Source organism: Rhodoferax sp. OV413 (genome assembly GCF_900104385.1).
In the GTDB taxonomy this organism is placed as follows: Bacteria; Pseudomonadota; Gammaproteobacteria; order Burkholderiales; family Burkholderiaceae_C; genus Rhodoferax_B.
On sequence record NZ_FNJA01000001.1, the window covers coordinates 904,105 to 1,130,056 of the forward strand.

General features: G+C 63.8%; 214 protein-coding genes, 2 tRNA genes and 1 riboswitch (2 of these 217 running past the window's edge). Of the genes, 120 read left to right on the forward strand and 96 right to left on the reverse strand.

Translation table 11 applies throughout. The features are described from left to right. Both BLT66_RS04135 and BLT66_RS04140 read left to right on the forward strand, forming a co-directional pair. Window positions 1-99, forward strand: the 3' end of a protein-coding gene (locus BLT66_RS04135; RefSeq protein ID WP_092755982.1) for a Dyp-type peroxidase. It extends 1,359 nt beyond the left edge of the window; only the last 99 of its 1,458 coding nucleotides appear in the window; its start codon lies beyond the left edge, outside the window; it ends in the stop codon at window positions 97-99. Continuing rightward, window positions 96-1,319 (forward strand): catalase family protein, encoded by a 1,224-nt coding sequence (locus BLT66_RS04140; RefSeq protein ID WP_218922551.1) that lies wholly within the window; start codon window positions 96-98, stop codon window positions 1,317-1,319. The genes BLT66_RS04135 and BLT66_RS04140 overlap by 4 nt, the downstream gene beginning before the upstream one ends. Window positions 1,320-1,405: 86 nt before the next feature. Here the strand turns inward: BLT66_RS04140 and BLT66_RS04145 are convergent, their stop codons facing one another. After that, a complete protein-coding gene (locus BLT66_RS04145) occupies window positions 1,406-1,753 on the reverse strand; it encodes a hypothetical protein (protein WP_092755984.1) in 348 nt (115 codons plus the stop codon). Window positions 1,754-1,962: 209 nt separating this feature from the next. On the opposite strand from BLT66_RS04145, the gene BLT66_RS04150 reads away from it, so the two are divergent. After that, entirely contained in the window at window positions 1,963-2,289 is a 327-nt protein-coding gene (locus tag BLT66_RS04150) for a hypothetical protein (RefSeq protein ID WP_092755986.1), read from the forward strand. Window positions 2,290-2,440: 151 nt separating this feature from the next. Next, window positions 2,441-3,220 carry a ParB N-terminal domain-containing protein gene (locus BLT66_RS04155; RefSeq protein WP_092757006.1) on the forward strand — a complete coding sequence of 260 codons (780 nt, stop codon included), beginning with the start codon at window positions 2,441-2,443 and terminating at the stop codon, window positions 3,218-3,220. A 70-nt stretch (window positions 3,221-3,290) separates the two neighbouring features. On the opposite strand, the gene BLT66_RS04160 is transcribed toward BLT66_RS04155, so the two are convergent. Next, window positions 3,291-4,226, reverse strand: a complete 936-nt coding sequence (locus tag BLT66_RS04160; protein WP_369821581.1) for a LysR substrate-binding domain-containing protein — start codon at window positions 4,224-4,226, stop codon at window positions 3,291-3,293. Between the two features lie 85 nt (window positions 4,227-4,311). On the opposite strand from BLT66_RS04160, the gene BLT66_RS04165 reads away from it, so the two are divergent. The 3 genes from BLT66_RS04165 to BLT66_RS04175 all read left to right on the forward strand — a co-directional run bounded on the left by BLT66_RS04165 (window position 4,312) and on the right by BLT66_RS04175 (window position 7,461). Further along, window positions 4,312-4,554, forward strand: coding sequence for a hypothetical protein (locus BLT66_RS04165; RefSeq protein WP_143029138.1), 243 nt, complete (start codon window positions 4,312-4,314; stop codon window positions 4,552-4,554). 140 nt (window positions 4,555-4,694) lie between these two features. Further along, entirely contained in the window at window positions 4,695-5,972 is a 1,278-nt protein-coding gene (locus tag BLT66_RS04170) for a putative DNA modification/repair radical SAM protein (protein WP_092755990.1), read from the forward strand. Beyond that, window positions 5,965-7,461 (forward strand): UdgX family uracil-DNA binding protein, encoded by a 1,497-nt coding sequence (locus tag BLT66_RS04175; RefSeq protein ID WP_092755992.1) that lies wholly within the window; start codon window positions 5,965-5,967, stop codon window positions 7,459-7,461. Before BLT66_RS04170 ends, BLT66_RS04175 begins: the two co-directional genes overlap by 8 nt. Before the next feature lie 62 nt (window positions 7,462-7,523). Here the strand turns inward: BLT66_RS04175 and BLT66_RS04180 are convergent, their stop codons facing one another. Further along, entirely contained in the window at window positions 7,524-8,450 is a 927-nt protein-coding gene (locus tag BLT66_RS04180; protein ID WP_092755994.1) for an NAD(P)-dependent oxidoreductase, read from the reverse strand. A 180-nt stretch (window positions 8,451-8,630) separates the two neighbouring features. Between BLT66_RS04180 and BLT66_RS04185 the strand changes: the two genes are divergently transcribed. Then, the gene (locus BLT66_RS04185) at window positions 8,631-10,970 is read left to right on the forward strand and encodes a putative bifunctional diguanylate cyclase/phosphodiesterase (protein WP_143029139.1); all 2,340 of its coding nucleotides are present in this window, start codon (window positions 8,631-8,633) and stop codon (window positions 10,968-10,970) included. A gap of 13 nt (window positions 10,971-10,983) precedes the next feature. Here the strand turns inward: BLT66_RS04185 and BLT66_RS04190 are convergent, their stop codons facing one another. Then, entirely contained in the window at window positions 10,984-11,967 is a 984-nt protein-coding gene (locus BLT66_RS04190; protein WP_092755998.1) for an aldo/keto reductase, read from the reverse strand. A gap of 277 nt (window positions 11,968-12,244) precedes the next feature. On the opposite strand from BLT66_RS04190, the gene BLT66_RS04195 reads away from it, so the two are divergent. The 4 genes from BLT66_RS04195 to BLT66_RS04210 all read left to right on the forward strand — a co-directional run bounded on the left by BLT66_RS04195 (window position 12,245) and on the right by BLT66_RS04210 (window position 17,308). Continuing rightward, entirely contained in the window at window positions 12,245-12,955 is a 711-nt protein-coding gene (locus tag BLT66_RS04195; protein ID WP_092756000.1) for a gluconate 2-dehydrogenase subunit 3 family protein, read from the forward strand. A gap of 3 nt (window positions 12,956-12,958) precedes the next feature. After that, a complete protein-coding gene (locus BLT66_RS04200; protein ID WP_092756002.1) occupies window positions 12,959-14,740 on the forward strand; it encodes a GMC family oxidoreductase in 1,782 nt (593 codons plus the stop codon). Next, on the forward strand, window positions 14,737-16,125 hold the full coding sequence (locus BLT66_RS04205; protein WP_255406763.1) for a cytochrome c: 1,389 nt from the start codon (window positions 14,737-14,739) through the stop codon (window positions 16,123-16,125). Before BLT66_RS04200 ends, BLT66_RS04205 begins: the two co-directional genes overlap by 4 nt. Before the next feature lie 244 nt (window positions 16,126-16,369). Beyond that, window positions 16,370-17,308: a gamma-glutamylcyclotransferase gene (locus BLT66_RS04210; protein ID WP_092756004.1), complete on the forward strand. Its 939-nt coding sequence runs from the start codon at window positions 16,370-16,372 to the stop codon at window positions 17,306-17,308. A gap of 81 nt (window positions 17,309-17,389) precedes the next feature. On the opposite strand, the gene BLT66_RS04215 is transcribed toward BLT66_RS04210, so the two are convergent. Continuing rightward, complete coding sequence (locus BLT66_RS04215; RefSeq protein WP_092757009.1) at window positions 17,390-18,343, reverse strand: LysR substrate-binding domain-containing protein; 954 nt, start codon at window positions 18,341-18,343, stop codon at window positions 17,390-17,392. Between the two features lie 81 nt (window positions 18,344-18,424). Between BLT66_RS04215 and BLT66_RS04220 the strand changes: the two genes are divergently transcribed. The 6 genes from BLT66_RS04220 (at window position 18,425) to BLT66_RS04245 (ending at window position 25,666) form a co-directional block, all read left to right on the forward strand. After that, window positions 18,425-19,714, forward strand: a complete 1,290-nt coding sequence (locus tag BLT66_RS04220; protein WP_092756006.1) for an MFS transporter — start codon at window positions 18,425-18,427, stop codon at window positions 19,712-19,714. A 208-nt stretch (window positions 19,715-19,922) separates the two neighbouring features. Further along, entirely contained in the window at window positions 19,923-21,515 is a 1,593-nt protein-coding gene (locus BLT66_RS04225; RefSeq protein WP_092756008.1) for an ABC transporter substrate-binding protein, read from the forward strand. A 71-nt stretch (window positions 21,516-21,586) separates the two neighbouring features. Then, entirely contained in the window at window positions 21,587-22,615 is a 1,029-nt protein-coding gene (locus BLT66_RS04230) for an ABC transporter permease subunit (RefSeq protein ID WP_092756010.1), read from the forward strand. Window positions 22,616-22,621: 6 nt separating this feature from the next. Further along, a complete protein-coding gene (locus tag BLT66_RS04235) occupies window positions 22,622-23,542 on the forward strand; it encodes an ABC transporter permease subunit (RefSeq protein ID WP_092756012.1) in 921 nt (306 codons plus the stop codon). A 160-nt stretch (window positions 23,543-23,702) separates the two neighbouring features. Next, the gene (locus tag BLT66_RS04240) at window positions 23,703-24,677 is read left to right on the forward strand and encodes an ABC transporter ATP-binding protein (RefSeq protein WP_092756014.1); all 975 of its coding nucleotides are present in this window, start codon (window positions 23,703-23,705) and stop codon (window positions 24,675-24,677) included. Further along, a complete protein-coding gene (locus tag BLT66_RS04245; RefSeq protein WP_092756017.1) occupies window positions 24,674-25,666 on the forward strand; it encodes a peptide ABC transporter ATP-binding protein in 993 nt (330 codons plus the stop codon). The genes BLT66_RS04240 and BLT66_RS04245 overlap by 4 nt, the downstream gene beginning before the upstream one ends. 36 nt (window positions 25,667-25,702) lie before the next feature. Here BLT66_RS04245 and BLT66_RS04250 read toward each other — a convergent pair whose 3' ends face one another. Beyond that, the gene (locus tag BLT66_RS04250; RefSeq protein ID WP_092756019.1) at window positions 25,703-26,356 is read right to left on the reverse strand and encodes an FMN-binding negative transcriptional regulator; all 654 of its coding nucleotides are present in this window, start codon (window positions 26,354-26,356) and stop codon (window positions 25,703-25,705) included. A 67-nt stretch (window positions 26,357-26,423) separates the two neighbouring features. Between BLT66_RS04250 and BLT66_RS04255 the strand changes: the two genes are divergently transcribed. Next, the gene (locus BLT66_RS04255; RefSeq protein WP_092756021.1) at window positions 26,424-27,851 is read left to right on the forward strand and encodes a MocR-like pyridoxine biosynthesis transcription factor PdxR; all 1,428 of its coding nucleotides are present in this window, start codon (window positions 26,424-26,426) and stop codon (window positions 27,849-27,851) included. Here the strand turns inward: BLT66_RS04255 and BLT66_RS04260 are convergent. Beyond that, entirely contained in the window at window positions 27,848-28,603 is a 756-nt protein-coding gene (locus BLT66_RS04260) for a sulfite exporter TauE/SafE family protein (RefSeq protein WP_092756024.1), read from the reverse strand. The two genes, BLT66_RS04255 and BLT66_RS04260, sit on opposite strands and share 4 nt — an antisense overlap. Before the next feature lie 153 nt (window positions 28,604-28,756). Between BLT66_RS04260 and BLT66_RS04265 the strand changes: the two genes are divergently transcribed. From BLT66_RS04265 to BLT66_RS04280, 4 genes are all read left to right on the forward strand, one after another. Next, entirely contained in the window at window positions 28,757-29,368 is a 612-nt protein-coding gene (locus BLT66_RS04265) for an SRPBCC family protein (RefSeq protein WP_218922553.1), read from the forward strand. Between the two features lie 114 nt (window positions 29,369-29,482). Continuing rightward, window positions 29,483-29,926 (forward strand): OsmC family protein, encoded by a 444-nt coding sequence (locus BLT66_RS04270; protein ID WP_092756026.1) that lies wholly within the window; start codon window positions 29,483-29,485, stop codon window positions 29,924-29,926. Window positions 29,927-29,950: 24 nt separating this feature from the next. Beyond that, a complete protein-coding gene (locus BLT66_RS04275) occupies window positions 29,951-30,499 on the forward strand; it encodes a DsbA family protein (RefSeq protein ID WP_092756029.1) in 549 nt (182 codons plus the stop codon). A gap of 43 nt (window positions 30,500-30,542) precedes the next feature. Continuing rightward, a complete protein-coding gene (locus BLT66_RS04280) occupies window positions 30,543-30,866 on the forward strand; it encodes a plasmid stabilization protein (protein ID WP_092756031.1) in 324 nt (107 codons plus the stop codon). A gap of 52 nt (window positions 30,867-30,918) precedes the next feature. Here the strand turns inward: BLT66_RS04280 and BLT66_RS04285 are convergent, their stop codons facing one another. After that, window positions 30,919-31,851 carry a LysR family transcriptional regulator gene (locus BLT66_RS04285; RefSeq protein WP_218922554.1) on the reverse strand — a complete coding sequence of 311 codons (933 nt, stop codon included), beginning with the start codon at window positions 31,849-31,851 and terminating at the stop codon, window positions 30,919-30,921. A 156-nt stretch (window positions 31,852-32,007) separates the two neighbouring features. Between BLT66_RS04285 and BLT66_RS04290 the strand changes: the two genes are divergently transcribed. The 3 genes from BLT66_RS04290 to BLT66_RS04300 are packed head-to-tail and all read left to right on the forward strand — an operon-like array spanning window position 32,008 to window position 34,849. Further along, complete coding sequence (locus BLT66_RS04290) at window positions 32,008-32,673, forward strand: RraA family protein (RefSeq protein ID WP_092756033.1); 666 nt, start codon at window positions 32,008-32,010, stop codon at window positions 32,671-32,673. Between the two features lie 23 nt (window positions 32,674-32,696). Beyond that, entirely contained in the window at window positions 32,697-33,905 is a 1,209-nt protein-coding gene (locus BLT66_RS04295) for a pyridoxal phosphate-dependent aminotransferase (RefSeq protein ID WP_092756035.1), read from the forward strand. A gap of 50 nt (window positions 33,906-33,955) precedes the next feature. Continuing rightward, complete coding sequence (locus BLT66_RS04300) at window positions 33,956-34,849, forward strand: amino acid ABC transporter substrate-binding protein (RefSeq protein WP_092756037.1); 894 nt, start codon at window positions 33,956-33,958, stop codon at window positions 34,847-34,849. 95 nt (window positions 34,850-34,944) lie between these two features. Here the strand turns inward: BLT66_RS04300 and BLT66_RS04305 are convergent, their stop codons facing one another. From BLT66_RS04305 to BLT66_RS04315, 3 genes are all read right to left on the reverse strand, one after another. Continuing rightward, window positions 34,945-35,385: an SRPBCC family protein gene (locus tag BLT66_RS04305; protein WP_092756039.1), complete on the reverse strand. Its 441-nt coding sequence runs from the start codon at window positions 35,383-35,385 to the stop codon at window positions 34,945-34,947. Beyond that, window positions 35,382-35,942 (reverse strand): hypothetical protein, encoded by a 561-nt coding sequence (locus BLT66_RS04310; protein ID WP_092756041.1) that lies wholly within the window; start codon window positions 35,940-35,942, stop codon window positions 35,382-35,384. The genes BLT66_RS04305 and BLT66_RS04310 overlap by 4 nt, the downstream gene beginning before the upstream one ends. 120 nt (window positions 35,943-36,062) lie before the next feature. After that, window positions 36,063-37,607, reverse strand: a complete 1,545-nt coding sequence (locus BLT66_RS04315; RefSeq protein WP_092756043.1) for a sensor histidine kinase — start codon at window positions 37,605-37,607, stop codon at window positions 36,063-36,065. 200 nt (window positions 37,608-37,807) lie between these two features. Between BLT66_RS04315 and BLT66_RS04320 the strand changes: the two genes are divergently transcribed. Both BLT66_RS04320 and BLT66_RS04325 read left to right on the forward strand, forming a co-directional pair. Beyond that, window positions 37,808-38,563 (forward strand): substrate-binding periplasmic protein, encoded by a 756-nt coding sequence (locus BLT66_RS04320; RefSeq protein WP_092756045.1) that lies wholly within the window; start codon window positions 37,808-37,810, stop codon window positions 38,561-38,563. Between the two features lie 31 nt (window positions 38,564-38,594). Continuing rightward, window positions 38,595-39,386, forward strand: a complete 792-nt coding sequence (locus BLT66_RS04325) for a substrate-binding periplasmic protein (RefSeq protein ID WP_092756047.1) — start codon at window positions 38,595-38,597, stop codon at window positions 39,384-39,386. An 18-nt stretch (window positions 39,387-39,404) separates the two neighbouring features. Here the strand turns inward: BLT66_RS04325 and BLT66_RS04330 are convergent, their stop codons facing one another. From BLT66_RS04330 to BLT66_RS04345, 4 genes are all read right to left on the reverse strand, one after another. Beyond that, a complete protein-coding gene (locus tag BLT66_RS04330; protein ID WP_092757012.1) occupies window positions 39,405-39,617 on the reverse strand; it encodes an ATP-binding protein in 213 nt (70 codons plus the stop codon). 131 nt (window positions 39,618-39,748) lie between these two features. Continuing rightward, a complete protein-coding gene (gene yghU, locus BLT66_RS04335; protein WP_092756049.1) occupies window positions 39,749-40,591 on the reverse strand; it encodes a glutathione-dependent disulfide-bond oxidoreductase in 843 nt (280 codons plus the stop codon). 220 nt (window positions 40,592-40,811) lie between these two features. After that, window positions 40,812-41,609 (reverse strand): CsgG/HfaB family protein, encoded by a 798-nt coding sequence (locus BLT66_RS04340; protein ID WP_092756051.1) that lies wholly within the window; start codon window positions 41,607-41,609, stop codon window positions 40,812-40,814. Window positions 41,610-41,740: 131 nt separating this feature from the next. Next, a complete protein-coding gene (locus tag BLT66_RS04345; protein WP_092756053.1) occupies window positions 41,741-42,652 on the reverse strand; it encodes a LysR family transcriptional regulator in 912 nt (303 codons plus the stop codon). Between the two features lie 283 nt (window positions 42,653-42,935). Between BLT66_RS04345 and BLT66_RS04350 the strand changes: the two genes are divergently transcribed. The 10 genes from BLT66_RS04350 to BLT66_RS04395 all read left to right on the forward strand — a co-directional run bounded on the left by BLT66_RS04350 (window position 42,936) and on the right by BLT66_RS04395 (window position 59,273). Further along, window positions 42,936-45,038, forward strand: a complete 2,103-nt coding sequence (locus BLT66_RS04350; RefSeq protein ID WP_092757013.1) for a bifunctional rhamnulose-1-phosphate aldolase/short-chain dehydrogenase — start codon at window positions 42,936-42,938, stop codon at window positions 45,036-45,038. A gap of 31 nt (window positions 45,039-45,069) precedes the next feature. After that, complete coding sequence (gene rhaI, locus BLT66_RS04355; RefSeq protein ID WP_092756055.1) at window positions 45,070-46,362, forward strand: L-rhamnose catabolism isomerase; 1,293 nt, start codon at window positions 45,070-45,072, stop codon at window positions 46,360-46,362. 123 nt (window positions 46,363-46,485) lie between these two features. Next, window positions 46,486-47,478 carry a rhamnose ABC transporter substrate-binding protein gene (rhaS, locus tag BLT66_RS04360; protein ID WP_092756057.1) on the forward strand — a complete coding sequence of 331 codons (993 nt, stop codon included), beginning with the start codon at window positions 46,486-46,488 and terminating at the stop codon, window positions 47,476-47,478. 100 nt (window positions 47,479-47,578) lie between these two features. After that, complete coding sequence (locus tag BLT66_RS04365; RefSeq protein ID WP_092756059.1) at window positions 47,579-49,144, forward strand: sugar ABC transporter ATP-binding protein; 1,566 nt, start codon at window positions 47,579-47,581, stop codon at window positions 49,142-49,144. Beyond that, entirely contained in the window at window positions 49,141-50,139 is a 999-nt protein-coding gene (locus BLT66_RS04370; RefSeq protein WP_092756061.1) for an ABC transporter permease, read from the forward strand. Before BLT66_RS04365 ends, BLT66_RS04370 begins: the two co-directional genes overlap by 4 nt. Then, complete coding sequence (locus BLT66_RS04375) at window positions 50,136-51,098, forward strand: ABC transporter permease (RefSeq protein WP_092756063.1); 963 nt, start codon at window positions 50,136-50,138, stop codon at window positions 51,096-51,098. The genes BLT66_RS04370 and BLT66_RS04375 overlap by 4 nt, the downstream gene beginning before the upstream one ends. Then, complete coding sequence (gene rhaM, locus BLT66_RS04380) at window positions 51,095-51,415, forward strand: L-rhamnose mutarotase (RefSeq protein WP_092756065.1); 321 nt, start codon at window positions 51,095-51,097, stop codon at window positions 51,413-51,415. Before BLT66_RS04375 ends, rhaM begins: the two co-directional genes overlap by 4 nt. A gap of 5 nt (window positions 51,416-51,420) precedes the next feature. Beyond that, window positions 51,421-52,833, forward strand: a complete 1,413-nt coding sequence (locus BLT66_RS04385; RefSeq protein WP_092756067.1) for an FGGY family carbohydrate kinase — start codon at window positions 51,421-51,423, stop codon at window positions 52,831-52,833. A 127-nt stretch (window positions 52,834-52,960) separates the two neighbouring features. Continuing rightward, entirely contained in the window at window positions 52,961-58,432 is a 5,472-nt protein-coding gene (locus BLT66_RS04390) for a diguanylate cyclase (protein WP_092756069.1), read from the forward strand. A gap of 130 nt (window positions 58,433-58,562) precedes the next feature. Then, window positions 58,563-58,717: riboswitch (FMN riboswitch) on the forward strand. Between the two features lie 85 nt (window positions 58,718-58,802). Then, the gene (locus BLT66_RS04395; RefSeq protein ID WP_092756071.1) at window positions 58,803-59,273 is read left to right on the forward strand and encodes a 6,7-dimethyl-8-ribityllumazine synthase; all 471 of its coding nucleotides are present in this window, start codon (window positions 58,803-58,805) and stop codon (window positions 59,271-59,273) included. 6 nt (window positions 59,274-59,279) lie between these two features. Here BLT66_RS04395 and flhC read toward each other — a convergent pair whose 3' ends face one another. The 6 genes from flhC to BLT66_RS04425 form a co-directional block, all read right to left on the reverse strand. Further along, the gene (gene flhC / locus BLT66_RS04400; protein ID WP_092756073.1) at window positions 59,280-59,852 is read right to left on the reverse strand and encodes a flagellar transcriptional regulator FlhC; all 573 of its coding nucleotides are present in this window, start codon (window positions 59,850-59,852) and stop codon (window positions 59,280-59,282) included. A 10-nt stretch (window positions 59,853-59,862) separates the two neighbouring features. Further along, window positions 59,863-60,189 carry a flagellar transcriptional regulator FlhD gene (flhD, locus tag BLT66_RS04405; protein WP_092756075.1) on the reverse strand — a complete coding sequence of 109 codons (327 nt, stop codon included), beginning with the start codon at window positions 60,187-60,189 and terminating at the stop codon, window positions 59,863-59,865. A 187-nt stretch (window positions 60,190-60,376) separates the two neighbouring features. After that, on the reverse strand, window positions 60,377-61,411 hold the full coding sequence (locus BLT66_RS04410) for an NAD(P)H-dependent glycerol-3-phosphate dehydrogenase (RefSeq protein ID WP_092756077.1): 1,035 nt from the start codon (window positions 61,409-61,411) through the stop codon (window positions 60,377-60,379). 25 nt (window positions 61,412-61,436) lie between these two features. Continuing rightward, on the reverse strand, window positions 61,437-61,904 hold the full coding sequence (secB, locus tag BLT66_RS04415; RefSeq protein ID WP_092756079.1) for a protein-export chaperone SecB: 468 nt from the start codon (window positions 61,902-61,904) through the stop codon (window positions 61,437-61,439). 93 nt (window positions 61,905-61,997) lie between these two features. Next, the gene (grxC, locus tag BLT66_RS04420; protein WP_092756081.1) at window positions 61,998-62,258 is read right to left on the reverse strand and encodes a glutaredoxin 3; all 261 of its coding nucleotides are present in this window, start codon (window positions 62,256-62,258) and stop codon (window positions 61,998-62,000) included. A 55-nt stretch (window positions 62,259-62,313) separates the two neighbouring features. After that, window positions 62,314-62,724, reverse strand: a complete 411-nt coding sequence (locus BLT66_RS04425; protein ID WP_092756083.1) for a rhodanese-like domain-containing protein — start codon at window positions 62,722-62,724, stop codon at window positions 62,314-62,316. A gap of 124 nt (window positions 62,725-62,848) precedes the next feature. On the opposite strand from BLT66_RS04425, the gene gpmA reads away from it, so the two are divergent. From gpmA to BLT66_RS04455, 6 genes are all read left to right on the forward strand, one after another. Continuing rightward, the gene (gene gpmA / locus BLT66_RS04430; RefSeq protein WP_092756085.1) at window positions 62,849-63,595 is read left to right on the forward strand and encodes a 2,3-diphosphoglycerate-dependent phosphoglycerate mutase; all 747 of its coding nucleotides are present in this window, start codon (window positions 62,849-62,851) and stop codon (window positions 63,593-63,595) included. 147 nt (window positions 63,596-63,742) lie between these two features. Next, the gene (locus tag BLT66_RS04435; protein ID WP_092756087.1) at window positions 63,743-65,179 is read left to right on the forward strand and encodes a S41 family peptidase; all 1,437 of its coding nucleotides are present in this window, start codon (window positions 63,743-63,745) and stop codon (window positions 65,177-65,179) included. Between the two features lie 82 nt (window positions 65,180-65,261). Continuing rightward, complete coding sequence (locus tag BLT66_RS04440; protein ID WP_092756089.1) at window positions 65,262-66,020, forward strand: HesA/MoeB/ThiF family protein; 759 nt, start codon at window positions 65,262-65,264, stop codon at window positions 66,018-66,020. Window positions 66,021-66,108: 88 nt separating this feature from the next. Further along, window positions 66,109-67,797: a SulP family inorganic anion transporter gene (locus BLT66_RS04445; RefSeq protein ID WP_092756091.1), complete on the forward strand. Its 1,689-nt coding sequence runs from the start codon at window positions 66,109-66,111 to the stop codon at window positions 67,795-67,797. Window positions 67,798-67,922: 125 nt separating this feature from the next. Beyond that, on the forward strand, window positions 67,923-68,690 hold the full coding sequence (locus BLT66_RS04450) for a GGDEF domain-containing protein (RefSeq protein WP_092756093.1): 768 nt from the start codon (window positions 67,923-67,925) through the stop codon (window positions 68,688-68,690). A 6-nt stretch (window positions 68,691-68,696) separates the two neighbouring features. Next, window positions 68,697-69,530 (forward strand): MinD/ParA family protein, encoded by an 834-nt coding sequence (locus BLT66_RS04455; RefSeq protein ID WP_092756095.1) that lies wholly within the window; start codon window positions 68,697-68,699, stop codon window positions 69,528-69,530. A gap of 9 nt (window positions 69,531-69,539) precedes the next feature. Here BLT66_RS04455 and BLT66_RS04460 read toward each other — a convergent pair whose 3' ends face one another. From BLT66_RS04460 to BLT66_RS04490, 7 genes are all read right to left on the reverse strand, one after another. Beyond that, window positions 69,540-71,501 carry a sensor domain-containing diguanylate cyclase gene (locus BLT66_RS04460; RefSeq protein WP_092756097.1) on the reverse strand — a complete coding sequence of 654 codons (1,962 nt, stop codon included), beginning with the start codon at window positions 71,499-71,501 and terminating at the stop codon, window positions 69,540-69,542. Window positions 71,502-71,510: 9 nt separating this feature from the next. Continuing rightward, window positions 71,511-72,305, reverse strand: coding sequence for a substrate-binding periplasmic protein (locus tag BLT66_RS04465; RefSeq protein WP_092756099.1), 795 nt, complete (start codon window positions 72,303-72,305; stop codon window positions 71,511-71,513). A 99-nt stretch (window positions 72,306-72,404) separates the two neighbouring features. Continuing rightward, window positions 72,405-73,277 carry a DUF429 domain-containing protein gene (locus tag BLT66_RS04470; RefSeq protein ID WP_092756101.1) on the reverse strand — a complete coding sequence of 291 codons (873 nt, stop codon included), beginning with the start codon at window positions 73,275-73,277 and terminating at the stop codon, window positions 72,405-72,407. 3 nt (window positions 73,278-73,280) lie between these two features. Then, window positions 73,281-73,463, reverse strand: a complete 183-nt coding sequence (locus BLT66_RS04475; protein WP_369821572.1) for a hypothetical protein — start codon at window positions 73,461-73,463, stop codon at window positions 73,281-73,283. A gap of 64 nt (window positions 73,464-73,527) precedes the next feature. After that, a complete protein-coding gene (locus BLT66_RS04480) occupies window positions 73,528-73,950 on the reverse strand; it encodes a BLUF domain-containing protein (RefSeq protein ID WP_092756104.1) in 423 nt (140 codons plus the stop codon). Window positions 73,951-73,954: 4 nt separating this feature from the next. Then, window positions 73,955-74,689: a GTP cyclohydrolase I gene (folE, locus tag BLT66_RS04485; protein ID WP_092756106.1), complete on the reverse strand. Its 735-nt coding sequence runs from the start codon at window positions 74,687-74,689 to the stop codon at window positions 73,955-73,957. A gap of 174 nt (window positions 74,690-74,863) precedes the next feature. Further along, window positions 74,864-75,940 (reverse strand): porin, encoded by a 1,077-nt coding sequence (locus BLT66_RS04490; protein WP_092756108.1) that lies wholly within the window; start codon window positions 75,938-75,940, stop codon window positions 74,864-74,866. Window positions 75,941-76,239: 299 nt separating this feature from the next. Between BLT66_RS04490 and BLT66_RS04495 the strand changes: the two genes are divergently transcribed. Then, complete coding sequence (locus BLT66_RS04495) at window positions 76,240-76,626, forward strand: nuclear transport factor 2 family protein (RefSeq protein ID WP_176954957.1); 387 nt, start codon at window positions 76,240-76,242, stop codon at window positions 76,624-76,626. A gap of 9 nt (window positions 76,627-76,635) precedes the next feature. Here the strand turns inward: BLT66_RS04495 and BLT66_RS04500 are convergent, their stop codons facing one another. Together BLT66_RS04500 and xdhC are read right to left on the reverse strand one after the other, a co-directional pair. Next, window positions 76,636-77,862 (reverse strand): urate hydroxylase PuuD, encoded by a 1,227-nt coding sequence (locus BLT66_RS04500; RefSeq protein WP_092756111.1) that lies wholly within the window; start codon window positions 77,860-77,862, stop codon window positions 76,636-76,638. A 138-nt stretch (window positions 77,863-78,000) separates the two neighbouring features. Further along, window positions 78,001-78,819: a xanthine dehydrogenase accessory protein XdhC gene (xdhC, locus tag BLT66_RS04505; RefSeq protein ID WP_176954958.1), complete on the reverse strand. Its 819-nt coding sequence runs from the start codon at window positions 78,817-78,819 to the stop codon at window positions 78,001-78,003. 21 nt (window positions 78,820-78,840) lie between these two features. Between xdhC and BLT66_RS04510 the strand changes: the two genes are divergently transcribed. Next, window positions 78,841-79,386, forward strand: coding sequence for a hypothetical protein (locus BLT66_RS04510; protein WP_176954959.1), 546 nt, complete (start codon window positions 78,841-78,843; stop codon window positions 79,384-79,386). Window positions 79,387-79,404: 18 nt separating this feature from the next. Here the strand turns inward: BLT66_RS04510 and BLT66_RS04515 are convergent, their stop codons facing one another. Then, window positions 79,405-80,397 (reverse strand): tripartite tricarboxylate transporter substrate binding protein, encoded by a 993-nt coding sequence (locus BLT66_RS04515; RefSeq protein WP_255406765.1) that lies wholly within the window; start codon window positions 80,395-80,397, stop codon window positions 79,405-79,407. Between the two features lie 65 nt (window positions 80,398-80,462). Then, complete coding sequence (uraH, locus tag BLT66_RS04520; RefSeq protein ID WP_092756117.1) at window positions 80,463-80,813, reverse strand: hydroxyisourate hydrolase; 351 nt, start codon at window positions 80,811-80,813, stop codon at window positions 80,463-80,465. Between the two features lie 79 nt (window positions 80,814-80,892). Here uraH and BLT66_RS04525 point away from each other — a divergent pair, with 79 nt between their 5' ends. From BLT66_RS04525 to BLT66_RS04580, 12 genes are all read left to right on the forward strand, one after another. Continuing rightward, window positions 80,893-81,564, forward strand: coding sequence for a GntR family transcriptional regulator (locus tag BLT66_RS04525; RefSeq protein WP_092756119.1), 672 nt, complete (start codon window positions 80,893-80,895; stop codon window positions 81,562-81,564). A gap of 19 nt (window positions 81,565-81,583) precedes the next feature. Next, window positions 81,584-82,531 carry an allantoinase PuuE gene (puuE, locus tag BLT66_RS04530; RefSeq protein WP_092756121.1) on the forward strand — a complete coding sequence of 316 codons (948 nt, stop codon included), beginning with the start codon at window positions 81,584-81,586 and terminating at the stop codon, window positions 82,529-82,531. Window positions 82,532-82,536: 5 nt separating this feature from the next. Continuing rightward, a complete protein-coding gene (gene uraD, locus BLT66_RS04535) occupies window positions 82,537-84,300 on the forward strand; it encodes a 2-oxo-4-hydroxy-4-carboxy-5-ureidoimidazoline decarboxylase (protein WP_092757015.1) in 1,764 nt (587 codons plus the stop codon). Continuing rightward, a complete protein-coding gene (locus tag BLT66_RS04540; RefSeq protein ID WP_176954960.1) occupies window positions 84,297-85,556 on the forward strand; it encodes a M20 family metallopeptidase in 1,260 nt (419 codons plus the stop codon). Before uraD ends, BLT66_RS04540 begins: the two co-directional genes overlap by 4 nt. A gap of 98 nt (window positions 85,557-85,654) precedes the next feature. Then, complete coding sequence (locus BLT66_RS04545) at window positions 85,655-87,967, forward strand: NADP-dependent malic enzyme (RefSeq protein ID WP_092756123.1); 2,313 nt, start codon at window positions 85,655-85,657, stop codon at window positions 87,965-87,967. Between the two features lie 113 nt (window positions 87,968-88,080). Further along, window positions 88,081-89,112, forward strand: a complete 1,032-nt coding sequence (locus BLT66_RS04550) for an ABC transporter substrate-binding protein (protein ID WP_092756125.1) — start codon at window positions 88,081-88,083, stop codon at window positions 89,110-89,112. A 67-nt stretch (window positions 89,113-89,179) separates the two neighbouring features. Then, a complete protein-coding gene (locus tag BLT66_RS04555) occupies window positions 89,180-89,986 on the forward strand; it encodes an ABC transporter ATP-binding protein (protein ID WP_176954961.1) in 807 nt (268 codons plus the stop codon). Next, complete coding sequence (locus tag BLT66_RS04560; RefSeq protein WP_092756129.1) at window positions 89,983-90,750, forward strand: ABC transporter permease; 768 nt, start codon at window positions 89,983-89,985, stop codon at window positions 90,748-90,750. The genes BLT66_RS04555 and BLT66_RS04560 overlap by 4 nt, the downstream gene beginning before the upstream one ends. A gap of 163 nt (window positions 90,751-90,913) precedes the next feature. After that, on the forward strand, window positions 90,914-91,225 hold the full coding sequence (locus BLT66_RS04565) for a high-potential iron-sulfur protein (protein ID WP_176954962.1): 312 nt from the start codon (window positions 90,914-90,916) through the stop codon (window positions 91,223-91,225). Next, the gene (locus tag BLT66_RS04570; RefSeq protein ID WP_092757017.1) at window positions 91,225-91,386 is read left to right on the forward strand and encodes a DUF2256 domain-containing protein; all 162 of its coding nucleotides are present in this window, start codon (window positions 91,225-91,227) and stop codon (window positions 91,384-91,386) included. Before BLT66_RS04565 ends, BLT66_RS04570 begins: the two co-directional genes overlap by 1 nt. Continuing rightward, window positions 91,379-92,935: a cryptochrome/photolyase family protein gene (locus BLT66_RS04575; RefSeq protein ID WP_092756133.1), complete on the forward strand. Its 1,557-nt coding sequence runs from the start codon at window positions 91,379-91,381 to the stop codon at window positions 92,933-92,935. The genes BLT66_RS04570 and BLT66_RS04575 overlap by 8 nt, the downstream gene beginning before the upstream one ends. 17 nt (window positions 92,936-92,952) lie before the next feature. Next, window positions 92,953-93,702: an SDR family NAD(P)-dependent oxidoreductase gene (locus tag BLT66_RS04580; protein ID WP_255406766.1), complete on the forward strand. Its 750-nt coding sequence runs from the start codon at window positions 92,953-92,955 to the stop codon at window positions 93,700-93,702. 613 nt (window positions 93,703-94,315) lie between these two features. On the opposite strand, the gene BLT66_RS04585 is transcribed toward BLT66_RS04580, so the two are convergent. From BLT66_RS04585 to BLT66_RS04605, 5 genes are read right to left on the reverse strand one after another with little or no spacing between them, the layout of a single operon-like run. Next, window positions 94,316-94,714 carry a hypothetical protein gene (locus tag BLT66_RS04585; protein ID WP_092756135.1) on the reverse strand — a complete coding sequence of 133 codons (399 nt, stop codon included), beginning with the start codon at window positions 94,712-94,714 and terminating at the stop codon, window positions 94,316-94,318. 53 nt (window positions 94,715-94,767) lie between these two features. Continuing rightward, window positions 94,768-95,412, reverse strand: a complete 645-nt coding sequence (leuD, locus tag BLT66_RS04590; protein ID WP_092756137.1) for a 3-isopropylmalate dehydratase small subunit — start codon at window positions 95,410-95,412, stop codon at window positions 94,768-94,770. Next, window positions 95,405-96,832 (reverse strand): 3-isopropylmalate dehydratase large subunit, encoded by a 1,428-nt coding sequence (leuC, locus tag BLT66_RS04595; RefSeq protein WP_092756139.1) that lies wholly within the window; start codon window positions 96,830-96,832, stop codon window positions 95,405-95,407. The genes leuD and leuC overlap by 8 nt, the downstream gene beginning before the upstream one ends. Further along, complete coding sequence (locus tag BLT66_RS04600) at window positions 96,829-97,734, reverse strand: alpha/beta fold hydrolase (RefSeq protein WP_092756141.1); 906 nt, start codon at window positions 97,732-97,734, stop codon at window positions 96,829-96,831. Before BLT66_RS04600 ends, leuC begins: the two co-directional genes overlap by 4 nt. 2 nt (window positions 97,735-97,736) lie before the next feature. Next, complete coding sequence (locus BLT66_RS04605; protein WP_092756143.1) at window positions 97,737-98,711, reverse strand: Bug family tripartite tricarboxylate transporter substrate binding protein; 975 nt, start codon at window positions 98,709-98,711, stop codon at window positions 97,737-97,739. A gap of 104 nt (window positions 98,712-98,815) precedes the next feature. Between BLT66_RS04605 and BLT66_RS04610 the strand changes: the two genes are divergently transcribed. Then, window positions 98,816-99,739, forward strand: a complete 924-nt coding sequence (locus BLT66_RS04610; RefSeq protein ID WP_092756145.1) for a LysR family transcriptional regulator — start codon at window positions 98,816-98,818, stop codon at window positions 99,737-99,739. An 84-nt stretch (window positions 99,740-99,823) separates the two neighbouring features. Here the strand turns inward: BLT66_RS04610 and BLT66_RS04615 are convergent. The 6 genes from BLT66_RS04615 to orn form a co-directional block, all read right to left on the reverse strand. Continuing rightward, a tRNA-Ser gene (locus BLT66_RS04615) sits at window positions 99,824-99,916 on the reverse strand. Window positions 99,917-99,950: 34 nt separating this feature from the next. Continuing rightward, window positions 99,951-101,219 (reverse strand): aspartate kinase, encoded by a 1,269-nt coding sequence (locus tag BLT66_RS04620; RefSeq protein ID WP_092756147.1) that lies wholly within the window; start codon window positions 101,217-101,219, stop codon window positions 99,951-99,953. Window positions 101,220-101,275: 56 nt separating this feature from the next. Next, complete coding sequence (tilS, locus tag BLT66_RS04625; protein WP_092756149.1) at window positions 101,276-102,268, reverse strand: tRNA lysidine(34) synthetase TilS; 993 nt, start codon at window positions 102,266-102,268, stop codon at window positions 101,276-101,278. A gap of 6 nt (window positions 102,269-102,274) precedes the next feature. Further along, complete coding sequence (locus BLT66_RS04630) at window positions 102,275-103,741, reverse strand: sensor domain-containing diguanylate cyclase (protein ID WP_255406767.1); 1,467 nt, start codon at window positions 103,739-103,741, stop codon at window positions 102,275-102,277. A 124-nt stretch (window positions 103,742-103,865) separates the two neighbouring features. Continuing rightward, a complete protein-coding gene (locus tag BLT66_RS04635) occupies window positions 103,866-105,803 on the reverse strand; it encodes a DEAD/DEAH box helicase (protein WP_092756151.1) in 1,938 nt (645 codons plus the stop codon). Between the two features lie 238 nt (window positions 105,804-106,041). Continuing rightward, the gene (gene orn, locus BLT66_RS04640) at window positions 106,042-106,638 is read right to left on the reverse strand and encodes an oligoribonuclease (RefSeq protein ID WP_369821582.1); all 597 of its coding nucleotides are present in this window, start codon (window positions 106,636-106,638) and stop codon (window positions 106,042-106,044) included. Window positions 106,639-106,665: 27 nt separating this feature from the next. On the opposite strand from orn, the gene BLT66_RS04645 reads away from it, so the two are divergent. Genes BLT66_RS04645 through rsgA form a run of 3 tightly spaced genes read left to right on the forward strand, consistent with a single transcriptional unit; the run spans window position 106,666 to window position 109,238 of the window. After that, window positions 106,666-107,955, forward strand: a complete 1,290-nt coding sequence (locus BLT66_RS04645; protein WP_092756153.1) for a M48 family metallopeptidase — start codon at window positions 106,666-106,668, stop codon at window positions 107,953-107,955. Continuing rightward, window positions 107,952-108,287, forward strand: a complete 336-nt coding sequence (locus BLT66_RS04650) for a 4a-hydroxytetrahydrobiopterin dehydratase (protein ID WP_092756155.1) — start codon at window positions 107,952-107,954, stop codon at window positions 108,285-108,287. Before BLT66_RS04645 ends, BLT66_RS04650 begins: the two co-directional genes overlap by 4 nt. A gap of 21 nt (window positions 108,288-108,308) precedes the next feature. Then, entirely contained in the window at window positions 108,309-109,238 is a 930-nt protein-coding gene (gene rsgA, locus BLT66_RS04655; protein ID WP_369821573.1) for a ribosome small subunit-dependent GTPase A, read from the forward strand. Here the strand turns inward: rsgA and hisC are convergent. From hisC to rpsP, 7 genes are all read right to left on the reverse strand, one after another. Beyond that, window positions 109,235-110,311, reverse strand: coding sequence for a histidinol-phosphate transaminase (gene hisC / locus BLT66_RS04660; protein WP_369821574.1), 1,077 nt, complete (start codon window positions 110,309-110,311; stop codon window positions 109,235-109,237). The two genes, rsgA and hisC, sit on opposite strands and share 4 nt — an antisense overlap. Window positions 110,312-110,378: 67 nt before the next feature. Further along, complete coding sequence (locus BLT66_RS04665) at window positions 110,379-111,362, reverse strand: CobD/CbiB family protein (protein WP_092756159.1); 984 nt, start codon at window positions 111,360-111,362, stop codon at window positions 110,379-110,381. 45 nt (window positions 111,363-111,407) lie between these two features. Continuing rightward, window positions 111,408-112,103 carry a CoA pyrophosphatase gene (locus BLT66_RS04670; protein ID WP_092757022.1) on the reverse strand — a complete coding sequence of 232 codons (696 nt, stop codon included), beginning with the start codon at window positions 112,101-112,103 and terminating at the stop codon, window positions 111,408-111,410. 94 nt (window positions 112,104-112,197) lie between these two features. Further along, entirely contained in the window at window positions 112,198-112,587 is a 390-nt protein-coding gene (gene rplS, locus BLT66_RS04675; protein WP_092756161.1) for a 50S ribosomal protein L19, read from the reverse strand. Window positions 112,588-112,707: 120 nt separating this feature from the next. Beyond that, a complete protein-coding gene (gene trmD / locus BLT66_RS04680; protein WP_092757023.1) occupies window positions 112,708-113,466 on the reverse strand; it encodes a tRNA (guanosine(37)-N1)-methyltransferase TrmD in 759 nt (252 codons plus the stop codon). 17 nt (window positions 113,467-113,483) lie between these two features. After that, on the reverse strand, window positions 113,484-114,062 hold the full coding sequence (rimM, locus tag BLT66_RS04685) for a ribosome maturation factor RimM (RefSeq protein WP_092756163.1): 579 nt from the start codon (window positions 114,060-114,062) through the stop codon (window positions 113,484-113,486). Between the two features lie 40 nt (window positions 114,063-114,102). Then, window positions 114,103-114,363: a 30S ribosomal protein S16 gene (gene rpsP / locus BLT66_RS04690; RefSeq protein WP_092756165.1), complete on the reverse strand. Its 261-nt coding sequence runs from the start codon at window positions 114,361-114,363 to the stop codon at window positions 114,103-114,105. Window positions 114,364-114,524: 161 nt separating this feature from the next. Here rpsP and BLT66_RS04695 point away from each other — a divergent pair, with 161 nt between their 5' ends. Both BLT66_RS04695 and BLT66_RS04700 read left to right on the forward strand, forming a co-directional pair. Next, window positions 114,525-115,046 carry a GNAT family N-acetyltransferase gene (locus BLT66_RS04695; protein WP_092756167.1) on the forward strand — a complete coding sequence of 174 codons (522 nt, stop codon included), beginning with the start codon at window positions 114,525-114,527 and terminating at the stop codon, window positions 115,044-115,046. A 9-nt stretch (window positions 115,047-115,055) separates the two neighbouring features. Then, window positions 115,056-115,502, forward strand: a complete 447-nt coding sequence (locus BLT66_RS04700; protein WP_092756169.1) for an NINE protein — start codon at window positions 115,056-115,058, stop codon at window positions 115,500-115,502. On the opposite strand, the gene BLT66_RS04705 is transcribed toward BLT66_RS04700, so the two are convergent. From BLT66_RS04705 to BLT66_RS04715, 3 genes are all read right to left on the reverse strand, one after another. Continuing rightward, window positions 115,503-116,513 (reverse strand): inorganic phosphate transporter, encoded by a 1,011-nt coding sequence (locus BLT66_RS04705; protein ID WP_092756171.1) that lies wholly within the window; start codon window positions 116,511-116,513, stop codon window positions 115,503-115,505. It lies immediately after the preceding gene. Window positions 116,514-116,526: 13 nt separating this feature from the next. Continuing rightward, window positions 116,527-117,174 (reverse strand): DUF47 domain-containing protein, encoded by a 648-nt coding sequence (locus BLT66_RS04710; protein ID WP_092756173.1) that lies wholly within the window; start codon window positions 117,172-117,174, stop codon window positions 116,527-116,529. Between the two features lie 264 nt (window positions 117,175-117,438). Further along, the gene (locus BLT66_RS04715; protein WP_143029140.1) at window positions 117,439-117,843 is read right to left on the reverse strand and encodes a hypothetical protein; all 405 of its coding nucleotides are present in this window, start codon (window positions 117,841-117,843) and stop codon (window positions 117,439-117,441) included. 316 nt (window positions 117,844-118,159) lie between these two features. Here BLT66_RS04715 and BLT66_RS04720 point away from each other — a divergent pair, with 316 nt between their 5' ends. Continuing rightward, window positions 118,160-119,461 (forward strand): undecaprenyl-phosphate glucose phosphotransferase, encoded by a 1,302-nt coding sequence (locus BLT66_RS04720; protein ID WP_218922555.1) that lies wholly within the window; start codon window positions 118,160-118,162, stop codon window positions 119,459-119,461. Between the two features lie 65 nt (window positions 119,462-119,526). Here BLT66_RS04720 and folK read toward each other — a convergent pair whose 3' ends face one another. From folK to BLT66_RS04745, 5 genes are all read right to left on the reverse strand, one after another. Continuing rightward, window positions 119,527-120,003, reverse strand: coding sequence for a 2-amino-4-hydroxy-6-hydroxymethyldihydropteridine diphosphokinase (folK, locus tag BLT66_RS04725; protein WP_092756179.1), 477 nt, complete (start codon window positions 120,001-120,003; stop codon window positions 119,527-119,529). Further along, a complete protein-coding gene (pcnB, locus tag BLT66_RS04730; RefSeq protein WP_092756181.1) occupies window positions 119,996-121,531 on the reverse strand; it encodes a polynucleotide adenylyltransferase PcnB in 1,536 nt (511 codons plus the stop codon). Before pcnB ends, folK begins: the two co-directional genes overlap by 8 nt. Before the next feature lie 70 nt (window positions 121,532-121,601). After that, entirely contained in the window at window positions 121,602-122,270 is a 669-nt protein-coding gene (locus BLT66_RS04735) for a histidinol-phosphatase (protein ID WP_092757024.1), read from the reverse strand. 11 nt (window positions 122,271-122,281) lie between these two features. Then, window positions 122,282-122,953 (reverse strand): DnaA regulatory inactivator Hda, encoded by a 672-nt coding sequence (gene hda / locus BLT66_RS04740; RefSeq protein WP_092756183.1) that lies wholly within the window; start codon window positions 122,951-122,953, stop codon window positions 122,282-122,284. A 2-nt stretch (window positions 122,954-122,955) separates the two neighbouring features. Continuing rightward, window positions 122,956-124,026, reverse strand: a complete 1,071-nt coding sequence (locus BLT66_RS04745; protein WP_092756185.1) for an AI-2E family transporter — start codon at window positions 124,024-124,026, stop codon at window positions 122,956-122,958. Between the two features lie 176 nt (window positions 124,027-124,202). On the opposite strand from BLT66_RS04745, the gene purM reads away from it, so the two are divergent. Both purM and BLT66_RS04755 read left to right on the forward strand, forming a co-directional pair. Further along, window positions 124,203-125,243 (forward strand): phosphoribosylformylglycinamidine cyclo-ligase, encoded by a 1,041-nt coding sequence (purM, locus tag BLT66_RS04750; RefSeq protein ID WP_092756187.1) that lies wholly within the window; start codon window positions 124,203-124,205, stop codon window positions 125,241-125,243. 89 nt (window positions 125,244-125,332) lie between these two features. Continuing rightward, entirely contained in the window at window positions 125,333-126,598 is a 1,266-nt protein-coding gene (locus tag BLT66_RS04755; RefSeq protein ID WP_092756189.1) for a PilT/PilU family type 4a pilus ATPase, read from the forward strand. On the opposite strand, the gene BLT66_RS04760 is transcribed toward BLT66_RS04755, so the two are convergent. Then, on the reverse strand, window positions 126,595-127,905 hold the full coding sequence (locus tag BLT66_RS04760; protein ID WP_092756191.1) for a hemolysin family protein: 1,311 nt from the start codon (window positions 127,903-127,905) through the stop codon (window positions 126,595-126,597). The two genes, BLT66_RS04755 and BLT66_RS04760, sit on opposite strands and share 4 nt — an antisense overlap. A 23-nt stretch (window positions 127,906-127,928) precedes the next feature. Here BLT66_RS04760 and BLT66_RS04765 point away from each other — a divergent pair, with 23 nt between their 5' ends. Next, a complete protein-coding gene (locus BLT66_RS04765) occupies window positions 127,929-128,774 on the forward strand; it encodes a symmetrical bis(5'-nucleosyl)-tetraphosphatase (protein ID WP_092756193.1) in 846 nt (281 codons plus the stop codon). On the opposite strand, the gene BLT66_RS04770 is transcribed toward BLT66_RS04765, so the two are convergent. From BLT66_RS04770 to BLT66_RS04805, 8 genes are all read right to left on the reverse strand, one after another. Then, entirely contained in the window at window positions 128,771-130,219 is a 1,449-nt protein-coding gene (locus BLT66_RS04770) for a DEAD/DEAH box helicase (protein ID WP_092756195.1), read from the reverse strand. The two genes, BLT66_RS04765 and BLT66_RS04770, sit on opposite strands and share 4 nt — an antisense overlap. Window positions 130,220-130,377: 158 nt before the next feature. Then, window positions 130,378-132,801 carry an endopeptidase La gene (lon, locus tag BLT66_RS04775; protein ID WP_092756197.1) on the reverse strand — a complete coding sequence of 808 codons (2,424 nt, stop codon included), beginning with the start codon at window positions 132,799-132,801 and terminating at the stop codon, window positions 130,378-130,380. A 97-nt stretch (window positions 132,802-132,898) separates the two neighbouring features. Beyond that, window positions 132,899-134,164 carry an ATP-dependent Clp protease ATP-binding subunit ClpX gene (gene clpX, locus BLT66_RS04780; RefSeq protein ID WP_092756199.1) on the reverse strand — a complete coding sequence of 422 codons (1,266 nt, stop codon included), beginning with the start codon at window positions 134,162-134,164 and terminating at the stop codon, window positions 132,899-132,901. Between the two features lie 105 nt (window positions 134,165-134,269). Beyond that, window positions 134,270-134,890, reverse strand: coding sequence for an ATP-dependent Clp endopeptidase proteolytic subunit ClpP (gene clpP / locus BLT66_RS04785; protein WP_092756201.1), 621 nt, complete (start codon window positions 134,888-134,890; stop codon window positions 134,270-134,272). 91 nt (window positions 134,891-134,981) lie between these two features. After that, complete coding sequence (gene tig, locus BLT66_RS04790) at window positions 134,982-136,292, reverse strand: trigger factor (RefSeq protein WP_092756203.1); 1,311 nt, start codon at window positions 136,290-136,292, stop codon at window positions 134,982-134,984. Window positions 136,293-136,315: 23 nt separating this feature from the next. After that, window positions 136,316-136,402: transfer RNA gene (locus tag BLT66_RS04795), tRNA-Leu, on the reverse strand. 144 nt (window positions 136,403-136,546) lie between these two features. After that, a complete protein-coding gene (locus BLT66_RS04800; protein ID WP_092756205.1) occupies window positions 136,547-139,741 on the reverse strand; it encodes an efflux RND transporter permease subunit in 3,195 nt (1,064 codons plus the stop codon). A 7-nt stretch (window positions 139,742-139,748) separates the two neighbouring features. Further along, on the reverse strand, window positions 139,749-140,957 hold the full coding sequence (locus BLT66_RS04805; protein WP_092756207.1) for an efflux RND transporter periplasmic adaptor subunit: 1,209 nt from the start codon (window positions 140,955-140,957) through the stop codon (window positions 139,749-139,751). 96 nt (window positions 140,958-141,053) lie between these two features. On the opposite strand from BLT66_RS04805, the gene hpnC reads away from it, so the two are divergent. From hpnC to hpnE, 3 genes are read left to right on the forward strand one after another with little or no spacing between them, the layout of a single operon-like run. After that, the gene (gene hpnC, locus BLT66_RS04810; protein ID WP_092756209.1) at window positions 141,054-141,953 is read left to right on the forward strand and encodes a squalene synthase HpnC; all 900 of its coding nucleotides are present in this window, start codon (window positions 141,054-141,056) and stop codon (window positions 141,951-141,953) included. 14 nt (window positions 141,954-141,967) lie between these two features. Then, the gene (gene hpnD, locus BLT66_RS04815) at window positions 141,968-142,807 is read left to right on the forward strand and encodes a presqualene diphosphate synthase HpnD (RefSeq protein ID WP_092756211.1); all 840 of its coding nucleotides are present in this window, start codon (window positions 141,968-141,970) and stop codon (window positions 142,805-142,807) included. Further along, on the forward strand, window positions 142,804-144,075 hold the full coding sequence (gene hpnE / locus BLT66_RS04820; protein WP_092756213.1) for a hydroxysqualene dehydroxylase HpnE: 1,272 nt from the start codon (window positions 142,804-142,806) through the stop codon (window positions 144,073-144,075). The genes hpnD and hpnE overlap by 4 nt, the downstream gene beginning before the upstream one ends. Before the next feature lie 70 nt (window positions 144,076-144,145). Here hpnE and BLT66_RS04825 read toward each other — a convergent pair whose 3' ends face one another. After that, on the reverse strand, window positions 144,146-145,081 hold the full coding sequence (locus BLT66_RS04825; RefSeq protein ID WP_092756215.1) for a ferritin-like domain-containing protein: 936 nt from the start codon (window positions 145,079-145,081) through the stop codon (window positions 144,146-144,148). A gap of 215 nt (window positions 145,082-145,296) precedes the next feature. Next, window positions 145,297-145,998 carry an HAD family hydrolase gene (locus BLT66_RS04830; protein WP_092756217.1) on the reverse strand — a complete coding sequence of 234 codons (702 nt, stop codon included), beginning with the start codon at window positions 145,996-145,998 and terminating at the stop codon, window positions 145,297-145,299. Window positions 145,999-146,018: 20 nt separating this feature from the next. Between BLT66_RS04830 and hemH the strand changes: the two genes are divergently transcribed. The 12 genes from hemH (at window position 146,019) to BLT66_RS04890 (ending at window position 157,683) form a co-directional block, all read left to right on the forward strand. Further along, window positions 146,019-147,125, forward strand: a complete 1,107-nt coding sequence (gene hemH, locus BLT66_RS04835) for a ferrochelatase (RefSeq protein ID WP_092756219.1) — start codon at window positions 146,019-146,021, stop codon at window positions 147,123-147,125. 48 nt (window positions 147,126-147,173) lie between these two features. Beyond that, on the forward strand, window positions 147,174-148,394 hold the full coding sequence (locus BLT66_RS04840; RefSeq protein WP_092756221.1) for a BaiN/RdsA family NAD(P)/FAD-dependent oxidoreductase: 1,221 nt from the start codon (window positions 147,174-147,176) through the stop codon (window positions 148,392-148,394). A gap of 49 nt (window positions 148,395-148,443) precedes the next feature. Continuing rightward, on the forward strand, window positions 148,444-149,244 hold the full coding sequence (locus tag BLT66_RS04845; protein ID WP_092756223.1) for a phosphate/phosphite/phosphonate ABC transporter substrate-binding protein: 801 nt from the start codon (window positions 148,444-148,446) through the stop codon (window positions 149,242-149,244). Between the two features lie 220 nt (window positions 149,245-149,464). Beyond that, on the forward strand, window positions 149,465-150,397 hold the full coding sequence (locus BLT66_RS04850; protein WP_092756225.1) for a fatty acid desaturase: 933 nt from the start codon (window positions 149,465-149,467) through the stop codon (window positions 150,395-150,397). Between the two features lie 32 nt (window positions 150,398-150,429). Beyond that, on the forward strand, window positions 150,430-151,353 hold the full coding sequence (locus BLT66_RS04855) for a glycine betaine ABC transporter substrate-binding protein OsmF (RefSeq protein ID WP_092756227.1): 924 nt from the start codon (window positions 150,430-150,432) through the stop codon (window positions 151,351-151,353). A 4-nt stretch (window positions 151,354-151,357) separates the two neighbouring features. Further along, window positions 151,358-152,566: an ABC transporter permease gene (locus tag BLT66_RS04860; protein ID WP_092756229.1), complete on the forward strand. Its 1,209-nt coding sequence runs from the start codon at window positions 151,358-151,360 to the stop codon at window positions 152,564-152,566. Continuing rightward, window positions 152,563-153,495 (forward strand): ABC transporter ATP-binding protein, encoded by a 933-nt coding sequence (locus tag BLT66_RS04865; protein WP_092756231.1) that lies wholly within the window; start codon window positions 152,563-152,565, stop codon window positions 153,493-153,495. Before BLT66_RS04860 ends, BLT66_RS04865 begins: the two co-directional genes overlap by 4 nt. A gap of 65 nt (window positions 153,496-153,560) precedes the next feature. Next, window positions 153,561-154,238 (forward strand): ABC transporter permease, encoded by a 678-nt coding sequence (locus BLT66_RS04870; protein WP_255406769.1) that lies wholly within the window; start codon window positions 153,561-153,563, stop codon window positions 154,236-154,238. Window positions 154,239-154,243: 5 nt separating this feature from the next. After that, the gene (locus BLT66_RS04875; protein WP_218922556.1) at window positions 154,244-155,038 is read left to right on the forward strand and encodes a phosphate/phosphite/phosphonate ABC transporter substrate-binding protein; all 795 of its coding nucleotides are present in this window, start codon (window positions 154,244-154,246) and stop codon (window positions 155,036-155,038) included. Between the two features lie 150 nt (window positions 155,039-155,188). Beyond that, window positions 155,189-155,401 (forward strand): 30S ribosomal protein S21, encoded by a 213-nt coding sequence (rpsU, locus tag BLT66_RS04880; protein WP_092756237.1) that lies wholly within the window; start codon window positions 155,189-155,191, stop codon window positions 155,399-155,401. 93 nt (window positions 155,402-155,494) lie between these two features. Then, a complete protein-coding gene (locus BLT66_RS04885; RefSeq protein ID WP_092756239.1) occupies window positions 155,495-155,956 on the forward strand; it encodes a GatB/YqeY domain-containing protein in 462 nt (153 codons plus the stop codon). A gap of 71 nt (window positions 155,957-156,027) precedes the next feature. After that, window positions 156,028-157,683, forward strand: a complete 1,656-nt coding sequence (locus tag BLT66_RS04890) for a DUF6600 domain-containing protein (RefSeq protein WP_143029141.1) — start codon at window positions 156,028-156,030, stop codon at window positions 157,681-157,683. Between the two features lie 18 nt (window positions 157,684-157,701). On the opposite strand, the gene BLT66_RS04895 is transcribed toward BLT66_RS04890, so the two are convergent. Further along, a complete protein-coding gene (locus BLT66_RS04895; RefSeq protein WP_092756243.1) occupies window positions 157,702-158,754 on the reverse strand; it encodes an HTH-type transcriptional regulator GntR in 1,053 nt (350 codons plus the stop codon). Between the two features lie 210 nt (window positions 158,755-158,964). On the opposite strand from BLT66_RS04895, the gene BLT66_RS04900 reads away from it, so the two are divergent. The 4 genes from BLT66_RS04900 to BLT66_RS04915 are packed head-to-tail and all read left to right on the forward strand — an operon-like array spanning window position 158,965 to window position 162,330. After that, window positions 158,965-159,474: a gluconokinase gene (locus BLT66_RS04900; RefSeq protein WP_255406770.1), complete on the forward strand. Its 510-nt coding sequence runs from the start codon at window positions 158,965-158,967 to the stop codon at window positions 159,472-159,474. Next, window positions 159,461-159,970 carry a TRAP transporter small permease subunit gene (locus BLT66_RS04905; protein WP_092756247.1) on the forward strand — a complete coding sequence of 170 codons (510 nt, stop codon included), beginning with the start codon at window positions 159,461-159,463 and terminating at the stop codon, window positions 159,968-159,970. The genes BLT66_RS04900 and BLT66_RS04905 overlap by 14 nt, the downstream gene beginning before the upstream one ends. Window positions 159,971-159,973: 3 nt before the next feature. Further along, the gene (locus tag BLT66_RS04910; RefSeq protein ID WP_092756249.1) at window positions 159,974-161,266 is read left to right on the forward strand and encodes a TRAP transporter large permease; all 1,293 of its coding nucleotides are present in this window, start codon (window positions 159,974-159,976) and stop codon (window positions 161,264-161,266) included. 44 nt (window positions 161,267-161,310) lie between these two features. Further along, complete coding sequence (locus tag BLT66_RS04915) at window positions 161,311-162,330, forward strand: TRAP transporter substrate-binding protein (RefSeq protein WP_092756251.1); 1,020 nt, start codon at window positions 161,311-161,313, stop codon at window positions 162,328-162,330. Between the two features lie 95 nt (window positions 162,331-162,425). Here BLT66_RS04915 and pmbA read toward each other — a convergent pair whose 3' ends face one another. Then, window positions 162,426-163,805: a metalloprotease PmbA gene (pmbA, locus tag BLT66_RS04920; protein ID WP_092756252.1), complete on the reverse strand. Its 1,380-nt coding sequence runs from the start codon at window positions 163,803-163,805 to the stop codon at window positions 162,426-162,428. An 87-nt stretch (window positions 163,806-163,892) separates the two neighbouring features. Here pmbA and yjgA point away from each other — a divergent pair, with 87 nt between their 5' ends. From yjgA to BLT66_RS04935, 3 genes are all read left to right on the forward strand, one after another. Next, window positions 163,893-164,528, forward strand: coding sequence for a ribosome biogenesis factor YjgA (gene yjgA, locus BLT66_RS04925; protein WP_092756254.1), 636 nt, complete (start codon window positions 163,893-163,895; stop codon window positions 164,526-164,528). Then, the gene (gene mog / locus BLT66_RS04930; RefSeq protein WP_092756256.1) at window positions 164,525-165,112 is read left to right on the forward strand and encodes a molybdopterin adenylyltransferase; all 588 of its coding nucleotides are present in this window, start codon (window positions 164,525-164,527) and stop codon (window positions 165,110-165,112) included. The genes yjgA and mog overlap by 4 nt, the downstream gene beginning before the upstream one ends. A gap of 78 nt (window positions 165,113-165,190) precedes the next feature. Further along, window positions 165,191-166,024: a PhzF family phenazine biosynthesis protein gene (locus BLT66_RS04935; protein WP_092756258.1), complete on the forward strand. Its 834-nt coding sequence runs from the start codon at window positions 165,191-165,193 to the stop codon at window positions 166,022-166,024. Here the strand turns inward: BLT66_RS04935 and BLT66_RS04940 are convergent. Next, on the reverse strand, window positions 166,021-166,944 hold the full coding sequence (locus BLT66_RS04940; protein ID WP_255406771.1) for an amidohydrolase family protein: 924 nt from the start codon (window positions 166,942-166,944) through the stop codon (window positions 166,021-166,023). The two genes, BLT66_RS04935 and BLT66_RS04940, sit on opposite strands and share 4 nt — an antisense overlap. A gap of 92 nt (window positions 166,945-167,036) precedes the next feature. Between BLT66_RS04940 and creB the strand changes: the two genes are divergently transcribed. The 4 genes from creB to BLT66_RS04960 all read left to right on the forward strand — a co-directional run bounded on the left by creB (window position 167,037) and on the right by BLT66_RS04960 (window position 171,059). Continuing rightward, a complete protein-coding gene (creB, locus tag BLT66_RS04945) occupies window positions 167,037-167,732 on the forward strand; it encodes a two-component system response regulator CreB (RefSeq protein ID WP_092756260.1) in 696 nt (231 codons plus the stop codon). 3 nt (window positions 167,733-167,735) lie between these two features. Further along, window positions 167,736-169,139, forward strand: a complete 1,404-nt coding sequence (creC, locus tag BLT66_RS04950) for a two-component system sensor histidine kinase CreC (RefSeq protein WP_092756262.1) — start codon at window positions 167,736-167,738, stop codon at window positions 169,137-169,139. A 100-nt stretch (window positions 169,140-169,239) separates the two neighbouring features. Continuing rightward, a complete protein-coding gene (gene creD, locus BLT66_RS04955; protein ID WP_092756264.1) occupies window positions 169,240-170,661 on the forward strand; it encodes a cell envelope integrity protein CreD in 1,422 nt (473 codons plus the stop codon). Further along, a complete protein-coding gene (locus BLT66_RS04960; protein WP_092756266.1) occupies window positions 170,658-171,059 on the forward strand; it encodes a DUF2809 domain-containing protein in 402 nt (133 codons plus the stop codon). The genes creD and BLT66_RS04960 overlap by 4 nt, the downstream gene beginning before the upstream one ends. Window positions 171,060-171,075: 16 nt before the next feature. Here BLT66_RS04960 and BLT66_RS04965 read toward each other — a convergent pair whose 3' ends face one another. The 3 genes from BLT66_RS04965 to BLT66_RS04975 all read right to left on the reverse strand — a co-directional run bounded on the left by BLT66_RS04965 (window position 171,076) and on the right by BLT66_RS04975 (window position 173,365). Beyond that, on the reverse strand, window positions 171,076-171,681 hold the full coding sequence (locus BLT66_RS04965; RefSeq protein WP_143029142.1) for a hypothetical protein: 606 nt from the start codon (window positions 171,679-171,681) through the stop codon (window positions 171,076-171,078). 109 nt (window positions 171,682-171,790) lie between these two features. After that, the gene (cysE, locus tag BLT66_RS04970) at window positions 171,791-172,564 is read right to left on the reverse strand and encodes a serine O-acetyltransferase (RefSeq protein ID WP_092756270.1); all 774 of its coding nucleotides are present in this window, start codon (window positions 172,562-172,564) and stop codon (window positions 171,791-171,793) included. A 9-nt stretch (window positions 172,565-172,573) separates the two neighbouring features. Beyond that, a complete protein-coding gene (locus tag BLT66_RS04975) occupies window positions 172,574-173,365 on the reverse strand; it encodes an RNA methyltransferase (protein ID WP_092756272.1) in 792 nt (263 codons plus the stop codon). 96 nt (window positions 173,366-173,461) lie between these two features. Between BLT66_RS04975 and BLT66_RS04980 the strand changes: the two genes are divergently transcribed. Further along, on the forward strand, window positions 173,462-174,376 hold the full coding sequence (locus BLT66_RS04980; RefSeq protein WP_092756274.1) for an inositol monophosphatase family protein: 915 nt from the start codon (window positions 173,462-173,464) through the stop codon (window positions 174,374-174,376). A gap of 29 nt (window positions 174,377-174,405) precedes the next feature. On the opposite strand, the gene BLT66_RS04985 is transcribed toward BLT66_RS04980, so the two are convergent. From BLT66_RS04985 to iolG, 3 genes are all read right to left on the reverse strand, one after another. Beyond that, window positions 174,406-176,358 (reverse strand): methyl-accepting chemotaxis protein, encoded by a 1,953-nt coding sequence (locus BLT66_RS04985; protein ID WP_092756276.1) that lies wholly within the window; start codon window positions 176,356-176,358, stop codon window positions 174,406-174,408. A 143-nt stretch (window positions 176,359-176,501) separates the two neighbouring features. Then, window positions 176,502-177,536, reverse strand: coding sequence for a Gfo/Idh/MocA family oxidoreductase (locus BLT66_RS04990; protein ID WP_092756278.1), 1,035 nt, complete (start codon window positions 177,534-177,536; stop codon window positions 176,502-176,504). Window positions 177,537-177,539: 3 nt separating this feature from the next. Next, window positions 177,540-178,535, reverse strand: a complete 996-nt coding sequence (gene iolG, locus BLT66_RS04995) for an inositol 2-dehydrogenase (protein ID WP_092756280.1) — start codon at window positions 178,533-178,535, stop codon at window positions 177,540-177,542. 273 nt (window positions 178,536-178,808) lie between these two features. Here iolG and BLT66_RS05000 point away from each other — a divergent pair, with 273 nt between their 5' ends. From BLT66_RS05000 to BLT66_RS27070, 5 genes are all read left to right on the forward strand, one after another. Beyond that, window positions 178,809-179,660, forward strand: a complete 852-nt coding sequence (locus tag BLT66_RS05000) for a TIM barrel protein (protein WP_092756282.1) — start codon at window positions 178,809-178,811, stop codon at window positions 179,658-179,660. Window positions 179,661-179,674: 14 nt separating this feature from the next. After that, window positions 179,675-180,763, forward strand: coding sequence for a LacI family DNA-binding transcriptional regulator (locus BLT66_RS05005; RefSeq protein WP_092756284.1), 1,089 nt, complete (start codon window positions 179,675-179,677; stop codon window positions 180,761-180,763). A gap of 57 nt (window positions 180,764-180,820) precedes the next feature. After that, window positions 180,821-181,414, forward strand: coding sequence for an SIS domain-containing protein (locus tag BLT66_RS05010; protein WP_092756286.1), 594 nt, complete (start codon window positions 180,821-180,823; stop codon window positions 181,412-181,414). Between the two features lie 120 nt (window positions 181,415-181,534). Next, window positions 181,535-181,852 (forward strand): N-6 DNA methylase, encoded by a 318-nt coding sequence (locus BLT66_RS27065; RefSeq protein WP_369821575.1) that lies wholly within the window; start codon window positions 181,535-181,537, stop codon window positions 181,850-181,852. Next, window positions 181,755-182,141 carry a hypothetical protein gene (locus BLT66_RS27070; RefSeq protein WP_255406822.1) on the forward strand — a complete coding sequence of 129 codons (387 nt, stop codon included), beginning with the start codon at window positions 181,755-181,757 and terminating at the stop codon, window positions 182,139-182,141. Before BLT66_RS27065 ends, BLT66_RS27070 begins: the two co-directional genes overlap by 98 nt. A gap of 201 nt (window positions 182,142-182,342) precedes the next feature. Here the strand turns inward: BLT66_RS27070 and BLT66_RS05020 are convergent, their stop codons facing one another. Then, complete coding sequence (locus BLT66_RS05020) at window positions 182,343-183,266, reverse strand: AraC family transcriptional regulator (RefSeq protein WP_092756288.1); 924 nt, start codon at window positions 183,264-183,266, stop codon at window positions 182,343-182,345. Between the two features lie 224 nt (window positions 183,267-183,490). Here BLT66_RS05020 and BLT66_RS05025 point away from each other — a divergent pair, with 224 nt between their 5' ends. After that, window positions 183,491-183,880 (forward strand): nuclear transport factor 2 family protein, encoded by a 390-nt coding sequence (locus BLT66_RS05025; protein ID WP_092756290.1) that lies wholly within the window; start codon window positions 183,491-183,493, stop codon window positions 183,878-183,880. A 114-nt stretch (window positions 183,881-183,994) separates the two neighbouring features. On the opposite strand, the gene BLT66_RS05030 is transcribed toward BLT66_RS05025, so the two are convergent. Next, window positions 183,995-184,879, reverse strand: a complete 885-nt coding sequence (locus tag BLT66_RS05030) for a MurR/RpiR family transcriptional regulator (protein ID WP_092756292.1) — start codon at window positions 184,877-184,879, stop codon at window positions 183,995-183,997. Between the two features lie 141 nt (window positions 184,880-185,020). On the opposite strand from BLT66_RS05030, the gene BLT66_RS05035 reads away from it, so the two are divergent. From BLT66_RS05035 to BLT66_RS05045, 3 genes are all read left to right on the forward strand, one after another. Further along, window positions 185,021-186,286, forward strand: a complete 1,266-nt coding sequence (locus BLT66_RS05035; RefSeq protein ID WP_255406772.1) for an NAD(P)/FAD-dependent oxidoreductase — start codon at window positions 185,021-185,023, stop codon at window positions 186,284-186,286. After that, a complete protein-coding gene (locus BLT66_RS05040) occupies window positions 186,276-187,280 on the forward strand; it encodes a xylose isomerase (protein ID WP_092756294.1) in 1,005 nt (334 codons plus the stop codon). Before BLT66_RS05035 ends, BLT66_RS05040 begins: the two co-directional genes overlap by 11 nt. A 158-nt stretch (window positions 187,281-187,438) precedes the next feature. Next, window positions 187,439-188,419 carry a Bug family tripartite tricarboxylate transporter substrate binding protein gene (locus BLT66_RS05045; protein WP_255406773.1) on the forward strand — a complete coding sequence of 327 codons (981 nt, stop codon included), beginning with the start codon at window positions 187,439-187,441 and terminating at the stop codon, window positions 188,417-188,419. Window positions 188,420-188,573: 154 nt separating this feature from the next. Here the strand turns inward: BLT66_RS05045 and BLT66_RS05050 are convergent, their stop codons facing one another. The 6 genes from BLT66_RS05050 to BLT66_RS05075 all read right to left on the reverse strand — a co-directional run bounded on the left by BLT66_RS05050 (window position 188,574) and on the right by BLT66_RS05075 (window position 199,114). Further along, complete coding sequence (locus tag BLT66_RS05050) at window positions 188,574-190,196, reverse strand: ATP-binding response regulator (RefSeq protein ID WP_092756298.1); 1,623 nt, start codon at window positions 190,194-190,196, stop codon at window positions 188,574-188,576. Then, window positions 190,193-191,713, reverse strand: coding sequence for a GAF domain-containing protein (locus BLT66_RS05055; protein ID WP_176954964.1), 1,521 nt, complete (start codon window positions 191,711-191,713; stop codon window positions 190,193-190,195). The genes BLT66_RS05050 and BLT66_RS05055 overlap by 4 nt, the downstream gene beginning before the upstream one ends. A 38-nt stretch (window positions 191,714-191,751) precedes the next feature. Further along, complete coding sequence (locus tag BLT66_RS05060) at window positions 191,752-196,194, reverse strand: response regulator (RefSeq protein WP_092756302.1); 4,443 nt, start codon at window positions 196,192-196,194, stop codon at window positions 191,752-191,754. 83 nt (window positions 196,195-196,277) lie between these two features. After that, on the reverse strand, window positions 196,278-197,447 hold the full coding sequence (locus BLT66_RS05065; protein ID WP_092756304.1) for a response regulator: 1,170 nt from the start codon (window positions 197,445-197,447) through the stop codon (window positions 196,278-196,280). A gap of 310 nt (window positions 197,448-197,757) precedes the next feature. Continuing rightward, entirely contained in the window at window positions 197,758-198,066 is a 309-nt protein-coding gene (locus tag BLT66_RS05070) for a MocE family 2Fe-2S type ferredoxin (protein ID WP_092756306.1), read from the reverse strand. Window positions 198,067-198,082: 16 nt separating this feature from the next. Beyond that, a complete protein-coding gene (locus BLT66_RS05075) occupies window positions 198,083-199,114 on the reverse strand; it encodes a fatty acid desaturase (protein WP_176954965.1) in 1,032 nt (343 codons plus the stop codon). Between the two features lie 117 nt (window positions 199,115-199,231). Here BLT66_RS05075 and BLT66_RS05080 point away from each other — a divergent pair, with 117 nt between their 5' ends. Beyond that, window positions 199,232-200,284: a LacI family DNA-binding transcriptional regulator gene (locus tag BLT66_RS05080; RefSeq protein ID WP_218922557.1), complete on the forward strand. Its 1,053-nt coding sequence runs from the start codon at window positions 199,232-199,234 to the stop codon at window positions 200,282-200,284. A 55-nt stretch (window positions 200,285-200,339) separates the two neighbouring features. On the opposite strand, the gene BLT66_RS05085 is transcribed toward BLT66_RS05080, so the two are convergent. Together BLT66_RS05085 and BLT66_RS05090 are read right to left on the reverse strand one after the other, a co-directional pair. Then, entirely contained in the window at window positions 200,340-200,651 is a 312-nt protein-coding gene (locus BLT66_RS05085) for a MocE family 2Fe-2S type ferredoxin (RefSeq protein WP_092756310.1), read from the reverse strand. Between the two features lie 22 nt (window positions 200,652-200,673). Continuing rightward, window positions 200,674-201,762, reverse strand: a complete 1,089-nt coding sequence (locus BLT66_RS05090; RefSeq protein ID WP_092756312.1) for a fatty acid desaturase family protein — start codon at window positions 201,760-201,762, stop codon at window positions 200,674-200,676. Window positions 201,763-201,922: 160 nt separating this feature from the next. Between BLT66_RS05090 and BLT66_RS05095 the strand changes: the two genes are divergently transcribed. From BLT66_RS05095 to BLT66_RS05105, 3 genes are all read left to right on the forward strand, one after another. Next, window positions 201,923-202,963, forward strand: coding sequence for a LacI family DNA-binding transcriptional regulator (locus tag BLT66_RS05095; RefSeq protein ID WP_092757028.1), 1,041 nt, complete (start codon window positions 201,923-201,925; stop codon window positions 202,961-202,963). Between the two features lie 205 nt (window positions 202,964-203,168). Next, window positions 203,169-205,139, forward strand: a complete 1,971-nt coding sequence (locus tag BLT66_RS05100) for a glycoside hydrolase family 3 protein (protein ID WP_092756314.1) — start codon at window positions 203,169-203,171, stop codon at window positions 205,137-205,139. Window positions 205,140-205,266: 127 nt separating this feature from the next. Continuing rightward, a complete protein-coding gene (locus BLT66_RS05105; RefSeq protein WP_176954966.1) occupies window positions 205,267-206,304 on the forward strand; it encodes a helix-turn-helix transcriptional regulator in 1,038 nt (345 codons plus the stop codon). Window positions 206,305-206,381: 77 nt separating this feature from the next. Here the strand turns inward: BLT66_RS05105 and BLT66_RS05110 are convergent, their stop codons facing one another. From BLT66_RS05110 to BLT66_RS05120, 3 genes are all read right to left on the reverse strand, one after another. Next, window positions 206,382-206,849, reverse strand: coding sequence for a heme-degrading domain-containing protein (locus tag BLT66_RS05110; protein ID WP_092757029.1), 468 nt, complete (start codon window positions 206,847-206,849; stop codon window positions 206,382-206,384). A 186-nt stretch (window positions 206,850-207,035) separates the two neighbouring features. Next, a complete protein-coding gene (locus tag BLT66_RS05115) occupies window positions 207,036-208,166 on the reverse strand; it encodes an alpha/beta hydrolase (protein ID WP_255406774.1) in 1,131 nt (376 codons plus the stop codon). Window positions 208,167-208,219: 53 nt separating this feature from the next. Next, on the reverse strand, window positions 208,220-208,681 hold the full coding sequence (locus BLT66_RS05120; protein ID WP_092757031.1) for a cyclophilin-like fold protein: 462 nt from the start codon (window positions 208,679-208,681) through the stop codon (window positions 208,220-208,222). Window positions 208,682-208,779: 98 nt separating this feature from the next. Here BLT66_RS05120 and BLT66_RS05125 point away from each other — a divergent pair, with 98 nt between their 5' ends. After that, complete coding sequence (locus tag BLT66_RS05125; RefSeq protein WP_092756317.1) at window positions 208,780-209,694, forward strand: LysR family transcriptional regulator; 915 nt, start codon at window positions 208,780-208,782, stop codon at window positions 209,692-209,694. A gap of 21 nt (window positions 209,695-209,715) precedes the next feature. Further along, window positions 209,716-210,906 (forward strand): MFS transporter, encoded by a 1,191-nt coding sequence (locus BLT66_RS05130; RefSeq protein ID WP_092756319.1) that lies wholly within the window; start codon window positions 209,716-209,718, stop codon window positions 210,904-210,906. A gap of 123 nt (window positions 210,907-211,029) precedes the next feature. Here the strand turns inward: BLT66_RS05130 and BLT66_RS05135 are convergent, their stop codons facing one another. The 3 genes from BLT66_RS05135 to BLT66_RS05145 all read right to left on the reverse strand — a co-directional run bounded on the left by BLT66_RS05135 (window position 211,030) and on the right by BLT66_RS05145 (window position 214,622). Further along, window positions 211,030-212,049 carry an ABC transporter permease gene (locus tag BLT66_RS05135; protein WP_092756321.1) on the reverse strand — a complete coding sequence of 340 codons (1,020 nt, stop codon included), beginning with the start codon at window positions 212,047-212,049 and terminating at the stop codon, window positions 211,030-211,032. An 18-nt stretch (window positions 212,050-212,067) separates the two neighbouring features. Beyond that, window positions 212,068-213,603 carry a sugar ABC transporter ATP-binding protein gene (locus BLT66_RS05140; RefSeq protein ID WP_092756323.1) on the reverse strand — a complete coding sequence of 512 codons (1,536 nt, stop codon included), beginning with the start codon at window positions 213,601-213,603 and terminating at the stop codon, window positions 212,068-212,070. An 89-nt stretch (window positions 213,604-213,692) separates the two neighbouring features. Next, window positions 213,693-214,622, reverse strand: coding sequence for a sugar ABC transporter substrate-binding protein (locus BLT66_RS05145; protein WP_092756325.1), 930 nt, complete (start codon window positions 214,620-214,622; stop codon window positions 213,693-213,695). Between the two features lie 261 nt (window positions 214,623-214,883). Between BLT66_RS05145 and iolC the strand changes: the two genes are divergently transcribed. The 10 genes from iolC to BLT66_RS05190 all read left to right on the forward strand — a co-directional run bounded on the left by iolC (window position 214,884) and on the right by BLT66_RS05190 (window position 223,906). Next, window positions 214,884-216,824: a bifunctional 5-dehydro-2-deoxygluconokinase/5-dehydro-2-deoxyphosphogluconate aldolase gene (gene iolC / locus BLT66_RS05150; protein ID WP_092756327.1), complete on the forward strand. Its 1,941-nt coding sequence runs from the start codon at window positions 214,884-214,886 to the stop codon at window positions 216,822-216,824. Window positions 216,825-216,832: 8 nt separating this feature from the next. Further along, window positions 216,833-218,689, forward strand: a complete 1,857-nt coding sequence (iolD, locus tag BLT66_RS05155) for a 3D-(3,5/4)-trihydroxycyclohexane-1,2-dione acylhydrolase (decyclizing) (RefSeq protein WP_092756330.1) — start codon at window positions 216,833-216,835, stop codon at window positions 218,687-218,689. Window positions 218,690-218,711: 22 nt separating this feature from the next. After that, on the forward strand, window positions 218,712-219,617 hold the full coding sequence (gene iolE, locus BLT66_RS05160; RefSeq protein ID WP_092756332.1) for a myo-inosose-2 dehydratase: 906 nt from the start codon (window positions 218,712-218,714) through the stop codon (window positions 219,615-219,617). A 1-nt stretch (window position 219,618) separates the two neighbouring features. Beyond that, the gene (iolB, locus tag BLT66_RS05165) at window positions 219,619-220,428 is read left to right on the forward strand and encodes a 5-deoxy-glucuronate isomerase (protein WP_092756334.1); all 810 of its coding nucleotides are present in this window, start codon (window positions 219,619-219,621) and stop codon (window positions 220,426-220,428) included. 1,002 nt (window positions 220,429-221,430) lie between these two features. Next, entirely contained in the window at window positions 221,431-221,805 is a 375-nt protein-coding gene (locus tag BLT66_RS05170) for a hypothetical protein (protein WP_143029143.1), read from the forward strand. 146 nt (window positions 221,806-221,951) lie between these two features. Continuing rightward, complete coding sequence (locus BLT66_RS05175; RefSeq protein WP_092756338.1) at window positions 221,952-222,512, forward strand: hypothetical protein; 561 nt, start codon at window positions 221,952-221,954, stop codon at window positions 222,510-222,512. Between the two features lie 54 nt (window positions 222,513-222,566). Next, on the forward strand, window positions 222,567-222,785 hold the full coding sequence (locus BLT66_RS27380) for an RpiB/LacA/LacB family sugar-phosphate isomerase (RefSeq protein WP_304442129.1): 219 nt from the start codon (window positions 222,567-222,569) through the stop codon (window positions 222,783-222,785). Window positions 222,786-222,787: 2 nt separating this feature from the next. Next, a complete protein-coding gene (locus tag BLT66_RS27385; RefSeq protein WP_304442130.1) occupies window positions 222,788-223,009 on the forward strand; it encodes an RpiB/LacA/LacB family sugar-phosphate isomerase in 222 nt (73 codons plus the stop codon). 114 nt (window positions 223,010-223,123) lie between these two features. Then, the gene (locus tag BLT66_RS05185; protein WP_143029144.1) at window positions 223,124-223,462 is read left to right on the forward strand and encodes a hypothetical protein; all 339 of its coding nucleotides are present in this window, start codon (window positions 223,124-223,126) and stop codon (window positions 223,460-223,462) included. 177 nt (window positions 223,463-223,639) lie between these two features. Next, window positions 223,640-223,906 (forward strand): hypothetical protein, encoded by a 267-nt coding sequence (locus tag BLT66_RS05190; RefSeq protein WP_092756342.1) that lies wholly within the window; start codon window positions 223,640-223,642, stop codon window positions 223,904-223,906. A gap of 78 nt (window positions 223,907-223,984) precedes the next feature. Here BLT66_RS05190 and BLT66_RS05195 read toward each other — a convergent pair whose 3' ends face one another. Beyond that, on the reverse strand, window positions 223,985-225,118 hold the full coding sequence (locus BLT66_RS05195) for a branched-chain amino acid ABC transporter substrate-binding protein (protein WP_092756344.1): 1,134 nt from the start codon (window positions 225,116-225,118) through the stop codon (window positions 223,985-223,987). 138 nt (window positions 225,119-225,256) lie between these two features. Further along, window positions 225,257-225,952 carry the 3' portion of an NAD(P)/FAD-dependent oxidoreductase gene (locus BLT66_RS05200; RefSeq protein WP_092756346.1) on the reverse strand. 609 nt of this gene lie beyond the right edge of the window, so only the last 696 of its 1,305 coding nucleotides appear in the window; its start codon lies beyond the right edge, outside the window; the stop codon is at window positions 225,257-225,259.

Consider the following 225,952-nt stretch of genomic DNA (forward strand, 5'->3'; position numbering starts at 1 on the left):
GGGTTGCCGCAGTTCGTCACCCTGCGCGGCGGGGCCTACTTTTTCCTGCCCGGCATCCGCGCGCTGCGCTACCTGGCAAGCCAAGGAGCTGCGCCATGAACTCGAACACCAGCCGGCCCGTACCCCGCGCCAACACCGGGTCGGCGCTGCGCGACTGGGTATCCGACACCTCGCTGGCGCTGATACAGCTGCAGCGCCGCTTCGACCCGTTCCTGCGCCCGGCCTTCGAGGCCTTGCTGCTCGAGCCATTGACCCGGCTGACCACCGCGCTGATCAACGCCCAGCGGCCGAACGAAGGCCTGCGGATTGCCGAAGAGCGGCTGCTGCCCGGCGAGGAAGAATGCGTGGATTCGATCATCCGCAGCTTCAACCTGCAGATGCGCGCGCTGTGGAAGCCCGGCGGCTTCGAGCGGGGTGGCAACACCAAGACCCAGGGCATCGTGCGCGCCGAGTTCATCGTCCACGACAACCTGCCCCCAGCGCTGCGCCGCGGCATCTATGCACAGCCACGCAGCTACCCGGCCTGGGTACGCTTTTCCGGCCCCGGCCCGTATGTCACGCCGGACATTGACGACGTGGGCTTCATGAGCATCAGCGTCAAGCTGATGGACGTGCCCGGCCCCAAGCTGATGGACGAAGAAAAATTTACGCAAGACATGTTCGGCGTATCGCCGCCCACCTTTGTCACGCCGGACGTGATCGCCAACGCCCAGCTGCAGCTGGAGAGCCTGAAGAACGCGCAGATCTTCTACTTCTTCAACCTGCACCGCCCGCATGTGCTGGACGCCATCATGCAAGGCCTGTGGACCAAGACCCAGAGCAGCCCGCTGGAGGCGCCCTACTTCAGCTGCGTACCCTACTTGCTGGGCGAGGGCCAGGCCATGCAGTATTCGTTCTGGCCCAAGAGCAAAAAGCGCACGCCGATTCCGCGCCTGCCGCTGCGCCCGCCCGACGACTACCTGCGCCAAGCCATGGTCCAGTCTTTGGCGGACGGCGATGTAGAGCTGGACGTGCGCCTGCAGCTGCAGACCGACGCGCACCTGATGCCCATAGAGAACGCCAGCGTGCTCTGGCCCGAACGCCTGTCGCCCCGCATCTCGGCCGCCACCCTGCGCATTCCGCGCCAGCAGTTCGACTCGCCCGCGCAGATGGAATTCGCCAAGCGCCTGTCCTACAACCCCTGGCACAGCATTACCGAGCACCGGCCGCTGGGCAACCAGAGCCGGGCCCGCAAACGCATGTACTACGAGCTGTCGCAGCTGCGGCACCAGATGAACGCCGTGCCGCACTTCGAGCCCACGGGGGACGAGTTGTTCTGACCCGTTTTTATGTGAAAAACAAGCCGCTGGTGCAATCAGCACCTGCGGCAGCCGCTACTCTTTAGATAGCAAACGGCAGCGCAGGCCTAGGCATCTTCCACGCCCAGGGCCGCCAGTCCCAAAGGCAACAGCAGGATGAAGCTGGCGCAGGCTGCGGCCATGCTGCCGAACAATATGCCGGACGCAATCACCAGGCCGCTGACCGCCAGGCTGCCGGCGACCCGCTCCAGCGGAGTCGGCCGCAACAGCCCCAGCGACACATAAAAGCAGCCCAGCACCAGGCCCGCACCCAGCATCCAGCCCAGAGACCACAGCAAGCCGATCAGCAGCGACATCAGCAGCGCCGTGGCAATTGCGATGGCGGGCGGCGTATATGCCTGCTCCATCAACAAGGTTGTGCGCGACAGCAAGATGGAGCGGGCAAATAAGGGCATGGAATTTTCTCCAGAACGGAGCCTGGATGATCGGTTGGGTGCCAGCGCCGGGCCGTCAGCCGCCTGGGCCTCTTGCTGTAGGACGCCATCCTGCCTGGCGTCAAGCCCGGCATTTGTGGTCCGGGCCAGCCGCCCTGCACGGCCTTGTCCTACAGCCAGACCACGGGCGATCGCATTGAATGAAGCTGTACCCTCGGAAAGTCGCCCCCATGACCTTGTATTTTTTGAAAGAGCTGTATCGCAAAACAGGCGACACCTATGTCACCGACCCGGTAGAAATTACCTGGGTACAGCAGTTGAAGCAGCGTGGCTTGGTCGACGCCGAGATCGGCCCACCGGTGCTCACCCAGTACCCGACCAAGCCCGCGCGCTATGCCATCGTGCGCGGCCTGACCGACGCCGGGCAATCAGCGCTGGGCATACCGGCGTTCCAGCGCCTCTCGTTCTGGCGCCAGATATTCGGCCTGAAACCCACGCCGCTGCCAGGAAATCAACCTAACGGCACGGCGGTAACGGGAAAAAACGCCAACCGCTAGCCGCCTGCACACGGAGCAGCTGTTCATGCTGGGCATGGCTGGCTGTGCAACGCTGGATGCCCGGCCGGAGCCGCCGCTAGCCAGCCTGTCGGCCGAAGTGGTCGGGGCTTTTACAATCGCGCCCCGCTTACTGCCCACTCCGCTCCCCAAAATGAATATCACGGTCAACGAAGAATTGCTTGCCTACATCGATCCACTGACCCCGGACGAACACGCTGCGCTGGAGCGCAGCATCCTGGCCGAGGGCTGCCGCGACGCCCTGGTGTTGTGGGGCGATGTGCTGGTAGACGGCCACAACCGCTACGGCATCTGCCAAAAGCACAGCCTGCCCTTCAACACCGTGCAGAACGCCAGCTTCAAGTCGATGGACGACGTGCACCTCTGGATGATCGACCAGCACCTGGGCCGCCGCAGCGTGTCCGACTTCCAGCGCGGCGTGCTGGCCCTGCGCAAGAAAGACATCCTGGCCGGCCGCGACCAGCCGGCCAAAGTCGAAGCCCCCGCCGACACCAGCGGCCCCGCGCCCTGGGAGGAATCCGCTGCCCCCCCCCCGGCCCCCGCCGCCGAACCGGCGCTGACCCGCGAAGCCCTGGCCAAAGCCGCGCGCATCAGCAGCGCCACCATCAGCCAGATCGAGAAGATCCAGAAGACCGCCACGCCCGAGCTGGTGGCCGCGGTGAAGTCCGGCACCATCTCCATCAGCACCGCCGCCACCGTGGCCACGCTGCCCGCCGAGGAACAGCTGGCCGCGGCCGCCGGCGGCAAGAAAGAGCTGCAGCAAGCCGCCCGCCAGGTGCGCAACGCCAAGGCCGTGGAGCGCACCGAACCCGAGTCGCCCGAAGGCATCATCGCCCGGCTGAAGCAGACCGTGGCCGAGCTGACCGCCGAGAACGCGGCACTGCGCGCCCAGCTGGCCGAGCAGATGGCTTGATGCGAATTTAAGTAAAAACAGGCTCTGGAGCAGGCAGCACCTGCGGCATCAGCTATCAACTAGATAGCAACTAGTCCGAACGCCCGGTTTGTCGAAACTGCTGCAGTTGGGCCGATGCCTGCTGCAGCTCCGCCTGCAGCCAGGCCCTGAATGTCTGCAGCGGCGGCCAGTCGCGGTGCTCTGGGGGGTGGACCAGCCAATAGGCGTCATACGCCTCGGTGCCCAGCGCCAGCGGCGATAGCTGCACCAGGCGGCCGGCGCGCAGGGCGTCGGCGGCCACCAGCTCGCGGCCCAGGGCGATGCCCAGGCCCTGCTCCGTGGCCTGCAGCATCAGGCCCATGTCGTTGAACACCGCAATCGGCTGGATGCGCACCCGGTGCCCGGCCAGCGCAAACCAGGCCTCCCAGCATTCGCTGGTTCCCAGCAACGACTCCTGCAACCAACTGACCGGGTCGTTGCCCGCCAGGCGCTGGGCAATCGCCGGGCAGGCCAGCACCACCTGCTGCGAGTCGATCAGGCACTCGCCCTCCAGCCCACGCCACGGGCCCTTGCCCTGGCGCACCGCCGCGTGGAAACCCTCGCGGCCCAGGTCCACCGCCGTTTGCGAGGTGTGCAACTCTACCGATATGCCGGGCTGCAGCGCCCGCCATGCGGCCATGCGTGGCATCAGCCAGTGCTGGGCAAACGACGGCGACACGGTGATCCGCAGGTGCTGCTGCGCACCCCGCACCGCCAGCGCGCCGGCCCGCGCGCCTTCGTCGATCTGCGCCAGCGCCGGCTCCACCGCCCGCAGCAGCGCCGCGCCGGCCGCGTTCAGCACCACCCGCCGGCCGGGCCGGTCAAACACGGCATAGCCGAGCTGCTGTTCCAGCAGGCGGATCTGCTGGCTGATGGCGCTGTGCGTCAGGTGCAGCTGCTCGCCGGCCGCGCGCAGGTTGCCCAGCGCGGCTACGGCCACAAAGGTGGGCAAGGTTTGCAAGGGGATACGGGCCATGCTGGTAAGTATAAGCAACCAACCTTGGCAGAAATGAGCGCTTTTATCGGCTGTGGTGGACACCTATGCTTACCAAAACCGCTACCGAGTACCCACTATGGACTACGCCAACGCTTCCGCTCCCACCCAAAACCGCCCGTTCCCCAGCCTGCGCCAGGCTCTGCTGCAAGCCTGGCGCAGCGCGACCGCCTGGCGGCGCCCCGCCGAGCCGGCGCCGCTGGGCGAACTCGGCGCCCATCTGCTGCGCGACATCGATGTGCCCGGGCGCATCCCCGGCAAGCTGCGCGAGCAGGTTGAACTGGCCCGCTACGACCGCCGCCAGCAGCACGATAAATATTGATAAAACAAGCTCTGGCGCAGGCAGAACCTGCGCGAGATGCTACCAAGACAATAGCGCGCTGTGCTCCGGGGTCTATCTGGTCATTTCTTGTGCCATGGCTTGCATTACTGTATATTTAAACAGTAATTTTAAAGCACCCCATGGACCTCAATCGCAAGCTCGCCATCCTCGCCGACGCCGCCAAGTACGACGCGTCCTGCGCGTCCAGCGGCACGCTGAAACGCGACTCGGTCGGCGGGCGCGGCATAGGCTCGACCGAGGGCGCGGGCATCTGCCACAGCTACGCGCCCGACGGCCGCTGCATCTCGCTGCTGAAGATTTTGCTGACCAACTACTGCGTCTACGACTGCCTGTACTGCATCAACCGCGTCAGCAGCAATGTGGACCGGGCGCGCTTTCGCATCGACGAGGTGGTGCAGCTGACGCTGGACTTCTACCGCCGCAACTGCATCGAAGGCCTGTTCCTCAGCTCCGGCATCATCCGCAGCCCCGATTACACGATGGAGCGCGTGGTCGAAGTGGCCCGCGTGCTGCGCGAGGAGCACGACTTCCGCGGCTACATCCACCTGAAAACCATCCCCGAAGCCAGCGAAGAGCTGCTGGCCCGCGCCGGCCGCTATGCCGACCGTCTCAGCATCAATGTCGAGCTGCCGACCAGCGAAAGCCTGCTGGTGCTGGCGCCCGAGAAAGACGGCCAGGCGATCCGCCGCTCCATGGCGCGGCTGCGCATCCACATCGACGACGCCAAGGCCGGCGCCACACCGCCGCCCGCCACCTCGCAGCCGCGCGTGGCGCCCAAGCGCGCCCGGGCGCCGCGCTTCGCCCCGGCCGGGCAGAGCACGCAGATGATCGTCGGTGCCGACGCATCCGACGACCGCAGCATCCTGACCACCAGCGCCACGCTGTACGGCGCCTACCAGCTCAAACGCGTCTACTACTCGGCCTTCAGCCCGATTCCCGATGCCGCCCGCGGCCTGCCACTGGCCGCGCCGCCGCTGGTGCGCGAGCACCGCCTGTACCAGGCCGACTGGCTGATGCGCTTCTACGGCTTTGCCCACGACGAGATCGTCGGCGCCAGCGACGGCATGCTGGCACTCGACATCGACCCCAAGCTGGCCTGGGCGCTGGCGCACCGCGAACGCTTCCCGGTGGATCTGAACCGTGCACCGCGCGAAATGCTGCTGCGCGTGCCCGGCCTGGGCGTGACCTCGGTGAAGCGCCTGCTCGCCGCCCGCCGCACCCGCACGCTGCGGGTGGACGACCTGTCGCGGCTGAAGGTGCCGCTGAAGAATGTGCTGCCCTTTATTACCGTGCCCGGTGCCGCGCGCAATGGGCTGGACGACGCCGATCTGGCGGCCCGGCTGCGGCCGCAACCGCAGCAGCGCTCGTTGTTCGACACGCCGCTGCTCCATGGCTGACAGCAGCGCGCGCACAGTGCAGCTGGTCGGCGAAGACGATGTGCCGGGTTTTCGGGCAGCGGCGCGGCGCTTGCTGGCGCAGGGCGTGGAGCCCGGCCGCATCAGCTGGCATGTGGCCGGCGCAGCCGAGGGGGATTTGTTTGCGCACAGCCCGGCGGAAGAACCGCCGCCCGATGCAGCAAACAGCGCGGTGCTGAAGCTGCCAGCCTTCTTCGTCTCGCTGTGCAACCGCACGGCGCTGCATGCCGACCCGTCCCGCTTCGGCCTGCTGTACCGGCTGGCATGGCGCCTGCTGCGCGAGCCGGGCCTGCGCCACGACCCGCTGGACCCCGACAGGATGCAGGCCGAGCAGATGGCCCGCGTGGTGCGGCGCGACATGCACAAGATGACGGCGTTTGTGCGCTTCCGGCCGCTGGCCGCACCCACCGACGACGGCTGGGGTGTGACCCACGTGGCCTGGTTCGAGCCCGGGCACCACATCGTCGAGGCCACCGCGCCGTTCTTTGCACGGCGCTTTGCGCAGATGCCCTGGGCGATCTTGACGCCCGAGCGCAGCGCGCGCTGGAACGGCCAGCAGCTGGCCTTCGGCCCCGGCGCGCAGAAGTCCGATGCGCCGCCGGCCGATGCGAATGAACGCCTGTGGCTCACCTACTATGAAAACATCTTCAACCCGGCGCGGCTCAAGCTGGCGATGATGCACAAGGAGATGCCGCGCCGCTACTGGAAGAACCTGCCCGAGGCGGTATTGATCCAGCCGCTGACGGCACTCTCGGCCCAGCGCAGCGGCCAGATGGTCGAGCAAGGCGCCAGCGAGCCAGCCCACCGCCGCCCTGCTGCGTCGATAGCGCTGCGGCTGGACCAGCGGCCGGAAGTGGTGGAAGCCCCGGGCACCCTGGCCGCGCTGCGCCAGGCCACCGAACGCTGCCGCGCCTGCCCCATCGGCCAGTTTGCCACCCAGGCGGTGCACGGCGAAGGCCCGGTGGACGCGCAGCTGATGCTGGTCGGCGAGCAGCCGGGCGACCAAGAAGACCTGCGCGGCCGACCCTTCATCGGCCCGGCCGGCCAACTGCTGGACCGCGCGCTGGCCCAGCTGGGCCTGCCGCGGGCGGCGCTGTACCTGACGAATGCGGTCAAGCATTTCAAGTTCGAGCCGCGCGGCAAGCGGCGCATCCACAAAACCGCGGCGCAGCAAGAGGCCGCCGCCTGCCTGGACTGGCTGGACCACGAGATCGCCTTGGTGCGGCCGGCCGCGGCCGTGGCCCTCGGCAGCACCGCCGCGCGCGCCCTGCTGGGCCGGCCGGTGGCCGTGGCCAGCGAACGCGGCCAGTGGCTGATGCGCGACGACGGCCTGCGCGTGCTGGTCACCCTGCACCCGGCCGCGCTGCTGCGCATGGACAGCCGCGACTTCGACGCCGCGTTTTCTGCCTGGCTGGACGACCTGGGCAAGGCAGCAAATTTCAACATCAGCCCTGCAGCGCAGGATTTATAAAAAACAGGCCTCCAGCGCAGGCAGCACCTGCACTAGAAGCTATTGATTCAATAGCAAATCATCTAAGGCTTGTCGGCAACCACTTGCGGCGCCAGATCCACGCCGCTGAGCTTGCCGATGATCTCGGGCAGCATGGGCACATACGACTGCCCACCACCGCCGCCCACGGCCAGCGCAAACGAGTTCTTTACCGCATTGCCCATCGGGTTCGCCACGCCAGTAGCGTCGGCCATCGATTCCAGGTAGCGCAAATCCTTGAAGGCGTTTTGCAGCGTGAACTTGTGCGCTTCCTTGTTGCCATCGAGCACATAGCCCATGAAGGTCTGGTAGAAGCCGCAGTCCATACGGCCGCCGCGGATCACCGAGTCCACGCGCTGCGGCGTGATGCCGACCGACTGCGCCACGGCCATCGCCTCCGAATACAGCGCCGCGTAGCCCAGCGAGATGAAGTTGTTCACCAGCTTCATCCGGTGCCCGTCGCCCGGGCCGCCGATGTGCACCACCTTGCCGGCCCAGGTCGCCAGAATCAGCTGGATGCGGTCAAAGGTGGCCTGGTCGGCCCCCACCATGGTGTCCAGCGTGCCGGCCCAGGCTTCCTTCGGCGTGCGGCTCAGCGGCGCGTCCACCAGCGTGATGCCCAGCGGCGCCAGCTCGGCGGCCAAGGCCATGGTGGATGTCGGGTCGGCGGTCGAGCAGTCGACCAGCACCGAGCCCGGACGCAGGCTCTGCCCCAGGCCGTTCGGGCCGCGGATGAGGTCTTCCACGTCTTTGGAGCCGGTCACGCACAAAAACACCACCGTGGCCTGGGCCGCCAGTGCCTGCAGCGAATCGGCCTGCTGGGCGCCGCGCTGCAGCAAGTCGTCCACCGCGGCCGAGGGCTTGCGCGCATAGATCGTCAAGGGGTAACCCTTGTCCACGATGTTCTTGGCCATGCCGTGGCCCATCAAGCCCAGGCCGATAAAGCCGATTTGTTCACGCGTCTGTTCCATGTCTGCCTTTGTTGTGGGTGTTGGAGCTGATTTGTACCCGATACAGGGCCTTGGCAGCGGCGCACGCTGCCACAATGTTCACAGGCGTAAAAATTTACAAACCATTGACGCGCGACCGCAGGCGCAGCCCAACCGATGGTAAGCACGACTGAACCCACTACCCCTGGCTTGCTCGCCCGCATGCGCCGGTCCCTGGCTCCGTACGAAGCGGATGAGCCCTTGGCGGCCAGTTTCCGGGCCAAGCAGCTGCAGGCCATGCTGCGGCTCACGCCGCTGTCCATGCTGGTCAATTTGTTCAACGCCGGCTTCCTGGTGTACCGCCTGGCCGCCCAGTCCGTGTGGCTCTGGGGTTGGCTGCTGGTGCTGCTGTTCATGGCCTACCAGGGCTTGGCCGCCTGGTACCGGGCCCAGCACCGCAACACGCGGCAAACCGCGTCGCGCAAAGCCATGCGGCGGGCCTTCCGGCATGCGCTGAGCCTGGGCGCGCTATGGGGGGCGCTGCCGGCGCTGTTGCTGTCCAGCGTGGAGGTGCAAGACCAGCAGATGCTGATCATCATCAGCTGCGGCATGATTTGCGCGGGCGGCTTTGCGCTGGTGACGGTGCCGGCGGCGGCCATTGCCTATGTGCTGGTCATGACGGCCGGCTCCATGGTCGGGCTGCTGCGCACCAGCCTGCCGGGTGCCGAGATTTTGTTTTGCCTGTTGGTGGCCTACAGCTTGATTGTGGTGGCGTCGGTGCAGGTGATGGCCAAGTCCTATGGCTCGCGGCTGGTGGCCGAGGCCGATGCCGCGCACAAGCAGCAGATCGTTGGCCTGCTGCTGCGCGACTTTGAAGAAAACTCCAGCGACTTCCTGTGGGAGCTGGCCCCCAGCGGCCAGTTGGGCCACGCCTCCGGCCGGCTCAACCGGGCCCTGCAGTTCGACCCGCAGCAGTATGCGGCCTTCAGCCTGGTGGCGCTGATTGCGCGCACCCACCTGCAGCAGCCGTCGCGGGTGCCGGCCGACGCCGGCCACTACCTCGGCCAGCTGCAAGCCGCCTTGTCCACGCCCCTGCCGTTCCGCGACCTGCTGGTGCCGGTGGTGATTGGCGACGCGCTGCGCTGGTGGGCACTGACGGCCAAACCGGTGTGGCCCGGCAGTCCGGGCGCGCAGGGCACACCGGTAGCGCCGGGCTGGCGCGGTGTGGGCGCCGACGTCACCGACCGCAAGCATGCCGAAGACGCAATGCACCGCCTGGCCCACTTCGACGCACTGACCGGCCTGGCCAACCGCCGCCACTTCCAGCACCGCCTGCAGCAGCTGTGCGGCCACGACGGCAGCACGCCGGGCAGCGCTGCGCTGCTGTGCATCGACATGGACAACTTCAAGCGGGTCAACGACGCCTACGGCCATGCCAACGGCGACCTGCTGCTGAAAGCCGTGGCCCAGCGCATGACCAGCACCATCCGCGGCCGCGACCTGGTGGCCCGGCTCGGCGGCGACGAGTTCGCCATCCTGCTCGACGGCGTGACCGAGGTGGACGAAGCCCGCTGCTTTGCCACCCGGCTGATGCAGGCCATCGAGCAGCCCTGCGACCTGTCGGGCATCAGCTTCACGCCGCATACCAGCATGGGCATCGCCTTCTTGCCGCGTGACGGCCAGCAGCCCGACGAGATCCTGCACCATGCCGACCTGGCGCTGTACGAAGCCAAGGCGCGGGGCCGCCGGCAGGCGCAGTTTTTCTCCATGGCGATGGACGAAAAAGCCCAGCGCCGCATCGCGCTGGAAGACGGCTTGCGCCAGGCCCTAGCCCAGCACGCCATGCACCTGGTCTATCAGCCGCAGATCTCGCTGCGCACGCACCAGATCACCGGGGTCGAGGCCTTGCTGCGCTGGTCCAGCCCGCGCTTCGGCAATGTGTCGCCGGCCGAATTCATCCCGGTGGCCGAAGAAGCCGGCTTGATCCGCGACATCGGCCTATGGGTGCTGGAAACCGCCTGCACCGCCGCCCACCAGCTACCGGCCGGGCTGCTGGTGGCCGTCAATCTGTCGGCCTGCCAGTTCGACGACGAGCTGCTGGTCGACAAGATCCTGGAGGTGGTGGCACGCAGCGGCCTGCCGGCCGAGCGGCTGGAGCTGGAGATTACCGAATCGGTGTTCCTGAAGGACACCGAAGACGTGCTGACCGCCCTGCACCGCCTGCGCGCAGCCGGCATCCGCATTGCGCTGGACGACTTTGGCGTCGGCTATTCGTCGCTGGCCTATCTGCGCAGCTTTCCATTCGACAAGCTGAAGATCGACCGCTCGTTCGTGATGGCCATCCTGCAAAGCGCCGAGTCGCAAGCCATCGTGCGCTCGGTGATCGACCTGGCCAGCGCGCTGCACATGGAAACCACGGCCGAAGGCATTGAGACCGCCGAGCAGGCCGCCCTGCTGACCCAGCTGGCCTGCACCACCGGCCAGGGCTTCCACTTTGCGCGCCCGCTGCCGTTGGAGGCCGCCACGGCCTTTGCCGCAACCCACCTGGCGCCCGGCGCCTAAACCTGCAAAGCGTTTACCAGCGCTGGTGCACCAGCGGCTTGGCGTAGCGGGCGTAGACGTCGGCCAGCGCCTGCATCGTCGCGTCGCCCAGCGGCGGCAAGTCGGCCGCGGCCACGTTGTCGGCCACCTGCGATGCACGCTTGCCGCCGGGAATCGAGCAGGTGACGGCCGGGTGCATCTGGATCCAGCGCAGCGCCATCTGCGCCATGCTCTGGCCTGCCGGCACCAGCGGCCGCATGGCGTCTACCGCCTGCAGGCCTACGCTGTAGTCCAGGCCGGAGAAGGTTTCGCCCTTGTCAAAAGCCGCGCCTTCGCGGTTGAACTGGCGGTGGTCGTCCGGGGCAAAGCTGCTGTCGGCCGTCATCTTGCCGCTGAGCAGGCCGCTGGACAGCGGCAGCCGCGCCAGCACGCCCACGCCGCGCTTCTGCGTCTGCTCGAACAGCAGCTCGGCCGGGCGTTGGCGGAACAGGTTGTAGATGATCTGCACCGACTGCACGCCAGGGTATTCGATGGCCTTCAGCGCCTCTTCGACCTTCTCCACGCTCACGCCGTAGTGGCGCAGCTTGCCGGCTTTTTGCAGATCGTCGAGCACGCCAAACACCTCGGGCATGTAGAACACCTCGGTCGGCGGACAGTGCAGCTGCAGCAAGTCGAGTGCATCGGTATGCAGGTTCACCAGGCTGCGTTCGACGAAGGCGGTGATGTTTTCGCGGTTGTAGCCGCCAGCCACGTGCGGGCTCAGGCGGCGCCCGGCCTTGGTGGCGATGTAGAAGGGCTCGCTGCGTTCGCGCCGCAGCTGGGCCAGCAGGCGCTCGCTGCGGCCGTCGCCGTACACGTCGGCGCTGTCAAAGAAGTTCACGCCCAGGTCTAGCGCGCGGTGCAGCGCACCCATGGACTCAGCGTCATCGGTCTCGCCCCAGGTGCCACCAATGGCCCAGGCGCCGAAGCTGACGGTCGAGATATTCCAGCCAGTGCGGCCAAGCGGGCGGTATTGCAAAGCAGGTCTCCTATGGTTTTTGGAGCGGCAAGTATCGCACCGCTGGCGATTTAGTGCATCGCACCAACAATCTAAATAAAACATGGCCACAGCGCACATTCCACCTGCGCAAGCAGCTATTTATTCAATAGCAAGTAAAGCCACAAAGCTGTGTGCGTTAGCGCACAGACCGGCGCGCGGCGGCAAATCTACATTGGATTTACAGCCCCCCGCATCGGCGGTGCAAGCACGATGAACCGGCAGGCCCAGCCCCCGCTGCACGGCACAAGGAAACGGTATGAAGACCATTGGAATCTCACCCTCGCGGCGCAGTTTTTTGCGCAGCGCCGGCAAGACGGCACCGGCCGTCATCGCCATTGGTGCCACCCTCGGCGGCGCGGTCGGGCTGGCGGTGTCGCAGACCTCCGGCGGCAGTGCCGACAGCTACACGCCCAGCTATTTCGACGCGCAGGAATGGACGCTGCTGTCGGCCCTGGTGCAGCGGCTGATTCCACCCGGCAGCGACGGCCCCAGCGCAGTAGAAGCCGGCGTGCCCGAGTTCATCGACAGGCAGATGGGCCAGCCCTACGGCCACGGTGCACTGTGGTTCATGCAGGCGCCGTTTGTGCCTACGGCTGCCGAAGAGTTTGGCTACCAGCTGGTGCAAAGCCCACGCGCGCTGTACCGCCAGGCATTGGCGGCGCTGGCACAAGCCGTGCAGCAACAGCACGGCAAGCCCTTCACCGAGTTGGCCCCGGCGGATCAGGACGCGGTGCTCACCGCGCTGGAAGCCGGCAAGCTGGCCATAGGCACGGTGCCGCCCAAGGCCTTCTTCTCGCAGCTGCTGACCAACACCCGCGAAGGCTACTTCTGCGATCCCAAGCATGGCGGCAACAAGGACATGGCGGCCTGGAAGATGATCGGCTTTCCAGGGGCCCGTGGCGACTACATCGACTGGGTCGACCAGTACGCCACCAAGTACCCGCTGCCACCGGTGTCCAGTTCGTAAGCCATGAGCGATACCGTCAAGAAACCCGCGGTCGATGTCGTCATCGTCGGCTTTGGCTGGACCGGCGCCATCATGGCCAAAGAACTCACCGAGGCCGGCCTGAAAGTCGTGGCCCTGGAGCGCGGCCCGTACCGCGACACCTACCCCGACGGCATCTACCCCACCACGCTGGACGAGCTGACTTTTGTGCAGCGCGGCAAGCTGTTCCAGAACATGGCGAAGAGCTCGTTCACCTTTCGCCACGGCGTGGCCGATGTGGCCGTGCCGTACCGGCAGATCGGCGCCTTCAAACCCGGCGAAGGCGTGGGCGGCGCCGGCCTGCACTGGTCGGGCCAGCACTGGCGCGTCACGCCCGAAGAGCTGCAACTGAAGACCCATTACACCCAGCGCTACGGCAAGAACTTCATCCCTGACGGCATGACGATCCAGGACTTCGGCGTCAGCTACGCCGAGCTGGAGCCGCACTTCGACTTTGTCGAGAAAGTCTTTGGCACATCCGGCCGCGCCTACAAGGTCAAGGGCCAGGTGGTCGGCGATGGCAATGTGTTCGAGGCCGACCGCTCGGACCACTTCCCGCTGCCGCCGCAAAAAGTGCCGTACACCGCCAGCCTGTTCATGAAGGCGGCCAAAGAGGTGGGCCTGCACCCCTTCATCGGCGCCTCGTCGAACGCCTCCGGCCCGTACACGAATCCCTACGGCTGCCAGATGGGGCCGTGCAATTTCTGCGGCTTCTGCTCGGGCTTTGCCTGCTACAACTATTCCAAGGCCTCGCCGAATGTGAACATCATGCCGGCGCTGCGGCAGGTGGCGAACTTTGAGCTGCGCGCCGACGCGAATGTGCTGCGCATCAACCTGGATGCCGGCGGCAAGCGCGCCACCGGCGTCACCTATGTGGACAGCGCCGGCAAGAGCTTCGAGCAGCCGGCCGACCTGGTGATCGCCAGCACCTTTGCCTACAACAACGCCCGGCTGTTTTTGCTGTCCGGCATCGGCAAGCCTTACGACCCGGTGAGCGGCGAAGGCGTGGTGGGCCGCAACATCGCCTACCAAATGATGTCCACGGTGCAGATGTTCTTCCCGCCCGGCACCAACACCAACCCCTTCATCGGCGCCGGCGGCACCGGCGTGGCGGTGGACGACTACAACGCCGACAACTTCGACCACGGCCCGCTGGGCTTTGTCGGCGGCGCGCCCGCCTGGTGCAACCCGGCCGGGGTGAAGCCCATCGGCGGCATACCGGTACCCACCGGCACGCCGAACTGGGGTGCCGACTGGAAGAAAGCGGTGAAAGACAACTACCTGAACACCGTGTCCTTCGACGTGCACGGCGCCAACATGGTCTACCGCGACTGCTATGTCGATCTGGACCCGACCTACACCGACCACTACGGCCAGGCGCTGATGCGCTTCACCTTCGACTGGAAGGACAACGACATCAAGATGAGCCGCTACGTTACCGGCGAGATGTTGAAGGTGGCCAAGGCCATGAACCCGCAGTCCATCAAGGTTAGCCAGAAGAACTTTGGCGACCACCTGGACCTGCGCGCCTACCAGACCACCCACTGGGCCGGCGGCGTCGCCATGGGCGAAGACCGCAGCACCAGCGTGCTGAACCGCTATCTGCAAAGCTGGGACGTGCCGAATGTGTTTGCCGTCGGCTCCGGCGTGTTCCCGGTCGGCATAGGCTACAACCCGACCGGCCTGGCCACCGCGCTGACCTACTGGGCCGCGAAAGCGATCCGCGAGCAGTACCTGAAAGACCCCCGCCCGCTGGTGGACGCATGATGGCCCGCCCCACCCTGCTTATTGCCGCCGCGCTGGCCTTGGCATGCATTGCCGGCGGTGCGCTGGCCGACGGTCCCGCCGCGGCCCCGGTCGATGCCCAACTGGTCGCCAAGGGCGCCTACCTGGCCCGCGCCGGCGACTGCGTGGCCTGCCATACGGCGCCCCAGGGCAAGCCCTTCGCCGGCGGCCTGCCCATGGCCACGCCGGTTGGCGCCGTCTACTCCACCAATATCACGCCGGACAAGGGGGCCGGCATCGGCGACTGGAGTTTTGAGGACTTCGCCAAGCTGATGCGCACCGGCGTCACGAAGGCCGGCTACACCGTGTACCCGGCCATGCCCTACCCCTCGTTCTCGCGCCTGGGCGAAGACGACCTGCAGGCGCTGTATGCGTACTTCATGCAAGGCGTGCCGCCCGACCCCACGCCGAACAAAAAGGCCGACATCCCCTGGCCGCTATCGATGCGCTTCCCGTTGGCGCTGTGGCGCATGGTGTTTGGGCCTGCACCGCTGCCCATGGCCGTGCCGGCCGACGCCCAGCCCACGCTGCTGCGCGGCGCCTACCTGGTGCAAGGCCTGGGCCATTGCGGCGCCTGCCACACGCCGCGTGGCGTGGCGTTCCAGGAGAAAGCCCTGACCGCCACCAACAACAGCGTGTACCTGGCCGGCGGCGGCAGCATCGACGGCTGGACCGTGCCCTCACTGCGCAACACCCACGGCGGCGGCCTCGCGCAGTGGAGCAAGGAAGACATCGTGGAATTCCTGCAGACTGGGCGCAACCAGCGCAGCGCGTCCTTTGGCGGCATGAGCGATGTGGTCGCGCATTCCACCCAGTACCTGACCGCGACCGACCTGGGCAGCATCGCCCTGTTCCTGAAGTCGCTGCCCGACGGCGCCAAGGTGCCGCCACCCTACATGCCCGACCCCAAGGTCGGCCAGGCGCTGCGCGCCGGCGTGGTCAACAGCCGCGGCGCCCAGGTGTATCTGGACCGCTGCGCCGGCTGCCACCGCTCCGACGGCCAGGGCAATGGCAAGGCCTTCCCGGCCCTGGCCGGCAACGCCGTGCTGCAAACCAGCGACCCCACATCGGGCATCAAGATCGTGCTGTCCGGCAGCGCTGTGCCCAGCACGATGAAGGCACCGTCATCACTGACCATGGCGCCTTACGCCAGCCTGCTGAGTGATGCCGACATTGCGGAAGTCGTCAGCTTCATCCAGACCAGTTGGGGCAACCAGGGCGGAACCGCCACCGCCAGCCAGGTGGCGAAATTGCGCAAGAGTTCGCCAGCGGTGCAGCCTATGACGGCGGCAGCGTTTGCGGCGGGGCGGGTGGTGGCTAGTCCGTTGGCGCCGATGCCGGGGGCGAGTGCGGCGGGGAAGCCTTAGGGGTTTGAGGAAACTGAGCTCTAGCCTATGTTGTTCTTGCGGCAGTAGCTATATATTGAATAGCAGAACACTGTTTGACAAGGCAGCGGGACGGGTATTTTCTCCGTCGGGTGTCGAACCTCTTAGAGTTAGAGCAGCGGACTCTTAATCCGCAACTTTATGACTAACGTCCAACTCCAATAGAGCATAAAAACTCATTGAAAAATTCTCATCGATACACTTCATCGCATTCCAAGGAGAAGTGATGAATCAGTTGGATGGAGGTGCCGAAGAGTGCGTAGTCCATACCCACCCTATTGATCCCGAACAACTTGCACGCTATAGCGTGGAACGTGATCCCTTTTCCGAGCAGGACATAGCAAACTACGTCCATGGCCAGGCACGTGACGAGATCGTAAAGCACGTGGAGCAGATCAAGCAGGAAATTGTGTTGGGCGATGTGTACGAAATATGGGATGTCACGACGGACAAAGACAGATGGTGGGTTATTACTAATCCCACTAACCTCTACTCACAACGCCACTTTCCTAGCCTCGACTACACGCTCTCATTCCATATTGGTTTGATGATGCGCATGCGCAGCCGACCAGTTCAGATAGATGGAAACGATCCAACTCCATTCGACGAAGTATTTCGGCGTCATCAGCAGGCCCAAGCGCGCCATGAAGGCGCGGTGGAAGCCGAAGACTACCAGGCAGTTGGAATGCTTTTACGCGAAGGATTGATCTCGCTAATCGGTGCTCTTCGCCGCAGAACAGAAATTCCCGGAGATTTAGAACGACCACAGGATGCCAATTTCCTAGGTTGGACCGAAGTATTAATGAACCAACTGTGCGGTGGCGGTAGCAACAAAGAGCTTCGCCAACATCTCAAAAACACCGCTAAAGAGACTTGGCAGCTTGCAAACTGGCTCACTCATACACGTAGTGCAGATCGAACCGCTTCGTCCATCGCTATTCAATCTTGCGATACTGTCACAGGCCACTTCATCAGCCTACTCGAACGTCAGCGTACCGGGGGCGCTCAAGAATGCCCTGCGTGCAAATCACGCAACATACGGTCTCACTTCGACATCGATATTGAACCGGATGGAGACTACTTTCTCAGTTGTGGCGTCTGCGATTGGACCAACCATCCTGGTCTGATTGAGCAAGTCGAAGCGCCTCCTGGCACCGCAATCTAGAACGTCATGGGAGGTATTAATCGCCGGACCAAGTCCAATTTCTTCGGCAGCGCAACCGATTCGCACACCCAAACCTAACCCTTAGCCAGCAAACGCAAATCTCCCCCGCACATTCTGCTGCACCGACTCCGTCAGCAACTCCGCTAGCCGCTGCACCGACGGCTCGGGCTCGCTGCTGGCTCGGCGCAGGGCCAAGGTAATCTGTGGCAGTGCCGGCAGCACGGTGCCGGCGCGCTCAATGGTGCGCACATGGGCCGGCAGGCCGAACGGCGTGCGCACGCACAGGCCCAGGCCGGCCGAGGTGGCGGCCCATAGCGCGGCCAGGCTGGAGCTGGTGAACACATAACGCCACGGCATGCCGGCGCGCTCCAGCGTGGTGGTGACGATCTCGCGCAGCGGGCATGGGGCATCGACGACGACCAGCGGTATAGGTTCTTGCAAGCCGCCCTGCGCGCCCCGCCCCACCTTCTGTAGCTGCTGCCACCAGGGCGCGTCCAGGGCATCTAGATCGGCCGGGCCTATCCACTGCAGCGGCAGGCGCAGCACGCTGGCGGTATGTTGGTCGGTGGCGCCCAGGCCCACGTCCCAGAACATCGCCAGGTCCAACTGGCCCAGCGCCAAGCGCTCACGCAACACCGCGCTGGTCGCTACACAGGCCTCGATGCGCACCTTGGGGTGGGCGCGGGCGAAGCGGCCCAGCGCCTCGGGCAGCACGGCTTCGCCCAGGTCTTCCTGCAGGCCCAGGCGCACCCGGCCCTGCAGGTCGGTGCCGCGCACCGCGGCCACGGCTTCATCGTTCAACGCCAGCAGGCGGTGCGCGTAGGCCAGCAGGGTTTCGCCAGCATCGGTCAGCTCCAGCCCGCGGCCGGACTTGCGCAGCAAGGGTGTGCCGGACTGCGATTCCAGCTTCTTCAGCTGGGCGCTGACGGCCGAGGTGGAGCGGCCCAGCCGGTCGGCCGCGCGGGCGTAGCTGCCGAGCGCAATGCCGGTGGAGAAGCTGCGCAGCATGTCAATGTCGTAGGTGATCTGGCCCATGGCAATCATCCCGATTTTCAAAATTATCAGTCTACTATTTTCTGATTTTCAAAACAGTCTGCGCGACCCACAATCCGCCGCATGACACACCAAGCGACTCTCTCCAACCCCCTGGTTACCTGCCCGCCGCCGCGCCACCGCTGGAAGGTGCTGGCCGCCGGCGTGGCCGCGAATGCGGCGTTTTCCGTGGCTTTCAGCGGCATCCCGATGACCGCGGTGCTGATGCGCGACGGCTACCGGCTCGACAACGCCACGCTGGGCCTGGTGCTCGGCCTGATGGGCCTGGGTATTGCCATCAGCGAGCTGCCCTGGGGCCTGCTGACCGACCGCTGGGGCGACCGCCCGGTGCTGCTGACCGGCCTGGTCAGCACCGCCCTGGCGCTTGCAGCGATGGCGCTGTGGGCGGCGCCCTCGCATGGGCAGATTCCGCCGCTGGGTCTACTGGCCGGCGGCCTGGTGCTGGTCGGCCTGCTGGGCGGCAGCGTGAACGGTGCCAGCGGCCGGGCGGTGATGCTGTGGTTTGCCGACGGCGAGCGCGGCCTGGCGATGAGCATCCGCCAGACCGCCGTGCCGCTGGGCGGCGGCATCGGCGCGCTGTTGTTGCCGGCCGTGGCACTGCAGCACGGCTTTGCCGCGATCTACAGCCTGCTGGCCGTGCTGTGCCTGCTGGCCGCGCTGCTGACCTGGGCCTGGGTGCACGAGCCGGCGCTGACCACGCACAGCAAACCCACCACCGCTGCGGGCAGCGGCCCACTAAATGACCCGTTACGCGACCCGCGCATCTGGCGCACCGTGGCCGGCATCGGCATTCTGTGTGCACCGCAGTTTGCCGTGCTGTCCTTCGGCACGGTGTTCCTGCACGACTACGGCCATGCAGGCCTGGCCACCATCACGGTGGCGATGGCGCTGGTGCAGGTCGGCGCAATGGTGATGCGCGTCTGGAGCGGCCGCTGGACCGACCAGCGGCGGAATCGCCCGGCCTATCTGCGGGCCTGCAGCGGGCTCAGCGCAGCGCTGTTTGCCGGGCTGGCAATCTTCAGCGCGCTGGCCGACGGCGGGCAACTGCTGGCCTCGCCGCTGCTGCGTGGCGGCTTGCTGGTACTGCTGGCGCTGTGCGGCATTTGCGTATCGGCCTGGCATGGCGTGGCCTATGTGCAGCTGGCCAGCTGCGCCGGTGCGCAGCGCTCCGGCACGGCGCTGGCGATGGCGAATACCTGCGTGTTCAGCGTCTGTTTTGTGACGCCGCTGGCCTTGCCGCATCTGCTGGCGCTGCAGGGTTGGCCGCTGGTCTGGCTGCTGGCCAGCGGCTGTGCGCTGCTGGCGCGGCCTTTACTCAGTGGGCGCAGAGTGCAGCCGATTAAAAATGCATGAAATCAGCCTCTAGCGCATATAAAAACTGCGCTAGCAGCTCTTTATTCAATAGCACTGACGCCTAGGCGACACCCCATCCCGCCATGGCATGGAACCTGCTGATAATCACGTCGGCAGACGCTGGGGTATGTACCGATCCCCGTGCCGCACCAAACGAGCACCATCGAGGTGCACGTCTGCTATCGCGTTTTGACATATTTGGAGCAACATGAAAAATCTGAGCAAACTGGTTATGGCCTTGGGCCTGACCGTCGCCGCCATGGCAACCCACGCCGCAGGCACCCTGGTCTATTGTTCCGAAGCCAGCCCCGAAGGCTTTGACACCGCCCAATACACCGGCGGCCAAACCTTTGACGCCGCCGGCATGGCCATCTTCAACCGCCTGGTCGAGTTTGAACGCGGCACCACCAAGGTTGTGCCCGCACTGGCCGAGTCGTATGACACCGCTCCCGACGGCCTGACCTACACCTTCCATCTGCGCAAGGGCGTCAAGTTCCATACCACCGAGAACTTCACCCCCAGCCGCACCTTCAATGCCGATGACGTGGTGTTCACGTTCATGCGCATGTTCGACAAGAGCAATGCCTTCGCCAAGGCCTACACCGTGCAGTACCCGTATGCGGGCGACACCGGCCTGGACAGCAACGTCGCCTCGGTGCGCAAGACCGACGACTACACCGTGGTCTTCTTGCTGAAGAAGCCCGACCCCGATCTGCTGCCCAAGATCGCCATGCCAGTGTTCTCGATCCTGTCGGCCGAACACGCCAACAAGCTGTTGACCGCCGGCACGCCCGCGCTGATCAACCAGCAGCCCGTGGGCACTGGCCCCTACATTCTGAAGCGCTACCAAAAAGATTCGCAGATCCGCTACGCCGGCAACAAGGAATACTGGAACCCCAAGGACGTGAAGGTCGACAACCTGATCTTCGCCATCACCACCGACGGTGCAGTGCGCGCGCAAAAGATCAAGGCTGGCGAATGCCAGGCCATGTCCTACCCCAAGCCACAGGATCTGGACAGCCTGAAGGCCGACCCCAAGCTCAAGGTCATCAGTGCCCCCGGCTTCAACATCGGCTACCTGGCCTACAACACCGAAAAGCCGATCACCGGCAAGCTCGAAGTGCGCCAGGCGCTGGACATGGCGATCAACCGCAAGGCCATCATCGACGCGGTCTACCAAGGCCAGGGCCAGGAAGCCAGCAACCCGTTCCCATCGTCGCTGTGGTCGTATAACCCGGCGCTGAAGAACCCGCCCCTGGACATCGAAAAAGCCAAGGCGCTGCTGAAGAAAGCCGGCTACCCCGATGGCTTCGAGATCACGCTGTGGAGCATGCCGGTGGTGCGCCCCTACAACCCCAACGCCAAGCTGATGGCCGAAATGATCCAGAGCGACTGGGCCAAGATTGGCGTCAAGGCCAAGATCGTCAGCTACGAATGGGGTGAATACCTGAAGCGCATGAAAGCCGGCGAACAAGACGCGGGCCTGATCGGCTGGAGCGGCGACTACGCCAGCCCGGACAACTTCCTCGGCGTGCTGCTGACCTGCGAAGCCGTGGGCGGATCCAACTATGCACGCTACTGCAGCAAGGAATTCGACGGCATGGTGCTCAAGGCCCGCAACAGCCTGGACCAGAAAGAGCGCACCGCGCTGTACATGAAGGCGCAAGAAGTCTTCAAGCGCGACATGCCCTGGTCGACCATCGCCCACTCCACGGTGAGCCTGCCCACCGCCAAGGGTGTCGAGGGTCTGAAGATCAGCCCATTTGCGGTGTTTGACTTCGCGGGCGTCAGCGTCAAGTAAACCCACTTCGTCAGAAGTAAAAGCAAGGTAACGGCTCGTTTCGTTACCTTGCTTTTTTGTTTTAAGCCACTATGTTCTTCTACATCCTCAAACGCTTGGCGGTGGTGATTCCGACCTTTTTCGGTATCACCCTGCTGACCTTTTCGCTGATCCGCATGATCCCGGGCGACCCGATCGAAGTCATGCGCGGTGAGCGCTCCATCGACCCGGTCGCGCATGCCATCGCCCTCAAGCAGCTGGGCCTGGACCAGCCGCTGCCGGTGCAGTATGTGCAGTACCTGGGCAAGCTGATCCACGGCGACCTGGGCGCATCGCTCAAGACCCAGGCTCCTGTCTGGACCGAATTCAAAATCCTGTTCCCCGCCACACTGGAACTGGCGCTGATGGCCCTGCTGTTCGCGCTGGTGTTCGGCATGGTGGCCGGCGTCACCGCGGCGGTGAAGCGCGGCTCGTTCCTCGACCACGGCGTGATGACTGTGGCGCTGACCGGCTATTCGATGCCGATCTTCTGGTGGGGCCTGGTGCTGATCATGATCTTCTCCAGCGGCCTGGGCTGGACACCGGTGTCCGGCCGCATCGACCTGATGTTCGACATTCCGCCCGACACCGGCTTTATGCTGATCGACGCCTGGCGCGCCGAACGGGCCGACCCAGGCCTGAACGCCGGCGCGCTTTGGGACGCGATCAAGCACCTGATCCTGCCGACCATCGTGCTCGGCACCATCCCGCTGGCGGTGATTGCCCGCATGACGCGCTCCAGCATGCTGGAAGTGCTGAAGGAAGACTATGTGCGCACCGCCCGCGCCAAAGGCCTGTCGCCCACCCGCGTGGTGTTTATCCACACGCTGCGCAATGCGCTGATCCCGGTGCTGACCGTGATCGGCCTGCAGATCGGCACGCTGATGGGCGGTGCGGTGCTGACCGAGACCATCTTCTCCTGGCCGGGCATCGGCAAATGGCTGATCGACGCCATCAGCCGGCGCGACTACCCGGTGGTGCAAAGCGGCATTCTGCTGGTCGCCCTGCTGGTGATCACCACCAATTTTGTCGTTGACATCCTGTACGGCGTGGCCAACCCACGCATCCGACACCAGAAGTAAAAAAACATGTCTACCCTACCCCTACCCGCCACCGACGAGCTGGAACTCGCACCCGGCACCCCTCCGTCCAGCTGGTCAGAATTCTGGCGCGGCTTTACCAAGAACAAGGGCGCGGTCGTTGGCCTGGTCTTCATGGTCCTGGTCTGCGTGGCCGCGCTGTTCGCCCCCTGGGTCGCGCCCTATGACCCGATCGAGCAGTTCCGAGACCACTTCCTCACCCCGCCCGCCTGGGTGGCCGGCGGCTCCAGCCAGTTCCTGCTGGGCACCGACGAAGTCGGGCGCGACATCCTGTCGCGGCTGATCCACGGCGCGCGGCTGTCGCTGTTCGTCGGCTTTGTGTCGGTGGTGCTGGCGATGATTCCCGGCGTGGTGTTAGGCCTGTCGGCCGCCTTCTTCGGCAAGGCTTTGGACTCGGCCATCATGCGCTTCATGGACATCATGATGGCCCTGCCCGCGCTGCTGCTGGCCGTGGCCATCATGGCCATCCTTGGCCCCGGGCTGGGCAATGCCATGGTGGCCATCGCCGTGGTGTCGCTGCCCGCCTACGTGCGGCTGACCCGCGCTTCCGCCATGACCGAGCTGAACCGCGACTACGTGACCGCCGCCCGCCTGTCGGGCGCGGGCACGCTGCGCCTGATGTTCGTCACCGTGCTGCCCAACTGCATGGCGCCGCTGATCGTGCACGCCACCATGGGCTTCTCGGCCGCGATCCTGGAAATCTCGGCCCTGGGCTTCCTGGGTCTGGGCGTGCAGCCTCCCCTGCCTGAGTGGGGCACCATGCTGGCCTCGGCGCGCGACTACATCGAGCGTGCCTGGTGGGTCGTCACCCTACCCGGCCTGACGATTCTGTTCTCGGTGCTGGCCATCAATCTGATGGGCGACGGGCTGCGCGATGCGCTAGACCCCAAGCTCAAAAGTGCTGCGTAGCTGTGGAACACCCCCAGGCTACACGCTGCGCGTTTTCGCCCCCCCTTGCAGGGGGCGATGCCAGTGGCCCGGCTGAGCCGGTTCCACGGCATCTCTGGAAAAAAGCAGTAACGCTTATTTCGGCTGTGGGTTCTGCATAGTTTTTAAGAAAAGAAACACGATGAGTTTGTTAAACATTAAAAATCTGTCCGTCGAGTTCGGCCCGCAAGGCCGGGCTTTCCGGGCTGTGGACGGGCTGGACCTGTCCGTCTCGCAGGGCGAGATCGTCGGCATCGTTGGCGAATCTGGCTCCGGCAAATCGGTGACCATGATGGCCTTGATGGGCCTGCTCGACGGCCAGGGCCGCGTAACGGCAGACACGCTGAACTTCGACGGCCAGGACCTGCTGAAGATCACCCCGGCCCAGCGCCGCAAGCTGCTGGGCAAGGACATGGCGATGATCTTCCAGGACCCCATGACCTCGCTGAACCCCAGCTTCACCGTAGGCTACCAGATCATCGAGGTGCTGAAGCAGCACCTGGGCCTGCGCGGCGCCGCGGCCACGGCCCGCGCGGTCGAGTTGATGGAGATGGTCGAAATCCCAGCCGCCAAAAGCCGGCTCGACGTGTACCCGCACCAGCTGTCGGGCGGCATGAGCCAGCGCGTGATGATCGCCATCGCCATCGCCTGCAACCCACGCCTGCTGATCGCCGACGAGCCCACCACCGCGCTGGACGTGACCATCCAGGCGCAGATCATGGACCTGCTGGTCAGCCTGCAAAAAGCCCACAACATGGCGCTGGTGATGATTACCCACGACCTGGCGGTGGTCGCCGAAGTGGCCCACCGCGTGGCCGTGATGTACGCCGGCCAGGTGGTGGAAACCGGCCAGGTCGAACGCCTGTTCGACCACCCGGCGCACCCGTATACCGACGCGCTGCTGCAGGCCGTGCCCGAGCGCAGCCATGGCGCACGCCGCCTGAGCACCCTCAAAGGCATGGTCCCCGGCCAGTACGACCGGCCCAAAGGCTGCCTGCTGTCGCCGCGCTGCCCGCGCGTGCAAGACCGCTGCAAGGCCGAGCGCCCGGCGCTGACCAGCTTTGGCGGCGAGTCCGTGCGCTGCTTCTTCCCGATCTCCCATGGGGTGCTGGCATGAGCGCGGTGGTACTGGAGGCGAAGAACCTCACCCGCTACTACGCGGTATCGCAGGGCACATTCAAGCCCAAGGTCCAGGTCAAGGCGCTGAACGGTATTTCGTTCCAGCTGCAGGCCGGCAAGACCCTGGCGGTGGTCGGCGAATCCGGCTGCGGCAAGAGCACGCTGGCCCGCGCGCTGACGCTGATCGAAACCCCGACCTCGGGCTCGCTGGTGCTGGACGGCCAGGCGGTGGACAGCGCCAGCAGCGCCCAGCGCAAAGCCATGCGCAGCAAGGTGCAGATGGTGTTCCAGAACCCCTATGCATCCCTGAACCCGCGCCAAAAGATCATCGACCAACTGGCCGAACCGCTGCTGCTGAACACCCAGCTAACAGCCGCCGAGCGCACCGCCAAGGTCCATGACACCATGCGCCGCGTCGGCCTGCGGCCGGAGTTTGCGCTGCGCTATCCGCACATGTTCTCTGGCGGCCAGCGCCAACGCATTGCCATTGCGCGGGCGATGATTCTGCAGCCCAAGATCCTGGTGGCCGACGAGCCGACCTCGGCGCTCGACGTGTCCATCCAGGCCCAGGTGCTGAACCTGTTCATGGACTTGCAGGAAGAGTTCCAGACCGCCTATGTGTTCGTGTCGCACAACCTGGCGGTGGTGGAGCATGTGGCCAACGACCTGATGGTGATGTACCTGGGCCGCGCGGTCGAGGTGGGCGCCAAGGGCCTGATCTTCGAACGCCCCCTGCATCCGTACACGCAGGCCCTGCTGTCGGCCACGCCGTCGATAGACCGCGGCCAACGCCGGGTGAAGATCAAGATCACCGGCGAGCTGCCCAGCCCGCTGAACCCGCCCAGCGGCTGCGCCTTCCACAAGCGCTGCCCGCATGCCACGGCGCGCTGCTCCACAGAGGAGCCGCTGCTGCGCCCGCTGCTGGGACGCGAGGTGGCCTGCCACCATGCGGAGAGCATCAACGCCGGCCAGGCCGTTACAGCATAAATTGGCCGCTAGCGCATATTCTGCGTGCGCTAGCAGCTATTTATTTGGTAGCAAACTGGCCTGCTCCACCGCCTGGGCCATGGCTTCGGCCTCGGCGCCGCCCTGCCTGCGCAAGCCGTAGACCACGCCCTCCTGGTCGGGCCGGGTGCGGTTCTGGCTCAGCTTCAATTTGCCGCGCAGCGAGGTCAGCGTGATCTCGATGCCGACGATGGCGCGCAGCATCGCATTGATGTAGTCATCGGGCGCATCGCTGACGGCCCACGGCACCGGGCGCTCGGCTTCGTGGCGCTCGGTCAGGCGGGTGACGAAGGCACGCAGCCAGTCCGCATCGTCGATAGCGCGCAACTGGCCACGCGCCTGCACCATGCTGTAGTTCCAGGTCGGCACGACTTTGCCGGTGGCCGCCTTGCTGGGGTACATCGATGGCGAGATATAGGCCTGCGGCCCCTGGAACACCACCAAGGCATCCACATCGGTGCGGGATTCGCGCCACAGCGGGTTGGCGCGCGCCACATGGCCGCGCAGTATGCCCGGGCCGCCCGCCGGGTCCGGGTCGAGTAAAAACGGCAGGCTGTTGGCCGCCAAGCCGCCCGCCTGGTCCTGGGTGACCAGCAGGCCCAGCGGGTGGGCGCTGAGCAGCGGCTGCAGCACCTCGGGGCGGGTTTCTTCAAAGTGGGCGGGCAGGTACATGGGATCAGTGCTCCGTAGAATGGCCCTCCATACTAAGATTATTTAAATCAATCCAAGGGGCCATTTCTTGGCAAACCAAAGAGCCGTTCCGGGCCAGTTGCGCCAGCAGGTTTATCTGCGCCTGCGCGAGTCCATCGAGACCGGGGTGTTGGCGCCCGACAGCCGCCTGCCGGCCTCGCGCGAGCATGCGCGGGTGCTGGGCGTATCGCGCAACACGGTGCTGTGGGCAGTCGAACGCCTGCAGTCCGAGGGCTACCTGGTGGGCCGCGTCGGCGATGGCACCTACGTGGCGCAGCGCAATTCTCCCCTGCGCAGCGGCGCCCGCGCACCGCAGCTGGCCGCCCACCAGCTGCTGTCGCAGCGCGGCCGCCTGATAGCCGAGGCCGGCTCGCGCTGGATACCCGCCAGCAGCGACGCCCTGCCGTTTCGCATCGGCCGGCCGGCGCTGGAGGAGTTTCCGTTCGCGCTCTGGCAAAGGCTGGAGCGGCAAACGCCGACCGCCACGCGCGTCGCCAACGCCGGCTATACCGATGCCGCAGGCCACCCGCCGCTGCGTGCCGCCATCGCCCAGTGGCTGCTGGTGTCGCGCGGCATCCGTTGCGACCCGGGGCAGGTGCTGATCACCGCCGGCTCGCAGCAGGCGCTGGACCTGGTGGCGCGGCTGCTGCTGGATGTGGGCGACGAGGTGCTGGTCGAAGACCCGGGCTACCACGGCATCCGCGCCAACCTGGTGGCGCAGGGGGCGCTGGTGCGCTCGGTGCCGGTGGACGACCAAGGCCTGTGCATCGCCCAGGGTGCGGCCCTGTACCCACGGGCCAAGCTGGCGGTGGTCACGCCCACCCACCAGTTCCCGCTGGGCGTCAGCATGGGCCTGGCGCGCCGCGCGGCGCTGATTGCCTGGGCCCAGGCCAACCGCACCTGGATTGTGGAAGACGATTACGACGGCGAATTCCAGTACGGCCCGCAGCGGATTCCGGCCCTGTGCAGCATGGCGCACGACGCGCGGGTGCTGCATGTGGGCACCTTCTCCAAAACGCTGGGCGCGGGGCTGCGGCTGGGCTTTATCGTGCTGCCCGATGCGCTGGTCGACGCGTTTACCCAAGGGCGAGCGCTGAGCGACCGGCAATCTCCGGCCGCAGTGCAGGAGGTGCTGGCCCGCTTCATTGCCGACGGCTACTTGCTGCGCCACCTTCGCCGCATGCGCGAGCTGTACCGCGAGCGCCAGGCCACCATGATCGACAGCTTGGCGCGCGCCAGCCACGGCGCGATCCGCCTGGCTCCGAGCCTGCAAGGCATGCATCTAGCGTTGGAGGTGGACGCGCAGATCCACGACACCGAACTCAGCCAGCGCGCACACGCGGCCGGCGTGCAGCTGGCGCCGATTTCGCGCTACTGCATGGAGGCGAACCGCCGCGGCTGGCTGTTTGGCTACGCGGGCTATAGCGCGGCCGCGCTCGACCGCGCCGCACGGGCGCTGGGGCCGTTAGTGAATTAAAGGATGCGCGCCAGCAGCTTGGGCACCGAGGCCACCAGCATCGCCAGGCCGGAGGCCGTCAGCAGCCCCAGCACGATCTTGCGGAACGCCGCCTCGCTGATGCCGATGTAGAGCCGCGCGCCCATAAGCGTGGGCACCAGCATGGCCACGGCCACCACGCCGAACATCGGCAGCATGCTGCGCGTGACGATGCCGCTGGCCAGGTAGGTGCCCATGGTCACCAGCAGCATCGACAAATTGAAGTTCTGCACGATGGCGCGCTGCGCGTCTTTCTCCAGCCCGCGCAGCGTGCACCACAGCGTGGGCAGCGCGCCGGTGAAGCCGCCCAGCCCGCCCATCACGCCACCAGCCATGCCGACCACGCCATCGGCGATGCGGCCGCCGGCGGTGATCTTGGGCAGATGCTTGGCAAATAGCATGGCTGGGCACCAGACCACCAGCAGGCTGCCCAGCACCAGCCGGAACCAGTCCATGTCCATCCGCGGCAGCAAGGCCACGCCCAGCGGAATGCCGACCAGGCCGCCCATCACGAAGGGCAGCAAGGCTTTCACATCAAAGCCGCGGCGCACCGTCACCGCGGCAATGATCTGCCCGGTCAGCGAGCCAAATACCGCCAGCGTGGCCGCCAGCCGCGGCTCCAGGGTCCAGGCCCAGAACGACATCGCCACCAGGCCGTAGGCAAAACCCGACAGGCCCTGCACAAACCCCGCCACCACCGCGCCCAGCGCCACCACCATCACCAGCGAATCCATTGCGTCTCCCGATAGTCCACACTGCGAAAGCCCTATTGTGAACAATCGGCGGGGTGGCCCGCAGACGCTCTATTTTTGATAGCTAGAAGCGCATGTAGAAACTGCGCCAGAGCCGTATTCTTTGCATATTCCCCAGCCCGGCAGAGTGCGCCGATGCGTGGCACACTGGAGCGCTTTGTGGGGGACATCACCATGGTTTACAGGCTCTACTTCTGGCGCATGGCCTTCTGGGCGCTGGCGACCTGGATGCTGCCACTGCCCGCCGCCATGGCCGCCGACGCGCCGCTGGTGGCCGAGAGAGATGTGCATGTGGAGCGGTCCGGCGGCACCTTCACCGTGGACCTGACCATGCATGCGCCGGTAGAGCCCGCGCAGGCCTGGGCGGTGCTGACCGACTTCGAGCACATGGCCGACTTCGTGCCCAACCTGAGCAGCAGCCAGGTGCTGGAGCGCAGCGACACCGTGCTCAAGGTGGCGCAAAAGGGGACCGCACGCTACGGCGTGTTCTCCACCCCGTTCGAGTCGGTGCGCGAGATCCACCTGAACCCGCCGCACGAGATCCGCGCCCATGGCCTGGGCGGCAATGTGCAGCGCATGGACAGCCTGATGCAGCTGGAGCCCGAAGGCACGGGCACCCGGCTCACCTACCACGCCGAGGTGCTGCCGGGCTTCTGGTTTCCGCCGCTGATCGGCCCGGCCCTGGTGCGGCACGAGACCGCCGAGCAGTTCTCGGCCATGCTGCACGAGATGCTGCGGCGCCATTAGGGCACAGCCGTTTTCGGTCGCGCTGAGAATAATTCTTATGTGCGATCACGCACAGACGTAGCCGGCCCGCGCGGCGAGCATGTCGCTTTGCACACCAACCGCAGAGGACACACCATGATCGAGAAAACCGCCCACGTACATTGGGAAGGCGCTGGCAAGAACGGCAAGGGCCAGATCAGCACCGAAACCGGCGCGCTGAAAGCCGTGCCCTACGGCTTTGCGACCCGCTTCGAAGACGACCGCCGCGGCAGCAACCCCGAGGAAATCCTGGGCGCCGCGCATGCCGCCTGCTTCAGCATGGCGTTTTCCTTCGCCTGCGACAAGGCCGGCTTTGCCACCAGCACGGTCGACACCCAGGCCAAGGTCCGCCTGGCCAAGCAGGGCGAAGGCTTTGTGATCGACCGCATCGCCCTGGTCTTGCAGGCCACCGTGCCTGGCCTGGACGAAGCCAAATTCCAGGCACTGGCCCTGGCCGCCAAGCGTGATTGCCCGCTGTCCAAAGCCTTGGCCAGCGTGCCCGAAATCACCCTGCAAGCCAGCCTGGTGCCGGGTAGTTGAGCCGCGCGGCAGAGGTGCAACCCCATGCAAAACCTTGACACGACCGACACCACAGATGCCGCCCTGGCCACCGCCGACCACATGCTGGGCGACGTCCACGCAAATCTGATCTTGGTGGAATATGGCGACTACGCCTGCCCCAGCTGCCAGCAGGCCGCGCCCCTGGTGCGCCACCTGGCCGAGACCGAAGGCCCGCGCCTGTGCATCGTCTACCGGCACTTCCCGATGATGGAAGTGCACCCGCAGGCCGAGCTGGCCGCCGAAGCGGCCGAAGCCGCTGCTGCCCAGGGCAAGTTCTGGCCCATGCACCACCTGCTGTTTGCCCAGCCGCAAGGCCTGGAGGCCGCCGCCCTGGCCGGCTACGCAGAAACCATCGGCCTGGACATGCACCGCTTCCAGGGGGCGATGGCCGGCCGCATCTACACCCAGCGGGTGCAGGAGCACCTGCGCGCCGGTGAACGCATCGGTGTGCGGGCCACGCCAAGCTTCTTCCTCAACGATGCGGTGATCGATGTGTCGTTTGGCTTCGGCACACTGAGCGCGACCGTGCATGCCGCGTTGAAAGGCCGCTGAACCGCCGATTGCTCTGCATCGCCCCCACCCGAAAGGAGTTGACATGCCCAAAGCCTGGAGCGCCAAGCGCGAACGCCAGTACGCGCACATCAAAGACAGCCTGCTGGAACGCGGCAAGCCCGAACCGCTGGCCGAAGAAATCGCCGCCCGCGTGGTCAACAAGGAACGCGCGCAGCACGGCGAATCCAAGGAGGCCAGCCCGTCCTCGCTCAACGACATGCCAGCCAGCCGGCGCGGCGGCCTGCGATCCCACAAGGGCGCGGGCGGCCGCACCCTGCTGCAGCTGCGCAACGAAGCGCGCCAGCGCGGCCTGAAGGGCCGGTCGAAGATGAACAAAGCCCAGCTGGAACAGGCTTTGCTACATTAAACATAGCTTCTGGCGCAGGCACTACCTGCGCTAGCGGCCTGTTTCTAATAAATCACCCCTTGGCAAAGGTCTGGTCCAGCCCCTGGAACATGGCCGAAAAGTCGCAGCAGTCCTGCGCCAGCATCACGATGGACGCCACCAGCGCGCTGCGGTGCTCGCCCTTGTGCATGGCCACATAGGACATGGGCGGCAGGGCCGGCGCCACGTCTATCACGGTCAGCATGCCGGCGGCCACCAGCGGCGCCAGGCAGCGGTGCGGCAGGTAGCTGACGCCCAGGCCGGAGATCACCAGGCCCAGCATGGCCAGCAGATTGCTGACCACGATCACCTCGCCGGGGTCCGCGCCCTGCTGCTTCATCCACGCGTCATACACCCGGCCCGTGCCCGACTGCGTGCCCTGCACCAGCATGCGGTACTGGGCGATCTCGTGCAGCCGCATGCGCTGGCCCGGCTGGCTGCCGGGCAGCAGGCCGGGCTTGCACATCCAGGCGTGCTCGACCTGGCCGACCTTGGTGCTGGCGATGCGGGTGTCGGCAAACGCATCGGGCACGAACACCAGGTCCAGCTCGTCGGCCAGCACCTTGTCGCGCAGCTGTGGGCTGCTGTCCACCGTGGGCTCGATGGTCACCTTGGGGTAGTGCTGCTGGATCAGCGCGATCAGCCGCGGCAGCCAGGTCATGGCGGTCAGCTCGGTGATGCCTATGCGCAGGCGCCGCTCCATCACCTCGGGCCGGCTGAACTGCTCGATGGCCGCGTCGCGCTGCGCCAGCAGCTTCTTGGCCAGCACGAACATCTCTTCGCCCTTTTCGGTCAGGCGCGCGCTGCGCTGGGCACGGTCGAACAACTCGGTTTCGAACAGCGCCTCCAGGTCGTGCACCCGCTTGGATACCGCCGACTGCGTGGTGTGCAGCTTGTTCGCCGCCTGCGAGAAGCCGCCCAGCTGGGCGATCCAGTACAGGGCTTCCAGTTGCTTGAAGGTGATCATCTGCGCGCTCCTGCCATGGGCTTTTATCCATCGGTTCATTCATCGTTTTATACGATGTTAACGGATGAAATTTAATCGCTTTTAGAAATTCATTCCGACTTCCACAATCCACGGCAATGCAGCACCTGGCGCTGTTTTTGACACAGGAAATCCACCGTGGCCCACCCCGTTTTCGAGATCAATCCCGCCCCGCCCGTGGCCAGCAGCGCGCTGCTGCAAGCCTTCCAGCAAGTGGTCACGCCGCACATCAGCGACAACCTGCAACGCCTGTCCGGCATCACCGGCTTGCGCCGCTTCCACCGCGGCCGCAAGCTGGTCGGCACGGCCTTCACCGTCAAGGCCCGTCCCGGCGACAACCTGCTGGTCTACAAGGCACTGCAAGACCTGCAGCCCGGCCACGTGCTGGTGGTCGATGGCGCAGGCGACCCGACCAATGCGCTGGTCGGCGAACTCATCATGCTCTACGCACAGCAGCGCGGCTGCGCGGGTTTTGTGCTGGACGCGGCGATCCGCGACACCGCGGCTTTCTACGAGGCCGACTTCCCCTGCTACGCCCGCAGCGTCAGCCACCGCGGCCCGTACAAGCTGGGCCCGGGCGCGATCAACTGCGCGGTCACCGTGGGCGGCCAGGTGGTGCAGCCCGGCGACCTGGTGGTCGGCGACGAGGACGGCGTGGTGAGCTTTCCAGAGGCCGACGCGCAGCGCCTGCTGGCCGCGATCCGCAGCACTGAAAGCAACGAGAACGCCATCAAGGCCGAAATCGCCAACGGCCGCATTGAGCAACAGTGGCTGCGCAAGGTGCTGTCGGCCCACGGCCTCTGAATCTTCCACACCAAGAACTCTCCATGAACACCCTGCTTTCCTCCCGCCTGGGCCAGGTCAAGCCCTCGCCCAGCATTGCCGCCAAGGCCCGCGTGGATGCGCTGCGCGCCGCCGGCCAAACCATCGTCGACTTCACTCTGGGCGAGCCCGACTTCGCCACGCCTGCGCACATCGTGCAGGCCGGCATCCAGGCCCTGGCCGACGGCCATACCCGTTACACCGGCTCGGCCGGCACGCCAGCCCTGCGCGCCGCCATCGCGGCCAAGTTCCAGCGCGAGAACAACCTGGCGTTCCAGCCCGAGCAGATCATCGTCGGCGTGGGCGCCAAGAGCCTGATCTTCAACGCCTTCAGCGCCACGCTGAACCCCGGCGACGAGGTGATCATCCCCGCACCGTTCTGGGTCTCCTACCCGGACATGGTGCTGCTGAACGGCGGCACGCCGGTGGTCGCCCACAGTACCGAGGCCAGCGGCTTCAAGCTCACCCCCGAGGTGCTGCAGGCCGCCATCACGCCGCGCACCCGCTGGCTGGTGCTGAACACGCCCAACAACCCCAGCGGCGCGGTCTATGCACGCGCCGAATTGGAGGCGATCTGCGCGGTGCTGCGTGACCACCCGCAGGTCTGGCTGATGACCGACGAGATCTACGAGCACTTTGTCTACGGTGATGCGCAGCACCTGTCGCCGCTGAACGTGGCGCCCGATTTGGCCGAGCGCACGCTGACCATCAACGGCCTGTCCAAAGCCTATGCGATGACCGGCTGGCGCATCGGCTATGCCGCCGGGCCGGCGCCGCTGGTCAAGGCGCTCAGCCTGCTGGCCTCCCAAACCACCACCTGCGCCAGCGCCATGGGCCAAGCCGCGGCCGTGGTCGCGCTGAACGGCCCGAAGGCCTGCGTGGCCGAGGCCCGCGCACTGTTCGAGGCGCGCCGCGACCGCATGGTGGAGCTGCTGAACACCCTACCGGGCATCCGCTGCGCCACACCCGAAGGCGCGTTCTACGTGTTCCCCAGCGTGGCCGGTTTGCTGGGCCAGCGCACGTCCGACGGCACGCGCTTGGCCACCGACCTGGACGTGATGCTGTTCCTGCTGAACCAGGCCGGCGTGGCCAGCGTGGACGGCAGCTCCTACGGCATGCCCGGCTATCTGCGCCTGTCGTTTGCCACCTCCATCGAGCAGATCGAAGCCGGCTGCCAGGCCATCCGCCAAGCCGTGCAGAGCCTGCGGCCATGAGCACACCCTTTCCCCACCCCGCAAAATCACCCCACCCCAGAAAGTCCGCCATGCCTATTCGACTCTCCCGCATCCTCGGCCTCGGCGCCGTGTTCCTGTGCTCTGCCGCACTGGCGCAGAGCGACACCCTCAGCAAAATCAAGCAAACCGGGGTCATCAAGATCGGCAGCCGCGACAGCCAGGTGCCGTTCTCCTACCAGCCCACAGGCAGCGGCGAACCCACCGGCTACACCAACGACATCTGCCTGAAGATCGTCGACGCCGTCAAAGCCAAGCTGGGCCTGGCCAGCCTGGAGGTGCGCTACACCACGCTGACCTCGACCAACCGCATCCCCTTGCTGACCAATGGCACGGTGGACCTGGACTGCGCCACCACCACCAATACCGTGCAGCGCCAGCAGCAGGTGGGCTTTGCGCCCAGCCACTTCGTGACCAATATCACCGCCGCGGTGAAGACCAAGTCGGGCATCAACACCATTGCCGACCTCAGCGGCAAGACCGTCGCCACGGTATCGGGTAGCACCGCCATCCAGCTGCTGCGCAGCTACCGCAAGAGCGAAAACGTGGATGTGCAAGAGCTATCGGGCAAGGACACGGCGGACGCGTTTTTGCTGCTGGCCTCGGACCGCACCCAGGCTTACATCCTGGACGACGTGCAGCTGGCCGGGCTGATCGCCACTTCGCCCAAACCCAGCGACTACAAGATCCTGTCCAAGGAGTCGCTGCGCCAGGAGCCCTACGGCATCATGTACCGCAAGGACGACCCGGATTTCAAGGAGCTGGTCGACAAAACTGTGACCGAGCTGATGAAGTCTGGCGCCATCGAGCAGATCTACGCCAAGTGGTTTACCAAGCCGATTCCGCCGAACAACATCAACCTGAACTTCCCGCTGTCGGACGCGGTGCGCGAGCTGTACAAGAACCCGAACAACAAGGGCGTATAACGGGTTAATGCTACAGAGTTCATAGTTTCTGGCGCAGGAGGCACCTGCGCTAGAGGCACTTTTCTTATAAATTCCAGCAGCCGGAGCCCACGGGGTCAGGCGAAGAGCTTGGCCAGGCCGTCCAGCACGCTGGTCCAGTTCTTTTCATATTCGACCCGGTGCTGGATGTCGGCCGCGGTGGCGCCGCCGATCAGGTTGGACTGCGTGAGGGTGACCTGCGTATGCCGGCCCTGCGGACTCAGCTGGAAGCTGAGCACGTGGTAGTTTTCCGGCGCGTCCGCCTTGCCGGACATGGCGCTCCAGTGCGAGAAGCTCAGCCGCCGCCGGGGCTCGACCGCGATGATGCTGCCCTTGTCCGCGTACTTCTTGCCCTTGAATTCACCCTTCATCAGGATCGGATGGCCGACCTCCCAGTCGGACTCCACATCGGCGCCAAAGAAGAATTTTTTGAGAGTCACCGGCGTGGTCAGTGCGGCCCAGACTTTATGGTCCGAGGCGGGGATGGTCTTCTCGACCTGGGCCGTGGTTTCATTCATGCTGTGCTCCTTGCCGTGCTTGCCGTGGCAAGCACGTCCTTGCAGTCGCCGACGGATGCCTCGATCAGCTGCCGCGCGGTCGCGGTTTGCGCGTCCGTATGGGTCGTGGCCACCAACACCACTTGCCCGGTGGCGATGGCATCGGTCACCAAGGCCGACAACCAGCCCTCTTCGCCCGCGGGTGCGGCTTTCTCCTTGGCGGTAGCGCCCACGGTGGCTCCCACCAAGGCGCCTACGCTCGCCCCCCAGCCCATCATCACCAAGGGGGCAAGCAAGGGGCTGGCGACAAACAAGCTCACGTTCGCGGCCACCAGCGCCACCTCGGCCAGCGCCCCGATGCCGGTGCCCACCACCGTGCCAATCGTGCCGTCTACAAACACCGCCTTCAGCACGGCATTGCTGTCGCCCTTGGGCACGGGCGCCGAGGCGGGCGCATCGGTGGCGAACAGCTGCAGTTGGTCCGGGGGCAGGCCATGCGCCGCCAATGCGTTACGCACCTCCAGGGCCGCTTCGCGGGTGGCAAAAAAGCCAGAAACATAGTGCTTGCGGTGGTCCATGTGCGGATCCTCTGGTTGGCCGGGTTGCATAGAGAGCCGGTCCAGCTTGCGCCGCAAGCTGGGACAGGTCTGTGCGATGGCATACAGAGGTCGCCTGGTGCGGCGAACAGCTTCTAAGCCTTACGCCTCGTCGCGCTGCGCAGCCACCCGGGGCATCCTCAGCCGGAAGACGGTGCCCTGCCCGAGGCTGGACTCCACATCAACGGTGCCGCCTAGCAGTCCAGACAACAGGCTGAACACAATGCTCAGCCCCAGGCCCGACCCGCCGGAGCCCATGCGGGTGGTGTAGAACGGGTCAAAAATCCGCGACAGGTTTTCGGGCGCAATACCGGCGCCGTCGTCCGACACGGTCAATACCACGTGCTCGCCGTCCAGCAGCGCGCTGATGCGTACCGTGCCGGCATGCTGCTCGGAGAACGCATGGACCACCGCGTTCTCGAACAGGTTGCTCACGATCTGCCCGATGGCGCCTGGATAGCTTTTCATCTCAATGCCGTCCGGCACATCCATGTGCAGCTTGGCCATCGCGTATTTGCGGACCACCGACACCGAGGCCAGGGTTTCCCGGACCACCTGCTTCAAATCGAAACGCCTGCGGCGCAGACTGGTCTGGTCCACCGCGAACTGCTTGAAGTCCTGGATCAGATTCGCCGCCCGGTTCAGGCTGCTGGCGGTAATCTCGGCACCCTGCTCCACCTGGTCCAGGTACCCGTTGAGCTGGGTTTTGGTCAAGCCCTGGCCCATGCTGGCGCGAAACTCGTGGGTTTGGCCCAGCACCGTGCTGATGACCAGCAAGCCGTTGCCGATAGGGGTGTTCAGCTCATGGGCCACGCCGGCCACCAGCGAGCCCAATGCCACCAGCTTCTCGGACTGGATCAAGCGGTCCTGGGCCTGCCGCAGATTCTGCAAAGCCTGCTCCAGATGGGTATTGGCCAGGCGTAGTTCGGTGGTGCGCGCCGTGACCCGCTCTTCCAGCACATCCACCGATTGCGCAAGGGCAATCCGCATGCAGTCCAGCTGTTGCCCCAACACACCGAACTCGTCGTGGCGCAGCGCTGGTACCGCGGTTTTAAGGTCGCCGGTAGAAATCGACGCCGCACTGGAACGCAGCAGGTTCAGCGGCTTGTGGACCCGCTGATTCAACCACATGCTCATCAGCAACAAGGACACCACAAACTGACAGCCCACCACGGCCGCCAGCAACCACGACGAACGGAGCGCATCGCTCTGGGCCGAGTCAGTGGCGTAGGCGAGACTGACCTCGCCCAGCGGTGTGCCCTCTTTGACAATCTGCCGGCTGACCCGGATGGTGCTGCTGAGCACATCCTCTGGCCGGTGGAACTCCAGCACCATTTCGCCGGTCGCGTCGCGCACCTCGACCCAGGCCACAGAGGGATCGGCGACCACGGCCTGCATCAAAGGCCGTGCGGTATCCAGGGCCACATTCCACAGCGGCAATACCAGGCCCGCTTGCAACAGGTCGGCAAACTGCTCGGCCTTGGCCCGCGCATCCACCTCGATGGTCTTCTGCCAATTGAGGGTCAACAAGATCAGAATCGCCAAAGCACCCGGAATCACCAGGGCCAGCATCAGGACGGAAAACAGATCGTGCCGAAGACTGCTGGTAGGTGTGGCATTGACCACGGGCGATACTGCCGGCCGCATGTCAGCAAAAGCCTTTGGCGCTGGTAGCAGTGGTTTGGATATTCGTCTGTGGAGGGTTCACGCGCATCGGCAAATTGTCAGGCAGCGCACCCCTGGGGTCAATCTAGACTACTGGTTAATCCCGCCTTGCAAAAACACCCGCCCACGCGTTCAATGAAAAGCTTCTTCTTCCCGATGCGCAGTTCTACCTGGATGGCGGCATGAGCACCTACTGGAACCATCTTCTCTCCGTTGCGCTTCTGGCTACCAGTCTCGGGGCTGAGTGCGCTCCCTGGGTTTTGCGCACCGCCGCCCAGGAGGGCTCGGCGCCCAAGTTCAGCCAGTCCAACGGGGTGGTGGCAGGGCACTGCCCCGACATCCTGCATGCGATAGAGCTGGCCGACAAAGACCTGCGCTTTGCCATCGCCCCCATGTCCATGCCCATCCGGCGGATCGAAAAAGACATTCGCGCAGGCCATCTGGACATCATTTGTGCGCTGCTCGACTCGCCCATCCGCAACGAGATTGCCCAGCGGGTGTCCACACCCATTTACATGGTGCGTGAACGCCTGGTTGGCTTGCGCGGCGATGACCAAAACATCACCGGCTTTGAAGATCTGGCCCGCACCGGCGGCTTGGTGGCCACCCAGGCCGGCGCCAGCTACACCGAAAAACTGCGAGGCTACCAGGTCAAGGTGGACGAGACCAGCAGTTCCGTCGCCTTGCAAAATATCGTCAGGAAGCGGGTGCGCTACTTCTATACCAACGAACTCACTGCCGTCTACTACATCAAGGCCGAAGGCCTGGAAGACAAGCTGTATCTGCTGCCGGCCACCATGGGGCAAACGCCCAGCTACCTGTGGGTCGGCAAACAGGTGGCCCCCGAGGTATTGCCCCGGCTGGAAGTCGCACTGGCGAAGCTCAAAAAAGACGGCACGCTGGACCGCATCTACCGCAGTTACGGGGGCACCCCTTGACGCCCCGAGCGACACGGCGGAGGCCCTTGCAATGAACAGCCTGTTGCCACGGCTGTACGGGCTGGGCCTGTGTGCGTTGCTGTGCGCCGCCCCTGCGCAAGCCGATTGCAGCAAGCTCGTCGTCACGGCCGATCCCGCCTACCCGCCCATGCATTGGTACGACGGCACCCAGCTGCAAGGCGCCAGCATCGAGATCGCCAAGCGGGTGCTGGGCGAATTGAAGATACCGTATGAAGTGCGCTATGTCGGCCCCTTCGCCCGCGTCGTCAAACTCGCCGAACGTGGCGAGGTGGACATGATAGCCACCCTGAAGAAAACACCCGAGCGCGAGCAGTTTTTGCTGTACCCGCAATTGCCAGCCCTGTCCAATCCGGTAGCGGTATTCCAGGCCCGTGAGCGCCCTTTTCCCTTCCAGGGACGGGCCGATCTGGTGGGCAAAAAAGGCGGCATCACCCGCGGCAATATGTTTGGCGACGATTTCGACCAGTTCCTGAAAACCGAGCTCAAGATCGAATCGGCAGACAACCCGGAAAGCAATTTCAACAAGCTGGCGCTGGGGCGCATCGACTACTTCATCACCGGCTACTACACGGGCATGGCCTACCTGCTGAAGCGCGGCGACGAGCAGCGCTTTGCGCCCATGTCCCCGTATCTGGTGGACGCGCCCAACTACCTGGTGCTCACCCAGAAAGGCCGTTGTGCTGACAAGCTGGAAGCCATCGACGCCAAGCTCGCCCAGCTGAAGAAGGCCGGTGTCATTGACGAGCTGATCAAGCTCAGCTTTGCGAACTGGAAGGCCCATCCGCAGGTGGTTGAGAAATAAGGGCGCGGCAGCTAACGCTTAACTGCGCATGGTGATGGCATCGAAAGGGCAGCGCACCGCGCACTTCTTGCAACCGGTGCAGGCATCCAGGTCGCTGACCACCGAGAACTTCTTCCAGCCCTGGGCTTCCAGGGACAGCAGATGCAAATGGCAGGTCGGCACGCACCAACCGCAGCCGGTGCAGCGCGTGGTATCGATGTCCGGTTTGGGCACAGGGCGCGGGGTCGTCATGGAACCGCGATCATAGGGGAGCAGGTGCGCCGGCGGCACCAGGCAAGTCGTTAAGCTACTTATTTGATAGCTGCTAGCGCTGGTACTGCCTGCGCTAGCGACCGATTTTCTTTAAATTCCGGCAACTGCCCTCACTCCAAATCGCTGGCGGCATGGCGCTCGTGCAGTTGGTCGGCCGGCTCGCCCCAGGCGCGGTTGACCTTGCGGCCACGCTGCACTGCGGGGCGTGCCGCGATCTGCTGGGCCCAGCGCAGCACGTGGGTGTATTCGTGCACGCTCAGAAACTCGGCCGCGCCGTACAGCTGGCCCAACACCAGGCCTCCATACCAGGGCCACACGGCGATGTCGGCGATGGTGTAGTCCTCACCGGCCAGATAGGTGTGGTCGGCCAGACGGTGGTCCAGCACGTCCAGCTGCCGCTTGACCTCCATCGCATAGCGGTTGATCGGGTACTCGAGCTTGGCCGGCGCGTAGGCGTAGAAATGGCCAAAGCCGCCACCCAGAAACGGCGCGCTGCCCATCTGCCAGAACAGCCACGACAGGCACTCTGCCCGCGCCGCGCCGCTGGCGGGCAGAAACGCGCCGAACTTCTCCGCCAGGTACTGCAGGATGGCGCCCGACTCGAACACCCGCACCGGCTCGGCGCCACTGCGGTCCATCAGCGCAGGAATCTTGGAGTTGGGGTTGACCTCCACAAAGCCGCTGCCGAACTGGTCGCCGGTGTTGATGCGGATCAGCCAGGCGTCGTATTCGGCACCGGCGTGGCCCAGGGCCAGCAGTTCTTCCAGCATCACCGTGACCTTGATGCCATTCGGCGTGGCTAGCGAATACAGCTGCAGCGGATGCTTGCCGACCGGCAGCACCTTGTCATGCGTGGGGCCGGAGATCGGCCGGTTGATGCTGGCAAACTCGCCACCGTTTTCCTTGTCCCAGGTCCAGACTTTGGGTGGCGTGTAGGAATTGGTGTCGGTCATGCGGTGGTTTCCTTGGAGTGGGGTGTGGGTCACAAACTGAATGGATGGCAGAGTAGCTGCAGTGCGATGACCCGTGGGCTTTAGGGTTTTGGTGGAAAGTGTTATGCGCGACCGCTTACGCCAAAGCACTTCAAGCCAGGGTCCTTCGCGTAGCGCAAACGGTGCGGCCTGCCCCGTCCTGACGGACAGGATGGCCATCAATACAGCTAGCTGCGGCGGATTATTTCTTTGTCGCCACGCGGTCGGGCATGGACTTGGCAACCAACTCCCGCACGTGGGGGATCATTTTGTTGACCGAATCCAGGAACGCTGCCGAAATCACTTTGCCTTCGTTGGTGTTGGTCCAACCGGCCACACCGCCACCACCCGCAGCGCCGATCATGAGGCCCGCAGTCCCCAAGTCAGTGGCACGCGCCGAACCCTCGGCGCTCACCAATTGCTCTGTGGTTTGCGTGTCGGTCAAGGTCAGCACTACCTGGGCCTCCTTAAACTTCACCTTCTCCGCCAGGCCCGCGAACTGCCCTATGTAGGGAATGCGCGCCAGGATGCCTTCCAGCCCGCCGCCGGCGTTCTGCTCTGAAAACACCAGGGTGGGCGTCAGCACGTATTGGGCTTCCAGCACATGGCCACGCGGGTTCACGGTGCTGTCTTTGCGGGTCAGCCCCGACTCCTGCAAGTCCAACTCTTGCCGGGTGCCTTTGAGGCCCAAATTGCGGTCCACCACGCGAAAGCAGCCGCTTTGCTGCAGCATCAGCCGCACCAAAGGCACGGGGGAGTTGGGCAGCCCACCCGCACTGCTGGTGTAGGTATAGCCGTTGGGGTTTTCGATCACGCCCAGTGTGGCCAGCGGCGCATCGCACTTTTCAATCTTGCGTGTTTCAGCCGTGGACTGCTTTTGCCCGGCTGCACCTGTCGCCAAGCCCCCGGCATTGCCGGTTTCAATACCCGAAGGCTTGCAAGCGGCAAGCAAAACCATGGCCACCGTGGCGGCGATAAGCGCGGGAGCAGAGCGGTTCATAAGCAGGGACGGAGTAAAGATCGGCACGCATGGTACATGCAGCCTATGGCACTAAAAGCGCTACAGCCCCCTGCGCAGAACAATCGTTTGTTACAAATTGCGTCTATTGCGGGTCAGGGATACAGAGCCACCTAAATTCTGCAAGCCGCAAACCCCGCCCCATCCGCCAGCACGAAGTCCCGAAACGCGGCCCCCAGATCCGACGGCACGGCATCCCTGCGGTGCAGCAAACACCAGTCCAACATCTTCGGCATGTCCTGCAAATCCAGCACCGCCAGCATGCCGGCGGCCAGCTCGACCTGGAACACGTGGGCCGACAGAAAGCTGATGCCCATGCCGACCATCACGGCCTGCTTGATGGTCTCGTTGCCGGACAGCTCCATCGACACATTCACCTGCAGCGACTGGGATTGCAGCAGGTGCTCCAGAAACTGCCGGGTGGCCGAGCCGGGCTCGCGGAAGATGAAGTCTTCGGTGCGCAGATCGGCCCAGGTCAGCTTGCGTTTGGCCGCCAGCGGGTGGTTCGGCGGAGCGACGATGCAGTGCGGATTGCGGGCGAAGGTTTCGGCCTCCACATCGGCCTCGCTGGGCGGGTAGCCGCCGATGGCTACGTCCAGCTGGTGGTCCTGCAGCATGGCCAGAATCTTCTCGCGCCGCTCCACCGTCAGCTTGAAACGGATGCCCGGGTGCCGCGCCTTGAAAGCCATGAGCAGCGCCGGCGCAAAGTAATGCGCCGTGGGCACCACGCCCAGGTGCAGCAAGCCACCTTCGCCGCTGCGGCTGGCGGCCATGGCCTCGTCTGCGATGCGTACCTGGTCGAGGATGCGGCGGGTATGGCGCAGCAGGGCTTCGCCGGGCGGGCTCAGCACCAGGCGCTTGCCGGTCTTGACGAACAGGGGCTGGCCCACATCCTCCTGCAGCTGGCTGATCTGCATGGACACGGCGGGCTGGGTCAAATGCAGTTGTTCGGCGGCGCGCGAGTAGCTGAGGCTGGTGGCCACGGCCTCAAAAATCCGCAGCTGGCGCAGGGTGGCGTTTTTCATAGCAGGCAGTACAGGGTTTGACCCGGAAAACAGGCCATTAAAGGATGGCAAAACAAGCTCGCCAGCAGAGGCCATCCGGGGAGTTTCCCTAAGCTGCAGCGCAGCATTTGGAACCCTATAGCGCCCCCTAGCAAACCCATGCCCTGGCAGGCCAAAAGTATAAGCAAAACTTTGCCAAAACATAAAAACCTATGTGTTGTCTATATGCATGGCGCTACCTAGACTTCAGCCCATCGCAACCCCTTTGCCCTCTTCTGCCCTCCTGCCCACCAACTGCCTGCCCATGTCCAACACCACCATCGCCCCCTTCCCCACCTGGAACGACGCCCACGCCGCCACGCTGGATGCGTCCGGCCTGCTGCTGTACCGCTCCAACCTGCTGGGTTCCGACCTGCGCATCACCAACTACGGCGGCGGCAACACGTCGGCCAAGCTGGTGCAAAAAGACCCGCTGAGCGGCCAGGACACCACCGTGCTGTGGGTCAAGGGCTCGGGCGGCGACGTGGGTTCGATGAAGCTCGACGGCTTCAGCACCCTGTACATGGACAAGCTGAACGCTCTGCAAAAACTCTATCGCGGCCCGGAATTTGAAGACGAGATGGTCGGCTACCTGCCGCACTGCACCTTCAACCTGAACCCGCGCGCCGCCAGCATCGACACACCCCTGCACGCCTACCTGCCGTTCGCCCATGTAGACCACATGCACCCCGACGCGGTGATTGCCATCGCCGCCATGGCCAACAGCGAAGCGCTGACGGCCAAGATTTTTGAAGGCACGGTGGGCTGGCTGCCCTGGCGCAAGCCCGGCTTCGAGCTCGGCCTGATGCTGCAACGCTACCAAGCGGCCCACCCTACCCAGCGCGGCCTGGTGCTGGCCGGCCACGGCCTGTTCACCTGGGGCGACACGGCCAAGAGCTGCTATGAAAATACCGTGGGCGTGATCGCCCATGCGCAAAACTGGCTGGGTCGCGAACGCGTTGCCCGCAAAGCGGTGAGCTTTGGCGGCGTGGCACAAGAGTCTCTACCCATCGCTGAGCAAGACGCCACCCTCGCCCGTGTGCTGCCCGTGCTGCGCGGCCTGACATCCAAGAGCGGCCACAAGCTGCTGCATGTGGACCGCCAGCCCACAGTGATGGAATTCGTCAACAGCCGCGACCTGGCGCCGCTGGCGGCGATGGGCACGTCCTGCCCGGACCACTTCCTGCGCACCAAGATCCGCCCGCTGATCCTGGAAGCATCTGTCTACCAACTCGAAGGCGCAGCCCTGGCCGCCGCGCTGGAAGAAAAGCTGGTCGCCTACCGCGCGGACTACGCCGCCTACTACGAGCGCTGCAAGCGCGCCGACAGCCCAGCCCTGCGCGACGCGAATCCGGTGATCATCCTGCTACCCGGCATCGGCATGGTGTCGATTGCCAAGGACAAGGCCACGGCGCGCATCGCCGGCGAGTTCTATGTGAACGCCATCAACGTGATGCGCGACGCCAACGCCATCGACACCTATGTGGGCCTGCCCGAGCAGGAAGCCTTTGACATTGAATACTGGCTGCTCGAAGAAGCCAAGCTGCAACGCATGCCCAAGGCCAAGCCCTTGGTCGGCAAGGTGGCCGTGGTGACCGGCGGCGCCGGCGGGATTGGCCGGGCGATTGTGGAACGCTTTTTGAATGAAGGCGGCTGCGTGGCGCTGCTGGACATCGATGTGGAAGCGCTGGAATCCACCCGCGCCGAGCTGGCCAAACGCTTCGGCAAGGACGTGGTGCGCAGCATGGTGTGCGACGTAACTTCTGAGGACTCGGTGATCAACGCCTATGTGCAGGCCACGCTGGAATTCGGCGGCGTCGACATCCTGGTGTCCAACGCCGGCATCGCCTCGGCCGCACCGATCGAAGACACCAGCCTGGCGCTGTGGATGCGGAATCAGAACATTCTGGCCACCGGCTACTTCCTGGTGGGCCGCGAAGCCTTCCGCCTGATGAAGGCCCAGGCGATTGGCGGCGCCATGGTCTATATCGCCAGCAAGAACGGCATGGTGGCCAGCGCCCAGGCCAGCGCCTACTGCGCGGCCAAGGCGGCCGAGATCCAGCTGTCGCGCAGCTTTGCCTTGGAAGGCGCACCGCTGGGCATCCGTTCCAACGTCGTGAATCCCGACGCGGTGATCCGCGGCAGCAAGATCTGGACGGGTGCCTGGAGCCAGGAACGCGCCGCCGCCAACAAAATCAGCGAAGAAGAACTGGAAGCCTTCTACCGCGACCGCTCGATGCTGAAGCGCAGCGTCTTCCCAGAAGACATTGCCGAAGCCACCTACTTCCTGGCCAGCGATCTGGCCGCCAAATCGACCGGCAACATCATCAACGTGGATGCGGGTAATCTCGCAGCCTTCCCGCGTTAATTCGACGGTTCAACAAATACAAGAGACAAACATGACCACGACAAAAATTGCTCCTGAATTAATAGCTGACCACGCACATAGCGCCAGCGCCAGAGTCGATTCTGACTACAAACATCTGGGCGAGCAGCTGGCCCGCCGCGGTGTCAACATCGACACGCTGAAGGCCGAGGTAGCGAAGTTTGCCGTGGCCGTACCCAGCTGGGGCGTGGGCACCGGCGGCACCCGCTTCGCCCGCTTCCCCGGCAAGGGCGAGCCCCGCAATGTGTTCGACAAGCTGCAGGACTGCGGCGTGATCCAGCAACTGGTGCGCTGCACACCCACGGTGTCGCCGCACTTCCCCTGGGACAAGGTCAGCGACTACAAAGAGCTGCGCCAGCATGCCGAGTCCTTCGGCCTGGGTTTTGACGCGGTGAACTCCAACACCTTCTCCGACCAGAAAGACCAGCCGCTGTCGTACAAATTCGGCAGCCTGACCCATGCCGACGCCGGCGTGCGCGCCCAGGCCGTGGCGCACAACCTGGAATGCATAGAGATCGGCAAACAGATCGGCAGCAAGGCGCTGACGGTATGGATCGGCGACGGCTCCAACTTCCCCGGCCAAAGCCATTTCCGCCGCCAGTTCGACCGCTACCTGGACAGCAACCGCCAGATCTACGCGGCCCTGCCGGCCGACTGGAACATGTTCCTAGAACACAAGATGTTCGAACCGGCCTTCTACGCCACCGTGATCCAGGATTGGGGCTCCAGCCTGCTAGCTGCCCAAGCGCTGGGCGACAAAGCCCGTTGCCTGGTCGATCTGGGCCACCACGCACCGAACACCAATATCGAGATGATCGTGGCCCGCCTGGTGCATGCGCAAAAGCTGGCCGGCTTCCACTTCAACGACAGCAAGTACGGCGACGACGATCTGGACAGCGGCAGCATCAACCCGTTCCAGCTGTTCCTGGTGTTCAACGAACTGGTCGATGCCGCACAAAGCAAGGCGCCCAACTTCAACCCCGCTTACATGCTGGACCAGTCGCACAACGTGACCGATCCGATCGAGAGCCTGATGACCAGCGCCGTCACCGTGCAGCGCTGCTACGCCCAGGCCTTGCTGGTCGACCGCGTAGCCCTCACCGGCTACCAGGACAGCAACGACGTGCTGATGGCGGCGCAGACCTTGAAGACTGCGTTCCACACCGACGTGACGCCACTGCTGCAAAAGATCCGCATCGAAGCAGGCGGCGCGGTTGACCCGGTAGCCACCTACCGTGCCAGTGGCTACCGCGCTGGCGTAGCCGCCGTGCGGCCCGCCGCAGGACCTAGCAGCGGCATTGTTTAAGCGCATTTGCTGAAGGCAACGGCGCACCCATCGACACTGGCGGCAGCGTACTCACATGCCGCCAGTAGCGAGACCGACCCTCGGGTCACATTTCCATACCAACAACGACATCCAGGAGACAACATGAAGAAACAACTCGCAACCCTGATCACCGTGGCGCTGGGCGCAGCTTTGGCCAGCCCGGCTTTTGCCGCAGACAAGATCGCCTTGGTGGTGAAGAGTCTGGGCAACGGCTTCTTTGACGCCGCCAACCAGGGTGCGCAGGAAGCGGCCAAAGAGCTGAAGAATGTGGAAATCATCTACACCGGCCCGGCCAAGGCGACGGCCGAAGGCCAGATCGAAATCGTCAACTCGCTGATCGCGCAGAAGGTCTCGGCCATCGTCATCTCGGCCAACGACCCCGACGCCCTGGCCCCGGTGCTGAAGCGCGCCATGGACCGCGGCATCAAAGTCATTTCGTTTGACTCCGGCGTACGCAAGGACGGCCGCCTGATGCACCTGAACCCCTCCAGCAACCCGCTGATCGGCGAGAAGCTGGTGAAGATGACGGCTGACGCGATTGGTGCCACCGGCGAAGTGGCCGTGCTGTCGGCTACCGCTCAGGCCACCAACCAGAACATCTGGATCGACGAAGCCAAGAAAGTGCTGGCCCAGCCCGCCTACAAGGGCCTGAAGCTGGTCAGCGTGGTCTATGGTGACGACCAGACCGACAAGAGCTACCGCGAAGCCCAAGGCCTGTTCAAGAGCTACCCCAATCTGAAGGCCATCATCGCCCCCACCACCGTGGGTGTGGCAGCCGCCGCCAAGGCCGTGCAGGACGAAAAGAAGGTCGGCACCATCTTCGTGACGGGCCTGGGCCTGCCGTCGGAAATGGCTGGCCATGTGAAGAGCGGCGCGGTCAAGTCCTTCGCCATCTGGAACCCGATTGACCTGGGCTACTCGTCCATCTACGCGGCCAGCCAGTTCATCTCGGGTAAGGTCACCGGCAAGGCGGGCGACAAGGTGTCTCTGGGCCGTGTCGGCACGGTGACCCTGGATGCGAACGGCGAAGCCGCGATGTCCGAGCCCTTCACCTACGACGCCACCAACGTAGAGAAGTTTGCAAAGTTCTTCTAAAGCGGCAGGCCCGCTGGCATCTGTAGGTGCCAGCCAAAGAGTTTGTGGGGCATCTCTGTCAGGGTAGGTGCCCCTTTTTTATGCGAAGCTGGATTTTTAAATGACCGATGTCTTACTGAGCCTGCAAGGTATCCACAAACGCTATGGCGCTACCTACGCGTTGCGCGGGGTGGACCTGGAACTGCGGGCCGGAGAAGTGCTGGCCCTGGTCGGCGAGAACGGTGCGGGCAAGTCCACGCTGGTCAAGCTGCTCACCGGTGTGGTGCCAGTGGACGAAGGCACGATCACGCTGAACGGCGAGGCCCACACCTTTGCCAACGCCCAGGCCTCGCAGGCCGCGGGCATCTTGGCGGTGCACCAGGAAACGGTGATGTTCGACGAACTCAGCGTGGCCGAGAACATTTACGTCGGGCGGCACCTGATGCGCGGCCCGTTCATCCACTGGGCGGAGATGAACACCCAGGCCCAGTTGGTGCTGGGGCAAATCGGCGCCCGCTTCAACGCCACCACGCTGGTCAAAGACCTGAGCCTGGCCGAGCGGCACCTGGTGGAGATTGCCCGGGCCTTGTCGCAAAAAGCCTCAGTGGTGATCCTGGACGAGCCCACCGCGGCCTTGTCGCAGGCCGAGATCCGCGACTTCTACGGCATCGTGCGCAAGCTGCGGGCGCAGGGCGTGGGCGTGATCTTCATCACCCACAAGTTCGACGAGATTTTTGCCGTGGCCGACCGCTATGTGGTGCTGCGCGACGGCACCACCGTGGGCAGCGGCGCGATTGCCGACGCCAGCGAACAGGAACTGATCAAGCTGATGGCCGGCCGCGCCATCGACCAGATCTACCCGCAGATCAACTCGCAACCCGGCGAGGTGGTGATGACGGTGCAAGCCCTGTCCCACCCCACCGAGTTCCACAACATCGGCTTTGAACTGCGCCGCGGCGAAATCCTCGGCTTTTACGGCCTGGTGGGCTCGGGCCGCAGCGAGGCCATGCTGGCCATCATGGGCCTGAACCCCGCCGCCCACGGCAACTTTGTGGTGAACGGCCAGAAGCTCAACGCCCGCCGCCCCGGCGACGCAATTGCGGCTGGCATCGCCTATGTGCCGGAAGAGCGCCAGCGCCAAGGCGGCATTCTGGACTTCTCGGTAGAACACAACATCAGCCTGGCCGGCCTGAGCCGCTTTTCGCGCGGCATCTGGCTGTCCAAGCTACGCGAGTCGACACTGTGCCAGCGCATGATCGAACGCCTGCGCATTAAAACCCATTCGCCCGACACCCTGCTGTCCGGCCTGTCGGGCGGCAACCAGCAAAAGGTGGTGATCGCCAAATGGCTGGGGCTGGACCCGCGCATCGTGATCCTGGACGAGCCCACCAAGGGCATCGACGTAGGCGCCAAGCAGGCGGTCTACCAGCTGATTGCCGAGATGGTCGAGCAAGGCCTGGCAGTGATTCTGGTGTCGAGCGAATTGCCCGAAGTCATGCACCTCGCGCACCGCACCATCGTGATGCGCCGCGGCGTGCAGGTGGCCGAATTTGAACGCGGCAGCGTGCCGGCCGAGCAGATCGTGTCCGCCGCCTCGGGTCTGGGCACTGCGCCCGCCGCCCCACCCCATAACCCCATACCGGCCCCCAACGTACGGGCCGTGGTCCTGGAGAAACTAGCAGCATGAAACACTGGACTTCTATCCGACGCGAATGGCTGCTCTTGGCCATCATCGTCGCCATCGCCCTGGCCGTGGGCGCGCGCGCCCCGGTGTTCCTGACCTGGCGCAACGGCATGGACATTGCCAACGACTCGGCCATTCTGGCCATCTTGGTGATGGGGCAGATGCTGGTGCTGCTGACCCGCGGCATCGATCTGTCGGTGGCCTCGAATCTGGCGCTGACCGGCATGGTCTGCGCGCTAATCGGCAAGGCCTGGCCGGGTGCTTCGGTGCCAGTGCTGCTACTGGTGGCGCTGGCCGTAGGCGCACTGCTAGGTGCCGTCAACGGCTGGCTGGTGACCCGCTTTGATCTGCCACCGATTGTGGTGACGCTGGGCACCATGTCGGCCTACCGCGGCGCGATCTTTGTCGCCAGCAAGGGCGCCTGGGTGTCGGACCAGGACATCCACCCCGTCATCAAGGGCTTGCCGCGCGAGGTTTGGCTGGGACTGCCGGCGTTGGTATGGTTTGCCATCGCGGTGCTGGTGGCTGCAGCCGTCTTTTTGAAGCTGCGCCGCGAAGGCCGCGAGATCTACGCCCTGGGCGGCAACCCGCACGCCGCAGCCTACGTCGGCATCTCGGCACGCAAACGGTTGATGATGGTCTACACCTTGTCCGGCATGCTGGCCGGACTGGCCGGGCTGCTGTGGGTCGGGCGCTATTCGATTGCCTATACCGAACTCGCCGCGGGCTATGAGCTGACCGTGGTGGCGGCCTGCGTGATTGGCGGCGTCAGCATCGGTGGCGGCGTGGGCACGGTACTCGGCGCGGCGCTGGGCGTACTGTTCATCGGCGTAGTCAACGGCGCGCTGCCCGTGATCCAGGTGTCGCCGTTCTGGCAGCAGGCGATTGCCGGCGCAGTGATTTTGATCTCCGTCACGGTGAATGCGCGTTCCGAGCGCCGCGCCGGCCGCCAGATTCTGGAGAGCACAACAAGCACATTGAAAGGGGCCGCGGCATGAAAGCCTGGAACACATGGGAGCGCGTGCTGCTAGGCCTGCTGGTCTTGCTGCTGGTGGTATTCGGCTACACACAACCGGGCTTCATCTCCGCCGACGCCCTGGCCGACAGCACTTTCAACTTCAGCGAAAAAGGCATCTTGGCGCTGGCACTGGCCTTGCTCATCATCACCGGCGAGATCGATTTGTCGATTGCCGCCATCCTGGCCCTGAGTTCGCTGGCCATGGGCTATGCGATGAAGGCCGGTGCCGGCCCACTGGTCATGACCCTGGCGGCGTTTGCCACCGGCGGTATCGCCGGCGCGGTGAACGGCGTGCTGGTCACCCGCTATAAGCTGCCGTCCATCGTAGTGACCATCGGCACCTTGTCGCTGTACCGCGGCCTGGCCATGGTGGCGCTGGGCGACCAGGCAATATCTGGCTACCCCGAGGTGTTCTCAACACTGGGCAACAGCTATCTGGGCGAGGTGGTCGGCGTGCGCTGGCTGATCATCCCTATCGAATTCGCCATTCTGCTGCTCGGCGCGGTGCTGGTCGGCGTAATGCTGCACCGCACGGTGCTGGGCCGCAAGCTGTACGCGATTGGCGCGAACCCTGTGGCCGCGCGCTTCTCGGGCATCGAGGCCGACCGCTACCGCATGGCGCTGTTTGTGTTCGCCGGCCTGATGGCCGCGCTGGCCGCCATCATGCTGACCGGGCGCATCGGCAGCACGCGGCCGAACATCGCCATGGGCTGGGAGCTGGACGCCATCACCATGGTGATACTGGGCGGGGTAGCCATCCAGGGCGGGCGCGGCAGCATTGTGGGCACCATGCTGGCGGTACTGCTGCTGGGCCTGTTCACCTTTGCCATGGGCATGGCGAACGTCACCGGCATCGTGATGTCCATGGTGATCGGCGCGCTGCTGATCGTGTCCATGGTGCTGCCCAAATTGTTCAAGCGCCGGAGGGTGCTGGCATGAGCAGCGAAAAATTCGCCTTCCGCATGTTCCTGCATCCCGGCTGCGTAGCGGAGTACAAAAAACGCCATGACGAAATCTGGGGCGAGCTGGTGGACCTGCTGAAAGCAGCCGGCATCAGCGACTACAGCATCTATCTCGATGAAGAACACCACGTGCTGTTCGCCGTGTTGCGCCGCACACCCGGCCACACGATGGCCGACCTGCCCCAGCACCCGGTGATGCAGCGCTGGTGGGCCTATATGGGCGATTTGATGCGTACCCACCCCGATGGCAGCCCGGTGGCCGAGCCCCTGCCCTGCCTGTTCCACCTGGATTGAACGCGATGCTGGATCTGACCCTGGTCATCGACATCGGCAAAAGCCACGCCAAGCTGCTGCTGGTAGACGACAGCGGCGAAGTGCTGGAGCAGCACGGCCGCAAAAATGCGCCCGTCACCGCACCGCTGGGCTACAGCGCGCTCGATATTGGCGGCCTGACCGACTGGATCTGCAGCACCCTCGCAGCCTCCCGCCTGACCCGGCGCTGCGCCCGTGCCATCACCAGCACCCACGGCGCGGCCTTCGTCGCGCTGGATGGCCAAGGCCTGGCCTGGCCGCCGCTGGACTATGAATTCGACGGCTACGCCAGCCAGACCAGCGCGCTGCACCAGGCCTACCAGGCACAGCGCGATGGCTTCGACGCCACCTTGTCGCCCGACCTGCCCATGGGACTGAACGCCGCACGCCAGCTGTACTGGCTGCAGCACACGCACCCGGAGGCCTGGGCACGCAGCCGCACCCTGCTGCCCTATCCGCAGTACTGGGCCTGGTGGCTCAGCGGCGTGGCGGCCAGCGAGGTTTCATCCCTAGGCTGCCATACCCAGCTGTGGCTGCCCGACGCGCACGGCTATTCGCAGCTGGCCCAAACCCAGGGCTGGGCCGCGCTGTTCGCGCCGCTGGCACCCGCCTGGCAGGTGCTGGGCCCGGTACGACTCGAGCTGGCCGAAGCCCTGGGCTTGCCGAAGACCTGCGAAATCCATGTCGGCGTGCACGACAGCAATGCCTGTCTGGCGCGCTACCTGGCCAGCGACCAAGACCTGACCGTCGTGTCCTCTGGCACCTGGACCGTGCTGATGGCGCCCGACGCGCCTACCGCCACACTGGACGCCGAACGCGACATGCTGTGCAACGTCAACGTGCGCGGCCAGGCCACGCCCACCGCGCGCTTCATGGGCGGCCGCGAATTCGCGGCGCTGCTGGACGGCGCACCGGCCGACCTGGGCACGCCAGCAGATGTGACCGAACTGCTGCACAGCCAAACCCTGGCCCTGCCCAGCTTTGCGCCCCAAGGCGGCCCGTTCATGCAGCACACAGGCCAGGTACTGCGCGCCGGCCAGCCTGTGGACTTGCAAGCGCTGGCCCCGGCAGCACGCTCGGCACTGGCCGCGCTCTACTGCGCCCAAGTCACCGCCTGGCTGGTGGGCCAACTACGGCCCGGCAACCCCGCGTCCACCGTGGTCATAGAAGGCCCGCTGGCCCGCAACCCGCTGTACCTGGGCCTGTTGCAGGCGCTGCTGCCCGGCCACCACTGCTGCGCCAGCCTGGACGCGATGGAAGGCACGGCGCGCGGCGCCTGGATACTGAGCCGCTGGACCCAGCCCTCGGCCGCCCAGCAGCTGCAAGCCGTACAGGGCCTGGATCTGCCCGATCTGCTGCCGTACCACGCCGACTGGTGCGCACACCTTCACACATTTTGAAACACATTTTGCTATTGAATAAATAGCTACTTGCGCCGGTGGAATATGCGCTAGCAGCGTATTTTCCTTAGAACCTGACCATCCCGTTTAACCGGCTTGTCAACGCAAACCTCTATCATGTCGGCCAATGACTGCGCCGCGCCTGCACATCCATTCCCTGCTCGATGCCACCACGGTGGGCGCCCAAGAGGACATGGGGCCGCCGCCCGCCTTTGCCGTGCCCGGCGGCAGTTTTGGCGCCTACACGGTGCTGGAGCTGGTGTACCAAGGCCGGCGCTCGGTGGTGGTGCGCTGCCTGCACGCGGGCGTTCCCACGGTGGTCAAGTTTCTGCGCCGGGCCCGGCTCGGGCCGGGCGACGTGGCGCGGTTTCGGCGTGAATACGAGCTGTCGCGCCGGGTCCAGCATGCCAACATCGTCAGCGCCGAAACCCTGGACAGCCACGGCGGCGTGCTGTTCCTGGCCATGCCCGACGACGGCGCCGCATCGGTACGTGCCCTGCTGCGCAACGGGCCACTGCCACTGGCCGACGCACTGCGCACCACCATTGCGGTGGTCGACGCGCTGCAGGCCATCCACGCCCAGGGCATCCTGCACAAGGACATCGCGCCGGGCAACATCATTGCCCATCTGGCTAAGGGCACGGTCAAGCTGATCGACTTCGGGATCGCCGCCGACATGTCGGTCGAGCGGCCACAGGCCACCAACCTGCGCGAGCTGGAAGGCACGCTGGCCTATATGGCGCCCGAGCAAACCGGCCGCATGAACCACGACCTGGACTACCGGGCCGACTTCTACGCGCTGGGCGCCACCCTGTTCGAGATGCTGACCGGCCGCCCGCCATTCGGCAACCCCAGCGACCCGGTGGAGGCCGTGCACGCCCACCTGGCCATCGCCCCGCCGCCGCTGCTGCCGCTGCGCCCCGACGCGCCACCGGTGCTGGCCGCCCTACTGGCGCGCCTGCTGGCCAAGGAGCCCGAGGCCCGCTACCAGAACCACCATGTGCTGCGGCGCGACCTACAGCAAATCCTGCAACAGCTGCAGCAGCCCGAGGCGCTGGCCGGCCTGGTGCTGGCCCAGGGCGATTTGTCCGAACGCTTCCAGGTGTCTGGCCGACTCTACGGCCGGGCCGAGGACATCCGCCACATGGTCGAGGTATTCGAGTCGGCCGCCCGCGGCACGGCACGCACTATCACCATCGCCGGGGTCTCCGGCATCGGCAAAACCGCGCTGGTCCACGAGGTGCAGCGCAGCCTGCTGGGCCACCGCGGCCAGATGGTCAGCGGCAAGTTCAACCAGTTCGGCCAGCACACGCCTTGTGCCGCGTTTTTGCAGGCCCTGGAGCAGCGCGCCCGCCAGGTGCTGGCCCTGCCGCCGGCCGAGCAGGCTGTGTGGCGCGAAGCGCTGCTGCAGCGGCTCGGCCCGAATGCGGCGATTGCCCAAGCCGCCCTGCCCGAGCTGGGCGTGCTGCTCGGTGACACGCTGCCGCCGGTGGTGGCGCTCGGCCCCACCGAGTCCGAAAACCGATTCTTGCGCAGCATGCAGCTGTGCTTTGCGGCGCTGGCCAGTGCCAGTACACCGCTGGTGGTCTTCATCGACGACCTGCAGTGGGCCGACCGCGTGTCGCGCCGCCTGCTGCGCGAGCTGGCGCTGGACGACGGCCTGCAGCACCTGCTGCTGATCGGTGCTTACCGCGCAGGCGAGGTGCCCCCCGAACACCCGCTGGCCCAGGACCTTGCCGCGCTGGCCGATACCGGCGGCCGCTGCCTGGCGCTCAGTGTGGGCGCGCTGCAGCCCGATGCCGTGGCCCAGCTGCTGGCCGACAGCTTGCAGCAGCCGCTGGCCGAGGTACAGGCCCTGGCCCAGCTGTGCGTTGAAAAAACCGGCGGCAACCCCTTCTTCCTAGGCCGCTTCCTGGAGGATTTGCACCGCCGCAACCTGATCTGGCTGGACCGTAGCCAGCCGCGCTGGTGCTGGTCCGAAGAGCGCATCCGCAGCGAGCGGATTGCCGACAACGTGGTGGCGCTGATGCTGGAGCAGCTGCGCCGCCTGCCGCCCGATACTGGCACCGTGCTTACCACCGCCGCCTGCCTGGGTAGCCGGTTCGCGCTGGCCGCCCTGGGCGTGGCCTGCCAGCGCCCCGATGCCGCCGTGCTGCAGGCACTGGGGCCGGCACTCGAAGCCGGCCTGCTGGTACCGCAAGACGCGCGCTACAAATGGATCTCCATGCTGGACGCGGTGGAAAGCCAGGGCCTGCGGGTTGAGTTCGCGTTCGTGCACGACCGGGTGCAGGAAGCCGCCTACCTGTTGGCCACGCCCGCGCAGCGCCCGGCCCTGCACCTGCGCATCGGCCGGCTGCTGCGCGACGGCAGCGCGCGCGGCACCCCGGATTTCGCCGTGGTCAACCACCTGAACCAGGGCCAGGCCCTGATGCTGGACGCCGAAGAGCGCGTACAGTTGGCCGGCTTCAACGCCCGCGCCAGTCGGCTGGCCAGCGACGCGGCCTCCTTCGACCTGGCCGCCGGCTATGCCACCCAGGCCATCGCCTTGTACGGTGATGCCCACTGGAGGCGCCAACCCGAAGCCGCGCTGGACCTGCATGTGCACGCCGCGCGCATGGCCGCGCTGAAGGGCGATAGCGCGGCCATGGACGGCTTCATCGAAGCCGCCCTGCCGCATGTGGCCGAGCCCGCGGCCCGCGCCCGGCTGCTGGACGTGCGCATCGAATCCTTCTACGCATCTGGCCGGCTCGACGAAACCCTGGAGCTGGGGCTGGCCGTGCTGCGCCTGCTGGGCACGGCGCCGCCGGCCGCCGCCACGCCGGCCGAGGCCATGCAGCTGGTGGCAGCCACCCGCGACGAGATCGAAGCCCTGGGTTTTGCCGCCCTGGCCGCCCGGCCCGCCATGACCGACCCGCTGTGCCTGCAGCAACTCAATGTGATCGCCAAGATGACGGCCGCCGCCTACATCGCCCGGCCCGCGCTGCTGCCACTGCTGACCGTGCTGCAGGTACGGCTGATGGTGGCCCGCGGCCATGCGCCGGCAGCACTGTCGGCCTATTCGGTGATGGGTTTGATGGTGGCCGAATTCCTGCGCGACTACCGCTTTGGCTACCAGCTCGGCCGCATGTCCATGGAGCTGCTGGAGCGGCACAGCTGGCGCCATGTGCATGCCCATGCGGGGTTTTCGTTCAACGCTTTTTTGCGGCACTGGATCGAAGGCATCTCCAGCGGCCTGCCGGCGCTGATGCAGGTACACCACGACGGCCTGGAAACCGGCAGCCTGCGCCATGCAGGCCTGGGCCTGTATGTGCACGACTACCACGCCTTTCTGGCCGGCACACCGCTGGCCGAGCTGGAGGCATCGCTGGAACACCATGCCGCCACGCTGCGCCGCATCCGCCAGCCGGTAGCCCACGACTACCTGGCTGCGTTGCGCGAGACTGTCCGCGCGCTGCGCCAGCCGCGCTTTGCCGACCCACCGCTGGAGCATGCGCAGTTCTCGGCCCAGCAGCTGGCCCAGACCTATACCGCCCGCGCCGACCAGACCGGCGCCATGTTCCTGCACGCCTGGCGCTGCATGCTGCACACGCTGGCTGGTCAGCCCGAAGCCGCGGTGGCGGCGGGCGACGCCGCACAACAACTGTTCACCGCCGGCCGCGGCATGGTGATGGTGCCGTTCTGTGTTTTCTTTACTGCCATGGCCGCGCTGGCCTGCAGCCACCAGGACGGCACGGCCCGCGAGCGCTGCACCGCCGCACTGGAGCGCCTGACGCTCTGGGCCCAGACCTGCGCCGACGTGCGGCCGCTGCGCCATCTGCTGCGCGCCCGCATGCTGCTGGCCGGCCTGCTGCAGCAAGACAACGGCCCCGCCGATGGGCTGGCCGAGCTGGATACCGCCCAGGCTGCGGCGCAGCACACCGGCAACCTGCTGCTGCTCGGCCTGGTGCACTGGCAGCGTAGCCAGGCCCTGGCGCACAGCGCGCCCGGCTCGGCCGCAGTGGCCGCGGAACGGGCCGAGGCCCGCACCATCTTCCTGCGCTGGGGCGGCCGCGCCCTGGTGGACAGCATGGACAGAATAGACCGGGAGGCCGAACAACCGGCCAACCCGTCCGCCCCCTTGCCCCCTCTGGCCGGCGACACCCTGCTGGCGGTGCCCGACAGCTCGCTGGACCTGGCCAGCCTGATGAAGAACGTGCAGGCCGTCACCGGCGAGATCGCGCTGGACATGCTGCTGGCCCGCCTGCTACACGTGTTGCGCGAAAGCGCCGGTGCCAGCCGCGCGGCCATCGTGCTGCGCGACCACGGCCTGTGGGTGCTGCAGGCCGACAGTGGCGGCGCCAACGGCCCGCGGGTGCTGGAATGCCTGCCGCTGGAAGAAGCCGGCAGCCGGCTGCCGCTGGAAATCCTGCGCACCGTGCTCAGTACCGCGGCCCCGGTGCTGGTGCACGACGCCGCACTCGACCCGGCCTGGCGGCGCCTGCCCTACTTCGGCGAACGCGCGGGCCGCTCGGTGCTGTGCATGCCGCTGGTGCGCCAGGGCCGGGTGGTGGGGGCGCTGTACCTGGAGAACCTGGCGGTCAGCGGCGCTTTTTCACCCGAGCGCATCCTGTTCCTGGAGTTGCTGTCGGGCAATGTGGTGAACGCCATCGACAACGCCCGCCTGGTGGCCGAGCTGCGCAGCCTGGCCGACACGCTGGAGCAGCGCGTGGCCGAACGCACCCGCGAGCTGCGCGAGAGCGAGGGCCGCACCCTGGCGATCCTGCAGAACGCGCCGCTGCCGATGACCGTGACCCGCATCGCCGACAATGTTTTCGTCTACGCCAACGAGCGCGCCGCCGAACTGGCCGGCATGCCGGCCGCCGCCCTGCTGGGACGCGACCCGCGCAGCATGTACCGCACGCCCGAAGACCGCGACCGGATGATGGAACAGTACCGCCGCGAAGGCGTGCTGCGCGACTACGAAATGTGCCTGGTGGTCGGCAATGGGCGAACTGTCTGGGCGCTGATCTCCATGGTGCCCATCATTTACGACGGCCAGCCCTGCGCGCTGGCCACCGTCGTCGACATCACCGAGCGCAAATCCATAGAAACCGCGCTGCGCCAGGTGGCCAGCACCGACAGCCTGACCGGCATGGCCAGCCGCAGCCACTTCATGGAGCGTGCCGAGACCGAGCTGGCCCGGGCCCGGCGCCACGGCCGGCCGCTGGCCATGGTGATGCTCGACGTGGACCACTTCAAGCAGATCAACGACCGCTTTGGCCACGCCATGGGCGACGAGGTGCTGCGCATGCTGACCCGCACCTGCCGGCTGCTGGTGCGCCAGCAGGACGTGATGGGCCGGCTGGGCGGCGAGGAATTCAGCGTGCTGATGCCCGAAACCGACAGCGCAGAGGCGTTGGCGCTGGCCGAACGCCTGCGCACCGCGCTGGAAACCATGCCCATGGCCAGCGTGCGCGGCGAGGCGGTGTCGGTGACGGCCAGCTTCGGCATCAGCAGCCTGCGGCCCGACGATTCGCTGGACAGCCTGCTGGCCCGGGCGGACGCCGGGCTGTATCTGTCCAAGCACGCTGGCCGCAACCGCGTCAGCTGCGCGGACTAGTTGCTCCTGTTTTGATAGTGTCTCGCGCAGGTACTGGCTGCGCGCAAGCCTTGTTTTTCATATAAGCAGCTGCGAAAAAGGGATATCCGTCTGCATTTACACTAGCCGGGTGCGCACCAAAAGGTGTGCCAAGCGTTCTCAGGGCGGGGTGTAATTCCCCACCGGCGGTAATAACAGCAATGTTTAGCCCGCGAGCGCCTGCAGATGGTCAACCATCCGCAGGGTCAGCAGATTCCGGTGCGATTCCGGAGCCGACGGTGATAGTCCGGATGCAAGAGAACGCGTCCCTTACAGCCCTTCGCCGTGCGCGGCGGTGGCTGCGCGGGTGCGCGTGCGTCCTGGGTTGGAAACTTTTTTGTTTTGACACCCTATGACTACGACTATCCAACTCTCCGCCCCCGTCCGTATCGCCTTTGTGCAAGCCAGCTGGCATGCCGACATCGTCAACCAGGCCCGCGACGGCTTTTTGAGCGAAGTGGCGCGCCACGGCATTCCGCGCGACGCGATCCAGATCTTTGAATTGCCCGGGGCTTTTGAGATTCCGCTGCATGCCAAGAAGCTGGCCCAGTCCGGCCAGTTCGACGCCATCGTGGCTTGCGCCCTGGTGGTGGACGGCGGTATCTACCGCCACGAGTTCGTCGCCAACGCGGTGATCCAGGGGCTGATGACGGTGCAGCTGGATACCGGCGTGCCGGTGTTCTCTGCGGTGCTGACGCCGCACCACTTCCACAGCAGCGACGAGCACCAGCAGTTCTTCAGCCAGCACTTTGTGCACAAGGGCGCTGAAGTGGCCCAAGCCTGCTTGAAGACGGTTGCCAGCCTGCGCCAGCTACCCGCCTAATTTGCCTTAGTGCAGCATCAAGGTGCGTTCGCCTTTGCACTTGCCGGCGCGCGCCGGTGGGCTGCACAGGCCGCACACGTACTGGCGGGGGTTCTCGTACAGCTCGGTGACGAACTTGCCGCCGCAGCCGCTGCACTGGGTCATGTTGAGCATGTTGGCATCGACAAACTTAACCAGGCGCCAGGCGCGGGTGAAGGACAGCAGCGGGTCCACCTCGGCGGCCACGATCTGCTCGCTGTACAGGCGGTAGGCCTTGGTCAGGATGTCGATCGAGTCCATGTCCATGCTCTTGGACAGGTATTCGTAGATGTTCAGGAACAGCGAGGAATGGATGTTCTCTTGCCATGACAGGAACCAGTCGGTGGAGAACGGCAGCTGGCCCTTGCTGGGTGATTTGCCCGACACCTCTTTGTACAGGCGCAGCAGGCGCTCGTAGGACAGATCGGTTTCCGACTCCAGCACCTGCATGCGGGCGCCCATGCGGATCAGCGCGGCGGCGCGCTCGATCTGCTGGGAGTCTTGCAAGACGCTCTTGGGGGCCTTGGCAGGGGCTTTTTCGACAGCTGCAGCGGTAGACATCGGGTGCTCCTTACAGAACTTCGGCCACGCGGCCAGCCATCAGGATGTTGGCATGCAAGGTGTTGGTGGCGGGGTTGCCCACCTTCTTGATGTCATGGTTGGTCAGCAGGCTCCAGACCAGGCTGTCTTCGACGCGGAAGTGGCACAGCAGCATATTGCCGGAGGCCAGTTTGAGGATCTGCGCGGCCGACAGCGCACCCAGGATGTCGGCAGCTTCTTCGTTGATGCCCAGGCGGAACAGAGCTTCGGCCTTGTCTTGCCGGATCAGGCTTTGCGCCAGCATGAGGTACGTCAGATTGGCCTCGCGGATTTCGGCAATGATCTGTTCGCTGTTCATGGTGATGTCCTTTGGGTCTTACCCGGTTCGGGCTGCATCGCGCTTATCGCAATGTGCTTTTTCCCGATCCGTTGAAATGGATTGTGAATACCCGCCAATCAAAAATTAAGTCGGGGGAGCGCCATACAGAAGGTCAGTTTTTTACCACCCCGTGTAAGGCTTTACCTTACACAACAGACACAAAACCTTACGTCAGCTCGGGCACCGGGCCCCGCCCCATCAGAGACGCAACCGCGTCAGCCGGGCGGATGCGTCCGTCCAGCAAAGCCACCACACTGTGGGTGATGGGCATGTCCACGCCCAGGCTGTGGGCGCGCTGCGCCACAGTGCGGGCGCTGTACACGCCCTCGGCCACGTGGCCCAAAGAAGACACCGCCTGCTGCAAGCTCTGGCCCTGGGCCAGCAGCAAACCTACCTGGCGGTTCCGGCTCAGGTCGCCGGTAGCGGTCAGCACCAGATCGCCCAGGCCTGACAAGCCCATGAAGGTCTCGGCCCGGGCCCCCAGAGCCAGGCCCAGGCGCGTCATCTCGGCCAGGCCACGGGTAACCAGCGCCGCCCGGGCGTTCAAGCCCAGGTGCAGGCCGTCACACAGGCCGGTGGCGATGGCCAGCACGTTCTTCACCGCACCGCCAACTTCGACCCCGGCGACGTCGTCGCTCGCATAGACCCGCAGGGACGGGCTGTGGAAAGCCGCCACCAGCGCATCGCGCACCTCGGCACGGGCACTGGCCGCCACCAGGGCGGTGGGCTGGCCGCGCGCCACTTCCTGGGCAAAGCTGGGGCCGCTGAGCACGCCGTAGCCGGCGACTTCATTTGCTATTAATTCAGTAGCTAGCTGCGCACGTATTTCATGCGCTAGCAGCCCATAAGGCATGGAACTTGGAGGCTCGAAGCCCTTGCACAGCCAGGCCACCGGCGCGCTGCAGGCGGCGGTGTCGCGCAGCATCTGGCGCAGGCCGGACATGGGGGTGCCGATGATCACCAGGTCTTGCCCGGCCACCAGGTCGCCCAGGTCTGCTGGCGCATCGGCGCGCAGCAGCAATTCGGCGGGCAAGGGGATATCCGGCAGGTAGCGCTGGTTGCAGCGCTGGGCTTGCATGGCCGCGGCCTGCTCGACGCTGCGGGCCCACAGCGTCACCGTGTGGCGGGCCAGGGGGTTCTGGCAGGCGCTGATGGCCAGCGCAGTCCCCCAGGCGCCCGCGCCCAGCACAGCGATCTTCATAGCAGGCCCGGCGCTCGCTGCAGGCTTACTGCAGGGTGGCGGTAGGCGCTTCGGCAGCCGCTGCAGCCGCGTTGGCTTGCTGCTGTTCGTACATCGCCTGGAAGTTGATTTCGGCCAGGTGCACTTGCGGGAAGCCGGCGCGCTGGACGATGTCGGCCACGTTGCTGCGCAGGTAGGGGTAGACGATTTGCGGGCAGGCGATGCCGATGATCGGGCCCATCTGCTCTTCCGACATGTTGCGGATTTCAAAAATGCCGGCTTGCTTGGCTTCGACCAGGAACACGGTTTTGTCGCCGATCTTGGTCTGCACGGTAGCCGTCACAGCCACTTCGAAAATGCCTTCGGCCACGGGGTTGGCTTCCACGCCGAGCTGGATTTCCACGCTGGGCTGGGCCGGGTCGAGCAAGATGCCGGGGGAATTGGGTTGCTCCAGCGAAGCCTCTTTCAGGTAGACGCGTTGGATCTGGAATACGGGATCTTGTTGGTCGGACATGGAATTCTTTCAGTTCGGATCAAAAACAAAGCCCGCCGAAACAGCTCGGCGGGCTAAAAAAGCAGACGGATTATTGCCGATCGGCAAGACCGTTCAGGCGGCGTTCAAAAGCGGCAGCAAGCCACCCCGGCCGTCCAGCGCCACCAGGTCGTCGCAGCCGCCAACATGGGTGTCGCCGATGAAGATTTGCGGCACGGTGCGGCGGCCCGTCATTTCCATCATGGCCATGCGGGCCTCGGGCTGCTGGTCCACGCGGATCTCGTCGATCAGCTCGACGCCCTTGCTTTTGAGGATTTGCTTGGCCCGGATGCAATACGGGCAAACGGCGGTGGTGTACATCTTGACGGCTTGCATGGACAGCTACTTTCAGCGGATAAAACGGGGGATGAAGTCTTTAGCTGAGGCTGGCTCAGGCTTTTTCAACCGGCAGATTGGCTTCTTTCCAGGCCTTCAGGCCGCCGCCCAGCACTTCAGCCTTTTCGTAGCCCAGCTTCTTGGCAATCGCCAAGGCCCGTTTAGCCCGCGCACCGCTGGCGCAAACCAGGATCAACGGCAGGGATTTGTTCTTCACGGTGGCCGCGAGCTTGTCTTCCAGCTGGCCCAAAGGCACATTCTTGGCGCCGCCCACGTGGCCGGCGGCAAACTCTTCAACCTCGCTCACGTCCACCACCACTGCTTTTTCACGGTTGATGCGTTGCACTGCGCCGTTCGGGCTCAGGGCTCCGGCATTGGCGCCGCCCACCAGCAGAGGCCAGAGCAACATCCCGCCAGAGGACACCGCCACCGCTATCAACATCCAGTTGTCCAGTAAAAACTTCACTTTGCACCTTTATTTATGGGTTACCCGGGACTGTCCCGAAGCGGTAGATTTTAGAATGGCAAGTTGCTAGCCTGTTCGAGGCTGCATTTTTGGCCTCTATTTATCCACTCTGCCCCTCTGCGCCATGTACAAACTCGTTCTGATCCGCCACGGCGAATCCACCTGGAATCTTGAAAACCGCTTCACCGGCTGGACCGATGTGCCCCTGACCGACACCGGCATCGCCCAGGCCCAGAACGCCGGCCGCCTGCTGAAGGCTGACGGCTACGAGTTCGACGTGGCCTACACCAGCGTGCTCAAGCGCGCCACCCACACCCTGTGGCACTGCCTGGACCAGATGGACCGCACCTGGCTGCCCGTGGTGCACAGCTGGCGCCTGAACGAACGCCATTACGGCGCGCTGCAAGGCCTGAACAAAGCCGAAACCGCCAAGCAGTATGGTGACGACCAGGTGCTGGTCTGGCGCCGCAGCTACGACACGCCGCCGCCGGCGCTGGAAGCCACCGACCCGCGCAGCGAGCGCAGCGACATCCGCTACGCCAAGCAGTCGCCCGAGCAGATTCCGCTGACCGAATGCCTGAAAGACACCGTGGACCGCGTGCTGCCGTTCTGGAACGAAGCCATGGCCCCGGCCATCAAGGCTGGCAAGCGCGTGGTACTGGCCGCCCACGGCAATTCGATCCGCGCGCTGATCAAGTACCTGGACAAAATCTCCGACGACGACATCGTGGGTCTGAACATCCCCAACGGCATCCCGCTGGTGTACGAGCTGGACGCCAACCTGCAACCGATCCGCCATTACTACCTGGGCGACGCCGAAGCCGCTGCCCAGGCCGCCGCCGCCGTGGCCGCCCAAGGTCAAAAGAAATAAGCTTCAAAAAGGTTTACACGGAACGTATCCACCCGAATGGATATCAACGTGTATATTGATAAGGACACCTGCTGTCCCCAAGTCCAGGGCGCAAACCCGGGATTTGGGAATGGCAGGTGTTCTGTGACAGTGACTTGAAAGATGCTTATGGGCCAGAAACTCAAAATTACCGGTTGGATTGCCGCCGGTGCCATTGCCGGGGCCTTGACGACGGTCTCGCTGCAAACCGTCGCACGCGGTGCGATGGCGCCCTTGCCGCTGGAGGAACTGCAGCAGCTTGCGGCCGTCTTTGGCATGGTCAAGACCGACTATGTCGAGCCGGTAGACGAGAAAAAGCTCATCAGCGACGCCATTTCCGGCATGGTGGCCAGCCTGGACCCCCATTCCCAGTACTTTGACAAGAAGTCGTTCAAGGAATTCCGCGAAGGCACGACGGGCCGTTTTGTCGGCGTAGGCATAGAAATCACCCAGGAAGACGGCTTGGTCAAGGTGGTTTCGCCCATCGAAGGCTCGCCCGCCTTCCGCGCCGGCCTCAAGCCCAACGACCTGATCACCAAGATCGACGATACGGCGGTCAAAGGCCTGGCACTGAACGATGCCGTGAAGAAAATGCGCGGCGAACCGAATACCAAGGTCAACCTGACCATCTTCCGCAAGGACGAGAACCGCAGCTTCCCCGTCACCATCACCCGCGAAGAAATCCGTACCCAGTCGGTGCGCGGCAAGGTGGTCGAGCCCGGTTATGCCTGGATCCGCCTGAGCCAGTTCCAGGACCGTACGGTGGAAGACTTCGCCCGCAAGATCGAAGACATCTACAAGCAGGAACCCAAGCTCAAGGGCCTGGTGCTCGACTTGCGCAACGACCCGGGTGGCCTGCTGGATGCGGCTGTCGCCGTCTCCGCCGCCTTCCTGCCGGAAAACGTGACCGTGGTGTCCACCAACGGCCAGTTGGCCGACAGCAAGTTCACCTACAAGGCCTCGCCCGAGTTCTACCAACGCCGCGGCGCCGATCCGCTGGCCCAGCTGCCCGCTGCCCTGAAGAAGGTGCCGCTGGTGGTGCTGGTCAACGAAGGATCGGCCTCGGCCAGCGAAATCGTGGCCGGCGCACTGCAGGACTACAAACGCGGCACCATCATGGGCAGCCAGACCTTTGGCAAGGGCTCGGTGCAAACCGTACGCCCGCTCGGCCCGGATACCGGCCTGAAGCTGACCACCGCACGCTACTACACGCCTAGCGGCAAGTCGATCCAGGCCAAGGGCATCGTGCCCGACGTGATGGTCGACGACACCGAAGAAGGCAGCCCGTTCGCAGCCCTGCGCATGCGCGAAGCCGACCTGGAAAAGCACCTGAACAGCGGCCAGGGCGAAGAGAAAAAAGACGAAGCCCGCGAGAAAGCCCGCGAAGAAGCGCGCAAAAAGCTCGAAGCCGAAGCCTTGAAGCCCACGCCCGAACGCAAGCCCACGCCCGAGTTCGGCAGCGACAAGGACTTCCAGCTGCTGCAGGCCATCAAACAGCTCAAAGGCCAGCCAGTGCTCGTAAGCAAGACCATGACCGAGCGCAAGGAAGAGAAGAAAGAAAACTAGCCTGGTACGCCGACCGGCGGCACCCGCGCACCCCAAAGCCCCGCTCTGCGGGGCTTTTCACATGGCCCATCACAATCACACGATGAACGACGACCAACTGCTGCGTTATTCGCGCCACATCCTGCTGGACGATATCGGCATCGAAGGCCAGGAAGGCTTGTTGGCCGGGCACGCACTGGTCATCGGTGCCGGCGGCCTGGGCTCCCCCGTTGCCCTGTACCTGGCGACTGCGGGCGTGGGCCAGATCACCCTGGTGGACCACGACACGGTAGACCTGACCAATCTGCAGCGGCAAATCGCCCACAGCATGGAGCGCCTCGGCCAGCCCAAGGTGGAGTCGGCACGCAGCGCCATAGCGGCCATCAACCCCGAGGTGCAGGTCCAGGCGATCAATGCCCGGGCCGACGCCGCCCTGCTCGACCGCCTGGTCGCCCAGGCCGATGTGGTGCTGGACTGCTGCGACAACTTCGCCACCCGGCATGCAATCAACGCCGCCTGCGTGCAGCACCGCAAGCCGCTGGTGTCGGGCGCGGCCATCCGCATGGACGGGCAGATCAGCGTGTTCGACCCGCGCACGGCCGACTCGCCCTGTTACGCCTGCGTGTTTCCACCAGATGCCGATTTTGAAGAAACCCGCTGCGCCGTCATGGGCGTGCTGGCGCCATTGGTCGGCATCATCGGCGCCATGCAGGCCGCCGAGGCCATCAAGCTGCTGAGCGGCGCCGGCACTTCGTTGGCCGGCCGACTGCAGATGCTGGACGCCCGCAGCATGGCCTGGAACGAGATCCGGATTCCGCGTGATCCGGCTTGCAGCGTCTGCGGTACATTCCATAGGGTCTAGCCGCTTACTCCTATTTTCATAGCTACCCACGCAATCCATACCTGCGCCAGATGCCTAAAACCCTTGTAACTTCTGCATCCAGCGCGCCATGAACCGCACAGCGCGACTGCAACGCTGGTTCCCGTTTCTTGCCTGGCCACGGCCAGACCGCAGCACCCTGGTAGGCGAGCTGTGGGCCGGCCTGACCGTCGGCATGATGGTGATCCCCCAGGGCGTGGCCTATGCGGCCCTGGCCGGCATGCCACTGGTGACCGGCATTTACGCATCGATGCTGCCCGCGCTGGTGGCGGTGCTATGGAGCTCGTCGACCCGGTTGTCGGTCGGACCTACGGCCTTGAGTGCGCTGCTGGTCGGCAGTGCGCTGCTGGGCATGGCCGAGCCGGGCAGCGCGCAATGGGTCACCTTGGCGGTCTGGCTGGCTTTGCTGTCAGGCCTGCTGCAGATCGTGCTGGGGCTGGGCCGGTTTGGCTGGCTGATGAACCTGGTCAGCGCCCCAGTGCTCACCGGCTTCACCCAGGCGGCGGCGATTCTGATCCTGCTGTCGCAGCTGCCGGCCTTGATCGGCCTGGATGGCGCACTCGGCAGCTTGCTGCAGCAGCCGCACATCAACCTGCAGGCCATGGCCTTCGGCCTGGGCGCGCTGCTGGTGCTGGTATTGGGCAAGCGTTGGTTTCCACGCTTCCCGGTGCTGATGGCGCTGGTGGTGGCCTGTGCGCTGCTCAGCGAGGTGCTGGGGTTTGCCCAGGCCGGCGGCGCCGTCGTCGGCACCCTGCCCGCGGGCCTGCCGGCGCTGCAGCTGCCGGCGGCGCTGTCCTGGTCGCAGTTCGGCGCCCTGGCCCTGCCGGCCATGGTGCTGACGCTGATCAGCTTTCTGGAAACCGCCTCCAGCGCCAAGGTGGACAACCAGCGCGGCGGCACTCGCTGGAACGAAAACCAGGACCTGATTGGCCAGGGGCTGGCCAAGATCGCATCCGGCCTGTGCGGCGCCTTCCCTACCAGCTCGTCGTTTTCGCGCTCGGCCATCAACCTGTATGCCGGGGCCAAAACCGGCTGGGCCACCATCTTCTCGGTGCTGCTGGTGCTGCTGGTCTTGCTCTGGCTGACCCCTGCGCTGTACCACCTGCCACAGGCCGTGCTGGCAGCGGTGGTGGTGGCCGCGGTATCCAGCCTGGTGCAACCCGCCGAGCTGCGCCGCATCTGGCGCGCAGCCCCGGTGGAAGCCATCACCTGCGCCACCACTTTTGTGTTGACGTTGGCCACCGCGCCACGCTTGTACTGGGGCGTGCTTGCCGGTTTGCTGATGGGCTTGTCGCACTTTCTGTACCACCGGCTGCACCCGCGCATCATCGAGATCGGCCTGCACCCCGACGGTAGCCTGCGCGACAGGCACCTGTGGAATCTGCCACTGCTGGCGCCCGACCTGTACGCGCTGCGCATGGATGCCGAACTCGACTTTGCCTCGGCCAGCAGCCTGGAGCGGGCCATCATGGAACACCTGGCACTGCACCCCGAGGTGCAGCAGATCTGCCTGTTTGCCCAGCCGATCAACCGCATCGACGCCACCGGTGTGGAAACCTTTGGCAAGCTGCGCCATATGCTGGCACAACGCGGCACCACCTTGCATCTCAGCGGGATGAAGCTGCCGGTGGAGAGCGTGCTGCGCCGGGCCGGAGAACTGCCTGCGGCTGCCCTACCCCAAGGCTTGCTGCGCCTGCACCGCACTGACCACGAGGCCTTGCTGGCTCTGCAGCCGACCCACGAGGACTTCACGATTTGACGCGGTGTGGCCGCTTAGCTGCTTACGCGCCCAACGCCCACCCAACCCCGCGCAGAAACAGTGTATGCAGTGTTCTTGTCCACAGAGTTACTGTTAAACTTTCAGCCACATTCCCTGGTAACTTTGTGTCCTCACCGGCAACCTCCACCACCATCCATTTGAGCGACTTGCGCCTGGATTCCGCTTGCGCGTTGCTTCAAAAGGGCGATACCTTGGCGGATGCAGCCGACCCGCTGGCGTATCTGCAGGAGATGATCGATGGGCTGTGCGAGCTGTCCCTCAAAGACCCGCTGACCGGCTTGTCCAACCGCCGCCACTTCAACACCGTGCTCGAAGCCGAGGTGGACCGCGTGGCCCGCTCAGGCGAAGCGGCGTTGCTGCTGCTGATCGACATCGACCACTTCAAGAGCGTCAACGATACCTATGGCCATCCGGCCGGCGATGAAGTGCTGCGGGTGGTCGCAAGAACCCTGCAGGGCTGTGTGCGGCCGATGGACACCCTGGCGCGCTATGGCGGCGAAGAATTTGTGGTGGTGCTCCCAGCCTGCCAACCGGCTTTTGGCGAAGCTGTGGCCGAGCGGATTCGCCGCACCATAGAGACCACACCCATCAGCATCTCGCCCAGCGTGGACCTGAACGTCACCATCAGCATCGGTGGTGCTTTTGCGCTGCAGTGGATACGTTCCACCACCGAGCTATGGACCGACCGCGCGGACCAGCAGCTGTACCAGGCGAAAACCACCGGGCGGAATCGCCTTTGTCTCGAGGTCCAACCCGAAAGCAATGTCAGCGCCGAAGAGAAAAATTTGTTGTTTGGTCACTTGTCTGCCACAGAGCCGGCCTGGATTGATATGACGTCCGGCACTGTCGTAGACAGTGCTGCACAAAGGTAAGCCGTGATGAACAACATTCTGAATTCCCCCATCGCAAGCTCCGTGCTCGGTGCAAAAGTATTGGCCGTCACCAGCGGCAAGGGCGGCGTGGGTAAAACTTTTGTTTCGGCCAATCTGGCTGCAGCGCTGGCCAAGCGCGGGCGCCGGGTGCTGGTGCTGGATGCCGACCTGGGCCTGGCCAATCTGGACGTGGTGCTGAACCTGCACCCCAAGATCACGCTGCACGACGTATTCACCGGCAAAGCCACCCTGGATGAAGCGATTGTGAAAGCCCCCGGTGGCTTTTCGGTGCTGCTGGCGGGCTCGGGCATGGTCGAGTATTCCCGCCTGACCCCCGAGGTGCGCGACGAGTTCCTGCAGGTGATCCGCAGCCTGGTGCCGCGCTTCGACGTGCTGCTGCTCGACACCGGCGCAGGCATCTCCGATGTGGTTCTGTTTGCTGTCTCGCTGGCTTCTGAAGTACTGGTGGTGGCCACCCCCGAACCCACTTCACTGACCGATGCCTACGCGGCCATCAAGGTTCTGGCCACCCAGCAAAAGCGCCAGCATGTGCGGATGGTGATCAACCAGACGGCCCGTCCTGGCGATGGCCGGGCCATCACCACGCAGTTGCAGCAGGTACTGGACCGGTTTGTCACCAACGGCACCGGGCGCTCGATACGCTTGATCCATGTGGGTGATATTCCGGCCGATCCTTCGGTGCGCGAAGCCGTGATGCGCCGCCAGCTGCTGATGGTCAACACCCCGGGCTGCCCCGCGGCCCTGGCGGTATCCGAGTTGGCCCGCAAGCTCGACGAAACCGTGATCTCGCCCGCCGAATCCAGCGGCGCCAGAACCTAAAAAGCTGTTTTAAGCATCGGCTGCGACGGGGTCTTCAGCGCCGAACAGCGTCACCTTGTCGCGGCCATGCTGCTTGGAGTGGTACATCGCGCTGTCGGCGTTCTTGGCCAGTTGGATCTCATCCAGCCCATGCTGGGGGTAGATGGCGACGCCGGTACTTGAGGAGATGTAAGCCATTTGGCCAGGAGCCACCAGAAAGCTCTGGTTGAGTGCATGGCGAATCTTCTCGGCCACGGACAGCGCATCGGCCGCATCCTGCACCGTAGGCAACAGCACTACAAACTCATCGCCACCGATACGTGCCACCGTGTCCGATGCCCGCACGCAGTCATGCATGCGCTGGGCTACCGCCTTCAGCAAGACATCGCCGGCGGCGTGGCCCAGCGTATCGTTGACCGGCTTGAAATGGTCCAGGTCCACATACAGCAAGGCCAGGTGCCCGCGGTTGCGGTTGGCCTGGGAAATCGCCTGCTTGAGCCGGTCGTCGAACAAGGCCCGGTTCGGCAAACCCGTCAAGGTGTCGTGCTGCGCCATATGCGCCATGCGGTCTTCAATCGCCTTGCGGCCGGTGATGTCGCGTATCACCCCCACAAAGCAGGCCACGCCCTTGAAGGTCGCCGGCTGGGCCGACAGGATGCCGACGATGTTCTGGCCGGCCTTGCTGACCAACGCCACCTCCAGGTTTTCACAAAACTGGTGCTCGGCCAGCTCGTTGCGGTAGCGCCGGCGGTCTTCGGGCGTTTTCCAGATGGGCAAGGCACCAATTGAGCGGCTGACGACATCGCTGCGTTCGTAGCCGGTCATGGCGGTAAAGCCTTTGTTGATGTCGATGATCAGGCCGTCGGCCTGCTGGGTGATCACCATGCCGTCCGGGCTGCTGTCGAAGATCAGCTCGAAGTGCTCCTTGGTTTCGCGCAGCTCGGCCGTCATGTGGGTCGCCACCACCATGGTGCGGGCCCGGTCGGTGATCAGCACCCAGGTCAGCAAGGACAGCAATACGCTCAACACCACGCCGTTGCGCGCAATGATCTGCGCGTTGTTGCGGATGCGCGGCCCGCCCTCGGTCACCTGCGGCACCACCGCCAGCGTCCAGGTCTGCCCCGCCACCTGGATGTATTCCAGCGTGCCGGCGGCCGGCTGCTCCCCGCCATTTGCCGGCGGGTTCGAATCGAACATCAGCGAACTGCCGCTGAGCTCAATACCGTCAAAAATCCGCACGGCCACGGCGTTGCCCGCATGGTCGGGCAAACCGGCCATCCACACATCCATGCGGCATGGCGCAACCACCCAGCCCAGCAGATTGGCGCGCCGGGCCTCCAAGGTATCGGTAGGCGCATCATGGTGGTAAATGGGCACAAACATCACGAAACTCGCCTGGGGACTGGCCCCCGTTTCCACCAGCTGCGTCAGCTTGCCAGTGATGGCGGCGCGGCCGGAATCGCGGGCCCGCTCCATGGCGGCACCGCGCATGGGGTCGGCCAAAAAATCGAATCCGAGGGTGCGCACATCAAACGCAATTGCCGGCTCCAGCTGCACCAGTGGCGCCATGTACTTGCGGTCGCCGTCCGGCCGGATGTCATAGCCCCGGTAACCCAGGGCGTGCATCTCCAGCACATGGTTGGCGCGCTCTGACCCGTCCAGCAAAGGCGCCCAGCCCAGCCCTTCCAGACCTGCTACATCCGCCCCCAGCTGCAAGGCATCCACGTAACGGGTAAAGGCTTCGCGCCCCACTGACTGCGCGGCGGTAAACAGGCCTTGCACGCCCCGCAGCACCTGCTCCTGGGCCCGCATGCGTTGCTCTACCCGCTCGGCAAAGGCCTGTACATTGGCGTCGTCACGGGACCGCTGGTCAATCACGGCGTTGCGCGATTCGTATTGCCACAGCCAATACGTGGTACCCAGGGACAGCAAAAACACCAGCGCGGCACCGCACAGGTGCTTCAGCCATTTGTCCGGATATTTCAAGATCAAACCACCATCCTAGAAAACCACCATATCTCGGGCCAGCGCGGGCGGAAAGTATTTCTGGAAAATCCGCAGCACTGTGCCGTCATCGCGCAGCGACTGCACGACGGCGCTCCATTTCTGCTGCTCGGCGGGTGTGATGGACTTCTTCGACATGATCAGACCGTGCGGCACGGGTGGATCGTTGAACTCGAGGATGCGGGTGTTGTCCTTGATGCTGCTGGTCTGTACGTCGCCAATATCGAAAGGTTCGATCACCATGGCCTGGATACGCCCCAGCGCCAGCACCTGGTACAGCGGCTCCAGGCCCGAGGCGTAGCTGACCCGGCCAGCCTCCGCCAGGCGGTCCACCATGCGGTTGGCGCTGCTGCCGTAGCGAAAGCTGCGGATCACCCCCAGCTTCAACGCAGGTTGGTCCTCGAAGTCGGCCAGTTTCTGCACGTTGGCGCTCTTGTGCACCAGCAAATAGTATTTATTCGAAAAATACCAGGCGAAAGCGGCGAACTTGTCCCGCTCCTCGGTGGTGATACCCGACAGGCTGAAGTCCAGCGCACCCGATTCGATCAACTGCCAGATGCGCGCCCGTGGCAGCACGCTGACTTGCAAGGTGCAGCCACTGCGCTGGGCCAGTGCATCGGCAAAGTCTTTGTCTATGCCCGTATTGGTATCGGCCGAATACAGCACACCATGCACATGCAAGGCCAAGGTCAGCGGACGTGAGCAGTCTGGCCGATCGTCTGCAGCCCAGCCCAACGTGCCGAAAGCAGCCAAAACGATGGCGCAACAAGCATGGCGGAGCGAGGAATACATCGTCGTATACAGAGGAGACAACATTGGCCTTGCGTGTAAAGAATCGTTAACAACTATACCGTGAGCCACCCACCTTGTGTGCGCTCAGAGAGACCTGTCTCAGACGGAAATAATCCAACCCTCCAACCTATCCATGGCCTTCGGCAAGCCATAACAGGGCACCCCGGCCGCATGCTGCTGCGCCGCCCAGCCCGCCTGCAACATGCACAGCACGGCATCCAAGGCATCGCCACTGGCATCGGCTACCAAAGCCTGCCGTTGGGCCGCGCTCAGCTGCAGGCGCAAACCCAGGCGCACCGGGCCATGCGGGCCCTGCCCGGCCTCCAAGGCCTGCACCAAATCACGGCGGGCCTGCGCGCGTTGCGGCGTCTGTTTGGCCTTGTCATCGCTTTTATAGCTGCGCCGCCCGGTACCCCGGGCACCAGCTTGCCAACCATCCAGCACTTCGCGTGCCAGCAGGCCCGGATAACCCTCCAAAGCCACCCGTTGGGTGTCGCCAAGGTGCAGACCAGGGAAATCCACCCCGGCATCCAGCAACAGTGGCACACCGGCGTGCAGCATGTAGGCGACGGGGGGATTCACCCATTTCATCGACGGGCTGGAGCCCGCCAGGTGGTCGCAGGCGCGGTGGGCAAACTTCTGGCCTACCGGCCGGGCAGTGCAGAAAGCCGCAAACTGGTCGCGGATCTGGCGCCGGTCCAACCCCGCCATGTGGCGGATGCAGGCATGCCAGTCCCTTGGCCACCCCAGGGTTTCGACCAGGCTGCGTGGCAAACCGAACGGTAGATCAAAAGCCCCCACCCAGGTACGCGGCTGGGCCAGCACGGCGGCGAACGCCTGCAGGGAGTGCAAGCGCTGCAGCTCCTGTAAAACCACGGTGCCATCGGCGACTTCACCCCAGGCCAGCACGATATGTTTGCGCGGGCTGGGGCTGCTGGAAAAATCGCAACCCAGAAGCTGTGCTGCCGACATGCCTTAGCCCAAGGCCAGTGCCGCCACGCCGGCGGCAATGCAACCAGCCCCCAGCAGTCGGCTGCTGCGCTGGCCCTCGCCAGGCAGGGCCGAGAGCAGCATCGACATCTCGCGCGCCGGCTCCACATGCGAAAAAGGCACGGTTTGCACCACCATCAACACCAGGCACAGAACAAAAGCAGACATGCAAAAAGTCAAAAACCCGCAAGTCGGCGACGGCTTGCGGGTTGGATGGAGAGATACCGGCGCGTTAAACCCGGCCCACGATCGATGCGGTGGCCATCAGCTCTTCGAGCAGGGCCAGCGATACCTTGCCGGACACCGAGTAGGGGTCGAGCTCGGGCTTTTCGGCGTACTTCAGCAGAATTGACTGGTTCAGCTTCAGGATATTCACCTGGCCCATGGTCCAGCCGCCAAAGCGGCGCTCGGAGATTTCTTCAAAGTGCAGCAAAGCCACGTCCTTGTGCCGCACATCGCGCTGGATATGGCCGTACAGCTCATTCACCGGCATGCGTCCGCCTTCGATGGCTTGCAAGAAGATGCCGCCGCCGTAGCAAAGAATGCCGGTAATGCCGCAGGTCGGGTTGTATTGGCGCGACTGCGCCAGGATGGCTTCGATGGCGGCGGGGCTGGTATCCAGCGCGCGGCTGGCGTAGAGCAGGCGTACAAGCATGGCGTTAGCCCTTTCTGGGGATGAGGGACAAAAATTCGCGGCGCAGGTTCGGGTCTTTCAAGAAAGCCCCGCGCATCACCGAGTTGATCATCTTGCTGTCCATGTCCTTCACGCCGCGCCAGCCCATGCAGTAGTGGCTGGCTTCCATGACGATGGCCAGGCCGTCGGGCTGCGTCTTTTCCATGATCAGGTCGGCCAACTGCACTACAGCTTCTTCCTGGATTTGCGGGCGGCCCATGATCCATTCGGCCAGACGCGCATATTTGGACAGGCCAATGACGTTGGTGTGCTCGTTGGGCAAGACCCCGATCCAGATATTGCCGATGACCGGGCACAGGTGGTGCGAGCAGGCGCTGCGCACGGTGATCGGGCCGACGATCATCAGCTCGTTCAGATGCTCGGCGTTGGGGAATTCGGTGATGGTCGGTGCACTGACGTAGCGGCCCTTGAACACCTCTTTCAGGTACATCTTGGCCACGCGGCGCGCGGTGTTCTCGGTGTTGTGGTCGCGCTCGGTGTCAATGACCATGCTGCTCAGCACGCCCTGCATCTTGACGGTGACTTCATCCAGCAAGGCATCCAGCTCACCTGGCTGGATGAATTCGGCAATGTTGTCATTGGCGAAAAAACGCTTGCGGGCGGCCACCAGCCGCTCGCGGATCTTGACGGAGACGGGCGTGCCCTCTCCGTCGCGGACATCGGCCGGCGCATCGGAATTCATAGCTTCAGGTGTTTTCATTAACATACAAGAATGGTAGCAGGGCAGGCAAGTTGGCTGCTGGCAGCGCCGGCAATGCCCTTTTCGCGGCCCGCTGCCGCCCTACCCTTGCTCGCTCCTGTATCTATAGCGCCTTCCGCAATACTTATAAGCGCTACAGCCTGTTTTTCTATCAATTCCTACGCAGGCCCGGGCTTAGAAGGTATGCACCAGGCCGGCGGACAGCCCGGTGGCATTGCGCTTCGCGGCCGCTAGCTGGTAGCCGGCTTTCCAATGGCTGCGGTCCAGCTCCGTGTAAACACGGCTGCGTTTGGACAGCTTGTATTCCAGGAAGGCCACGCTGCGTTGGAAGCCGTCATCTGCCAGCGCGGTGCGCGAGCGGCTGACCCGGTAATGCGCGAGCACCAGGTCCAGACTGTCGCCCAAAGGCAGGCTGCCGCCCAGGCCCAAGGTCTTGTTGCGGGTCTGCGCCGTGGTGCTGGTGTCCGCATGGCTGCTGCCATAGCTCAGCGACAGCTTGCCGCTGCCGAGCTTGGCGCTGATACCCCCCAGGTAGGCCTTCAGCTCCAGATCGGTCGCACTTTTGAACTGCGTATAGCCCAGGGCCGCGCTGTAGTCGCCCGACTGGTAGCCCAGGCCCAGGCCGGACGAAGACAGCTTGCCGTGGCTGCCAGCTTGCTCGCCGAACGCATGCATGGCCCGCAGGCTGAAATCCCCTACGCGCCCCACCGCCTTGGCGGAGTTATCCAGCCGGTAGGCGCCCGTGCTGGCACCCGACGGGCCGTATTCGATGCCCAGGCGGTGCGCGCTCAGGCCGGCAATGCTGACATTCGGGTTGAAGCTGGCAAAGCGGCTGCCCAGCGGATCGATCTGCCCGACCACGTCGGCCAACACCGTGGTTTGCCGGCCCAGGGTGAGGGTGGCGGCGTCGGTCTGCACGCCAACGTACGCAGCCCGGTCGAACAGCTTGCTGGTGTTCGCACTCGCGCCGGTATCGATATTCACGCCCGACTCCAGGTTGAAGACGGCCCGCAGACCGCCTCCCAGGTCCTCCGACCCTCGGAAGCCAAATCGGCTGGTGGTGTTGACCCCGCTGCTGACGGCGGCAGCCGTGCCGGCCGAAGCCGCATTGGCGGCATCCAGGCCGCTGGTGTAGCGCAGGCTGGCGTCCGCCACACCGTAGAGGGTGATGCTGCTTTGGGCGTGGGCGGCGCAAGCGCAGGCCAGCAGCGACAGTGCGGCCAGCGGACGAAGTAGGGGTTGGTGTTGCATCAAGGCTCAGTCTCCAGGTAGTTGATCGTTGTAAGGACGCGCCCCCCACCGGGCGGGATGCGGGTCGCGGCGATCATGCCCACGGCAGACACATTCACCAATTGCAATATTTGCCATGATTGGTGCATGCACGACACCAATTTACGGACGGATTGCTTAAACAATGGGCAGATGTGGGGCCACGTGATAATCGGCACATGCTTGGCCTTGCGCCACAGCGCTACCCGCGTCTGGCAGCGCCCGCAACTGCGGGGCCCCGGTAAGCAATGCTCCCGAGACAAAAATCCCCCTACAGCCCTATGAAAAACCTCGATTTACTCAACACCCGCGAAGACTGGTATGCGGCATTTTTTGCGGGCGACACCGAATTCATGGCCAGCGTGCAGGCCGACACGTTCTGCGTGGTGCATGCAAATGGCGTGCAGTCCAAGTGGGAACAGCTGCACGGCATCTCGCGCGCCGTAGAGGCCGACCTGTGGTTCCCCGACAGCGCCTACAAGCAGGATGCCCAGCTGTCGCTGCAGAACCATGGCGACTTTTCCGTAGTCTCTGGCCTGAGCCACACCTGGATCGACGACACCGAGCACAGCCGGGTGTTCTTCAGCGAACTCTGGCGCCAGAACGCCCAGGGCTGGCAGCTGATGCACCTGCACTTCACGCCGGCACCGGAAACCGCTGCGGCCTAAGCCCCTGCCTCACTGAACCGGCGCGCCGCCCTCGAACCACTGCTTGACCAGCGCGCGCTCGGCATCGGTGATGCCGGTGGCGTTGTTCATCGGCATCACGCGCGTCACCACCACCTGCTGGTACACGGCCTGCGCATGCTGCTGCACGGCAGCCGCTGAATCCAGGCGCACGTTCTTCATCTGCACCTGCTCGCCGTGGCACATATAGCAGCGCTGGGCCAACACTGGCTGCAGTTTTTCATAAGAAATAACGGCTTTGGCGCTTGTTCCAGCTGCGCTACCAGCTACTGAATTTGTAGCGGCCTGCGGCGCGGGTTGCATCCAGACAATCACGCCCACGATCACCACCAGCCCGGCCAGCGCATAGCCGACCGGATGGCGATTGCGGCCCAGCAGGTAGCCGTGGCGCAGCACGAAGAACTGGCGGATCGCCGCGCCGGCCAGCATCATCAGCACCAGCACCAGCCAGTTCTGCGGATGGGTGTAGGTAAAACTGTAGTGGTTGCTCAGCATGGCAAACAGCACTGGCAAGGTGAAATAGGTGTTGTGCACGCTGCGCTGCTTGCCGCGCTGGCCGTGGATCGGGTCGACCGGCTGGCCGGCCTTGATGGCCGCCACCACGGTGCGCTGGCCGGGGATGATCCAGAAGAACACATTGGCGCTCATGCTGGTGGCGATCATCGCCCCGACCAGCAGAAACGCCGCGCGCCCGGCAAACCAGTGGCAGGCCAGCCAGGAGGCCAGGCACACCAGCACCGCCACCAGCGCGCCCACAATCGCGTCGCCGTGCTTGCGCTTACCGAACAGCTGGCAAATGCTGTCGTACAGCATCCAGAACACCACCAGAAAAGAGAGCGCCACGCCAATCGCCGCGCCGGGCGACCAGTTCATTAGCGACTTGTCGATCAGATAGGTGCTGGCGTTCCACAGGTAGGACACGGTGAACAGCGAAAAGCCGGTCAACCAGGTGGAATAGCTCTCCCAGTAGAACCAGTGCAGATGCTTGGGCAGCTGCGGCGGCGCGCCAGCGAACTTGACCGGATGGTAGAAGCCACCGCCATGCACGGCCCAGAGTTCGCCGCTGACGCCCTGCTTTTTCAGATCTTCGTCGACCGGCGGCGTCAGGCTGCTGTCCAGAAAGACGAAGTAGAACGACGAGCCTATCCAGGCAATCGCGGTAATGACGTGGACCCAGCGCAGCAGCAGGTTGGCCCAGTCGAGGTAGTAGCTTTCCATATATCACTCACCCTTGGCAGCGCGCGGTGGCGCTGCTTGTTTCTCTGTCCACCACTGCGGGCACTGTGGGCAGAAATAAGGCCACGAACAAAAGCTGGGAGAGAAAGCCTTGCGCCGCTGCGACCTGAACCTGCGATTCTATGGAGTAATGCTTTGCAACAACTGTGCCGCAACCGCAACCGCAATCACCTCGGGCTCCTTGCCCGCAATGCCCGGCACGCCAATCGGGCAGGTCACCTGGGCCAGCTCGGACTCCAGGAAGCCGCGGGCCAGCAGCCGCTGGCGAAAGCTCGCCCATTTGGTCCGGCTGCCGATCAGGCCGATAAACGGCAGGTCCGCCTGGCTGCGCTGGCGCTGCAGGCAGGCGGCCACGATGTCCAGGTCTTCCGCATGGCTGAAGCTCATGATCAGCACCCGGCTGCCGGGCTGCAGGTCGTGCACCGCCTGGTGCACCGGGTCGGAATGCTCGCAAACCACATTGCCTGGCAGCTCGGCGGGAAAGATGCCGTCACGGCTGTCGATCCAGGCCAAGGCAAACGGCAGCCGCGCCAGCACCTGGGCCAGCGCATGGCCCACATGGCCACCGCCGAACAAGGCCACGGGTGTGTAGTGGGCGCTGAGGCGGCTGCGCAGCCGCTCGCTATCAGCCTGGGTGACAGTTTCAAAGCGCAGATGCACCACGCCGCCGCAGCACTGCCCCAGGCTGGGGCCCAGCGGGTAGCGCAGCACATCCATCCCCATGCTGCCACCCAGCCGGGCCTGTGCCTCGGCAATCGCCTGGAACTCCAGGTTGCCGCCGCCAATCGTGCCCACCAGCTGGTCGCCGCGTACGGCCATCCAGGTGCCCGGCCCCCGCGGCACCGAGCCTTGGGTAGACTCCACACTGACCAGCACAGCGGGGCCTGACTGCAGCAGCTGGAATAAGTCGTCGGTATTTTTCACACGCGCAGTATGCATGGACGCAAGCACCACCACACCATGAATCCCCACACCTCCAAATACCTGCCCAGATACCTTCGCTTGGCTCTGGCTGCCGGCACGGCCACGGTGGCCAGCCTGCTGGCCGGCTGCAGCTCGGCGCCCGCGCCCGCCACACCCGGCCCAACGATTACGCCGGTCACGCCCGATGCCGCGGCCAAGCCCAGTGTGCCGGCCCCCGCGCCCCTGGCAGCCCCGCCCAAAATCTCCAACGCGTCCACGCCGCGCGACTACCGGCGCGATGCCGCCCGCCATGTGTATGAACGCAATGCCAGCCGCATCTACCAGGGCAAGATGCAGCCCAACCTTTACGCCATCGGCGTGCTGGAGGTGAACCTGGACCGGCAAGGCCGGGTCACCGGCCTGCACTGGATGCGGGCGCCCAAGCATGCACCCGAGGTGATTCGCGAGATCGAGCGCACGGTGCGCGAGGCCGCGCCGTTTCCACCACCTTCGCGCATGGGCAAGGTGGTCTATACCGATACCTGGCTGTGGGACAAGAGCGGCCAGTTCCAGCTGGATACGCTGACCGAAGGCCAGCTGTAGCCCTAGGCCCGAGCGCAGTTACTCTAGCTTCAGGTTCTGCGTCTTCACGACGTTGCGCCAAGCGCGGTAGTCGGCTTCGATGAAATGGCCGAGCAGCGCCGGTGAGCCGGGCGCTGCATCCACCGCGTCGGCCTTGAAGCGGGCCACCACCTCGGGCATGGCCACCACCTGGTTGATGGCCGCGTTCAGTTGGTTGACGATGGCCGCGGGCGTGCCGGCCGGGGCCATCAGCGCAAAGTAGTTCACCACGTCGATGCCCGGGAAGCCGGCTTCGGCCATGCTGGGCACATCGGGCAGCGCGCTGGAGCGCTTGGCGCTGGTCACAGCCAAGGGCCGCACCCGGCCGTCCTTGATGAAAGGCAGCAACGCCGGGATGGTGCCGGTGACCAGCTGCACATGGCCGGCCAGCATGTCCATGGTGGCCGGGGCCACGCCGCGGTAGGGAATATGGGTGATGAAGGTGCCGGTGCGGGCCTTCAGCAGCTCCAGCACCAGGTGGTTGACACCACCGGCGCCGGCCGAACCGTAGTTCAGCACGCCGGGCTGCTGCCGCGCCATGCGCACCAGCTCCTTCATGTCGCGCGCCGGCATCTGGGTATTGGTGGCCCAGACCAGCGGGCCGCTGGCGATCATGCCCACCGGCACAAACTGGGTCAGCGGATCGTAGTGGGCGCTGGGCATGGCCGCCGCCACCGTGGTGAACGGCGAGGCCACCAGCAGCAAGGTATAGCCGTCGGCCGGGGCCGCCGCCACCGCCTGCGTGCCGATGGCGCCCGAGGCGCCGCTGCGGTTCTCGACCACGAAATTGGCGCCCATCACTTCGCCGAGTTTTTGCGCCATCAACCGTCCCATGGCGTCGGTGCCGGCACCGGGTGCGAACGGTACGACGATCTTCACCGGCTTGTCGGGATACGCCGGACGCGCATCCGCCGCCCAGCCACTTGCTACAGAAAACGTAGCTACTGCCGCAAGCAGTACCTGCGCCAACAGCCTATTTTTGATAAATTTCATGACCATCCCAAAACAATCGATGGGGCGGATTGTGTGGCGAAACCAAGTCAGCGGCGTGACACCGGCTAGCTGCCGCGGTAGGTCGAATAGCTCCAGGGACTGACCAGCAGCGGCACGTGGTAGTGCTGGCGGGTGTCGGCCACGCCGAAGTCCAGGCTCACTTTGTTCAGGAAGTTCGGTTCGGGCAAGGCCACGCCACGGGCTTTGAAATAAGCCGCCACGTCGAACACCAGGCGGTAGGTACCGACCTGCAGGGTGCTGTTGTCGAACAGCGGTGCGTCGGTGCGGCCGTCGGCATTCAGCAACAGGCTTTGTAACAACCGGCTGTTGTCGCCCTGGGTTGCATACAGCGCAACCGCCATGCCCGCCGCCGGGCAGCCGTGCATGGTATCCAAAACGTGTGTGCTCAGTCCCATACTTTTGTCCTCACATAATCAAACATTTATCAGTCCGCAAATTTGTATACAGTATGAAAATTTGCGCTATTATCTTGTGATGGAATCCACCACCACGAACACCAACACCATCGTTGAAGCCCTGACCAAAGCGATTGTGGAGCACAGGCTGCACCCGGGCACCAAGCTGGCCGAACAAAAACTGGCCGACCACTTTGGCGTCTCGCGCACCCTGGTGCGCCAAGCGTTGTTCCAGCTGTCGCAAAACCGCCTGATCCGCCTGGAGCCTGCGCGCGGTGCGTTCGTGGCAGCGCCCTCGGTGGCCGAGGCGCGGCAGGTATTTGCGGTGCGCCGCATGCTGGAGGCCGAAATGGTGCGGGCCCTGGTGCGCGACATCACGCCCAGCAAGATCAAAGCCTTGAAAGACCAGGCCGCCACCGAAAAAGCCGCGCTGAAGGACAAGGACCTGACCAACCGCACCGAGGTGCTGGGCAACTTCCACCTGCGCATGGCCGAGCTGCTGGACAACGATGTGCTGGTACAAATGATGGTCGAGCTGCTGTCGCGCTGCTCGCTGATCACCCTGATGTACCAGACCGACAACGCCTCTGAACACGCCTGCGACGAGCACGATGCGCTGATCCAGGCACTGGCCGCCAAGGACGAAGCCCTGGCCGTGCAAGTAATGGACGAGCACCTGAAGAGCGTGGAAGCCGGCCTGACCTTCGACCGCAAGATTCCCAGCAACGACATCGCCATGGCTTTGGCCTGACTTGTGCTTGAGACAGCCCATGACCGAGACATCCGCACCCTACCCTCGTGACCTCGTCGGCTACGGCCGCAATGTGCCCCATGCGCAATGGCCCAACCAGGCCAAGATCGCAGTCCAGTTCGTCCTCAACTACGAAGAAGGCGGCGAAAACAGCGTGCTGCACGGCGACGCGGCATCCGAAACCTTTTTGTCCGAGCTGATCACCGCCCAGCCCTTCCCCGACCGCCACATGACCATCGAGTCCATGTACGAATACGGTTCGCGGGTCGGCTCCTGGCGCATCCTGCGCGAGTTCGAAAAGCGCGGCCTGCCGCTGACCATCTTCGGCGTATCCATGGCCTTGCAACGCCACCCCGAGCTGACCCAGGCCTTTGTTGACCTGGGCCACGAAATCGCCTGCCACGGCTGGCGCTGGATCCACTACCAGAACCTGCCCGAAGCCACCGAGCGCCTGCACATGGAAGTCGGCGCCGAGATCATCCGCCAGATGACCGATGGCCAATGGCCGCAAGGCTGGTACACCGGCCGCGACAGCCCGAACACCCGCCGCCTGCTGGCCGACCAGGGCGGCTTTGCCTACGACAGCGACTACTACGGCGACGACCTGCCGTTCTGGCTGCCCACCACCAAGAGCGACGGCACGGTAGAGCCGCGCCTGGTGATCCCCTATTCGCTGGACACCAACGACATGCGCTGCGTGCAGGTGCAGGGCTTCAACACCGGCGACCACTTCCTGCAGTACCTGAAAGACAGCTTTGACGTGCTGTATGCCGAGGGCGACGAAGCCCCCAAGATGATGAGCATCGGCATGCACTGCCGGGTGCTGGGCAAGCCCGGCCGCTTTGGCGCGCTGCAGAAGTTTCTGGACTACGTGCAAAGCCATGAGCGCGTATGGATCTGCCGCCGCATCGACATTGCCCGCCACTGGCAGCAAGTACACCCCTATCGCCCCGCCCCCACCGTTTGATTTGCATGGCACTGACGCTCGCCTTCCTCAACACCGCTCCCCAAGACGAGGTACTGCAGCAGCTGCCCGGCTTGTACGAGCATTCCCCCTGGATCGCGGCCAAAGCCCTGGAGGCCCGGCCGTTCCAGTCGCTCGCACAGTTCAAGCACGCCATGGTCCAGGTGCTGGCAGCCGCCGGCACGCAAGCCCAGCTGGACCTGATCCGCGCCCACCCCGAACTCGCCGGCAAAGCGGCAGAGCCGCTGACGGCCGAATCTAGCCATGAGCAAAACCAGGCCGGCTTGACACGCTGCACGCCCCAGGAGCTGGCCCAGCTGCAGCAGCTGAACGCCGACTACCTGGCGCGCTTCGGCTTCCCGTTCATCCTGGCGGTGCGCGGGCCACGCGGCACCGGCCTGCGCAAGCAGCAGATCATCGACACCTTTGTGCGGCGGCTGCGCAACCCGGCAGACTTTGAACACGCCGAGGCTTTGCGCAACATCCACCGCATCGTCGAGATCCGGCTGAACGACGCGTTCGATGCGCACCCGGCGCTGGGCAACCTGGTCTGGGACTGGCAGGAAGAATTGAGCGTGCACACCGACCCCGGCTACGCCGAGCAAGGCCAGCTCACCGTCACCTACCTGACCGACGCACACCGCGCCTGCGCCGCCCAGATCGCCCAGACCATGCGCGACTGCGGCTTCGACACGGTGGCCATCGACGCGGTCGGCAACGTGGTGGGCCGCTACCACGCCGCCACGCCCGACGCCAAGACCCTGCTGACCGGCAGCCACTTTGATACCGTGCGCAACGGCGGCAAGTACGACGGCCGGCTGGGCATTTATGTACCCATGGCCTGCGTGCGCGAACTATCCCGCCAAGGCCTGCGCCTGCCCTTCCACTTTGAAGTGGTGGGCTTTGCCGAAGAAGAAGGCCAGCGCTTCAAAGCCACCTTCCTCGGATCGGGCGCGCTGATCGGCCACTTCAACCCCGACTGGCTGGACCAGACCGACGCCGACGGCATCTCCATGCGGCAGGCCATGGCGCATGCGGGTTTGCGGCCGGAAGACATTCCGGCGCTGCAACGCAAGCCGGCCGACTATCTGGGCTTTGTCGAGGTCCACATCGAGCAAGGCCCGGTGCTCAACGAGCTGGATATTCCGCTGGGCGTCGTCACCTCTATCAACGGCAGCGTGCGCTACACCGGTAAGGTGGAGGGCGTGGCCTGCCACGCGGGCACCACCCCGATGAACCGGCGCCGCGATGCCGCCACCGCCGTGGCTGAGCTGGCGCTGTATGTAGAGCAGCGCGCCGCCCAGGACGGCGACTCGGTCGGCACCATGGGCATGCTGCAGGTACCCAATGGCTCGATCAACGTGGTGCCAGGTGCATGCGCATTCAGCCTGGACCTGCGCGCGCCCAACAATGCCCAGCGCGATGCCCTGGCCAACGATGTGCTGGCCGCGCTGCAAAGCATTTGCGACCGCCGCGGCCTGCGCTACACGCTGGAAGAAACCATGCGCGCCGCGGCCGCGCCCAGTGCGCCCGCCTGGCAGCAGCGCTGGGCACAGGCGGTGCAGGCACTCGGCGTGCCGCTGCACCTTATGCCCAGCGGTGCCGGCCACGACGCGATGAAGCTGCATGAGGTCATGCCCCAGGCCATGCTGTTCGTGCGCGGCCAAAACGCCGGCATCAGCCACAACCCGCTGGAGAGCAGCACCAGCGACGACATGCAGCTCGCCGTCGAGGCTTTTTCCCATCTCTTGAACCATCTTTCCGTTCCATGACCGCTATCAACGCTATCAACGCTATCAACGCTATCAACGCTTACGCCCCGCTCGATGCCTGGATTGACCAGCATTTCGATGAACAAGTCGCCTTTCTGCAAGCGCTGATTCGCGTCCCCACCGACACCCCGCCGGGCAACAACGCACCCCATGCCGACCGCGCCGCCGAGCTGCTCGAAGCCATGGGCCTAGCAGTAGAAAAGCACCCGGTACCGGCCGCCGCAGTAGCCGCCGCTGGCCTGCAATCCATCACCAACCTGGTGGTACGCCGCGCCTACGGCCCCGGCAAGACCATTGCGCTGAACGCCCACGGCGACGTGGTGCCACCGGGCGAGGGCTGGACCCACGACCCGTACGGCGCGGAAATCGCCGACGGCAAGATCTATGGCCGGGCCACCGCCGTCAGCAAGGGCGACTTCGCCAGCTTCACCTATGCAGTGCGGGCGCTGGAATCGCTGGGCCTGCCTTTGAAAGGCGCGGTCGAGCTGCACTTCACCTACGACGAGGAATTCGGCGGCGAAGTCGGCCCGGGCTGGCTGCTGAAGAACAAGATCGTCAAGCCCGATCTGATGATTGCCGCCGGCTTCTCTTACCAGGTGGTCACCGCCCACAACGGCTGCCTGCAGATGGAGGTCACGGTACACGGCAAGATGGCCCATGCCGCCATCCCGACCAGTGGTATCGATGCGCTGCAGGGCGCGGTGCACATCCTGAACAGCCTGTATGCGCAAAACGCGCTGTACCAGAAGGTCACTTCCGCGGTGGAGGGCATCACCCACCCTTACCTGAACGTGGGCACCATCGACGGCGGCACCAACACCAATGTGGTTCCCGGCAAGGTGGTGTTCAAGCTGGACCGCCGCATGATCCCGGAAGAAAACCCGGTCGAGGTCGAAGCCAACATCCGGCAGCTGATCGCCGATGCAGCCGCCAGCCAGCCCGGCATCACGGTAGATATCAAGCGCCTACTGCTCGCCCATTCGATGCAACCCCTGCCCGGCAATGCGCCGCTGGTCGAAGCCATCCAGAAGCACGGCCTGGCGGTGTTCGGGGAGCCGATTCCCGCCACCGGTACGCCGCTGTACACCGACGTGCGGCTGTATGCGGCGGCCGGCATTCCTGGGGTGATCTATGGCGCCGGCCCACGCACCGTGCTGGAGTCGCATGCCAAGCGTGCCGACGAGCGCCTGGACCTGGAAGACCTGCGCCGCGCCACCAAGGTGATTGCCCGCACCCTGGTCGATTTGCTCGCATAACCCCATACACGTTTTGCATAGAGTAGGTAGTCTCCACGGGGACTATCGACCATGGCTTGCGTTAGGCTTACACACCTAATAAATCCACCGAGGACACAATGGCTAAAGACATTTCGCCCGCAGAAATGGCGCTGCGCGACGCAGCCCGCGAATACCACTGCACCCCTACCAAAGGGAAAATTTCGGTCAACGCGACCAAGCCACTGTCCAACCAGCGCGACCTGTCGCTAGCCTATTCCCCCGGTGTTGCCTACCCCTGCCTGGACATCGAGCGCGACCCCTCGCTGGCGGCCGAATACACCTCGCGCGGCAACCTGGTCGGCGTGATCACCAACGGCACGGCCGTGCTGGGCCTGGGCAATATCGGCCCGCTGGCGTCCAAGCCGGTAATGGAGGGCAAGGGCTGTTTGTTCAAGAAGTTCGCCGGCATCGATGTGTTCGACATCGAGCTGGCCGAGAACGACCCCGACAAACTGGTCGACATCATTGCCGCCATGGAGCCGACTCTGGGCGGCGTGAACCTCGAAGACATCAAAGCCCCCGAGTGCTTCTACATCGAGCAAAAGCTGCGCGAACGCATGAACATCCCGGTGTTCCATGACGACCAGCACGGCACGGCCATCATCTCTTCCGCTGCCCTGCTCAACGGCCTGGAGCTGGTGGGCAAGAAGATCGAAGACGTGAAGGTGGCGGTATCCGGCGCCGGCGCGGCAGCCATTGCCTGCCTGGACGTGATGGTCGGCCTGGGCGTGCAACGCAAGAACATCTTTGCCTGCGACTCCAAGGGCATCATCTACCAGGGCCGCCCCGGCGGTTTTGACGCCTCCAAAGAGCGCTATGCGCAAGACACCTCGGCCCGGACCCTGGCCGACGCGGTCAACAACGCCGACGTGTTCCTGGGCTGCTCGGCCGCGGGCGTGCTGACCGCCGAAATGGTCAAGACCATGGCACCCAAGCCCATCATCCTGGCGCTGGCCAACCCCGAGCCCGAGATCCGTCCCGAGCTGGCCAAGGCGGTGCGCCCCGACTGCATCATCGCCACCGGCCGTTCGGACTACCCGAACCAGGTCAACAACGTGCTGTGCTTCCCCTACATCTTCCGCGGCGCGCTGGATTGCGGCGCCACCAAGATCACCGAAGCCATGAAGCTGGCCTGCGTGCGCCAGATTGCCGACCTGGCCAAGGCCGACATCAGCGAAGAAGTCGCCGCCGCCTACTCGGGCAAGGAGCTGGTGTTCGGCAGCGAATACCTGATTCCCACGCCATTCGACTCGCGCCTGATCCTGCGCATCGCACCCGCCGTGGCCAAGGCCGCCGAGGAATCCGGCGTGGCAACCCGTCCGATCAAGGACATGGAAGCCTACCGCCAAAGCCTGATGCGCTTTGTCTACCAAACCGGCATGTTCATGCGCCCGGTGTTCAGCGCCGCCAAGGCCGTGCCCGCCAATGCCAAACGCGTGGCCTATGCCGAGGGCGAAGACGAGCGCGTGCTGCGCGCCGCCCAGCTGGCGGTGGACGAAAACCTGGCCCACCCCATCCTGATCGGCCGCCCGGCCGTCATCGAGGCCCGCATCCTCAAGGCCGGCCTGCGCATCCGCGTCGGCACCGATGTGGAAGTGGTGAACCCCGAGGACGACGCCCGCTTCCGGCAGTACTGGGAAACCTACCACCGCCTGATGGGCCGCCGCGGTGTGTCGCAAGACGTGGCCAAGGCTGCGGTGCGCCGCTCCAACACCACCATCGCCGCGCTGATGGTGCGCCTGGGCGATGCCGACGCCATGCTGTGCGGCCTGCTGGGCCGCTACGAAGGCCATCTGCAACACGTGCGCGACATCATCGGCCTGAAGAAAGGCGCCTCCGGCTTTGCCGCACTCAACGCGCTGATGCTGGAAAAGCACACTCTGTTCATCACCGACGCGTTTGTGAACGAAGACCCGACCGCCGAAGAGCTGGCCAGCATTGCCGTGATGGCCGCCGACGAGGTGTCGCGCTTCGGCCTGCCGCCCAAGGTGGCGTTCCTGTCGCACTCCAACTACGGCTCGTCGGACCGCCCCTCGGCCCGCAAGATGCGCGCGGCCCACGAGCTGTTCAAGGCCATGGCGCCCGACATCGAGTCCGATGGCGAACTGCAAGGCGACGCCGCCCTGTTGCAGCCCCTGCGCGAAGCCGCTCTGCTGGACGCCGAAACCAATTTGCACGGTGAAGCCAATCTGCTGGTCTGCCCTAACCTGGACGCTGCCAACATCCTGTTCAACGTGCTCAAGGTCACGGGCGGTAACGGCGTTACCGTCGGCCCCATCCTGCTGGGTGCGGCCGCATCGGCCCACATCCTCACACCCTCGGCCACGGTGCGCCGGGTGGTCAATATGACGGCCCTGGCCGTGGCGAACGCGTCGACGTTCCGCAAGTAAGCCCCGACGCGGCGAGAAGCCACCCTCTTGAAAAGCGCACTTTTATAGTGCGCTTTTTTGTTTTGGCAGGCACCCTTTTTGCGGTAAGGTCTAAACACCTCTTTGGAGCCTCCATGACACACCGCGCCTTCCTGCAAACCGCCATCGCCAGCGCCGCACTCTTGCTCGCGGCCCCGGTTTTCGCCCAGAACACGCCGATCAAATTCCAGCTCGACTGGCGCTTCGAAGGGCCGGCCGCCATGTTCCTCACGCCGGCGGCCAAAGGCTATTTCAAGGATGCCAAGCTGGACGTATCGATTGATGCCGGCAACGGCTCGGGCGGCGCCGTCACCCGCGTGGCCTCCAGCGTCTACGACATGGGCTTTGCCGACCTGGCCGCGGTGATGGAATTCCACGCCAACAACCCCGATGCACCCAACAAGCCGGTGGCGGTGATGATGGTCTACGCCGACACCCCAGCCTCGGTGATGGTGCTCAAGAAATCGGGCATCAAGACCCCGGCCGACCTCAACGGCAAGAAGCTCGGCGCACCGGTGTTCGACGCCGGCCGCCGCGCGTTTCCGATCTTCGCCAAGGCCAATGGCATCAGCGGCGTGCAATGGACCACGATGGACCCGCCGCTGCGTGAAACCATGCTGGTGCGCGGTGACGTGGACGCGATCACCGGCTTCACCTTCACCTCGCTGCTGAACCTGGAAGCCCGCGGCACACCCGCCAGCGAGGTGCTGGTGCTGCCCTACCCGCAGTTCGGCGTCAAGCTCTACGGCAACGCCATCATCGCCTCGCCCAAGCTGATCAAGGAGAACCCGGCCGCCGTCAAAGCCTTTTTGAAAGCCTTTGCCAAGGGCATGAAGGACGTGATTGCCCAGCCCGCGGCCGCCATCGAAGACGTGAAGGCCCGCGACGGCATCATCAACTCCGCGCTGGAGCTGCGCCGCCTGAACATGGCGATCGACACCGCCATCAACACACCCAACGCCCGCGCCGAAGGCTTTGGCAACACCACACCGCCGCGCCTGTCGCTGATGGCCTCGCAGGTGTCCGACGCCTTTGGCACCAAGACCCGGGTGAACCCGGAAGCGGTGTGGAACGGCAGCTTCCTGCCCAGCGCAGCCGAGCTGAACGTCTTGCCGGCCAAGAAGTAAACACTATTCTTTTCATAGCTGCTCGCGCAGGTACTGCCTGCGCCAGCGGCCTATTTCTTATAAATTTGTGAATACCCCCGCGTTTGTCGACTTCCGCGACGTCTGGCTGGCCTACAACGACGAGCTGCGGGCGCAAAACCAGTTCGCCGTCGAAGCCATCGACCTGCAGGTGCAGCAGGGCGAATTCATCGCCATCGTCGGCCCCTCGGGCTGCGGCAAGTCCACCTTCATGAAGCTGGCCACCGGGCTGAAGATGCCGTCCAAGGGCAGCATCCGCATCGACGGCCAGCCGGTCACCGGCCCGCTGAAGATCTCCGGCATGGCCTTCCAGGCGCCATCGCTGCTGCCCTGGCGCACCACGGTGGACAACGTGCTGCTGCCACTGGAAATCGTAGAGCCGTATCGCAGCCAGTTCAAGGCCAAGCTCAAGGAGTTCGAACAGCGCGCGCGGCGCCTGCTGCAAAAAGTCGGCCTGGCTGGCTACGAAGACAAGTTTCCTTGGCAGCTATCCGGCGGCATGCAGCAGCGCGCCAGCATCTGCCGCGCGCTGATCCACGAGCCCAAGATGCTGCTGCTGGACGAGCCGTTTGGCGCGCTGGACGCCTTCACCCGCGAAGAGCTGTGGTGCATCCTGCGCGACCTGTGGACCGAGCAGCGCTTCAACGTGATCCTGGTCACCCACGACCTGCGCGAAAGCGTGTTCCTGGCCGACACGGTGTATGTGATGGGCAAGAGCCCGGGCCGCTTCATCGTCAAGAAGCAGATCGACTTGCCGCGCCCGCGCGAGCTGGAGCTGACCTACACGCCGGCATTCACGGACATCGTGCACGAGCTGCGCAGCCACATCGGATCGATTCGAAAGACCACGCCATGAACGCCAAGACCCTGGAACGCTGGTCGCCCTGGGTGCTGCTGGTGGCCATCGTGCTGCTGTGGCAAGGCATCTGCAGCGCCTTCGACGTGTCGGAGTTCATCTTCCCCAGCCCCTGGCGCATAGCGACCCAGCTGGTCGAATTCAAGGGCCCGATTGCCCTCCATGCCTGGCGCACCTACTGGGTGACGATGGCCGGCTTTGGCCTGGCGATTGTGGTCGGCGTGCTGCTGGGCTTTGTGGTCGGCAGCTCGCGCCTGGCCTATGCGGCCATCTACCCGCTGATGACGGCCTTCAACGCGCTGCCGAAAGCGGCGTTCGTGCCCATCCTGGTGGTGTGGTTCGGCATCGGCACCGGGCCGGCGATATTGACGGCTTTCCTGATCAGCTTCTTCCCCATCATGGTCAACATCGCCACCGGTTTGGCCACCCTGGAGCCCGAGCTGGAAGACGTGCTGCGCGTGCTTGGCGCCAAGCGCTGGGACGTGCTGGTCAAGGTCGGCCTGCCGCGCTCCATGCCCTACTTCTTCGGCTCGCTGAAGGTGGCGATCACGCTGGCCTTCGTGGGCACCACGGTGTCGGAAATGACGGCCGCCAACGAGGGCATTGGCTACCTGCTGATCTCGGCCGGATCGTCGATGCAGATGGGCCTGGCCTTTGCCGGCCTGATGGTGGTGGGCGCGATGGCCATGGCCATGTACGAGCTGTTCAGCTACGTGGAAAAGCACACCACCGGCTGGGCACACCGCGGCTCGCAGAATGACTGAGCGCGACTGAGAACGCTTCGCACTCCAGTAGCAGAGTTAAACCACCGTGTATTGATCCTGGTCAGGGAAATTTGCCCTGGCCTGCGTATGCTCCAGCCACCGTTACTCTTGACGGAGGCAGTCCGCGGACACCGCCCACGCGGCCCGCAGGAGATACCCAAAAATGACACATCCACGACGCGTTTTCCTCATGGCCATCGCCGCCACCGGCACAGCCCTTGGCACCCTCAGCACCGGCGCGCGCGCCCAGGCCAAGGTCGATGAAAAAGACCCGCAAGCCGCCGCCCTCGGCTACGCCGCCGACACCACCAAGGTCGACGCCAAAAAGTACCCCAAACATGCCGCCGCCCAGATGTGCAGCAACTGCGCGCTGTACCAAGGCAAACCGGCCGACGCTGCCGGCGCCTGCCCGTTGTTCGCCGGCAAGGTGGTGGCGGCCAAGGGCTGGTGCAGCGCCTGGGCCAAGAAGGCCTGATGCCCAGAGACACCAAAGGCTTCAAAGGCAACAAACAGTCGCTGCCCGCCAAGCCCTGCGTGGCCTGCGGGCGCGACATGGTGTGGCGCAAAAGCTGGGCCAAGAACTGGGCCGAGGTGAAGTACTGCTCCGACGCCTGCCGCAAGGCAAAAAATGCTTAGGCACCTGGTAGTGGTGCTGGGCGACCAGCTGAACCTGGACTCCTCGGCCTTCGACGGCTTCGACCCCGCGCAGGACGCGGTGTGGATGGCCGAGGTGGCCGAAGAGTCCACCCACATCTGGTCCAGCAAGCAACGCATTGCGATCTTCCTGGCGGCGATGCGCCACTTTGCGCAGGCTCTGCAGGCTGCAGATCTACCGCTGCACTACACCCGCATCGACCAGCCGGATAACCGCGGCAGCTTGGCAGCCGAGCTGCAGCACGCTATAGAAAAACTAGCGCCTCGCGCAATCATCCTCTGCGCTCCAGGCGATTTTCGCGTATGGAAAGCAATCCAGGCCGTCGCCAAGCAAGCCCAGATTCCGCTGGACGTGCGTGACGACCGGCACTTCTACGCCACGGTGCGCGAGTTCGCCGCACACGCCAAAGAGCGCAAGACCATCCGCCTCGAATACTTCTACCGCTCCCTGCGCAAACAGCACGGCGTGCTGATGGAAGGCGAGCAGCCCACCGGTGGCCAATGGAACTTCGACGAAGACAACCGCGAAGCCTTTGGCAAGGCCGGCCCTGGCGACGTGCCACCGCGCAGCACCTTCGCGCCCGATGCCAGCACGCAGGAAGTCATCGCCCTGGTCAACACCCGCTTCGCCAGCCACCCCGGCACGCTAGACAGCTTTGCCTGGCCCGTCACCCGCGCGCAGGCCCTGCAGTCGCTGGACGCGTTCATCCAGCAGCGCCTGCCGCTGTTCGGCCGCTACCAGGACGCGCTCTGGCCGGGCGAGGCCTGGCTGTACCACTCGCATATTTCCGCCGCGCTGAACCTCAAGCTGCTGGACCCGCGCGAGGTGGTGGCCGCCGCCGTGGCTGCATTTGAGACCGGCCACGCGCCGCTGGCCTGCGTCGAAGGCTTTGTGCGCCAAATCCTGGGCTGGCGCGAATACGTGCGCGGCATCTACTGGACGCAAATGCCCGCCTACGCCGAGCGCAACGCGCTGAACGCGCACGAGCCCCTGCCCGCCTGGTACTGGACCGGCCAGACCGACATGGCCTGCCTGCGCGATGCGATTGAACAAACCCTGGCCCACGGCTACAGCCACCACATCCAGCGCCTGATGGTCACCGGCCTGTTCGCCCTGCTGCTAGGCGTGGAGCCGCAGCAGGTGCATGCCTGGTATTTGTCGGTCTACGTCGATGCGGTGGAATGGGTGGAGCTGCCCAACACCTTGGGCATGGCGATGTACGCCGACGGCGGCCTGATGGCCAGCAAGCCCTACATCGCCACCGGCAAGTACATCGAACGCATGGGCAGCAAGCAGCATTGCGCCAGCTGCCGCTACGACCCGGCGCAGCGTGAAGGCGAGCGCGCCTGCCCCTACACCACGCTGTACTGGGACTTTCTGGCCCGGCACGAGAAGCTGCTGGCCGCCAACCCGCGCATGTCCCTGCAGGTCAAGAACCTGGCACGCTTGAGCGATGCGCAAAAGCGGGCCGTGGCCGACCGGGCCGCCGCCATCCGCAGCGGTGCGGTCGGCAGCCTGACTCCTGTTTAACCCAACCGAAAGCCCCCGTGCCCTCCACCACACCCCAGATAGCCCTGGTCACCGGCGCCCGCGGTGGCATAGGCCGTGAAGTCGTCGCCCAGCTGCGCCAGGCCGGCCACCGCGTAGCAGCCGTGGGCCGCGATGCCGCCACCCTGGCCGAGGTGCAAGCCGACGCCCACATTGCCGCCGACACCACCACGCCCGAGGGCGCCATAGAAGCCATCGCCGCCTGCGTGGCCCAGCTGGGCGGCCCGCCCACGCTGCTGGCCCACTGCGTAGGCAGCACGCTGATTGCGCCCCTGCACCGGAGCACGGCAGCCCAGTACCGCGAGGTCATGCGCGTCAATCTGGACAGTGCCTTCTTCATGCTGCAAGCCTGGGTCGAGGCCTTGCGGGTCGCCAAGCTGCAAGGCGCCGCCGTGCTCGCCTCCAGCGTGGTGTCGCGTATAGGCGTGGCCAACCACGAGGCGATTGCCGCCGCCAAGGGCGGCATCGAAGCCCTGGCCCGCAGTGCGGCCGCCACCTACGCCCCGCTAGGCCTGCGCGTCAACGTGGTGGCGCCCGGTATGACCGACACGCCCATGACCGCCAGCATGCTGCGCATGGACGCGATGCGCGAAGGCGCGGGCAAGCAGTACCCGCTGGGCGGTGTGCAGACTGCGGTGCAGGTGGCGGATGCCATGGCCTGGTTGCTGTCCGATGGTGCGGCGCGCATTACCGGGCAGGTGATTGCGGTGGACGGTGGGTTTACGACCGTGCGGCCGTTGGTGAAGTAGGCGTAGCTGCTGGCGGCGATTGCTATTTAATAGATAGCTTCTACCGCAGGTGAAATAAGCGCTAGGGGCACTTTTTTCTTAGAAAATCTGCTCGAACGGCACGCGTAACGACAGCGTCGAGGTGCGCGGCACGCGCTCGACCAGTTTCGAATTGCCAGAGCAAGTCCGTGTGGCATGCTCAAACATATGAAGAAAAAATCCAGACCTTCGCCAGCCTGGCCTCGCCGCATGATTGCCCATGCAATGGACATCACCCAGTACGTCATCCTGTCAGCGCTGCAAGTATTCACGCTCTTTCGCCTGGGAAATATGCAACTGGATGGCCTCCTGGCATTCGCTGGCGCAACAGCGGCACTACTGTTTGGGTTTACATCCTTGCAGTTCAATCGCGCTCGAGCATACCCAACAGGTCCAACTCAAAGACGTAGCTTGGTGGTGGCTGAATTGGCTCTACGGTCAACATTAGCGTTCGTAATGGGGGCAGCTATAGCCGCAGTACTATTTTCACTTTTGATTGACGCCTACTCACCAAGACCTTGGACCGGCTACCCTCGACTTGGACTTCCCCTCTTATGTGCATTCATCCCCACGGTATTCATGATTTACGCGCTCCTCACATTCGTGAAAGCCACACGCATCCTCGTACACGGTATGTTTTTGCGGATTGACCCCAGAAGTCTTTCAAGACGGCAGAAGTGACATTCAACATATGCGAGCACAGGTAGCGAGCCACCGAATCGGACTCATTCCTTTTGCGACGGACGAAGATAAAGCAGAACCCCCCTGCAAGCACCCGACTCCGCTGATGAAGCACCGCCCATTTACGCGCCACGAAATGGTCGCCCGCGCCCCGCGGCAGCCGCAGCGTGTCCAGCAGGCCGAGCAGCACGAACGCGGCGGCGACCACGAAGGCCAACTTGTATTCGACGGCCGGCGCGGCGAAGCGCAACGCGCCGGATAGCCCCTCACCCAAGCGCACCGCCATCGCACCCAGGGTGATGCCGGCGACCATGCTATGGATTCCGTAGCTGCTTACGCAGATAGAACCAGCGCTAGAGGCCGTTTTTATTTAAAGAAATTAGCCAGGCGCACACGGGTGTTGCCGGCCACATCGCGCATCCACGGATGCTGCTGCCAGTGCTGTGCGGCAAACGCCTGGATCTGCGCCTGGTAGGTGAGCGACAGGCCGATCACGTCCAGCCCTTCCAGGAACATCTGGCGGTGCCGGTCGCTCAGGCTGAACGCCGCATCCACGCTGGCGCTGCGCACCCGCATGCGGTCCACGTCGATCTGCAGCTCGCCCTGCTGGTCGGCATCGTGCATCAACGCGGCGATTTGCTCCTGCGGCAGCATGGCCAGCAGCAGCCGGTTGTTCATGGCGTTCGAATAAAAGATCTCGCCAAAGCTGGGAGCGATCACCGCCTGGATGCCGTATTGCTGCAGCCCCCACACTGCATGCTCGCGGCTGGAGCCGCAGCCAAAATTGGCCCCGGCTACCAGGATGCGGGTCTGCGCATAGGCGGACTGGTTTAGCACGCAGTCGGGCCGCGGCTGGCCCTGGGCGTCAAAGCGCAGGTCGTACAACAGGCCCTGGGCCAGGCCGGACTTGTCTATGCCGTGCAGAAACTGCTTGGGCATGATCTGGTCGGTGTCCAGGTTCTCGATGCGGATGGCGGCCATGCGGCCTTGGACTAACTTGTTTTCAGCCATGCTGCAGCTCCAGGGTGCGGACATCGGTAATGCAGCCGGTCACGGCGGCGGCGGCGGCCATGGCCGGGCTCATCAAATGGGTGATGGCGCCGCGGCCCTGGCGGCCTTCGAAATTGCGGTTGGTGGTGGACGCGCAGCGCACGCCCGGCGCCAACAGGTCGCCATTCATCGCCAGGCACATAGAGCAGCCGGGTTGGCGCCATTCAAAGCCGGCGTCCAGCAGCAGCTGGGCAATGCCCTCACGCTCGGCCTGCTGCTTGACCGCACCCGAGCCCGGCACCACCATGGCCCGCACGCCGTCGGCCACATGCCGGCCGCGCACCACGGCGGCCACGGCGCGCAGGTCCTCGATGCGGGCATTGGTGCACGAGCCTATGAACACATGCTGCACCGGGGTGCCGGCAATGGCCGCGCCCGCCGCCAGGCCGGTGTAGCGCAAGGCCTGCTCGGTGCTGCGGCGCACCGGGCCCTCGGGCTGGGCCTCGGGCCGCGGCACCTGGCCGGTGATGGCGACCACCTGGTCGGGGCTGGTGCCCCAGGTGACGTGCGGCGCCACCGCGCTCGCGTCGAATCGGTGCTCCACATCGAACACCGCACCGGCGTCGCTGTGCAGCGTCGCCCAGTGGGCCAGAGCCGCCTGGCGCACACCGTCCTGGATGTCGGGCGCGCGGGCCAGCACGTAGTCGATGGCCGTGGCATCGGGCGCGATCAGGGCGCCGCGCGCGCCCGCCTCCACCGCCATATTACACAAGGTAAAGCGCGCCTCGACCGACAAGGCCGCGATGGCGCTGCCGCAGAACTCGACCACAAAGCCGCGCGCGCCCTGGGCGCCGATCTGGCCGATCACCATCAGGACCAGGTCCTTGGAGGTGGTGCCCTGCGGCAGCTGGCCGTCGACCCGGATGCGCATGTCCTGCGCCAGCCGGTACACCAGGGTCTGGGTGGCCAGCACATGCTCGACCTCCGAGGTGCCAATGCCGAAGCCCAGCGCCCCCAGCGCGCCATAGGTGGTGGTGTGGCTGTCGCCGCAGATGACCACCATGCCGGGCCGGATCATGCCGTGCTCGGGCGCGATCACATGCTCTATGCCCTGCAGCGCATCGTTGGTGTCGAACAAGGGGATGGCGTAGCGGTCGCAATTGCGCTTCAGGTTGCTGGCCTGCAGCGCCGGCGCCGCATCGGCAATCACGCGCAACTGGGGCGCCTGCGTGGGGATGGTGGGAATCACATGGCTGACCACGGCCACGTTCTGACCGGGCATGGGCACGCCGCGGCCCTGCTCCTGCAGGCCGGCAAAGGCCTGCGGGCTGGTGTATTCGTTCATCAAATGCAGGTCGCAAAACAGCAGCACGTTTTGCGGGTCCAGCCGCGCCACGGTGTGGCTGGCTACGAGTTTTTGGTACAGGGTACGGGCGGTCATACAGCAGCTCCGGTCAAGAACGGCAGCACCTGGGCCAGCAAGGCCTCGGGTGCTTCTTCGGCGATGTAATGGCCGCAGGGCAGCGGCTGACCGCGCACATCAATGGCCACGCTCTGCCACTCGGCCAGCGGCTGGAAGCAGCGGTGCACCACGCCCTGCGCGCCCCACAACGCCAGCAGCGGCATGGGCAGGCGCCGGCCGGCTGCGCGGTCAGCGCGGTCGTGCTCCAGGTCGATGCTGGCGGCGGCGCGGTAGTCCTCGCACAGGCCGTGGGCGGCACCGGGCAAAGCCAGGGCCCGGGTGTATTCGGCCAAGGCCCGCGGATCGAATGGCGCCAGGCCGGCGCTGCGGCTGCCCATCACATCGCGGATGTAGGCTGTAGGGTCGGCTTCAATCAAGCGCTCGGGCAGTGGCGCCGGCTGGATCAAAAAGAACCAGTGCCAGTAGGCGCGGGCAAAGGCCTCGCTGGTTTGCGCGTACATGGCCAGGGTGGGCGCAATGTCCAGCAGCACCAGGCGCTGCACCGCGTCCGGGTGGTCGGCCGCCAGGCGGTGCGCCACGCGCGCGCCGCGGTCGTGCGCCAGCACATCGAACCGGGCATGGCCCAGCGACTGCATCACGCGCAGCATGTCCTGCGCCATCACGCGCTTGCTGTAGTTGCCGTGGTCCGCATCGCCCGCAGGCTTGGACGAGTCGCCATAGCCGCGCAGGTCGCACAGCACCAGGCTGAACTGCGCGGCCAGCGCCGGCACCACCTTGTGCCAGATCGCATGGGTTTGCGGGTGGCCGTGCAGCAGCAGCAAGGGCGGGCCATTGCCGCCGACCACAGTGTGGATCTGCACGCCGGTATCGGTGGGCACCGCATGGCTGCTGAAGCCGGGGAAGAGTGGTTCTGTGGACATGCTCAATCGGCCTTGATGCCGCGCTCCTTGATGAGTTTGGCCCATTGGGGCATTTCCTGCTGCAGGCGGCTGGCGGCTTGGGCGGGGGTGGATGGAATCGGGTCGAAGCCGTCTTTGACCATGCGCTCCTTCAGCGCAGCCGTGCCCAGAGCCTGGTTCAGCGCCTGATTGAGTTTGTCCACCACCGGCTTGGGCGTGGCGGCGGGCGCGAACACGATGAACCAGGTCTCGAAGCTATAGCCGGACAGGCCGGCTTCGGCAACCGTCGGCACAGCCGGCATCAGGGGCGAGCGCTTGGAGCCAGTCACGCCCAGGGCGCGCAGCTTGCCCGCCTGTACCTGCTGCTGTGCGGCAGACAGCACCGGAAAGCTCATGTCCACCTGGCCGGCGATGGTGTCGATCAGCGCCGGGCCACCGCCGCGGTAGGGAATATGCAGGATGCTCACGCCGGCCACCGCCTTGAACAGTTCGGCCGACATGTGGAAGGTGCTGCCGGAGCCCGCAGAGCCGTAGCTGTGTTTGCCGGGCTCTGCCTTCAGCAGCGCAATCAGGCTTTTCACATCCTTGGCAGGCAGGTTGTTGTTCACCACCAGCACGTGCTGCGAGCTGGCGACCATGCCGATGGGCGCCAGGTCTTTCAAGGTGTCGTAAGGCATCTTGGCGCTGAGCGCCGGGTTGATCGCCAGCGACACGGTTTGCAGGCCGATGGTGTAGCCGTCGGGCGCCGATTTGGCCACCACGTCCACCCCCAGGTTGCCGCCGGCCCCGGCCCGGTTGTCCACCACCAGGGTGCCGCCCAAGGCCTTGGCCCATTCGTCGCTGATCTGCCGCGCCACCAGATCGGCACTGCCGCCGGGGGCGTAGGGCACGATCAGCTTGATCGGGCGGTCGGGGTAGCTTTGCGCCGTGGCGCTGCCAGTGGTCAATGCGGTGAGCGCGCACAGGGTGAATGTGGCGAGGATAGGACGGCGTTGCATCGGGGTCTCCTGTTCTTGTGGGGTTCAGGCTATGCTATCCATGAACCTGTAAAACACAATATTTACGAATTCACTTCTTACGGTCTTTAAAGTTAACAATCACCATGGACGGTTTTTCAGATCTGGCGTTCTTCGTGCTGCTGACCAAGCAGCCCAGCCTGGCAGCGGCGGCCCAGCAGCTGGGCATCACGCCGCCCGCCGTCAGCAAGCGGCTGGCCGCACTGGAGCGGCGGCTCGGTGTGCGCCTGCTGAACCGCACCACCCGCCGCACCAGCCTGACGCCCGAGGGCGAAACCTATCTGCGCGAAGGCATGCGGGTGCTGGAAGAACTGGAGGCACTGGAGCGCACGGTCAGCGGCAGCCGCGCCACCCCGCAAGGCATCTTGCGGATCAGCGCCACGCTGGGCTTTGGCCGCAAGCACATCGCGCCCGCGCTGTCGGTGTTTGCGCGCAGCTTCCCCGAGGTCGAGGTACAACTGCACCTGACGGACCGGCCGGTGAACCTGATCGAGCAAGGCTTTGACCTGCTGGTGCGCTTTGGCGAGCTGCCCGATGCGCGCCTGACCGCCCGGCTGCTGGCGCGCAACCGCCGCCTGCTGTGCGCGAGCCCGGCCTATCTGCAGCGCGCCGGCCTGCCAGGCATGCCGCGCGATCTGGCGCAGCACCCCTGCATCTTCATCCGCGAAAGCGACGAGACTTTTGGCACCTGGCATTTGTCGAACGGCACGCGTACCGACACCGTCAAGGTGCGCGGCCCGCTATCGACCAACGACGGCGAATCAGCGCTGGCCTGGGCACTAGATGGCCACGGCATCCTGGTCCGCTCGCAGTGGGAAGCCGCGGCCTCGCTGCGCGCCCGCAAGCTGCAAACCGTGCTGCCGGACTGGACCTTGCCGGCGGCAGATGTCTTTCTGGTGTTCCAGACCAAAAACAACCTGCCGGCTAAAACGCGGGCCTTGGTGGACTTTTTGCTGGAGCGCTTCGCGCCCTACCGCACCCAAGGAGACTCGGCGCTGGGGCCTTGGTAAGTCCTGCCCAATCGGCATAGGCTCAACACCTCGCGCAGAAACAAAAAAGCCCTGCAACTTTGCAGTTGCAGGGCTTTTAGGATTTGGCGGAAACGGAGGGATTCGAACCCTCGATGAGGCTCTACACCCCATACTCCCTTAGCAGGGGAGCACCTTCGGCCACTCGGTCACGTTTCCAATCCAGCTATTATCGCACGACTTTTGGCTGTTTTTAGGCAGCGGGCTGGTCGAGTTCGAATGCTTTGTGCAGAGCGCGCACGGCCAGTTCCATGTACTTCTCGTCGATGACGACCGAGGTCTTGATTTCGCTGGTGGAAATCATCTGGATGTTGATGCCCTCTTCGCTCAGGCAGCGAAACATCTTGCTGGCCACACCCACATGGCTGCGCATGCCGATACCGACGATGCTGACCTTGCAGATCTTGGCGTCGCCGGTGATCTCGTTCGCGCCCAGGCCTGGCAATACTTTTTCTTTCAGCAAGTCGATGGTGCGCGCGTAATCGTTGCGGTGCACGGTGAAGCTGAAATCGGTCTTGCCGTCTTTGCTGACGTTTTGGATGATCACATCGACTTCGATGTTGGCATCGGCCACCGCACCCAGGATTTGGTAGGCGATACCGGGGGTGTCGGGCACGCCGAGCACGGAAACTTTGGCTTCGTCGCGGTTGAACGCGATGCCGGAGACAATGGCTTGTTCCATATTTTCGTCTTCTTCAAAAGTAATCAGGGTGCCAGATTTGGCTTCAATCTCGATGTCGATGTCCCAGGGGGTGAAGCTGGACAAGACGCGCAGCGGCACCTTGTATTTGCCGGCAAATTCGACCGAGCGAATCTGCAGCACTTTGGAGCCCATGGAGGCCATCTCCAGCATTTCTTCGAAGCCCACCGTTTGCAGGCGGCGCGCTTCGGGCACCACGCGCGGGTCGGTGGTGTAGATGCCATCCACGTCGGTGTAGATCAGGCACTCAGAGGCCTTCATGGCGGCGGCCACGGCCACGGCCGAAGTATCGCTACCGCCACGCCCCAGCGTGGTGATGTTGCCGGCCTCGTCCACGCCTTGGAAACCGGTGACGATGACCACCTTGCCAGCCGCCAGGTCCACGCGCACCTTCTGGTCGTCGATGGACTCGATGCGGGCCTTGGTGTGGGCACTGTTAGTCAGGATCGGCACTTGCCAGCCGGCGTAGCTGACCGACTCCATACCCTCGCCTTGCAAGGCGATGGCCAGCAAGGCGACCGACACCTGCTCGCCGGTGGAGGCCAGCATGTCGAGTTCGCGCTGGTAGGCGTCGCCAGGTTTGGCGGGCGCCAGCTCTTTGGCCAGACCCAGCAGGCGGTTGGTTTCGCCGCTCATCGCGCTGGGAACCACCACCATCTGGTGGCCGGCGCGCGCCCATTTGGCGACGCGCTTGGCAACAAGGCGGATGCGCTCGGTGGAGCCCATCGACGTGCCGCCGTATTTGTGAACGATCAATGCCATGGAATATTAAAAGACGCTAAGAAGTTGGATGTCCGAAGACACAAAGAAGGCACGAACTACGAAAGGTCTGGAGGGGCCGCAGAAACGGTGCCCAAAGCCCTGGGATTGTACCAATCGAGCCACTGGCCCCGGCGGACCGCAAAGCCGGCGCCCACCCTGATATGGATTTTTTGCCCGCGCGTGGTGCAGGCGGCGATCTGCCGCTGCAGCTCATGCAGCTGCGCGGTGCTGGCCGTCGTCTGGTGGACGCTGCCCAGCCAGTGGCGCAGCAGATTGGCCTGGCGCGGCACGGACAGGGCTTGCAGGCCGGCGATGGCGGGCGGGCATCCCACACTCTGCAGGTCCTGCACCGCCACTTCCAGCAACAGGGTTTGCGCCTGCGCGGCATGGGCAGCGCTGCGGCCAAAGGTGTCGCGGAACTGCGGAAACGCCGCCTCCAGCACCGGCAGCAGCTGTGCGCGGATGCGGTTGCGGGTGAAGCGTTCGTCCGCATTGCTCGGATCGACGATATAGGCCGCGCCGCGCTGGTCCAGCCAGGCGCGGATTTGGTCGGCACGCACGCCTAGCAGCGGACGGTAGAAGCGGATGCCGCCGCGCTCCCAGTGGGCCGGCATGGATGCCAGCCCGGGCAGCCCTGCGCCCCGGCTCAGCGCCAGCAGCAGTGTCTCCACCTGGTCGTCGGCGTGTTGGGCCAATACTATGGTTTTGATAGCTGCCTGCGCAGATTCTGCCTGCGCCAGAGCACTAAAAGCCTTGTAACGGGCTTTGCGGGCTGCATCTTCTGGGCTCTCGCCGGGGGCCGGCTGGGCATGGACGCGCACGACCTGCAGTGGTACCTGCTGGTCCGTACAGAAGGCCTCGCAGTGGCGCACAAAATCGTCGGCAGCCGGCTGCAGTCCGTGGTGGATGTGGACCGCCTGTACCTGGCCCGGCCAGCGCTCGGCACAGGCCAGCAGCAAGGCGGTGGAATCCGCACCGCCGCTGAACGCCACCGTGAACGGCAGCGGGGGTGAGAACGCGCGGACCGCGTCTACCAGCGTGGTGCCCATTTGTGCTCAGCCGCCGTGGGTGCGTCGCTCGATGTTCTGCTCTTGGTAGTAGCGGGTTTTTTCCACATACATGGCCCGGTCGGCCCGGATCAGCGCGGCCTCCAGCTGGTCGCTGGAATGGCAGGTGGCCATGCCGATGGCGATGCTCAGCTTGTGGCTGGTATAGAACTGGTTGTTCAGCTCCAGGATCGAATGTATGCGGTCGATGATGGTCTGCGCGCCGTGCTCATCCGAGCCGGGCAGCAGCATGGCGAATTCATCGCCACCAGTGCGGGCTGCGCACATCGGGGCGCTGCTGACTTTGCCGAACACCTCACCCGCGCGCCGCAGCAGCGCATCGCCCGCCACGTGGCCGTGCTCATCGTTGATCTGCTTCAGCCCGTTCAGGTCCATGATCAGCACGCTCAGCGGCCACGGCCCCTTGCGCGACAGGCGGTTCAGTTCATCCATATAGAAAGCCCGGTTGCGCAGCTGCGTCAACGAATCGTGCTTGCCCAGGTATTCGAGGTAGGCCTCAGCCTTCTTGCGGGCAGTGATGTCGACCAGGGACACCAGCACCAGGTCCCAGTCCGCCAGGTGGTCGGGCAGCACGGCAAACTGCATGTGGATGTTGATCAAATCGCCACCCAGCCGGTAGTTGACCACCTCGCGCATCAAGGTGGTTTTGCCCTGCCACAGCTCGATCAGCTGCTCGGCAAACGAGTCACGCATTTCACCCTGGAACACCTCGCCCAGGCGGGCCAACAGCTCGGCTTTGTTCTTGGCGCCAAACATCGTCAGAGTTTGCCGGTTCACGTCGATGACGCGGATCTCCTGCATGCAGCGCGAGACGAATTCGGGGTGCACGTTGATGAAGGTCCGAAAGTCTTCGATGCCGCGCATGCGCACTTCATCGATCAACCTCTTCACTGCGCTGAAATCCTCGACCCATAGCGATACCGGCGAGTAGTCGAACAAGTCCCGCGCATGCTGCTCGCTGGACACCAGCAGGTTCGAGGTTTGCAATTCATGGGTGATGTCCTGCAACGACACCATCACGCGCTCCCAGGTGGCTTCGTGGCCTTGCAGCACCCTCGCCTGCACTTTCACGTCGAGCCGGCGGCCATCCAGCGCGTAGTTGACGGTCTGGATGGCGAAGCCCAGTTCGCCCTCCCACATGGGGTACATCTGCTGTGCAAAATGGTCCAGCATGTCGCCGCGGAACACCTGCGACAGATTGGCCAGCAGCTCGGCCTGGCTGCTGGCGCCAAACAGCTCCAGCGTGCGCTGGTTCACCTCCAGCACCTGCAGCGAAGCCGCGCATTCGGCCAGGCACTCGGGGTGGGCGGCAACATGGGCCCGCAAATCACTTACTCCTTCAGCGCGCCAGCGGTCGAACAGACGCTTCAAGGCGCTGAAGTCCTCCAACCACAAGGACACGGGGGCCAACTCGAACAGATGTGCGTAGTCGGCGGGGGAAGACGAATGGGACACGTTGAAACCTCCAGGCCGGTATTGTGCCGGCTGCCACCCGCGCGGCTCGGGCCGTGGCTTGCTGCGGGCGAAAAAAAACCAGGCCACAAGGGCCTGGTTTTTCAGGAGACGGAGTCTGCGCGAATTAACGGGCGGGCTTGCTCAGACGTTTCTTGGTGTCGCGGGGCACAAACACCTTGCCGCCGTTGCCAGCACCGGCACCAGGCTTGCTGAAAGCAGGCTTGGAGAAGGCTGGGCGCGGTGCGTTGAAGTCACCACGCTCGGCACGGTCGCCACGGGGAGCGAAGTCGCCGCGCGGGGCGAAATCACCACGGGGAGCGAAACCACCGCCGGCTGGAGCGCCGCCGCCGAAGCCACGGTCTGCACCGCGGTCGCCGCCACCGAAGCCGCCGCCGTTGTCACGGTTGCCTTGGTAGCCGCCGCCGGTGCGGGCTGGTGGACGGCTGTTGCGGTCGTTGAAACCGCTGGCGCCGCCATAACCACCGCCGCCTTCGCGGTTGCCGCCACCGAAACCACCACGGTCGCCGCCGCCGAAGCCGCCGCGATCACCGCGTGGCGATGGGCCGAAGCTACGGCCACGGGGTGCGCCGTCACGGCCGCCGAAGCCGCCGCCTGCACCGCGGGGAGGACGCGAATCCGGCTGGCGCTGTTGTGGCTCCATACCTGGAATCACTTCCGCCTTGAACTGCTGGTGGCTGTAGCTTTCGATGTCGAAAATCTTGCGACGGTCGCGCATTTCGGCAAAGGTCACAGCGATACCGTCGCGACCGGCACGGCCGGTACGGCCAATGCGATGGGTGTAGTCTTCGGCCTTCATTGGCAAGCCAAAGTTGAACACGTGGCTAATGCTAGGCACGTCGATACCGCGGGCGGCAACGTCGGTGGCGACCAGAATCTGCACCTGGCCTTGGCGCAGGGCCATCAGGCGGCGATTCCGCAGACCTTGGCTCAGGGCACCGTGCAATGCGACGGCGCTGAAGCCTTCTTGTTGCAGGTCGTTGGCCAAGCCGTCGCACTCGATCTGGGTGCTGGCGAACACGATCGCCTGGGCGATGGTGGTGTCACGCAGCCAGTGGTCCAGCAGCTTGCGCTTGTGCTGGGCGTTGTCGGCCCAGAACAGGATTTGCTTGATGTTGGCGTGCTTTTCTTGCGGGCTGTCGATGGTCACGCGCTGGGGTTCGCGCATTACGCGGGAAGCCAGTTGCTGGATGCGCGGCGCGAAGGTGGCGCTGAACATCATGGTTTGCTTGCGGCCAATGGTCATCTGGTTGACGTCAGCCAAGTCGTCCGAGAAGCCCAGATCCAGCATACGGTCAGCTTCGTCCACCACCAGGAATTGCACTTGGTCCAGCTTGATTTGCTGCGAGCGTTGCAGATCCAGCAGACGGCCAGGGGTAGCCACCACCAGGTTGGCGTTTTGCAGCTTGGCGATTTGCAACTGGTAAGGCATGCCGCCAACCACGTTGGCAATGCGCAGACCGCGGCAATGGGCGACCAGGCCGATCGCGTCGTGGGCCACTTGTTGGGCCAGTTCGCGGGTGGGGCACAGGATCAGGGCGCCAGGGGTGGCGGCCTTGAAGTTGCGGGCATTGGTCGGGTCTTTGCGCTTAGCGCGCTTGGGAGCAGGTTCGCCCTTGGCAGCAGCTTCGGCGACAGCGGCTTCGTATTCGGCTTTTTCAGCGGCTTCGGCTTCGGCTTGCTGGCGCAGCAGCGTGTGCAGCACGGGCAGCAGGAAGGCGGCGGTCTTGCCGCTACCGGTTTGGCTGGACACCATCAGGTCGACAAAGCGGGCGGACTCGCTTTGCATGGCCATGGGGATGGTTTGCATTTGCACGGCGGTCGGCTGGGTGTAGCCCAGGTCAGCCACGGCTTGCACCAACTCAGGGGCCAGGCCCAGGGTCACGAAGCCGTTAGGCGCTGCAGGAGCAGCATCTGCTTCGGCGGCGACTACGGTATCAACGCCTTCGACGGACTGCAAAGTCTCGGTCACGAAGGTGTCGTTGGCGGAAGAAAAGGAAGATGCAGACGAAAAATCGCCAGCGACGTCAAAAGAGTCGTTCATTTAATTACTCACACGGGAACACCGCAATGGCTACGTTAGCCAGCGATGGGCCCCGATAATGGTTAAAAAACATCAACCATCAAACGGAGCCAGTACCTTAGGCGGTCCATCAACAGACTGGACCCGGTACTAGTTGGCGCAACTTTGTGCGCCAGATGAGTGAAGGGAGATGTGCAAAGTGCACTAACGTTAACTAGTGCAGCCTCGAATTATAGCCCGAATTCGGGTTTTCACCTAATTACTCTGCAGCCATCTTCAAAAAGTGTGTGCGGTAGTGCACTAATTCCTCAATCGATTCATTCACGTCGGCCAGTGCCGTGTGCTTCTGCTGCTTCTTGAAAGATGCCGCCACCTCGGGCCGCCAGCGCTTGGCTAGCTCTTTCAGGGTGCTGACGTCCAGGTTGCGGTAGTGGCAAAAGGCTTCGAGCTTGGGCATGTACTTGGCGAGAAAGCGCCGGTCCTGGCCGATGCTGTTGCCGCACAGGGGCGATGTGCCCTTGGGTACGTACTGGGCCAGGAAGGCGATGACCAGAGCCTCGGCCTCGGCCTCGGTCATGGTGGACGCCTTGACCTTGTCGATCAGGCCGCTCTTGCCGTGCGTGCCCTTGTTCCAGGCATCCATTTGGTCCAGCTGCGCATCCGACTGGTGAATCACCAACACCGGGCCTTCGATGCGGGGCTCCAGACTCGGGCCGGTGACGACCACGGCAATCTCGATCAGGCGGTCGACTTCCGGGTCCAGACCGGTCATTTCACAGTCCAGCCAGATCAGGTTTTGGTCCGATTTAGCCAGCAATACAGGGGATAGGGTGTTGATTTCAGCCATGGGCCGCATTGTCACCGATGGCCTACACTCCCGCCCATGCAAGATTCCGCCGTTTTTTCGCCCTCAACTGCCCTGACCCTAGGCTTTGCCGCCATGCTGATTGTGGGCATGTGGGTCAAGTTCTGGCTGGCTTCGCGCCAGATACGCCACGTAGCCCAGCACCGCAACAACGTACCCGCAGCATTTGCCAGCCACATCACTTTGGCGGCCCACCAGAAGGCCGCCGACTACACCATCACCAAGGCCCGTTTCGGGCTGCTGGAACTGGCCTTGGGCACAGCCGTGCTGCTCGCCTGGACGCTGCTGGGCGGACTGAATTCGCTGAACCAGAGCCTGCTGGCCTGGCTGGGCGGCGGCATGTGGCAGCAACTGGCGCTGCTGGTCGGCTTTGTGCTGATTAGCGGCCTGATCGACATCCCTGTCACGCTGTACCAGACCTTTGTGATCGAAGAGCGCTTCGGCTTCAACAAAACCACCGTCAAGCTCTGGCTGGCCGACATGCTCAAGTCCAGCGTCGTCGGCGCCGTGATCGGCCTGCCGATCGCCGCGCTGATACTGTGGCTGATGGGCAGCGCCGGCCCGCGCTGGTGGCTGTGGGCCTGGAGTGCCTGGATGGGTATCAACCTGCTGCTGTTGATGATTTACCCGACCTTCATCGCCCCGCTGTTCAACAAGTTCAAGCCGCTGGAGGACGAAACCCTGAAGGCCCGCGTCACCGCCCTGATGCAGCGCTGCGGCTTTGCCGCCAAAGGCCTGTTCGTGATGGACGGCAGCAAGCGCAGTGCCCATGCGAATGCCTACTTCACCGGCTTTGGCGCGGCCAAGCGCGTGGTGTTCTACGACACGCTGCTGAGCAAACTGGCGCCGGCCGAGGTCGACGCGGTGCTGGCCCACGAGCTGGGCCACTTCAAGCACAAGCACATCATCCAGCGCATCGTCACCATGTTTGCCTTCAGCCTGCTGGGCTTTGCGCTGCTGGGCTGGCTGTCGGCGCAGGTCTGGTTCTACACCGGCCTGGGCGTAATTCCGAACATGTCGGGCGCGCCGAACGACGCGCTGGCGCTGCTGCTGTTCATGCTGGCCACGCCGATATTCACCTTCTTCATCGCTCCGCTATCGGCCCAGGTGTCGCGCAAGCACGAGTTCCAGGCCGATGCCTACGCCGTCCAGCAAACCAGTGGGCAAGACCTATCTACCGCCCTGCTCAAGCTATACGAAGACAATGCCTCCACCCTGACACCCGACCCGGTGTTCGTGAAGTTCTACTACTCGCACCCGCCGGCTTCCGAGCGGCTGGCGCGCATGGCCCAAGGAGCCGCCACATGACCACCGACCTCAAGAAAAAAGACTGGTCCACGCAGACCCGGCGGGCGCTGAACGCTGCAGAAATCGTAGCAAGACTGACCCACGTGGAAGGCTGGCAACTGGAAGGCGACGGCGCCGACATCGCCATCAGCAAGACCTTCCGCTTCGCCAACTATTTCGAGACGATTGCCTTCGTCAATGCCGCCGCCCTGGTGGCGCACCGGCAAGACCACCACCCCGATCTGCAGGTGTCGTACAACCGCTGTGTGGTGCGCTTCAACACCCACGACGTGGGCGGCCTGTCGGTCACCGACTTCGACTGTGCGGCGCAACTGAATGCACTCCTTGTTTAAGCGTCACATCCGGGCCCTGGTTTGAGCGGCCGCCCTACCCTCACCCCCGGCCTGGTCGTGGCCACCTACGGCCGCCACTGCATGGTGGAACGCGCAGACGGCACGCGGCTGATCTGCCACCCGCGCGGCAAGAAGAGCACGGCCGTGGTCGGCGATTCGGTGCTGTGGCTGCCCGCGGCCGCCGGCCAAGGCGAAGACGGCACCATCGAAAAACTGCAGCCACGCCGCAATCTGTTTTACCGCCAGGACGAAATCCGCACCAAGTCGTTTGCCGCGAACCTGGACCAGGTGCTGATCCTGATCGCTGCCGAACCCGAGTTCTCCGAGACCCAACTGTCGCGCGCGCTGATCGCCGCCGAGGCCGAACGCATCAGCCCGCTGATCGTGCTGAACAAGCAGGATCTGACCGAGCCCTTCGAGCGCGCCTGGGGCTGGCTGACCGCCTACCGCGACATGGGCTACCGCATGCTGCCACTATCGCTGAAGGACGGCGGCGGCACTCTGGACGCCGTCAAAGCCGAACTGGCTGGCAAAACCACGCTGGTGCTGGGCCCGTCGGGTGCGGGCAAGAGCACCTTGACCAACCATCTGGTGCCCGGTGCCCTGGCCGCCACGCGTGAAATCTCGCAAGCGCTGAACACCGGCAAGCACACCACCACCAGCACCACCTGGTACTGGGTCGACAAGGATGCAAAAACGGCGCTGATCGACTCGCCGGGCTTCCAGGAATTCGGCCTGCACCACATCGACGCCCGCCATTTATCAGGCCTGATGCCCGACATCAAACCCTTTGTGGAACGCTGCAAGTTTTATAACTGCACGCATCTGCACGAGCCCGGCTGCGGCGTGATGGCTGCGGTTAAAAACGATGGTAGCGCAGGCAGCATCAGCGACAGGCGCTACAAAATATATAGTGACCTGTTCGCCGAGCTGGACGCGTCGAAGTTCTAGCCCAGTATCTCCGCCAGGGCCTGTAACAAGGTATCGCACTGCGCCGGCGTACCCACGCTGATGCGCAGGTACTGGGCGATGCGCTCTTGCTTGAAATGCCGCACCAGCACCGCGCGCTTGCGCAGCTCGGCAGCCAGCCCGGCCGCATCGTGCTGCGGGTGCCGGGCAAACACGAAGTTAGCCTGCGATGGCAGCACCTCGAAACCCATGTCCTCCAGCTGCAGCGCCAGGCCTTCGCGGCTATGCACCACGGCTGCACAGGTCTGGGCGAAATAGGCCTGGTCTTCGAACGCCGCCAGCGCCCCGGCCTGGGCCAACCGGCCTAGCGGATAGGAGTTGAAGCTGTTCTTCACCCGCTCCAGCGCCTCGATCAAAGGCCGCTGGCCACAGGCCAGGCCGACCCGCAAACCGGCCAGCGAGCGCGACTTGGACAGGGTCTGCGTGACCAGCAAATTCGGGTAGCGGGCAATCAGGCTGACAGCCGACTCGCCGCCAAAATCCACATAGGCTTCATCCACCAGCACCGCGTGCTGGGGGTGCATCTGCAGCAGGCGTTCGATCTGCGCTAGCGGCAGGCCGATGCCGGTAGGCGCGTTCGGATTCGCAATCACCACGCCGGCGATCTCGCCGCCCCCGGGGCCGACCAGCGTTTCCACATCCACCCGCAAACCGTCGGCCAGCGGCACCACGTGCATGGGGATGCCGTAGAGCCCGCAATACACCTGGTAGAAGCTGTAGGTCACGTCGGGCAGCACCAGCGGCGCGGCCTGCTGGAACAGCGCAAAGAAGGCATGGGCCAGCACCTCGTCCGAACTGTTGCCGACGAATACCTGGTCGGGCTGCAAGCCGTATTGGCGGGCAATCGCGCCGCGCAAGGCGACGGATTCGGGGTCGGGATACAGCTGCAAGCCCTGCTGCGCCGCGGCCTGGATCGCGGCCACCACCTTGGGCGACGGCGGGTACGGGTTCTCGTTGGTGTTGAGCTTGGTCAGATTCGCGAGCTTGGGCTGCTCGCCAGGTACATAGGGCACCAGCCCGCCAACGACCGGGCTCCAGAACGGGGAAGAAGTCAAAATGCTACTACTTTCATAGCTGCCAGCGCAGGCTATATCTGCGCTAGAGCCTGGTTTTCTTTAAAAATCAGCCGAGCAGATTGGCCAGGGTCAGCAAGGCCAGCATGCCCATCCACAGCACTACCGCGCGCCAGACCAGGCCCACGACGCTGCGCAGATGGCCCAGCTCGGGGTCGCGGCCAGGGGTGGACTCGGTGTCTATGCCCAGCTCCATCGGCGTGGCGCCGTTATAGGTCAGGGCTTCAGTGGTCTTCAAGGCCTCGCCGCCGAGGCGCACGTTCAGCGCGCCCGAGGTGGCCGCCAGCACCACGCCGTCGTTGTCGTTGGGGAAGCGCTGCGCGTAGTTGCGCCAGCTGTCGATGGCATCCTCGAAGCTGCCGACCACCGCAAAGCCCAGGGCCGTGGCGCGGGCCGGCAGCCAGTCGATCACGGTCCAGGCATTGGCTGCGGCTTTTTGCAGCGAGGCACTGGCCGGCTGGTGCTGGTCACGGGCCTTGTAGGCCCAGTAGCGCGAGACGAATTCGCTCAGGCGGTAGAACACGGCGCCGGCCGGTCCCAGGCCCAGCGCGGCCAGCACCGAATACCAGGCCAGCACGCCAAACACATGGCGGTGCGCGGCCAGCACCGAATACTCGATCACATGGCGGACGATTTCGCTGCGCGGAAGCTCGCTGGCGTCGACCTGCTGCCACTGGGCCAGCAGCTCGCGCGCCAAGGGCTCGTCGCCGCTTTCCAGCGCGTCGCGGATCTCGGTGAAGTGGTGGCTGAACTGGCGAAAACCCAGGGTGATGTAAAGCACGGCCACGTTCCAGACCACCGCCACTGGCCAGCCCAGCGCCCACACCAGCAGCCAATGCAGGCCAAGTGCGACCAGGCTGGGGACGCCGACCGCCAGCGCCCAGGCCAGCCAGCCATGCTGCGGTTTGCCCGCATCGAAATTGCGGCTCGACCCACGCACCCAGGCGCGCAGCATGCCGTGTATCGGGTTGTCTCGGGCCACCGGGCGGACCTGCTCCAGCAGGAGCGCAAACATGATCGCGAAAAAGCTCATGCCACGATGATAACGACCTGGCGTGTAGCGCCCGCCACACTGCGCCTAAGCCGACAGGAATCGGTAGAAATTCCGCAACATCCCGGCCGTGGCGCCCCAGATGAAACGCTCGCCCTGCGCATCTTGGTAAGGCATGGAAAACCATTCGCGTTGCACGCCCTCCCAGGCGAACGCGTGGCGCCGGTGGTGCGCCGGGTCCATCAAAAATGCCAGCGGTACTTCAAACGCATCGGCGACTTCGTCGGGCTGGTGCACCAGCGTAAAGCCCGGCTGCACCAGAGCCACCACGGGGGTGACGATGAAGGCCGTGCCCGTCACATATTCCGGCAGCCGGCCGATGACCTGCACGTAATGGGACGCTAAACCGACCTCCTCCCAGGCCTCGCGCAAGGCGGCGGCGGACACGTCGGCATCGGAGGCATCCACCTTGCCACCGGGAAAGGCGATCTGGCCCGCATGGGTGGACATGTGCGAGGTGCGCTCGGTCAGCAGCACGGTCGGCCCGCCCTGCGCCAGGGCGTGCAGGACGATGGGGATCAGCACCGCCGCCTGCCGGGGCACGCGGTCGGTGAAGCGCGGTTCGGCCCGCACCTCGGGCTGCCAATCCGGCGGCATAAGAAAGCGCTGGCGCAAGGCATCGGGCAACAGTTGGGACGGCGGTACGGCGGGCAGATGCCTGTCCACGCCGATCACCGGGACATTGCGCGGATCGAAATTAGGCAGCTTCGACAAAGGGGTCAGAGGTATTTGGGTCACACAGGCATTGTGCAAGGCCAAAGAAAAAGCCGCCACAAGCGCAATGCTTGTGGCGGCTTTTTCAAAGGAACAGCGCGGATTAAGCGGCTGCTTTGGCTGCTGCAACCTTGATACGGTTGGGCAGCTTTTCCTTGATACGCGCCGACTTGCCGCTGCGGTCACGCAGGTAGTACAGCTTGGCACGGCGGACATCACCGCGGCGCTTGACTTCAATACCAGCGATCAGCGGGCTGTAGGTTTGGAACGTACGCTCCACGCCTTCGCCGCTAGAGATCTTACGCACGGTGAAGCCGCTGTTGAGGCCGCGATTGCGCTTGGCAATCACGACGCCTTCGTAGGCCTGCACACGCTTGCGCGAACCTTCAACCACGTTGACACTGACGATCACAGTGTCGCCGGGGGCGAAAGCGGGAATGGTCTTCCCAAGACGGGCAATTTCTTCTTGCTCTAGGGTTTCGATTAAGTTCATGGTTTTCCTCTTGTGATCATGCCCGCGCCTGGATTAGCTAGTGTCCCACCAGGATGGCAGAACGGCCGAGCAGAGGATCGAAAAGCCTTCGAGTATAGCATTTCGAGCCGCCCACTCTTTTCAGGTTGGCGGCAGGCTCTTCAGCAAGGCCTCGTCGGCCCGGTTCAGGCGGCCGGCGGCACGCGCGGCCTGCAGCAAATCGGGGCGGCGCTGCGCGGTAATCTGCAGCCGCTGATCACGCCGCCAGCGCTCGATCTGCACATGGTGGCCCGACAGCAAGGCATCGGGTACTTTGTGCTCTTCCCAGGTTTCTGGGCGGGTGTAGTGCGGGCAGTCGAGCAAGCCATCCAATGCCGGGTTGAAGCTATCGAATTGATGGCTGCCGGCGTCGTTCAACACCCCGGGCTGCAGCCGCGCCACCGCGTCCAGCAAAGCCAGGGCCGCGATCTCACCACCTGATAAGACAAAGTCGCCCAGACTAACCTGGTGCGTCACAAAGCGGTCGATAAAGCGCTGGTCTATGCCTTCGTAGCGCCCACAGACCAGCACCGCACCGGCACTGGCCGACCAGACCTCTACCGCCGCATGCGTGAGCGCCGAACCCAAAGGAGAAAACAAGACCACAGGTGCAGGCACCGCATCCGCACGTGCGGCCTGGACCGCCCGCAGGCAGCGCGCCAGCGGCTCGGCAAGCATGACCATGCCCGGGCCACCACCAAAAGGCCGGTCGTCGACGCGGCGGTAGTTGCCATCGGCAAAATCACGCGGATTCCAGAGATGCACATCCACCAAGCCGGCTTCAAACGCGCGGCGGGTGATGCCGCTGGTCAGAAACGGAGCGAATAACTCGGGAAAGAGACTGATGATGTCGAACCGCATGGGCAGTGCCTGCCGGTTCAATAGTCGGGCTGCCAGTCCACGGTGATGCAGCGTGCCGGCAGGTCGACCTTATCAACGTATACCGCGACGAAAGGCAGCATACGCTCCAACTCCTGGCTAACGCCCGCTTCATCCAGCGCCTGGTAAGCAACCACTAGCACGGTCTGGGCACCGGTGGCCAGCAGCTCTTTGACCTGGCCCAGGGCGATACCTTCGCGGTTCACCACGTCCAGGCCGATCAGATCGACCCAGTAGTACTCGTCGGCGGCCGCAGCCGGGAAACTGGTGCGGGCCACGAAGATACGGGCGCCGCGCAGGGCCTCAGCAGCATCCCGCCCTTCGACCGCTTGGGCCTGGGCTACGATGCCACCAGAATGTTCTTTGGCTTCCACCACACGCAGTAGCTTGGTGCCGGCAAAGGTTTTCGCGCCCCGCTCAGTGGGCAGCAAATACCAGCGTTTGGAAGAAAAAAGCGCCTCGGGTGTGGCGCTGTGGGAGACGACTTTGAACCAGCCTTTAATCCCCCAGGCATCACCCACGCGCCCTACTTCTACGGCATCCGCCGGCAATTCAGCGGTATCTAGAGAGGGCATCATGGGTGCTGCGAAGCAAGCGCCAAGCGCCTGCTGTTCAAAATTAAGCGGCTGGGGCTGCTTTTTTGGCAGCTTGTGCAATCAGGCGTTCCACCGTGGGGGAAGCCTGGGCACCAACGCTACGCCAGTGGGTCAGGCGGTCTTGTGCAATGCGGATGCTTTCTTCATTGGCGGTGGCGATCGGGTTGTAGAAACCGATGCGCTCAATGAAACGACCGTCGCGGCGGGTGCGCTTGTCGGTCACAACGATATTGAAAAACGGGCGTGCTTTTGCACCGCCACGGGCGAGTCGAATAACGACCATGATTTATCCTTCGGGGTGGCTGAAAATAATTCCAACCGATTGCCATAAGTGCCAAGCGGGCACCTGGCGTTTTATTCCAGCGTTGAGACACGCAACTGACCACCTAGCCAGTGACACGCTGAAAAGCCTTCCATTATACCTTTACCCAAGCCCATCACTCAATGCCCACGATACGCCCCACCCGCGACGAAGATATGAGCGCCGTCGCCGCCATCTACACCCACCACGTACTGCACGGAACAGGCACCTTTGAAACCACCCCACCCAGCAACGAAGAAATGGCCGGCCGCCGTGCAGATGTGCTAGCCAAAGGCCTTCCCTACCTGGTGCTGGAAGATGCGGGGGTGATACAGGGCTTTGCCTATTGCAACTGGTTCAAGCCCCGCCCCGCATACCGCTTCTCGGCCGAAGACTCGGTGTATTTGGCCCCGAATACCGGCGGCAAAGGCCTGGGGCGCATCCTGCTCGCCGAACTCATGACACAGGCAGAACGCGCAGGTGTACGCAAGCTGATTGCCGTGATTGGCGATTCGGCCAACGCCGGCTCCATCGGCGTGCACCGCAGCCTGGGATTCCACCAGGTTGGCGTGCTCAGCGCCTGTGGATGGAAGTTTGGCCGCTGGCTGGACGTTGTACTGATGGAAAAATTCATTGGCGCCGGCAACACCAGTTCCCCTGAATAATCAGGTCCTATGAAAAACAAAACTTTGGCCGCCTGGTTGGCATTTCTGGGTGGCCCGCTGGGGCTGCACCGCTTTTATTTACGTGGCCTGGGTGATATCTGGGGCTGGCTGTTCATGCTGCCGACGGCGCTGGGGCTATATGGCATTCAACGCGTGCAAGCCCTGGGTCTGGACGACCACTGGAGCTGGGTTTTGATTCCACTGCTGGGGTTGAGCATTGCAGCAAGCGCGCTGTCGGCACTGGTTTTTGGCCTGATGGCGCCCGAAAAGTGGAACGCCAAGTTCAATCCCGCTGGCGCATCGGATGCGCCAGCCGGTCAAACCAATTGGCTCACGGTGGGTGCGCTGGTATGCGCCCTGCTGATAGGCGCAAGCACCCTGATGGCCAGTCTGGCCTTCAGCTTCCAGCGCTACTTCGAATACCAGATCGAAGAAGCGCAGAAGATAAGCCAGTAGTTAAAAAATCTGCAGGCTCAGCCAGTAAGCGATCGCGGCCACAAAGGCACTGGCGGGAATGGTGAAAATCCAGGCCCAAACTATGGTGCCAGCCACTCCCCAACGCACAGCACTGGCGCGCTGGGTCGACCCCACGCCCACGATGGCACCGGTAATCGTGTGGGTCGTCGACACAGGAACCCCCAGTGCAGTTGCCAGAAACAAGGTCAGGGCGCCGCCGGTTTCTGCGCAAAACCCACCGACCGGCTTGAGCTTGGTGATCTTCTGCCCCATGGTTTTCACGATGCGCCAGCCACCGAACATGGTGCCCATGGCAATCGCGGTATAGCAGCAGACGATCGCCCAGGTCGGCGGCGATGCATCCGTTGAAGCCGAATAACCGGTGGCGATCAGCAGCATCCAGATGATGCCTATGGTTTTTTGCGCATCATTGCCACCATGACCCAAGCTATAGGCACCGGCGGACACCAGCTGCAGACGCCGGAACCAGCGGTCCACCTTGGACGGAGTCGCCCGACGACACACCCAGGCCACCAGCACCATCATCAACGACCCCAGCATGAAGCCCAGCACGGGGGAGATGAAGATGAATGCCACCGTCTTGAGAATCCCGCTGGAGACCAGTGCGCTGGAACCGGCTTTGCCCATCACGGCCCCCACAATGCCGCCAATCAGCGCATGCGATGAACTGCTGGGGATACCGTAGTACCAGGTGACAAAATTCCAAAAAATCGCCCCCACCAGAGCACCAAACACCACATGGACATCCACCACACCCGCATCGGCAATACCCTTACCCACGGTCGCCGCCACACTCAGGTGAAAGATGAAAATTGCAATGAAATTGAAGAATGCCGCAAACACCACGGCCTGCGCGGGCTTCAACACGCCGGTGGACACCACTGTGGCAATCGAATTGGCCGCGTCATGAAACCCGTTCATGAAGTCGAACAGCAAAGCCAGCACCACCAAGAGCACTACCACCCACAAACCTACCTGCACCGTTGCCATGTAATGCCCCGGATCAGGAGTTCTCGAGGACGATGCCCTCGATCAGATTGGCCACGTCCTCGCATTTATCGGTAATGGTTTCCAGCAGCTCGTAAATGGCCTTGAGCTTGATCACCTCCCGCACATCAGGCTCTTCGCGAAACAGCTTGCTCATGGCAGAGCGCATCACACGGTCGGCATCCGACTCCAGGCGGTCGATTTCTTCGCAGGTCTTCAAAGCCGCTTCCGCGGTGGCGGGCTCGGCGATCTTGGACAGCATGTAAACAGCGTCTTTCAAGCGCTCGCAGCATTTCACGCTCAGCTCGGTCAAACGAGAGATTTCGTCCGTCATGTGCCGCACGTCGTACAAGGCCATCGTTTCGGCAGAGTCCTGAATCAGGTCAGCCACGTCATCCATGGTGTTGATCAGCTTATGAATCTGCTCACGGTCAATTGGCGTGATGAAGGTCTTGTGCAACATCTTGTTGACATCGTGGGTCACACGGTCAGCTGCACTCTCGGCAATATCGACATCGCGGTTGTATTTTTCGCGCAAATGCGGATCGTTGTAATTGGCCACCAACTGCGAGAAGGCACGCGCAGCTTCCACAATGCGGTCTGCATGCTGGTTGAACATTTCGAAAAAATTGCCTTCACGCGGCAAAAGCTTGCCAAACAGCATGGCGGAACTCCTATGGGGGATTGCGTCAAAAATATGACAAATAAATGACTGCGCGGAGTTTAACCGGCCACACAAGCCCCGCCTTGGCGGCGCGCTGGATGCGTGGATGCTGAAAAGATGTGCTGCGACGTACCGCCGAAAGCGGCAAGCAGCTGAAAAATACGGGTTGGAGGGGAGAGGAGAGCAAATATGCTGCCGCTGTAGCGGGCAGCCAACTTATTCGAGGCGCTGGAGCCCTGATCGGCCCCAGCAGCACACACTACCTCAGCGGCGGATACGGCGAAGTGCGATCACACCCATCAGCACCAGCCCGGCCACCAGCATGCGGCCATCTTCATCTCCCGTTTCCTCAGAAACAGAAGCCTCAGCCGGCGCACTGCCAGCCACAAAAGAACCGCCAGAGGATTCGCGGCTACGAGAGGCAGGCGAAAACCCGGTCTTCACCATGCCTGTTTGCAGCGACTGCACAAGCGCGTCCATGCCTGCCATGTCCTTGCTGGCGCCCACAGGGACCTGAGCCATTGCGGCCGAGGCATTGGCCTGAGAACTTGTAGCGGATGCGGAAGCTACCGCAGCAAAACCAACGACTGCCGCGACCAAGATGTGAATCAGTTTTTTCATAAAAAGCCCATTCATGGATAAGGACAGGGATGAAATAGCAACATCCATGCCGAACCTATGGAAAACCCCGATGGAAATTTAGAATTCCCAATAAAAACAACATGTTGCATTGCAACATATTAATTAAACAAATGTTGTGTACAGATGTAACTTTCTTACTATGTAAGAAATATCGACAGGCCACGCACATTTTTAGGGCCACTAGTACCCCAATCATTGGTACATTTGCGTGTATTTTTTGCTATAGAGAAGCTCATTTCTACAACTCCTCATGATAAACGCTCTTGACAAACAAAAGAATTTCTTGCGTCCGAGCTTTACGCTGCCCGGAGCGCTGGAAGCCTTTCTTGATCCCGTGGTTACCATGGTTACCTTGGCTGCCTGTCTGGCCTGGTATGCGCATCCACTGTCGGCGCGCTACATCATTCTGGGAGTGATTGCTTTTTCGCTGTCTTTTCCAGGCAATGTGGGCTTTCACGAGCCGCCCCAGCGCATGGTGCGCAAGCTTTTGACCAACTGGCTGGTGTTCCTGGTCATCCTGGGCGGCTTTGGCGTGGCCACGGGTTATATGAAGAGCTTTACCCGCCCGGTGCTGATTGCCTGGGCGGTGCTCACGCCAATGGTCCAGATCGGTAGCCATTTCTTTCTGCGCTGGGCGCTGCCCAAAGCCATTACCGGCAGCGGACAGCAACGCCGGGTGGTGATTACCGGCGTGAACGAAGTGGGCCTGCGCTTGCTGCACGAGTTTGAATCCAACCCCTACCTGAATACCCGCGTGCTCGGCTTTTTTGACGACCGCAGCTCGGACCGCCTGGGCGAGTTAGGCAAAGTGCCGATGCTGGGACGCATGTCGGATCTGGCGGAATTCATGAAGACCAGCAACGTGGAAGCCATTTACCTGGCCCTGCCCATGGCCTCTCAGCCGCGCATCCTGGCCGTGCTGGACGACCTCAAGGACACCACAGCATCGATCTACTTTGTGCCGGATATTTTCATGACCGACCTGATCCAGGGTCGCCTGGCGAATGTGGGGCCGATGCCGGTGATGGCCGTCTGCGAAACCCCGTTCAACGGCATGAGCGGCGTGATCAAGCGCGCATCGGACATCTTCATCTCGCTGATGATTTTGATACTGGCATCGCCGATCTTTCTGGCGCTGGCATTGGCGGTTAAGTTCACCTCCCCCGGCCCTATCATCTTCAAGCAGCGCCGCTACGGGCTGGATGGCAAAGAAATCCTGGTCTACAAATTTCGCTCCATGACCACCGAGGACAATGGTGCTGTGGTCAAGCAGGCGACCAAGAACGACAGCCGCATCACGCCGCTGGGCGCGATTCTGCGCAAGACCTCGCTGGACGAGCTACCGCAGTTCTTCAACGTGCTGCAGGGCCGCATGAGCATCGTCGGGCCGCGCCCGCATGCGGTGGCACACAACGAAACCTACCGCAAGTTGGTCAAGGGCTATATGGTGCGGCACAAGGTCAAGCCAGGCATTACCGGCTGGGCCCAGGTCAGCGGCTACCGGGGCGAGACCGACACCATCGACAAGATGGAAAAGCGCATCGACTACGACCTGGAATACCTGCGCAACTGGTCGCTGGGCTTTGACCTGTGGATCATCGTCAAAACCGTGTTGGTAGTGTTGAACGACAAGAAGGCCTACTGAGGCCGCCTGCTATACCTTGTATAGCTGCTGGCGCAAGCGGAATAAGCGCCAGCAACCTGTTTGGCTTATAACTTCTCGATCGCCTGGTCGCGCACCGCACCCAGCTGCTTGGGCGTGACCAGTGCCGGTGCAATCTCGGCCAGCGGCCGCAGCACAAAGGCCCGCTGCGCCATGCGCGGATGTGGCATGGTCAGCGCCGGGCTGTGGATCTGCCCGCTGCCGAACAAGAGAATATCCAGATCCAGCGTACGCGGTGCATTGCGGTACGGCCGTTTGCGGCCTGCCGATTGCTCTATTTTCTGTAGCTGCTCCAGCAGATCTGGTGCGCACAGGCTCGTGATTACTTCCACAACAGCATTCACATAGTCCGGGCCATCGGAATCGATGGGCGTAGTCAGGTACAGCGACGAACGCTGGCCCACCTCGGTCTGCGGCAGGGCATGGATGGCATCCATGGCGTTGCGCACGGTCTGTGCGGCATCGCCCAGATTGGCGCCTAGCGCCACATAGGCTGTGACCGGCTCCCGCACCGCTTCAAGCATCCGAGCCGGCAACCGGCGCACCACCGCCACTGGGCTTGCGGCGACGGCGGCGTTTCTTGGGCGCGGCGGCAGCATCCGACTCATGGGCGGCCTCCACCGGGCCTGCAGCAGCGCCCTCTTTCGGCTGCGTGACCACGCGGGGCACGCGCACCGGGCGCTGGCGCCGGCTCTGCTCGTCGCGGGCCTGGGCCAGCAGGTCTTCGCGCTGGTCGTCGCTGCCGGTGGTGAATTCCTGCCACCAGTCGGCAATCACCTGCTCCACCTCGCCGGCGTCGGCACGCAGCCGCATGAAGTCGAAGGCGGCGCGGAAGCGCGGCTGGTCGATCATGCCGTAGGGGCCGCTGCCCACGCGCTTCTCGAAGCGCGGTTGCATCAGCCAGGTTTCGCGCATATCGCCAGCCAGCCGGCCGCGACCGGAGACATCGCCGATACGCGCGTTGAACACGTCTTCCACCGCATCCTGCAGCGCCGCAAACGAGGGCTGCTGGCCCGAGCGGGCGGCCCAGCCGTCGCGCACATCGGCCCACAGCACGCAGGCCAGCAGGAAGCTGGGCGCCACCGGCTTGCCTTCGCCGACACGGCGGTCAGTGTCCTGCAGCGCGGCCAGCACAAACGGCTGGTCGGCACGCTCCACCACCACGTCGAGCAGCGGGTAGATGCCGGTCGCCATGCCCAGCTTGCGTAGTTGGGCGATGGTGGCGACCGCGTGGCCGGTTTGCAGCAGCTTGAGCATTTCATCGAACAAGCGGCTTTGGGGTACATCGGCCAGCAACTTCTGCGAATTCACCAGCGGCGCCGCGGTTTTGGGTTCGATGCTGAAGCCCAGCGGCCCGAGCTTGGCAGCAAAACGCACGGCGCGGATGATGCGCACCGGGTCTTCGCGGTAGCGCGTGGCCGGGTCGCCAATCATGCGGATGATGCGGTTTTTGCTGTCCTTCAGGCCACCGTGGTAGTCGACCACGATCTGGCTCTTGGGGTCGTAGTACATGGCGTTGATGGTGAAGTCGCGGCGCGCGGCATCCTCGTCGTGCGGGCCCCAGACGTTGTCGCGCAGCACCCGGCCGCTGGAATCAACGGCGTGCTTCATGTTCGCCAGCTCGCTCTTGCTGGTGCGCTCGTTGCCGGCCACCTGCTCGGCGGCCGCGTTGTCCATGTAGGCGCGGAAGGTGGAGACCTCGATGACCTCGTTCTCGCGGCCACGGCCGTAAACCACATGGACAATCCGGAAGCGCCGGCCAATGATGAAGGCACGGCGGAACAGGCCCTTGACCTGCTCAGGCGTGGCATTGGTGGCCACGTCGAAGTCCTTGGGGCGCAGACCGACCAGCAGGTCGCGTACCGCGCCGCCGACGATGTAAGCCTCAAACCCGGCCTGCTGCAAGGTGCTGACCACGTTGAGCGCCCGTTCGTCCACCAGGGCGGGGTTGATGCCGTGCTCGGAAACGGGGATTTCTGCGCGCTTGCCGAACTTCGGCTTTTTGGCGGCGGGCTTTTTGCCCAGCAATTTATCGATGAAGGTCTTGATCATGGGAATGGTGTAAGACTTACGCAACCTCCGGCGGGCGGGCTCGGGAGCCAACCGCCGGAGGTTGCGTAAGTCATGGAGTAAACAGGTCCAGTATGCGCCATCCGCGTTCGGTGGCAATCGCGCGCAAACGCGCATCGGGGTTGGTGGCCACCGGGTGCTGGACTTTTTCGAGCAGCGACAGGTCGTTGATCGAGTCGGAGTAAAAAGTCGCCTCCACATCGCCCCAGCCCCAACCGCGATGGGCCAGCCAGTCTTCGACCCGGGTGATCTTGCCCTCGCGGAACGAGGGCACGCCCTGGATCTTGCCGGTGATCCAGCCGCTGGCATCGTGCTCCAGGTCCACGGCAATCAACTCGTCCACCCCCAGCGCCTGGGCGATGGGGCGGGTCACAAACGCATTGGTGGCAGTGACGATGACCACTTGGTCACCCGCCTCCTGGTGCTGGCGCAACAGCTCCCGCGCTACCGGCTTGATGACCGGCAGCACGACAGTGCGCATGAAGTCTGCGTGAGCAGCTATCGATTTCGCAGCACCCTGGCGGCGCGCGGCGTCTGTGGCAAACCGCACGTACTCGTGGATGTCGAGGGTACCGGCCTTGTAATGGGCGTAGAAGTCGTCGTTGCGCTGCTGGAACACCACCGGGTCGGTCCAGCCGATGGAGGTGGTGTAGGCGCCCCAGGCGTAGTCCGAATCGATCGGTATCAGCGTGTGGTCCAGGTCAAACAGCGCCAGCTTCACGGGATGGTCTTTCAAATTGTCTCCAGCATGGATTTAACCAGGGGAATGGTGATGGCACGCTGGGTTTGCAGCGCGTAGCGGTCCAGATGCTCAAGCAGCTGCATCAGGCTGCCCAGGTCGCGGCTGAAGCGGCGCAGCATGAAGTCCACCACCTCGCCGCTCAGCACCAGTCCGCGCGCCTGCGCTTCGCGGCGCAGCACGCCGCGGCACTCGTCTTCGCTCAGCGCCTGTAGCGCAAAGATGTGGCCGCCGCCCAGGCGGGTACGCAGGTCTTCGCGCAGCACCAGATCGGCCGGCGGCACGTCGCCTGCGCCCAGCACCCAGCAGCGGCTGGTTTGGGCATTCACAAACCATTTGAAGGCCATGTGCTGCTGCGCCGGGTTGTACAAGTGCACGTCGTCCAGCAAGACGGCAGCCCAGCCATCGTCGAATTCCGGCGGCTCGTAGACGCTGGGGTCGAGCCAGCCAACCCGCGCAGCCTGCATGCGGTAGGCCTCGCGCACGGCACGCAGCAAATAGGTCTTGCCGGTGGCAGAGCCGCCCCACAAGTAGGTTTGCAGCGGCCTGCCGGTATCCACCACGGACTGCTGCACATGCTGCAGGGCGGCCGCGTTCTGTCCGGCAAAAAAGTTCGCCAATGTCGGGCTGGTTGCCAGGCCGATATCCAATACCAGTTGCTGCATGGCTATCCTTGGTACAAAGGGCTGGCCAAGTAGCTGGTACGCACCCGCCGTATCGCCACCAACAGCACCGCGCTGGCCGGCAGCGCCACCAGCACGCCGACGAAGCCGAAGACCTGGCCGAAGGCCAGCAGGGCAAAAATCACCGCCAGCGGGTGCAGGCCAATGCGCTCGCCCACCAGCCGCGGCGTGAGAAACAGGCTTTCGACAAACTGGCCGATGCCGTACACCACGGCCACCATCACCAGTGCCTTGATCGAGGCAAACTGCAGCAACCCTGCAAGCGCCGCCAGCACCAGGCCTACGCCAAAGCCCAGGTAGGGCACGAACATGGCCAAACCGGTGAACAAACCAATCGGCAGGCCCAGATCCAGCCCGAATAGCGACAGCCCGACGGCATAGAACACCGCCATGATCAGCATCACCAGCAGCTGGCCGCGCAGGTACTGGCCCAACACCTCGTCCGCCTCTTCCACAAAGCTGTCGAAACCGGGGCGCAAGCGGGTCGGCACCAGGGCTACCAGCTGGGCGATGAAACGGTCCCAGTCCATCAGCAGGTAGAACAGCGCCACCGGGATCAGCACCAGGTTGCCCAGCAAAGCCATGGCAAAACTGCCGCCCAGCTTGACCGACGACACCAGCGAGGCCAGTGCGTCTTCCACATTGGCGTTCAGGTACTTGAACACAAAGGCCTTGATGCTCACCGGGTCCAGTGCCACCTTGAGCCCCAGTTGGGCCAGCAGCGGCTTCAGCCATTTGGCCAGACCGTCCAGCAGCAACGGCAATTGCTCGCGCATCAGCGGAGCCTCCTTGACCAAAATCGGCACGATCAGCAAGGCAACGGCGAGCACCGCCACGATGAAGATCAGCTCGACCACCGCCACCGCCAGCATCCGCGGGACCCGGCCTTTGCACAGGTTGTCCAGCCTGTCCACCAGCGGCGTCAGCACGTAGGCCAGCACCGCGGCCACGGCAAACGGCGTTAGCACCGGCCCCAGCAGCCACAGCGCCAGCACGGCGACCGCAGCAATGGAAAGCCAGGCCAGAGCGCGCCTTTGGGTGGAGGTGAATTGCATCAGGTGATGGGCTGGAGTAGCGAGAATGAGGTGGACAGGGATGCGGGCCGATGGAATGACGCTGCGCCTGCCCTTAAAATCTGCGCAAATTGTAGAGGGCTGCGCGGCTAAATCCCGCCAACCCGCTTATCTGGGCAGTTTTGCCTGCACCTTCAGCCCCTTGTGAACCCCACACCATGACCACATCCCACACCGCCCCCCTCTCGTACAAAGACGCCGGGGTCGATATCGACGCGGGCGACGCCCTGGTTGAACGCATCAAGCCCCTGGCCAAGAAAACCATGCGCGAAGGCGTGCTGGCGGGCATTGGCGGCTTTGGCGCGCTGTTTGAAGTGCCCAAGCGCTACAAAGAGCCCGTGCTGGTCAGCGGCACCGACGGCGTGGGCACCAAGCTGCGCCTGGCGTTTGAATGGAATATGCACGACACCGTGGGCATCGACCTGGTGGCCATGAGCGTCAATGACGTGCTGGTGCAAGGCGCCGAGCCACTGTTCTTCCTCGACTACTTTGCCTGCGGCAAGCTGGACGTTGACACCGCGGCGGCCGTGGTCGGCGGCATCGCCAAGGGCTGCGAACTGTCGGGCTGCGCGCTGATCGGCGGCGAAACCGCGGAAATGCCCGGCATGTACCCGGCGGGCGAGTACGACCTGGCCGGCTTCGCCGTCGGCGCGGTCGAAAAATCCAAAATCCTGACCGGCAAGGAGGTAGCCGCCGGCGACGTGGTGCTGGGCCTGGCCAGCAGCGGCGTGCATTCCAACGGCTTCAGCCTGGTGCGCAAGTGCATCGAGCGCGCTGGCGACGCAACGCCTGCCACCCTGGACGGCAAACCCTTCAAGCAAGCCCTGATGGAGCCGACGCGCCTCTACGTAAAAAACGTGCTGGCCGCGCTGGCTGCGCACCCGATCAAGGCCCTGGCGCACATCACCGGTGGCGGCCTGCTGGAGAACATTCCCCGCGTGCTGCCCGAAGGCACGGCCGCCCATCTGAAGCAAGGCAGCTGGCCACAGACCGAGCTGTTCGCCTGGCTGCAGAAGACCGCTGGCATCGACGACTTCGAGATGAACCGCACCTTCAACAACGGCATCGGCATGGTGGTGGTGGTGGACGCAGCCAATGCTGCAGCCACCGCGCAGACGCTGCGCTCGCTGGGCGAGTCGGTATATGAAATTGGCGTGATTGGTGCGCGTGGCGACGGTGCTGCCGTCGTCGTCGCCTAAATTTATAAAAAATATGCCTCTGGCGCACTATCTACCTGCACGAGCAGCTATGTAAACAATAGCATCCCCATCCACCTACCAAGGCCGCCATGTCGACGCTGACCGAAGACCAAGCCCGCAGTTACATGCACAAGCTGCTGGCGGCCATGCACCAAGCCGGTGGGTCGGATCTCTTCATCGCCGCAGACTTCGCGCCCAGCATGAAGTCCAACGGCCAGATGAAGGCCTTGTCGGCGCAGAAGCTGGCCAGCGACGTGACCCGCATGCTGGCCCAGTCGCTGATGAACGAACGGCAGAACGCCGAGTTCGCCAAGGAAATGGAGTGCAACTTTGCGATGGCCCTGCCCGGCGTGGCGCGGTTCCGGGTGAATGTGTTCATCCAGCAGCAAAGCGTCAGCATGGTGATACGCACCATCGCCGCCGAAATCCCCAGCTTCGCCACCCTGGCCCTGCCCGAGGTGCTGAAGGAAGTCATCATGCACAAGCGCGGGCTGGTGCTGGTGGTGGGCGGCACCGGATCGGGCAAATCCACCTCGCTAGCGGCCATGATCGACCACCGCAACAGCAGCTCGGGCGGCCACATCATCACCGTGGAAGACCCGGTGGAATATGTGCACACCTCCAAGCTGTCCCTGGTCAGCCACCGCGAAGTGGGGGTGGACACGCATTCCTGGCACCACGCGCTGAAGAACACGCTGCGCCAGGCACCGGACGTGATACTGATTGGCGAAATCCGCGACCCGCAGACCATGGAGCACGCGATCGCCTTCGCTGAAACCGGCCATTTGTGCCTGGCCACGCTGCACGCCAACAGCGCCAACCAGGCGCTGGACCGCATCATCAACTTCTTCCCCGAAGAGCGGCGCAACCAGCTGCTGATGGACATGTCGGCCAATCTGCGCGCCATCGTCTCGCAGCGCCTGGTGCGCACCGAGGACGGCAAGGGCCGGCGCGCGGCGGTCGAGATCCTGCTGAATACCCCGCTGGTAGCGGACCGGATTTTCAAAGGCCAGTTCAACGACCTGAAGGCGCTGATGGACAAGTCGCGCGAACTGGGCATGCGCACCTTCGACTGGGCGCTGTTCGAGCTGTACAACGAAGGCCATATCTCCTACGAAGAAGCCCTGCGCAACGCCGATTCAGCCAATGAGCTGCGCCTCAACATGAAGCTGAAAAGCGCGCGTGGCGAGCCCACCAGCACCGGCGGCATGGAACTGAGCTTTGACAAGCCCTTGACCGACGAGGAAGTCGAAGCCTTGCGGGCCGAAGAGCTGCTCAAGCAGCAGCAAAGGCGCCGCCAGCTGGAAGACGAGCAGTTGGCCAAGCTACGCCAGGCCAAAGGCCCGGCAGCTTAGTCGTCTGCCGGGGCCGGCGCCGCCGCGATGCTGGCCAACACCTTGTCGATGCGCTTGCCGTCCAGGTCCACCACCTCGAACACCCAGCCCGCGCACTCAATGCTTTCGGCCGCAGCCATCATGCGGCCAGAGACCGACATCAGCAGACCCGCCACCGTGTTGTAACGGCCACGGTCTTCCTCTGGTAAGTCTTTGATGTCGAGGCGGGACTTGAGTTCGTTGACCGGCATCAGGCCGTCCAGCAGCCAAGAGCCGTCTTCGCGCTGGGTGGCCCAGGCATCGGCCTGCGCACCCGGCTGCAGTTCGCCGGTAATGGCTTCCAGCAGGTCGCGTGGCGTCATCAGGCCTTGCACCACACCGTATTCATCGACCACAAACACCATCCGGCCCGACTTGGCGCGAAACTGCTCCAGCAGCTCCATGCCGCTCAGGGTTTCGGGCAGGAACGCGGCGGGCAGCACATGCGGCTCCACCGGGCCAGGCAGATCGGCACCCAGCTCCAGCAGACGGCCCACGCTGATCACGCCAACCACGTCATCCAGCGAGCCCCGGCATACCGGGTACCAGGAATGCGCCACCTTGTCGCCGCCGCTGCTGGCCATCTGCAGGCATTGCGCGACTGTGTGCGAGGCCTCCAGCCAGTTCACGTCGGTGCGCGGCACCATCAGCGAGGTAAGCGGCCGCTCGTCGAGCCGGAACACGTTCTGCACCATCTGGTGCTCGTGCTCCTCGATCACGCCGGCATCCACGCCCTCCTCCAGGCTGGCCACGATTTCTTCTTCGGTCACCGACCGGCCGGCTGCGTTATCGATGCGCAGCAGCTTCAGCACCGCATGGGTGCTGAGCGACAGCAAACGCACAAAAGGCTTGGCCCCGGTCGCCACCCAGGTCATAGGCCGCGAGACATAGCGCGCCACCAGCTCGGGATACAGCTGGCCGATGCGCTTGGGCACCAGCTCACCAAATACGATGGTGACAAAGGTGATCACCGTCACCACAATCACCGTGGCCGTAATGTCGGCAGCCCCCACGGCCACCCCAAATTGCTGTACCCAGGCAGATACGCCGTCACTGAACGCTGCCTCACCCAGAATACCGTTCACCATGCCGATGGAAGTAATGCCGACCTGCACGGACGACAGGAACTGCGTGGGGTTCTCCAGCAAGGCCAATGCCGCCTGGGCCCCCTTGTCGCCCGCCTCCGCCATCGCCGTCAAGCGCGCCTTGCGGCTCGACGCCAAAGCCAGCTCCGACATAGAAAACACGCCATTGAGCAAAGTCAACAGCACAATCAGCAATAAATCCATGGATCTTCTAAGAAAATAAACACATGGCACTTTACTTGATTGGCGACCTGCAAGGCTGCGATGGCGCATTGCAGCGGCTTTTGGACAAGCTGGACTTCTCTCCCAGCCGTGACACGCTCTACCTACTAGGCGACTTAGTGAACCGGGGCCCGGCTTCGGTCGAGGTATTGCGGCGGCTGATGGGCTACGGCGACGCGGCCCGCTGTCTGCTGGGCAACCACGATCTGCATTTGCTGGCCGCTGCCTACGGCATCCGCTCTACGCACCGCCTGGACACGCTACAAGGCATCCTGCAGGCCCCTGACCGGGTCGCCATGCTCGACTGGCTGCGCAATCAGCGCATGGCCATGCGGGAGACTCTGGACGGTCAGGACATTCTGATGGTGCACGCAGGGGTGCTGCCAAGTTGGAGTGCCGCGCAGACCATGGCACTGGCCGCGGAAGTGGAAACGGTACTGCGCGGGCCCGATCTGGTGGGTTTTCTGGAGCAGATGTATGGCAACACCCCTGCACAGTGGGATGACGCTCTGCAAGGCATGGACAGACTCCGGGTGATCGTGAATGCACTCACGCGACTGCGCTTCTGCACTCTGAACGGTCGCATGGAATTTGAAAGCAAGGAAGGTACAGGTGCTAGCCCCGCTGGCTACATGCCCTGGTTTGAGGTACCGGGCAGGCTTACCGCGGCAAACACAGTGGCTTTTGGCCACTGGTCCACACTAGGCTGGCTGGGCCGCAGCGACCTACTGTCACTGGACACCGGCTGTGTCTGGGGCGGCTCGTTGAGCGCGCTGAAGATTCAAGCGGCTCCAACGCACAACGAACTCATCCAGGTGCGCTGCGAACAAGCGCAGCAACCGGGCAACTAAGCAGTTACGGCGGGCGCGACGGCCTTGAACAAGGCCGCCACTTTGCGCTTGGGCTTGATATTGGCCGAGATACCACGCACGGTCGCGTGTTTGGCCGAGGCTTCCCAGGTGGGTGCCTCGGTGGCTGCAGGAGCCTGGTAGGGCTGGTCGAAGAACGGATCGCGTGGCGCGCTGTGGCGCTGGGGGCGCGGAGCCGGACGCGGCGTATCCAGCACATCGCGCGGATCATCACCACCCCAGGCACGACGCCCGTCGTTGATGCGGCCTTGCTCGCGGATCTTCGGAATATCTTCCTCGAATTCCATGGCTTCCAGCTCGATCTTGGTTTTGACCAACTTTTCGATATCAGCCACCAGACGCGCATCACTGCCCGCCACAAAGCTGACAGCCAAACCGGACGCCCCCGCACGGCCGGTACGGCCAATGCGGTGAACGTAGTCTTCGGCGTTAAAAGGCACGTCAAAGTTGAACACCGCGGGCACGTCCTTGATGTCCAGACCGCGCGCGGCCACATCGGTACACACCAGCAGATCAACTTCGCCCTTTTTAAACGAATCCAGCGCCTTCAAACGCTCGTCCTGGGTCTTGTCGCCGTGCAAGGCAGCCGTCTTCAGGCCTTCCTTTTCCAGCGAACGGGCCAGACGCGCGCAGCCCAGCTTGCTGTTCACGAACACAAAGGCTTGCTTCATGCCGCGCGACTTGAGAACTTGGTGCAGTGCGCGGCGCTTGTCGTCGGCATTGACGCTGTAGAAATGCTGCTCGACCGTGGAAGCCGTAGCATTGGAGCGGGCTACTTCGATGGTGACCGGGTCTTGTAGATAGCTGCTGGCTAAGCGCTTGATCTCAGGCGAGAACGTGGCTGAAAACAGCAAGGTGGTGCGTTGCTTGGGCAGGTAGCTCAGAATGCGCTGCAGATCCGGCAAAAAGCCGATATCGAGCATGCGGTCGGCCTCATCCAGCACCACATATTCCACCTGGTTCAGCACTGCGTTCTTGGCTTCGATGTGGTCAAGCAAGCGGCCAGGTGTGGCCACCAGGATTTCTACGCCTTTTTTCAGTTCTAGTGTCTGGGGCTTCATGTCCATGCCGCCGAACACCACCGCACTACGCAAATTGGTGTGTTTGGCATACGATTTGATGGCCTGGGCCACCTGGTCGGCCAACTCGCGCGTAGGCAGCAGCACCAAGGCCCGCACCGGATGGCGGGCAGGTGAGGTGGAAGCGTTTTCGTGCTTGAGCATGCGCTGCAGCAGGGGCAGCGAGAAAGCGGCTGTTTTGCCGGTGCCGGTCTGGGCCGCGCCCATCACGTCACGGCCTTGCAAGACTACCGGAATGGCTTGCGCCTGGATCGGTGTCATGGCGGTGTAGCCCATGTCAGCCACGGCACGTGACAGGGGTTCTGCAAGCTGCAGTTGCGAGAAAGAATCCAGGGGGGTATCGCTCATCAAATCCAGAGGTTTGTAGCTATTCAAATAATAGCAAATTGCACCCGCGCGTCGCGGGCAAACCCTGATTATCCCCGAATTTGCAAAATCAGGACTACAAACACCAAGGGCCGATGGGATTTACACCCCATCGGCCCTTGGCTTAGCACCACTAGCGCTTAGTGCTTGACGGGTACGACAGGGGTCGCTGCAGCGGTTTCCAACACAGGAGCAACGACAGCCGGCTCTTCATCGGGCAGTGGCTGGGGCATGCGCTCCAGCGCAACTTCCAGCACCTGGTCAATCCACTTCACAGGTACGATTTCCAGGCCATTTTTGACATTTTCGGGAATGTCCTGCAGGTCCTTGGCGTTCTCCTCGGGAATCAACACCGTCTTGATGCCGCCGCGCAGAGCCGCCAGCAGCTTTTCTTTCAAGCCGCCGATGGCCGTGACTTCACCACGCAGGGTGATTTCTCCGGTCATGGCCACGTCGCCGCGCACGGGAATACCTGTCAGCGCAGAGACAAACGCAGTCGTCATGGCCGCACCAGCGCTAGGGCCATCCTTGGGGGTGGCACCGTCGGGCACGTGGATATGGATGTCCTTCTTCTCGAACACCTCGTCCTTGATACCCAGGCGCTTGGAACGGCTACGCACCACGGTGCGGGCCGCTTCCACCGACTCTTTCATCACGTCGCCCAGTGAGCCGGTGCGGGTGATCACGCCCTTACCGGGCATGATCGCCGCCTCAATGGTCAGCAAATCGCCGCCCACTTCAGTCCAGGCCAAGCCCACGACCTGGCCCACCTGGTTCTGCTGCTCGGCACGCCCATAGGTGTACTTTTGCACACCCAGATAATCGTTGAGGTTGTCCGCAGTCACCTTGACCTGGGGCACCATCTCCTTGAGCAGCAGGCCTTTGACAACCTTGCGGCAGATCTTGGACAGCTCGCGCTCCAGCGAACGCACGCCGGCTTCACGGGTGTAGTAACGCACGATGTCCCGCACAGCGTCTGGCGTCAACAACAGCTCGGCTTCGCTCAGGCCGTTGTTCTTCAACTGCTTGGGCAACAGGTAGCGAACCGCAATATTGGTCTTTTCGTCTTCGGTATAGCCCGACAAGCGGATCACCTCCATGCGATCCAACAAGGCCGACGGAATATTCATCGAGTTGGACGTCGCCACAAACATCACATCGCTCAGGTCAAAGTCCACTTCAACATAGTGGTCGCCGAACGTGTGGTTTTGCTCGGGGTCCAGCACCTCCAGCAAGGCGCTGGACGGGTCACCCCGGAAGTCCGTACCGAGTTTATCGATCTCATCCAGCAGGAACAGCGGATTACGCGTGCCAATCTTGCTCAAGCTTTGAAGCACCTTACCGGGCAAGGCCCCAATGTAGGTACGGCGGTGCCCGCGAATTTCAGCTTCGTCGCGCATGCCACCCAAGGCCATGCGCACGTATTTGCGCCCCGTAGCCTTGGCAATCGACTGACCCAGCGAGGTCTTACCCACGCCTGGAGGACCTACCAGACACAGGATTGGCGCCTTGACCTTGTCGACCCGTTGCTGGACCGCTAAATATTCCAGAATACGGTCCTTGACCTTGTCCAACCCGAAGTGGTCTTCGTTGAGCACACCTTCGGCATTGCGCAAATCGTGCTTGATCTTGGTCTTCTTGCTCCATGGCAGGCCGGTCAGCACGTCGATATAGTTGCGCACCACCGTGGCTTCGGCGGACATGGGTGACATCAGCTTGAGCTTCTTCAGCTCGCTCTCAGCCTTCTTCAGCGCCTCTTTGGGCATTTTGGACAGCTTGATCTTTTTCTCGATCTCGTCGATGTCCGCGCCCTCTTCGCCTTCGCCCAACTCCTTCTGGATGGCTTTGACCTGCTCGTTCAGATAGAAATCGCGCTGGTTCTTCTCCATCTGGCGCTTGACGCGGCCGCGGATCTTCTTGTCCACATTCAGAATGTCGACTTCGCGCTCCAACTGGCCATAGAGGTTTTCCAGTCTTTCGCGCACATCCGACAGATCCAGCACCACTTGTTTGCTATCCAATTTGAGTGGCAAATGGGCTGCAATGGTATCGGCCAGACGGCCTGGGTCGTCGATGCTGGAAATCGAGGTCAGGATTTCGGGAGGAATCTTTTTGTTCAGCTTGACGTACTGGTCGAACTGCTGCATCACGGCACGGCGCAGAGCCTCTATTTCCGTGGTTTTCTGGGTCAGCGCCACAGTAACCACAGGCGTGATGTTCGCGGTGAAATGCGATTCGCCGTCTTCAATATGGTTAACGCGGGCCCGCTGCTGGCCTTCGACCAGCACTTTGACCGTGCCATCCGGCAACTTCAGCATCTGCAGAATGGTAGAGACGCAGCCGACATCAAACATGTCGGATACCGAAGGCTCATCTTTAGCAGCCGCCTTTTGGGCTACGAGCATGATGCGCCGGTCGGATTCCATCGCAGCCTCCAAGGCCTTGATGCTTTTCGGACGCCCCACAAACAGCGGGATCACCATGTGGGGGAATACCACCACGTCGCGCAGAGGCAACAACGGCAGATCGAGGGGTTCAGCAGGGAGAGGAATGTGTCCGGACATGAAGATCCTTTGAGTAACCCGTTGAATATGGACTTCTAACGGTAATTTTCAACCCTCCCCAGCTGCAAAACCTGCAGCATGGGATAAGGGCGCCCGGTTAAGCCTTCTTCGCAGCTTCGCGGTACACCAACAAAGGAGGCTTATTCTCATCAATCGTCGATTCGTCCACCACCACTTTATCCACATTGTGGTTGGTGGGTAGATCAAACATGGTGTCAATCAGGGACAGCTCCAAAATCGAGCGCAATCCCCGAGCGCCCGTCTTGCGGGCCAGCGCCTTCTTGGCAATCGCCTTCAAGGCCGAGGGCCGGATCTCCAGATCCACGCCTTCCATGGACAGTAGCTTGCTGTATTGCTTGACCAGCGCGTTCTTAGGCTCGGTCAGAATCTGCACCAAGGCATCTTCGCTGAGCTCGGCCAGCGTCGCCACCACCGGCATACGCCCGACCAGCTCGGGAATCAGGCCGAACTTGATCAGATCTTCGGGCTCGACGTCGCGGAACACCTCGGTCAGGCTGCGTTGTGCCTTGCTCTTGACGGAGGCGCCAAAACCGATTCCAGAAGACTCGGTACGGTTGCCAATTACTTTTTCCAACCCCGAAAATGCTCCGCCCAGAATGAACAGGATGTTGGTGGTATCGACCTGGAGGAAATCCTGGTTTGGATGCTTGCGACCGCCCTGTGGCGGTACGCTGGCCATCGTGCCTTCAATCAGCTTGAGCAAAGCCTGCTGCACACCCTCACCCGACACATCGCGGGTAATCGACGGGTTATCTGACTTGCGCGAAATTTTGTCGATTTCATCGATGTAAACGATGCCGCGCTGGGCCCGTTCAACTTCGTAATTGCAACTTTGCAGCAGCTTGGCGACGATGTTTTCCACGTCCTCGCCCACATAGCCTGCCTCGGTCAGGGTTGTAGCATCGGCCATCACAAAGGGCACATCCAGCATACGCGCCAGGGTTTGCGCCAGCAGCGTCTTGCCGGAACCCGTGGGGCCGATCAGCAAGATATTGCTCTTGGTCAGCTCCACTTCATCCTTCTTGGCCGTTTCCTTGTGGCGCAGACGCTTGTAGTGGTTGTATACCGCAACTGCCAAGGTGCGTTTCGCAACCTCTTGGCCAATCACATAGTTGTCCAGATTGTTCTTGATCTCGACTGGCGTGGGCAGTGCAGCCCCGGCTTCGCGGGCTTCGGTGCCAGCAGGCAATTCGTCGCGAATGATGTCGTTGCACAGGTCTATGCATTCATCGCAAATGAACACCGACGGCCCTGCAATCAGCTTCTTCACTTCATGCTGGCTTTTGCCGCAGAAGGAGCAGTACAGGGTTTTTTCGGTGGAGGAGCCTTTTTTCTCGGCCATGGGAGGAATGCCTTTTCAGTCGTTACTGAATGATAACCAAATAAAAACGGCGCTTTCCAGTCCAGAAAACGCCGTTATGGGCTGCTTAGCCGCCTATCTCTAGGCTTAGGGGCGCTTGCTGATCACCTCGTCCACCAGGCCATAGGTCTTGGCTTCGTCGGCAAACATGAAGTAGTCACGCTCGGTATCGCGCTCGATCTTTTCCATTGTCTGGCCGGTACGCTCGGCCAAGATCCGGTTCAGCTGGTCGCGGGTCTTCAGGATGTCACGCGCATGGATCTCGATATCGCTGGCCTGGCCTTGGGCACCGCCAGACGGTTGGTGGATCATGACGCGCGAATTCGGCAGCGAGAAGCGCTTGCCCTTGGCACCAGCCGCCAACAAGAAAGCGCCCATGCTCGCAGCCATGCCGACGCACAGAGTCGACACATCGGGCTTGATGAACTGCATGGTGTCGTAGATCGCCATACCAGCGGTAACCGAGCCACCGGGCGAGTTGATGTAGAAGGAAATATCCTTGTCAGGATTTTCGCTTTCCAGGAACAGCAACTGGGCGACCACCAAATTAGCGGTCTGGTCATTGACCGGGCCGACCAAGAAAATCACGCGCTCCTTGAGCAAACGCGAATAGATGTCGTACGAGCGCTCGCCGCGGCCCGACTGCTCGATGACCATCGGCACCATGCCGAGACCCTGGATTTCCTGTGTGCTATTACGGATGAACATGGAGTTTCCTGCGTTGTTGAAGAGCTATTGAAAGCAAATAAGGGCTTGCGTAGAAAACACAAGCCCTTATATCGCGTATCCGGCAGTGGACTTAGTTCTGACCCATCAGCTCGTCAAACACAACCGCCTTTTCAACCACTTTGGCCTTGCCCAACACGAAGTCGGTGACATTGCTTTCAATCACAATGGCTTCAACTTCTGCCAGGCGCTGGTTGTCGCTGTAATACCAACGGACCACGTCAGCTGGCTTTTCGTAGCTGGCAGCCAGCTCTTCGATGTGGGCCTTGATCTGCTCAGTCGTGGCTTGCAGTGCATTGCTGCGCACCAGCTCGGCAACCACCAGACCCAGGCGCACACGGCGCTCGGCCTGCGGACGGAAGATGTCATCGGGAATCGGCGCCTTGTCAGCATCCTTGATACCGCGCTGCTTCAAATCGGCGCGAGCCGACTCCACCATGCGGTTCAGTTCAGTCTGGACGCTGGAATTGGGCAGATCTAGCTCGGCCTTGGCGATCAAAGCATCCATCACGGCTTGCTTGTTACGGGCCAAAACGCGGAACTTGACTTCGCGCTCCAGGTTCTTGCGGATGTCGGCGCGCAGACCTTCAACCGTAGCGTCGGCGATACCCAGCGACTTGGCCAGGGCTTCGTTGACTTCAGGCAGGTGGGCGGCTTCGATCTTCTTCACGGTGACCATGAAATCGGCTTGCTTGCCAGCCACGTCCTTGCCGTGGTAGTCAGCAGGGAAGGCCAGCGGGAAGGTGCGGCTTTCGCCGGACTTCATGCCACGCACGGCATCTTCAAATTCTTTCAGCATCTGGCCTTCGCCAACCAGAAACTGGAAGGCTTCGGCTTTGCCGCCTTCGAAGGTTTCGCCGTCGATCTTGCCTTCGAAGTCCACCGTCACACGGTCGCCGTCTTCGGCAGGAGCTTCCAGCGCGCGCTGGGCGAAAGTGCGGCGTTGCTTGCGCAGGATTTCGACGGTCTTGTCGATCGCGCCGTCGTCCACGGCGGTGGTGATTTTTTCGACTTCAGCGGTGCTCAGGTCGCCGATCTTGACGTCCGGGAACACTTCGAAGATCGCGTCAAAAGCCATTTGGCCTTCGGGCGAGGTTTCGTTTTCGCTGATGCGGGGCTGGCCTGCGACACGCAGCTTGGCTTCGTTGGCGGCAACAGCAAAAGCCTCGCCCACCTTGTCGTTCATCACTTCGTAGTGAACCGAATAGCCATAGCGCTGTGCCACCACGTTCATCGGCACTTTGCCGGGACGGAAACCGTCCATCTTGACCGTGCGGGCCATCTTCTTGAGACGGGTAGCCACTTCGTTCTGGATCACATCCACAGGCAGGGACAGCGTGATTTTGCGTTCCAGCTTTTCAAGGGTTTCAACAGTAACTGCCATCTGAGATCTCGTATAAAAAATTGTGGTGCGCGGGGGGGGACTCGAACCCCCACACCATTGCTGGCGTCAGGACCTAAACCTGGTGCGTCTACCAATTTCGCCACCCGCGCAAATACAGAACTGAACAGACGGCCTGGGAAGCTGCCACGGGGGCAAGCCATTTCAGACCGTCTGCGTGAAATCGGTAAGCCCGCTATTTTAGCGTGCTTACCGACGGGTTTTACCCGGATGCGCTCCGGGTTCACCCTTGGCTGTCACTTGGGTTCGCGCTTGACCCGGAACCAGGCGGCGTACATGGCGGGCAAGGCCAGCAGGGTCAGCACAGTGGCCACCACCAGCCCGCCCATGATGGCGACCGCCATTGGCCCCCAGAACACCGAGCGCGACAACGGGATCATCGCCAGCACGGCCGCCGCGGCGGTCAGCACGATGGGCCGCAGCCGCCCCACCGCCGACTCCACGATCGCGTCCCAGGTGGCAACGCCACGGGCCCGCTCCTGCTCGATCTGGTCGATCAGGATCACCGAATTGCGCTGGATCATGCCCATCAGCGCGATCACCCCTAGCAAAGCCACGAAGCCGAAAGGCCGGCCCAGCAGGATCAGGGCGCCGGCCACCCCGGCAATCCCCAAGGGCCCGGTCAGGAACACCAGCATCGCCCGGCTGAAGCTGTGCAGCTGCAGCATCAGCAAGGTAAAGGTCAGGAACAGCATGATGGGCACACCCGCCGCGATGGATGCCGAGCCCTTGCTGCTTTCCTCCACGGCACCGGCCACCTCGATGCGGTAAGCGCTTTGGCCTTGGGCCGCCCACTGCGCCTCCAGCGCCTTCAGCGCCGGCAGCAGCTCATTCGTCACCGTCGCACCCTGCAGGCCTTCAGTGATATCGCTCTGCACGGTGATCGCGTAGTCGCGGTTCTCGCGCCACATCACGCCCGGCTCCCAGTCAAACACCGGCTTGGCGATCTGCGTCAGCGGAATCGAGCGGCCCGATGAGGTGGGCAGGTACGCGTTGGCGATGTCGGTAATCGCGCTGCGCTCGTCCAGCGGCTGGCGTAGCACGATGTCGATCAGCTTGTCGCCTTCGCGGAACTGGCCGACGGTGGAGCCGGTCAGCAGCACCTTGGCCGCCTGCGCAATCGACTGGCTGGTCACGCCCAAGGCACGGGCCTTGGCCTGGTCGACCTCCAGCCGCATCACCTTGACCGATTCGTTCCAGTTGTCGTTCACGCCGCGGGTGTTCGGGCTCTTGCGCATGGCGGCCTTGACCTCGTCGGCGCGCGTGCGCAGCACCAGCGGGTCCACCCCCAACACCCGGAACTGCACCGGATACGCCACCGGCGGCCCGTTGGGCAGCAGCTTGATGCGTCCGCGCACCTCGGGGAACTCGGTCGCCAGCAGGGCCGGCAGCTTGACGCGCAGCAGCTCGCGCTGCTTCAAGTCCTTGGCCACCACGATGAACTGCGTCACATTGGTCTGCGGGAACACCTGGTCCAGCGGCAGATAGAAGCGCGGCACGCCCGACCCCACCCAAGCGCTGACCGTGGCCACACCGCCCTCTTCCATCAAGCGCGCCTCGACCCGCTTGGCCGTGGCTTCGTTCGCCACGAAGGCCGTGCCTTCGGGGAACCAGATATCCACCATGATTTCCGGGCGGCTCGAATCCGGGAAGAACTGCTGCTGCACCTTACCCATGCCCACGATGCCCAGGGCAAAAACCAGCAGGGTCAGGCCGATGGTGATCCAGCGGTGCAATACGCACCAGCCCACCAATTGGCGGAAGCGGTTGTAGAACGGGGTGTTGAATGACTCGTGGCCATGCTCAGCAACTTCGGCCGCACCAGGCTCCGGCAGCACCTTGGCATGCGGCGGGGCCTTGAGCAGCAGCACGCCCAGGTAGGGCACAAAGTACACCGACACCACCCAGCTCAGCAGCAAGGCCAGCACCGTGACGGCAAAAATGGCAAAGGTGTACTCGCCGGTGACCGACCGGGCAATGCCGATGGGCAAAAAGCCAGCGGCGGTGATCAAGGTGCCGGTCAGCATCGGCATGGCGGTGATTTCATAGGCAAAGGTGGCGGCCCGCACCTTGTCGTAGCCCTCCTCCATCTTGCGCACCATCATCTCCACCGCAATGATGGCGTCGTCCACCAGCAGGCCCAGCGCGATGATCAGCGAACCCAGCGAAATCTTGTGCAGTCCTATACCCCAGTACCACATACCCAGAAATGTCAGGCCCAGCACCAGCGGAATGGTGATGCCCACCACCAGGCCGGGTCGCATGTCCAGCGTATAGCTGCGCCAGAACGGGTGTTTGCCAGGCCGCTTGTGCAGCCCCAGGCTGATGAAGCTGACCACCAGCACGATCACCACGGCCTCGATCAACACGTGCACGAACTCGTTTACCGAGGTGCTGACCGCCTTGGGCTGGTCCTGTATCTGCACCAGCTTCAGGCCGGCAGGCAGGCTCTGGGCGATGCGGGCCGACAGCTTGTCCATCGCCTTGCCCAAGGCAATGATGTCGCCGCCCTTGGCCATGGAGACGCCCAGGGCAATCACTTCCTTGCCCTGGTGCCGCACCTTGACGCTGGGCGGGTCCACATAGCCGCGGCTGATGCTGGCGATATCGCCCAAGCGCAGCTGGCGGCCGCTGGCGTCGCCGCCCGTGCCGCGGATCGGCATGGCGCGCAGCTGCTCCACCGCCTCGAACTGCCCGGCCACCCGCACCTGTACTACGTCCAGCGGCGTCTGTACCGTGCCCGCGCTCTCGATGGCGTTCTGCTGGCCCAATTGCGCCAGCACCTGGTTCATGTCCAGCCCCAGCTGGGCCAGGCGCTTTTGCGACAACTCGATGTAGACCTTCTCGTCCTGCACGCCAAACAGCTCGACCTTGGCCACATCGGGCACGCGCAGCAGCTGCTGGCGCACATCGTCGGCAAACACCTTGGTCTCGGCGTTGCTGAAGCCGTCCGACTCCAGCGCGTAGATCACGCCATACACGTCGCCAAAATCATCGTTGAAGAACGGCCCCTGCAGGCCCGACGGCAGGGTATTGCGCATGTCGCCGATCTTTTTGCGCACCACGTACCAGACGTTGGTGACATCGCTGCCCTTGATCGAGTCCTTGACCTGGAAGATGATTTGCGACTCGCCGGGCTTGGAATAGCTGCGGATCTTGTCGGCAAACGGCACCTCTTGCAGCGTGCGCTCCAGCTTGTCGGTCACCTGTTCGGCTACCTGCTGGGCGGTGGCGCCCGGCCAGTAGGTGCGCACCACCATCACCCGGAAGGTGAACGGCGGGTCTTCGTCCTGGCCCAGCTGGAAGTAGGCGGCAAAGCCCAGCACCATCAGCACCACCAGCAGGTAGCGGGTCAGCGCCGGGTGCTCAAGCGCCCATTTGGAAAGATTGAAGCCCGGCTTGGGCTGGTCGGGGGTATGGCTTGGCGTCATGGCTGGCTCACTGCACCGCAGAGGCTGGGGCGGCAGCGGGCTTTGCTACTGTATTCGTAGCTGCTTGCGCAGATGCAGCTTGCGCTGGAGCCGTTTTTTGTTGATAAATAGTCACTTTCTCACCCGGCGACAGTACGTGTACGCCCGCGGCCACCACCTGCATGCCGGGCTGCAAGCCGCTGGCGATCACCGCCTCGTTGCCATCGGCCGTGGCCACCACCACCGCCTGGGCTTTCACCGTCATGCTGGCGGTGTCGAGTACCCAAACCGCCGTGCTGCCGTTCGCCTCTTGCCGCAGCGCGCTGGTCGGCAGCTTGATTACCGGCTGGCCCGTGTGGCCCAGCGACTGCGGCACCACATTCACCGTAGCCCCCAATGCGGGCGCGGTGGCGGCGTCGATGCCCACCTTGACCTGGAAGGTCCGCGTCACCGGATCGGCGCTGGCCGCCACTTCGCGCACCTTGCCCGCCAGCTTGGTGTCGCTGGCCCAGATCCGCACCTCGACGGCCGAGCCCAGCGCAACGCCGGCCACCCGGTCCTCGGGCACCACGAACACCACGTCGCGCGCACCGTCCTGCGCCACCTTGACCACCGGCGTACCGCCGCTCACCACCTGACCGGGCTCGGCGGACACCGCCGTCACCACCCCGGCCACATCCGACACCAACCGGGTATAAACCGCCTGGTTGCCGCTGGACGCCAGCTGCGCCTGGGCCTGCTGCACCTGGGCCTGGGCCGATTTGAGTGCGCTGTCGCGCCGCTCCAGTTCGGCGCCGCTGATGAAGTTCTGCTCTTTCAGCTCTTTGTAGCGCTTGTAGTCGGCGCTGGCCAGATCGCGGCTGGTGGTGGCCGCGGCCAGCTGGGCCTGGGCTGCGTCTGCGGCCAGCTTGTAATCCTGCGGGTCCAGTTGGGCCAACACATCGCCGACCTTGACGCGCTGGCCCAGCTCGGCCTGGCGCCGGATGATCTTGCCGGCTACGCGAAAGCTCAACACCGACTCGGTCCGCGCCCGCACTTCGCCGGGGAATTCGCGCTGGGCCTGCATATCGCTCGCCGCCACCGTCAGCACCTTGACCGCCCGCACCGGCTCGGGCGCGGCCTCGGGCTTGGAGCAGCCGGCCAGCACGGCGGCCAGCGCGGCCCCGGCCAGGCCAAGACGAAAAACGGCGCGCGCAGCAGCCGACTGGGGGGACGAAACAGAAGAATGGTGTGACATAGCAGGCCTAGTGGAAGACGGCGAAAGCCAGCCGAAAGGCCCGCACTGTGCGTAGACCCGGGTTGTTACTGACTAACGGGTTAGTAATTTAGGGGAATGGGCATAAGGTGTCAAGCGACAATCCCTGCCGTGAATGCCCACCCCTCATCCCAAAATGCTACCCCACAAAGCGTGCGCCACTACGAGAACTTCCCGGTGGCGTCGATTCTGTGCCCGGCCGCTCTGCGCCCGCCCATTGCCGCCATCTACTGGTTTGCACGCACCGCCGACGACATCGCCGACGAGGGCACGGCCCCGCCCGCCCAGCGCCTAGCCGACCTGGCCGCCTTCCGCGCCGATCTGGCCGCAGCCGCCGCTGGCAAGCCGGCCTCGGCGCGCTGGCCCAAGGTGTTTGGGCCCTTGCAGGTCGCCATCAAACAATGGCGGCTGCCCCAGGCGCTGCTGGCCGACCTGCTCAGCGCCTTCACCCAGGACGTCATCAAAACGAGGGATAAAGCCGGCTACGCCAACCGCGCCGACTTGCTGGCCTACTGCCAGCGCTCGGCCGCGCCGGTCGGCCGCCTGCTGCTGCACTTATATGGTGTGCACGACGCCGCCTCCCTGCAACGCAGCGACGCCATCTGCAACGCGCTGCAACTCATCAACTTTTGGCAAGACCTGAGCCTGGACCTGCCGCGCGGCCGCTTCTACCTGCCGCAAGACCGCAGCCTGCGCCACGGCGTGGACGAAGCCGCCCTGCAGCAGAACCCGCAGAGCCCGGCGCTGACCCGGCTGATGGAAGAAAACGTGGCCTGGGCGCGCGACCTGATGCGCAGCGGCGCCCCGCTGGTACACCGCGTACCCGGTCGCGCCGGCTGGGAACTGCGCCTGGTAGTGCAAGGCGGCTTGCGCATCCTCGACAAAATCGAAGCCCTGGATTTTGCCACCCGGTACCAGCGGCCCACCGTTGGCGCCCGGGATGTGCCGCTGATGCTGTGGCGCGCACTTTGGATGTAACAATCCTTCTCCATATGACCCCCGAGCAATACGTCCAAGAAAAAGCTGCCTCGTCCGGCAGCAGTTTTTATTACGCCTTCCTGTTCCTGCCCAAGCCCCGCCGGGCCGCCATCACCGCCTTCTATGCGTTTTGCCGCGAAGTCGACGACGTGGTGGACGAAACCGTTGATGCCGGCGTCGCCCGCACCAAGCTCCACTGGTGGCAGGGCGAGGTGTCCAGCGCCTACGCCGGCAAGCCCACGCACCCGGTGATGCAGGCCCTGATGCCGCTGGCCGCCGACTACCAGATCGAAGAACGCCATCTGCACGCCATCATCGAAGGCTGCCAGATGGACCTGGAGCAAACCCGCTACCTCGACTTCCCCGGCCTGCAGCGCTACTGCCACCTGGTGGCCGGCGTGGTGGGCGAGGTATCGGCGCAGATCTTCGGCCAGACCGACCCGGCCACCACCGAATACGCCCACACCCTGGGCCTGGCGTTCCAGCTGACCAACATCATCCGCGACGTCGGCGAAGACGCCCTGCTGGGCCGCATCTACCTGCCGGTCAACGAGTTGCAGCAGTTCGACGTCAAGGCGCACGAAATCCTCAAGCGCACCTACTCCGACCGCTTCACCGCGCTGATGCGCTTCCAGGCCCAGCGCGCCCATGGCCTGTACGACAAAGCCTTCGCCATGCTGCCCGCTGCCGACCGCCGCGCCCAGAAGCCCGGACTGATGATGGCCAGCATCTACCGCACCCTGCTGCGCGAGATCGAGGCCGACAACTTCCAGGTGCTGCACCAGCGCGTCAGCCTGACCCCGCTGCGCAAGCTCTGGCTGGCCTGGAAGGTCCAGGCATTGAACAAGCTATGAAAATTGCGGTGATCGGCGCCGGCTGGGCCGGTTTGGCGGCCGCCGTCACCGCTACGCACGCGGGGCACCACGCTACAGTTTTTGAAGCATCTCGCGCAATCGGTGGGCGTGCCAGAGCCCTGTTTGATGCAGAAAATGGCGCACCACTGGACAATGGCCAGCACATCATGATTGGCGCCTACGCCGAGACCCTGCGCCTGATGCGCATGGTGGGCGTCGACCTGGACCAGACCCTGCTGCGCCTGCCGCTGACCTTGCTGTTCCCCGACGGACTGGGCTTGCGGCTGCCCACGCTGCCCGCACCGTTCGACGCCCTGGTCGGCATCGTGCGCGCCCGCGGCTGGGGCTGGGCCGACAAGGCCGCCCTGCTGCGCACCTCGGTCGGCTGGCAACTGGCTGGCTTCCAGTGCCGCCCGAACCAGTCGGTGGCCGACCTGTGCCGACCGCTGACGCAGCGGGTCAACCACGAACTGATAGAGCCGCTGTGCGTGGCCGCGCTCAATACCCCGGCGGACCGCTCCAGCGGCCAGGTGTTTCTGCGGGTGATCCAGGATTCGCTGTTCGGCGCGCCTGGAGGCTCCAACCTGCTGCTGCCGCGCGTCGACCTGGGTGTGCTGTTCCCCAAACCCGCGGTGCAGTGGCTGGAGCAACGCGGCGGCGCCGTACGGATGGGCCACCGCGTCCAGTCCATCCGCCCGCAGGCGCTGCAATGGCTGGTCGACGGCCAGTTGTTCGACCAGGTGCTGCTGGCCTGCCCGTCCTGGGAGGCCACCCGCCTGGTCGGCGCCAGCGGCGTGCCCGCAGACGACTGGCTGGCGCTGGCCCAGGCGCTGCAGTTCGAAGCCATCACCACGGTCTACGCCCGCAGCACTGCCCCACAAGCCCGCTTGGCCCAGCCCATGCTGGCACTGCGTAGCGACACCCAGCATCCCGCCCAGTTTGTGTTCGACCGCGGCCAGCTCGGCGGCCCGCAAGGCCTGCTGGCCTTCGTGGCCAGTGCCAGCCATGGCGACCGCCAGGCGCTGGAGCACGCCGTCATCGCCCAGGGCCGGCTGCAGCTGGGCCTCGGCGATCTGCAAGCGCTGCAAACCGTGGTCGAAAAGCGCGCCACCTTTGCCTGCACACCCGGCCTGCAGCGCCCGGCGCAGCACATCGCGCCCGGGCTTCAAGCCTGCGCCGACTATGTGGACGGCCCCTACCCAGCAACGCTGGAAGGCGCGGTGCGCAGCGGCGTGGCGGCCGCCCAAGCCTTTAGCCCCCAGCCATAAAAAAGGGGGACCAAAAGGTCCCCCAAACTACCGCCTCGCATCTGCGGCCAGGCCGCATCCCAACCGGCGCTTAGGAACGCAGCCGGTATTCGTCGCGCAGTGCCTTCACCAAGTCGTGGTTCTTTTGCACGCCCTGCATCTGGCGTTCCACCAGGCTGCGGACGTCCGCCGGCAGGGCTTGCTTCAGCGCCCTGCGGTAACGGGCCAGGGCCGTGTCTTCACCGCGCTCGCACTCTTCCAGCACCGCCAGGTCGCTGTCGCTGGTCAACATGCCTTTGACTGCCACCCAACCGCGGTGTGCCGCGCCGCTGACCGTGCCGCCGTCTTCGGGCACACCGCCCAGGCGCAGCACTTCAGACGCCAGCTCGGCAGCCGAACTGGCGCAGTCGCGCATGCGCTGCTCGAAGGTCGACTTCAGCTGCGCGGTTTCGGTGCGCTCCATGCAGGCCTTGAAGCCGTATTCGCCGTCATGGCAGGTTTCCACCAGGTCGTTCAGGACATCAATCACGTCGTCGTTGTCCAGCGGCTCGGCGGTATCGGCTAACTGGCCTTCGTTGATGCGGTCCCAGGCCGCCCGGGTGGCGTAGCGCGCATGCGGCCAGGCCAGGCTGGAACGGCCGCGCTGCTCTTCCCAGCGGCGGGCCAGTTCGGGCTCGACCGCACTGAACTCGCTGCCGTACAAATTGCCGCCGCTCCAGCCCAGCGCATAGGCGGGGCCGTAGTCGTCATAGGTACGGCCGGCTTCGTAATACGGCTCGTCCTGGTAGCGTTCGCGCCAGTAGGCTTCTTCGGCCGTGGGGTTCACCGCTTCGGCACCGGCCTTGCCAGCCAGTCCGCCGACCACCGCGCCCGCCACGCCGCCAATCGCCGCGCCCACCGGACCGCCCATGGCGCCGACGGCCGCGCCCGCCACTGCACCGCCGGTGGCGCCCAGGCCGGTACCGACCGGATGTGCGCCGGGTTCACCCGAGATCGGGTCGAGGTTGGAATCTTTTTCGTTCAACATAGGATGGCTCCTTTAAGTGATGGAATGAATCCTGCCCGCCGCCTGTGGGATACAGCTTGCATGCGCCTCAGTGCATGCAGCTCCGTAGCGGTTGGGCTGGTGACTTCATCTTGGTGGCTGGTGCGGATTTGGTACGTCGGCCAGACCGGCACAGCCATGTAGGAGAAAACGCCGAATCCCGGCAGCAAGGCCGGGTGGCTACCGTGGTGGTTGGGTTAACGCTGCTGGGCCAGCAGCGCGCACAGGGCGCCGAGCTCGGCCACGTGCAGATGCGGCTGGACCGCGTGGCTCCAGGCATGCTGGCCGCGGTTCACCCACACCGCCTGCATGCCGGCCTGGACGGCGGCCACCACGTCGAGCAAGGGGTCGTCGCCCACGTGCAGTACCTCATGCGGCGCCACCCCGGCGGATAGTGCGGCGGCGTGGAAGATGCGCGGGTCGGGCTTGGCCACGCCAAACTCGCGGGCGCTCAGGGCCGCCGTGAAATGCGCGCCAATGCCGACCCGGTGCACATCGGCATTGCCGTTGCTCAGTGCCACCAAGGGGTAGCGCGCGGCCAGCCATTCCAGCGCGGGCAAGGCATCGGTATAAAAGTCCACCCTTTGGCGGGCCGCAAAAAACACATCGAAAGCCGGTTCGGCCAGGTCGGTGTCTTCGCCTGCCAGCTGCAGCGCCAGGCGGATGGATTCGCGGCGCAGCGCGCTCAGGTCGTGGCGCAGATCGGGCCGCTCGGCTTCCAGCTGCACGCGTACGCCGCGCAAGGCCTCGGTGCTGTTGTAGCGCGCCGCCGTGGCCGGGGCGTAGTCCACCAGCCACTGCAATAGCTCGGCCTCGGCCCGTTCGATGGCCGGCCACACCGGCCACAAGGTGTCGTCCAGGTCCAGGGATATTGCTTTGATTTTGGAGAGGTCCAACATAGGTACGGGAGAATACCGGAATGCCCCTCTTCGCCTCCCCCTTCAAGCCAGAACCCCCACACTCCCACGCCCAAGCCCCGCGCACCGGCGTTTTGTATTGCAACCTGGGCACGCCCGACGCCGCCACACCGGCGGCAGTGCGCCGCTACCTGGCGCAGTTCCTCAGCGACCACCGGGTCATCGAGATCCCCAAAGTCATCTGGAACGTAATCCTGCACGGCATCATCCTGCGCACCCGGCCCAAGCAGTCGGCCGCCAAATACGCCAGCATCTGGACGCCGCAGGGCTCGCCGCTGCGCATAGGCACCGAGCAGCAGGCCGTGATGCTGCGCGGCTGGCTGAGCGAGCGCGGCCACCAGGTGCAGGTGGACTACGCCATGCGCTACGGCAGCCCGTCGATCGCCGAGCAACTCGATAAATTCAAAGCCCAGGGCGTGACCCGGGTGCTGATCGTGCCGGCCTACCCGCAGTATTCGGCCACCAGCACCGCCAGCGTGTTTGACGCGGTGTACGACTGGGCGCGCCAGACCCGCAGCATCCCCGAGCTGCGCTTCGTCAACCGCTACCACGACGACCCTGGCTACATCGCCGCCCTGGCCCGCCGCGTGCGCAGCCACTGGCAGCACAACGGCAGGCCCGACCAGCTGGTGATGAGCTTCCACGGCGTGCCCGAGCGCACCCTGCACCTGGGCGACCCCTACCACTGCGAATGCCACAAAACCGCGCGCCTGCTGGCCGCCGCGCTGGGACTGGCCAAAGAGGAATACAAGGTCACCTTCCAGTCGCGCCTGGGCCGCGCCAAATGGCTGGAGCCCTACACCGAGCCCAGCCTGATCGCCATGGCCAAAGCCAAGGTCGCGCGCGTCGACGTGGTCTGCCCCGGCTTTACCAGCGACTGCCTGGAGACGTTGGAAGAAATCGCCATGGAAGGCAAGGCCGCGTTCCTGAACGCCGGCGGCAAGGAGTTCCACTACATCCCCTGCCTGAACAGCGAGCCCGACTGGATCACCGCGCTCAGCCACATCGTGCAAACCCATCTGCAAGGCTGGCCGACGCAGAACCCGGTGGATGCACAAAGCCTGACCGACACCGCAGCCCGCGCCAAATCCTTGGGAGCAAAACAATGATTTTGATAGCTATCACCGCAGGCAGAACCTGCGCCAGAGGCCAATTTCATGCATAAGTTTGATGTCGTCGTGATAGGCGCCGGCGCCGCCGGTTTGTTCTGCGCCGGCGTGGCCGGGCAGCGCGGTTTGAAGGTGCTGGTGCTGGACCACAGCGAGAAGGTGGCCGAGAAGATCCGCATCTCCGGCGGCGGCCGCGCCAACTTCACCAACAAGGACGTAACCCCGGCCAACTTCCTCAGCGACAACCCGCACTTCTGCCGCAGCGCACTCAGCCGCTACACGCCCAAGGACTTCACCGAGCTGATGACCCGTCACGGCATCAGCTTCCACGAGAAGCACAAAGGCCAGCTGTTCTGCGACCGGTCCGCCGAAGACCTGGTGAACATGCTGCTGGCCGAATGCGCGAGCGGCAATGTCACGCGCTGGCAGCCCTGCAGCGTCAAAAACATACGCTTTTCGGCCGCTAGCGCAGACAGTACCAGCGCAGGCAGCTATGAAATCGATAGTAGCGAAGGCAGCATACAGACGCCGCAAATCGTCGTCGCCACCGGCGGCCTGTCCATCCCCAAGATCGGTGCCACCGACTTTGGTTACCGGCTCGCCCAGCAGTTCGGCCTGCGCATGGTCACCCCCCGCCCGGCCCTGGTGCCCCTGACCTTCGACAGCGCAGCCTGGGCGCCGTATGCCCACCTGTCGGGCCTGGCGCTGCCGGTGCAGATCGAGGTCGGTGCCAAGAAGACCAAGACCAGCTTCCTGGAAGACCTGCTGTTCACCCATCGAGGCCTCAGCGGCCCGGCCGTGCTGCAAATCTCCAGCTACTGGCGCGAGGACACGCCCATCCGCCTGAACCTGGCGCCCGAAGTCGACCTGCCGCCCGCCCTGGCCCGCGCCAAAGCCACGTCCCGCAAGCTGATCGCCAACGAGCTGGCCCAGCTGGTCCCCTCCCGCCTGGCCGACGCCTGGGCCGGCCAAGACACCGCCTGGCAAAAACCCATCTGCGACGCCACCGACAAGGCCCTGACCCAGCTGGCCGAAAAGCTGGCCCGCTGGGAGCTGACGCCCAACGGCTCCGAAGGCTATAAAAAAGCCGAGGTCACCGCGGGCGGTGTGGACACCCGCGACCTGTCATCGCAGACCATGGAGTCGAAGCAACCGGGGCTGTATTTCATCGGCGAAGTGGTCGATGTGACAGGCTGGTTGGGGGGGTATAACTTTCAGTGGGCCTGGGCTAGCGGGTTTGCTTGTGGGCAGGCGCTGAGGGCGGGCTGAGTTTTCTCCTGCAGCCACACCTCTCCACACCTCCGCACGCGACCACCCCATGATCGCCTCCCTCCCCATGTACGTGTCCCACCCGGCCGGCAGCGCCGCGCTCTGGCAATACTTGGCCGGCTACCTGCGCCAGGCGGGGGTGGCGGACGTACCCACGGAGCTGGACATCCCCACCAACGCCGACCTCACCCAGCACTGGCTGCGGCCCGACCTGCTGCTCAGCCAGTGCTGCGGCTACCAGATGGTGGATGCACTGGAGCAGCGGGTGCAGCTGGTCGGGGCCTTCCACTACACGGCGCCGGGCTGCGCGGGCACCCACTACAGCAGCCACCTGGTGTGCCGTTCCGACGATAGCGGACGCGCACTGGCTGATTTCCGCGGCCGGGTGGCGGCCTACAACTCGGCCGATTCGCAGTCGGGCTACCACAGCCTGCGCAGCATGGCGGCACCGCTGGCGCTGGACGGGCGCTTTTTTGCGCGGGCGATGGCCTCGGGCGCGCACATCGCTTCGCTGGCCCTGGTGCGCAGCGGCGCGGCGGATATCGCGGCCATAGACTGCATCAGCTACGCCCAGTTTCAGCGCTACCAGCCCGAGGTGCTGCAGGGCACGCGCATCGTCGGCCGCACCGCCAGCGTGCCGGGTACGGCCTTGGTCACAGCCCTGAACACGCCGCCCGCGCTGCTGGCGCTGTTGCGCCAAGGCCTGCAGCAGGCGATGGCCGATCCGGCGCTGGCCGGCACGCGTGCCAGCCTGCTGCTGGGTGGCTTCGAGGCCGTGCCGGCCTCGGCCTACCAGGTGCTGCGGGACCTGGATAGACAGGCTACGGCGCTAGGCTTGGCGCAGCTGTAGTCGCATTTATACAAAATCGGCCTGCAGCGCATATTCCACCAGCGCCAGCAGCTATTTTTAATATAGCAATTGGCCACTCAACCATGGCTGGTAAGGGTGCAGCTAGATGCCGCCACCCCATTGGCACCGAATATGCTTAGGCGTATTTATTCTTTGCTTGTATATACCGGGTGAACGTAACATCCATAGCAGGCATTTTTCTGCTTGTTACATCCCCACCATGCACAGCTCCAGCACTCTTGCACGCAGCCGTTTTGAATGGCCGACCTGGCTTTTGACGGCTGGCATCTACTTGGCCTGGGTGGCGGTGGTGGTCTATTGGCAGCAGCTGGGCGACGTGCTGGGCAGCGCGGCTTTGCTGCTGGTGGTGTGCTGGTACATGAGCTTGCAGCACGAGCTGGTGCACGGCCACCCCACGGCGTCGCCGCGCATCAACCGGCTGCTGGGCCTGGCGCCGCTGGCCGTTTGGTACCCGTTCGACATGTACCGCCACAGCCATTTGATCCACCACCAAGACGAGCACCTGACCCGGCCCGGCATCGACCCTGAAAGCAACTACCTGACGGCGGCCCAGTATGCGGGCCTGCCCGCCTGGCAGCGCGTCTGCTGGCGCTGGCAGCGCACGGTCTTGGGGCGGCTGCTGGTCGGCCCGGCGCTGGCCATCGTGCCGACCTGGGCCGATATCCTGCGCCAGCCGCTGCGGGGCGACTGGTCGCATAGCCGCAGCTGGGCCGAGCACCTGGGCCTGCTGGCACTGCTGCTGTGGGCGCTGCAGCACTATGCGGGTATCCATCCGCTGCACTATCTGCTGGTGTCCTACCCGGCGCTGGGCCTGGCCATGCTGCGATCCCTGTATGAACACCGGCCGGCGCTGCGCCCCGCGCACCGCATCGCCATCAACGAAGCCAGCCCGTTCTGGCGCCTGCTGTACCTGAACAACAACTACCACGTGGTGCACCACGAAACCCCGTCCATGCCCTGGTACCGGCTGCGCGCCAGCTACTTGGCCGACCGCAGCGGCTACCTGCAGCGCAATGGCGGCTTCCTGGTGCCGGGCTACGGCCATCTGCTGCGCCGGTTTGCGCTGACACCAATTGATTCACCTGTCCTACCTGAAGAACTGATTCCTGTGGCACGCTCTAGCCTGCACTGAAATCTTGTCTCCCTCCGTTTAAAGGAAATCCCATGGCTTATTCGTTTTCTCGCCGCCTGCTGGTTACCGCTGTTGCCACCCTGGGCCTAACTGGCGCACTGCATGCCCAGACCGCGGTGCGCGTCGCCTCCAAGATCGACACCGAAGGCGCGTTGCTGGGCAATGTGGTGCTGCAGATGCTGGAAGCCAACGGCATCAAAACCGAGAACAAGTTGCAGCTAGGCAACACCAAGATCGTGCGTGGCGCGCTGACGGCGGGCGAGATCGACATCTACCCCGAATACACCGGCAACGGCGCGTTCTTCTTCTCCGACGAAAAGAACCCGGCCTGGAAAGACGCCAAGGCCGGCTATGAAAAGGTCAAGGCGCTGGACGCCGAGAAGAACAAACTGGTCTGGCTGGAGCCGGCCCCAGCCAACAACACCTGGGCCATCGCCATCCGCAAAGATGTCGCCAGCAAGAACAACCTGAAGTCGCTGGATGACCTGGGCAAATGGCTGGGCACGGGCGGCAAGTTCAAGCTGGCCGCATCGGCCGAGTTCATCGAGCGGCCCGACGCCCTGCCCGCCTTCCAGACCACCTACGGCTTCAAGCTGAACCAGGACCAGCTGCTGACCCTGGCCGGCGGCGACACCACCGTCACCATCAAGGCCGCGGCCGAGCAGACCTCCGGCGTGAACGCCGCCATGGCCTACGGCACCGACGGCCCAGTGTCCGCGCTGGGCCTGGTGATCCTGAACGACAGCAAGGGCGCGCAGCCGATCTACGCGCCGGCACCGGTGGTGCGGGCCGATGTACTGGCCAAGTTCCCCAAGATCAAGGATGCGCTGGCGCCGGTGTTCAAAAGCCTGGACGGCCCCACCCTGCAAAGCCTGAACGCCAAGATCGCCCTGGAAGGCCAGGACGCTAAGGCCGTGGCCGCTGCCTACCTGAAGTCCAAAGGCTTCGTCAAATAAACCGATGTCGCAGGCCTCGCCACCCCTGCTCGCTGTAGCCGAGGCCGCCCATAGCCCGGACACCCCGGGCTGGGTGCGCAACCGGGTGCTGTTCAGCCTGGTGCTGCTCGGCCTGTTCGTGGCTTTCCGCCTAGCGTTTGTTACCGAGGCACCAAACCGCCTGGTCTCGGGCGTAGGTATTCCACTGGCCGACATCCTGACCGGTTGGCGCTGGCTGGTGCTGCTGCCCGCTGCGCTGCTGGCCGGCGCAGTGTTTCTGGCCCCGCAGCCGCGCGTCCATTGGCTGGTGTTGCTGGCGGCGGCGGCCAGCCTGTTCGGCTGGGTCTGGCTGGCGGGCGAACAGGCGCGGCAGGCCGCTGCCACGGCCGAGTCGCCGCTGCTGCGCACCTCGTTTGGCGGCGGTTTCTGGATTCTGGTCGTGCTGTGCGCGCTGGCTGCAGCTGATGCGCTGCAGCGCCTGAAGCTGAATGCCCTGACCCGCAGCCTGGCCGGCGTGGCCGTGGCGCTGCCGCTGCTGGTCCTGCTGCTGCAAGGCCATCTGGATGCACTCTCGCTGCTGAAGGAATATGCGAACCGGCAGGACGTGTTCCAGTCGGCCTGGCGCCGCCATGTGCAGATCGTGCTGACCACCCTGGTGCCAACCCTGCTGATCGGCGTGCCACTGGGCGTGGCGGCGTTCCGGCGGCCGCGGCTGGCGGCGCCGCTGTTTGCGCTGCTGAACCTGGTGCAAACCGTGCCGTCGATTGCCCTTTTCGGCCTGCTGATGGCGCCGCTGGCCATGCTGGCCGCCTGGTGGCCCAACGCCGGCATCAGCGGCATCGGCCTGACGCCGGCGGTGCTGGCGCTGACCCTGTACTCGCTGCTGCCCATCGTGCACAGCACCGTCACCGGGCTGCGCCAGGTGCCGGATGCGGTGGTCGAGTCGGCCACCGGCATGGGGCTGACACCGAGGCAGATCTTCTGGCGCGTCGAGGTGCCGCTGGCCCTGCCGCTGCTGGTGTCCGGCATCCGCACCACTACCGTGCAGGCCGTGGGCCTGGCCGTGGTGGCGGCGCTCATCGGCGCGGGCGGCTTTGGCGCCATCATGTTCCAGGGCCTGCTCAGCAGTGCACTGGACCTGGTGCTGCTGGGCGTGCTGCCGGTGGTGGCGCTGGCGGTGCTGGTCGATGCGCTGTTTCAATCTTTGTCTGTATTCCTCACACCCACGCCATGATCGAATTCCAGCACGTGCACAAATCCTTTGGCGGGGCGGCGGCAGTCAAAGACCTGTCGCTGAATATCCCCAAGGGCGAATTCACCGTGCTCATAGGCGGGTCTGGATCGGGTAAATCCACCACCTTGAAGATGATCAACCGCCTGGTCGAGCACGACTCGGGGCGCATCCTGTTCCAGGGCGAAGAAATCCGCAGCTTCAAGCCCGAGGACATACGCCGCCGCATGGGTTATGCAATCCAGTCGATCGGCCTGTTCCCGCACTGGACGGTGGAGAAAAACATCGCCACCGTGCCCGAGCTGCTGGGCTGGCCGGCCGCCCGCATCCGCGACCGCGTGACCGAACTGCTGGAGCTGCTGGACCTGGCGCCAGCCACCTACCGCGGCCGCTACCCGCACCAGCTGTCGGGCGGCCAGCAGCAGCGCGTGGGCGTGGCGCGGGCGCTGGCGGTAGACCCCGAGGTGCTGCTGATGGACGAGCCGTTTGGCGCGCTCGACCCGGTCACGCGCAGCACCCTGCAAAAAGAGATGCTGCGCATCCACAAGGCATCGGGCAAAACCATTGTGCTGGTAACCCACGATATCGACGAGGCGCTGAGCCTGGCGACCCGCATCGTGCTGCTGCAGGACGGCCAGATCGTGCAGGCCGGCAGCCCCACCGAGTTGCTGACGCACCCGGCCAACGACTTCGTGACCGACTTTGTCGGCCGCAGCGACATCGGCATCAAGCTGCTGGGCCTGGCCACGGTCGCATCGCACACCCGGCGCGGCGAAACCGTGGCCGGCGACGCCCTGCCCGCCCACACCAGCCTGCGCGAAGCCCTGTCGACCTTCGTGGCCCGCGCCTGCGACCGCCTGCCGGTGGTGGACGATCTCGGCCAACCCTTGGGCGTGCTGCACTTTGCCGATCTCTGGCACCGGGCTGCGTGATGCATAAAATCCTGCGTGACCGCTTATTCTGGGCGGTTCTCTTGCTAGCATTATTGACATGGGGCATGCCACAGCTGCGGCCGCTGTTTGCAGCGTTGTTCCCGGCGCTGGACCGTCCGGTCTACACCCAGGACAGCTTTGTGGCCCTGGTGCTCGCGCATCTGAACATCGTGTTCTGGTCGAGTCTGGCGTCGGTCGTGGTCGGCGTGGGCGCAGGTGTGGCCGTCACCCGGCCCGCCGGGCGCGAGTTCAAGCCGCTGGTGGAAACCGTGGTCGCCATGGGCCAGACCTTTCCGCCAGTGGCGGTACTAGCGATTGCCGCGCCCTTGATAGGCTTTGGCACCGAGCCGGCGCTGATTGCGCTGGCCTTGTACGGCCTGCTGCCCGTGGTGCGTGCCACCATCGCCGGCATTGAATCGGTACCCGCATCGGTACGCGAAATCGCGTTCGGCCTGGGTATGGGCGGGCTGGGCTCGCTATTAAAAGTAGAGCTGCCGCTGGCCCTGCCGGTGATACTGACGGGGGTGCGCACCTCGGTCATCGTGAACCTGGGCACGGCCGCGATTGCCTCCACCGTGGGCGCCAAAACCCTGGGCTCGCCCATCATCGTCGGCCTGAGCGGCTTCAACACCGCCTATGTGCTGCAAGGCGCGATCCTGGTCGGCGGGCTGGCCGTGGTGACCGATATGGCTTTTGGCCGCCTGGCCCAGCACCTGGACCGCTGGCGCACATCCACTCGCTGAAATCCATGCTGTCTTCCCTTCCCATGTACGCTGCCGGATCGGCCGCCAACGCCACGCTATGGCAGGCCGTGGCCGAACAATTGCGCCACGCCGGCCTGGCCCAGGTGCCCGACACCCTGGCCCAACCCGATGATTTGATGGCGCACTGGACCGACCCCGGCCTGCTGCTGAGCCAGACCTGCGGCTACCCGCTGACGCACGCGCTGGCCGGCCGGGTCCAGCTGGTCGGCGCTTTTGCCTATGCCGCGCCCGGCTGCGAGGGCGTGTACTACCGCAGCCAGCTGGTCTGCCGGGACGCAGACGCCGGCCAGCCGCTGGAGGCGTTTCGCGGCCGGGTGGTGGCCTACAACTCGGAAGATTCACAGTCGGGTTACAACAGCCTACGGGCCCTGCTGGCGCCCTGGGCACGGGATGGCCGGTTTTTTGCCAGCGCCGTCGCGTCCGGCTCGCACCGGAGCTCGGTGGAGCTGGTGCGCAGCGGCCAGGCCGATCTGGCCGCAGTGGACTGCGTAACCTGGGCCTTGCTGGCCCGCGACCAGCCCGAGGCCGTGCGCGGCTTGCAGGTCTGCGGCCAAACTGCGCCCGCACCGGGCTTGCCGCTGGTAACCTCTATCCACACCTCTGCCGCCGTACTGCAGGCCTTGCACCAGGCCCTGCACCAAGTCGTCGCCGACCCACGCTGGGCCGAGGTACGGGCGGCCTTGCTCGTCCAGGATTTCGCCGAATTGCCGCTCAGCGCCTATGGCGTGATCCCGCAAATGGCGCAAAATGCCATGGATGCGGGTTACCCGCGGCTATAGGCCGCACTTCCGCGCTATAATCCAAGGCTTTGCTGGCAAACCCCTGCTGCCTGATCAATTTAATAGCAGGGGAACACCGCGGATTCTTCGCCAGACGGCCTGATCTTCCTTCTGACAAGACCCGCAAATAAATCGGAATCTTTTTTTGTCATGACAACTATCCGTGTAAAAGAAAACGAACCCTTTGACGTGGCACTGCGCCGCTTCAAGCGCACCATCGAAAAGCTCGGCCTGCTGACCGACTTGCGTGCCCGCGAGTTCTACGAAAAGCCCACCACCGAGCGCAAGCGCAAGAAGTCGGCCGCTGTCAAGCGCCACTACAAGCGTGTACGTTCGATGCAGCTGCCTAAAAAGCTGTATTAAGCTTTCAGACTGTTCGCAGTCTGACAAGCCCGCCCAGGGACGCCAGGGCGGGCTTTTTGTCTTTCAGAATCCCCCAAATACCAGGAAATCAGTATGTCCCTCAAAGACCAGATCACCGAAGACATGAAAACCGCCATGCGCGCCAAAGACAGTGCACGCCTGGGTACCGTGCGCCTGCTGCTGTCGGCGATGAAGCAAAAGGAAGTCGATGAACGCGTGGTGCTGGACGACACGGCCATCATCGCCATCGTCGACAAGCTGATCAAGCAGCGCAAGGACTCGGTGGAAGCCTTCACCAAGGCCGACCGCGCCGACCTGGCCGATATCGAAAAGGCCGAAATGGCCGTGCTGTCGGCCTACTTGCCCCAGCGCCTGGACGCCGAGCAGGTGAACGCCGAAGTGCGCACGCTGGCCGCAGCCCTGTCTGCCGAGCTGGGCCGCGCGCTGGGCGCTGGCGACATGGGCAAGCTGATGGGCGTCGCCAAGGCCCAATTGGCCGGCAAGGCCGAAATGGGCCAGGTCTCGGCCGCCGTCAAGGCCGCCCTGGCGGGTTAACCCGAAATGCAGCAGGCCAACCGATAGGCCTGCTGCCGCGTTGTAGAGTAGTGTTTACTCTCGATAACGCCATGCCATCATCCTTTTTACAGAGATCCGCCCGCTTGCTGGGCGCCGCGCTGCTGGTGGCGGCAAGCGGCTTGGCGCTGGCGCAGTCGGCCCCACCGAGCCGCGTCGGGCGGCTCAGCCTGGTGGAAGGATCGGTGAGCTTCGCCCCCGCCGGCAGCGAGGACTGGGGACAAGCCGAATTCAACCGTCCGCTGACCAGCGGCGACCGGCTGCAAACCGCGCCCGGCGCCCGCGCCGAATTACACAGCGGCTCCACCGCACTGCGGCTGGCCGGCCAGACCGTGCTGGAGATCAGCGAACTCGACGACGACAACACCCGCCTGACCCTGACCCAGGGCACGCTAGCGTTGCGCGTGCGCAACCTCTATCCGGGCGAACGGATGGAGATCAACACCCCGAATCTGGCCTTCACCGTCAGCCAGCCCGGCGAATACCGGCTGGACGTAGACCCTAACTACCGCACCACGGGTATCACCGTGCGCAGCGGCAGCGGCGTGGCCTATGGTGAAAACGGCGCCGCACGCACCTTGGGTGGCCAGCAGCAGATCCGCTTTGCCGACCGCCAACTGGCCCAGGAAGTCGCCCAGAACAATCCGCCGCGCGACAGCTTCGACCTCTGGTCGTTTGCCCGGGACAAAGCCGAAGACCAGTCGCAGAGCGCACGCTATGTTTCCCGCGACACCATTGGTTACCAGCAGCTCGACAGCTACGGCGACTGGCGCACCGACACCCAGTACGGCCCGGTATGGATTCCACGGGTCAGCTCCGGTCAGTGGGCGCCTTACCGCAATGGCCAATGGCGCTGGGTTCCCCCCTGGGGCTGGACCTGGGTGGACGATGCCCCCTGGGGTTTCGCCCCCTTCCACTACGGACGTTGGGCCCAGATCGGCCTGCAATGGGCCTGGGTGCCGGGCCCGATACGGCCACGCCCGGTGTACGCGCCCGCGCTGGTAGGCTTTCCACATGACCGCGACAACGCCTGGCAGGACCACCGCCGCCCTCCGAGCAGTGGCTGGTTCCCCCTGGCCCCCGGAGAACCCTGGCGCCCGAATTACCGCCCGCCCCAACGCGGCAATGAACATCCGAACCGCCCGCCCGATGCCCGTCCTGACCTGCCCGGTTACCAGGCGCCTGGCGCGCCGGGCTGGCGTGGTGACCGGCCAAGGCCCTTTGAGCCTGATGCGGGCCGCGTACCGTCCATGGTGCAACCTCAGCAGCCCGGTATCGTCCCTCGCCCCGGCGGCCAAATCGACGCCTTCCCTCAGGCGATACCGCGTCCGCGTCCAGAAATGCGCCCCGCGGAAATACCCAACCAGCCGACCCCGGCCGCCCGCAACCAAGCCGAGCAAGACCAGCGCGCCTTCATGCAACGCCAGCAGCAGGCCGAACGCGAACGTGCCCAGCAGGAGCAGAACCGCAACCAGGCCGCGCGTGAACAGGATCAGCGCCAAAACGGCCTTCAGCAGCAGATGCGGCAAGACCTGCAGCGGCAGCAACAAGAACGCCAGCGCCAGGAGCAGTTGCAGCGCGAACAGGCGCAAAGGGAATCCCAGCAGCGCCAGCAAGCCGCGCCACCCGGAGCGCAGCCCCAGCCTGGTGTGCCCGACCCGCGGCAACGCCCACTGTGGCCGCTACGCGATAGTGGATCGAGCCGCTAACCCCATGTGCTGCAGCAACTAGCTGCTCTGCCGCACCACCAGCTCAAACCCCAGGTCAATCGTGCTCTGCGGCACTGGTTCGCCGCGCATCAGCGCCAGCAGCATTTTGGCGGCCTGGGTGCCTATCTCGGCACGCGGGGTGCGGACGGTGGTCAGCGGCGGCAGCATCTGGTCGCTGCCCGCCAGGTCGTTAAAACCCACGACAGCGATCCGCTGCGGCACGGCCACCTGCAGGCGCAGCGCGGCCAGCAGCCCACCCTGGGCCAGGTCGTCATTGCAAAAGAAAACCGCATCCACGTCGGGGTGACGCTGCAGCAGTTCTTCAAACAGGCGGCCACCCAGTGCCATCGAGGTCGGCGTGGGGTCCAGAATTTCCAGCTGCGGGTCGTAGCAGCCCGCATCGCGCAAAGCCGCCCGGTAGCCTTCGGCCCGCTGCATCACGCGCGGATCGAGCTGCCCCGCCACATAGGCGATGCGGCGCCGGCCACGCTGCAGTAAATGCTCGGTGATGGTGCGCGCCGCGTCCAGCTGCGACAGGCCAACGCCGTAGACGCCGGGCGTGGGCACGGTTTCCATCAAATGCACGCAGGGCACGCCGCTATCGGCAATCATCTGGCGCGCCGCATCACTGCGGTCAAAACCGGTCACCAGCAAGCCCGCAGGGCGGTGCGCGAGATAGCTGCGCAGCAAGGCGTCCTCTTCGGCGGGCTGGTAATGGGTCACGCCCATCAGGGTCTGAAAGCCCGCGGGCGCCAAGGTGTGTTGCACGGCTTCCAGCAGCTCCACAAACAAGGCATTGGATAGCAGCGGAATCAGCACCGCCACATGCGAGCTGCGGGCCGAAGCCAGCGCGCGAGCGGCCGGGTCGGGCACATAGCCGAGCTGCTGCGCGGCCACCCGGACCTTTTCGACCAGCACCGGATCCACCGCCCGCGCACCGCGCAACGCCCGCGAAGCCGTGATGGCACTGACACCTGCCGCCGACGCTACATCGTTGAGGGTGGCGCGGCCGGTAGCCCGGCGACGCGCGGCAGCAAAAGGGGGATGAGAGGGAGGAGGAGAGCGTTCCATGCGGTGTGGTGGACGATTTTACCGAGGCTGACCAGGCCTGATCGGCGTCAATAAATTTGTAACTTTGGTCAATTTGCTGGTGAAAACCCTGAGCTGCGTTTGCCATGCAGGTGTTTAGGATAGCGCTGTCCAAGATTGCAATACGCAAAACAAGACACCCCCCAGGCAGTTTGCCTGTTTTTTTAACTTATTGGGATTGCGCTGTCCAACATGGTTTCACTGGTCGTCATGGGAGTTGCCGGATGCGGCAAATCGAGCTTAGGCAGTGCCGTCGCCCAGGCGCTGGGCTGGCCGCTGATCGAGGGGGACGACTTCCACCCCCCTGCCAACGTCGCCAAGATGCGCGCCGGCACACCGCTGGTCGATGCCGACCGTAGCGGCTGGCTGGCCTTGCTCGGCCAGGAGCTGCAACGCCACCCGGGCGGTGCGGTGCTGACCTGCTCGGCCCTGAAGAAAGCCTACCGCGACCAGTTGCGCTCCGCCCTGCCTGGTCTGCGCTTTGTACACCTGGAACTCAGCCGCGAACAAGCCCGCACCCGCGTTGCCCAGCGCGCGGGTGGCCATTACTTCCAAGCAGGCCTGGTGGACAGCCAGTTCGATACCCTGGAGCCGCCACAAAACGAAGCCGGGGTGCTGGTGGTCGACGCCACCCAGACCCTGGCCGCCCTTACCCCACAGATCGTCCACTGGATACAGAAAGCCCCTGATGCCAACACCTGATACCCCACCCACCGTGCCGCCGCTGCAGCGCCTGGCCAATACAGCCATGGCCGTGTGCCTGGCCATCATGGCGACCTCGGTCTTTGTTAACGTAGTGCTGCGCTATGGCTTCGGCAGCGGCGTGGCCGCCAGCGAAGAACTGTCTCGGCTGCTGTTCGTCTGGATGGTCTTCATCGGCGCGACGGCCGCCTACCCCACGGGCGAGCACATGGCCTTCAACAGCTTGCTGGTCGCCATGCGCAACAAGCCACGCCTGCTGGTGGTCACCGCCGTACTGGTGCGGCTGCTGGTGATCCTGGGCTGCGGCCTGCTGGCCTGGGGTGCCTGGCAGCAAGTCGTGGTGGGCATGGGCAGCCAATCGGTGGTGCTCGGCTACTCGACCGCATTGCTGCCGCTGCCAGCCTTTTTATGTTCTGTGGCGATCGGCCTGATGGCGCTGTGGGAACTCATACGCAACCAACCGCTGGACCTCGGTCACAGCGTGGAACTGGAGTAAGCCATGTCCGCTGAAGGTCAAGCATTTATCGTTTTCTCGCTCGGCATGCTGGTGCTGATGGGCATCGGCATGAACATGGGCCTGGCTCTGGTACTGACCGGTGCCGGCATGGCTTTTGTACTTGACTTCTGGGACACCCAGCTGCTGGCGCAAAACCTGGTGGCCGGGGTCGACAGTTTTCCGCTGCTGGCCGTGCCCTTCTTCATTCTGGCCGGCGAGCTGATGAACTCAGGCGGCATCAGCCGCCGCATCATCGACATGGCGCAGGCCTGGTTCGGCCATGTGCGCGGCGGGCTCGGCTACGTGACCATCGGCACGGCCATCATGCTGTCGGCCATGTCGGGCTCGGCGCTGGCCGACGCCGCCGCCATGTCGACCATCCTGTTGCCAATGATGCGCAAGCACGGTTATCCGGTAGGCCCCTCGGCCGGCCTGATTGCCGCCGGCGGTGTCATCGGCCCGATCATCCCGCCGTCCATGGCCTTCGTGATCTATGGCGTGACCACCAATACCTCGATCTCCTCGCTGTTCATCGCCGGCATCGCGCCCGGCCTGATGATGGGCCTGGGCCTGGTGATCGCCTGGAAGATGCAGTTGCGCAACTTCACCGTGCAGGCCGATGCGCCCATGCCCGTTCGCCAGCGCCTGCTGGTGTCGGCGCGGGCCTTCTGGGCGCTGCTGATGCCGGTGATCATCATCGGCGGCATGAAAAGCGGGGTCTTCACCCCCACCGAAGCCGCCGTGGTGGCCGCCGTCTACGCGCTGGTGGTGGCCTTTGTGATCCACCGCGAAATGAATGTGGGCGACCTGTACGGCGTGCTGGTGCGCGCCGCCAAGACCACCGCCATCGTGATGTTCCTGTGTGCCGGCGCCCAGGTGGCCAGCTACATGATCACCCTGGCCGACCTGCCCTCGGTACTGACGGGCTGGCTCGGCCCAATGGTGCAAAACCCGCGCCTGCTGATGCTGGTGATGATGGTGGTGCTGGTCATCGTCGGCACCGCGCTGGACCTGACGCCGACCATCCTGATCTTCGCCCCGGTGATGCTGCCCATCGCCGCCAAGGCCGGCATCGACCCGGTGTACTTCGGCCTGATGTTTGTGCTGAATGGCTCGATCGGCCTGATCACCCCGCCCGTCGGCACGGTGCTGAACGTGGTGGCCGGCGTAGGCCGGGTGCCCATGCACACCGTGATCAAGGGCGTGAACCCCTTCCTCATCACCTACACGCTGATCTTGCTGCTGTTTGTGATCTTCCCCCAGCTCGTCACCGCGCCCGTCGCGTGGATGCGTTAAACCTTTACGGCCCTTTTCCCCTTTTTCACCCCCAGGAGACGACTATGCAAAAACTACTTCGCCGCACCGCGCTGGCCACCCTCGCCGCGCTCACCTTCGGTGCCACCGGCGCCGCCTTCGCGCAGGACATCAAGCCGCGCATCATCCGCTTCGGCTACGGCCTGAACGAGCAAAGCAACCAGGGCCGCGCCGCCAAGGTGCTGGCCGAAGCCGTGGAGAAAGCCTCTGGCGGCAAGATGAAGCTGCGCGCCATCGGCGCCGCGGCCCTTGGCCCGGACACCCAGATGCAGCAAGCCCTGGTCGGCGGCGCGCAGGAAATGATGGTCGGCTCCACTGCCACCCTGGTCGGCATCACCAAGGAAATGGCGCTGTGGGACACGCCGTTTTTGTTCAACAACGCGCAAGAGGCTGACGCCGTGCTCGACGGCCCGATCGGCCAGAAGGTCATGGCCAAGCTCCAAGAAAAAGGCCTGGTCGGCCTGGTCTACTGGGAAAACGGCTTTCGCAACCTGACCAACAACAAGCGCCCGATCACCAAGCTGGAAGACATGGACGGCGTGAAGCTGCGCGTGATGCAGAACGAGGTGTTCCTGAACAGCTTCAAGTCGCTGGGCGCAAACGCCATTCCCCTGCCCTTCAGCGAACTCTTCAGCGCGCTGGAAACCAAGGCGGTGGACGGCCAGGAAAACCCCTTCAACACCATCGTCTCCAGCAAGTTCTATGAGGTGCAGAAGTACCTGAGCGTGACCAATCACGTCTACAGCCCCTGGATCGTGCTGGCCAGCAAGAAATGGTGGGACGGCCTGAGCAAGGATGAGCAGAAAGTGCTGCTCGACGCCGCCAAGACCAGCCGCGACTTCGAGCGCAAGGACACCCGCGACGAAGCCGCCAAGGCCCTGGCCGACCTGAAGTCCAAGGGCATGCAGATCAACGAACTGGCCCCCGCCGAGACCGCCCGCATGCGCGACAAGCTGACCAAGGTGAACGCCCTGGTGGCCACCAATGTCGGCATGGAACTGTGGAACGAAACCCAGGCCGAGCTGGCCAAAAAACGCGGCAAGTAAGCCCCATCCCGTCCACCAGCGAAAACGCCACCAGCTATATTATTAATAGCTGGTGGCGCTGGTGGTATCTGCGCTAGAGGCCTAAAAGGCTTAAATCAGCTGCCGGCGACCTTCATCTTGTTGATCAAGATCGAACCCACGGTTTTGGCGCCGTAGTTGTAGGTATCCGCGCCAATCGCCTGGATGCCCTTGAACATGTCTTTCAGATTGCCGGCAATGGTGATCTCTTCCACCGGGAAGGCGATTTCGCCGTTCTCCACCCAGAAGCCGCTGGCACCGCGCGAATAGTCGCCGGTCACGTAGTTCACGCCCTGGCCCATCAGCTCGATCACGAACAGGCCGGTGCCCAGCTTCTTCAGCATCGCGTCCAAGTCGTCGCCTGGGCGGGTGCGGCTGGAGGACAGCACCAGGTTGTGCGAACCGCCGGCATTGCCGGTGGTCTTCATGCCCAGCTTGCGCGCCGAATAGCTGCTCAGGAAGTAGCCCTCGACCCGGCCCGCGTCCACCACGGTACGCGCCTTGACGCGTACGCCTTCTTCGTCGAACGGCGAGCTGCCTTTGCCGCGCTTCACAAACGGGTCTTCCAGCAGCTGGATGTGCTTGGGGAAGACCTGCTTGCCCAGCGAATCCAGCAAAAACGTGCTCTTGCGGTACAGCGCACCGCCGCTGACGGCCTGCACAAAGCCGCCCAGCAGCCCGGCCGCCAGAGGCGACTCGAACAGCACCGGGCATTCGATCGTCGGGATCTTGCGTGACTTCAGGCGGCTCAATGCGCGCTGGGCGGCGTAGCGGCCCACCGACTCGGGCGAGGCCAGTTCGTCGGCGCTGCGCATCGAGCTGTACCAGGCGTCGCGCTGCATGCCGCTGCCCTTGCCGGCAATCGGCGCCACCGACAGCGAATGCCGCGAACTCGCATAGCCGCCGCGGAAACCATTGGTGTGCGCGCTGAAGAAGTGCGACTGCTGGGCCGACACGCCCGCGCCTTCGCTGTTGGTGATGTGCTTGCTGGTCTGCAAGGCCGCAGCCTCGCATTCCATGGCGATCTGGGCCGCGTCTTCGCTGGTGATGGCCCAGGGGTGGAACAGGTCCAGGTCGACCTGGCGCTTGGCGATGTCCTTAGCGCTGGGCAGGCCGGCGGCCGGGTCTTCAGCGGTGAAGCGGGCGATGTCGTAGGCGGCCTGCACGGTTTGCTGGATCGCCGCCTTGGAGAAGTCGGAGGTGCTGGCATTACCGCGGCGCTTGCCCATGTAGACAGTGATGCCCAGGGATTTGTCGCGGTTGCGCTCCACGGTTTCCAGCGCGCCCTTGCGCACCGAAACGCTGAGGCCACAGCCCTCGGAGGCCTCGGCCCCGGCGTCGGTGGCGCCGAGTTTTTTGGCGTGCGCCAGGGCACTGTCGACCAGTTCTTCGAAGAATGGACGGCTGTAGGCAAAGCCGCTGTCGGGGCGGGAGGCGTTGGAATCTGGTTTTTTCATGTTGGCGGCTATGATACTTGCCACCGCGCTCACTGCGCCGCGCCGCCACGGATACCCGCACACGGCGCCAAATCACTCAAAAAAAACATGTCACGCAAACTCACCAAAGGCTACTACGTCCACGGCAAATTCGTTGCCGAAGGTAGCGAACTGGACATCCAGCTCAAAGCCGAACTCAAGGGCACGGACGCATCCAGCCGCACCGACCTCAAGAAGGAAAGTGACGAACTGCAAAAGCTGGGCGAAGACCTGCTGACCCTGCGCCAAGACCTGTTCACCAAGCTGCAACTGGGCGAAAAGCTGCATGACGCGGTGGTGGAATCCAAGCGCATCACCAACTTCGAAGGCAAGCGCCGCCAGATGCAGTTCATCGGCAAACTCATGCGCAAGCAAGAGCCCGAGATGCTGGAAGCCATCCGCGCCGCGCTGAAGGTGCAGCAGTTCGGCTCGGCCCAGGAAAACCTGGCCCTGCACAAAGCCGAAACCTGGCGTGATCGCCTGATTGCCGACGACGCCGCCGTCGGCGAGTGGATTGCCGCCTTCCCGCAAACCGACACCCAGCAGCTGCGCGCCCTGGTGCGCCAGGCCCGCAAAGACCTGGTGCCCGCAACGCCCGGCGCCCTGCCCCGCCACGGCCGCGCCTACCGCGACATCTTCCAGCTGGTGCGCGAGCACCTGTCGGAAACAGACGGCCCGCTGAACGACGGCACGGTCGAAGAATGAGCACGGCCTTCGATCCGGTGAAGATCGGCATCGTCTCGGTCAGCGACCGGGCCAGCACCGGCGTCTACGAAGACAAAGGCCTGCCCGCCCTGCAGGACTGGCTGACGCGGGCACTGAAGAACCCCATCGAATTCGTGCCGCGCCTGATCCCCGACGAGCAGGCCGTCATCAGCGCCACCCTGGTCGAGCTGGTCAACGCCGGCTGCAGCCTGGTGCTGACCACCGGCGGCACCGGCCCGGCGCTGCGCGATGTCACGCCCGAGGCCACCCTGGCCATCGCCCACAAGGAAATGCCCGGCTTTGGCGAGCAGATGCGCCAGATCAGCCTGAAGTTCGTGCCCACCGCCATCCTGTCGCGCCAAACTGCCGTCATCCGCGACAAAAGCCTGGTGATCAACCTGCCCGGCCAGCCCAAGGCGATTGCCGAGACGCTGGAAGGCCTGCCCGCCCTGGGCACACCCGGCATCTTTGCCGCCGTGCCCTACTGCATCGACCTGATCGGCGGCCCCTACCTGGAAACCGACGACGCAGTGTGCAAGGCCTTCCGTCCCAAATCGGCCATCCGCGCCAGCACCGGCCAGTAACCGTGTGCCCGGCAGGGCTTCATGGCCCTGCTAAAAATAGCTTTTAGCCCCTCTCTCTCTGTTCTGCAAGGAGACCCCATGCAAGTCCTGAAACTGGCCGCCTTTTCCGACGGCGACACGGGCGGCAACCCCGCTGGCGTGGTGGTGGCCCACGAGCTGCCCACCGACGCCGAAATGCAGCGCACCGCCGCCCTGGTCGGCTTCTCGGAAACCGCCTTCGCCGCGCCCGCGGGCAGCGGCTGGCGGGTGCGCTACTTCTCCCCCGAAAACGAGGTGCCGTTCTGCGGCCACGCCACGGTGGCACTGGGCGCAGCCCTGGCCCAGCAGCAAGGCGACGGCGTGTTTGCGCTGACCTTGAACCACGCCCACATCACGGTCGAAGGCCGGCGCAGCGGCAGCCTGGTCGCCGCCGCACTGCAGTCGCCGCCCACGCGCAGCCAGCCCGCACCCGCGGCCCTGGTGGCCGAGGCCCTGGCCTTGTTTGGCTACAGCACCCACGACCTGGACCCGCGGATTCCGCCGGCCCTGGTACACGGCGGCGCCGACCACCTGGTGCTGGCGCTGAAGACCCGCAGCGCCCTGGCCACCATGCACTACAACCTGGCCGCCGGCCGCAGCCTGATGCTGCGCGAAGGCCTGGTCACCATCCTGCTGGCGTTTGCCGAGTCGGCGCAGCGCTTCCACACCCGCAACGCCTTTGCTTCCGGCGGCGTGCTGGAAGACCCGGCCACCGGCGCCGCCACCGCCGCCTTGGCCGGCTATCTGCGCGACCTGGACTGGCCGCACGGCGGTGCCATCGACGTGGTGCAGGGCGAGGACATGGGCATGCGCTCGCTACTGCATGCCGACATCCCGGCCACGCCGGGCAGCTCGATACGGGTATCGGGCAGCGTGCGGAATATGGCCGACTAAGGCTGCGGGGTAGGCAGCCCGAACAGGGCCGCCGCGTTGTCCCATGCGATCTGCCGCGCCACCGGGGTCGGCAAATCGCCTAGCCAGCGGCGGTAGCCCTGCATCAACGCGTCGTAGTACTGCCAGCGCTGGTTCACCCAGGTGTCGGAACCAATCACGAAGCGGCCCGGGTATTTGAGCAGCAGCGCGCGCCAATCCGGGCAGAGCTTGCCATCGGCGCAGGTCAGGCCGGGCCGGTACGACAGCTCGCCAACCAGCAATGGGTATTTGGCAAACAGCGCATCCACCCGCTCCACGCTAGCGCCGCCAATGCCAGTATGGGCCCAGATCAGGCGCAGCTTCTGGCCTTTGCTGGGCGCGTTGGCCATCAGCAGGTCGATGGCCACGTCGTCCACATGGGCCAGCACGGCCAGGTTCTTCTCTTCGGCAAACACTATCAGCTGCTTGGCCACCGCGCCGTTGGCGTTGGCGCTGTCGTACAAATGGAATTCGCCTATGCCCCGGTAGGCCCCGGCCGCCGTGCCGCGGGCGAACTCGGTCTGCACCATCTCGAAGATGCTGGGGTCGCGGAACCAGTTGTCGTAGTCGGCACGGGTGCGGTACAGCCGGATGAACGGCACCACGCGCACGCCGGCCTGCGCGGTCTGCGGTGCTTCGGCCAGCGACTTGGTGCCGTCGTTCGGCCGCGAATTGGCGACGATGGCCCGCACGCCGTTGCGCTGCATGCGCGCCAGCACATCGGCCAGCGGATGCGGGCCGTTCCAGGCTTCTTCGTTGTAGTGCAGATGCGCATCGAACAGCGGGCCGGTGTACGGCGCATCGGCAGCGCGAGCTGCATTTACTATCAAAAAAGTAGCTGCCAGCGCAGGCAGTACCTGCGCCAGCGGCCTGAAAAGCTTGAAGATCGTAGGATGGGGCATGCGGGCTCCTGCAGGTGGATCTGCATCGTAGCGCCTGCTGCCAAGCCCGCCCATGCCCAGGCTAAGATAGCCCGGCTTTCACCGCCCCCTCCATGCACCTCCCCCACATCCTGCTGCTCGAAGACGACCCGGCCATCGCCAAAACCGTGGTCTACGCCTTCGAGCGCGCGGGGCTGCGGGTCTCGCACTGCCTGCTGGTGGCGGATGCGCTGCGCCAGCTAGAGATCGCGCCGCCCGATCTGCTGGTGCTCGACATTGGCCTGCCCGACGGCTCGGGCCTGGACGTGTGCCGCCAGGTGCGCGCCAGCCCCACGCAGCGGCACCTGCCGGTGCTGGTGCTCAGCGCGCAGGGCGAAGAGATCGACCGTGTCGTCGGCCTGGAGCTGGGTGCCGACGACTACGTGACCAAGCCCTTCAGCCCGCGCGAGCTGGTGGCGCGGGTGCGCGGCCTGCTGCGCCGGGCTTCGGCCCCGACCAGCCCGACGCCGCCCGCCCCCACCGGCTTCACGCTGGACCTGGACGGCCAGCGCGCCACCTGGCAAGGCCAGGCCTTGCCGCTGACCCGGCGAGAGTTGGGCCTGCTGGCCGAGCTGCTGCGCCAGCCCGGGCGCATCCGCAGCCGCGACGCGCTGCTCAGCGCGGTATGGGGCAACGACTCGGAAAGCAGCGACCGTACGGTGGACACGCACATCAAAACCCTGCGCGCCAAGCTGCAGCAGATCACGCCCACGCTCGACCCCATCGCCACGCACCGTGGCCTGGGCTACTCGGTTTCCACGTCGGCGTAAATAGTGCATCTGGGCATCCGCATCCTGTTTGGCTTCTTCCTGATCACCGGGCTGGCCGGCCTTTTCGTGCTGCGCATCTTTGTGGCCGAGGTCAAACCCAGCGTGCGCGAGGTGATGGAAGACATGATGGTCGACACCGCCAACATCCTGGCCGAGCTGGCCGTCGACGACCTGCGCGCCGGCAACATGGCGCAGGGCCGGTTCGCCACCCAGGTGGGCGCCTATGCGCGCCGGCCCATAGACGCGCGCATCTGGGGCCTGGACAAGCAGTCGCTGGACTTCCGCGTCTACGTGACCGACGCCAAGGGCACGGTCATGTTTGACTCGGCCCGGGTGGCGGTGGGGCAAGACTATTCGCAGTGGCGCGACGTGGCCCGCACCCTGCGCGGCGAGTACGGCGCCCGGGCCACGCGCCAGGTCTACGAAGACGACCGCAGCTCGGTGCTGTACGTGGCCGCGCCCGTCAACTACGGCGGCCAGGTCATCGGCGTGCTAACGGTGGCCAAGCCGGTGGCCACGGTGCAGGCCTTCATCGACCGGGCCGAGCGCAAGATTCTGGTCAGCGGCTTCTGGCTGCTGGGCCTGTCGGCGGCGGTGGGGGTGGCGGTGACGCTGTGGGTGGTCTACAGCATCCGCCAGCTGCGCCGCTACGCCAATGCCATGGAGGCCGGCAAGAAGCTGCCGCTACCGCGCATCCCCGGCGAGCTGGGCGAGCTGGCGCGGGCCATGCAGGCGATGCGCCAGCGGGTCGAAGGACGCGACTACATCGAAGGCTATGTGCGCGCCCTGACCCACGAGCTGAAGAGCCCGCTGGCCGCCATCCGCGGTGCCGGCGAGCTGCTGCAGGAGCCGCTGCCCGAGCTGGACCGGCAGGAATTCGCCGCCGACGTGCTGGCGCAGACCCGGCGCCTGCAGAGCCTGGTGGACCGCCTACTGGAGCTCAGCAAGCTAGAGCAGCGCCAGGAACTGCTGCAACCACAGCGCCTGCTGCTGACCGACTATTTGGCATCATTTATAGCCCTGGCGCAGGTAGACCGTGCGCATATAGCTATAGACTTGATAGCAATTAGCAGCCCGGCCACAGCCCGCATCGAAGCCGACTTGCTGGCGCTGGCCCTGGGCAATCTGCTGGACAACGCCGCCGCCTTTGCCCCGCCGGGCAGCCGCATTTCCCTGAGCGTCGAAGGCCAGGCCATCGTGGTGCAGGACAGCGGCCCCGGCGTGCCCGACTATGCGCTGCCCAAGCTGGGGCAGAAGTTCTTCTCCACCGTGCGGCCCGACGGCATCACCAAAGGCTCGGGCCTGGGCCTGGCCATCGTGCAGCAGATCATGGCGCTGCATGGCGGGCATATGCAGGTGCGCAACACCCAACCCGGGCTGCGGGTGGAGCTGCACTTTCCGCCTTGAACACGTCCTTAATACGCCAGACTTCACTTTCGCTTCACAGACTTCACGGCCCCCTCACCGTCGACCCGCAGACTCGCCGCATTCAACAAAGGAGTGGGCGATGAAGACAATTATTTTTGGAAAACTCGGCGGACTGTTGCTGGTGGCGATCTTGCTGCTGCTGGGGCTGGACCAGATCACCAGCCTGGTCCACGAACGCCAGGGGCGGCACCAAAGTGCAGTCGACAGCGTGGCCCGCAGCCTGGCCGGCAGCCAGACGCTGCTGGGGCCGCTGCTGCACATGCGTTGCACCGAGGAATGGAACACCTCCAGCGACAAAGGCCCGGTGCACCAGCGCCGCGATTTCACCCTGTCCGCGGCGCCCAGCAACCTGGCGCTCAGCGGCAGCAGCCAGGTGGAAGCCCGTGCGCGCGGCCTGCATGCCACCCAGGTCTACACCTACAAATCGCACATCAGCGCCCAATGGCCCAACCTGAAGGCGCTGGCCATGGGCCGGCAGAACACCGGCTCCAAGGTGCAATGCGACACCCCGGTGCTGATGCTGGCGGTGTCCGACGCGCGCGGCATCCGCCAGGCCGAGGTCAAGATCAACGGCGCAGTGCAAGAGGTGCAGGCCGGTACGCAGCACGCCGCCTACCCCCGTGGTATCCAGGCCAGCCTGCCAGGCAACATACAAGCCAACGCCCCGCTGGTGGCCGAGGTAGAGCTGGAATTGCTCGGCACCGAAAGCCTGAACTTCGTGCCCGTGGGCAGCGCCACCCAGGTCAACCTGACGTCCAACTGGCCACACCCCAGCTTCACCGGCCAGTTCCTGCCCTCAGAGCGCAAGATCAGCGAAAAAGGCTTTGAGGCCAGCTGGCGCATCTCCGCCCTGGCCAGCAACGCGCAGCAGGCCGTGCTCAGCGAAGGCGCGCTGTGCAGCGGCAACAGCATGGGCGGGTCCGCCCACGACAGCCCCGCCGATGCGGTCACGGCCGCCGCCGTGGTGGCCGGCAGCTCCGACTGTGTGGAAACCCTGGGGCTGGGCTTTATCGACCCGATCAACACCTATTCGCTGTCCGACCGGGCCACCAAATACGGCCTGCTGTTCATCGCGCTCACCTTCGTGGCGGTGGGCCTTTTCGAATTCATGCGCGGGCTGCGGGTCCACCCAGTGCAGTACTTCCTGGTAGGCGCGGCGATCAGCATCTTCTTCCTGCTGCTGGTGAGCCTGTCCGAGCACCTGCCGTTTGACGCCGCCTATGCCATCGGCGCCAGCGCCTGTGTGCTGCTGCTCAGCTACTACGCCAGCCACATGCTGCGCAGCTGGAAGCGCGGCCTGCCGTTTGGCGCGGGCATCGCCGCCTTGTACGGCCTGCTCTATATGCTGCTGCAACTGGAGCAAACCGCGCTGGTGGTGGGTGCGCTGGCCTTGTTCAGCGTGCTGGCCGCGGTGATGATGCTGACACGCAAGGTGGACTGGTATGGCCGGCTGCAGAGCCCACCCAACGCCACCTCTGCCGCCCAACCTGAAGCGCCATGAACCCATTCACCTTCCGCCCCCAGTGGCTGCTCGCAGCCCTGGCACTGCTAGCCATCGAAGTGACCATCGCCCGCTATGCGCCGCAGGGCGTGCTGCGCGGCTTTGGCGGCGATGTGCTGGTGGTGGTGCTGGTGTATGCCTTGCTGCGCAGCTGCGTGGCGCAGCCGGCCGCACGGCTGGCGCTATGGGCGCTGCTGTTCGCATGTGCGATCGAGGGCCTGCAAGGCCTGGGCATGGTCGACCTGCTGGGCCTGCACGACCAGACAGCGCTGCACCGCGTTCTGCGCATCGCCCTGGGCACCACCTTCGACCTGTGGGACCTGGTGGCCTACGGATGCGGCTGGCTGGTGTGCCGCGCGCTGGATCTGCCCGGGCTTGCCTTCCGGCCAGCCCGTTGAACCCGGGTGGACCCGACTAAAACCGGTTGGTAAATTCCGTAAACGTTGTCTCCGGGCAATGCCCGCTTGAACGACTGCCTTCGCGATTGCCTTCGTAGTAGTTCCAACGATATGCCATTTCAGTGCCATCCCGGCAAGCCACACCTTCGTACAACTTGCCGTAAGTGGCTCTGGCCCCCGAGGACGATCGAAAGCTATCCTTGACTTCAACCGCCAGCACGCCGTTTTCTGGATAAACCCTCAACACGCCAAAGGACGCATTGCTCGGAATGTCGTAATGGACATAGAGGGCGTTGCGCTCAGCATCCGGGGACGCATTGGTGATCAATATAAAAACAGCCTGTTGTTGCGCCACCAACTCTTGCTGCGTCAGGTGGGTAAACGATGAGGATTTGATTTTTGCGCCAAATTTCAGTGCCGAACCTAGCACCAGCAAAGGCTTTCGCTCCTCGGTATCCGCAGGGTTGAACCGATGCAGAAGCGATTTTTTAAACTTGCTGACAACTGCCGAGAAGATTTCATCGTCGCTGAATTTTTGCTGCTGCAGCTCCAAAGCCCACACAGGACTTGCAACACACAGCAGCACTAGCGCTATTAATTTTTGTACTCTCAAATACATCATCACTGAGCTGCCAAGAATGGGTTGAATGACCCGCGCCCCATGGGCGTAGCGAGCCGATAGTTTTGAAGTGGCCAGATTGCCGGTTGCCCGGGGCTCAATCTGCCCAGGCTTACTTGCCCACCAGCTCGTTGAGCTTGGCCGCCTCGAAACACTCGCTGCGGGCCGCGTCGCTGGGCACGCAGTCGGGCGTCTGCTGGCGGGCCGACAGGGTTTCGATGGCCTGCCACAGCAGCGCGATCTGGTGCTCCTGGCTGGAGGCGTTGTCGATCAGGCCGCGCATGGCTTCGCCGATCGGGTCGCCATCTGGGGTGATGCCATAGGCGCTGAAGCGCGGCGTGGCCATGGCGGCATCGCCCACCTGGCCGTCTTTCGGCAGGATGATGCGGGCCGGAATGCCCACCGCCGTGGCGCCAGCCGGCACCGGCTTGATGACCACGGCGTTCGAGCCGATCTTGGCGCCATCGCCCACGGTGAAGCCGCCCAGCACCTTGGCACCAGCGCTGACCACCACGTCGCGGCCCAGGGTCGGGTGGCGTTTCGTACCCTTGTACAGCGAGGTGCCGCCCAGCGTCACGCCCTGGTAGATGGTGCAGCCGTCGCCAATTTCGGCGGTCTCGCCGACCACCACGCCCATCGCGTGGTCGAAGAAAACCCGCTCGCCCAGCTTGGCGCCGGGGTGGATTTCGATGCCGGTGAGCCAGCGCGCGCAATGCGAGATGAAGCGCCCCAGCCATTTGAAGTTGCGGTTCCACAAGCCATGGGCCACGCGGTGCAGCACCACGGCGTGCAGGCCCGGATAGCAGGTCAGCACCTCCCAGGTACTGCGGGCAGCGGGGTCACGGTCGAGGATGCAGCGGATGTCGGAGCGGAGGCGGGAAAACATCAGAATAGTCTAGTCGTTTGCTGGGGATTGCGCTTTATCCGCCATCTGCGAGATGGCTTTGGCGATGCCACGCAGGATGTGGATTTCTTCCTGCAGCGGCTGGGCGCGGTTGAACAGCTGGTTCAGGCGTGGCATCAGCTTCTTGGGCGCTGCCGGGTCCAGGAAGCCCAGCTCGGTGAGCGCCTGCTCCCAGTGCGCCAGCATGCCGGCCACCTGGCGTGCGTCGGCCCGCACCGGCTCCGGTGTAGAGGCCTCGACCGCGAAGCCGCCCAGGGCCATGCGCCATTCGTAGGCGATCAGCTGTACGGCGGCAGCCAGGTTCAGCGAGCCGAACTTGGGGTTGGTGGGAATGCTGAGAGCCACATGGCTGCGGTACACGTCTTCGTTGGCCATGCCGAAGCGTTCGCAGCCAAACAGAAACGCCACGCCCTCCGGCAGGCTTGATGGCAAATCGACCTCCGACGCATATTCCGCCTGCGCGGGAAGCTCCTGTTTCAATAGCATTTCAAAATGCTGGCGTGGCGCGCGGGTAGGCGGGCCGAAGTCGCGCGGCGTCATCGCCGTGGCACACAAATGGTCCATGCCGTCCAGCGCCTCGTCCAGCGTGGCGACGATGCGGGCATTGTTCAGTACGTCCAGGGCGCCGCTGGCGCGCTGTATGGTTTCCAGCCGGCGCAGCACATTTGGCCAGCGCGGGTTGACCAGCACCAGGTCGTCGAAGCCCATGACTTTCATGGCGCGGGCAGTAGCGCCCACATTGCCAGCGTGGCTGGGTTGGATCAGAATAAAACGGGTTTGCATCGGCAATATCGGGGAAATTGGGCGAACAGGTAAAATCCCCCGATTGTCGCTGCCTGCATCGCCCGGCCGCTCTTCATTTGCTCTTACCTACAATCTATGGCGCTCCCCAACCTACACCCGATGCTTAACGTGGCCGTCAAGGCCGCCCGTGCCGCTGGCTCCCTCATCAACCGTGCGGCACTCGATGTCGAAGCGGTGCGAATCTCGCAAAAGCAGATCAACGACTTCGTCACCGAAGTCGATCAGGCGGCCGAGAAAGTGATCATCGAGACACTGCTGACGGCCTACCCCGGCCACGGCATACTGGCAGAAGAATCGGGTTCGGAGTTTGGCGCCAAAGATTCAGAGTTTGTGTGGATCATCGATCCACTCGACGGCACCACCAACTTCATCCACGGCTTTCCGTTCTACTGCGTCAGCATCGCGCTGGCCGTGCAGGGCAAGATCGAACAGGCCGTGGTCTATGACCCCACCCGCAACGACTTGTTCACCGCCACCAAGGGCCGTGGCGCCTACATGAACGAGCGCCGCATCCGCGTGTCCAAGCGCGTGCGCTTGAACGAATGCCTGATCTCCACGGGCTTCCCGTTCCGTCCGGGCGACAACTTCAAGAACTACCTGGGCATGATGTCCGACCTGATGCCCAAGCTGGCCGGCATGCGCCGCCCGGGCGCAGCCGCGCTGGACATGGCCTATGTGGCCGCCGGCTTTACCGACGGCTTCTTTGAAACCGGCCTGAACCCCTGGGACATGGCCGCTGGCTCGCTGCTGATCACCGAAGCCGGTGGTCTGGTGGGCAACTTCACCGGCGAAGCCGACTTCCTGGAACAAAAGGAATGCATGGCCGCCAATCCCCGCGTCTATGGCCAGCTGGTCAGCATCCTGGGCAAGTACAGCAAGTTCGCCAGCGCGGGCGAAAAAGCCACGCTGCGCCAGGCCGCTGCTGCAGATGCCGAAGAAGCCGTCAGCACCGAGCCTGACGCCAGCGCCAGCGAAGACGCGCCGTTCTAAGCCCGGCGCCGCGTAGCCGGGGCCCACAGCTACCGCAATGCCGGTAGCGCGGTTTCCGTCAGCTTGAAAACGCCCACGGCCTGGGCCAGGCGCTGCGCTTGGTCGCGCAGGCTTTCGGCGGCGGCCGCCGATTCTTCGACCAGTGCTGCGTTCTGCTGCGTCATCTGGTCCAGCTGGCTGACCGAGGTGTTCAGCTGGCCAATCCCTTCAGACTGCTCGCCCGACGCCGCAGTGATCTCGCCGATGATGTCGCTCACGCGCTGCACCGAACCAACGATCTCCTCCATGGTCTGGCCGGCACTCTGCACCAGCCGCGAGCCTCCCGCCACTTTGCCCACCGAGGCGCTGATCAGCAGCTTGATCTCCTTGGCGGCCTCGGCGCTGCGCTGCGCCAGGTTGCGCACCTCGCTGGCCACCACGGCAAAGCCACGGCCTTGTTCGCCAGCACGGGCTGCCTCTACGGCGGCGTTCAAGGCCAGGATGTTGGTCTGGAAGGCGATGCCGTCGATCACGCCAATGATGTCGCCAATCTTCTGCGAGCTGCGGTTGATGTCATCCATGGTCGCCACCACCTGGCCCACCACCGCGCCACCGCGCGCTGCCACTTCGGCGGCCGACGCCGCCAGCTGGTTCGCCTGGCGTGCCGCATCGGCCGAGCTCTTCACCGTATCGGTAAGCTGCTCCATGCTGGTGGCGGCAGTTTGCAAGTTGCTGGCCGTTTGTTCGGTGCGCACGCTCAGGTCCTGGCTGCCGCTGGCGATCTCGGAGCTGGCCGTGCCTATGCTTTCCACCGAGGCGCGCACCTGCAGCAGGGTCTGGCAATAGCGTTGGCGCAGGCTCTCGACTTCGTTCACCAGCGCCCCGATTTCATCCTGGCGCGCCGAATGGAACACCTGGGTCAGGTCGCCCTGCGCCACCAGGGTGATGGCGCCGGTCAATTCCCCCAGCGGCTGGCTCACCGTGCGGCGCACCAGCATGAACAAGCCGGCGGCCAGCAGCAGCGCCGTGCCTACCAGCAGGCTCCAGATGACCCGCATATTGGCCCAGTACAGCGCCATGGATTCCTGTTCGGAAATTTCGGCCACGATCCAGCCACCGCCCTCCTTGGTCTTGCGCATCACGGCCCAGCGGTCTTCGCCCGGCTCGCCCAGAAACGACGGCGCGTGGCGCACATAGCCTTCGGGCGCTTCGGCCAGGGCGGCCAGAAACTTGTCGGCATCGGGGTAGACTTCCAGTACCTTCTTGCCCCTGGCCTGCGGGTGCGCAGTAAACCGGGCGTCCACCAGCGGGCCGCTGGCGTCGATGTAGTAGGCCCCGCCGGTGTCAAAAAACCGGGTGTCGGCAATCTGCTTGCCCATCACGAATTGCTGGAACGACACATCGCTGCCCGCAAACAGCACGCCCACCACCGCGCCTGCCGCGTCCTTCAGTGGTTCGAACTGGGCCATATAGGGCTTGCCGTACAGCTTGACCGGGCCGGCATAGCTCTCGCCCGCCAGCACCAGCTTGTAGGCCGGATGGTTGCGGTCCAGCAGCGTGCCGATATCCCGGGCTCCGTCGTCCTTGCGCAGCGACGAAGTGATGGATTCAAAATCCTCTCCCTTTTTGGCAAACACCGTGGCCACACCGCCGGTATCGCGCGAATATTTGTCCACCGCCTGGAAGTCGTCGTTGATCGCCGCGCCGCCGCTGACCAGCTCGCCGCTGGCCGGGTCAAGCGCCACGGTGCGGTCAAAGTTACGCCGGATGCTGGTGAAGGACTTGACCACCAGCCCGCGGTTGACCTGGTCCGACGCATCGGCCGAGGCCACCATGCCCTGCACCCGCTCGGCCACCGAAGCTACCCGCAGCGCGTGGATGCTGTTGTGTTCCATCACCCCGATAGCCACCCCCACGCCGATCAGCACCGCCGTCAGACCGGCGAACGACAGCAGCGCCAACTTGCGCGCCACCGACTTCTTCTGCATCTTGAACTTGAACATTGTCTCCGTCCTCTTCTTATGTAAATGCCAACAGATACGGGCGCGCCTGCACAGGGCTGGCGTATAAAAAACGCCGCCCGGCCAGATGGCCGCGCGGCGTTATCAAAGATGTCTGGCTGTATGCGCGGTAAACCGACGCCGCGCTACACGGGCTCCGCCTGTCCGCTGTGCAGCGAACGGGTGATGGCCAGCCCGATGCGGGTGGCTTCCAGTGCATCGGCCAGGGTCAGCGTCAACGGCTGCTCGCCGCGGCAGGCCGCGACAAAGGCCGCCATCTCGGTGGCGAATGCGGTCTCGAAGCGCTCGTAAAAGTCCTTCACCACCGCGTGGCGCACGCCATGGCTGTCGCTGCGCACCACGCGGTCGCGGGCCGCGTGCTCGCCCACCGTCAGCTTGCCGGCGGTACCTATGACTTCGGTGCTGGTTTCATGCCCATGGGCCATGGTGCGCGATGCGTACAGCACAGCCCGCGCGCCGCCTTCAAATTCGACAATCGCCAGGCCGTTATCCACATCGCCAAACTCGGCCAGCGCCGGGTGCAGCGCCGTGGTGCCGGTGGCAAATGCGCGCAAGGCTTTGGGCCGACCCAGCATCCAGCGCGCCAGGTCGATGTCGTGCACGCTGCAGTCCATGAAGATGCCGCCCGAGGTGGGCGCAAACCGCACGAAGAAGCCTTCGGGGTCGTTCTGGTCGCAGGTCTGCGAACGCACCAGGAATGGCTGGCCGATCTCGCCCGCTGCCACGCTGGCCTGGGCGGCCATGTAGCTGGGGTCAAAGCGCCGCACAAAGCCGACCATCGCAACCTGCGCCGGATGCCGCTCGGCCACGGCCAGCACGCGTTCGCAGTCGGCCACGTTCAGGGCCAAAGGTTTTTCCACGAACACATGCTTGCCAGCTTCGAGTGCAGCAATCGTCTGGTTCGCGTGCAGCGAGGTCGGCGTGACCAGCACCACTGCGTCGATCTCCGGGTCAGCGATGAAAGCGTCAAAGTCGTCATACAGACGGCCTATGCCCAGCTGCTCACCAGCAAATGCGCGTTCGCTGGCGACCGGGCTGCAGGCCGCAACCAGATTGCAGTGGCGGGTGCGGAAGGCCAGGGCCTCCGCATGGCGTTGGCCCAGCCGGCCCAGGCCGGCGATGCCGATGCGCAATGGGGTAGAACCAGAGGTAGTCGCCATGGCTTAGAACAGTACTGGTTGGCCGCTCTTGCAGCTTTCAGCGGCGGCGTCGGCCAGCTTCTGGGCGGCCACACCATCGGCCACCGTGGTCTTGAACGGCGTGCCGGCTTGCAGAGCTTCGAAGAAGTGTGCGATCTCCAGCTTGTAGGCCGCGGCATAGCGCTGCAGGAAGAAGGCCTCGGGCTTGTCGGCATGGATGCCGCTGGCGTTCCACTGCACGACTTCAGTCGGCGTGTGGTTGCCGCATTGCAGCAGGCCGGCCGAGCCCAGCACTTCAAAGCGCTGGTCGTAACCGTAGGCGGCACGGCGGCTGGTGTTGATCTGGCACAGGCGGCCGGACTTGGTGCGGATGCTGACGGCGGTGCTGTCCACATCGCCGGCGGCGGCAATCGCCGGGTCGGTCAGCACCGATCCGGTGGCGCTGAGCCACACGGCTTCGTCGCCGTCGGCGCACAGAATCCAGCGGAACACGTCCAGGTCATGGATCAGCATGTCGCGGAAGATACCGCCGGAGGCCTTGATGTATTCCACCGGCGGTGCACCGGGGTCGCGGCTGGTGATGACCAGCATCTCGGGCTTGCCGATCTCGCCGGCCAGCAGACGGCGGCTGGCGTCGTTGAAGGTCGGGTCGAAACGGCGCTGAAAGCCGATCATGCAGGCCACACCGGCAGCCTTGACGGCGTCAGCGCAAGCCTGGGCGCGCGGCACCGACAGGTCCACCGGCTTTTCGCAAAAAATGTTCTTGCCGGCAGCAGCGGCGCGGGTGATCAGGTCGCTGTGGGTGTCGGTAGACGAGCAGATGGCCACCGCGTCAATGCTCTTGTCGGCCAGCACGGCTTCGATGGTGGACACCTGGGCGCCCAGTTGTTGTGCCAGGTCGCCGGCTGCGGCGGGTACCGGGTCGCACACGTACTGCAGCTTAACGCCAGGCAGTGCGGCGATGTTCGAGGAGTGGATGCGGCCAATGCGACCGGCACCGAAAACAGCAACGTTCTTCATAAATTTTCCAGAAAAAATAGCAGGGACAGGAACTTGAACAGGACTTGAAAACCCGCAAACCGGGCAACAGCAGGCAGGACTATACGGCGATTTTCGACAATCGAAAATAATTTTCTAAAAAAATTAAAAATCGAATTTCACTTCAAGGTAAACCCTTAGAAATGACCAAAAATGGTCAAAAAACCTGCTGCCAAGGGCCTGCAGTTTCTCTAGAGTGGCGGTTTGTTTTTCCCTGTCCATTCCCGATTACCACCACCATAACGGAGACTTCCCATGAGCCGCAGCATCCCTTTCTCGATCAACCGCATCAGCGCCCCACGCATTCCCTTCGCCGACTTCACCGCGCTGGTGAAGCGCCTGGGCGTGCAGGCCATCGAGATCCGCAACGACCTGCCCGAGGCCGAGATGGTCAATGGCGCCAAGGCTGCCGACATCGGTGCCGCAGCCATTGCCCAGGGCCTGACCATCCGCTCGATCAACGCACTGCAGCGCTTTGAACAATTCGACGCCAAACGCCTGCAGGAAGCCACAGACATGATCGCCTACGCCGTGGCCTGCGGCGCCGAAGCCCTGGTGCTCTGCCCCACCAACGACCTGCGCGACAAGCGCACACCCAACCAGCGCCACCTGGACCTGGTGCACGCCCTGACTCAGCTCAAGCCGCTGCTGGATGCTGCCGGCCTGGTCGGCCTGGTTGAGCCGCTGGGCTTCGAAGAATGCGCTGTGCGTCGCAAGTCGCAGGCTGTGCGCGCCATCCGTGAAATCGGCGGCGAGGACACCTTCAAGCTAGTGCACGACACCTTCCACCACCACCTGGCGGGCGAAGGCCTGTTCTTCCCCGAGCTGACCGGTCTGATCCACATTTCTGGCGTGGAAGACACCGCCCTCACCCCCTCGCAAATGCGTGACAGCCACCGCGTGCTGGTCGGTGCGTCCGACCGCCTGGGCAATGCGGCCCAGCTCAACACCTTGCTGAACGCGGGCTACGCCGGCTATGTGTCGTTCGAGCCGTTTGCCGAAGAAATCGCCGCCGCCAAGGACATCGAGCAGCAGTTGGCCAGCAGCATGGCCTACCTGACCCAGGCAGTGGCAGCCGAGCACGAGAAAGATGCGCAGACAGCCTGAACTACAGTGTGGGGATGGCCGAAACACCCCCGCCGCGTAAAAAATCCAGCGCCCGCTTCATCGACATCGCGGCGCTGGCCCAGGTCAGCCCGGCCACCGTCAACCGGGTGCTGAACGACCGCGGCAGTGTGTCGGCAACTACCCGCGAGAAGGTGGTGCGCGCGGCGCAGCAGTTGGCGGTGCCGCGGCTGATGCCTGAGGTGCACCGTGGCCTGACCCGCATCGACGTGGTGCTGGCACGCAGCCAGACCCCGTTCTTCCAGCGCATGGACCTGGCCTTGCAGCGCTTCATGCAGCTGCTGGACCGGCGCATCGTGGTGCACCGCCACAGCTTTGCGCCCGGCGACGACGAGCGCACGGCAGACTTCATCCGCCGCCCGCCACACCCGCGCCACGGCCTGCTGCTGGCGGTGCACGACACACCGGTGCTGCGCGCCGCGGTGCAGCAGGTGAGCCAGCAAGGCGTGCCGGTGGTGACCTTAATGAGCGACATCAGCGATGTGCTGCGCCTGCACTATGCGGGCATCGACAACCTGCACGCCGGCCGCACCGCCGGGCATTTCATGGGCAGGCTTGCCGCCACAAAAAAAGGCACCGGCGGGCGGCTGCTGGTGCTGACCAACGACCTGCATTTCCGCGCCCACCGCGACCGCACGGCCGGCTTTCTGGATGCGGTGCAAGAGAAATTCCCCGCCCTCGCCTGCCTGCCCATCACCCCTTGTTTTGACGACCCCGACCAGGTGTTCCAGGCGGTGGACGCGGCGCTGAAGCAAGGCGATCTGGCCGGCATCTACCACAGCGGCGCCGGCTCGGCTGGCATCCACCAGGCGCTGCAGCGCCACGGCTGCGCGGGCCAGGTGGTGTGGATTGGGCACGAACTGTCGGACGAGCACCGCCGCTGGCTCAAGCTGGGCGGGATGGATTTGGTGATCGACCAGGACCCGGATGGCCAGGTGCTGTCGGGCATGCAGCACCTGCTGTTTGAGAACAAATGGCTGCAGCAGAAACCGCCGGCCGGGCCCAACGAATTTCGCCTGTTCTGCGCCGAAAACCTGCCGAGCCAGCCGTATCTGCCGCGTGCGGCTTTGCTATTGGATAAATAGCTGCTGGCGAATAAACGCCTTACCATAGGCGGCACAACGCGCAACCATATTTCAGCCATGCAGCACCATATCAAATCAAGTTTGAACGAAGCCCATGCGGCGCTCACGGCACTCCTGCGTAACCCCATCGCTCTCGCAAGCATTGAGGATGCCGCGAAACTACTCATCAACGTGTTCGAGAACAAGGGGCGTGTCTATTCGTGCGGCAACGGAGGCTCGATGTGCGATGCCATGCACTTTGCCGAAGAACTAACTGGCCGCTATCGCCACGATCGCCCGGGCTTGGCCGCGACGGCTATCAGTGACGCAGGACACATGACTTGCGTGGGCAACGATATGGGCTATGAGCAAGTTTTTTCTCGTTATGTGGAGGCACATGGGCGGCCAGGCGACTGCCTACTGGCACTCAGCACCAGCGGCACAAGCAAGAACATCATCCGCGCCGCTGCCGCCGCACAGGCGCTGGGTATGAAAGTCATCATCCTCAGCGGCAAGCGCAGCGAAGCTTTGGAAGCGCTGAGCACGGTGTATATCTGCACCCCAGGCGGCGCCTTTGCGGACCGAGTACAAGAACTGCACATCAAGGTCCTGCATATCCTTATCGAATTGATCGAACGAAGCCTGTTCCCTAAGAACTACCTTTTGTCATAAAAAATATAGCGCCTCGCGCAGGTAGATACTGCGTCAGAGGCCTTTTCTCTTTAAGAAACCGTGGCTTCCGGCGAAGTTGACTGGTAGGGCAATTCCAGCGTGTAGGACCCCACTGGTGGCATGCTCAGCGTGGCGGACGAACACCTTGCCAGCCTGAACCCCGAAGCCCGTCTGTTCATGCACGGACAGGAGCTGAACCCCGAGTCCTACGCCATATGCAAGACTGACATGCTCATCAAGGAGCAAACCGTCGGCAACAGTATCCAGGGCAACACCTTGTCCAACGACGGTTTGCACGGCAAGCACTTCGACTACGCGCTCTCGAACCCACCACTTCGGCGTGGAGTGGAAGAAGATCGAGAAAGACAGCCGCGCCTTGCAAGAGAAGCAAACCGCCTACATGGCCGAGCTGATCGAGAAGCTGAACGACCTGTTTAGCACCGACACCAGCGAGCAGGACCAGCTGAGCTGTGTCAACAGTACGATTTTTGGCAAGGTGGCAGAGTTGCAAAAGCTGCAGCTGCAGGCCAGCAACAACAGCAAGGAGCAGTTTGCCACCTCGCCCGACCTGCCCCATGAGCTGCAGAACGCCATCATGGAGTCCTTCGACGCCCACACTTCCATGAGCACCCGGGCGCTGAACTCGCCCATCGTGCTGCGCGGCATGCTGGACGTTTTGCTGAACTACTCGGGACTGCACGAGGCGCTGCGGGCGCGGGCTGCGTAAGAGTGCGCCAAAGACTGCTCCGGCTGCTCCAGCCCCAGTGACTGCAACAGCAACCGCCTGCCGGACCCAATGAATTTCGCCTGTTCTGCGCCGAAAACCTGCCGAGCCAGCCTTACTTGCCTACGATCCACATATCCGAAAAACTATCAAAACAATAGCAGCTAACGCAGAATCCATAAGCACCAAAGACCAATCCGAACATCAACCCTGGGTGCCAAAGGCCGCATCAGACAGCGTCTGCTGGCGGCGAAACTCCATCGGCGTACACCCCGCCTCGCGCTTGAAGAACTTCACAAAATTGGCCAGATCATTGAAGCCAATATCCTCGGAAATACGCGAAACCGATAGCCCCGTATGCGCCAACATGCGCTTGGCTTCCAAGATGACCCGGGCGGAGATGAGCACCTTCGGGTTGACACCCGCCACCTCCATGGACGCACGCGCCAGGCTTTTCTCAGAACAAGCCAGTTGATCGGCGTATTTGGCGATCTGGTGCCAGTGCGCAAAGTTCTTTTCCAATAGCTGCTCAAAGTCTTTGAACCGCTGGAATACGCGGCTGAGGGGCGCAGCTTGCACCGCCTGCCGCTCGTGAATAATTCGAATCCGCATCAGCAGCGCATAGAGTTGATGGCGCAGCAAGGCATGCGCATGCTGTAGCGCCGCACTGATTCCGGCATCCTCGTGCATCTGCGCTATGGCATTGGTGATGGCGCGTATTTCTCCGTCGCCCACAGTCAGATGAACCGGCAGTCCATCGAGGCCGCCAAGCGCTGTCAAATCTGGCGCCGTGGAAGACGACGTCCAGAGAAATTCTGAGCGGAACAGCACCATCCATCCGTCCCAATTCTCCTTTGGCCCAAAGCTGTGGGCCTTTCCAGGGGGCAACACGAGCAACGAGCCCGGTTGGCAATGCAGCGACTCGAAATCGACCACATGGGTGCACTCTCCTTCCGAGACAAATATCAAAGTCGGAAAGGCGTAGCGATGGGTTGAACTGAGCACCGGGGTGCCAAACCGCCGACGGAGATCGGACACGAAAAATATCTCCAGATCGAGCTTGTAGCTTCCCCCCGGCTGGTAACGGAGATGCGGGATGTCGGTGCCCGGTTGGCTTTTCCTCGTCATGGTTGCCTTATCAACAAGTAGATAAGCCCAAACCCCAGTATGTCTTGAATATACAGTTTTCAGCCTATTTCCTACCGTGATTTACGAAAGCAACTGTCTAATAATTACCGCTCCAATCCACGAACCATGCCGCGCCGTATGTTCTCTTTGCCGTCACGGCCTTGCAGAACTGCCCGCGGTGCTGGCGCCACAGCCCTTCTCAACACTTCCATCAAGAAAAACCCATGCTCAACATCCAGACTGCAAAAACCTACATCCAAGCCGCCCAGACAGGCGATCAAGCCACACTGGGCAGTGTCATTTCGCCCGACGTTGTCTGGCACCAGCCAGGAAACAACCAGTTCTCGGGCACACACCGCGGTATGGCTGCGGTAGGGGCCATGCTGGCCAAGATGATGGAAGTCTCCAAAGGAACGTTCACGATCGCAGCTGCCGACCAGTTCATGGCCAATGGCGACTGGGTGGCAATTACGCTCGAATTTTCGGGCCAACGCGATGGCATTGAGCTCAAGCAAGCGGGGGTAGACCTCCTCCGCATTGAAGGCGGCAAGATTGTCGAGGTTCGCCTTTTCTCCAGCGACCCAGCGCAAGAAGACACCTTCTGGGGACATTGAGGCGCAGGCGCGCGCCGCCTTGCTTTGCACACGGGCGACGCCCGAGGCATTCCGTGCGCATCTCCGCGTGGTTTCGCTCTCGCGGAGCGAGCCGATACCGCCTGTGCTGCCGCCCTATTTCGGCGAAACCGCCTGGCCGTTGGGCGTAGTGGTCTGGTAAGGCAGCTCAAGCATGTAGGCCAGGGCGATGAACAGGCTTTGCGCCAGGCCCATGGTGCTATTCAGCGAGCGGAAGCCGAAGGTAGAGTTGTCCTGCACCACCAGCGTCACCTGGGCCAGCTTGGCCAGCGGGCTCATGCGGCTGTCGGTGATGGCGATCAGGCGCGCGCCGCGCTCCTCGGCCATCTTGGCAACGTTGATGGTTTCCTCGGCATAGGGCGAGAACGAGATCGCCAGCATCACATCGCCCTTGCGCACCGAGCGCATCTGGCCCAGGTGCATGCTGCCCATGCCCGATACCAGGCCGACCCGCTTGTCGGTGTGCTGCAAGGCGTAGTCCAGGTACACCGCCACCGGGAACGAACGGCGCGATGCGGCGATCCAGATGCAGTCGCTCTCGGCCAGCAGGTCCACGGCCTTCTTGAAGGTCGGCCCGTGCAGGCTGGCCTGCAGCTCCTGCATGCCAGCAATGCTGCCGGACAGGAATTCGTTGGCGATCTGCACGCTGGACAGGCTGCCCGCGCCCGACTCGATCACGTCGCGGATGCGGGTCTTGTAGTTGCGCGCGGGCGCCAGCTGGCGCGACAGGCCTTCGCGGAAGATGGCCTGCATTTCCGAGAAGCCGCTAAAGCCGAAATGCTTGGCAAACCGCACCACCGCCGAGGGCTGCACGCCGCACTGCGTGGCCACCTGCTGGATGCCGTCCAACCCGATGTGGTGGCGGTTCTGCTCCACATAGCGGGCAATCACCTTGAGCTGCTTGCTCAGCGCGTCGTATTCGCCAGTGATGCGCTTGATCAGCTGGTCGACGCTGGTTTTAGGGTCCTTGTCAGCGGGCATGGTGGCCTCGGTTCTGTAAACGGGCCATCTTAATCGCGGGGAAGTAATAAATTTTCATAGACAAATAAAAATAGAAATTTTTTGTTATTTTGAGACAGCTCTTCTTATAATTAAATTCTATTTTTGAGAAGCCACACACCCATGCAAACCCCCGATAGTAAGTCCACTACGCCCAGCGCGGCCATGGTCATCGTGGGGGCCGGCCATTGCGGTGGCCGTGCCGCCCATGCATTGCGCAGCGCCGGCTGGCAAGGCGCCATCCATTTGGTCGGCGACGAAGCCCATGCGCCCTACGAGCGTCCACCCCTGTCCAAAGACCTACTGACCGGCGACAAAACCGCTGACGCCTGCGCACTACTGTCGCCCGATGCCATGGCCGATCTGCAGATCACCCGGCATGTGGCACGGGTGACGGGCATCAACGCTGCGGCGCGCCAGGTCACGCTGTCCGATGGCCAGCAATTGCCGTACCAGTCGCTGCTGCTGGCCACCGGCGGCAAGGTGCGCACCCTGACCATCCCCGGCGGCGACCTGCCCGAGGTGCTGACCCTGCGCAACCTGGGCGACGCCGCGGCGCTGTCTACCCGCCTCGGCGCGGGCCAGCGCTTGCTGGTGGTGGGCGGCGGCTTCATCGGGCTGGAGGTCGCGGCCTCGGCGCGCAAGCTGGGCTGCGAAGTCACCGTGGTCGAAGGCGCGCCGCGCCTGATGGGCCGAGCCGTGCCCGAGCCGGTGGCCGAACGCGCGCTGGCCCTGCACCGAGAGCGCGGCGTGCGCGTGCTGTTGGGGGTGAACCCGGTCAGCATCAGCCGCACGGCCAACGGCATCAGCATGGCTTTGTCCGACGGCAGCAGTATCGAAGCGGACACGGTGCTGGCCGGCATCGGCATCGCGCCCGACCTGTCGCTCGCGCAGTCCGCCGGGCTGGCGGTGGCGCGTGGCGTGCTGGTCAACGCGCAGTTGCAGACCAGCCAGCCAGGCATCTTCGCGGCCGGTGACCTGGCCGAATTCCCCAGCGTGCTGTCGGGCCAGCTGGTGCGGCAGGAAACCTGGCACAACGCCGAAACCCAGGCCGCTATCGCCGCGCACAACATGCTGGGCGGCGCGGAGGCCTATGCATCGCTGCCCTGGTTCTGGTCCGACCAGTACGACCACCAGCTGCAGGTGATGGGCGAGCCCGCGCTGGCCGCCAGCAGCGCCACCCGCATGCTGGACGACGGTGGCCTGGTGATCTTCTACCTGGATGCAGCGAACCGCCTGGTCGGCGCCTGCGGCTGGGGCCAGAGCAGCCGCGTCGCCAAGGAACTGAAGCTGGCCCGTACCTTGGTGGAGCGCCGAATCACGGCCGCCCCCGATGTGCTGATCGACCCCGCCACCAAACTGAAAGCCTTGCTCAGCAATGACCGCTAATACCCACCTCTCTGTCGGTATCAACATCGACGGTGTGCTGCAGCACGACGGCCTGCCCACGCCCGACGCGGCCACCCGTTTTGCCTGGATACGCGACAGCGGCGCCTTCGACTACATCGAGAAGAACCACAACCCGGCGGAAGACTTCGCGCCCTACTTCGACCTGGTGGCCGAGTACGGCGTGCCCATCGGCGTGTTCGGTGGCATCTTCTGCGCCGGGCGCGACGAGGAACGCATGCGCTGGTGCCTGGCCAGCGGCGGCAAGCTCGGCGCAAAGCTGTGCAACATGCAGCTGTTTGCCCGCCACGCCGACGGCAGCGCTTTGAGCGACCAGCAGGTGGCAGACTTCTTTCTGGACGCCATGGCGCATGGCACACCCGCCCACTGCCTGCCCAGCCTGGAAGTGCACATCGACATGTGGAACGAGCAGTTTCACCGCGTCGAGCGCGTGGCCGAACTGCTGGCGCGCAGCCATGTGCCGCTGCGCATCACGCTCGACCATTCGCACCAGATATTCAAGATCAACAACCCGCAGGAACTGGCCCTCAGCGGCCTGGCGGATGCGCCGGACGGCGGCCACGCCGAGGTGCTGGCCTTGTACAAGCTGTGGCTGGAGTCGGGCTGGGTGGTGCATGCGCACACCCGTAGCGTCGCCACCAGCGTGCCGTACAACAAGGCCATGCAACGCGCGCCCGGCCTGCCAGGACGCGCCGTGCAGTACCCGTTCGTCCAGCCACCACCCGGCACTTTCCACAGCGCTTGGCGCGCAGAAGAACTGGAGCCCTGGAAGCAGGCCGTGCGCGACCTGCTGGCCTGGATGCAGGCCCACCCCGACCGCGCGCCGCAGCGCATCAGCTGCGAGTTCATCCCCTTCCCCGACTACGGTGGCGGCGGGCGCTATTCGATCTGGGACAACAACATCGCCTGTGCCAACTGGCTTCGCGAAGAGTGGAGCCAACTACAAAGCCGTGCACCGGCGGCTGCCATCGGCTAAACGCTGACAACCCAGGGCCGTTGGCGGCCCGGGCTGGGCACCGATAACCGCGCGTTATCGCGATGCCAAACCCGGCATCTTTCAGCCTCCACCCATGCCTTCTAGACTTCGCCGCTGCGAGCTGCTCGCAACCTCGAAAACAACTCTAGAGACATATTGTGAAAACCCCTCTGACCCCTTTCGCCCTGGTTATCGCCTCCGCCCTGGGCACGTTCCTGCCTGCAGCCCAAGCGCAGGAATTCCCCACCAAGCCGGTGCGCATCATCACGCCGTTCCCGGTGGGCAGCGGCCCCGAAGGCGTGGTGCGCCTGGTGGCCGACAAGCTGTCGCGCGCCTGGGGCAAGCCGGTGTTCGTCGAGAACAAGCCGGGCGGCAATGGTTTTATCGCCATCGACACCTTCAAGCGCGGCGCCACCGACGGGCATGACCTGATCCAGCTGGACAACGTGCATCTGTCGGCCTACCCGCATCTGTTCAAGAAGCTGCCCTACGATGCCAAGGCCGACTTCGAGCCGCTGCTGCCGCTGTTCAAGACCTATTTTTTCTTTGCCGTCGCCACCGACAGCAAGTACAAGACGGTGGGCGACATCGTGGCCGACGCCAAGGCCAACCCCGGCAAGCTGAACTACGGCTCCTGGTCGGTAGGCAACCCGGTGCACCTGGGCTCCGCGCTGTTTGAATCGGTCACCGCCACCGAAATGCAGCACGTGGTCTACAAGGAAACCACCATGCTGTACACCGGCGTGGCCAATGGCGAACTGTCGTTTGCGATGGGCACCAATGCCACGGCCGGCGCCATGTACCGCGCCGGCAAGCTGCGCTATGTGGGCGTGGCCGCACCGAAGCGCGTGGTGGGCTTCCCCAATGTGCCTACCGTGGCCGAGGCCGGTGGCCCCGCCAATTTCGAAGTCAGCGGCTGGACCGCCATCGCCGCACCCAAGGGCCTGCCCAAAGCAGTAGCCGACAAGATCCAGCACGACATTGAAAAGGCCCTGGCGGAGCCCGACGTGCGGGAGAAATACGCCTCCTTCGCCTACGAGCCCTTCACGCTGACGCGCGAGCAGTTCGGCCAGTACATCGCGTCCGAATCGACGCGCTATGGCGACATCATCCGAAAGGCCAAGGTCTCGCTGGACTGAGCAAGCGTTCCCGGGCCAGCGGGAACCCTGGCCTAGCTGCACCAGCACCTGCCCGCCTTCCACCTTGGCCGGGTAGGTCTTGAGGTTGACGCACACCGGCGCGTCCAGCGCAGACATTCCATGCGTTTCGTTCAGATTGCAATGAAACAGAACACTAACCCAAGTCCGTCTCGCGAGGTAGCAGAACGGAAACTTCGGTGGTATTGCTGTCGTCAGATACAGAAAGGCCAATGCTGCCCTGCTGCGCCTCGATCAAAAGTTTGGCCGAATAGGTACCCAAGCCCGTACCAGAAGGCTTGCCCAAAGTCACGAACTTATCGAAGAAGCGGTCGCGAATAGCCATCGGCACCGCACCGGAGTTGCGGATCACGATGCGCAGAGGGCTCTCGTCGAAAAGCCGCACCGAAATCTTCGATGAGGCCGGCGCCGCCTCGCACGCGTTCTTCAACAAGTTCTGAAACGCCGAGTAGCACAGGGTGACATCACCGAGCGCCGCGGGCATTTCAGCCCCCACCGGCACATCGGTGTCTACCGAGATCGACAAGCCCTTCTCGGCAAATGTCACACGGTCCATCTCGGCAATGCGCCGTAGCAATTCACCGATGCGCACAGGTGCGGCGCGCAGCACAAAGCGGCCGGTTTCGATTTTGTAGAGTTCGGACGACAGGTTCACCATGTTCAGCACCTGCATTACGCTTTCTTCCACGAGGCGCAACTGTTCGACCTGACGACGACCGATCGAGTCGTCTTCGACGATTGCCTGAACCAGCCCCAGCACGCCCGCCAAGGGCGCCTTGAGGTCGTGGCGCGTGATGCGTTCCACGTCCTCGCGCAGTTGCGCGCCTTCGACCATGCTGTCGTATTCGGCCTGCAGATCCCGGCGCAGCTGCACGTAGCGCATGAAGTTGCGCACGCGGAGCTTGAGGGTCTCCGGGTCAATGGGCTTGGTGATGTAGTCAACCGCGCCCAGATCCAGCCCTTTGAGGCGCGCATCCGCCGAGACCATGGCAGTCACAAAAATAATCGGAACGGCCTGCGCGTTGGGGTGCTGGCGCATGGCCTTGGCGACTTCGAAGCCGTCCATATGCGGCATCATGACGTCCAGCAGCACCAGATCCGGTGGATTGTCGGAAGTCGCAAGCTCCAGGGCCTTGGCGCCTGTCTGCGCCAAGCGCACGCGGTACTCACCTTTGAACAAATGCGACAGCAGCAACAAATTGTCCTGGGTATCGTCCACGATGAGGATGGTCAGACGCGCATCTTCTGGCGGTGCCACGGGCTGGGCTGCTCGCGAGGCGCGTGGCACGGAGGTGTCCACTCCGTCATCCAGGAACTGACCCGGTGCCATACACCCCGGCTTGCGCGGCTTCCAGGCCAGGGCGTTCTCCAGCCGGATCGCAAGCTTATTGGAGGTATACGGCTTGAGCAGCATGGACGAAATTCCGTATGCAATGGCCTCTTCGACTTTTCTTCGCTCAGCTTCTGCGGTGATCAAGATGAACGGGATGGCGAATAGCTTCTCATCTGCACGCATGGCCTGCAGCAGCTCGATGCCGGACATCACCGGCATGTTCCAGTCAGAAAGCACTACGTCAAAGGGGTGGTTCTTGAGTGTGCGCAAGGCCTCGGCACCATTCTTGGCGGACTGGATGTGCTCAACGCCCAATTGGCGTAACTGGTTGATCGTGACCTTGCGCATGGGCTCGAAATCGTCCACCACCAGACAGCGCACGCCTTGGCCAATGGAGGGTTCATTGGGCTTTCCGAAGATGCTCATGCCTGGACTCCTGCATATATTTCTGAGGCAACTGCGTCCCCCGCCGCCTGGGCACCGGGTTGCGCCGTACGCTGGAACCGCTCCAGGCTCACGGAAACGATCGGCACCAGTTCGTCCAGGAGTTGCCGTTGGTCGGGAGTCAGCGGATGACTTACTGCGAGTTCGATGATGGCTGCTACGTCGCCGGCACGTTTCACGGGCAGCAATAGGATGGCCGCTGGGGCGCCGCTGCCCAGCCCGGAGCGGATGCGCAAATAGCCGTCGCCCGGCTGCTCCACCTGCACCGTCTCGCCGGTGGCGACGCACCGGTCCACCAAACTCAGCGTGGAGGGGAATTCCGTGAGCGTTTCCGCTGCGGTGGCACCGCCCCCCGCGTAATGCGCCTGCGCGACAACGCCGCGCACCGGGTGGACAGTCGCAAAAAGTGCTTGCCCCAGCGGTATGTGGTGTGCAATTTCACACAGCACGGTCTGCGCGAACTGGGGCAATGCATCGGTTTGCTGAAGCGCCAGCAGCAGTTCCGAGACAGCTTTGCGGCGTGCTGCCTCACGCGACATGATCGCCTGGCTGTCGCGCAAAGCTTCGGCATCGATGCGGTGCAGCAGCACTTCACGGCGCAGGCGTCGCGCCCAGAACAACATCGCTAGCACCAGGCCCGCAACAGCTGAGGCCAGCGGAATACCCCAGCGGGACCAGATCGCAAGCAGTTGGGCGCGCGGATCGAAGGATGCCGAGAACATCTGGTACTCGACCAGCGAGATGCCGTAGTTCTTTCGCCAGGAGAGGTCCAGGCGCGAGCCTATACGGCGGCTGGTCGCAAAATACTTTGCCAGCGCATCGCGCAGGTCAGCGGCGTCGAGGCTGGTACCCCAGCCCACCTCGGTGGTTTCACCCACCGTAAACAACAGGTCCAGATTCTGAGGATCGTCACGTACCCACCGGAACGCGGATTCCGCAGCGATCACGCTGAAGTCCGCCTTCCGCTCTGCCACACGCCCTATGCTTTGCGCCGTGGGTGCGGTCTGGATCACGACGGTACGCTCCTGCGGCAGCGAGGTATTCAGCTCGCGCAGCCAGGTCTCGTAGGCCGTCCCGGCCTGCACTGCGGCAACATGTCCGCCCAGGTCTTCCGGCCGCTGCAGCGCGCTGCGCAGATCAGGCCGTGCGACCACAACGCTGCGCGTCATGAAGTACGGCACCAGCCCCATCTTCTTCTTGCGCCAGGGGGTCATATGCAGGTCGTTCGGATAGAGGTCGCACTGGCCGCTGGCGAGCAAGGCCGGTTCGTAGGTCCCATCAATCACCGTCACGCCCTGCTCATTCTGGAACTGCTGGTCCCAACCGGCGAGGGCGGTGGTCTTGGCGCGCACGCCGAGAGCGCGCGCGAACTCTTCGCCATTGATTCGGTAGAAGTCTGCGCTGGAACCTGCCACACAAATGCGCAGTTCACCGCTGCGCTGAATATCGACCAAGGTACGGCCTTGCGCTTGCAGGGCAATACCAGACAGCAGGAGCATTACGACCCGGCTCCCCCACCAGGAAAGTAGAGCGCAATTCATGGCGACGCCGATGCGTGCAGAGCGTCGAATTTCTGCAACGCCGCGTCAAAGTCGATGTTCTCGATAGCCCGGGCCACTGGAGACAAAGCATCCGCCAAGGGGTCACCGTCTGCAGTCAGCTGCTCCAATACGAAATCCATCAGATCACTGGCCTCGGCATCGTTGACCAGCAGCAGCTCGCGCAGCTGCGCGAGCAGGGTCAGCGTCTGGGGACTGCGCTCGGACACTGAAGCCATCCGTACCGCCGGTTTTTTTGCAGGCGCCACCTCTGCCCCCAAGACCTGTAGCGCGGTCACAAGGGGCTGCAGTTGTGCGACTACTTCCGCCAGCAGGCTTTCGAGCACATTTTCGGAGGCGTCTTCCAGGCAGGCGTTCTCCAGCCTGCCTGCGGCCTGGGCCACGCCGGTAGCACCAATGGTTCCCGCCGATCCTCTGAGAGTGTGCGCGCACCGCATCGCAGCGGATGGGTCACTATCCTGGCGCGCCTGCGCAAAGGTTTGTGCAAAGTTGTCATGCGCGGAGGCGAACCTGTCCAGCAGCCGCCGATAGAGAGCCACGTCATGCTCCACCCGCGCCAGGCCTTGCTCCATGTCAATGCCCGGGATGCTTGCAAGCCCCGGCGACGCCAGCGGTTCGGCGGCAACCGCAGCGGGCGCCGCCGTGTGCGCCGCAGGCTTGATCCACCGCGCCATACAGGCAAACATGTCGTTCAGCCGCAATGGTTTGGCAATATGGTCCACCATGCCAGCCGCCAAAACCTTCTCGCGGTCGCCCGCCATGGCGTTGGCTGTCATCGCGATGATCGGAAGGTCTTGGAACTGCGGTAGCGAGCGCAGGTGCCGCGTCGCGACGTAGCCGTCCATCACAGGCATCTGGCAATCCATGAGGACGCCATCGAACCGGGGATCGCTGTTGAGTATGTCCAGGGCCTCCTGCCCATTGGTGGCCAGCGCGGTCTCGATACCTGCCTGCTGCAGCAGGTCCAGAGCCAGCTCTTGGTTCAAGTCGTTGTCTTCCACCAGCAGCACGCGGGCGCCGCGCAGCTGTTCGCGGTGGTCCTGCTGGCCCAGTGCCTTCGATTCGGAGCGGCTGGTCGCAATGCGCCCCTTGCCAAGCGCTTCGCCAATGGCTTCGAGCAGGGTCGAGGGGGTGACAGGCTTGGTCAGCACTGCCTTCAAGTGCGCTCCATTGGTTTGCGCCTCCATCAGCGCCTCGTCACGCCCGAAGGCTGTCACCATGATCACCGCAGGGGCGGAGCCTCCCTTGAGCGACTGCATGCGCCGCACGGTCTCTACACCGTCCATTGTCGGCATCTTCCAGTCCATCAACACCAGGTCGAACGGCAGCTGCTGTGCATACGCCTCTTGCACCATGCGCAGCCCCTGAGCGCCGTCACGTGCCACGTCGACCTCCAACCCGAACCGCTGCGCCATGGTCGACAGGATTTCGCGCGCCGCAGCGTTGTCGTCGACCACCAACACGCGCAGCCCCATCAGTTCTTCGGCTTGGAACATGCGCCGCGGCATGGGCTCGGCCTGCAAACCGAAACGGGCGTGAAAATGGAACGTAGAGCCAGCGCCTGGTGTGCTTTCCACCCAAATGTGTCCCTGCATCAACTCCACCAAAGTGCGCGAAATCGCCAGGCCCAGCCCCGTGCCACCGTACTTGCGTGTAGTGGATCCATCAGCCTGGCTGAAAGACTGGAACATCCTGGCGCATTGCTCCGGCGTCATGCCGATACCCGTGTCTTGGACCCAGAAATGCAACTCCACTGCCCCCGGCTGCTGGCCCACCGTTTCGACTCCCAGGATGACGTCACCGCGCTCTGTGAACTTAACCGCGTTGCTGCACAGATTGACCAGTACCTGCCCCAGGCGCAGCGGGTCTCCAACCAGTGCGGTCGGCACATCGGCCACGCAATTGAACAGCAGCTCCAGGCCCTTGTCCTCCGCCTTCATCGCCACCAGGCTGGTCAGGTGGTCCAGCACGTCCTCAAGCCGGAAATCGATCTGCTCCACGGACATCTTGCCCGCCTCGATCTTGGAGAAATCAAGGATATCGTTGATGATGCCCAGCAGGCTTTCAGCGGAGCGATTCACCTTTTCGATGTAGTTGCGCTGCCTCTTGTCCAGTTGGGTCTGCAGCGCCAAGTGCGACATGCCGATGATGGCGTTCATGGGCGTGCGGATCTCGTGGCTCATGTTGGCCAGGAACTCGCTCTTGGCGCGCGTGGCGTCTTCGGCAGCCTCCTTGGCACGGTGCATGTCGTCCTGCAGCTGCTTGCGGTCGGTGATGTCCTGGTGGATACCGACGAAACGCAGTGCCCGGTTCTGCGCATCACGCTCCGTGGCGCGGCCCAGCGAGAGAATCCAGCGCCATTCGCCAGAGCGGGACTGCATCCGGAACTGGGCATGGAAATCCCCTGCACCCGGGTCGTTGATGCAATGCTCGAAACGGCTGCGCGCCTCGGCGTTGTCGTCCGGGTGCAGCAAGCGTTCCCAGGCGCGGGCCGCCCCCCCGTTTTCGATGATTTCCTCCAGCGTGTAGCCCAGCATTTCCGCCCAGATGGCATTGACCTCGCTGGTGCCTGTGGCCACATCCCAGTCCCACAGGCCCAGATTTCCACCGCGCAGCGCGAAGCTCAAGCGTTGCTCGGTGGCGCGCAGCCGGGTCACATCACGCACCGCCGCGCACACACATATTCCGTTATCTCCCAGCTCGGGCAAGCGCGACAGGCCCACGTCGATGGGGAATTCGCTGCCGTCCTTGCGTCGCCCAGATAGCTCGTTATTGCGCACCGCCATGGAGCGCGACCCGCCAGTCCCCATGAAGCCGTCGCGCAGAGCCGGATGGTTCGGGCGTACGCCATCGGGGACCAGCACCTCGATCAGTTGACCATTGAGTTCGCCGCTCGCGTAACCGAACATACGCTCCAACTGGGGGTTCACCATCGTGATACGCCCATGCGTGTCGGCCACCAGCATGCCGTCAGGCGACGAATCGAAGATGCCGTGGTACCAGGTCTCCGTGGCCTGGATAGCGGCCTTCTGCGCCGCAAGTTCCTCCGCCTGCTGCGCCAGAGTCTTGGCCTGGGCCTGGGTTTCTTCCAGCAGGCGCTGGGTCGCAACGCTGCGCTCGAGGATATGGAGATTGCCTGCCAGCACCGGCAACACCGCATCGAGCAGTGCCTGGCGCAGCCGGGTTGAGGGCTCCAGGCTGGCGATCTCGAGCACGCCCAGCAGGCCTCCCCCGCGCAGCAGCGGCAGCACGCTCACGGACCGGGGCGCGGCATCCCCCAGGGCCGAACCGATGCGCACGTAGTTTGCGGGTGGATCGGTCAAGGTGATGGGTACACCCTCCATCGCGCATTGGCCCACCAGGCCCTGCCCCAGTTGGATGTACTGCTCGAGCGATTTACGCTCGCGGTGTGCAAAGCCGGTGAGCAGACGCAACCTGCGGTGCTCCTTCTCGTAGATGTACAGCACGCCGTGGCCGACGCTTAACAAGGGGGCGACAATCGAGAAGAAAATCTGCGCCAGCTCAACGAACGAGGTGGCCGACTGCAGCTCGGTGGACACCGTGGCGGTGTGGGACTTGACCCAGCGCTGCTCCTCGAGTTCGCGTGCGCCGGTCTGCAGCACGGACACAGCACGCGCCAGGGCGCCCACATCATTCTGGTAACTGGTATGCGGGACTTCCTGCTGCAGGTCACCCGCCGCAATGCGCTCCACCGCCGAGCGCAGTTCCACGGCCGGAATGCGGATGGAGCGCGCGATCAGCCAGGCAAAGACAATGCTGAACAGCCCCCCCAGCCCCAGAATGGCGGCCGCCCAGAATTTGGTATCGGCCGCCAGATCCTGCACGGCCCGCAAGCTCGTGCGCGCACCTTCCTCCTTGGTGCTGGCCACGGCCTCCATAGCCTGGGCGACGGCTTCGCCGATCACCCCAAACTCGGGGCTGGACACGCGCTGGCGCGCCTCCTCCAGCCGGCCCTGCCGCGCCATTTGCAGCACCAGCCCCACATTCTCACGATAGGTCGCATAGCCCTGCTCGAAAGTCACGAGATTGCGCCGATTCTCTTCGCGGAAGATGCGTCCGCGCAGTTCCTCCACCTCTCGCAGCAATTCCGTATGCTCCCGCTCAAGCTGCCGCACCGCCTCGTCGCGCAGAGAAACGTCCGTGGTGAGAAGGGCCTGCCGCAGATGACGCCCCATGGTGGCGTAGTGGTACTGCACAGCGCGCGCGTTGGAGACGCCTTGCAGCTCCTTCTCGTACATGGTGTGGATTTCGCTGCTGACCTTGCCCAGCGCATGCACGCCCAAAGCCCCCAGGCCAATAGCCAGCAAAAGCACGACCGAGAAGGCCGCCACCAGCTTGTTGCGCAACGAAGAACGCTGCAGGTAATGCGTCAGTGCATGCATAGCTTGGGGTCCATTCATCTATTCAGTGTCAGCATTCATGATGGAGACAGCCCGGCTTTCACTGAGGGGCATCGAGCAGCCAGCGGCGTAGAAGCGCGCGCCTACACCAGAAAGCGTCCATCACCCTTGGCGACCTCCAGGCTCTTCTCTTTCTCGGCCATGTCCGCATCGCTATCGGCGAACTGCTGCGCAATGCGTTGGAATTCGGGCAACAGAGCCAGAAAGCTGTCGAGGATGTCGGGGTCGAAATGGCTACCCCGGCCGGCGCGCATGATGTCTACCGCCTTGTCGTGCGGCATGCCTTCTTTGTAGACACGCCGGCTGATCAGCGCGTCGTACACATCCGCCACCGCCATGATGCGTGCCGACAGCGGAATAGCCTCGCCCGCCAGCCCCTGCGGGTAGCCGCTGCCGTCCCACTTTTCCTGGTGGCCGTATGCGATCTCCTTGGCGTAACTCAGAAACTCCACCGGCATGCCCAGCGCATCCTCCGCATGCTGGATGGCATCGCGACCCAGGGTGGTGTGGGTTTTCATGATCTCGAACTCGTGCGGTTCGAAGCGCCCGGGCTTGAGCAGGATGCGGTCGGGGATGCCGACTTTTCCGATATCGTGCAAGGGGGCGGACTTGTACAGCATGTCAATCACGTGGTTATCGAGCTGCGCGTGAAATCGCGGGTGTTCCTTGAGTGCGTTGGCGAGTACCCGCACATAGTGCTGGGTACGGCGGATGTGGTTGCCGGTCTCGTTGTCGCGCGTCTCGGCCAGTGAAGCCATGGCGAGGATGGTGACGTCCTGGATGGCCGCCAATTCGCGCGTGCGCCGCTGCACTTCGGTTTCAAGAAACTGGTTCTGGTTGCGCAGAAAGTCGGCACCGGCCTTGGCCTGCAGCTGCGTGGCCACACGCGCCAGAACAATGGCGGGATTGATCGGTTTGGCTATGAAATCCGCCGCGCCCATTTCAAGTCCCTTCTTTTCATCATCGGTGCTCACCATTGCGGTCAGGAAGATGATGGGGATATCGCGCGTGACGGGCGATGCCTTGAGCTGCCGGCACACGTCATGGCCCGACAGGCCAGGCATCATCACGTCGAGAAGAATCAGGTCAGGGAAGAGCCCCCCTTGGATAATCTGAAGCGCCTTCTCGCCGGAACTGGTGATTTTGACCCGGTACTTGTCCTTGAGCAGGCCGGAGAGGAGCCAGAGATTGTCGGGGGAGTCATCTACTGCGAGGATCGTGGCACGGCTGGTCGTATCCATGGTGGTTGGCATGGGCTCCCCTGACAGGTGATTGATACGACATTGTGCATTTTTTGTAACAGATTCACACACAACGTCGCATGCGTTTCTCCACCCATTTGATGAACGCCACTGGCTTTGAAGCCTGCGTCCAGCCTGGGCAAAAGGCATTCCGGCTTCCCTCGCCTGCCCTGCTTAAATTACACAAAATAAGCCGCTAGCGCCTATACAAGCTTCGTCATACGCTATTTTTTATATAGCATCACAGCTACTTGCCCTTCGTTTCAGGCAAAGCCTCCGGGCAGCGATGCAGGCCAGGTGCAGCTGGGCTGCAGGGTGAGGCTCAGACCTGCAAAAAAACAGTATCACCTTCAATCTTGACCGGATAAGTCTTCAGATTGACGCAGACCGGCGCACCCAGCGCCCGGCCGTCGCGGATGTCGAAGCGGCCGTTGTGCTTGGGGCATTCGATCACGTGCTCCATCACCAGGCCGTCGGCCAGGTGCACTTTCTCGTGGGTGCAGAGCCCGTCGGTGGCGTAGACCTTGTCCTTGTAGCGGTACACCGCGTAGGTGTGGTTGTTGTGGTCGAAGCGCACCACGTCTTCGTCGTCAATATCGTCCAGTGCGCAAATCTCGGTCCAAGCGGTCATCTTTGTCTCCTTGTGCTTATTTGTTCGCGGCGACAGACATGGGCCGCACCACCGCATAGCCGGGCTGCTTCACCTGCTGCAGCAGCGCAGGCAGGATTTCACGGTAGGCGTCCCACAGGCTGGTGGCGGGCGCCGGGCATTCACTCTGGATAGCGGCGTGCAGCTGCGGCAGCGCGTGGTACGGCACCATCGGGAACATGTGGTGCTCCAGGTGGTAGTTCATGTTGGCGTAGAGAAAGCGGAACACCGCATGCGTGTGGAAGGTGCGGGTGCTATGCCGGTGGTCGTACACGTTCTCGGCCAGGCCGGCGTGCTGGGTCAGGTTGAACAGCTGGGTCAGCGCGCCGCCGTAGAAGCGCGGTCCGACCACCAGCATCAGTGGCAGCACGCTCTGTAGCAGCACGCAGGCCACGGCCAACGCGATGAAGATCGCCAGGTAAATGCGCGATGCGCGAATCACCTTGGGCTGCTCTTGCGCGGGGATGAAATGCAGGCCGTCGGCGCTGATGCGGCCAAACGCATGGCGCACGATGTTGGCGATCTGCGCCGCGCCGGATTTCAAGAAGAACAGGTCTGCCAGCAAACCACCCAGGCTGACTGGCTGCTGCACCGCAATCTCGGCATCGCGCCCGACCATCATGGTGTGTGTGTGGTGGCGGGTGTGGCTCCAGCGCCAGTAGTGGCCCTCGTGCAAGGTCATGAAACCGGCCAGTTGGTAGAACATCTCGTTCAGCCAGCGGGTCTTGAACGGCGTGCCGTGCGACAACTCATGCGCGCGGTGGTCGCTGGACGCGTACAAGATGCCGTACAGCGCAAACGCCGGCACGCACCACCAACTGCCCCAGGTCAGCACACCGGCCGTACCGCTGGCCAGCAGCAGCGCCAGCCACAGGCCGTAGTTCCACAGGCTGTGGCGGTCGTTGCGCTGCATCAGCTGCTTGAGCAGCTTGCGGTCTACGCTGGGGCTGAACCACTGCGGATCGGCAGGGGCTGGCTGCGGCAGATCGGCATCGCCGCGCAGGGCGTAGCGGTTGGATGGGGTGGGCATGGAGGTCTCCGAATGGTTGAAATAGTGGCTGAATGGTAGGTTCTGCAGCCTGAAGAATGACAACCGTTCGGCATTCAATGGCATAAACTGCCATACCCAATGACATACATGTCAAACATGAACCAACTGCCCTCTTCCACCCGCCCCACCATGGCCGACGTGGCCCGCGCCGCCGGGGTCAGCCCGTCCACGGTGGACCGCGTGCTGAACGCCCGCGTGCCCGTGCGCAGCGACACCGCCAGCCGCATCCATGAGGCAGCGCAGGCGCTGGGCTACCACCCGGTGGGGGTGATACGCGCGCGCCTGCAGGACGAGCGACCGCGGCGCACGCTGGGCTTTTTGCTGCAGCAGCGCAGCTCGGCGTTTTACGGTGGCCTGGCCGACGCGCTGAACGCAGCGACCCAGGCCAGCCCCGACATGCAAGGCCGCGCGGTGGTCGAATTCCTGGCCGACCTGGCGCCGCAGGCGGTGTGCACGCAGCTGGAGCAGCTGGCCAAGTCCTGCGACGCACTGGCGCTGGTGGCTGCCGACCATCCGCGCATCAGCGAAACCATCGCCCGGCTGCGCGCCCAGGGCAAGCCGGTGTTCGCGCTGGTATCGAACCTGGACGCCGCCGCCCACGCCGGCTATGCGGGGCTGGACAACCGGAGGGTGGGCCGCACGGCGGCCTGGTTCATCACCCGGCAGGCGCGGCAGGCCGGGCCGATAGGCATCTTCGTCGGCAGCCACCGCTACCAGTGCCAGGAGCTGTGCGAGATGAGCTTTCGTTCCTACGTGCGCGAACACGCGCCGGACTTTGAATTGCTGGAGCCTGTCGTCACGCTGGAGAGTGACCACTACGCGCAAGAGGCCACACGCGATTTGCTGCAGCGGCACCCCGATCTGGTCGGCGTATACGTGGGCGGTGGCGGCATTGATGGCGTGCTGCAAGCCCTGCGCGACCATGTGGACAGCCAGCCGGCGGTGCCCCTGGTGGCAGTGGCACACGACCTGACGCCGACCACGCGTGAAGCTTTGGTCAGCGGCTATCTGCAGGCCGTGCTGTCGCACCCCTTGCCACAGCTGGCCGAGCGCCTGGTCGGCGCGATGGCAGAAGCGCTGGCAGAGCCCGCTCCACTGGCCCGCCAGATCATCGTGCCCTTCGACATCCACACGCCAGAAAGTGTATGAAATGTGCCTCTAGCGCATATATAACCTGCGCCAGCAGCTATCTATTTGATAGTATTTAGCCCAACTGCACCAACACCTGCCCGCCTTCCACCTTGGCCGGGTAGGTCTTCAGGTTGATGCACACCGGCGCACCCAATGCCCGGCCGTCGCGGATGTCGAAGCGGCCGTTGTGCTTGGGGCACTCGATCACGTGTTCCATCACCAGGCCATCACTCAGGTGCACATGCTCGTGGGTGCACAGCCCGTCGGTGGCGTAGACCTTGTCGTTGTAGCGGTAGACGGCGTAGGTGTGGTTGTTGTGGTCGAAGCGCATCACGTCTTCATCGTCGATATCGTCGAGTGCGCAAACTTCGGTCCAGTTGCTCATGGGGGTATCTCCTTATGGGTAATTATTCGGGGGCTACGGGGGCTACAGGCAGCGGGCGCACCACGTAGTAGTGCGGGTCCTTGGCCTGCTTGAACAGCGCGGGGATGATCTCGCGGTAGGCTTCTACCGTGCTCTGGTACGGCGGCGGGCAGTCGTCCTTGATGGCTTCGTGCAGCTGCGGCAGCGCGTGGAACGGCACCATGGGGAACATATGGTGTTCAACGTGGTAGTTCATGTTCCAGTACAGAAAGCGGAACACCGGGTTCATGTAGACGGTGCGGCAGTTCTTGCGGTGATCCAGCACGTTTTCCGGCAGGCCCGCATGCTGGGTCAGGCCGAAGAACGTGTAGAGCCAGGTGCCGCCCATCACCGGCAGCAGGCCGAACAGCACCAGCGGCAACCAGCTGCCGAAGTAGACGGCGCTGGCGATCAGCACTGCGTAGATTGCCACCCAGGCACGCGCCTCTTTGACCATCTGCGGCCATTCCATTTCTGGCACAAAAGTCTTTTCCTCTTCGCCCAGAATGCCGCAGGCATTGCGCAGCACGCGCCACAGTTCGCGCGGGCCGGACTTGATGGAGAACGCGCCCAGCAGCGTACCCAACAGATCCGTAGGCAGTGGCACGGCGACTTCGGGGTCGCGGCCGGTCACCAAGGTATCGGTGTGGTGGCGCGCATGGCTCCACTTCCACACGCTGGGGCGGCGCAGCACCTGGAAGCAGGCCATCTGGTACAGCACGTCGTTCATCCAGCGGGTCTTGAAGGCGGTGCCGTGGCCGGCTTCGTGCCAACGCGAATCGGCCGGGCCGGCGTACAGCGTGGCGTAGACAAAGAAAGCCAACCAGGCCCAGCCCGTGCCCCAGGTGGCGACCAGCACCGCGCCGGCCGCAATGATCAGCGCGTACCAGAGCACCGTGTCGCGGATCGCCTGCGCGTCTTCGCGCTGCATCAGCTGCTTCATGCGGGCGCGCGGTACCGCGCATTTGTACCAGCTGGCGTTGACCAGGCCGGCAGCTTGGGCGCGTTCGCCGGCGCCGGAAATCAGGTGGTAGTCGTCTTGGGTGCGAGCCCAGTTCGGGCTGGCGTAGCTGGAGGTTTCGGCGGTGGGCATCGGGCGTATGTCTCGTTATGTGGAAGCGATGGCGGATGCTAAAACCAATGCCGACCGCTGTGTGATGCAAAACCTCAAAAAGCATCATTTCATATCAAAAACCATCAAACACCTAGGCGAAAAACTTGCATTTGTGGCAGACGATGGGATGATGCGGGCCATGAAATCCAAAGTCACCCTGAACGATGTTGCCGAAGCCGCGGGCGTCAGCACCGCCACCGTCGACCGCGTGCTGAACAGCCGCCTGCCGGTGCGCGAAGGCACGGCGCTGCGCGTGATCAGCGCCGCCGAAAAGCTCGGCTACCACGCCGTCGGTGTGATGCGCGCCCGGCTGAAAGAGCGCGTGCCGGTGCGGCACCTGGGCTTTTGCCTGCAAAAGCGCAACGAGCATTTCTACCAAACCCTGGCTGCCGCGCTGCAGCAGGCCGCCGCCCAGAACCAGCCCGAAACCTGCGTCGCCCACATCACGTTCATGGACGCGCTGGAACCGGCGGCAATTGCCGAGCAGCTGCTGGAGCTGGGCAGCAAGGTCGATGCGCTGGCCATCGTTGCCGTGGACCACCCGCATGTCACTGCCGCGGTGGAGACGCTGTATGAACAGGGCAAGCCCTGCTTTGCGCTGCTCAGCGACATCAGCGCGCCGCACCGGGCCGGCTATATCGGCCTGGACAACCGCCAGCGCGGCCGCACTGCCGCCTGGGCCGTCAGCCGCCTGAACCGGCAAGCCACCGGCGAGGTTGGCGTGTTCGTCGGCAGCCACCGCTACCTGGGCCACGAGCTGTCGGAGATCAGCTTCCGCTCGTATCTGCGCGAGAACGCGCCCGGCTTGAAGGTGCTGGATACGCTGGTGAACCTGGAGGACCCGCAGCTGGCCTACGAGGCCACGTTGGAGCTGCTGGCCCGGCACCCGGAGCTGGTGGGCCTGCACCTCACTGGTGGCGGCGGCGCCGGTGTGATCCGCGCGCTGCGCGAAGAGGCAGCCGACCGCCAGCTGGTCGTCGTCTGCAACGAGCTCAACGCCACCACCCGCGCCGCGCTGATCGACGGCGTGGTCGATCTGGTGATCCACACCCCGCAAGAGCGCCTGGCCCAGACCGCCGTGGCCCAGATGCTAGCCGCCACCCTGCCCGGGGCGGCCTACACCGGGCCGCAGCAGAAGCTGTTGGCGATGGACTTGTTCACACCCGAGAACATGGGCTAGCGCTTCGCGCCTCGGGCGCTGGCCTCATGTATCCGATCCATAAAGTTGCACCCCCAGGTTAAAACATTGCAACCGAGAGGAAACAGAAATTTTAATAATCATGTAATTATTTCTCCACCGTCATACGGACGGAAAACTGGCTGGTGGCATCCGGCCAGGATGACAAAAAAACCTCCCCGAGGTTCTACAAAATGGAGACACAAGAATGCCCAATACCCGAAAGCAACCGCTGATCCTGGCCCTCAGTTTTATCGGTGTCGCAACGCTCTACGCCTGTGGCGGCGGCAACACCGTCACCCAAGCTGCTCTGGGCACAAAGTCCGTCAACAAACTGAGCGTTGATGGGTTCCAGTTCAAGGATCTGAACAAGAATGGCAAGCTGGACGTGTATGAGGACTGGCGCAAAACCCCAGCGGACCGCGCCAAAGACCTGGTGGCCCAGATGACGGTGGCAGAAAAAGCCGGCGCCATGATGCATGGCACGGCCCCCACTACCAGCACCGGCTACGACCTGGCGTCCCTCACCACCTTGCTCACAGACGGCAAGGTGAACACCTTCATCACCCGCCTCAGCCTGGATACCCAAACCATGGCAGACCAGTACAACCAAATGCAAGAAGTGGCCGAAGGTACGCGGCTCGGCATTCCGGTATCGCTGAGTACCGACCCACGCAACCATTTCCAGTACACGGCGGGTGCCAGCGTGGCATCGGGCAGCTTTTCCAAATGGCCAGAAACCTTAGGCATGGCGGCGATTGGAGACGCCGCGTTGACCAAGCGCTTTGGTGATATTGCCCGCCAGGAATACCTTGCTGTTGGCATCACCCAAGCCTTGTCGCCCCAGGCGGACCTGGCCACCGACCCGCGCTGGGCACGCACCAATGGCACGTTTGGCGAAGATGCCGATCTGGCCAAGAAGATGGTGCAGGCCTACATAGAGGGCTTTCAGAATGGGAGCACCGGCCTGCACAAAGATAGCGTGGTGGCTGTGGTCAAACACTGGGCCGGCTACGGCGCAGCGAAAGATGGCTGGGACAGCCACAGCGCTTACGGCAAATACATAACATTTCCGGGCAACAACTTTGCCTACCACCTGAAACCCTTTGAAGGTGCATTCGCTGCCAATGCGGGATCGGTCATGCCCACCTATTCCATGCCGGACGCAGCGCTGACCTACGACGGCATCAACTTTGAACAGGTAGGCGCAGGCTTCAGCAAGCAAATGTTGACCGACCTGTTGCGCACAAAAATGGGATTCAAAGGCGTGGTGCTGTCAGACTGGGCTATCACCGAAGACTGCAACAGCATCTGCACGAATGGCGCGGCTGCGGGCACCTCGCCCTCGTTTGCCAATTTCGGTACGCCCTGGGGCGTGGAAAACCTGACAAAAGCGCAACGCTATGTCAAAGCCGTGAATGCCGGCATGGACCAATTTGGCGGCGTGACCGACAGCAGCCACCTGATCAATGCAGTGACATCGGGCAGCTTGACGGAAGCCCGGCTGGGCGAGTCGGCGTACCGGGTGATGCTGCAAAAATTCCAGCAGGGCTTGTTTGAAAACCCCTACGTGGATTCGTCTACATCGGTCGCCACCGTGGGCAACGCCAGCTTTTTGGCAGAAGCCCTGGATGCACAGCGCAAAGCTTTGGTGCTGCTGGAAAACAAGAACAGCGTGTTGCCGTTGGCCGCCACGGTCAAAAAGGTGTACCTGTATGGCGTTGAAGCCAGTGTCGCCAGCCAGTACGGCCTGACCGTGGTGGCCACGCCGGAGCAAGCCGATGTGGCCATCGTGCGGGTGAACGCGCCTTACGAAACACTCCACCCTGGCTACATCTTTGGCACCTTCCAGCACGAAGGCAGCCTGGCCTATGCCGATGGCAATGCCGACTATGAGGCCATCAAAGCCGCCAGTGCCAAGGTGCCGACCATCGTGACGGTGTACCTGGACCGCCCGGCCATCCTGACCAATGTGCGCGACAAGGCGGCCGCCATCCTGGGCAACTTCGGTGTCAGCGATGTCGCCCTGTTCGACGTGCTCACGGGCAAGGCCAAACCGCAAGGCAAGCTGCCGTTCGAGTTGCCCTCTTCCATGGCCGAGGTTGAGGCCCAGCTGTCGGATGTGCCGCATGACACCGCACATCCTCTGTACCCGGTATTCCACGGGCTCGCGTACTAAACTGCAGCATCTATAACCACCGATAAGCACCGCTGTTTGCAGCGGTGCTTATGCAATATGACGCGATGGCCAGCCCCATCGACACCGTGGACAGGGGCTTGTCATACGCATGGATAGATGCCACCCCATGGATACCCGATACAAAACTGTTTCCAATGCGATTGCCCGGGCGCAATTGGTATTTGCCGATGCCATCGGGATGACGGGCGAAGAAGTGCTGCGCAGCGCTGGCATCAGCCAGGAAGAACTTCTGCGGGACAACGGTCGCATAGAAGCGCGCAAACATCTTCGCCTGGCAAAAATGTTTGCCCACCTGCCGATTCCGTACGAGAGATTTATCTACGGAGGACTGGACCCACTGTTCAACCACTTCCCTCAGCTGGCGGCCGTCTGTGCCAACTGCCCCACCCAGCGCGAGGCGATCAACACCTTCATGCAGTTTCGCGGAATCATTGGCGAGCTGGATTTTTTATACTTTTTTGAGGCCAACGGCATAGTTCGCCTGGAATTCATTTCTGAAAGCATGCCGCCGACCTTCGACAAAGGTGCGCTGGCCAATTTAATGAACATTGCCCAGATCGCGCGCCACTACTGCCTGGGCGCGCGCCTGCCGATGCGCTGCCATCTGGTGGGGCCTGCACCTGCCGATGTCGGTGTGATCGAAGACTTTCTGGAGGGCAAGGTCATGTACAACATGCCTGCCAACAGCCTGGAGTTTTCCGCGTCCTACCTGGATATTCCCTACCCGCATTTCAATGCGGTGCTGCATCGGGTTTTTAGCCAAAAACTCAGCGATGAACTGGCCTCTATCCAAACCCGGGGAGCCTTGTCGACACGGGTAGAGCAGGCCATTCGGGGCCAATTCACGTCCGAGCATGTCAATCCAACGGGTGATGTGGTGCTGAAGCATGTATGCGAGCAGATGAACACCACGCGCTGGACACTCTGGCGCAAACTGCAGCTGGAAGGCCAGACCTACCAAAGTCTGGTTCTCAAAGTGCGCACCGAAGTGGCACGCGGCTTTTTAGCCAAGCCCGCCATGTCGCTGGGCGAAATCAGCCACCACCTGGGCTTTTCATCCCAAAGTGCCTTCAGCCGATTCTTCAAAGACCAGGAAGGCATCGCCCCCAAGCTCTACCGCCACCGGATACTGGGACGGGAATAAGACGCCTCAGATGCTATCCAAACAATAGCTACCCGCGCTGGTCGAGTGTGCGCCAGAGGGCGATTACCTTAAAAACATCACACCAGCGTCTTCAGCACCGCCACGGCCAGCGCGTGGTCCTCAGCCTGCGGCAGGCCAGACACCGTGACCGTGCCGACCAGCCCGGCACCGCGGATGCGCAGCGGGAACGCACCGCCATGGGCTGCGTACTCGCGCGGGTCCAGGCCGGTAGCGGTATCAAAGTCGGTGCCCTTGCTGCGGTACAGCGTGCCCATGTAGAACGAGCTGCGGGCAAAGCGACGCACCACATTGTTCTTGCGGCGTACCCAGTCCACGTTGTCGGGGTTGGTGCCCTCCATCGCATGCTGGAACAGCTGCAAATCGCCAAAGCGGATGTCGACCAGCACCGCCTGGCTGGCGCGCTCGGCCGCCCGCACGATGCCCAGGCCCAGGTCCAGCGCGATGGCATTGGAGAAATGGCTGAACTGCAGGGCTTCTTCCTGGCGCAACAGTTCTTGCAGCAGGGATTTTTCGGTCTCGGGCATGGCGGTCTCCAAACGGAAATGTTGCAAAGCCGCCATCATGCCCGTGACCGGAGCCCACCCCAAAAAAGAACCGCCACAACTGCTGGGCAGGTGCGGCGGCAATGGAGTTCGATGGGAATGGTTAGCTACATTTAATATAGCTGCCTGCGCAGTCAGTACCTGTGCCAGAGCCTTATTCTATGTAAATCAGCTGACCGTGTTCAATGTGCGCTGGAAGAAGCTGCTGAGCTTGCTCCAGGGGATCAGGTTCACGCGGTCGTACAGGTCGACGTGGCCCGCGCCGGGGATGACGTGCAGCTCTTTCGGCTCGGCGGCGAGCTTGTAGGCCAGTTCGCTGAACTCCTTGGAATGGGCTTTGTCGCCGGTGATGAACAGCATGGGCCGCGGCGAAATCGTCTCGATGTCGTTGAACGGATAGAAGTTCATGAACTTGACGTTGCTGGTCAGCGTGGGGTGGGTGGTCAGCAGACGCGTTGAGCTCTTGGGCGTGTACTCGCCGCGGGGCGTGCGGTAGAAGTCATAGAACTCGCGCTGGATGGGGTGGGTTTGCGCGTTCAGTACATGGTCCGTGCCGCCGGTGTACTTGATGGGAGCGCCCGAAAATTCTGCATAGCGTTGCTCTGCAGCGTCGGCAATGATGGTCTTGCGTTGCGCCAGTGTCTGCGAATGGTTGAGCGCATCGCGGTTGGCCGCGCCCATGTCGTACATGCTGACGGTGGCAATGGCTTTCATGCGCGGGTCGATCTTGGCGGCACTGATGACGAAGCTGCCGCTGCCGCAGATGCCGATGGCACCAATCTGTTCGCGGTTCACAAACGGCCGGGTACCCAGGAAATCCACCGCGGCACTGAAAGCCTCGGCATAAATGTCCGGCGCAACCGCATTGCGCGGCTGGCCGTCGCTCTCACCCCAGAAAGACTGGTCTATGGACAGCGCCACAAAGCCTTGCTCGGCCATTTTGGTAGCGTACAGATTCGAACTTTGCTCCTTAACGGCCCCCATGGGATGGCCCACAACCAAGGCCGCGGTCTTTTTGCTGCGGTCCAGGTTCTTGGGCGTGAACAGGTTGCCCACCACCTTCATCTGGTACTGGTTCTTGAAGCTGACCTTCTGCACCGTGACCAGAGCGCTGGTATAGAAGTTATCCGCACCGTTCGACATGTCGGGCACCGCAGTTGCGTCGGCCGCAAAGGCCGCGCCGCCGGTGGCAGACAGCACGCCCAGCGCGGCTGCACCGGTGCCGGCTTTTACCAAGAAGTCACGTCGGCCAGTCAGCTCTGCAAGGTTCTCATCGCCATTGAGGATGGGCATGTTCATATTGAATACTCCGTTTGAAAAATGAAAAAGAAGGGTTGAAGACGCGGACCGCGTCAATCCTGGATACGTTCGATGCGGACCTTCAGCGGCCCGGAGCGTTGCAGCGCAGCCAGGCCGGTGGCTACCTTGCCCATCCGCACCAGCCCGTCGGCATACACGTTGTCGCCGGCAAAGATCGTCAGGTTGTTCCACGGGGCGTAGTAGGTGATGTCGCCCGCCACCGGGTCCATACCGATCGGTGCGCCCACCGTTGAGAGCTTGCGTGGCAGATCACCAATGCGCTCGACCTTGGCAAAGTCCACCAGGGTGATGGTGAGCGGCAACAGCGCCACGAAATCGCGGGTGGTGGCGTTGTCCACCAAGGTGGCGGTGGCGATGTCGCTATTGACGTGCAGGCGAATCTTCATGGGTAACTCCTGGGCAAAGACGGACAAGGCGGACAAGGCAAAGAACCATAGAACCGCGCTGCGCAGCCTGCGGGTTTTGCCTTCTGGGGTGCTGGGGTTTGCTTGCATGGCGAGAATTTTCGCGGCCATCGCAGACCCTGACTAGATAATCAATGCTTACATTCTTTGTTAGTTTTTCTAATCAATATTTGGATCACACTCGCCCCATGGCACGACGCAACCTCAACGATTTACTGGCCTTTGTGACCGTGGCGCGCGAAGGCAGCTTTACCCGTGCCGCCGCTGCGCTGGGGGTCACGCCATCGGCACTCAGCCAGGCCATTGGCGGGCTGGAAACACGCTTGCGCATCCGCCTGTTGACGCGCACCACGCGCAGCGTGTCGCCCACCGCGGCAGGCGAACGGCTGGTGCAGGCCATAGGCCAGCGCTTCGACGAAATCGAGGCCGAGCTGGACGCCCTGACCGACATGCGCGACAAGCCTGCCGGCACGGTGCGCATCACCAGTGGCGACCACGTGCTGCAAACCATCTTGCTGCCCAAGCTGGCACCGCTGCTGCTGGCGTACCCCGATGTCAAAGTGGAGTTCAATGTGAACTACGGCTTCAGGGACATCGTGGCCGACCGCTTCGATGCCGGCGTGCGGCTGGGCGACACCATCGACAAAGACATGGTCGCCCTGCCGATTGGCCCCCAGCTGCGCATGGCCGTAGTGGCAGCACCAATGTACTTTGCTACACACCCAAAGCCCAAAACGCCGCGCGATCTGGTGGAGCACCGCTGCATCAACATCCGCTACTCGCTGCAGAGCGGCCTGCCTGCCTGGGATTTCGAGCGGCAGGGCCAGACGCTGAACGTGCGCGTGGACGGGCAGCTGGTGGTGAACACCACGCCCCATATCGTGCAGGCGGCGCTGGCCGGGCTGGGCATCGCATTTCTGCCCGAAGACGAGTTCGCACCGCACATCGAACAAGGGCATTTGGTGCGCGTGCTGGAAGACTGGTGCGCCCCGTTTGCCGGCTACTTTTTGTACTACCCCAGCCGCCGGCAGCCCTCGCCCGCATTCACTTTGGTGGTGGATGCGCTGCGCGTGTCCAGCGTGGCCAAGCCCAAGCGCCGCTGAAATCGACGCCCCCCACACGCCATGAACATTGTTGATCTACCCCTAGGACGCACCACCCTGGCGTCCACCCGCCCCGCATGGGGCGCCGTGTTATCGCTGGCGCTGTGCGTGTGCGTGCTGATCGCCTCTGAATTCATGCCGGTCAGCCTGCTGACCCCGATTGCACACGACCTCGGCATGTCGGAGGGGCGCGCGGGACAGGCGATTTCCATCTCCGGCATTTTTGCCGTGCTCACCAGCCTGCTGAACGCGCCCTTGACCGGCAGCTTCGACAGGAGGCGGGTATTGCTGGGTTTCACCGCGCTGCTGACGCTATCCGGCGTGGTCGTGGCATCGGCCACCAACTACACCGTGTTCATGCTGGGCCGCGCGCTGCTGGGCGTGGCCATCGGCGGCTTCTGGTCCATGTCTACCGCCACCATCATGCGGCTCGTGCCCGCGCATGCGGTGCCCAAGGCCTTGGCCATCCTCAATGGCGGCAATGCACTGGCAGCCACCATAGCCGCCCCGTTGGGCAGCTTTCTTGGCCAGTATCTGGGATGGCGAGGCGCGTTTTTCATGGTGGTTCCGCTCGCCGTGGCCGCATTCGCTTGGCAATGGGCCCGCATGCCGACCATGCCCGGCGCGCAACGCAACACATCGGGCAACCCCTTTGTTCTGCTGCGGCGGCCCGAGGTGGCGCTGGGCCTGGCGGCCGTGATGCTGCTGTTCATGGGTCAGTTCGCGGTGTTCACCTATCTGCGGCCGTTCCTGGAAACCATTACCGGCGTCGCGGTGTCGACCTTGTCGCTCATGCTGCTGCTGATGGGGTCCAGCGGCCTTGTGGGCACCTACATCGTCGGGCAGCTGCTGAAGGCACGGCTGTTTACCTACCTGGTGCTGATTCCGCTATGCATGGCGGTGCTGGCGCTGCTGCTGATTGCCCTGGGCGCATCTGCCAGCGCCGTCGCCCTGTTGCTGCTGGGCTGGGGCCTGATTGGCACGGCAGCCCCCGTTGCATGGGGCGTGTGGTTGAGCAAAACGCTGCCGCACGACGCAGAGACGGGTGGTGGCCTGATGGTGGCCGCTATCCAACTGGCCATCACCCTGGGCGCAGGCCTGGGCGGCGCCCTGTTCGATGCGATGGGGTGGTGGAGCACGTTTGCGCTGGGGGCGATGCTGCTGGCCGGCTCTGCGGTGCTGGCGTGGGCAGCGTGGTGGGTAGCCCGCTAAAACTGAACCTTCAAACGCCAACCGCCGCGGCTGTGAGGCAGGCGCGGCGGTTTTGCTGTTTGCTATATCTTCTATAGCTGCTGGCGCAGATACTTCCTGCGCCAGAGCCCTATTTTCTATAAATCAGGTACGGCGCTTCTTGTTGCGGTACTGGTCGGCCACCACGGCGGCGACGATGATGCCGCCCTTGACCATCTCCTGGTAATAGGCGTCGATACGGATGAAGGTAAAGCCCGACATCATCACGCCCAGGATCAGGATGCCGATGACGGTGCCGGTGACCCGGCCGAGGCCGCCGACCAGCGAGGTTCCGCCGATGACCACGGCCGCAATCGCGTCCAGCTCGTAGCTCACGCCCATGCCGGACTGGCCGGAGATGGCGCGCGCCGCGGTCACGGTACCGGCCACACCGCTGAGCAGGCCGGCAATGGTGTAGATCCAGATCAGGTGGCGGTTCACATTGATACCCGACACGCGGGCCGCCTGGCGGTTCGCGCCGATGGCGTAGGTGAACTTGCCGAAGCGGGTGTAGCGCAGCACCACGTGGGCAATCGCCACGATCACCAAGAAGATGATCACCGGGTTGGCCCCCTCGCCGATCCAGGCGAACTCTGGGGTCAGCATGCTGACGGGCATGCCGCCGGTAAACCATTTGGCAAAGCCGCGTGCAGCCACCATCATGCCCAGAGTGGCAATGAAGGGAGGGATACCGGTGGCCGCAATCAGCCAGCCGTTGATCAAGCCCACCACCACGCCCACCAGCACCCCGGCCAGGATGGGCCAGATCGGGTTCAGGTCGGTCAGATGCGGGAACACGGCGCGCGGAAAGTCCGACACCTGGGCCAGGCTGGCCGCTACCACCGCAGACGCGGCCACCACCGAGCCCGACGACAGGTCAATGCCGCTGGTGATGATGACCATGTTGACGCCCACCGCAATGATGCCGATGACCGACATTTGCAAGATGATGACTTGCAGCCGCTCGGCGTTGAACATGAAACTTTGGCCGTTCAGATACCAGCCCAGCGCCTCAAAAAAGACGCAGATACCCAGCAGCACCAGCAGGATGCTGAACTCTGGGGGCAACTTCATTTTTGCTTTGGTACCGCCTGACGCGGGCTGGGAGATGGTGGGGGAGCTCATACATTCATTCCTTTTAAATTACTTTGCAGCCAGGTCCATGACGGAGACCTGGTTGGCGTCTTTGCGGTCCAGGATGCCGGTGACCTGGCCGCCGTGCATCACCACGACGCGGTCGCTCATGCCCAGCACCTCGGGCATTTCCGACGAAATCATCAAAATGGCCACGCCCGTGCCGGCCAGCTCAGACACCAGGCGGTGGATTTCGGCCTTGGCCCCCACGTCAATGCCCCGGGTGGGCTCGTCCAGGATCAGGATGCGCGGATTCGTCAGCAGCCAGCGGCCTACCAGCACTTTTTGCTGGTTGCCGCCCGACAGGTTCTGGATGATCTCGTCCATGCTGGGCGTCTTCACGCGCAGGCGCTTGGCCATTTCCAGGCAGTCTTTGTTGAGCTGCTCGCTCTGCACAAAGCCTTTGCTCACGTAGCGCTGGTTGAGCACAGCCGAGTCCATGTTTTCCTGGATGTTCAACGCCAGGAAGCAGCCGGTTTCCTTGCGGTCTTCGGTCAAGAACGCCATGCCCGCGGCCAGCGCCTGCTGCGGCGTGCGGATGTGTATGGGCTCGCCCTTGATGGAAATCGTGCCCGAGGTCGCAGGCACCACGCCAAACAACGCCTCGGCCACATTCGAGCGACCGGAGCCGACCAGGCCGGCCATGCCGACGATCTCGCCAGCACGGATGTCGAAGCTCACATTCTTGAAGATGCCCTCGACGCACAGGTCTTTGACCGACAGCACGACATCGCCAATCGGCACGTCCAGCTTGGGGAACATCTGGGTGATCTCGCGGCCCACCATCATGCGGATGATGTCGTCGCGGGTCACCTCGGAGGACAAATGGGTGGCGATGTACTGGCCGTCGCGGAACACCGAGAACTCGTCGGCGATCTCGAACAGCTCGTTCATCTTGTGCGTGATGTAGATGATGCCTTTGCCCTGAGCCCGCAGGCGGCGAATGATGGCGAACAAATGCGCCACTTCGGTTTCGGTCAGGGCCGATGTCGGCTCATCCATGATCAGCACGTCGGAGTTCCAGGACACGGCCTTGGCAATCTCCACCATCTGGCGGTTGGCGACAGACAGTTCCTGGATCTCTATCGCCGGGTCGATATCGATGTTCAAGTCCTTGAACAGCTCGGCGGTCTTGCGGTTCAGCTCGGCGTGGTCTACCAGACCCAGCCAATTTTTCGGTTCGCGGGTGATCCAGACGTTCTCTGCCACCGTCATGTACGGCATCAGGTTCAGCTCCTGGTGGATCATGGCGATGCCCTGGTTCAGCGCGTCCAGCGGCGACTTCAGCACGATGGGTTGGCCACGCAGGCGGATGTCGCCCTTCTCTGGCGTGTAGATGCCCGCAATGATCTTCATCAGAGTGGACTTGCCGGCGCCGTTTTCGCCCATCAGCGCATGCACAGTACCTGCGCGCAGCTTGAGTTGCACATTGTTGAGTGCGACCACACCTGGAAATATCTTCAGGATGCCCTGGATCTCCAGCAAAGGCGGAACGGCGGCGGCGGACGGCGCAGCCGGTCGCTCCATGGTGGCGGTATCTGACATACAGCTAGCTCGATTGAACGGTAAAAATGGGTAGACGCCCCCATCGCTGGAGGCGTCTGGCTAATGACCAATAAGACCAATAAGGCAAATTAGTTTTTGCCGGAGTACTTGGCCAAGTTAGCCGGCGTTACCAGTTCAAATGGCACGTTGACGAAGCGTTCGACGGGCTGCTTCTTGGACAGCTTCAGGGCTGCGTCCAGCGCGCCGCTGCCTTGGCCGGCCGCGTTCTGGAACACGGTGACCTTCAGGTCGCCCGCCTTCATGGAAGCCAGCGCGTCAGGGGTGGCGTCGATGCCAGCCACGATGGAAGCAGGAGTCCACTTCTTGGATGCCTTCAACGCATTGATGGCGCCGATGGCCATTTCGTCGTTATTGGCGATGATGGCGTCAAACTTCACGCCGCTGGACAACCAGTTGGTGGTGATGTCCTGGCCCTGGGTGCGGTCCCACTTGCCTTCGCGCTTGTCCAGAATCTTAATGCCGCTGCAGTCCTTGGTGGCCAGCACGTCTTCGATGTCCTTGGTACGGGTGCGTGCGGCTTCGTTCGACAGTTCGCCCATCAGCACCACGATTTCGCCCTTGCCCTTGAGCAAGCGGCAGACTTCCTGGGTTTGCACGGTGCCGGAGACCACTTCGTCAGATGCCACAAACGCCACGCCTGCGGGCAGCTTGGCAAAGTCGACTGGCTTGCGGTTTACATAGACCAGCGGGATCTTGGCGTCGGTCACCATCTTGGTGATCTTGGGGGTGACGTCGGTATCTACCGGGTTGACGATGATGGCGTCGACCTTCTGGGCGATCAAGTTCTGGATCTGGCTGAGCTGTTTGCCCACGTCGTTCTGCGCGTCTTCCACTTGCACCGTGGTACCCGACTTCTTGCCGGCATCGACCACGCCGTTTTTCAGGATCGTCAAGAAAGTGTCCAGCTGGGCCATGGCCAAGCCGACCTTTTCAGCATGCGCGGCCATCGGGGCCAACATGGTGGTCGAAACGGCTGCTGCGAGTAACAATTTTTTCATTTTGATGCGTCTCCGGATGAGTTAGAGAACAGCGGCGGTTGCGCCATTCGGTTGGGTGGGGCCGGGGCGCAAAAATGTCCCAGACCACGATCCGTACTGTAATCACAAAATGCCAAAATAGAAAATAAATTTCTAAGTGATTACACTTAGAGAAAAATATTTCTCTACAATTTATAGTCGCTGCAACGGGCACAGCTGGCCGTTGCGTATGCCGCCTTCTCGCAGTACGCGAGAACCCATTTCCTGATCAACCGTAGTCTGATGAGCCACCTAAACTTCCCATCCAATCGCCGCATAGACCTTGCCTGCCTGGGCCGCTTGGCCGTGGATCTGTATGCCCAGCAGTTCGGTAGCCGCCTTGAAGACGCACGCAGCATGGCCATGTACCTGGGTGGCAGCTCGGGCAACCTGGCTTTTGGCGTGGCCCGCCTGGGTTTGAAAAGCGCCATGCTGTCCCGCGTGGGCAACGAGCAGATGGGCCGCTTCCTGACCGAAACCCTGGCGCAGGAAGGCTGCGACACCAGCCAGGTGCAAGTCGACCCCGAGCGCCTGACTGCGCTGGTGTTGCTGGGCCTGAAGGACCGCGACACCTTCCCCCTGCTGTTTGTGCGCGAAAACTGCGCCGACATGGCGGTAGAGGCCGAGCAGATCAGCGAAGACTTCATCGCCCAGTGCCGCGCCCTGGCCATTACCGGTACCCACCTCAGCACACCCGGCACCCGCCGCGCATCGGAAACCGCCCTCGCCTACGCCAAGAAACACGGCGTGGTGCGCGTGCTGGACATCGACTACCGCCCGGTACTCTGGGGCCTGACCAGCCGCGGCGCCGGCGAAAATCGTTACATAGCAGATGCACACGTGACGAAGCAACTGCAGGAAACCTTGCCCTTGTTCGACCTGCTGGTCGGCACCGAAGAAGAATTCTTCATCGCCGGCGGCGTGGCCGACGACCTGATGGCCAGCCTGCGCGCCGTGCGCGCCATCAGCGCCGCCACCCTGGTGGTCAAGCGCGGCGCCGCTGGCTGCAGCGTGATCGAAGACGCGATCCCCACCAATATCGACGATGCCCCCACCTTCAAGGGCGAGCGCGTCGAAGTGCTGAACGTGCTGGGCGCCGGCGACTCCTTCCTGTCCGGCCTGATGGCCAGCCTGCTGCAAGGCAAGGACTGGGCCGAATCCACCAAAGTGGCCAATGCCTGCGGCGCCATCGTGGTGTCGCGCCACGCCTGCTCCGCCGCCATGGCCACACCGGCCGAGCTGGCCCACTGGTTCAGCGGCAGCCGCAACCCCAAGGTGGATGCCGATGAACAGTTGGCCCATCTGCACCGCGTCACCGCGGCTCGCCCCGAGTGGAACGAAATGTGTGTGTTGGCGTTCGACCACCGCAGCCAGTTCTTTGATATTGCCCGCGAAGCCGGTGCCAGCGACTCCCGCATCCCGGCCCTGAAAAAGCTGCTGGTGCAAGCCGCCGAGCAAGTGGAAACCAGCCACAAGCTGCAAGGCCACACCGGCGTGTTGATCGACGGCGGCGACTACGGCCGCGACGCGCTGGCCAGCGCCACCGGCCGTGGCTGGTGGGTGGGCCGTCCGGTCGAGCTGCCAGGCTCGCGCCCCCTGCGCTTTGACGGCACCCGCTCGGTTGGCAGTGCGCTGATCAACTGGCCAACCGAACACGTGGTCAAGTGCCTGGTGCACTACCACCCGGACGACAGCTACGCGCTGCGCCTACAACAAGAACAAACCGTGCTGGAACTGTGGGAAGCCACCCGCACCAGCGGCAACGAGCTGCTGCTGGAAATCATCTGCCCCCGCGCCATGATGCCTGCCGGCACCGAGGACGCAGCCGTGCTGCGCTCTGTAAAGCGCTTCTACAACCTGGGTGTGAAGCCCGAATGGTGGAAGCTGGCGCCCATGCAGGCACAGGGCTGGGCCGACCTGGCCGCCCTGGTAGCCGAACGCGACCCGTATTGCCGCGGCGCAGTGATCCTGGGCCTGAACCAGCCGCTGCAACACCTAGCCGACAGCTTTGTGCATGCCACCAACCCCATCGTCAAGGGCTTTATGGTGGGCCGCACCCTGTGGGTAGAACCTTCGCTAAAGTGGTTGAAAAACGAAATCAACGACGCCGCCTTCAAAGACGCCGTTGCACACAACTTCGCTACCCTCGTAGACGCCTGGCGCAACCGCAAATCTGCCAAATAAATTCGCCCATGAAAACCCAAAAACTCACCATGAGCCAAGCGCTGGTCAAGCACTTGGCAGCGCTGCAAGTCGAAATGGCCGACGGCAGCACCCAGCCCTACTGCGCGGGCGTGTTCACCATTTTCGGCCACGGCAATGTGGCCGGCTTCGGCGAAGCCCTGTACGCCGAACGCGCCACCCTGCCCACCTACCGCGCCCACAACGAACAAGGCATGGCCCACGCCGCCGTGGCCTATGCCAAAGCGCATTTCCGCCAGCGCATCATGGCCGTCAGCACCAGCATCGGCCCCGGCGCCACCAACCTGGTCACCGCCGCGGCCATGGCCCATGTGAACCGCCTGCCCGTGCTGCTACTGCCCGGCGACACCTTTGCCTCGCGCGCCCCCGACCCGGTGCTGCAGCAGATCGAAAGCTTTCAGCACGGCGACCTGAGCGCCAACGACACCTTCCGCCCCGTGACGCGTTTCTTTGACCGCATCACCCGCGCCGAGCAAATCCTCACCGCCCTGCCCCGCGCCATCCAGGTCATGACCGACCCCGCCAGCTGCGGCCCGGTCTGCCTGGCGCTGCCGCAGGATGTGCAAACCCATGCCTTCGACTGCCCCGAAAGTTTCTTGCAGCCTGGCCTGATCCACTTCCGCCGCCCACCCGCCGACACCCGCGAGCTGGCCGCTGCGGCGGCTCTGCTGAAAACCGCCAAACAACCACTGATCGTGGCCGGCGGTGGCGTGCTGTACAGCCAGGCCTGGGACGCACTGCGCGCCTTTGCCGAGAAGCACGGCGTGCCAGTCGTCGAATCCCACGGTGGCAAGAGCAGCCTGCCCTGGGACCACCCGCTGAACCTGGGCGGCATTGGTGTGGACGGTGGCCCTGCGGCCAATGAAATGGCCCGTGAAGCCGATGTGGTGCTGGCCGTAGGCACGCGCCTGCAAGACTTCACCACCGGCTCGCACGCGCTGTTCGCCAAAGCCAAATTGCTGAGCCTGAACGTGCAAAGCTTCGACGCCACCAAATGGGCCGGCGCCGCCCTGGTGGCCGATGCCCGCGTGGGCCTGGCCCAGCTCAGCACCGCCGCCGGCGACTGGAAGGCCGAACCGGCCTGGACCACCCGCGCCCGCAGCCTGGCCGCTGGCTGGGTGAAGCGCGTCACCGAGCTCACCACCGCCGTTCCCAAGGATGTGCTGCCCTACGACGCCGAAGTCATTGGCGCCGTGCGCGACTCCATTGCCAACAGCGATGTGCATGACGTGGTGGTCTGCGCTGCCGGCACACTGCCCGCCGAGCTGCACAAGCTGTGGCGCGCAACCCGGCCCGGCAACTACCACGTGGAATACGGCTACTCGTGCATGGGCTACGAAGTGGCCGGCGCCCTGGGTGCCAAGATGGCCCGCCCCGACCAGGAAGTCATCGTCATCGTGGGCGATGGCTCTTACATGATGATGAATTCCGAGCTGGCCACCTCGGTGCTGCTGGGCAAAAAGCTGATCGTGGTGATCCTGGACAACCGGGGCTACGGCTGTATCAACCGCCTGCAGCGCGCCAGCGGTACGCCCAACTTCAACAACATGCTGGACGACTGCATCCCCGAAGGCGGCAGCAGCAGCCAGATCGACTTTGCGATGCATGGCCGCAGCATGGGCGCCGACGCTGTACACGTCAAAGACGTGGCCGAGCTGAAGACTGCCATGGTAGCCGCCCGTGCTGCCACCAAGAGCCAGGTCATCGTGATCGACACCACCCACGAGCGCACCACGGCCGAAGGCGGCTGCTGGTGGGAGGTCGCGATTCCCGAAGTCTCTGAACGCCCCGCGGTGAACGAAGCATTCGAACGCTACACCACCGCAAAAACTGAACAACGTATTTAAGTATTTACTCAAGAGAACCACTATGACCTGGAACGTACGCATCGGCATCAACCCCCTGTCCTGGATGAACGACGACCTGCCCTCGCTGGGCGGCGAAACCCTGCTGGAAACGGCTTTGAGCGAAGGCAAGGAAATCGGCTACGAAGGCTTCGAGCTGGGCAATAAATTTCCCAAGGACGGCCCCGGCCTGAAAGCCAAGCTGGATGAATTCGGCCTGGCCTGCGTGTCCGGCTGGTACTCGGGCTTCCTGGGCAACGACACGGTGGAAGCCGAGATCGAGCGCTGCAAGGCCCACATGACAAAGCTGCAATACAACAAGGTGAATGTGGTGGTCTACGGCGAATGCGCCGACACCATCCAGGGCCAGATCGACACCCCCGTGTCGAAGCGCCCCAAGTTCGCCAACGACGAACAATGGAAAGCCTACGCCGACCGCCTGAACGCCTTCGGTGAGCACCTGGTCAAAACCTACGGCATCAAGCTGGCCTACCACCACCACATGGGCGCGTATGTGGAATCGCCCGCCGATGTCGACAAACTGATGGCGCTGACCGACCCGACCAAGGTGTTCCTGCTGTTCGACACCGGCCACGCCTACTTTGGCGGCGCTGCCGATCCCGTCACCCTGCTGAAAAAGCATGTGGAACGCGTGGTCCACGTGCATTGCAAAGACGTGCGCACCCCGGTGATCGCCCAGGCGCGCAACGACGGCTGGAGCTTTTTGAACGGCGTGATCAACGGCACCTTCACCGTACCCGGCGACGGCAGCATCGACTACGAAGCCGTGCTGACCACTCTGAAGAACGCCGGCTACCAAGGCTGGCTGGTGGTCGAAGCCGAGCAAGACCCGGCCGTCGCCCCCAGCTATGAATACGCCAAGAAGGGCTACGACACGCTGCGTGGCCTGGTCAACAAACTGAGCGCTTGATATGGTCAGCCCCCTGCTCGCCAAAGCGGCCCCCACGGGCCGCGAGATCGTCAACGTCACGCCCGAGCGCGCCGGCTGGACCCATGTGGGTTTCCGCGCCGTGCGTCTGGCCGAGGGTGAAACCGAGTCGGTCAATACCGGCACCCGCGAACTCTGCCTGGTGGTGCTGACCGGCACCGTCAGCGTCACCATCGACGGCCAGACCCACGCCCACCTGGGCACGCGCAAAAGCGTGTTCGAAGAAGTCTCACCCGCGGCGGTGTACGTACCCGCTGGCAAGACCGTGGTGGTGCTAGCCGAGACCGATGCCGAAGTCGGCCTGTGCAGCGCCCCCGCCGGCAATACGCCACATGCCGTCAAGGTGCTCGACCCCGCCAACATGCGCCGCAGTGTGCGCGGCCAGGGCACGAACACTCGCTATGTGTGCGACGTGCTGCCGCACGACGACCCGACCGCCGCACACCTGCTGGTGGTGGAAGTCCTCACGCCCGCCAGCCACTCCAGCAGCTATCCCCCGCACAAGCACGACATCGAGCAGCCGCCGGTGGAAACCCTGCTGGAAGAAACCTACTACCACCGCCTGAACCCGCCGCAGGGCTTTGCCTTCCAGCGCGTCTACACCGACGACCGCAGCCTGGACGAAGCCTGCGCCGTGGAGAACCACGACGTGGTGATGGTCCCGCGTGGCTACCACCCGGTGGTGGCGCCGCATGGCTACGACCTGTACTACCTGAACGTGATGGCCGGACCGAACCGCTTCTGGGTCTTCAAGAACGATCCGGCGCATGAGTGGATGCTGGCGGCGAAATAGCACTTGCTAGTGATTCGATAGCTGCTAGCGCAGGTTCTACCTGCGCTAGCAGTCGATTTAGCTTGAAGTTTCTTTGGGACTTCTAGACGCCATTGGCATCCCCGGCCGGGTGTGCGCCCGGCGGCGCAGTCACCTTTCTTTGCTTCACCAAAGAAACGTAACCCAAAGAAAGGCGAGCCGAAGTCGTCGCCCCTGCGCGGTGCTCCGGGTACGCTGCGTTGCTCGGTCTGGTCGGGGTCCCGCTCGAACTCGGCCTTCGGCCTCAGACAGTCGCGGGCCCTGATCCGCCCAGCCCGGCGCAGCCGGACTGCAACCGCCTCGCGCCCTAGGCGCGATGTGGCGCACAGCGCCACCGATCCCGATCCCCGGGGTCCCCCTCTGTATGCGCCGAGGAGCACAGCTTTGGGCGGATCAGGGCTGGCGTTGTCTGAGCCGCAGGCGAGTTTAGCCAGACCCCGCCCAAAGCGAGCACCGCAGGTTTCCCAGTGCGATAGCGCTGGGACGCAGACAGTGGGGGCGCCTTTCTTTTGGTGACTTTTCTTTTGCGCAAAAGAAAAGTTACTGCGCTGCCGGGCGCATACCCGGCCGGGGATCGCATGGACACCAAGAACCATCCACGTACCCCAACCCATATTAGAAAGCTTCAAATAAAAACTGGCTCCAGCGCAAATTCAACCTGTGCAAGCAGCTATGAAAAATAGAGCACTTGGTGATTCCACCTTTTTGAGGCGGAGACGCCTGCGGCGTCGAAAACCAACCGATTACGCCGGGCTATAGTGGTTCATCACTGAGCGTGCGTTGTTTGTCAAAACTTTTATACCTGTATAAAAACAAGCCCCCCACGGAAAGCCAGTCTGCAAGCCAATTCCAGGAGATTTTGATGACCAATATAGACCGCGGCGACCTTTTTATCCCACAGGTTTTGCGGTCTACATTACGTTAGGCGTCACTCTCATGTCGCAGCCATTGAGCCGAAATTTCCGAATGCTTTCGAGAGCGGGGATGGTCGTTGCCTTCATCGGTGCACCTGTGGTTGGTTCCATTGCTGGTGGCGTGGCCGTCTTCTTGTCGGCGCCTGGTTCAGCAGCAATGCTTGGGGTGTACTACTTTCTGTTCGGGTCCATCTTCTCGTGTGCCGCCGCCCTACTCGTCGGCGCGCCCACACTTATGCTTCTACGCGGAAGAGCTAAGCATGTGGCCACGTACTTTGTCGGCATCTCCATCGTCATAGCGCTCCTCATCGCTACGGCCTTTCAGTCGGCGCTCATTGGTGCACCCGAGCTGCCCTCGGTCCGAGTAGCTATGTTTGCCGTAGTCTCCGCCGTCGTAACCGCCGTTCTTATCCTGCGTGTTCATCGCGAGGCACATGCCGCCTAACCCGTCGGTCAAGAGGACCCGCAGCGGCGGTCCTCTTACCTAGAACGTTAGCCGTCATACATGTCACAGCCACCAGAGTCCAATGGGGTCGAAATTACGGCAAACTGTGGGCATGAACACTTACATCCTGGTCTTGAAGCGGCGCTATGCAAAAGGCATGGCAAACGCTTGTGAAGATCAGTTTTTTTACAGCCTCGTTAGGCCGTATGAATGACTCCGCGCGGGGAGAAACCGATTTGCGATCGCCGCCAACTTTGCCGGCGCGGATCAAGGCGTCTCTTCTCGGCGCAGTGGTGGCAACACTTGCGGCACCGGCGTTCTGGTTCATGGCCGAGCTGGTCGCACCGAGTGGATTCTGGATCAAACCCGTCGATGTGCTCTTTGCAAGTCCCGCAATCTGGCTGTTTGCGGGTCTCATCGCGGTCCCCACCAGTCTCTGTCTGGGGCCAGTACTATTTGCGTTCACCTGGCGCCTGCCGAGGCCCCAACAGTCAGCGTCCGTCCTGGGTGCGCTTGTGGGTGCTGCAATCATGTACATCCTGCCGGTTGTTGTTGGCAGTGCAGACCGCCCCTTCTCGCCAGAACTCAGCGTTTTCGGAGCGGCAACCGGAGCACTCGGCGCAGGGGTTGCAGCGCACTTTCTGAGGCGTCGTGAAGCGAAGGAACGCAACGAAGCCGCTGGCGGTCCTCTCAGCTCAAACGTTTAGGCGTCATACAAACTCATTGCAGACTCTGCACATTTTTCTTGGAATTAATCGAGCATGACAAAACACCTTGGCGTGGCCTCCGATCACGCGGGCCTTGATTTGAAGCGCTTCCTAGTTGCTGAGCTCGAAAAGCGAAGTGTCGCCGTGCGCGATTTCGGCACGACCACGGATGAATCCTGTGACTATCCCGACTTCGCACATGCTGTAGCGCACGCGATCGAAGGCGGTGAGATCGCACGCGCGATACGATACTGGTATGCGGAACAGGCGTAGGAATGTCCATCGCGGCAAATCGCCACCCTGCAGTGCGCGCTGTAGTTTGCAGCGAACCATTGAGCGCACGGATGAGCCGCCAGCACAATGACGCCAACGTGCTTTGCATTGGGTCACGGGTCGTGGGCCAGGGAACAGCAATCGATATCGTAGAAGCCTTCTTAAGCGCAGCGTTCGAAGGTGGGCGTCATGCCACGCGCGTCACGAAGATCAATCTGCCTTGAAGTGGCAGCTTCGGGTCAGCGAAGCGAGGCAAGTGCCGCCTAACCCTTCCATCGAGAGCAGCGTCCAAGGGCTACCGCCCTTGGCCACTCCCCATGTCATTCGTTAGGGCGCACATGCAACGTACTCGGCGCTTTTTCAAACTGATGTTCTGGCTCGTAACCAGCGGCCTGATTGCCTTCTGCTTGCTGTTCGGCATACCGTTCTCATCCGGTATTGCTGCACGCAAGGTCGTTGCATGGGCCGGCTGCACGCCAGCAAGCTTTGACATGCAAGCCGTCTGTCCCGCTGGCAGTTACGCGGAGCCATTCGTGCCCCTCAGCCATTGGTTCACGAGCGGCTTTGCCCCTTTGGTGCTGGCGGTGAACTTTGGTGGCATGCTCGTCGCATGGGCGTCTTTGTGCGTCGCGCTCGGCTTCATCTGGTGGGTGCTCAGTGTCAGACATGCGCCCTGACAATTCAGGCTGATACAGATTGTGCATACGAAAATCACACACCAAATCACGCTCCAGCACACATAAAACCTGCACCACCAGCTATCACTACCATAGCACCCGTGTCATCAAGCCTTCATCCAAACCACGCATCCTAGCCATGCGGTATGTCGCCGCGCCAGCATCTGCGAGGACCTTATGAACACTGCCGACACCACCATCCTGGAAGAAGAGTTTGAAACACTGGGCGACCACCACCGCATGGCGGCGCACCACTTCGCGGCCGCCGCAAAGTTCCACCTGCTGGCAGCCACGGCAGACGACGATGGCGACGATGAAGCCTGTGAACGCAACGCCCACAAAGCCTACCGCCACCAGCTAAACGCCGTGCAGTACGCCGAGATCGCGGTGATGGACAGCGAAAGCCTGGAAGACGAAGACACGCTGGAAATCAGCGCCGACTGAAACCTGTACCCAAAGCGTGCATAAAAAAAGGGGCCGTGTGAACGGCCCCTTTTACTTCACGCTAGCAGCGCTAGGGTATCAGTACGCACCCAGTGCCGATGGCACGCCACCCTTGAAGGTGTAGATGGTGATCGGAGCAGCCTTCAGGTTGCCCTTTTCGTCAAACGCGAACGTGCCCGACATGCCCTTGTAGGTGGTCTTGTAGATTTCGGCGCCGACCTTTTCGGAGTTCACCGAATCGGCCTTCTGCATAGACTGGCCAACGAACATGGTCTGGTCGTAGAACGAAGGCGCGTAGGCATCGGGGTCGATGTTGAAACGCTTCTTGTACTTGGCCTTGAAGGCTGGGCCTTCGGCGGTCTTTTCCAGCACCACGCCACCTTGGGCGCACAGCACGGTGTCGGTGGCGGCGTCGCCGGCCAGCTTGCCGAGTTCTGCGGTACAGATGGCATCGCCGCCCATCAGCTTGGCATTGATGCCCAGCGACTTCATCTGGCGAACCATCGGGCCGGCTTGCGGTGCATAGCCACCCAGCAAGATCACGTCGGGGTTCTTGGCTTTCAGGCTGGTCAGGATGGCGGAGAAGTCGGTGGACTTGTCGGTGGTGAACTCTTGGGCCACGATGTTCAGACCCAGCTTCTTGGCTTCTTTGGAGAACTCATCCACCAGGCCCTGGCCGTAGGCCGTGCGGTCGTCGATCACGGCCACGTTCTTGACCTTCAGGATGTTGGCGGCATAGAACGCCAGGCGGGCGCCGATTTCGTTGTCGCCGGCCATGATGCGGAACAGGTTCTTGTAGCCGCCCATGGTGACCTTGGGGTTGCTGCCCACGGTGGACACCACCACATTGCCTTCGCTGTAGATGCGCGATGCAGGAATCGCCACACCCGAGCAGTACGGACCCATCACGTATTTGACGCCGCCGTCCACCAGCTTCTGCGCCACGCTGACGCCGGATTTGGGATCGCACTGGTCGTCTTCGGAGGCCAGCTCGAACTTGAGGGTCTTGCCACCCACCACCATCTTCTTGGCGTTCAGGTCTTCCACCGCCAGGCGCACTCCGTTTTCATTGTCTTTACCGATGAAGGCATTGGGGCCGGACAAGGGGCCGGTGACGCCAATCTTGACGACTTGCTCTTGTGCATACGCACCGCCGGCAATTGCAAATGCCATGGCGCCAGCAAGCGCGATCTTTGTGAAACTAGTTTGCATTGACTTTGTCCTAAATAGGGAAATGGTGGAACATGGAATCGGTCACCGCCGCACTGTAGGTGCATAAGCGTGTAGCGGCATGCCGGGTTTTCGCTTACTGAAGTAAGTGTGAGGATTAAGAAGCTGGGCTAATGTTGGTTACATCCTTTCATGTGAAGCCTCTTGCACACCAGGCAATGCAGCAAGCGTGCCAAGGCGTGCGGGCGTCAGCGGAATGCGTGGCGCAGGCGACGTCCAGTCGAACAAAAATTGCGTAGCCGCCCCACATACGCGCCCTTGGCAAGCCCCCATGCCGCAGCGGCTGTGCAGCTTGGCGTCCCGCCAACCCGCGCAGCCGGCCACGGCGGCATAGCTCACGTCCTCGCAACGGCAGACCAGCGTGTCAGCCTGCGCCAGTGTCTTGAGCTGCGGCCCCAGCGCAAAACTGTGCGCCAACTGGCGCGCAAAACCGTCCCAGCGCTCACGCTCCTTCCAACGCTGTTGCGCCGCATCCCGTTGACCCAGCGCCGCATGGCCGGCAATCGCCCCCTGGACCAATGCGCGCTCACTGCCGCCAAAACCTGTGCATTCGCCGGCGGCATAGACATTCGGCAGGCTGGTGGCCTGCCAGGCATCGACCCGTAGCGCCTGGACACCCTCAGCAGCGGGCGTCAAGTCGCAGCCGAGCAGTTGACCCAGCTGGGTATTCGGCACCAGGCCAAAACCGCAAGCCAACCGGTCGCAGGCCAAGTCTAGCCTGCGCGCGCCCTGCTGCAGCTGCACCGACTCCACCCGCCCCTGGCCGTGCACCGCCAGCACATGGGCAGAGGTACACAAGCCCGGATGCAGCAAGCT

Bases quoted from the DNA above. Each gene is read 5' to 3' on its own strand.
- BLT66_RS04230 (WP_092756010.1), top strand. From the start codon at position 21,587: ATGTTCTTCTACATCCTCAAACGCTTGGCGGTGGTGATTCCGACCTTT.
- BLT66_RS04220 (WP_092756006.1), top strand. From the start codon at position 18,425: ATGACACACCAAGCGACTCTCTCCAACCCCCTGGTTACCTGCCCGCCG.
- pcnB (WP_092756181.1), bottom strand. From the start codon at position 121,531: ATGATCAAGACCTTCATCGATAAATTGCTGGGCAAAAAGCCCGCCGCC.
- creB (WP_092756260.1), top strand. From the start codon at position 167,037: ATGCACCTCCCCCACATCCTGCTGCTCGAAGACGACCCGGCCATCGCC.
- BLT66_RS04155 (WP_092757006.1), top strand. From the start codon at position 2,441: ATGAATATCACGGTCAACGAAGAATTGCTTGCCTACATCGATCCACTG.
- BLT66_RS04715 (WP_143029140.1), bottom strand. From the start codon at position 117,843: ATGGATGTTGCTATTTCATCCCTGTCCTTATCCATGAATGGGCTTTTT.
- BLT66_RS27385 (WP_304442130.1), top strand. From the start codon at position 222,788: ATGTCCATCGCGGCAAATCGCCACCCTGCAGTGCGCGCTGTAGTTTGC.
- BLT66_RS04645 (WP_092756153.1), top strand. From the start codon at position 106,666: ATGCAAGATTCCGCCGTTTTTTCGCCCTCAACTGCCCTGACCCTAGGC.
- hemH (WP_092756219.1), top strand. From the start codon at position 146,019: ATGCCCCTCTTCGCCTCCCCCTTCAAGCCAGAACCCCCACACTCCCAC.
- BLT66_RS05050 (WP_092756298.1), bottom strand. From the start codon at position 190,196: ATGAGCATCTTCGGAAAGCCCAATGAACCCTCCATTGGCCAAGGCGTG.
- BLT66_RS04980 (WP_092756274.1), top strand. From the start codon at position 173,462: ATGGCGCTCCCCAACCTACACCCGATGCTTAACGTGGCCGTCAAGGCC.
- BLT66_RS04765 (WP_092756193.1), top strand. From the start codon at position 127,929: ATGGCACTTTACTTGATTGGCGACCTGCAAGGCTGCGATGGCGCATTG.
- BLT66_RS04185 (WP_143029139.1), top strand. From the start codon at position 8,631: ATGCGCCGGTCCCTGGCTCCGTACGAAGCGGATGAGCCCTTGGCGGCC.
- BLT66_RS04475 (WP_369821572.1), bottom strand. From the start codon at position 73,463: ATGTCTGCTTTTGTTCTGTGCCTGGTGTTGATGGTGGTGCAAACCGTG.
- BLT66_RS04570 (WP_092757017.1), top strand. From the start codon at position 91,225: ATGCCCAGAGACACCAAAGGCTTCAAAGGCAACAAACAGTCGCTGCCC.
- BLT66_RS04915 (WP_092756251.1), top strand. From the start codon at position 161,311: ATGCAAAAACTACTTCGCCGCACCGCGCTGGCCACCCTCGCCGCGCTC.
- BLT66_RS04610 (WP_092756145.1), top strand. From the start codon at position 98,816: ATGGACGGTTTTTCAGATCTGGCGTTCTTCGTGCTGCTGACCAAGCAG.
- BLT66_RS04900 (WP_255406770.1), top strand. From the start codon at position 158,965: ATGGTTTCACTGGTCGTCATGGGAGTTGCCGGATGCGGCAAATCGAGC.
- BLT66_RS05130 (WP_092756319.1), top strand. From the start codon at position 209,716: ATGAACATTGTTGATCTACCCCTAGGACGCACCACCCTGGCGTCCACC.
- BLT66_RS04280 (WP_092756031.1), top strand. From the start codon at position 30,543: ATGCCCAAAGCCTGGAGCGCCAAGCGCGAACGCCAGTACGCGCACATC.
- BLT66_RS05030 (WP_092756292.1), bottom strand. From the start codon at position 184,879: ATGCCCGCTGACAAGGACCCTAAAACCAGCGTCGACCAGCTGATCAAG.
- rplS (WP_092756161.1), bottom strand. From the start codon at position 112,587: ATGAACTTAATCGAAACCCTAGAGCAAGAAGAAATTGCCCGTCTTGGG.
- folK (WP_092756179.1), bottom strand. From the start codon at position 120,003: ATGCTTGAAGCGGTGCGGGAGCCGGTCACAGCCTATGTGGCGCTAGGC.
- BLT66_RS04350 (WP_092757013.1), top strand. From the start codon at position 42,936: ATGTCCAACACCACCATCGCCCCCTTCCCCACCTGGAACGACGCCCAC.
- leuD (WP_092756137.1), bottom strand. From the start codon at position 95,412: ATGGCTGAAAACAAGTTAGTCCAAGGCCGCATGGCCGCCATCCGCATC.
- tig (WP_092756203.1), bottom strand. From the start codon at position 136,292: ATGGCAGTTACTGTTGAAACCCTTGAAAAGCTGGAACGCAAAATCACG.
- orn (WP_369821582.1), bottom strand. From the start codon at position 106,638: ATGCGGCCCATGGCTGAAATCAACACCCTATCCCCTGTATTGCTGGCT.
- BLT66_RS04250 (WP_092756019.1), bottom strand. From the start codon at position 26,356: ATGTACCTGCCCGCCCACTTTGAAGAAACCCGCCCCGAGGTGCTGCAG.
- BLT66_RS04585 (WP_092756135.1), bottom strand. From the start codon at position 94,714: ATGGTCGCCGGCATCACCCTGGGTGCGATGGCGGTGCGCTTGGGTGAG.
- BLT66_RS04940 (WP_255406771.1), bottom strand. From the start codon at position 166,944: ATGCCCCATCCTACGATCTTCAAGCTTTTCAGGCCGCTGGCGCAGGTA.
- BLT66_RS04285 (WP_218922554.1), bottom strand. From the start codon at position 31,851: ATGATCACCTTCAAGCAACTGGAAGCCCTGTACTGGATCGCCCAGCTG.
- BLT66_RS05125 (WP_092756317.1), top strand. From the start codon at position 208,780: ATGGCACGACGCAACCTCAACGATTTACTGGCCTTTGTGACCGTGGCG.
- BLT66_RS04470 (WP_092756101.1), bottom strand. From the start codon at position 73,277: ATGTCGGCAGCACAGCTTCTGGGTTGCGATTTTTCCAGCAGCCCCAGC.
- tilS (WP_092756149.1), bottom strand. From the start codon at position 102,268: ATGGGCACCACGCTGGTAGACGCGGTCCGCGCGTTCTCACCCCCGCTG.
- hpnC (WP_092756209.1), top strand. From the start codon at position 141,054: ATGGGCATAAGGTGTCAAGCGACAATCCCTGCCGTGAATGCCCACCCC.
- hpnE (WP_092756213.1), top strand. From the start codon at position 142,804: ATGAAAATTGCGGTGATCGGCGCCGGCTGGGCCGGTTTGGCGGCCGCC.
- BLT66_RS04575 (WP_092756133.1), top strand. From the start codon at position 91,379: ATGCTTAGGCACCTGGTAGTGGTGCTGGGCGACCAGCTGAACCTGGAC.
- BLT66_RS04550 (WP_092756125.1), top strand. From the start codon at position 88,081: ATGACACACCGCGCCTTCCTGCAAACCGCCATCGCCAGCGCCGCACTC.
- BLT66_RS04410 (WP_092756077.1), bottom strand. From the start codon at position 61,411: ATGAAGATCGCTGTGCTGGGCGCGGGCGCCTGGGGGACTGCGCTGGCC.
- BLT66_RS05010 (WP_092756286.1), top strand. From the start codon at position 180,821: ATGCAGCACCATATCAAATCAAGTTTGAACGAAGCCCATGCGGCGCTC.
- BLT66_RS04745 (WP_092756185.1), bottom strand. From the start codon at position 124,026: ATGCAATTCACCTCCACCCAAAGGCGCGCTCTGGCCTGGCTTTCCATT.
- BLT66_RS04345 (WP_092756053.1), bottom strand. From the start codon at position 42,652: ATGAAAAACGCCACCCTGCGCCAGCTGCGGATTTTTGAGGCCGTGGCC.
- BLT66_RS04635 (WP_092756151.1), bottom strand. From the start codon at position 105,803: ATGAACGACTCTTTTGACGTCGCTGGCGATTTTTCGTCTGCATCTTCC.
- BLT66_RS04985 (WP_092756276.1), bottom strand. From the start codon at position 176,358: ATGTTCAAGTTCAAGATGCAGAAGAAGTCGGTGGCGCGCAAGTTGGCG.
- iolG (WP_092756280.1), bottom strand. From the start codon at position 178,535: ATGAAGAACGTTGCTGTTTTCGGTGCCGGTCGCATTGGCCGCATCCAC.
- yghU (WP_092756049.1), bottom strand. From the start codon at position 40,591: ATGACCGACACCAATTCCTACACGCCACCCAAAGTCTGGACCTGGGAC.
- BLT66_RS04990 (WP_092756278.1), bottom strand. From the start codon at position 177,536: ATGGCGACTACCTCTGGTTCTACCCCATTGCGCATCGGCATCGCCGGC.
- BLT66_RS04830 (WP_092756217.1), bottom strand. From the start codon at position 145,998: ATGTTGGACCTCTCCAAAATCAAAGCAATATCCCTGGACCTGGACGAC.
- BLT66_RS04565 (WP_176954962.1), top strand. From the start codon at position 90,914: ATGACACATCCACGACGCGTTTTCCTCATGGCCATCGCCGCCACCGGC.
- BLT66_RS05000 (WP_092756282.1), top strand. From the start codon at position 178,809: ATGAGCCGCAGCATCCCTTTCTCGATCAACCGCATCAGCGCCCCACGC.
- BLT66_RS04860 (WP_092756229.1), top strand. From the start codon at position 151,358: ATGTCGCAGGCCTCGCCACCCCTGCTCGCTGTAGCCGAGGCCGCCCAT.
- BLT66_RS04500 (WP_092756111.1), bottom strand. From the start codon at position 77,862: ATGGAAAGCTACTACCTCGACTGGGCCAACCTGCTGCTGCGCTGGGTC.
- BLT66_RS04260 (WP_092756024.1), bottom strand. From the start codon at position 28,603: ATGGATTCGCTGGTGATGGTGGTGGCGCTGGGCGCGGTGGTGGCGGGG.
- gpmA (WP_092756085.1), top strand. From the start codon at position 62,849: ATGTACAAACTCGTTCTGATCCGCCACGGCGAATCCACCTGGAATCTT.
- puuE (WP_092756121.1), top strand. From the start codon at position 81,584: ATGACCGAGACATCCGCACCCTACCCTCGTGACCTCGTCGGCTACGGC.
- iolC (WP_092756327.1), top strand. From the start codon at position 214,884: ATGAGCCACCTAAACTTCCCATCCAATCGCCGCATAGACCTTGCCTGC.
- BLT66_RS05060 (WP_092756302.1), bottom strand. From the start codon at position 196,194: ATGAATGGACCCCAAGCTATGCATGCACTGACGCATTACCTGCAGCGT.
- BLT66_RS05185 (WP_143029144.1), top strand. From the start codon at position 223,124: ATGCAACGTACTCGGCGCTTTTTCAAACTGATGTTCTGGCTCGTAACC.
- BLT66_RS05190 (WP_092756342.1), top strand. From the start codon at position 223,640: ATGAACACTGCCGACACCACCATCCTGGAAGAAGAGTTTGAAACACTG.
- BLT66_RS04365 (WP_092756059.1), top strand. From the start codon at position 47,579: ATGACCGATGTCTTACTGAGCCTGCAAGGTATCCACAAACGCTATGGC.
- BLT66_RS04305 (WP_092756039.1), bottom strand. From the start codon at position 35,385: ATGAATGAAACCACGGCCCAGGTCGAGAAGACCATCCCCGCCTCGGAC.
- BLT66_RS04480 (WP_092756104.1), bottom strand. From the start codon at position 73,950: ATGCTTGTACGCCTGCTCTACGCCAGCCGCGCGCTGGATACCAGCCCC.
- secB (WP_092756079.1), bottom strand. From the start codon at position 61,904: ATGTCCGACCAACAAGATCCCGTATTCCAGATCCAACGCGTCTACCTG.
- BLT66_RS04385 (WP_092756067.1), top strand. From the start codon at position 51,421: ATGCTGGATCTGACCCTGGTCATCGACATCGGCAAAAGCCACGCCAAG.
- BLT66_RS05065 (WP_092756304.1), bottom strand. From the start codon at position 197,447: ATGCCAACCACCATGGATACGACCAGCCGTGCCACGATCCTCGCAGTA.
- BLT66_RS04975 (WP_092756272.1), bottom strand. From the start codon at position 173,365: ATGCAAACCCGTTTTATTCTGATCCAACCCAGCCACGCTGGCAATGTG.
- BLT66_RS04905 (WP_092756247.1), top strand. From the start codon at position 159,461: ATGCCAACACCTGATACCCCACCCACCGTGCCGCCGCTGCAGCGCCTG.
- BLT66_RS04855 (WP_092756227.1), top strand. From the start codon at position 150,430: ATGGCTTATTCGTTTTCTCGCCGCCTGCTGGTTACCGCTGTTGCCACC.
- iolE (WP_092756332.1), top strand. From the start codon at position 218,712: ATGACCTGGAACGTACGCATCGGCATCAACCCCCTGTCCTGGATGAAC.
- BLT66_RS04205 (WP_255406763.1), top strand. From the start codon at position 14,737: ATGATGGCCCGCCCCACCCTGCTTATTGCCGCCGCGCTGGCCTTGGCA.
- creD (WP_092756264.1), top strand. From the start codon at position 169,240: ATGAAGACAATTATTTTTGGAAAACTCGGCGGACTGTTGCTGGTGGCG.
- BLT66_RS05120 (WP_092757031.1), bottom strand. From the start codon at position 208,681: ATGCAAGCAAACCCCAGCACCCCAGAAGGCAAAACCCGCAGGCTGCGC.
- BLT66_RS05170 (WP_143029143.1), top strand. From the start codon at position 221,431: ATGGTCGTTGCCTTCATCGGTGCACCTGTGGTTGGTTCCATTGCTGGT.
- mog (WP_092756256.1), top strand. From the start codon at position 164,525: ATGAGCACGGCCTTCGATCCGGTGAAGATCGGCATCGTCTCGGTCAGC.
- BLT66_RS05025 (WP_092756290.1), top strand. From the start codon at position 183,491: ATGCTCAACATCCAGACTGCAAAAACCTACATCCAAGCCGCCCAGACA.
- BLT66_RS04525 (WP_092756119.1), top strand. From the start codon at position 80,893: ATGGAATCCACCACCACGAACACCAACACCATCGTTGAAGCCCTGACC.
- clpP (WP_092756201.1), bottom strand. From the start codon at position 134,890: ATGTTCATCCGTAATAGCACACAGGAAATCCAGGGTCTCGGCATGGTG.
- purM (WP_092756187.1), top strand. From the start codon at position 124,203: ATGACCACATCCCACACCGCCCCCCTCTCGTACAAAGACGCCGGGGTC.
- BLT66_RS04435 (WP_092756087.1), top strand. From the start codon at position 63,743: ATGGGCCAGAAACTCAAAATTACCGGTTGGATTGCCGCCGGTGCCATT.
- BLT66_RS04140 (WP_218922551.1), top strand. From the start codon at position 96: ATGAACTCGAACACCAGCCGGCCCGTACCCCGCGCCAACACCGGGTCG.
- BLT66_RS04620 (WP_092756147.1), bottom strand. From the start codon at position 101,219: ATGGCATTGATCGTTCACAAATACGGCGGCACGTCGATGGGCTCCACC.
- rhaI (WP_092756055.1), top strand. From the start codon at position 45,070: ATGACCACGACAAAAATTGCTCCTGAATTAATAGCTGACCACGCACAT.
- rpsU (WP_092756237.1), top strand. From the start codon at position 155,189: ATGACAACTATCCGTGTAAAAGAAAACGAACCCTTTGACGTGGCACTG.
- BLT66_RS04760 (WP_092756191.1), bottom strand. From the start codon at position 127,905: ATGGATTTATTGCTGATTGTGCTGTTGACTTTGCTCAATGGCGTGTTT.
- BLT66_RS04545 (WP_092756123.1), top strand. From the start codon at position 85,655: ATGGCTAAAGACATTTCGCCCGCAGAAATGGCGCTGCGCGACGCAGCC.
- yjgA (WP_092756254.1), top strand. From the start codon at position 163,893: ATGTCACGCAAACTCACCAAAGGCTACTACGTCCACGGCAAATTCGTT.
- BLT66_RS04600 (WP_092756141.1), bottom strand. From the start codon at position 97,734: ATGTCCACAGAACCACTCTTCCCCGGCTTCAGCAGCCATGCGGTGCCC.
- BLT66_RS04705 (WP_092756171.1), bottom strand. From the start codon at position 116,513: ATGGCAACGGTGCAGGTAGGTTTGTGGGTGGTAGTGCTCTTGGTGGTG.
- rpsP (WP_092756165.1), bottom strand. From the start codon at position 114,363: ATGGTCGTTATTCGACTCGCCCGTGGCGGTGCAAAAGCACGCCCGTTT.
- BLT66_RS04235 (WP_092756012.1), top strand. From the start codon at position 22,622: ATGTCTACCCTACCCCTACCCGCCACCGACGAGCTGGAACTCGCACCC.
- BLT66_RS05080 (WP_218922557.1), top strand. From the start codon at position 199,232: ATGAACCAACTGCCCTCTTCCACCCGCCCCACCATGGCCGACGTGGCC.
- BLT66_RS04700 (WP_092756169.1), top strand. From the start codon at position 115,056: ATGAAAAACAAAACTTTGGCCGCCTGGTTGGCATTTCTGGGTGGCCCG.
- BLT66_RS04695 (WP_092756167.1), top strand. From the start codon at position 114,525: ATGCCCACGATACGCCCCACCCGCGACGAAGATATGAGCGCCGTCGCC.
- BLT66_RS04850 (WP_092756225.1), top strand. From the start codon at position 149,465: ATGCACAGCTCCAGCACTCTTGCACGCAGCCGTTTTGAATGGCCGACC.
- BLT66_RS05020 (WP_092756288.1), bottom strand. From the start codon at position 183,266: ATGACGAGGAAAAGCCAACCGGGCACCGACATCCCGCATCTCCGTTAC.
- BLT66_RS05140 (WP_092756323.1), bottom strand. From the start codon at position 213,603: ATGTCAGATACCGCCACCATGGAGCGACCGGCTGCGCCGTCCGCCGCC.
- BLT66_RS05055 (WP_176954964.1), bottom strand. From the start codon at position 191,713: ATGCTCCTGCTGTCTGGTATTGCCCTGCAAGCGCAAGGCCGTACCTTG.
- BLT66_RS04320 (WP_092756045.1), top strand. From the start codon at position 37,808: ATGAGCACCTACTGGAACCATCTTCTCTCCGTTGCGCTTCTGGCTACC.
- BLT66_RS05075 (WP_176954965.1), bottom strand. From the start codon at position 199,114: ATGCCCACCCCATCCAACCGCTACGCCCTGCGCGGCGATGCCGATCTG.
- iolB (WP_092756334.1), top strand. From the start codon at position 219,619: ATGGTCAGCCCCCTGCTCGCCAAAGCGGCCCCCACGGGCCGCGAGATC.
- BLT66_RS04875 (WP_218922556.1), top strand. From the start codon at position 154,244: ATGCTGTCTTCCCTTCCCATGTACGCTGCCGGATCGGCCGCCAACGCC.
- BLT66_RS04150 (WP_092755986.1), top strand. From the start codon at position 1,963: ATGACCTTGTATTTTTTGAAAGAGCTGTATCGCAAAACAGGCGACACC.
- BLT66_RS04315 (WP_092756043.1), bottom strand. From the start codon at position 37,607: ATGCGGCCGGCAGTATCGCCCGTGGTCAATGCCACACCTACCAGCAGT.
- BLT66_RS05100 (WP_092756314.1), top strand. From the start codon at position 203,169: ATGCCCAATACCCGAAAGCAACCGCTGATCCTGGCCCTCAGTTTTATC.
- BLT66_RS04465 (WP_092756099.1), bottom strand. From the start codon at position 72,305: ATGTATTCCTCGCTCCGCCATGCTTGTTGCGCCATCGTTTTGGCTGCT.
- BLT66_RS05145 (WP_092756325.1), bottom strand. From the start codon at position 214,622: ATGAAAAAATTGTTACTCGCAGCAGCCGTTTCGACCACCATGTTGGCC.
- rimM (WP_092756163.1), bottom strand. From the start codon at position 114,062: ATGATGCCCTCTCTAGATACCGCTGAATTGCCGGCGGATGCCGTAGAA.
- BLT66_RS04375 (WP_092756063.1), top strand. From the start codon at position 50,136: ATGAAAGCCTGGAACACATGGGAGCGCGTGCTGCTAGGCCTGCTGGTC.
- BLT66_RS05095 (WP_092757028.1), top strand. From the start codon at position 201,923: ATGAAATCCAAAGTCACCCTGAACGATGTTGCCGAAGCCGCGGGCGTC.
- BLT66_RS04825 (WP_092756215.1), bottom strand. From the start codon at position 145,081: ATGTTGAACGAAAAAGATTCCAACCTCGACCCGATCTCGGGTGAACCC.
- flhD (WP_092756075.1), bottom strand. From the start codon at position 60,189: ATGAACAGCGAACAGATCATTGCCGAAATCCGCGAGGCCAATCTGACG.
- BLT66_RS04395 (WP_092756071.1), top strand. From the start codon at position 58,803: ATGACTACGACTATCCAACTCTCCGCCCCCGTCCGTATCGCCTTTGTG.
- BLT66_RS04710 (WP_092756173.1), bottom strand. From the start codon at position 117,174: ATGCTGTTTGGCAAGCTTTTGCCGCGTGAAGGCAATTTTTTCGAAATG.
- BLT66_RS04840 (WP_092756221.1), top strand. From the start codon at position 147,174: ATGCATAAGTTTGATGTCGTCGTGATAGGCGCCGGCGCCGCCGGTTTG.
- BLT66_RS05085 (WP_092756310.1), bottom strand. From the start codon at position 200,651: ATGAGCAACTGGACCGAAGTTTGCGCACTCGACGATATCGACGATGAA.
- BLT66_RS05005 (WP_092756284.1), top strand. From the start codon at position 179,675: ATGGCCGAAACACCCCCGCCGCGTAAAAAATCCAGCGCCCGCTTCATC.
- rhaM (WP_092756065.1), top strand. From the start codon at position 51,095: ATGAGCAGCGAAAAATTCGCCTTCCGCATGTTCCTGCATCCCGGCTGC.
- BLT66_RS04175 (WP_092755992.1), top strand. From the start codon at position 5,965: ATGGCTGACAGCAGCGCGCGCACAGTGCAGCTGGTCGGCGAAGACGAT.
- BLT66_RS04200 (WP_092756002.1), top strand. From the start codon at position 12,959: ATGAGCGATACCGTCAAGAAACCCGCGGTCGATGTCGTCATCGTCGGC.
- xdhC (WP_176954958.1), bottom strand. From the start codon at position 78,819: ATGCATACTGCGCGTGTGAAAAATACCGACGACTTATTCCAGCTGCTG.
- BLT66_RS04805 (WP_092756207.1), bottom strand. From the start codon at position 140,957: ATGTCACACCATTCTTCTGTTTCGTCCCCCCAGTCGGCTGCTGCGCGC.
- BLT66_RS04515 (WP_255406765.1), bottom strand. From the start codon at position 80,397: ATGAAATTTATCAAAAATAGGCTGTTGGCGCAGGTACTGCTTGCGGCA.
- BLT66_RS04865 (WP_092756231.1), top strand. From the start codon at position 152,563: ATGATCGAATTCCAGCACGTGCACAAATCCTTTGGCGGGGCGGCGGCA.
- BLT66_RS04800 (WP_092756205.1), bottom strand. From the start codon at position 139,741: ATGACGCCAAGCCATACCCCCGACCAGCCCAAGCCGGGCTTCAATCTT.
- BLT66_RS04195 (WP_092756000.1), top strand. From the start codon at position 12,245: ATGAAGACCATTGGAATCTCACCCTCGCGGCGCAGTTTTTTGCGCAGC.
- BLT66_RS04935 (WP_092756258.1), top strand. From the start codon at position 165,191: ATGCAAGTCCTGAAACTGGCCGCCTTTTCCGACGGCGACACGGGCGGC.
- BLT66_RS04490 (WP_092756108.1), bottom strand. From the start codon at position 75,940: ATGCAACACCAACCCCTACTTCGTCCGCTGGCCGCACTGTCGCTGCTG.
- BLT66_RS04960 (WP_092756266.1), top strand. From the start codon at position 170,658: ATGAACCCATTCACCTTCCGCCCCCAGTGGCTGCTCGCAGCCCTGGCA.
- BLT66_RS04510 (WP_176954959.1), top strand. From the start codon at position 78,841: ATGAATCCCCACACCTCCAAATACCTGCCCAGATACCTTCGCTTGGCT.
- uraH (WP_092756117.1), bottom strand. From the start codon at position 80,813: ATGGGACTGAGCACACACGTTTTGGATACCATGCACGGCTGCCCGGCG.
- BLT66_RS04215 (WP_092757009.1), bottom strand. From the start codon at position 18,343: ATGGGCCAGATCACCTACGACATTGACATGCTGCGCAGCTTCTCCACC.
- BLT66_RS27380 (WP_304442129.1), top strand. From the start codon at position 222,567: ATGACAAAACACCTTGGCGTGGCCTCCGATCACGCGGGCCTTGATTTG.
- pmbA (WP_092756252.1), bottom strand. From the start codon at position 163,805: ATGAAAAAACCAGATTCCAACGCCTCCCGCCCCGACAGCGGCTTTGCC.
- folE (WP_092756106.1), bottom strand. From the start codon at position 74,689: ATGAAAACACCTGAAGCTATGAATTCCGATGCGCCGGCCGATGTCCGC.
- BLT66_RS04390 (WP_092756069.1), top strand. From the start codon at position 52,961: ATGACTGCGCCGCGCCTGCACATCCATTCCCTGCTCGATGCCACCACG.
- BLT66_RS04605 (WP_092756143.1), bottom strand. From the start codon at position 98,711: ATGCAACGCCGTCCTATCCTCGCCACATTCACCCTGTGCGCGCTCACC.
- BLT66_RS05090 (WP_092756312.1), bottom strand. From the start codon at position 201,762: ATGCCCACCGCCGAAACCTCCAGCTACGCCAGCCCGAACTGGGCTCGC.
- rhaS (WP_092756057.1), top strand. From the start codon at position 46,486: ATGAAGAAACAACTCGCAACCCTGATCACCGTGGCGCTGGGCGCAGCT.
- BLT66_RS04665 (WP_092756159.1), bottom strand. From the start codon at position 111,362: ATGAGCTTTTTCGCGATCATGTTTGCGCTCCTGCTGGAGCAGGTCCGC.
- BLT66_RS04210 (WP_092756004.1), top strand. From the start codon at position 16,370: ATGAATCAGTTGGATGGAGGTGCCGAAGAGTGCGTAGTCCATACCCAC.
- BLT66_RS04240 (WP_092756014.1), top strand. From the start codon at position 23,703: ATGAGTTTGTTAAACATTAAAAATCTGTCCGTCGAGTTCGGCCCGCAA.
- lon (WP_092756197.1), bottom strand. From the start codon at position 132,801: ATGTCCGGACACATTCCTCTCCCTGCTGAACCCCTCGATCTGCCGTTG.
- BLT66_RS04495 (WP_176954957.1), top strand. From the start codon at position 76,240: ATGAAAAACCTCGATTTACTCAACACCCGCGAAGACTGGTATGCGGCA.
- BLT66_RS04145 (WP_092755984.1), bottom strand. From the start codon at position 1,753: ATGCCCTTATTTGCCCGCTCCATCTTGCTGTCGCGCACAACCTTGTTG.
- BLT66_RS05175 (WP_092756338.1), top strand. From the start codon at position 221,952: ATGCAAAAGGCATGGCAAACGCTTGTGAAGATCAGTTTTTTTACAGCC.
- BLT66_RS04965 (WP_143029142.1), bottom strand. From the start codon at position 171,681: ATGATGTATTTGAGAGTACAAAAATTAATAGCGCTAGTGCTGCTGTGT.
- BLT66_RS04225 (WP_092756008.1), top strand. From the start codon at position 19,923: ATGAAAAATCTGAGCAAACTGGTTATGGCCTTGGGCCTGACCGTCGCC.
- BLT66_RS05115 (WP_255406774.1), bottom strand. From the start codon at position 208,166: ATGAACATGCCCATCCTCAATGGCGATGAGAACCTTGCAGAGCTGACT.
- BLT66_RS04895 (WP_092756243.1), bottom strand. From the start codon at position 158,754: ATGGAACGCTCTCCTCCTCCCTCTCATCCCCCTTTTGCTGCCGCGCGT.
- BLT66_RS04540 (WP_176954960.1), top strand. From the start codon at position 84,297: ATGACCGCTATCAACGCTATCAACGCTATCAACGCTATCAACGCTTAC.
- BLT66_RS05195 (WP_092756344.1), bottom strand. From the start codon at position 225,118: ATGCAAACTAGTTTCACAAAGATCGCGCTTGCTGGCGCCATGGCATTT.
- BLT66_RS05135 (WP_092756321.1), bottom strand. From the start codon at position 212,049: ATGAGCTCCCCCACCATCTCCCAGCCCGCGTCAGGCGGTACCAAAGCA.
- BLT66_RS04560 (WP_092756129.1), top strand. From the start codon at position 89,983: ATGAACGCCAAGACCCTGGAACGCTGGTCGCCCTGGGTGCTGCTGGTG.
- trmD (WP_092757023.1), bottom strand. From the start codon at position 113,466: ATGCGGTTCGACATCATCAGTCTCTTTCCCGAGTTATTCGCTCCGTTT.
- BLT66_RS05110 (WP_092757029.1), bottom strand. From the start codon at position 206,849: ATGCCCGAGACCGAAAAATCCCTGCTGCAAGAACTGTTGCGCCAGGAA.
- BLT66_RS27065 (WP_369821575.1), top strand. From the start codon at position 181,535: ATGCTCAGCGTGGCGGACGAACACCTTGCCAGCCTGAACCCCGAAGCC.
- BLT66_RS04310 (WP_092756041.1), bottom strand. From the start codon at position 35,942: ATGGACCACCGCAAGCACTATGTTTCTGGCTTTTTTGCCACCCGCGAA.
- BLT66_RS04885 (WP_092756239.1), top strand. From the start codon at position 155,495: ATGTCCCTCAAAGACCAGATCACCGAAGACATGAAAACCGCCATGCGC.
- BLT66_RS04330 (WP_092757012.1), bottom strand. From the start codon at position 39,617: ATGACGACCCCGCGCCCTGTGCCCAAACCGGACATCGATACCACGCGC.
- BLT66_RS04845 (WP_092756223.1), top strand. From the start codon at position 148,444: ATGATCGCCTCCCTCCCCATGTACGTGTCCCACCCGGCCGGCAGCGCC.
- BLT66_RS04455 (WP_092756095.1), top strand. From the start codon at position 68,697: ATGAACAACATTCTGAATTCCCCCATCGCAAGCTCCGTGCTCGGTGCA.
- BLT66_RS04170 (WP_092755990.1), top strand. From the start codon at position 4,695: ATGGACCTCAATCGCAAGCTCGCCATCCTCGCCGACGCCGCCAAGTAC.
- BLT66_RS04245 (WP_092756017.1), top strand. From the start codon at position 24,674: ATGAGCGCGGTGGTACTGGAGGCGAAGAACCTCACCCGCTACTACGCG.
- BLT66_RS04910 (WP_092756249.1), top strand. From the start codon at position 159,974: ATGTCCGCTGAAGGTCAAGCATTTATCGTTTTCTCGCTCGGCATGCTG.
- iolD (WP_092756330.1), top strand. From the start codon at position 216,833: ATGAAAACCCAAAAACTCACCATGAGCCAAGCGCTGGTCAAGCACTTG.
- BLT66_RS04300 (WP_092756037.1), top strand. From the start codon at position 33,956: ATGCCTATTCGACTCTCCCGCATCCTCGGCCTCGGCGCCGTGTTCCTG.
- leuC (WP_092756139.1), bottom strand. From the start codon at position 96,832: ATGACCGCCCGTACCCTGTACCAAAAACTCGTAGCCAGCCACACCGTG.
- BLT66_RS04275 (WP_092756029.1), top strand. From the start codon at position 29,951: ATGCAAAACCTTGACACGACCGACACCACAGATGCCGCCCTGGCCACC.
- BLT66_RS04180 (WP_092755994.1), bottom strand. From the start codon at position 8,450: ATGGAACAGACGCGTGAACAAATCGGCTTTATCGGCCTGGGCTTGATG.
- uraD (WP_092757015.1), top strand. From the start codon at position 82,537: ATGGCACTGACGCTCGCCTTCCTCAACACCGCTCCCCAAGACGAGGTA.
- BLT66_RS04340 (WP_092756051.1), bottom strand. From the start codon at position 41,609: ATGAACCGCTCTGCTCCCGCGCTTATCGCCGCCACGGTGGCCATGGTT.
- BLT66_RS04165 (WP_143029138.1), top strand. From the start codon at position 4,312: ATGGACTACGCCAACGCTTCCGCTCCCACCCAAAACCGCCCGTTCCCC.
- hpnD (WP_092756211.1), top strand. From the start codon at position 141,968: ATGACCCCCGAGCAATACGTCCAAGAAAAAGCTGCCTCGTCCGGCAGC.
- hda (WP_092756183.1), bottom strand. From the start codon at position 122,953: ATGCAGCAACTGGTATTGGATATCGGCCTGGCAACCAGCCCGACATTG.
- BLT66_RS04445 (WP_092756091.1), top strand. From the start codon at position 66,109: ATGAACCGCACAGCGCGACTGCAACGCTGGTTCCCGTTTCTTGCCTGG.
- BLT66_RS04870 (WP_255406769.1), top strand. From the start codon at position 153,561: ATGCCACAGCTGCGGCCGCTGTTTGCAGCGTTGTTCCCGGCGCTGGAC.
- BLT66_RS04325 (WP_092756047.1), top strand. From the start codon at position 38,595: ATGAACAGCCTGTTGCCACGGCTGTACGGGCTGGGCCTGTGTGCGTTG.
- BLT66_RS05105 (WP_176954966.1), top strand. From the start codon at position 205,267: ATGGATACCCGATACAAAACTGTTTCCAATGCGATTGCCCGGGCGCAA.
- BLT66_RS05070 (WP_092756306.1), bottom strand. From the start codon at position 198,066: ATGACCGCTTGGACCGAGATTTGCGCACTGGACGATATTGACGACGAA.
- BLT66_RS05035 (WP_255406772.1), top strand. From the start codon at position 185,021: ATGCAAACCCCCGATAGTAAGTCCACTACGCCCAGCGCGGCCATGGTC.
- BLT66_RS04755 (WP_092756189.1), top strand. From the start codon at position 125,333: ATGTCGACGCTGACCGAAGACCAAGCCCGCAGTTACATGCACAAGCTG.
- BLT66_RS04720 (WP_218922555.1), top strand. From the start codon at position 118,160: ATGGTTACCTTGGCTGCCTGTCTGGCCTGGTATGCGCATCCACTGTCG.
- clpX (WP_092756199.1), bottom strand. From the start codon at position 134,164: ATGGCCGAGAAAAAAGGCTCCTCCACCGAAAAAACCCTGTACTGCTCC.
- BLT66_RS04440 (WP_092756089.1), top strand. From the start codon at position 65,262: ATGAACGACGACCAACTGCTGCGTTATTCGCGCCACATCCTGCTGGAC.
- BLT66_RS04295 (WP_092756035.1), top strand. From the start codon at position 32,697: ATGAACACCCTGCTTTCCTCCCGCCTGGGCCAGGTCAAGCCCTCGCCC.
- BLT66_RS04370 (WP_092756061.1), top strand. From the start codon at position 49,141: ATGAAACACTGGACTTCTATCCGACGCGAATGGCTGCTCTTGGCCATC.
- BLT66_RS04265 (WP_218922553.1), top strand. From the start codon at position 28,757: ATGCGTGGCACACTGGAGCGCTTTGTGGGGGACATCACCATGGTTTAC.
- BLT66_RS04650 (WP_092756155.1), top strand. From the start codon at position 107,952: ATGACCACCGACCTCAAGAAAAAAGACTGGTCCACGCAGACCCGGCGG.
- BLT66_RS04890 (WP_143029141.1), top strand. From the start codon at position 156,028: ATGCCATCATCCTTTTTACAGAGATCCGCCCGCTTGCTGGGCGCCGCG.
- BLT66_RS04770 (WP_092756195.1), bottom strand. From the start codon at position 130,219: ATGAGCGATACCCCCCTGGATTCTTTCTCGCAACTGCAGCTTGCAGAA.
- BLT66_RS04270 (WP_092756026.1), top strand. From the start codon at position 29,483: ATGATCGAGAAAACCGCCCACGTACATTGGGAAGGCGCTGGCAAGAAC.
- grxC (WP_092756081.1), bottom strand. From the start codon at position 62,258: ATGCAAGCCGTCAAGATGTACACCACCGCCGTTTGCCCGTATTGCATC.
- flhC (WP_092756073.1), bottom strand. From the start codon at position 59,852: ATGTCTACCGCTGCAGCTGTCGAAAAAGCCCCTGCCAAGGCCCCCAAG.
- BLT66_RS05040 (WP_092756294.1), top strand. From the start codon at position 186,276: ATGACCGCTAATACCCACCTCTCTGTCGGTATCAACATCGACGGTGTG.
- cysE (WP_092756270.1), bottom strand. From the start codon at position 172,564: ATGTTTTCCCGCCTCCGCTCCGACATCCGCTGCATCCTCGACCGTGAC.